This is a genomic window from Microbacterium sp. P26, from assembly GCF_023712585.1.
GTDB lineage: Bacteria > Actinomycetota > Actinomycetes > Actinomycetales > Microbacteriaceae > Microbacterium > Microbacterium algihabitans_A.
The window spans coordinates 56,853-253,174 of record NZ_JAMAXZ010000006.1 but is presented as its reverse complement, the minus strand read 5'-3'; the positions used below and the strand labels follow the sequence as shown (position 1 = coordinate 253,174).

The 196,322-nt window shown below is 71.0% G+C and carries 193 protein-coding genes, 1 tRNA gene and 1 rRNA gene (1 of these 195 only partly in view); 114 read left to right on the top strand and 81 right to left on the bottom strand.

Annotated elements, in window-relative coordinates:
* The 13 genes from rrf to abc-f all read left to right on the top strand — a co-directional run.
* Positions 1–77: ribosomal RNA gene (rrf, locus tag M3667_RS13140) — 5S ribosomal RNA — on the top strand; the annotation flags it as partial.
* Between the two features lie 147 nt (positions 78–224).
* Positions 225–1,247, top strand: a complete 1,023-nt coding sequence (locus M3667_RS13135) for a hypothetical protein (protein ID WP_251508616.1) — start codon at positions 225–227, stop codon at positions 1,245–1,247.
* A 59-nt stretch (positions 1,248–1,306) separates the two neighbouring features.
* On the top strand, positions 1,307–2,068 hold the full coding sequence (locus M3667_RS13130) for a hypothetical protein (protein WP_251508615.1): 762 nt from the start codon (positions 1,307–1,309) through the stop codon (positions 2,066–2,068).
* Positions 2,065–3,102 carry an HAD-IIA family hydrolase gene (locus M3667_RS13125; protein WP_251508614.1) on the top strand — a complete coding sequence of 346 codons (1,038 nt, stop codon included), beginning with the start codon at positions 2,065–2,067 and terminating at the stop codon, positions 3,100–3,102. The genes M3667_RS13130 and M3667_RS13125 overlap by 4 nt, the downstream gene beginning before the upstream one ends.
* A 19-nt stretch (positions 3,103–3,121) precedes the next feature.
* Positions 3,122–3,286, top strand: coding sequence for a hypothetical protein (locus M3667_RS13120; protein ID WP_251508613.1), 165 nt, complete (start codon positions 3,122–3,124; stop codon positions 3,284–3,286).
* A complete protein-coding gene (locus M3667_RS13115) occupies positions 3,283–4,083 on the top strand; it encodes a TlyA family RNA methyltransferase (RefSeq protein ID WP_251508612.1) in 801 nt (266 codons plus the stop codon). Before M3667_RS13120 ends, M3667_RS13115 begins: the two co-directional genes overlap by 4 nt.
* Complete coding sequence (locus M3667_RS13110; protein WP_251508611.1) at positions 4,080–5,000, top strand: NAD kinase; 921 nt, start codon at positions 4,080–4,082, stop codon at positions 4,998–5,000. Before M3667_RS13115 ends, M3667_RS13110 begins: the two co-directional genes overlap by 4 nt.
* Positions 4,997–6,691, top strand: coding sequence for a DNA repair protein RecN (gene recN, locus M3667_RS13105; RefSeq protein ID WP_251508610.1), 1,695 nt, complete (start codon positions 4,997–4,999; stop codon positions 6,689–6,691). Before M3667_RS13110 ends, recN begins: the two co-directional genes overlap by 4 nt.
* Positions 6,688–9,549, top strand: a complete 2,862-nt coding sequence (locus M3667_RS13100; protein WP_251508609.1) for a hypothetical protein — start codon at positions 6,688–6,690, stop codon at positions 9,547–9,549. The genes recN and M3667_RS13100 overlap by 4 nt, the downstream gene beginning before the upstream one ends.
* Before the next feature lie 38 nt (positions 9,550–9,587).
* Positions 9,588–11,285 carry a CTP synthase gene (locus tag M3667_RS13095; protein WP_251508627.1) on the top strand — a complete coding sequence of 566 codons (1,698 nt, stop codon included), beginning with the start codon at positions 9,588–9,590 and terminating at the stop codon, positions 11,283–11,285.
* 1 nt (position 11,286) lies between these two features.
* The gene (locus tag M3667_RS13090; protein WP_251508607.1) at positions 11,287–11,865 is read left to right on the top strand and encodes an NUDIX hydrolase; all 579 of its coding nucleotides are present in this window, start codon (positions 11,287–11,289) and stop codon (positions 11,863–11,865) included.
* 1 nt (position 11,866) lies between these two features.
* A complete protein-coding gene (gene xerD / locus M3667_RS13085) occupies positions 11,867–12,796 on the top strand; it encodes a site-specific tyrosine recombinase XerD (protein ID WP_251508606.1) in 930 nt (309 codons plus the stop codon).
* Between the two features lie 82 nt (positions 12,797–12,878).
* Complete coding sequence (gene abc-f / locus M3667_RS13080) at positions 12,879–14,519, top strand: ribosomal protection-like ABC-F family protein (RefSeq protein WP_251508605.1); 1,641 nt, start codon at positions 12,879–12,881, stop codon at positions 14,517–14,519.
* A gap of 62 nt (positions 14,520–14,581) precedes the next feature.
* Here abc-f and M3667_RS13075 read toward each other — a convergent pair whose 3' ends face one another.
* The 6 genes from M3667_RS13075 to M3667_RS13050 all read right to left on the bottom strand — a co-directional run bounded on the left by M3667_RS13075 (position 14,582) and on the right by M3667_RS13050 (position 21,741).
* The gene (locus M3667_RS13075; protein WP_154097209.1) at positions 14,582–14,926 is read right to left on the bottom strand and encodes a LysR family transcriptional regulator; all 345 of its coding nucleotides are present in this window, start codon (positions 14,924–14,926) and stop codon (positions 14,582–14,584) included.
* 167 nt (positions 14,927–15,093) lie between these two features.
* The gene (locus tag M3667_RS13070; protein WP_251508604.1) at positions 15,094–16,647 is read right to left on the bottom strand and encodes a GMC family oxidoreductase; all 1,554 of its coding nucleotides are present in this window, start codon (positions 16,645–16,647) and stop codon (positions 15,094–15,096) included.
* A complete protein-coding gene (locus M3667_RS13065; protein ID WP_251508603.1) occupies positions 16,644–18,038 on the bottom strand; it encodes an alpha/beta fold hydrolase in 1,395 nt (464 codons plus the stop codon). The genes M3667_RS13070 and M3667_RS13065 overlap by 4 nt, the downstream gene beginning before the upstream one ends.
* Positions 18,039–18,199: 161 nt before the next feature.
* Positions 18,200–19,102 (bottom strand): SDR family oxidoreductase, encoded by a 903-nt coding sequence (locus tag M3667_RS13060; protein ID WP_251508602.1) that lies wholly within the window; start codon positions 19,100–19,102, stop codon positions 18,200–18,202.
* Between the two features lie 61 nt (positions 19,103–19,163).
* Positions 19,164–20,255: a glycosyltransferase family 1 protein gene (locus tag M3667_RS13055; protein ID WP_251508601.1), complete on the bottom strand. Its 1,092-nt coding sequence runs from the start codon at positions 20,253–20,255 to the stop codon at positions 19,164–19,166.
* A gap of 43 nt (positions 20,256–20,298) precedes the next feature.
* Positions 20,299–21,741, bottom strand: coding sequence for a lipopolysaccharide biosynthesis protein (locus tag M3667_RS13050; RefSeq protein ID WP_251508600.1), 1,443 nt, complete (start codon positions 21,739–21,741; stop codon positions 20,299–20,301).
* Positions 21,742–21,772: 31 nt separating this feature from the next.
* Between M3667_RS13050 and M3667_RS13045 the strand changes: the two genes are divergently transcribed.
* Complete coding sequence (locus M3667_RS13045; RefSeq protein WP_251508599.1) at positions 21,773–23,113, top strand: O-antigen ligase; 1,341 nt, start codon at positions 21,773–21,775, stop codon at positions 23,111–23,113.
* An 18-nt stretch (positions 23,114–23,131) separates the two neighbouring features.
* Here M3667_RS13045 and M3667_RS13040 read toward each other — a convergent pair whose 3' ends face one another.
* The 4 genes from M3667_RS13040 to M3667_RS13025 all read right to left on the bottom strand — a co-directional run bounded on the left by M3667_RS13040 (position 23,132) and on the right by M3667_RS13025 (position 27,539).
* Positions 23,132–24,289 (bottom strand): nucleotidyltransferase family protein, encoded by a 1,158-nt coding sequence (locus M3667_RS13040; RefSeq protein WP_251508598.1) that lies wholly within the window; start codon positions 24,287–24,289, stop codon positions 23,132–23,134.
* A gap of 135 nt (positions 24,290–24,424) precedes the next feature.
* Positions 24,425–25,420 (bottom strand): LacI family DNA-binding transcriptional regulator, encoded by a 996-nt coding sequence (locus tag M3667_RS13035; protein WP_251508597.1) that lies wholly within the window; start codon positions 25,418–25,420, stop codon positions 24,425–24,427.
* 113 nt (positions 25,421–25,533) lie between these two features.
* Complete coding sequence (locus tag M3667_RS13030) at positions 25,534–26,688, bottom strand: Gfo/Idh/MocA family protein (RefSeq protein WP_251508596.1); 1,155 nt, start codon at positions 26,686–26,688, stop codon at positions 25,534–25,536.
* Entirely contained in the window at positions 26,685–27,539 is an 855-nt protein-coding gene (locus M3667_RS13025) for a class I fructose-bisphosphate aldolase (RefSeq protein WP_251508595.1), read from the bottom strand. The genes M3667_RS13030 and M3667_RS13025 overlap by 4 nt, the downstream gene beginning before the upstream one ends.
* Positions 27,540–27,667: 128 nt before the next feature.
* Between M3667_RS13025 and M3667_RS13020 the strand changes: the two genes are divergently transcribed.
* From M3667_RS13020 to M3667_RS12975, 10 genes are all read left to right on the top strand, one after another.
* The gene (locus M3667_RS13020; protein WP_251508594.1) at positions 27,668–28,666 is read left to right on the top strand and encodes an aldose 1-epimerase family protein; all 999 of its coding nucleotides are present in this window, start codon (positions 27,668–27,670) and stop codon (positions 28,664–28,666) included.
* Between the two features lie 86 nt (positions 28,667–28,752).
* Positions 28,753–29,826, top strand: coding sequence for a LacI family DNA-binding transcriptional regulator (locus M3667_RS13015; protein WP_251508593.1), 1,074 nt, complete (start codon positions 28,753–28,755; stop codon positions 29,824–29,826).
* Positions 29,823–30,860: a class I mannose-6-phosphate isomerase gene (locus M3667_RS13010; RefSeq protein WP_251508592.1), complete on the top strand. Its 1,038-nt coding sequence runs from the start codon at positions 29,823–29,825 to the stop codon at positions 30,858–30,860. Before M3667_RS13015 ends, M3667_RS13010 begins: the two co-directional genes overlap by 4 nt.
* Positions 30,857–32,308: an L-fuculokinase gene (locus tag M3667_RS13005; protein WP_251508590.1), complete on the top strand. Its 1,452-nt coding sequence runs from the start codon at positions 30,857–30,859 to the stop codon at positions 32,306–32,308. Before M3667_RS13010 ends, M3667_RS13005 begins: the two co-directional genes overlap by 4 nt.
* Positions 32,309–32,310: 2 nt before the next feature.
* A complete protein-coding gene (locus M3667_RS13000; RefSeq protein WP_251508588.1) occupies positions 32,311–33,090 on the top strand; it encodes an ATP-binding cassette domain-containing protein in 780 nt (259 codons plus the stop codon).
* Positions 33,087–34,169, top strand: coding sequence for an ABC transporter permease (locus tag M3667_RS12995; RefSeq protein ID WP_144832108.1), 1,083 nt, complete (start codon positions 33,087–33,089; stop codon positions 34,167–34,169). Before M3667_RS13000 ends, M3667_RS12995 begins: the two co-directional genes overlap by 4 nt.
* Before the next feature lie 43 nt (positions 34,170–34,212).
* A complete protein-coding gene (locus M3667_RS12990) occupies positions 34,213–35,202 on the top strand; it encodes an ABC transporter substrate-binding protein (RefSeq protein WP_251508586.1) in 990 nt (329 codons plus the stop codon).
* 127 nt (positions 35,203–35,329) lie between these two features.
* Complete coding sequence (locus M3667_RS12985; protein ID WP_251508584.1) at positions 35,330–36,157, top strand: class II fructose-bisphosphate aldolase; 828 nt, start codon at positions 35,330–35,332, stop codon at positions 36,155–36,157.
* Positions 36,154–37,152, top strand: a complete 999-nt coding sequence (locus M3667_RS12980) for a PfkB family carbohydrate kinase (protein ID WP_251508582.1) — start codon at positions 36,154–36,156, stop codon at positions 37,150–37,152. Before M3667_RS12985 ends, M3667_RS12980 begins: the two co-directional genes overlap by 4 nt.
* Positions 37,149–39,956: an FAD-binding and (Fe-S)-binding domain-containing protein gene (locus M3667_RS12975; RefSeq protein WP_251508580.1), complete on the top strand. Its 2,808-nt coding sequence runs from the start codon at positions 37,149–37,151 to the stop codon at positions 39,954–39,956. The genes M3667_RS12980 and M3667_RS12975 overlap by 4 nt, the downstream gene beginning before the upstream one ends.
* A 13-nt stretch (positions 39,957–39,969) precedes the next feature.
* Here M3667_RS12975 and M3667_RS12970 read toward each other — a convergent pair whose 3' ends face one another.
* Together M3667_RS12970 and M3667_RS12965 are read right to left on the bottom strand one after the other, a co-directional pair.
* Positions 39,970–40,773: a formate/nitrite transporter family protein gene (locus M3667_RS12970; protein WP_251508578.1), complete on the bottom strand. Its 804-nt coding sequence runs from the start codon at positions 40,771–40,773 to the stop codon at positions 39,970–39,972.
* 125 nt (positions 40,774–40,898) lie between these two features.
* Entirely contained in the window at positions 40,899–42,119 is a 1,221-nt protein-coding gene (locus tag M3667_RS12965; protein ID WP_251508576.1) for an HAD-IA family hydrolase, read from the bottom strand.
* Positions 42,120–42,202: 83 nt separating this feature from the next.
* Between M3667_RS12965 and M3667_RS12960 the strand changes: the two genes are divergently transcribed.
* The 8 genes from M3667_RS12960 (at position 42,203) to M3667_RS12925 (ending at position 50,978) form a co-directional block, all read left to right on the top strand.
* Positions 42,203–43,597: an FGGY family carbohydrate kinase gene (locus tag M3667_RS12960; protein ID WP_251508574.1), complete on the top strand. Its 1,395-nt coding sequence runs from the start codon at positions 42,203–42,205 to the stop codon at positions 43,595–43,597.
* Between the two features lie 88 nt (positions 43,598–43,685).
* On the top strand, positions 43,686–44,573 hold the full coding sequence (locus M3667_RS12955; RefSeq protein ID WP_251508572.1) for a hypothetical protein: 888 nt from the start codon (positions 43,686–43,688) through the stop codon (positions 44,571–44,573).
* A gap of 192 nt (positions 44,574–44,765) precedes the next feature.
* Entirely contained in the window at positions 44,766–45,737 is a 972-nt protein-coding gene (locus M3667_RS12950; protein ID WP_251508626.1) for a LacI family DNA-binding transcriptional regulator, read from the top strand.
* 172 nt (positions 45,738–45,909) lie between these two features.
* Positions 45,910–47,562, top strand: a complete 1,653-nt coding sequence (locus M3667_RS12945) for an alpha-amylase family protein (RefSeq protein WP_251508570.1) — start codon at positions 45,910–45,912, stop codon at positions 47,560–47,562.
* Positions 47,563–47,805: 243 nt separating this feature from the next.
* Positions 47,806–48,450: a helix-turn-helix domain-containing protein gene (locus M3667_RS12940; RefSeq protein WP_251508568.1), complete on the top strand. Its 645-nt coding sequence runs from the start codon at positions 47,806–47,808 to the stop codon at positions 48,448–48,450.
* A 22-nt stretch (positions 48,451–48,472) separates the two neighbouring features.
* Positions 48,473–48,934 carry a hypothetical protein gene (locus M3667_RS12935; RefSeq protein ID WP_251508566.1) on the top strand — a complete coding sequence of 154 codons (462 nt, stop codon included), beginning with the start codon at positions 48,473–48,475 and terminating at the stop codon, positions 48,932–48,934.
* The gene (locus tag M3667_RS12930) at positions 48,931–49,854 is read left to right on the top strand and encodes a hypothetical protein (RefSeq protein ID WP_251508564.1); all 924 of its coding nucleotides are present in this window, start codon (positions 48,931–48,933) and stop codon (positions 49,852–49,854) included. Before M3667_RS12935 ends, M3667_RS12930 begins: the two co-directional genes overlap by 4 nt.
* A complete protein-coding gene (locus tag M3667_RS12925; protein ID WP_251508562.1) occupies positions 49,851–50,978 on the top strand; it encodes a carboxylesterase in 1,128 nt (375 codons plus the stop codon). The genes M3667_RS12930 and M3667_RS12925 overlap by 4 nt, the downstream gene beginning before the upstream one ends.
* Positions 50,979–51,087: 109 nt before the next feature.
* Here the strand turns inward: M3667_RS12925 and M3667_RS12920 are convergent, their stop codons facing one another.
* The 5 genes from M3667_RS12920 to M3667_RS12900 form a co-directional block, all read right to left on the bottom strand.
* Complete coding sequence (locus tag M3667_RS12920) at positions 51,088–52,551, bottom strand: mannitol dehydrogenase family protein (RefSeq protein ID WP_251508560.1); 1,464 nt, start codon at positions 52,549–52,551, stop codon at positions 51,088–51,090.
* Positions 52,552–52,696: 145 nt separating this feature from the next.
* The gene (locus tag M3667_RS12915; RefSeq protein WP_251508625.1) at positions 52,697–53,686 is read right to left on the bottom strand and encodes an ABC transporter substrate-binding protein; all 990 of its coding nucleotides are present in this window, start codon (positions 53,684–53,686) and stop codon (positions 52,697–52,699) included.
* Positions 53,687–53,761: 75 nt separating this feature from the next.
* Positions 53,762–54,847 carry an ABC transporter permease gene (locus M3667_RS12910; RefSeq protein ID WP_251508558.1) on the bottom strand — a complete coding sequence of 362 codons (1,086 nt, stop codon included), beginning with the start codon at positions 54,845–54,847 and terminating at the stop codon, positions 53,762–53,764.
* Positions 54,844–55,620: an ATP-binding cassette domain-containing protein gene (locus M3667_RS12905; protein ID WP_144832155.1), complete on the bottom strand. Its 777-nt coding sequence runs from the start codon at positions 55,618–55,620 to the stop codon at positions 54,844–54,846. The genes M3667_RS12910 and M3667_RS12905 overlap by 4 nt, the downstream gene beginning before the upstream one ends.
* A complete protein-coding gene (locus tag M3667_RS12900) occupies positions 55,617–56,315 on the bottom strand; it encodes a nucleoside/nucleotide kinase family protein (RefSeq protein ID WP_251508557.1) in 699 nt (232 codons plus the stop codon). The genes M3667_RS12905 and M3667_RS12900 overlap by 4 nt, the downstream gene beginning before the upstream one ends.
* A 237-nt stretch (positions 56,316–56,552) precedes the next feature.
* Here M3667_RS12900 and M3667_RS12895 point away from each other — a divergent pair, with 237 nt between their 5' ends.
* Positions 56,553–57,281: an SDR family oxidoreductase gene (locus M3667_RS12895; RefSeq protein ID WP_141377457.1), complete on the top strand. Its 729-nt coding sequence runs from the start codon at positions 56,553–56,555 to the stop codon at positions 57,279–57,281.
* 112 nt (positions 57,282–57,393) lie between these two features.
* Here M3667_RS12895 and M3667_RS12890 read toward each other — a convergent pair whose 3' ends face one another.
* Positions 57,394–58,641 (bottom strand): D-arabinono-1,4-lactone oxidase, encoded by a 1,248-nt coding sequence (locus M3667_RS12890; RefSeq protein WP_251508555.1) that lies wholly within the window; start codon positions 58,639–58,641, stop codon positions 57,394–57,396.
* 85 nt (positions 58,642–58,726) lie between these two features.
* On the bottom strand, positions 58,727–59,887 hold the full coding sequence (locus M3667_RS12885) for an ROK family transcriptional regulator (RefSeq protein ID WP_251508553.1): 1,161 nt from the start codon (positions 59,885–59,887) through the stop codon (positions 58,727–58,729).
* Between the two features lie 68 nt (positions 59,888–59,955).
* On the opposite strand from M3667_RS12885, the gene M3667_RS12880 reads away from it, so the two are divergent.
* Together M3667_RS12880 and M3667_RS12875 are read left to right on the top strand one after the other, a co-directional pair.
* Entirely contained in the window at positions 59,956–60,441 is a 486-nt protein-coding gene (locus M3667_RS12880; RefSeq protein ID WP_056224130.1) for a glutathione peroxidase, read from the top strand.
* A gap of 87 nt (positions 60,442–60,528) precedes the next feature.
* Positions 60,529–61,425, top strand: a complete 897-nt coding sequence (locus M3667_RS12875) for an alpha/beta hydrolase (RefSeq protein WP_251508551.1) — start codon at positions 60,529–60,531, stop codon at positions 61,423–61,425.
* A gap of 12 nt (positions 61,426–61,437) precedes the next feature.
* On the opposite strand, the gene M3667_RS12870 is transcribed toward M3667_RS12875, so the two are convergent.
* Together M3667_RS12870 and M3667_RS12865 are read right to left on the bottom strand one after the other, a co-directional pair.
* Positions 61,438–61,851, bottom strand: a complete 414-nt coding sequence (locus M3667_RS12870; RefSeq protein WP_251508549.1) for a PIN domain-containing protein — start codon at positions 61,849–61,851, stop codon at positions 61,438–61,440.
* Positions 61,848–62,051: a type II toxin-antitoxin system VapB family antitoxin gene (locus M3667_RS12865; protein WP_251508547.1), complete on the bottom strand. Its 204-nt coding sequence runs from the start codon at positions 62,049–62,051 to the stop codon at positions 61,848–61,850. Before M3667_RS12865 ends, M3667_RS12870 begins: the two co-directional genes overlap by 4 nt.
* A gap of 147 nt (positions 62,052–62,198) precedes the next feature.
* On the opposite strand from M3667_RS12865, the gene xylA reads away from it, so the two are divergent.
* The 7 genes from xylA to M3667_RS12830 all read left to right on the top strand — a co-directional run bounded on the left by xylA (position 62,199) and on the right by M3667_RS12830 (position 71,923).
* Positions 62,199–63,386, top strand: a complete 1,188-nt coding sequence (xylA, locus tag M3667_RS12860; protein WP_251508545.1) for a xylose isomerase — start codon at positions 62,199–62,201, stop codon at positions 63,384–63,386.
* A 145-nt stretch (positions 63,387–63,531) separates the two neighbouring features.
* Positions 63,532–64,923 (top strand): xylulokinase, encoded by a 1,392-nt coding sequence (xylB, locus tag M3667_RS12855; RefSeq protein WP_251508543.1) that lies wholly within the window; start codon positions 63,532–63,534, stop codon positions 64,921–64,923.
* A gap of 278 nt (positions 64,924–65,201) precedes the next feature.
* Positions 65,202–66,170 carry a LacI family DNA-binding transcriptional regulator gene (locus M3667_RS12850; protein ID WP_251508541.1) on the top strand — a complete coding sequence of 323 codons (969 nt, stop codon included), beginning with the start codon at positions 65,202–65,204 and terminating at the stop codon, positions 66,168–66,170.
* A 219-nt stretch (positions 66,171–66,389) separates the two neighbouring features.
* Positions 66,390–67,106 (top strand): L-ribulose-5-phosphate 4-epimerase, encoded by a 717-nt coding sequence (locus tag M3667_RS12845; RefSeq protein WP_251508539.1) that lies wholly within the window; start codon positions 66,390–66,392, stop codon positions 67,104–67,106.
* Positions 67,103–68,686 (top strand): xylulokinase, encoded by a 1,584-nt coding sequence (locus M3667_RS12840; protein ID WP_251508538.1) that lies wholly within the window; start codon positions 67,103–67,105, stop codon positions 68,684–68,686. Before M3667_RS12845 ends, M3667_RS12840 begins: the two co-directional genes overlap by 4 nt.
* Before the next feature lie 20 nt (positions 68,687–68,706).
* Complete coding sequence (gene araA / locus M3667_RS12835; protein ID WP_251508536.1) at positions 68,707–70,218, top strand: L-arabinose isomerase; 1,512 nt, start codon at positions 68,707–68,709, stop codon at positions 70,216–70,218.
* 622 nt (positions 70,219–70,840) lie between these two features.
* Entirely contained in the window at positions 70,841–71,923 is a 1,083-nt protein-coding gene (locus tag M3667_RS12830; protein WP_251508534.1) for an SDR family oxidoreductase, read from the top strand.
* Between the two features lie 57 nt (positions 71,924–71,980).
* Here the strand turns inward: M3667_RS12830 and M3667_RS12825 are convergent, their stop codons facing one another.
* The 6 genes from M3667_RS12825 to M3667_RS12800 all read right to left on the bottom strand — a co-directional run bounded on the left by M3667_RS12825 (position 71,981) and on the right by M3667_RS12800 (position 79,802).
* On the bottom strand, positions 71,981–72,526 hold the full coding sequence (locus tag M3667_RS12825) for a hypothetical protein (protein ID WP_251508532.1): 546 nt from the start codon (positions 72,524–72,526) through the stop codon (positions 71,981–71,983).
* On the bottom strand, positions 72,523–74,100 hold the full coding sequence (locus tag M3667_RS12820) for a deoxyguanosinetriphosphate triphosphohydrolase family protein (RefSeq protein WP_251508530.1): 1,578 nt from the start codon (positions 74,098–74,100) through the stop codon (positions 72,523–72,525). Before M3667_RS12820 ends, M3667_RS12825 begins: the two co-directional genes overlap by 4 nt.
* A gap of 166 nt (positions 74,101–74,266) precedes the next feature.
* The gene (locus tag M3667_RS12815) at positions 74,267–76,603 is read right to left on the bottom strand and encodes a beta-glucosidase (protein ID WP_251508528.1); all 2,337 of its coding nucleotides are present in this window, start codon (positions 76,601–76,603) and stop codon (positions 74,267–74,269) included.
* Between the two features lie 6 nt (positions 76,604–76,609).
* Positions 76,610–77,494: a carbohydrate ABC transporter permease gene (locus M3667_RS12810; RefSeq protein ID WP_251508526.1), complete on the bottom strand. Its 885-nt coding sequence runs from the start codon at positions 77,492–77,494 to the stop codon at positions 76,610–76,612.
* Positions 77,491–78,504: a carbohydrate ABC transporter permease gene (locus M3667_RS12805; protein WP_251508524.1), complete on the bottom strand. Its 1,014-nt coding sequence runs from the start codon at positions 78,502–78,504 to the stop codon at positions 77,491–77,493. The genes M3667_RS12810 and M3667_RS12805 overlap by 4 nt, the downstream gene beginning before the upstream one ends.
* A gap of 11 nt (positions 78,505–78,515) precedes the next feature.
* Positions 78,516–79,802 carry an extracellular solute-binding protein gene (locus M3667_RS12800; protein ID WP_251508522.1) on the bottom strand — a complete coding sequence of 429 codons (1,287 nt, stop codon included), beginning with the start codon at positions 79,800–79,802 and terminating at the stop codon, positions 78,516–78,518.
* Positions 79,803–79,979: 177 nt separating this feature from the next.
* Here M3667_RS12800 and M3667_RS12795 point away from each other — a divergent pair, with 177 nt between their 5' ends.
* The 3 genes from M3667_RS12795 to mmuM all read left to right on the top strand — a co-directional run bounded on the left by M3667_RS12795 (position 79,980) and on the right by mmuM (position 82,512).
* Positions 79,980–80,981: a LacI family DNA-binding transcriptional regulator gene (locus M3667_RS12795; protein WP_251508520.1), complete on the top strand. Its 1,002-nt coding sequence runs from the start codon at positions 79,980–79,982 to the stop codon at positions 80,979–80,981.
* 173 nt (positions 80,982–81,154) lie between these two features.
* The gene (locus M3667_RS12790) at positions 81,155–81,661 is read left to right on the top strand and encodes a MarR family winged helix-turn-helix transcriptional regulator (protein ID WP_144832214.1); all 507 of its coding nucleotides are present in this window, start codon (positions 81,155–81,157) and stop codon (positions 81,659–81,661) included.
* On the top strand, positions 81,658–82,512 hold the full coding sequence (gene mmuM, locus M3667_RS12785; protein ID WP_251508518.1) for a homocysteine S-methyltransferase: 855 nt from the start codon (positions 81,658–81,660) through the stop codon (positions 82,510–82,512). Before M3667_RS12790 ends, mmuM begins: the two co-directional genes overlap by 4 nt.
* Positions 82,513–82,602: 90 nt before the next feature.
* Here the strand turns inward: mmuM and M3667_RS12780 are convergent, their stop codons facing one another.
* Positions 82,603–83,076: an Lrp/AsnC family transcriptional regulator gene (locus tag M3667_RS12780; protein ID WP_251508517.1), complete on the bottom strand. Its 474-nt coding sequence runs from the start codon at positions 83,074–83,076 to the stop codon at positions 82,603–82,605.
* Positions 83,077–83,231: 155 nt separating this feature from the next.
* Between M3667_RS12780 and ald the strand changes: the two genes are divergently transcribed.
* A complete protein-coding gene (ald, locus tag M3667_RS12775; protein ID WP_251508515.1) occupies positions 83,232–84,317 on the top strand; it encodes an alanine dehydrogenase in 1,086 nt (361 codons plus the stop codon).
* A 132-nt stretch (positions 84,318–84,449) separates the two neighbouring features.
* Here the strand turns inward: ald and M3667_RS12770 are convergent, their stop codons facing one another.
* Together M3667_RS12770 and M3667_RS12765 are read right to left on the bottom strand one after the other, a co-directional pair.
* Complete coding sequence (locus M3667_RS12770) at positions 84,450–85,133, bottom strand: response regulator (protein WP_251508513.1); 684 nt, start codon at positions 85,131–85,133, stop codon at positions 84,450–84,452.
* Complete coding sequence (locus M3667_RS12765; protein ID WP_251508511.1) at positions 85,130–86,734, bottom strand: ATP-binding protein; 1,605 nt, start codon at positions 86,732–86,734, stop codon at positions 85,130–85,132. Before M3667_RS12765 ends, M3667_RS12770 begins: the two co-directional genes overlap by 4 nt.
* A gap of 137 nt (positions 86,735–86,871) precedes the next feature.
* On the opposite strand from M3667_RS12765, the gene M3667_RS12760 reads away from it, so the two are divergent.
* Together M3667_RS12760 and M3667_RS12755 are read left to right on the top strand one after the other, a co-directional pair.
* Positions 86,872–88,341: a cation:dicarboxylase symporter family transporter gene (locus M3667_RS12760; protein WP_251508509.1), complete on the top strand. Its 1,470-nt coding sequence runs from the start codon at positions 86,872–86,874 to the stop codon at positions 88,339–88,341.
* A complete protein-coding gene (locus M3667_RS12755) occupies positions 88,338–89,168 on the top strand; it encodes an aldolase/citrate lyase family protein (protein ID WP_251508507.1) in 831 nt (276 codons plus the stop codon). Before M3667_RS12760 ends, M3667_RS12755 begins: the two co-directional genes overlap by 4 nt.
* 157 nt (positions 89,169–89,325) lie before the next feature.
* Here M3667_RS12755 and M3667_RS12750 read toward each other — a convergent pair whose 3' ends face one another.
* From M3667_RS12750 to M3667_RS12735, 4 genes are read right to left on the bottom strand one after another with little or no spacing between them, the layout of a single operon-like run.
* Positions 89,326–89,829, bottom strand: a complete 504-nt coding sequence (locus M3667_RS12750) for a DUF1992 domain-containing protein (protein ID WP_251508624.1) — start codon at positions 89,827–89,829, stop codon at positions 89,326–89,328.
* A 47-nt stretch (positions 89,830–89,876) separates the two neighbouring features.
* Complete coding sequence (locus M3667_RS12745; RefSeq protein WP_251508505.1) at positions 89,877–90,809, bottom strand: oxygenase MpaB family protein; 933 nt, start codon at positions 90,807–90,809, stop codon at positions 89,877–89,879.
* A 52-nt stretch (positions 90,810–90,861) separates the two neighbouring features.
* Positions 90,862–91,392, bottom strand: a complete 531-nt coding sequence (locus tag M3667_RS12740) for a hypothetical protein (RefSeq protein WP_251508503.1) — start codon at positions 91,390–91,392, stop codon at positions 90,862–90,864.
* 2 nt (positions 91,393–91,394) lie between these two features.
* Positions 91,395–91,805: a DUF4383 domain-containing protein gene (locus M3667_RS12735; protein ID WP_251508501.1), complete on the bottom strand. Its 411-nt coding sequence runs from the start codon at positions 91,803–91,805 to the stop codon at positions 91,395–91,397.
* 250 nt (positions 91,806–92,055) lie between these two features.
* Here M3667_RS12735 and M3667_RS12730 point away from each other — a divergent pair, with 250 nt between their 5' ends.
* From M3667_RS12730 to M3667_RS12720, 3 genes are all read left to right on the top strand, one after another.
* Complete coding sequence (locus M3667_RS12730; protein ID WP_251508498.1) at positions 92,056–92,484, top strand: YdeI/OmpD-associated family protein; 429 nt, start codon at positions 92,056–92,058, stop codon at positions 92,482–92,484.
* A gap of 43 nt (positions 92,485–92,527) precedes the next feature.
* Positions 92,528–93,169 (top strand): asparagine synthase, encoded by a 642-nt coding sequence (locus tag M3667_RS12725; protein WP_251508496.1) that lies wholly within the window; start codon positions 92,528–92,530, stop codon positions 93,167–93,169.
* Between the two features lie 87 nt (positions 93,170–93,256).
* On the top strand, positions 93,257–93,463 hold the full coding sequence (locus M3667_RS12720) for a hypothetical protein (protein ID WP_144832246.1): 207 nt from the start codon (positions 93,257–93,259) through the stop codon (positions 93,461–93,463).
* A gap of 111 nt (positions 93,464–93,574) precedes the next feature.
* On the opposite strand, the gene M3667_RS12715 is transcribed toward M3667_RS12720, so the two are convergent.
* Positions 93,575–93,647, bottom strand: a tRNA-Arg gene (locus M3667_RS12715).
* A gap of 169 nt (positions 93,648–93,816) precedes the next feature.
* Here M3667_RS12715 and M3667_RS12710 point away from each other — a divergent pair.
* A complete protein-coding gene (locus M3667_RS12710; RefSeq protein WP_251508494.1) occupies positions 93,817–95,313 on the top strand; it encodes an L-serine ammonia-lyase, iron-sulfur-dependent, subunit alpha in 1,497 nt (498 codons plus the stop codon).
* A gap of 14 nt (positions 95,314–95,327) precedes the next feature.
* Here the strand turns inward: M3667_RS12710 and M3667_RS12705 are convergent, their stop codons facing one another.
* Both M3667_RS12705 and M3667_RS12700 read right to left on the bottom strand, forming a co-directional pair.
* Positions 95,328–95,759, bottom strand: a complete 432-nt coding sequence (locus M3667_RS12705; RefSeq protein WP_251508492.1) for a MarR family winged helix-turn-helix transcriptional regulator — start codon at positions 95,757–95,759, stop codon at positions 95,328–95,330.
* A 240-nt stretch (positions 95,760–95,999) separates the two neighbouring features.
* Positions 96,000–96,617: a histidine phosphatase family protein gene (locus tag M3667_RS12700; protein ID WP_251508490.1), complete on the bottom strand. Its 618-nt coding sequence runs from the start codon at positions 96,615–96,617 to the stop codon at positions 96,000–96,002.
* Between the two features lie 280 nt (positions 96,618–96,897).
* Here M3667_RS12700 and M3667_RS12695 point away from each other — a divergent pair, with 280 nt between their 5' ends.
* Together M3667_RS12695 and M3667_RS12690 are read left to right on the top strand one after the other, a co-directional pair.
* Complete coding sequence (locus M3667_RS12695) at positions 96,898–98,289, top strand: HNH endonuclease signature motif containing protein (protein ID WP_251508488.1); 1,392 nt, start codon at positions 96,898–96,900, stop codon at positions 98,287–98,289.
* Positions 98,290–98,489: 200 nt separating this feature from the next.
* Positions 98,490–99,311, top strand: a complete 822-nt coding sequence (locus M3667_RS12690) for a Cof-type HAD-IIB family hydrolase (protein WP_308196460.1) — start codon at positions 98,490–98,492, stop codon at positions 99,309–99,311.
* A gap of 6 nt (positions 99,312–99,317) precedes the next feature.
* On the opposite strand, the gene M3667_RS12685 is transcribed toward M3667_RS12690, so the two are convergent.
* Positions 99,318–100,520: a PLP-dependent aspartate aminotransferase family protein gene (locus tag M3667_RS12685; RefSeq protein WP_251508486.1), complete on the bottom strand. Its 1,203-nt coding sequence runs from the start codon at positions 100,518–100,520 to the stop codon at positions 99,318–99,320.
* 107 nt (positions 100,521–100,627) lie between these two features.
* On the opposite strand from M3667_RS12685, the gene M3667_RS12680 reads away from it, so the two are divergent.
* Positions 100,628–101,071: an Lrp/AsnC family transcriptional regulator gene (locus M3667_RS12680; RefSeq protein WP_144832275.1), complete on the top strand. Its 444-nt coding sequence runs from the start codon at positions 100,628–100,630 to the stop codon at positions 101,069–101,071.
* An 86-nt stretch (positions 101,072–101,157) separates the two neighbouring features.
* Here M3667_RS12680 and M3667_RS12675 read toward each other — a convergent pair whose 3' ends face one another.
* Positions 101,158–102,549 (bottom strand): aldehyde dehydrogenase family protein, encoded by a 1,392-nt coding sequence (locus tag M3667_RS12675; RefSeq protein ID WP_251508484.1) that lies wholly within the window; start codon positions 102,547–102,549, stop codon positions 101,158–101,160.
* Positions 102,546–103,601, bottom strand: coding sequence for a homoserine dehydrogenase (locus M3667_RS12670; RefSeq protein WP_251508482.1), 1,056 nt, complete (start codon positions 103,599–103,601; stop codon positions 102,546–102,548). Before M3667_RS12670 ends, M3667_RS12675 begins: the two co-directional genes overlap by 4 nt.
* A gap of 265 nt (positions 103,602–103,866) precedes the next feature.
* Between M3667_RS12670 and M3667_RS12665 the strand changes: the two genes are divergently transcribed.
* Both M3667_RS12665 and M3667_RS12660 read left to right on the top strand, forming a co-directional pair.
* Complete coding sequence (locus M3667_RS12665; RefSeq protein WP_251508480.1) at positions 103,867–105,336, top strand: amino acid permease; 1,470 nt, start codon at positions 103,867–103,869, stop codon at positions 105,334–105,336.
* Positions 105,336–106,094, top strand: a complete 759-nt coding sequence (locus tag M3667_RS12660; RefSeq protein ID WP_251508478.1) for an IclR family transcriptional regulator C-terminal domain-containing protein — start codon at positions 105,336–105,338, stop codon at positions 106,092–106,094. The genes M3667_RS12665 and M3667_RS12660 overlap by 1 nt, the downstream gene beginning before the upstream one ends.
* Here the strand turns inward: M3667_RS12660 and M3667_RS12655 are convergent.
* On the bottom strand, positions 106,091–106,882 hold the full coding sequence (locus M3667_RS12655) for an IclR family transcriptional regulator (RefSeq protein WP_251508477.1): 792 nt from the start codon (positions 106,880–106,882) through the stop codon (positions 106,091–106,093). The genes M3667_RS12660 and M3667_RS12655 overlap by 4 nt on opposite strands.
* 112 nt (positions 106,883–106,994) lie before the next feature.
* Between M3667_RS12655 and M3667_RS12650 the strand changes: the two genes are divergently transcribed.
* Positions 106,995–108,449, top strand: a complete 1,455-nt coding sequence (locus tag M3667_RS12650) for an amino acid permease (protein ID WP_251508475.1) — start codon at positions 106,995–106,997, stop codon at positions 108,447–108,449.
* Between the two features lie 108 nt (positions 108,450–108,557).
* A complete protein-coding gene (locus M3667_RS12645; RefSeq protein WP_251508473.1) occupies positions 108,558–109,883 on the top strand; it encodes an NAD(P)/FAD-dependent oxidoreductase in 1,326 nt (441 codons plus the stop codon).
* A 138-nt stretch (positions 109,884–110,021) separates the two neighbouring features.
* Here the strand turns inward: M3667_RS12645 and M3667_RS12640 are convergent, their stop codons facing one another.
* Complete coding sequence (locus M3667_RS12640) at positions 110,022–110,882, bottom strand: sulfurtransferase (protein WP_251508471.1); 861 nt, start codon at positions 110,880–110,882, stop codon at positions 110,022–110,024.
* 4 nt (positions 110,883–110,886) lie between these two features.
* Complete coding sequence (locus M3667_RS12635) at positions 110,887–111,399, bottom strand: DUF4188 domain-containing protein (protein ID WP_251508469.1); 513 nt, start codon at positions 111,397–111,399, stop codon at positions 110,887–110,889.
* 71 nt (positions 111,400–111,470) lie between these two features.
* Between M3667_RS12635 and M3667_RS12630 the strand changes: the two genes are divergently transcribed.
* Positions 111,471–112,082 (top strand): MerR family transcriptional regulator, encoded by a 612-nt coding sequence (locus tag M3667_RS12630; RefSeq protein ID WP_251508467.1) that lies wholly within the window; start codon positions 111,471–111,473, stop codon positions 112,080–112,082.
* Here M3667_RS12630 and M3667_RS12625 read toward each other — a convergent pair.
* The gene (locus M3667_RS12625) at positions 112,079–112,369 is read right to left on the bottom strand and encodes a DUF4287 domain-containing protein (protein WP_251508465.1); all 291 of its coding nucleotides are present in this window, start codon (positions 112,367–112,369) and stop codon (positions 112,079–112,081) included. The two genes, M3667_RS12630 and M3667_RS12625, sit on opposite strands and share 4 nt — an antisense overlap.
* A 95-nt stretch (positions 112,370–112,464) precedes the next feature.
* On the opposite strand from M3667_RS12625, the gene M3667_RS12620 reads away from it, so the two are divergent.
* A complete protein-coding gene (locus M3667_RS12620) occupies positions 112,465–113,430 on the top strand; it encodes a GNAT family N-acetyltransferase (RefSeq protein WP_251508463.1) in 966 nt (321 codons plus the stop codon).
* Positions 113,427–115,187, top strand: a complete 1,761-nt coding sequence (locus tag M3667_RS12615) for a S16 family serine protease (RefSeq protein ID WP_251508461.1) — start codon at positions 113,427–113,429, stop codon at positions 115,185–115,187. Before M3667_RS12620 ends, M3667_RS12615 begins: the two co-directional genes overlap by 4 nt.
* Before the next feature lie 16 nt (positions 115,188–115,203).
* On the opposite strand, the gene M3667_RS12610 is transcribed toward M3667_RS12615, so the two are convergent.
* Entirely contained in the window at positions 115,204–115,989 is a 786-nt protein-coding gene (locus M3667_RS12610; protein WP_251508459.1) for a siderophore-interacting protein, read from the bottom strand.
* 82 nt (positions 115,990–116,071) lie between these two features.
* Between M3667_RS12610 and M3667_RS12605 the strand changes: the two genes are divergently transcribed.
* From M3667_RS12605 to M3667_RS12590, 4 genes are all read left to right on the top strand, one after another.
* Positions 116,072–117,040, top strand: coding sequence for a siderophore ABC transporter substrate-binding protein (locus M3667_RS12605; RefSeq protein ID WP_251508457.1), 969 nt, complete (start codon positions 116,072–116,074; stop codon positions 117,038–117,040).
* Positions 117,041–117,143: 103 nt separating this feature from the next.
* The gene (locus M3667_RS12600) at positions 117,144–118,109 is read left to right on the top strand and encodes an ABC transporter permease (protein WP_251508455.1); all 966 of its coding nucleotides are present in this window, start codon (positions 117,144–117,146) and stop codon (positions 118,107–118,109) included.
* Positions 118,102–119,109, top strand: a complete 1,008-nt coding sequence (locus tag M3667_RS12595) for an iron chelate uptake ABC transporter family permease subunit (RefSeq protein WP_251508452.1) — start codon at positions 118,102–118,104, stop codon at positions 119,107–119,109. The genes M3667_RS12600 and M3667_RS12595 overlap by 8 nt, the downstream gene beginning before the upstream one ends.
* Positions 119,106–119,864, top strand: a complete 759-nt coding sequence (locus M3667_RS12590; protein WP_251508451.1) for an ABC transporter ATP-binding protein — start codon at positions 119,106–119,108, stop codon at positions 119,862–119,864. The genes M3667_RS12595 and M3667_RS12590 overlap by 4 nt, the downstream gene beginning before the upstream one ends.
* Before the next feature lie 3 nt (positions 119,865–119,867).
* Here the strand turns inward: M3667_RS12590 and M3667_RS12585 are convergent, their stop codons facing one another.
* From M3667_RS12585 to M3667_RS12575, 3 genes are all read right to left on the bottom strand, one after another.
* A complete protein-coding gene (locus M3667_RS12585; protein ID WP_230705013.1) occupies positions 119,868–120,089 on the bottom strand; it encodes a hypothetical protein in 222 nt (73 codons plus the stop codon).
* Between the two features lie 43 nt (positions 120,090–120,132).
* A complete protein-coding gene (locus tag M3667_RS12580) occupies positions 120,133–121,122 on the bottom strand; it encodes a DNA-3-methyladenine glycosylase (protein ID WP_251508449.1) in 990 nt (329 codons plus the stop codon).
* 65 nt (positions 121,123–121,187) lie between these two features.
* The gene (locus M3667_RS12575; RefSeq protein ID WP_251508446.1) at positions 121,188–121,925 is read right to left on the bottom strand and encodes a winged helix-turn-helix domain-containing protein; all 738 of its coding nucleotides are present in this window, start codon (positions 121,923–121,925) and stop codon (positions 121,188–121,190) included.
* A 438-nt stretch (positions 121,926–122,363) separates the two neighbouring features.
* Between M3667_RS12575 and M3667_RS12570 the strand changes: the two genes are divergently transcribed.
* From M3667_RS12570 to M3667_RS12540, 7 genes are all read left to right on the top strand, one after another.
* Entirely contained in the window at positions 122,364–122,663 is a 300-nt protein-coding gene (locus tag M3667_RS12570; protein ID WP_251508444.1) for a GNAT family N-acetyltransferase, read from the top strand.
* 96 nt (positions 122,664–122,759) lie between these two features.
* Entirely contained in the window at positions 122,760–122,969 is a 210-nt protein-coding gene (locus M3667_RS12565) for a hypothetical protein (protein ID WP_251508442.1), read from the top strand.
* 1 nt (position 122,970) lies between these two features.
* A complete protein-coding gene (locus tag M3667_RS12560) occupies positions 122,971–123,288 on the top strand; it encodes a hypothetical protein (protein WP_251508440.1) in 318 nt (105 codons plus the stop codon).
* A 102-nt stretch (positions 123,289–123,390) separates the two neighbouring features.
* On the top strand, positions 123,391–124,545 hold the full coding sequence (locus M3667_RS12555) for an exonuclease SbcCD subunit D (RefSeq protein ID WP_251508438.1): 1,155 nt from the start codon (positions 123,391–123,393) through the stop codon (positions 124,543–124,545).
* Positions 124,542–127,574 (top strand): AAA family ATPase, encoded by a 3,033-nt coding sequence (locus tag M3667_RS17055; RefSeq protein WP_251508436.1) that lies wholly within the window; start codon positions 124,542–124,544, stop codon positions 127,572–127,574. The genes M3667_RS12555 and M3667_RS17055 overlap by 4 nt, the downstream gene beginning before the upstream one ends.
* A 34-nt stretch (positions 127,575–127,608) precedes the next feature.
* Complete coding sequence (locus M3667_RS12545) at positions 127,609–127,791, top strand: hypothetical protein (protein ID WP_144832350.1); 183 nt, start codon at positions 127,609–127,611, stop codon at positions 127,789–127,791.
* 103 nt (positions 127,792–127,894) lie between these two features.
* Positions 127,895–129,409, top strand: a complete 1,515-nt coding sequence (locus tag M3667_RS12540; RefSeq protein ID WP_230705019.1) for an MFS transporter — start codon at positions 127,895–127,897, stop codon at positions 129,407–129,409.
* On the opposite strand, the gene M3667_RS17050 is transcribed toward M3667_RS12540, so the two are convergent.
* From M3667_RS17050 to M3667_RS12520, 4 genes are all read right to left on the bottom strand, one after another.
* The gene (locus M3667_RS17050; protein WP_251508434.1) at positions 129,406–129,963 is read right to left on the bottom strand and encodes a nucleoside phosphorylase; all 558 of its coding nucleotides are present in this window, start codon (positions 129,961–129,963) and stop codon (positions 129,406–129,408) included. The two genes, M3667_RS12540 and M3667_RS17050, sit on opposite strands and share 4 nt — an antisense overlap.
* A 90-nt stretch (positions 129,964–130,053) precedes the next feature.
* The gene (locus M3667_RS12530) at positions 130,054–130,998 is read right to left on the bottom strand and encodes an aldo/keto reductase (protein WP_251508432.1); all 945 of its coding nucleotides are present in this window, start codon (positions 130,996–130,998) and stop codon (positions 130,054–130,056) included.
* A 95-nt stretch (positions 130,999–131,093) separates the two neighbouring features.
* Complete coding sequence (locus M3667_RS12525) at positions 131,094–131,234, bottom strand: hypothetical protein (protein WP_251508430.1); 141 nt, start codon at positions 131,232–131,234, stop codon at positions 131,094–131,096.
* Entirely contained in the window at positions 131,231–131,431 is a 201-nt protein-coding gene (locus M3667_RS12520; protein WP_251508428.1) for a hypothetical protein, read from the bottom strand. The genes M3667_RS12525 and M3667_RS12520 overlap by 4 nt, the downstream gene beginning before the upstream one ends.
* 99 nt (positions 131,432–131,530) lie before the next feature.
* Between M3667_RS12520 and M3667_RS12515 the strand changes: the two genes are divergently transcribed.
* Entirely contained in the window at positions 131,531–132,028 is a 498-nt protein-coding gene (locus M3667_RS12515; protein ID WP_251508426.1) for a DUF427 domain-containing protein, read from the top strand.
* A 44-nt stretch (positions 132,029–132,072) separates the two neighbouring features.
* Here M3667_RS12515 and M3667_RS12510 read toward each other — a convergent pair whose 3' ends face one another.
* Positions 132,073–134,133, bottom strand: coding sequence for an NAD(+) synthase (locus M3667_RS12510; RefSeq protein ID WP_251508423.1), 2,061 nt, complete (start codon positions 134,131–134,133; stop codon positions 132,073–132,075).
* A gap of 109 nt (positions 134,134–134,242) precedes the next feature.
* Between M3667_RS12510 and M3667_RS12505 the strand changes: the two genes are divergently transcribed.
* The gene (locus tag M3667_RS12505) at positions 134,243–137,809 is read left to right on the top strand and encodes a bifunctional RecB family nuclease/DEAD/DEAH box helicase (protein ID WP_251508421.1); all 3,567 of its coding nucleotides are present in this window, start codon (positions 134,243–134,245) and stop codon (positions 137,807–137,809) included.
* Positions 137,810–138,367: 558 nt separating this feature from the next.
* Here the strand turns inward: M3667_RS12505 and upp are convergent.
* Complete coding sequence (upp, locus tag M3667_RS12500; RefSeq protein ID WP_251508419.1) at positions 138,368–139,000, bottom strand: uracil phosphoribosyltransferase; 633 nt, start codon at positions 138,998–139,000, stop codon at positions 138,368–138,370.
* 86 nt (positions 139,001–139,086) lie between these two features.
* On the opposite strand from upp, the gene tadA reads away from it, so the two are divergent.
* On the top strand, positions 139,087–139,551 hold the full coding sequence (gene tadA, locus M3667_RS12495; RefSeq protein WP_251508622.1) for a tRNA adenosine(34) deaminase TadA: 465 nt from the start codon (positions 139,087–139,089) through the stop codon (positions 139,549–139,551).
* On the opposite strand, the gene M3667_RS12490 is transcribed toward tadA, so the two are convergent.
* Together M3667_RS12490 and M3667_RS12485 are read right to left on the bottom strand one after the other, a co-directional pair.
* A complete protein-coding gene (locus M3667_RS12490; protein ID WP_251508417.1) occupies positions 139,537–140,466 on the bottom strand; it encodes an LLM class F420-dependent oxidoreductase in 930 nt (309 codons plus the stop codon). The genes tadA and M3667_RS12490 overlap by 15 nt on opposite strands.
* A gap of 37 nt (positions 140,467–140,503) precedes the next feature.
* Complete coding sequence (locus M3667_RS12485) at positions 140,504–141,616, bottom strand: alpha/beta fold hydrolase (protein WP_251508416.1); 1,113 nt, start codon at positions 141,614–141,616, stop codon at positions 140,504–140,506.
* A gap of 121 nt (positions 141,617–141,737) precedes the next feature.
* Here M3667_RS12485 and proC point away from each other — a divergent pair, with 121 nt between their 5' ends.
* Positions 141,738–142,583, top strand: a complete 846-nt coding sequence (proC, locus tag M3667_RS12480) for a pyrroline-5-carboxylate reductase (protein WP_251508413.1) — start codon at positions 141,738–141,740, stop codon at positions 142,581–142,583.
* Between the two features lie 2 nt (positions 142,584–142,585).
* Positions 142,586–142,873 (top strand): DUF1905 domain-containing protein, encoded by a 288-nt coding sequence (locus tag M3667_RS12475; protein WP_251508411.1) that lies wholly within the window; start codon positions 142,586–142,588, stop codon positions 142,871–142,873.
* Positions 142,874–142,902: 29 nt separating this feature from the next.
* Here M3667_RS12475 and M3667_RS12470 read toward each other — a convergent pair whose 3' ends face one another.
* Complete coding sequence (locus tag M3667_RS12470) at positions 142,903–143,574, bottom strand: TrkA family potassium uptake protein (protein WP_056224009.1); 672 nt, start codon at positions 143,572–143,574, stop codon at positions 142,903–142,905.
* Entirely contained in the window at positions 143,567–145,009 is a 1,443-nt protein-coding gene (locus M3667_RS12465; protein ID WP_251508410.1) for a TrkH family potassium uptake protein, read from the bottom strand. Before M3667_RS12465 ends, M3667_RS12470 begins: the two co-directional genes overlap by 8 nt.
* Before the next feature lie 68 nt (positions 145,010–145,077).
* On the opposite strand from M3667_RS12465, the gene M3667_RS12460 reads away from it, so the two are divergent.
* The 6 genes from M3667_RS12460 to M3667_RS12435 all read left to right on the top strand — a co-directional run bounded on the left by M3667_RS12460 (position 145,078) and on the right by M3667_RS12435 (position 146,990).
* Complete coding sequence (locus tag M3667_RS12460; protein ID WP_144832387.1) at positions 145,078–145,473, top strand: helix-turn-helix transcriptional regulator; 396 nt, start codon at positions 145,078–145,080, stop codon at positions 145,471–145,473.
* Between the two features lie 139 nt (positions 145,474–145,612).
* Entirely contained in the window at positions 145,613–145,804 is a 192-nt protein-coding gene (locus M3667_RS12455) for a helix-turn-helix domain-containing protein (protein WP_144832390.1), read from the top strand.
* 83 nt (positions 145,805–145,887) lie between these two features.
* The gene (locus tag M3667_RS12450; RefSeq protein WP_003792170.1) at positions 145,888–145,986 is read left to right on the top strand and encodes an AURKAIP1/COX24 domain-containing protein; all 99 of its coding nucleotides are present in this window, start codon (positions 145,888–145,890) and stop codon (positions 145,984–145,986) included.
* Positions 145,987–146,070: 84 nt separating this feature from the next.
* On the top strand, positions 146,071–146,364 hold the full coding sequence (locus M3667_RS12445; RefSeq protein ID WP_144832394.1) for a rhodanese-like domain-containing protein: 294 nt from the start codon (positions 146,071–146,073) through the stop codon (positions 146,362–146,364).
* A gap of 48 nt (positions 146,365–146,412) precedes the next feature.
* Positions 146,413–146,691, top strand: coding sequence for a glutaredoxin family protein (locus M3667_RS12440; RefSeq protein WP_251508409.1), 279 nt, complete (start codon positions 146,413–146,415; stop codon positions 146,689–146,691).
* The gene (locus M3667_RS12435; protein ID WP_144832400.1) at positions 146,688–146,990 is read left to right on the top strand and encodes a Dabb family protein; all 303 of its coding nucleotides are present in this window, start codon (positions 146,688–146,690) and stop codon (positions 146,988–146,990) included. Before M3667_RS12440 ends, M3667_RS12435 begins: the two co-directional genes overlap by 4 nt.
* On the opposite strand, the gene M3667_RS12430 is transcribed toward M3667_RS12435, so the two are convergent.
* From M3667_RS12430 to M3667_RS12410, 5 genes are all read right to left on the bottom strand, one after another.
* Entirely contained in the window at positions 146,978–148,069 is a 1,092-nt protein-coding gene (locus M3667_RS12430) for an ABC transporter ATP-binding protein (protein WP_251508408.1), read from the bottom strand. The genes M3667_RS12435 and M3667_RS12430 overlap by 13 nt on opposite strands.
* Positions 148,070–148,142: 73 nt before the next feature.
* A complete protein-coding gene (gene aspS / locus M3667_RS12425; RefSeq protein ID WP_251508407.1) occupies positions 148,143–149,483 on the bottom strand; it encodes an aspartate--tRNA(Asn) ligase in 1,341 nt (446 codons plus the stop codon).
* A 53-nt stretch (positions 149,484–149,536) separates the two neighbouring features.
* Entirely contained in the window at positions 149,537–150,415 is an 879-nt protein-coding gene (locus M3667_RS12420; protein ID WP_251508406.1) for a carbohydrate ABC transporter permease, read from the bottom strand.
* Positions 150,412–151,356, bottom strand: a complete 945-nt coding sequence (locus M3667_RS12415) for a carbohydrate ABC transporter permease (RefSeq protein ID WP_251508405.1) — start codon at positions 151,354–151,356, stop codon at positions 150,412–150,414. The genes M3667_RS12420 and M3667_RS12415 overlap by 4 nt, the downstream gene beginning before the upstream one ends.
* Positions 151,353–152,591: an extracellular solute-binding protein gene (locus tag M3667_RS12410; protein WP_251508404.1), complete on the bottom strand. Its 1,239-nt coding sequence runs from the start codon at positions 152,589–152,591 to the stop codon at positions 151,353–151,355. Before M3667_RS12410 ends, M3667_RS12415 begins: the two co-directional genes overlap by 4 nt.
* 181 nt (positions 152,592–152,772) lie before the next feature.
* Here M3667_RS12410 and M3667_RS12405 point away from each other — a divergent pair, with 181 nt between their 5' ends.
* A complete protein-coding gene (locus M3667_RS12405; RefSeq protein WP_251508403.1) occupies positions 152,773–153,762 on the top strand; it encodes a nucleoside hydrolase in 990 nt (329 codons plus the stop codon).
* A gap of 82 nt (positions 153,763–153,844) precedes the next feature.
* Here M3667_RS12405 and M3667_RS12400 read toward each other — a convergent pair whose 3' ends face one another.
* The 3 genes from M3667_RS12400 to M3667_RS17040 are packed head-to-tail and all read right to left on the bottom strand — an operon-like array spanning position 153,845 to position 157,154.
* Complete coding sequence (locus M3667_RS12400; RefSeq protein ID WP_251508402.1) at positions 153,845–155,140, bottom strand: amidohydrolase family protein; 1,296 nt, start codon at positions 155,138–155,140, stop codon at positions 153,845–153,847.
* The gene (locus tag M3667_RS17045) at positions 155,137–156,393 is read right to left on the bottom strand and encodes an adenosylhomocysteinase (protein WP_251508401.1); all 1,257 of its coding nucleotides are present in this window, start codon (positions 156,391–156,393) and stop codon (positions 155,137–155,139) included. The genes M3667_RS12400 and M3667_RS17045 overlap by 4 nt, the downstream gene beginning before the upstream one ends.
* Positions 156,390–157,154: a hypothetical protein gene (locus tag M3667_RS17040; RefSeq protein ID WP_251508400.1), complete on the bottom strand. Its 765-nt coding sequence runs from the start codon at positions 157,152–157,154 to the stop codon at positions 156,390–156,392. Before M3667_RS17040 ends, M3667_RS17045 begins: the two co-directional genes overlap by 4 nt.
* Positions 157,155–157,222: 68 nt before the next feature.
* Between M3667_RS17040 and M3667_RS12385 the strand changes: the two genes are divergently transcribed.
* The 7 genes from M3667_RS12385 to ccsB all read left to right on the top strand — a co-directional run bounded on the left by M3667_RS12385 (position 157,223) and on the right by ccsB (position 163,175).
* On the top strand, positions 157,223–157,612 hold the full coding sequence (locus tag M3667_RS12385; RefSeq protein WP_251508399.1) for a DUF6264 family protein: 390 nt from the start codon (positions 157,223–157,225) through the stop codon (positions 157,610–157,612).
* 108 nt (positions 157,613–157,720) lie between these two features.
* Entirely contained in the window at positions 157,721–158,401 is a 681-nt protein-coding gene (locus M3667_RS12380; protein ID WP_251508621.1) for a DedA family protein, read from the top strand.
* A 76-nt stretch (positions 158,402–158,477) separates the two neighbouring features.
* Positions 158,478–159,122, top strand: coding sequence for a histidine phosphatase family protein (locus M3667_RS12375; protein ID WP_251508398.1), 645 nt, complete (start codon positions 158,478–158,480; stop codon positions 159,120–159,122).
* Entirely contained in the window at positions 159,122–159,727 is a 606-nt protein-coding gene (locus tag M3667_RS12370; RefSeq protein ID WP_251508397.1) for a TlpA disulfide reductase family protein, read from the top strand. The genes M3667_RS12375 and M3667_RS12370 overlap by 1 nt, the downstream gene beginning before the upstream one ends.
* Complete coding sequence (locus tag M3667_RS12365; RefSeq protein ID WP_251508396.1) at positions 159,724–160,473, top strand: cytochrome c biogenesis protein CcdA; 750 nt, start codon at positions 159,724–159,726, stop codon at positions 160,471–160,473. Before M3667_RS12370 ends, M3667_RS12365 begins: the two co-directional genes overlap by 4 nt.
* A gap of 16 nt (positions 160,474–160,489) precedes the next feature.
* On the top strand, positions 160,490–162,160 hold the full coding sequence (locus tag M3667_RS12360) for a cytochrome c biogenesis protein ResB (RefSeq protein WP_251508395.1): 1,671 nt from the start codon (positions 160,490–160,492) through the stop codon (positions 162,158–162,160).
* A gap of 4 nt (positions 162,161–162,164) precedes the next feature.
* Complete coding sequence (gene ccsB / locus M3667_RS12355) at positions 162,165–163,175, top strand: c-type cytochrome biogenesis protein CcsB (protein WP_251508394.1); 1,011 nt, start codon at positions 162,165–162,167, stop codon at positions 163,173–163,175.
* 251 nt (positions 163,176–163,426) lie between these two features.
* On the opposite strand, the gene M3667_RS17135 is transcribed toward ccsB, so the two are convergent.
* On the bottom strand, positions 163,427–163,654 hold the full coding sequence (locus tag M3667_RS17135) for a DUF559 domain-containing protein (protein ID WP_368859153.1): 228 nt from the start codon (positions 163,652–163,654) through the stop codon (positions 163,427–163,429).
* A gap of 468 nt (positions 163,655–164,122) precedes the next feature.
* On the opposite strand from M3667_RS17135, the gene M3667_RS12345 reads away from it, so the two are divergent.
* The gene (locus M3667_RS12345; protein ID WP_251508392.1) at positions 164,123–164,401 is read left to right on the top strand and encodes a hypothetical protein; all 279 of its coding nucleotides are present in this window, start codon (positions 164,123–164,125) and stop codon (positions 164,399–164,401) included.
* A gap of 183 nt (positions 164,402–164,584) precedes the next feature.
* On the opposite strand, the gene M3667_RS12340 is transcribed toward M3667_RS12345, so the two are convergent.
* Together M3667_RS12340 and M3667_RS12335 are read right to left on the bottom strand one after the other, a co-directional pair.
* Positions 164,585–166,669, bottom strand: a complete 2,085-nt coding sequence (locus tag M3667_RS12340) for a YhgE/Pip domain-containing protein (RefSeq protein ID WP_251508390.1) — start codon at positions 166,667–166,669, stop codon at positions 164,585–164,587.
* A complete protein-coding gene (locus tag M3667_RS12335) occupies positions 166,666–169,554 on the bottom strand; it encodes an MMPL family transporter (protein ID WP_251508389.1) in 2,889 nt (962 codons plus the stop codon). Before M3667_RS12335 ends, M3667_RS12340 begins: the two co-directional genes overlap by 4 nt.
* Positions 169,555–169,672: 118 nt before the next feature.
* Between M3667_RS12335 and M3667_RS12330 the strand changes: the two genes are divergently transcribed.
* Entirely contained in the window at positions 169,673–170,299 is a 627-nt protein-coding gene (locus tag M3667_RS12330) for a TetR/AcrR family transcriptional regulator (protein ID WP_251508388.1), read from the top strand.
* Here M3667_RS12330 and M3667_RS12325 read toward each other — a convergent pair.
* Complete coding sequence (locus M3667_RS12325; protein WP_251508387.1) at positions 170,286–171,287, bottom strand: o-succinylbenzoate synthase; 1,002 nt, start codon at positions 171,285–171,287, stop codon at positions 170,286–170,288. The genes M3667_RS12330 and M3667_RS12325 overlap by 14 nt on opposite strands.
* Positions 171,288–171,303: 16 nt before the next feature.
* A complete protein-coding gene (locus tag M3667_RS12320) occupies positions 171,304–171,483 on the bottom strand; it encodes a hypothetical protein (RefSeq protein WP_251508386.1) in 180 nt (59 codons plus the stop codon).
* A gap of 92 nt (positions 171,484–171,575) precedes the next feature.
* Between M3667_RS12320 and M3667_RS12315 the strand changes: the two genes are divergently transcribed.
* On the top strand, positions 171,576–172,373 hold the full coding sequence (locus M3667_RS12315; protein WP_251508385.1) for an LLM class F420-dependent oxidoreductase: 798 nt from the start codon (positions 171,576–171,578) through the stop codon (positions 172,371–172,373).
* A 40-nt stretch (positions 172,374–172,413) separates the two neighbouring features.
* Here the strand turns inward: M3667_RS12315 and M3667_RS12310 are convergent, their stop codons facing one another.
* Complete coding sequence (locus tag M3667_RS12310) at positions 172,414–172,593, bottom strand: hypothetical protein (protein ID WP_251508384.1); 180 nt, start codon at positions 172,591–172,593, stop codon at positions 172,414–172,416.
* 104 nt (positions 172,594–172,697) lie between these two features.
* Between M3667_RS12310 and M3667_RS12305 the strand changes: the two genes are divergently transcribed.
* The 3 genes from M3667_RS12305 to M3667_RS12295 are packed head-to-tail and all read left to right on the top strand — an operon-like array spanning position 172,698 to position 175,763.
* Complete coding sequence (locus M3667_RS12305; protein WP_144832470.1) at positions 172,698–173,600, top strand: 1,4-dihydroxy-2-naphthoyl-CoA synthase; 903 nt, start codon at positions 172,698–172,700, stop codon at positions 173,598–173,600.
* A gap of 16 nt (positions 173,601–173,616) precedes the next feature.
* On the top strand, positions 173,617–174,777 hold the full coding sequence (locus M3667_RS12300) for an AMP-binding protein (protein WP_251508383.1): 1,161 nt from the start codon (positions 173,617–173,619) through the stop codon (positions 174,775–174,777).
* An 11-nt stretch (positions 174,778–174,788) separates the two neighbouring features.
* The gene (locus tag M3667_RS12295; protein WP_251508382.1) at positions 174,789–175,763 is read left to right on the top strand and encodes a 1,4-dihydroxy-2-naphthoate polyprenyltransferase; all 975 of its coding nucleotides are present in this window, start codon (positions 174,789–174,791) and stop codon (positions 175,761–175,763) included.
* A gap of 147 nt (positions 175,764–175,910) precedes the next feature.
* On the opposite strand, the gene M3667_RS12290 is transcribed toward M3667_RS12295, so the two are convergent.
* The gene (locus tag M3667_RS12290) at positions 175,911–177,263 is read right to left on the bottom strand and encodes an Ig-like domain-containing protein (RefSeq protein ID WP_285837742.1); all 1,353 of its coding nucleotides are present in this window, start codon (positions 177,261–177,263) and stop codon (positions 175,911–175,913) included.
* 499 nt (positions 177,264–177,762) lie between these two features.
* Positions 177,763–178,056 (bottom strand): DUF4229 domain-containing protein, encoded by a 294-nt coding sequence (locus tag M3667_RS12285; RefSeq protein WP_251508380.1) that lies wholly within the window; start codon positions 178,054–178,056, stop codon positions 177,763–177,765.
* Positions 178,057–178,163: 107 nt separating this feature from the next.
* On the opposite strand from M3667_RS12285, the gene M3667_RS12280 reads away from it, so the two are divergent.
* Genes M3667_RS12280 through M3667_RS12270 form a run of 3 tightly spaced genes read left to right on the top strand, consistent with a single transcriptional unit; the run spans position 178,164 to position 181,319 of the window.
* Entirely contained in the window at positions 178,164–178,610 is a 447-nt protein-coding gene (locus M3667_RS12280; RefSeq protein ID WP_251508379.1) for a PLDc N-terminal domain-containing protein, read from the top strand.
* 3 nt (positions 178,611–178,613) lie between these two features.
* On the top strand, positions 178,614–180,407 hold the full coding sequence (menD, locus tag M3667_RS12275) for a 2-succinyl-5-enolpyruvyl-6-hydroxy-3-cyclohexene-1-carboxylic-acid synthase (protein ID WP_251508378.1): 1,794 nt from the start codon (positions 178,614–178,616) through the stop codon (positions 180,405–180,407).
* A 54-nt stretch (positions 180,408–180,461) separates the two neighbouring features.
* A complete protein-coding gene (locus tag M3667_RS12270) occupies positions 180,462–181,319 on the top strand; it encodes a PPK2 family polyphosphate kinase (RefSeq protein WP_251508377.1) in 858 nt (285 codons plus the stop codon).
* 1 nt (position 181,320) lies between these two features.
* Here M3667_RS12270 and M3667_RS12265 read toward each other — a convergent pair whose 3' ends face one another.
* The gene (locus M3667_RS12265; RefSeq protein ID WP_251508620.1) at positions 181,321–182,535 is read right to left on the bottom strand and encodes an isochorismate synthase MenF; all 1,215 of its coding nucleotides are present in this window, start codon (positions 182,533–182,535) and stop codon (positions 181,321–181,323) included.
* A 274-nt stretch (positions 182,536–182,809) separates the two neighbouring features.
* Here M3667_RS12265 and M3667_RS12260 point away from each other — a divergent pair, with 274 nt between their 5' ends.
* The 8 genes from M3667_RS12260 (at position 182,810) to arr (ending at position 190,135) form a co-directional block, all read left to right on the top strand.
* Positions 182,810–183,373 (top strand): DUF402 domain-containing protein, encoded by a 564-nt coding sequence (locus M3667_RS12260; protein WP_154097300.1) that lies wholly within the window; start codon positions 182,810–182,812, stop codon positions 183,371–183,373.
* Positions 183,374–183,382: 9 nt separating this feature from the next.
* Positions 183,383–184,102 (top strand): demethylmenaquinone methyltransferase, encoded by a 720-nt coding sequence (locus M3667_RS12255; protein WP_144832493.1) that lies wholly within the window; start codon positions 183,383–183,385, stop codon positions 184,100–184,102.
* Between the two features lie 109 nt (positions 184,103–184,211).
* Positions 184,212–185,228, top strand: a complete 1,017-nt coding sequence (locus M3667_RS12250; protein WP_251508619.1) for a polyprenyl synthetase family protein — start codon at positions 184,212–184,214, stop codon at positions 185,226–185,228.
* Positions 185,229–185,266: 38 nt separating this feature from the next.
* Entirely contained in the window at positions 185,267–186,640 is a 1,374-nt protein-coding gene (locus M3667_RS12245; protein WP_251508376.1) for an FAD-dependent oxidoreductase, read from the top strand.
* Between the two features lie 199 nt (positions 186,641–186,839).
* Positions 186,840–187,802 (top strand): alpha/beta hydrolase, encoded by a 963-nt coding sequence (locus M3667_RS12240; protein WP_251508375.1) that lies wholly within the window; start codon positions 186,840–186,842, stop codon positions 187,800–187,802.
* 20 nt (positions 187,803–187,822) lie between these two features.
* Complete coding sequence (locus M3667_RS12235; protein ID WP_251508374.1) at positions 187,823–189,526, top strand: AMP-binding protein; 1,704 nt, start codon at positions 187,823–187,825, stop codon at positions 189,524–189,526.
* A 47-nt stretch (positions 189,527–189,573) separates the two neighbouring features.
* Positions 189,574–189,714 (top strand): hypothetical protein, encoded by a 141-nt coding sequence (locus tag M3667_RS12230; protein ID WP_251508373.1) that lies wholly within the window; start codon positions 189,574–189,576, stop codon positions 189,712–189,714.
* Between the two features lie 13 nt (positions 189,715–189,727).
* The gene (gene arr / locus M3667_RS12225; protein WP_251508372.1) at positions 189,728–190,135 is read left to right on the top strand and encodes an NAD(+)--rifampin ADP-ribosyltransferase; all 408 of its coding nucleotides are present in this window, start codon (positions 189,728–189,730) and stop codon (positions 190,133–190,135) included.
* A 9-nt stretch (positions 190,136–190,144) separates the two neighbouring features.
* Here the strand turns inward: arr and M3667_RS12220 are convergent, their stop codons facing one another.
* From M3667_RS12220 to M3667_RS12210, 3 genes are all read right to left on the bottom strand, one after another.
* On the bottom strand, positions 190,145–190,300 hold the full coding sequence (locus tag M3667_RS12220; RefSeq protein WP_251508371.1) for a hypothetical protein: 156 nt from the start codon (positions 190,298–190,300) through the stop codon (positions 190,145–190,147).
* Positions 190,297–190,938 (bottom strand): dihydrofolate reductase family protein, encoded by a 642-nt coding sequence (locus M3667_RS12215; protein ID WP_251508370.1) that lies wholly within the window; start codon positions 190,936–190,938, stop codon positions 190,297–190,299. The genes M3667_RS12220 and M3667_RS12215 overlap by 4 nt, the downstream gene beginning before the upstream one ends.
* A gap of 70 nt (positions 190,939–191,008) precedes the next feature.
* Entirely contained in the window at positions 191,009–192,130 is a 1,122-nt protein-coding gene (locus tag M3667_RS12210) for a YihY/virulence factor BrkB family protein (RefSeq protein ID WP_251508369.1), read from the bottom strand.
* Between the two features lie 187 nt (positions 192,131–192,317).
* Between M3667_RS12210 and M3667_RS12205 the strand changes: the two genes are divergently transcribed.
* A complete protein-coding gene (locus M3667_RS12205) occupies positions 192,318–192,527 on the top strand; it encodes a hypothetical protein (RefSeq protein ID WP_251508368.1) in 210 nt (69 codons plus the stop codon).
* 691 nt (positions 192,528–193,218) lie between these two features.
* On the opposite strand, the gene M3667_RS12200 is transcribed toward M3667_RS12205, so the two are convergent.
* Complete coding sequence (locus tag M3667_RS12200) at positions 193,219–193,404, bottom strand: hypothetical protein (protein ID WP_251508366.1); 186 nt, start codon at positions 193,402–193,404, stop codon at positions 193,219–193,221.
* Between the two features lie 34 nt (positions 193,405–193,438).
* Positions 193,439–193,582: a hypothetical protein gene (locus M3667_RS12195; protein ID WP_251508364.1), complete on the bottom strand. Its 144-nt coding sequence runs from the start codon at positions 193,580–193,582 to the stop codon at positions 193,439–193,441.
* A 279-nt stretch (positions 193,583–193,861) separates the two neighbouring features.
* On the opposite strand from M3667_RS12195, the gene M3667_RS12190 reads away from it, so the two are divergent.
* The gene (locus M3667_RS12190; RefSeq protein ID WP_251508362.1) at positions 193,862–194,110 is read left to right on the top strand and encodes a hypothetical protein; all 249 of its coding nucleotides are present in this window, start codon (positions 193,862–193,864) and stop codon (positions 194,108–194,110) included.
* Positions 194,100–194,306, top strand: a complete 207-nt coding sequence (locus M3667_RS12185) for a hypothetical protein (RefSeq protein ID WP_251508361.1) — start codon at positions 194,100–194,102, stop codon at positions 194,304–194,306. The genes M3667_RS12190 and M3667_RS12185 overlap by 11 nt, the downstream gene beginning before the upstream one ends.
* Before the next feature lie 170 nt (positions 194,307–194,476).
* Here M3667_RS12185 and M3667_RS12180 read toward each other — a convergent pair whose 3' ends face one another.
* Positions 194,477–194,965: a YajQ family cyclic di-GMP-binding protein gene (locus M3667_RS12180; RefSeq protein ID WP_144832507.1), complete on the bottom strand. Its 489-nt coding sequence runs from the start codon at positions 194,963–194,965 to the stop codon at positions 194,477–194,479.
* A 95-nt stretch (positions 194,966–195,060) separates the two neighbouring features.
* Between M3667_RS12180 and M3667_RS12175 the strand changes: the two genes are divergently transcribed.
* Positions 195,061–195,561: an FBP domain-containing protein gene (locus tag M3667_RS12175; protein ID WP_251508359.1), complete on the top strand. Its 501-nt coding sequence runs from the start codon at positions 195,061–195,063 to the stop codon at positions 195,559–195,561.
* Positions 195,558–196,322: the 5' portion of a PfkB family carbohydrate kinase gene (locus M3667_RS12170; protein ID WP_251508357.1), read on the top strand. The gene runs 117 nt beyond the window's last position; 765 of the gene's 882 nt are visible here — the first part of the coding sequence; its start codon is at positions 195,558–195,560; its stop codon lies off the right edge, out of view. The genes M3667_RS12175 and M3667_RS12170 overlap by 4 nt, the downstream gene beginning before the upstream one ends.

Here is a 196,322-nt window from a genome sequence, read left to right as displayed (position 1 = left end):
CGAACCCGGAAGCTAAGCCTCTCAGCGCCGATGGTACTGCAGGGGGGACCCTGTGGGAGAGTAGGACACCGCCGGACTTCCTTTAAGTCGAAATGGCCACCCAAAGCTGGGTGGCCATTTCGCATTTTCGGGTACTTTTACCCTGAGGAGGACAGTCATGTCGACGGACGACGCGAACGAGCGCAAGGGCAACGAAGGGCGCTCGGGCGACCGCGCGTTCGGACGTGGACAGTCCTCCGGCGGAGGGTCAGCTCCTCGAGGTGACCGTCCGTTCCGTCGTGATGGCGAGCGGCCCGTTCGTCGTGACGGTGACCGCCCCTTCCAGCGCGACAGCGGGAGCCGTCCGCCGCGTGATGGCGATCGCCCCGTTCGCCGTGATGGCGATCGTCCGTTCCAGCGTGATGGCGGAAGTCGTCCGCCGCGAGACGGCGATCGTCCGTTCCGTCGTGACGGTGACCGCCCCGTTCGTCGTGAGGGCGACCGTCCCTTCCAGCGCGACGGCGGAAGCCGTCCGCCGCGCGATGGCGACCGTCCGTTCCGTCGTGACGGTGACCGTCCGGTGCGTCGTGAGGGTGACCGTCCGTTCCAGCGCGATGGGGGGAGCCGTCCGCCGCGTGACGGTGACCGTCCGTTCCGTCGTGACGGCGACCGTCCGGTGCGTCGTGAGGGTGACCGTCCGTTCCAGCGTGATGGGGGGAGCCGCCCGCCGCGTGACGGTGACCGCCCCGTTCGCCGTGATGGCGACCGTCCCTTCCAGCGCGACAGCGGAAGCCGCCCGCCGCGTGATGGTGACCGTCCGTTCCGTCGTGACGGCGACCGTCCGGTGCGTCGTGAGGGTGACCGTCCGTTCCAGCGTGATGGGGGGAGCCGCCCGCCGCGTGACGGTGACCGCCCCGTTCGCCGTGATGGCGACCGTCCCTTCCAGCGCGACAGCGGAAGCCGCCCGCCGCGTGATGGCGACCGGCCGTTCCGTCGTGACGGTGACCGTCCGGTGCGTCGTGATGGCGATCGGCCCTTCCGACAGGACGGCGACCGGCCGTCGTACCGCGGCGGTGAGTCCCGCGGATTCGGCGGCGGCGACCGCCGTCCGTCACGCGACAGCCGCCCGGGTGCCGGAGCGCCGCGTCGCTTCGATCGCGATGACGCGCGGGCCACGCGCCCGCCGCAGGACCAACGCGAACGCGGGCCCGAGCTGCCGGAAGACGTCACTGCGTACGACCTTCCGGGTGCGGCCCGCAACGAGCTGAAGACGCTCAGCAAGGACAACGCCGACAACGTCGCACGTCACCTCGCCATGGCGGCACGGATGATCGACGAAGACCCTGCGCTGGCCCACGCGCATGCCCTCGCCGCGTCGCGCAGCGCCGGCCGTGTCGGCGTCGTGCGTGAGACTGTTGCGATCACGGCCTATGCCGTCGGCGATTTCGCGCTCGCGCTGCGCGAACTCCGCACCCATCGTCGTATCACCGGCTCCGACGAGCAGCTGCCCCTCATCGTCGACAGCGAGCGCGGGGTCGGTCGCCCCGACCGCGCACTCGAGGAGGGACGCGCTGTCGATCGCTCCACCCTTTCGACGTCGGTGCGCGTGCAGCTGGCGATCGCGATGTCGGGTGCCCGCCTCGACCTGGGCCAGGCGGATCGTGCGCTCCAGGAGCTCGAGATCCCCGAGGCCGACCCCGACCGCGCCTTCGAGTGGAGCCCGGCGCTCTTCTCCGCCCGCGCGGCCGTGCTCGAGGAACTCGGTCGTCTCGACGAGGCCGCCGAGTGGGAGCGACGCGCGGAGATCGCCGCGGACGCGCTCGATGCCGCCGCAGGCGTGGCCGATCGCGAGGTGATCGTGGTCGAGGAGATCGACCTGATCGACGACGAGGGCGGGGTAGAGGTGGCATCCGCTGTCATCCCCGTCGCCGACGATGAGGCGGAATCCACCGGAGACGCGGAGTCCGTCGAAGAGATCCAGCCCGCCGACGTGACCGAGCGCAACGTCGACACCGCTGACGTAGCCGGCACCGACGCGGACGCCGCCGACTCCGCCACTGAGGACGACGAGGCGGGGGACGCACGATGATCTTCGGGCGCGGCAAAGCCGCCCCGACGCCGCTCGACGGAGTCGACGTCGTGCTCGCCGACCTCGACGGTGTCGTGTACGCGGGGCCGGGAGCGCTGCCGCACGCCGTCGACAGCCTGAACCGCGCCCAGCAGGAGGGGCGTCGCCTCGGGTACATCACCAACAACGCGTCGCGCACCGACGCGTCGGTCGCGGAGCACCTGACCTCGCTCGGTCTGCACGTGACGCCCTCCGATGTCACCACGAGCCCGCAGGCGGCGATGCGCCTCATGCGCGACCTCGTGCCGGCGGGGGCGACTCTCCTGGTCATCGGTGGCGAGGGACTCGTCGTCGAGGTGGAGAAGGCCGGGTTCGTCGTCACCCGCAGCGCCGACGACTCTCCCGCTGCCGTGGTGCAGGGGTTCTCTCCGGAGGTGGGATGGGCGCAGCTCGCCGAAGCTGCCTACGCCCTGGCGACGCCCATCGAAGAGGGCGGGATCCCCTGGGTCGCGACCAACACCGACTGGACCATCCCGCAGGCGCGCGGGATCGCGCCGGGAAACGGCACGCTCGTATCGGCGGTGCACACCGCCGTCGGTCGCCTCGCGACGATCGCCGGCAAGCCCGAGCGTCCGATCTTCGACGAGGCCGTCACCCGGACGGGAGCCGAGCATCCGCTCTTCATCGGCGACCGACTGGACACCGACATCCAGGGCGCGCTCACGGCCGAGATGAAGTCGCTGCTCGTGCTCACCGGCATCGACCGGCCCAAGCAGGTGCTCGCCGCACCGCCCTCGCAGCGTCCGGACTACATCGTGGAAGACCTCCGTCAGCTCTTCGAGCCGTATCCCGCGACCGTCGTCAAGGGCGAGCGCACCCGCGTCGGTGACGCGATCGTCGAGATCGACGGGGTCGACCTGCGCATCGTGTCGGCAGGGGACCGTCAGATCGATCTGCTGCGCGCCGGTGCCGCGGCCATCTGGAACTCCGGCCGCGCGATCTTCGGCTTCCGCGTTCCGGAGAGGCTCTACGCCGACCCGTTCCGCGTGCGCTGACCTCGGTAGCATGGCATCCATGTCGGACACCGCCCCGGATGCCGCTCCCGAGCTGATCGATCGGCTGCGTCTCATCGAAGAGCAGCCTCTCGACATGCGCGCGCAGGCCTTCGCCGCGCTGCACGACGAGCTCGCCCGCCGCCTGGAATCAGCTCCGAGCGACCCGTCGGCGCCGCGACCGTGACGGCGCGCCTCGACGCCGAGCTGGCCTCGCGCGGTCTCGCGCGATCCCGCTCCCACGCCGCCCAGCTCATCGCCGGCGGTCTCGTCTCCGTCGACGGCCGCGCAGTGGTGAAAGCCTCAGCGCCCGTCGGAGAAGACAGCGAGATCGTCGTCGCCGGCACCGACCACTACGTCAGCCGCGGCGCGCACAAGCTCCTCGCGGCTCTCGACGCCTTCTCCCTCGAGGTCGAGGGGTCCGTCGCGCTCGACATGGGCGCTTCGACGGGCGGATTCACGCAGGTCTTGCGGGAGCGGGGCGCTCGTCCCGTCCTCTCCGTCGACGTCGGGCACGGGCAGTTGTCCACAGTCGTGGCATCCGACCCCGACGTGGTGTCGGTGGAGGGGTATAACGTGCGGTTCATGACCGCCGAGAACCTCGCCGCCGCCACGCGTGTCGCCGAGCGCCCCCGCGTGGTCACCGGTGATCTGTCCTTCATCTCGCTGCACCACGTGCTTCCCGCGGTGGTGGCGACGGCCGCGCCCGACGCCGACGTCGTACTGCTCATCAAGCCGCAGTTCGAAGTCGGCCGCACCGCGGTGAAGGGCGGTCTGGTGACCGATCCGGCACTTCGCTCCGACGCGGTGCACGGAGTGCTCTGGGCGGCATGGGACGCCGGACTCCGCACAGCAGGACTCATCGCCTCGCCGATCGTGGGAACGCACGGCAACCAGGAGTACGTCGCGTGGTTCTCGGCCTCACGGGGCACCGACCCCTCACAATGGGAGAGCACCGTGACCCGACTGACCGGAAGCCGATGACCCCCAGCGATCGCCGTATCCTCCTCGTCGTCCACGCGCGCCGTGACGACACCGTCCACGCCGCCGAACGCATCCTCACCGCCGTGCGGGCCGCGGGCGCGACGCCGGTGGTGTCGGCCGAGGACCGCCCCGAACTCGCCGACCGTCTCTCGCTCGAAGGCGTTGCCACGCTCGGTGAAGACGTGAGCATCGACGAGGTCGAGCTCGCGATCGTGCTCGGCGGCGACGGAACGATCCTGCGGGCGGCCGAGATGGTCCGCGGCGGGACCGCCCCGATCCTCGGCATCAACATGGGCCACGTCGGCTTCCTCGCCGAGATCGAGCGCGACGACATGGATGACGCGGTGCATCGGGTGATCGCGCGCGACTACTCGGTGGAAGAGCGGTTGGCCCTCGCGGTGCGCGTGCTCGACGCCGATGACGAGGTCATCTTCGAGACGTGGGCGCTCAACGAGGCGACCGTCGAGAAGGCCAGCCGGGAGCGCATGCTCGAGGTCGTCATGGAGGTCGACGGACGACCGCTGTCGTCGTTCGGCTGCGACGGCATCGTCGTCGCGTCGCCGACCGGATCGACGGCCTACAACTTCTCGGCGGGCGGCCCGGTCATCTGGCCCACGGTCGAGGCGATCGCCGTCGTCCCCCTCTCAGCCCACGCGCTGTTCGCCCGGCCGCTGGTCGTGAGCCCCGACGCGATGGTGGCGGTCGAGGTGCTCGAGCGCACGAGCGGCAGTGGCATCCTGTGGTGCGACGGCCGACGCTCGCACGAGCTGCCCCCGGGTGCGCGCGTGATGGTGCGTCGTTCCTCGCGTCCGGTGCGCCTCGCCCGTCTGCACCCCGCCGCGTTCACCGATCGCCTGGTCCGCAAGTTCCGCCTGCCCGTCACCGGGTGGCGTGGAATGGCCGGAGGCGTCTCGTGATCGAAGAGATGCGTCTGCGCGACCTCGGCGTGATCGCCGACGCGACGCTGCCCATCGGCCGCGGCTTCACCGCGATCACCGGTGAGACGGGCGCGGGCAAGACGATGGTCGTGACGGGTCTCGGTCTGCTGTTGGGGGCCCGCGCCGACTCCGGCGCCGTGCGCTCCGGCGCGGCTCAGGCCGCCGTCGAAGGCGTGTGGCTCGTGCCCGAGAACGGCCCCGTCGCGGCGCGTGTGCGCGAAGCCGGAGGCGATGTCGAGCCGGTCGGGAGCGGCGACGCCGAGCTCTACCTCGGGCGCACCGTCTCGAGCGAAGGGCGCGGTCGCGCCACGGTCGGCGGCCGCACGGCTCCCGCCGGAGTGCTGGCCGATCTCGCGGACGATCTCGTGGTGGTGCACGGCCAGTCGGACCAGCTGCGGCTGCGCTCGGCGTCGGCCCAGCGCGACGCCCTCGATCGCTTCGGAGGCGAAGCGGTGACGGCCGCGCGCTCCGCCTATCGCGCGGCTTTCGACGAGTGGCGCGGCCTCGACGCCGAACTGACGACGCTCACGACGGACCGCGACGAACGCGCGCGTGAAGCGGAGCAGTTGCGTGCCGCGATCACCGAGATCGAAGCGATCGCCCCGCAGCCCGGCGAAGAGGACGAACTGGCCAAGCGCGCCGAGCGTCTCGCGAACGCCGAAGAGTTGCGGATCGCCGCGGTCACCGCGCACACCGCCCTGTCGAACGACGACGGTTCCCCCGACGTCGTGACCCTGCTCGCCGAAGCCCGTCGCGCGCTCGAGCGCATCGCCGCCAGCGACGACGACCTCGCCGCGATCGCCGAGCAGGTCGCCGAACTCGGCTACCGCGCGACGGACGCCTCGGTCGCGCTGTCGGGGTACCTCGCCGACCTCGACGAATCGGGTCCGCACGAACTGGCAGCCGTTGATGAGCGTCGCGGGGTTCTCGCCGCGCTCGTGCGCGCGCACGGGTCGGTCGATGCCGCGATCGGCCTGCTCGAGACGGGATCCGCCCGCCTCGTCGAGCTCGACGACGACGGAGACCGCCTCGAGAGACTCGCGGCGCAGCGCGATGCCGCCGCCGCCGAGCTCGACACCGCGGCCGCCGCCCTCACCGCCGCTCGAGAAGACGCTGCTCTTCGTCTCGGCTCGCTCGTCACCGAGGAGCTGCACGCGCTGGCCCTGCCCGACGCCACGCTCACGGTGCAGGTGAGCCCCGCGACCCCCGCCGCCCACGGGCGTGACGAGGTGTCGATCCTGCTCGCCCCGCATCCGGGTGCGGATCCGCGACCCGTGTCGCGGGGCGCGTCCGGTGGCGAACTGAGCCGGGTGATGCTGGCGATCGAGGTCGTGATCGCGGGGGTCGACCCCGTTCCGACCTTCGTGTTCGACGAGGTCGACGCGGGCATCGGAGGGGCTGCGGCCATCGAGGTCGGACGCCGTCTGGCGCGTCTCGCGGAGTCGTCGCAGGTGATCGCGGTCACCCACCTCGCGCAGGTCGCCGCGTTCGCCGGCAACCACCTCACCGTGGTGAAGGCGAACGACGGGTCGGTCACGGCGTCGAGCGTCCGCCGCCTCGACGGTGCGGAGCGAGAAGCGGAGATGGCACGCCTGCTCTCCGGCCTGAGCGACTCCGACGCCGCACTGACCCACGCCCGCGAGTTGCTGGAGACCGGGCGATCGCGATGACCGACGCCCCCGACGACGCGAGACAGGCGCCGCCGGAGGCGACGCTCGTTCCCGCACCCCAGCACACGCCGCTCTGGCTCGCGCTGTCGCGGCTGCTGGAACGACTCGAGGCATGGCTGCGGTCGCACGGCGGCCGTCGGCTGCGCACCGGCACCCGCGTGTTCTGGGCGGCGGTGACCGCGCTCGGCATTCTGCTCCTGGTCGGACCGGTCGTGAACGCCCCGCTGACCTTCGACGACATCACCTCGTCGGCGAAGGATGCGACCAGCACGTGGTTCGCGAAGGACTTCTCGGCTGAGTACGTCGTCGTTCGCGACGACGAGGGGCGGCTGGTCGCCCGTGTGGAGGAACGCTTCACGGCGGTGTTCCCCGACGACGTCGACGAGCACGCGATCGAGCGTGTCGTCGCCTCCCAGTACGAGGGTCATGATCTGGGTCCACAGCTGCGCGAGGCCAGGCTCGACGATGCGATCGTCGAGGCGCGCACGAGCGCCGGCCCCACCCGCACGACCTACACGATCGACGCCGGCGAGCGGCTCACCGGCTCCCATGACGTCGTGCTCAGCTACGACCTGCGCGACCTCGCCTACGACGACCGCGATCCGTCGTCGCAGCAGTCGTATCAGGTGCTCGAGTGGGACGTGTTCGGGCCGGACTGGCCGCACGGGGTGGCGGGGAGCTCTCTTCGCGTGAGCGTGCCGCGCGACCTCGCCGCGACCTACGCCCGTCAGCCCACATCGGGGATCGCCTGGCTGCTGGTGAGCGGGTCGACGACGTTGGAGCCAGAGGACGCGGCATCCGACCCCCTCGTGTACGAGGTCTCGAACGACCAGAACATCCCGCCGCACGGCTCGTTCTGGTTCACCCTGCGCTTCGCGCCCGGGACGCTCGCCATGCCGGGGCCCTCGCCTCTGTTCTACGTGCAGGCGTACGGTCCGTTCGTCCCGCTGCTGCTGCTCGCGGTGGGCGTGCTGTTCGCACTCGCGGCGCGAGCCGTCGCGTGGGGAGATGCGCGCGGGCGCGCCTGGTTCGTGCCCGAGTCGCAGCGACGCAGAGGCAGCTCGGTGGCGCTCGACGCGCGCCTGTGGGGCGCACGGCGGACCGCAGCGCTCGCCGAAGCCCTCGAGGCGTGGCGCCGCTCGCCGGAGAACCCACGGCTGACGCGGCGTCTCGCGCGGGCGGGCTATCGAGCGGGGCGCTGGGGCGATCTCGTATCCGCGGGTCGTGCGTTCCGCTTCTCGCCCGCGTGGCGCGCGCAGTTCGACGACGGCTTGCGGCGGGTTCCGCGGGGGTTCGTGCGCGACGCCTTCCTCGGCGGGGCGATCGCGCTGACCGCCCTGCAGTTCGGGCTCGCCCGGCAGCTGTCCCACCAACGCGCGCTGACGCTCGAGTGGTGGCCGCCGGTGGCCGCCGTCGCGGGAGCGATCCTCGCCGTCGCCGTCATCGCAATCGCACTGAGCGCCCGTCCGCTGACCCGCGAGGGCGCGCTCGCGCGCGAACACCTGCTCGGCCAGCGCCTGCATCTCGATCAGACCCTGGCCGCGGAGCGGTCGACGCTGCGCTCGGCCGATCTGCCCTACGTGGTGATGTTCGCTCGTCCGCGGGCAGCCGGCCGCCTCGTCCGAGACCTGTTGGCCCGGGAGGGCATCGGCCGACGAGCCGGAGCCGATCCGACGTTCTTCGGCGCGGGTCGGCTCGGCGTGCGCTTCGCCGCGATCGCCGTGGTGGGTGGAGCCGTCGCGCTCGCGTTCCTGACGGCGTCGCCGACGAGCCCGCCGCCCGATCAGAGCGACGTGGTCGACGATCTCGACGGGTCGTACGGCGTCGCCGTCACCGACGCCCGGTTCGACGCCACGCTCGTCCGCTCGGACGACGGCTCCGCGCGGCTCGACGTGGTGGAGCGACTGCGGGCGGACGTCGCGGCGCATCTGCGGGCCGTGCCCCAGGTCACGCGCGCGTGGCGCGACGTGGTCGACGGCCATGACCAGGGGCTGCGCGTGCAGGAGATCACCGTCGACGGTCAGGCGGTGCCCTTCGAACAGACGCGACGGATGGGGTACGCGGTCGTGCAGAGCCGGTTGCCCGACGACTGGGAGGGCGAGCACGACGTCGAGGTCCGGTACACGCTCGATCGCCCCGTGGTGGCGGCGCAGGCGGACGGGGCCGCCGTCGAAGAGCTCACGTGGACGGCGCTGATGCCGCGCTGGACGTGGACGTGGCAGCTCCCGGATCTCGAGACCGAGCGTCTGCGGATGAGCCTGACCCTCTCGGACGAGCTCGCCGACAGCCTCACCGACGGCTCGGGATGGCTCGACGAGACCCCGAACCGGCCCGACGAGCCGCCGATCCCGTTCGGCGACACGCTGCAACGCGGTGCCCAGGCGGTGGTGGCGTTCGACGAGAACGTCGACGACGAGTACGAGCCCGACAGCCTGTGGCCGGACGGCTACGGCGGCGTGCAGCTCCGCTTCGCGGAGGGGACGTTCGCCGCTTCGCCCGCACCGGGCATCGGCCATGCGCTGTGGATCGGTCTGCCGTGGGCGCTCGGGCCGGTCCTGGGGTCGCTCGCGGTGGTTCTGGGACTGGTCGGAAGCCTCGCGCGCAGCCGGATCGGTGTGCAACGCGACCTCGCACGATGGATGCCGCCCAGCCTGACGATCGCGCAGGTGTTCCTCGTGGGCTGGGCCGCGGGGGGAGCGTCGGACGACGACCCGATCCTGGCCGTGGTGCTCGTTCCGCTCATGGTGTCGATCGTCGTGGTGGTCTTCGCGTTCATCCGGACGCGCCGCACCTCTGCGGCGGGCGAGCGCCCTCGGCATCCGGCACGCCCGAGACGCAAGAGTGCGGCGACCCGCTGACCAGTTCTCACCACTGACTGATAGGATCGAAGCCCGTGATGAAGACTTCGGACGCGGGACATTCAGACGACACGACTTTCACGACGAAGCACATCTTCGTCACCGGAGGCGTGGTCTCCTCCCTGGGGAAGGGCCTGACGGCGGCAAGCCTCGGCAACCTCCTCACGGCACGTGGTCTGCGCGTGGTCATGCAGAAGCTCGACCCGTACCTCAACGTCGATCCCGGAACGATGAACCCGTTCCAGCACGGCGAGGTCTTCGTGACCGACGACGGCGCCGAGACCGACCTCGACATCGGCCACTACGAGCGCTTCCTCGACATCGAGCTCAGCCAGGCCGCGAACGTCACCACGGGCCAGATCTACTCGCAGGTCATCGCCCGTGAGCGCCGCGGCGAGTACCTCGGCGACACCGTGCAGGTCATCCCGCACATCACCGACGAGATCAAGCGCCGCATGCGCCTGCAGGCCAGCGAGCAGCCGCAGCCCGACGTCATCATCACCGAGATCGGCGGAACGGTCGGCGACATCGAGTCGCAGCCCTTCATCGAGTCGGCGCGCCAGATCCGTCACGAGCTCGGCCGCAAGAACGTCTTCTTCGTGCACGTCTCGCTCGTGCCGTTCATGGGCGCCTCGGGTGAGCAGAAGACCAAGCCGACGCAGCACTCCGTCGCGACGCTGCGCTCCATCGGCATTCAGCCCGACGCCCTCGTGCTGCGCAGCGACCGCCCCGTCACCGAGTCGAACAAGCGCAAGATCGCGCTCATGTGCGACGTCGACGAAGACGCGGTGGTCAACGCGATCGACGTGCCGAGCATCTACGACATCCCGTCGATGATGCACGACCAGGGCCTCGACGCCTACATCGTCGACACCCTCGAGATCTCGAAGGCCGCGGACGTCGATTGGACGCGCTGGAACCGCGTGCTCCAGGCCGTGCACAACCCCAAGCACGAGGTCACGATCGGCCTGGTCGGCAAGTACATCGACCTGCCCGACGCGTACCTCTCGGTCACCGAAGCCATCAAGGCCGGTGGCTTCGGCCAGGAGACCCACGTCAAGATCACGTGGATCCCCTCCGACCTGTGCGAGACGCCCGAAGGCGCGGCCAAGGCCCTCGGCGCGGTCGACGGCATCATCGTCCCCGGTGGTTTCGGCATCCGGGGCATCGAGGGCAAGCTCGGTGCGCTGCGGTTCGCGCGCGAACAGGGCATCCCGACGCTCGGCATCTGCCTCGGCCTGCAGTGCATGGTCATCGAGTACGCCCGCACCGTCGCCGGTCTCGAGGGCGCATCGTCGAGCGAGTTCGACCCCGACACCGCGCACCCGGTGGTGGCGACGATGGCCGAGCAGGTCGACATCCTCGAAAGCGGCGACCTCGGCGGCACGATGCGCCTGGGCCTGTACCCCGCCGCGCTCGCGGAGGGCTCGCTCGCCGCGGACCTGTACGGATCGAACGACATCTCGGAGCGGCACCGCCACCGCTACGAGGTCAACAACGCCTACCGCCAGCAGCTGAGCGACGCGGGCCTGGTGTTCTCGGGCCTCAACCCCGACCTCGACCTCGTCGAGTTCGTCGAGCTGCCGCGCGACGTGCACCCCTACTACATCGCGACGCAGGCGCACCCCGAGCTGCGCTCGCGCCCCACCGAGCCGCACCCGCTGTTCCGCGGTCTGGTCGGCGCGGCCCTCGAGCGTCACCGCTCGAGCGAGCTGTTCGACGTCGAGGAGGACTGACATGGAAGAGCTGCGCGACGAGAAGGTCGACCTCGAGATCGTCTCGACCGACCTGGTCTACGAGGGCGCGGTCTGGGACGTGCGCTCCGACACCGTGCGCTACGGCGACGGCGAGATGACCCGCCAGTACGTCGAGCACCCGGGGGCCGCGGCGGTCATCGCGATCGACGATGAGGAGCGCGTCGTGCTCATCCAGCAGTACCGCCACCCCATCAAGGAGCGCGACTGGGAGATCCCGGCCGGACTCCTCGACGTTGCGGGCGAGCCGCCGATGGAGACCGCCAAGCGCGAGCTGACCGAAGAGGCCGACCTCGCCGCCGACCGCTGGCAACACCTCGTGTCGATGCACACGACCCCCGGCGGCAACGACGAGGTCGTGCACCTCTTCCTCGCGCGCGGTCTGCGCGCGGTCGAGACCGACTTCGAGCGCGAACACGAGGAGTCCGACATGCGCCTCGAGCGCGTGCCGCTGGCCGACGTCATCGACGGCGTGCTCGCGGGACGCTTGCGCAACGGCATCCTGGCCACCGGCGCCCTCGCGGCGGCCGAGGTGCTGCGCCGCGAGGCCTCCGCCCGCTGACGTGGAGCTCGAGCGCGCGGTCGAGACCTACCTCCGGCACGTCGCGCTCGAGCGCGGGCTCTCCGACCACACGGTGGCCGCGTATCGTCGCGACCTGTCCGTCTACGCGGACTGGTTGGGCGAGCGCGGCGTCGTCGAGGTGGAGGCCGTGACGCCCGCCCTGATCGCGGACTTCGCGGCCGAGCGCGCCTCGGCCGAGCCGCCGCCGGCTTCGTCGTCGCTCGCGCGGATGCAGTCGTCGGTGCGGGGGCTGCACCGCTTCCTCGTGCGGGAGGGGCGAGCGGATGCCGACCCCACGGGGCGACTGCGTCCGCCCAAGGCGCCGCGCCGCCTGCCGAAGGCCCTGACGATCGCCCAGGTCGATCAGCTGCTGGATGCCGCGGGACCCGCGCCCGGTTCGGTCGACGCCTCCGCCGCTGAGCCGGCGGCCGTGCGCGACCGCGCGCTGCTCGAGCTGCTGTACGCGACGGGAGCCCGTGTCTCGGAGATCGTGCAGCTCGACGTCGACGACACCGCCCACGGCGACCTGCTGCGCGTGCGCGGCAAGGGCGACAAGGAGCGGATCGTGCCCGTCGGTTCGTACGCGCGCGCCGCGGTCGAGGCATACCTCACGCGCGTGCGACCCGCGCTCGCCGCGAAGGGGCGGGCGACACCGCGGCTGTTCCTCGGCGTGCGCGGGGCGCCTCTGTCGCGCCAGAGCGCGTGGCTGATCATCCAGGCCGCCGCCGAGAAGGCGGGGCTCACCGCCCACGTCTCGCCGCACACGCTGCGGCATTCGTTCGCGACGCACCTGCTGCAGGGCGGAGCGGACGTGCGCGTCGTGCAGGAGCTGCTCGGACACGCCTCGGTGTCGACGACGCAGATCTACACGCACGTCTCGGTCGACGCGCTGCGCGACGTGTACGCGATCTCGCACCCGCGGGCGCGGTGAGGCGACGGGTCCGGTCCCCTCGACAGGGTCAGAGACCTCGGGGGGTGCGGGTCGGGGCGGGACGGCCTGAGACACTAGAGGGATGACCGCCACCCTCGTCGCGCAGGGCCTCGCCGGGGGCCACGGACACCGCACGCTCTTCGACGGCGTCGACCTCACGGTCGCGCCGGGCGACGTGATCGGCGTGGTCGGAGCGAACGGCGCGGGAAAGTCCACGCTGCTGCGTCTGCTCGCCGGCGTCGACGAGCCGCAAGGCGGATCGATCAGCCTCGCACCGAGCGATGCGTTCGTCGGCTGGCTCCCGCAGGAGCACGAGCGCGTCGCGGGCGAGACCGTCGCGCAGTACATCGCCCGCCGCACCGGGTGCGCCGAGGCGACGAGAGAGATGGATGCCACGGCGGCGGCCCTCGGCGACGCCTCGATCGTGGGCGCCGACGACGCCTATGCCACCGCCCTCGAGCGCTGGCTCGCCAGCGGTGCGGCCGACCTCGACGAGCGGATGCCGATCGTGCTCGCCGACCTGGGCCTGGAGGTGGGATCGGATGCCGAGATGACCGGCCTCTCCGGAGGCCAGGCGGCGCGCGTCGGGTTGGCGGCGCTGCTGCTCTCGCGCTTCGACATCGCGCTTCTCGACGAGCCAACCAACGACCTCGACCTCGACGGACTCGAGCGGCTCGAGACCTTCGTGAAAGGGCTCCGCGGCGGGGTCGTGCTCGTCAGCCACGACCGCGAGTTCCTCGCCCGCTCGGTGACCCGGGTGCTCGAGCTCGACCTCGCGCAGAACTCCCACCGCGTCTACGGAGGCGGCTATGACGCCTACCTCGAGGAGCGCGCGACCCTGCGCCGCCAGGCGCGGGAGAAGTACGAGGAGTACGCCGACACCAAGGCCGATCTCGTCTCGCGCGCCCGCACGCAGCGCGAGTGGTCGAGTCAGGGCGTGCGCAACGCCATGAAGAAGTCACCCGACAACGACAAGATCCGCCGCAAGGCCGCGACGGAATCGAGCGAGAAGCAGGCGCAGAAGGTGCGCCAGATGGAGAGCCGGATCGCGCGCCTCGACGAGGTCGAGGAGCCGCGCAAGGAGTGGCAGCTCGAATTCACGATCGGCTCGGCGCCGCGCTCGAGCTCGGTCGTGTCGACGCTGTCGGGTGCGGTGTTCCGCCAGGGCGACTTCACCCTCGGGCCGGTCTCGCTGCAGATCAACGCGGGGGAGCGCATCGGCATCACCGGGCCGAACGGTGCCGGGAAGTCGACGCTGCTGCGCGGCATCCTGGGCCGTCAGAGCCCCGACGAGGGATCGGCCTCGCTGGGCTCGAGCGTCGCGATCGGCGAGATCGACCAGGCGCGATCGCTGCTGGTCGGCGGGCGTCCGCTGGCCGAGACCTTCGAGGGGTTCGCCCCCGAAATGAACGCGGGCGAGGTGCGCACGCTGCTGGCGAAGTTCGGGCTCAAGGCCGATCACGTCACTCGCCCCGTCGACGAGTTGTCACCCGGGGAGCGCACGCGCGCGGGACTGGCACTGTTGCAGGCGCGGGGCGTCAACGTGCTCGTGCTCGACGAGCCCACCAACCACCTCGACCTGCCGGCGATCGAGCAGCTCGAGCAGGCACTCGAGTCGTACACCGGCACGCTGCTGCTCGTCACGCACGATCGGCGCATGCTCGCCGCGGTGCAGACCGACCGCCGCTGGCGTGTTGAGGCCGGGCAGGTGTCGGAGCTGTAGGCGGCGTCGCCCCGGGAGCGTTTGTCGAGATGGGTGCGGGGCCCGAGGAGCGCGGGGCGGGGTCAGCGGCCCTGGCGCTTCTTGTAGGGCTTAGGCTCGCCCTTCACGATCGGGGCGCGGCCCTTGCCCTTGCTGGCCTTCGCCTTGCCGCCGCCGGGGGCCTTCTGCCGGGGCGCGGCGGGAGGAGCGTCGGCGATGCGGTGGTGCGCCTCCTCGAGGAGCAGCCGGCCGGCCGGGGTGAGCTGGGTCGGCGGGGTGCGCGAGATGAGCGGCTGCCCCACCTCCTCTTCGAGCTTGTCGACGGTCGTGTACAACGAGGCGAGGGGGATGCGCAGCTTCTCGGCCGCGCGCGGGAAGTGCAGCTCCTCAGCGAGGGCGGCGAACCGGACGAGGTGCTCGAGCTTCATGGCATCCATTCTCCCGTGTTCGACGCGCGGAGCCGACCGGGGCCGCTCAGCAGGCGGCGACGGGCGGGATCTCAGCGTCCGTTCCGAATCGTCCGGAGCGCCGACGGTCACCTGGACGCGTGCCACCGTCCCACCGCATCTGCGCGCGGCGGGACGGACGACGCCACTCAGGCAGCGGCGGAGGCGAGGAAGCGATCAGCCGTGCGCAGCGACAGGGCCATGATCGTCAGCGCGGGGTTGGCGGCGATCGCCGAGGGGAAGACCGAGTTGTCGCAGATCCACAGGTTCGGGATCTCGTGCGACCGGCCGTCGGCGTCGACCACGCCATCGGACGGGTCGTCGGACATGCGGCACGTGCCGATCGTGTGCGCGGTGCGGGCGAGGACCATGGTCTCGCGTGCGCCGGCGGCCTCCATCACGCGCAGCATGAACGCGGTCGCGTGCTTGTCGATCGCCTTCTCGTTGTCACCGGCGGTGAACGTGACCCGCGCGCGCGGGATGCCGAACTCGTCGAGCTCGTCGACCAGCTCGAGGCGGTTGTCGTCGGAGGGCAGGCAGTCGGCGTTGATGCCTATGCCGGCCATGAACCTCGCCTGATCGAGACGCTGCATGAGCTCGGGACCCCAGAGGCCGCCGCCGCGCACGAGGGTGGTCGAGAACGTCAACGGCATGACCCCGAGACTCTGCACAAGGTAGCCGCCGGCGAAATCGGCGTCGGCCGGGCGCATCATGTCTTCGCTGATGAGCGACGACGGGTAGCCCCGGTGCCCGCGGACCGGCTCGTCGAACCGACCCCACACCTGCGTCGCACCGTGCGCGAGGAAGTTGCGGCCCACCTGGCCGTTGTCGTTGGCGAGGCCGGTGTGCAGCAGCAGGCGCGGTGTCTCGACACCGCCTCCGGCGAGCACCAGGGCGCGGCACCGCTGACGACGATCGACGCCGCCCTTGCGGTAGACGACGGCCTGGACGTGACCGCGGGCGTCGAGCTCGATGCCGTGCACCATCGCCTCGCTGCGGATCTCGGCGCCGGATGCCACGGCCGCCGGCAGGTACGTGTTGGCGGTGGATGCCTTGGCATCCACCCGGCATCCCTGGTGGCACTCGCCGCAGTTGACGCACGCACCGCGCGCGCCGTGGTGATCCTGCAGCCGGGCGCGGGTGAGCACGGCGGCCGGGGCGTCGGCCCAGCGCACGCCGAGGGCGTCGCAGCCCTTAGCCACGAGGTTCGCGGGAGCGTTGCGCTTCGCCGGTGCGTAGGCGTAGGTGCGACTCGGATCCCACGGATAGGGGGACGGCCCCGAGACGCCGATGTCGCCCTCGACGCGCTCGACGTACGACAGCAGTTCATCGGGGTCGATGGGCCAGTCGCGGCCGACGCCCGATTCGGTCTTCAGAGCGAGGTCGCGTCGGTCGGGACGAGGGGTGAACGCGCCCCAGTGCAGCATCGAGCCGCCCACGCCGCGTCCGCTGTTGTTCGGACCGAACGCGGTCGGGTCGTCTCCGCCGCTGAGGCGTTCCGACATCCAATTGATCTCGACGGCCTCGGTCTCGTCGGGGGTGAGGTCGTCGAGCGAGAAGTGCCGCCCGGCCTCGAGCGCGACGACGGTGAGTCCCTTACGTGCGAGCTCGGCGGTCAGGGGTGCTCCGCCGGCTCCGGTTCCGATCACCACCACGTCGACGATCTCGTCGTCGGTGAAGGTGCGCATCGCTTCGAGGTTCATGCCGCGTCTCCCGTCGCGATCGTGCCACCGACGTTCGCCGGCTCCCAGTCTTCGCGGCGTCCGAGACGCAGCTCGACGTACCCCCGCATGGGGCGGCCGCCGGTGGCGAACCCGTCGTAGCCGACGCGCGCCATGCTCGCGGGGTGGGCGAGCCACTGGCGAACGAGGTCGTTGCGCGCGTCTTCGAGCCACGCCTTCAGCTGGGCCGCGTCGAGAGGGCCGTCGAGGTCGGAGTCGCCCTCGATGGCCGCCTTGAGGCGGTCGCTGCGCTCCGACGGATCGGTGGGCCAGGCGGCGGCCAACGTATCGAGCCCGCGACGATACGCCTCGGGGTCGCCGGGCAGATCGGCGTTGCGCCACCCGTCGCCCTCACCGCGCGCCAACTGGGCGTCGACGCGGGCGGCGATGTCGATGGCCGGTCCCTCCTGTGGAACGACGAGGTCGGCGATCTCGCGGAGGAGCGTCAGCTGCGCCATGTCGAGCACCGCGGGCGCGTAGCCGTGGTCGTCGGGGAGCGCGCGACGGGCGAGGGCGCTGCGCACGCGGGCGTCGACCCGCTCGCTGCGGATGAGCTCGACCCACTCGTCGGGGACGACCGGACCGACGCCCGCTTCTTCGGCGACGAAGCGCGAGATGGCCGCGGCCGCCTCGACGGGGCGTTCGAGCGGGATCATGTGCCCGGTGTCCTCGAGCGTGACGAAGTGCGCCCGGGGGTACACGGATGCCAGGAGCTCGGGCTGCGCGGAGGCTCCGAGGTCGGCGTCGTCGGTCCCGGCGATCACGACGGCGGGCACGTCGAGCGTGCCGACCGCGGCGGTCGCGTCCACTCGGCTGCCGGTCTCGAGCCAGGCGCGCCACGCCGTGGGGGAGGTGCGACGCAGGTCGGCGAGGGCGAGCGACTGCGCCCCGGCGTCGAGCGGATCGGCGGTGTTCTGGTCGATGAAGGTCTCGGCATCCGCCTCGGAGATCGCGCCGTCGTCGACCCACGAGAGCATGAGCGTCCGACGTTGCTCGTCCATGGGCTCGGGGCGCGGTGGGGACGGGGCCATGAGCACCATGCCCTGTAGCCCGAAGAGGGCCGCATCGCCGCGCAGAACGCGGGAGGCCACGAGAGCGGCGATCTTGCCGCCCATGCTGTGTCCGCCGAGCATCCACGGCCCCCGTGCGTGGTCGGCGAGGCGGTGGACGACGTGGTCGACGGTCTCGTCGACGGTGGCGTCGGGAGCGCTCGCGGCGGAGCCGAAGCCGGGGAGATCGATGCCGACGACGTGCGCGACTCCCGCGAGCTCGTCGGCCAGGCGGTCGAACGAGCCGGCGCTCGCGCCCAGCGCGTGGAGCATGTACAGGGTGAGGGGCGCTCCGCCGGGGGCGGGAGCGGTGTCGGTGGGCATGCACTCACGCTCCCGTATGTGCGCGCGCGACACGGGTCGGTTGCGGATCGACGGGTTTTGCGCAAGCGTGCGGGCCGCGCCGCGCCCTGGAGCGCGCGGGCCGCGCGGGCGCGCAGGAACGCCCCGGCCGCGCGCGGCGGGCCGGGGCGTCTGCGCAGGCCTCAGGGCGTGACCATGCCGCCGTTGACGTTGAGCGTCTCGCCCGAGACGTAGCTCGACTCGGCCGAGGCGAGGAAGACGAACGCGGGTGCGATCTCGGCGGGCTGGCCGGCCCGCTGATAGGTGCTCTCGTCGTCGAAGTGCTCCATCTGGTCGTCGGAGACGCCCTGGCTCACCTGCAGCGCCGACCACGTGGGCCCCGGAGCGACGACGTTGACCCGGATGCCGCGTGACGCGAGCTGCTGAGCGAGGCCCTTCGAGAGGTTGTTGATCGCGGCCTTGGTGGCGGCGTAGTCGAGACGGTCAGGGGCGGGCACGTAGGCCTCGAGGGAAGCCGTGTTGATGATGGAGCCGCCTTCGGGCAGGTGCGCGAGCGCCGCCTTGGTGATCCAGAACGGCGCGAAGACGTTCGTGCGGAAGGTCTGCTCGAATTGGTCGTCGGAGAGGTCTTCGACCTTCTCGACCATCACCTGCTTGCCCGCGTTGTTCACGACGATGTCGAGGCCGCCCAGGGCCTCGGCGGCGCGGTCGACCAGTTCGCGGCAGGCCGCCGGGTCGGTGATGTCGGTCGCGATCGAGACGCCGGTGCGACCGGCATCCCGAACCTGATCGAGCACGTGATCGGCGTCGCGCTGCTCGTCGGGCAGGTGCACGATGGCCACGTCGGCGCCTTCGCGCGCGAACGCGATCGCCACCGCCCCGCCGATGCCGGAATCGCCGCCGGTGATGAGAGCCTTGCGTCCGACCAGGCGGCCGAGACCGCGGTAGGTCTTCTCGCCGAGGTCGGGCACCGGGGTCATGTCGGCTTGCACGCCGGGCTCGGGCTGGTGCTGGAGGGGCGGCTCGACGCGGGCGTAGCGGGTGACGGGGTTGTCGAAGGTCAGCTGATCGCGATCGTTGGTCATGCCCCGACGTTAGGCAGCACGCACCGGGCGGCGACGGCCCTTGACGGGCGCGGCGGTCGAGCTATCGGATGGCCGCGCCGCGAACGCGCGTCGAGCGGATGCCGGAGTGCTCGTCGAGCAGATCGCTGACCTTCTCCGCAGACTCCCGCCACGAGAAGCGTCGGGCGTTGAGCTCACCGGCGGCGATCAGCCGCGCGCGGACGCCCTCGTCGTCGGCGACACGGGACATGGCCGCGGCGATGTCGTCGACGTCGAGCGGATCGACGTACAGCGCGGAGTCGCCGAGCACCTCGGGGAGGGAGGCGGCGCGCGCCGCGATGACGGGGCAGCCGCACATCTGCGCCTCGATCGGCGGGATGCCGAAGCCCTCGTAGAGCGAGGGGAAGACGAAGGCGAGGGCTCCGCGGTACAGGGCGGCGAGCTCGGCGTCGTCGACTCGGCCGAGGAAGCGCACCCGCGCGTCGGAGGTGTCGAACTGCTGCCGGGCGAAGCTGTTCGTCTGGCTCCCCACGACGCGCAGTTCGACCTCGGGATGGGTTCGGGCGAAGATCGCGAACGCGTCGAGCATGCGGGCGACGTTCTTGTGCCGGTTCGGCGAGGAGACGGCGAGCAGGTACGGGCGGTTCGAGGACGTCGCCGGCGGCGTGGACGCCAGCGCGAGGATGTTCTGCGCGCTGTTCGGGACGACGGCGAAGTGGTCGGTGGGCACGCCGAAGCGACGCGAGATCTCGCCGCGCGAGAATTCGCTCACGGTGATCATGCGTTCGCTGTGCGCGACGACGCGGGGGATCACGACCGAATAGAGGGCCCGGAAGCGTCGGCTGAAGCTCTCGGGATGACGGATCCACGTGATGTCGTGCAGCGTGGAGATCTGCGGACGGTGCCACATCGGGCCCGTGCTCGTGAGGTTCAGCAGCAGCTCGCCGCGCCGCCGGGCGAATCGTGGAAGGTCGATCTGCTCCCACGCGTGACCCGTGAAGCGCCCGACCGTCTGGATGCGCGAGCGGTCGAGCCCCGCGTCGTCGAGGTCGCCCGGAGGGACGGCGAGAGTGAGGTCGTCGCGGATGCGGAGGAGCTCGCGCGTGATCTCGGTGGCGAAGCGTTGGATCCCCGTGGTCCCCTGGGTCAGGAACCGGGCGTTCACGATGGTCATCTCGAGGCCTTCCCGACGAGTGGTCGAGCCGGCGGGAGGCCCCTCAGCGGCGTCGGATGAAGCCCCCGAACACGCGAAGGTCGCGTCGGCACATCGCCAGCAGCAGTGCGATCACGACGATGACCCAGACGCCACCGACGCCGAGCAGGCGGGGCAGCGAGGGGAGGGAGGTGAAAACGAGCGTCGAGACGGCGAGGCCCGCCCCCAGCGCGACGGCGAAGACGACGATCGGCCGGATCGCCGCGCGCAGAAGGGCCGCCGACGAGACGCCCGTGCGGGGGAGGAAGAACATCGCCGCGACGCCCCACAGCAGGAACTGCCCGAGCGCGATGGCGCCGGCCACCGCGGCCGGGCCGATCGGGGCGACGACCACCGCGAGCGCGATCGTCGCCACGCGTCCGCTGATCTCGGAGAACAGCAGCAGCCCGGATCGGCCCGTGGAGACGAAGGCCCAGTACTGCGGGTAGCCGAGGATCTGGAACAGTGCACCGGCCGCGAGGATCGGCACGAACGGCGCGGCGCCCGTCCACGCGGAGCCGAGGACGAGGTCGAGCGCGGGATACGCGGTGGCGACGAAAAGGCTGAGGTAGGCGAGCGTCGGGTAGCAGAGCACCGTCTGATGGCGCACGAGCCGCCGCTGCAATTCGGCGGTGTCTTCGGCATCCGCGAGACCGGGGATGACCACCCGCGTGAGCGGAGTGATGAGCTGATCGATCGGGAGGTTCACCAGCTGGGTCGCCCGGTTGAACAAACCGATCACCTGATCGCTCGCCACCCGCGCGACCGACACCGTGCCCACGTTCGTCGCGGCGTAGTTCAGCACGTGCACCAGGAAGGTGTTGCCGCCGAAGCTCAGCAGGGGGCCCATCGCCGCTCCCCGCCGTGGCAGCCCCGGACGCCAGGGCGTGAGGAACACCGACAGCACGAGGGTGACGCCCGCCGCGATCGTGCCCTGCAGGGCGAGGGCGAGATACCCGCCGCCGAGGAGCGCGAGGGCGACGGCTCCGACCAGCCCCGACAGGTCGCCGCAGAGCTCGCTCGCCGCGAGACGTCCGTACCGCCCCGATCTGTTGAGCTCCACACGCAGCTGCGCGCTCGCCGAGCGGAGCGCGAACGCCGGCGCCAGCAGGCACATGACCGCGACCAGGCGCGGATCGTCGAAGGCGGCCGCGAACGGCTGGGCCACCGCGAGCACCACCCCCGTCGCCGCGAGACCGATGCCGGTGTTCATCCAGAACAGGTTCGTCCGCTGCGCATCGGACAGGGTCGGTGCGCGCAGCGCCGCCATGCTCAACCCGAAGTCGCCGAGCACCGCGGCGAGTCCCGCGACCGAGGCCGCGAGCGCGACGATGCCGAAGTCGGCCGGCCCGACCAGCCGGGCCAAGACGACGATGCCGAGGATCTGAGAGACGTACCGACCCCACTGGGCGCCGAGGAGCAGCAGCGCCGCCCCCCGGCGAGGAGCGGTGACGTCGGTGGGGATCACGGGGAGCTCCTCGAGTTGTACTGTGTCGGCCGTGAGCACGCTAACCAGCCCCGCGACCCTCGGTCGCGCCCCCGGCAGGCCCGAGAAGGGGTGGGTGAATTCGCGGGCGCTGCGCTGGACGGCGGTCATCGTCGTGTGGGCGTATTCGGTGGTTCCGGCGGTCGTCGAAACGGCCCTCATCGACCGCCAGCACTACAAAGAGGGCAAGACCGCCTCGAACCCGCTGGTGGTGGCGCTCGACGACGCCCTGAGCATCGCCGTGCCGATCCTGGCGGTGGGACTGCTGCTGCTCATGCTGCTGTTCTCGAAGGTCACGGGCGAGAGCCTGCTGCTGGTCGTCGCCCCCGGTCTGGTGCTCGCGGCGAACGAGCTCGTGCACGGGCGGGAGCCCACGCTCGGCCTGCTCCTCACCTCCGCCGTGGGCACCCTGCTGGTGATAGCGCGGGTGAAACCGAGGGATCTCGGCATCCTGGGATACCTGGGTGCCCTGGTCGCTGCGGCCGCGATCGCCCTGTCGTACCTCGACCCGTCGAAGGTGTTCATCTCGGGCGGCTCCGAGACCTTCGAGAAGTCGCTCACCGGAACGTCACTGCTGTCGGGCATCTTCTCGAACGCGAACGTGTTCGGCATGTTCCTCGCGCTCGCTCTGCCGTTCGCCTTCACCGCACGTCGGTGGTGGGTGCGGTGGCCGCTCATCGGGGTGATCGCGTGGGCCCTGGTACTCACCTCGTCGCGAACCGCGCTCGCCGGGGCCGTCGTCGTGCTCGCCGTCATCGTCTTGTCGCGGGTGCTGCCGCAACCCGCCTTTCGCGTCGCCGCCGTCGCAGGACTCGTCGCGGCGTGCATCGCCTGCGTGCGCGTCCCCTTCACCGAGACCGACCCCGAGGCCTACACGTTCCGCGGCGCCATCTGGACGTTCAACCGCGACGAGTTGGGCGGCCATTGGCTCTTCGGCCTCGGCGCCCACTGGTACGCGGACAACTACGCGATGCTGTCGAACGCGCTCTCGAGCGCCGCGAGTCACGGCCACAACCTGGTGCTGACGACGCTCGTGATGGGCGGCGCCGTCACCTTGGCCGCCTGGGCCGCCGTGATCGTCATGGCGTTCGTCTCGAGCCTGCGCGACACCGATCGACGTCAGCAGGCGGTGGGCGTGGCGTTCGTGCTCGGTCTGGTCGTGATCGGCGTCACCGAGACGCCGTTCGGGATGCTCGGGTGGGGGCCGCTGTCGTCGTCGACGGTGCTGCCGCTGTTCGTGCTGGCCGCCCGGCACTGGATCGATCGCGACGACCGCGCGCAGCTCGCCCAGGTGATCGCGTCGATGCCGAGCGAGATGATGTCGCGTTCGGCGTTGCGCGCGATGCGTCGCTGACGGGGGCTCGTTCGGGGCTCAGCGGCGCGACGAGCGTCCGAGCCACTCCCGCGCGCCGCGGGTCAGGCGGCTCCGCCTCGCGGCCGCGGCCGTGGTGACGGGGCGCCCGGCGCGTCGTTCGGAGGCGAGCGCGACGTCGTCGTCGGGCCAGATCAGGCGGAGCCCCACGCGCAGGCGCAACAGCGGCGGCACGGTCTGCAGGGCTGTCCAGTAGGCGCGGAGGCGGTCGGGGCGACCGCGCCACTCCCAGTCGTGCGGTCGGGCTCCGTCGCTCGGCAGAGGTGCGGTCCCCGTCGCCGCGGCGATCTCGGTGCGCAACACCTCGACCGCGCCGAGCGCGACGGCACTGTCGAGAGTGGTGGGCGCGGCGGCGAGCATCGTCGTCGCGAGCGCGGAGGCGCGCTCCGAGCGGGGGCCGGCACCGATCTCGGGCCGCACGGCGTGGACGGCGGCGAGCACCGCGTGTGCGGCGACGTCGGGCACCCTCACCTCCACCCCGGCGTAGCGGACGGCGGAGGTGCGGGCGGTGAGCGCGGCGAACGCGTCGCCGTCGTCTCTCGTCAGGCCGGGGAGGCGGCGGTGCACGTCGATCTCGCAGCCCCAGCGGGCGGGTGTCATCGTGGCGGTGTGATGGACAGGCGTTCCCCGCCACGGGTCGGGTTCACGTGTCCATCCCCAGGGCTCCAGCGCCGCGGCGAGATCGTCCCAGCGGTCGGGGTCGCACCACACGTCGACGTCGCCCGAGTGCTCCCGTTCGCGCAGCCCCTGGCTCTTCAGCGCCGGGCCCTTGATGAAGACGCACCGGATGCCGTGAGACTCGGCGACACGCGCGGTGACGGCGTAGACGAGTTCGTGGGTGGGCGACGACAGCGTGGGGCGGGGGAGGTGGGTGACCGCCCACGGGTGGCGGGGGTCGGCGTCGATGATGTGCAGGTCTCTCATGCGCTCGATGAGCTCGCGTTCGTCGGCAGAGAGGTCGGCGTGGCGCACGGAGCCCTGCGCGACGAGGCGCCGCCACAGCGCCGCCCCGTCGCCGACCAGGCAGAAGGCGTCGCCGGGGACGACCGGGGCGAGGAGCACTTCGGGGCCACCGGGCGTCGTGTCGTCGGAGCGCACGTCGAGCGCCCCGAGGGCCACGGGCGTCCAGACCCCGGAGGGGGGAGGGGAATCGCCCATTGTGCAGCTCCTGCGTCGACGGTGGGAGAACCCAGTCTGCGGGGGTCCACGGCACGGTGCGGCACGCGAGGGCGACGCCGGGGGCGAGGCCCGATCTACTTCACCCCGCAGGTCACCCTTCGAAGGGGGCGCGGATCAGCGCACGCCCCCGCGATCGACGAGGCGCGTGGGAATCAGATGCGTGTGCGAGCCGGTGGCCGGGTCGGCGCCCCGGGCGAGGAGGGTCTCGGTCGCGCGGGCGCCGAGATCGGCGACGTCGTAATCGACGAGGCGGATGCGGCGGGGCAACAGGCGCGACAGCTCGAAGTCGTCGAATCCGGCGATGGCGACGTCGGCACCGCGCGGCAGGATCGTCTCGAGCGCACCGATGGTGAGGCGGTTGTTGGTGCAGAACACCGCGGTGGGCGGGTCGGCGGAGTCGAGCAGGCGCTCCATCGCGTCACGCGCGTCGGCGGGGGTGTGCAGCCCCTCGACGACGAGGGCGGGATCGAGCGCGCGCCCCGCTGCGGCGAAGGCGTCGCGCACACCCTCACGGCGCTCGGCCATCGTGTAGATGGAGGGCGCGTCGAGCAGCACGGCGATGCGGCGGTGACCCGCCGCGAGCAGTTCGGCCACGGCGTCGCGCGCCCCGCCGCGGTTGTCGAGCAGGATCGCGTCGGCCGGGATGCCGCTGCCGGGGCGGTCGAGGAAGACCACCGGCGTGCCGAGCTCGACCTCACGGGCGAGGTAGGAGTGGTCGGCCGCGGTCGGGACCACGATGAGGCCGCCCACCTGGCGCTGGCACATGTCGAGGGCGAGAGTGCGCTCGAGGTCGGCGTCTTCTTCGCTCGACGCCATCACCACGTGCATGCGCTCGCGCGTGGCGACCTGGGAGACCGCGGCGGCGACGGCCATGTAGAAGGTGTTCGACAGGTCGGCGGCGATGAAGCCGATCGTGTCGCGGTTGCCGGAGCGCAGGCTCGCGGCGAGGGAGTTGCGGTGGTATCCGAGTCGCGCGACCGACGCGCGCACGCGTTCGATCATCGCCGGGTCGACACCCGACTCTCCGTTCACGACCCGCGAGACCGTCTTCAGGCTGACGCCGGCGTCGGCGGCGACGTCGATCATCGTGGGCCGGCCGGTCTTGCGCATGCGTCTCCTCGGGCTGCCGTGAAGCGACGGCATGATCCGAGCATAGGGAGTGGGACCGTCTTCGACCGGTGACGTGGGGCCCGGTGGCGCGTCCGGGCCCGCACGTCGCGCGATCAGGCCTCGGGAGCGACCAGCGTGCCCGTCTCGTGCGAGGCGATCGCGGCGGCGAACAGGCGGTGCGTGAGCGCGGCCTCTTTGGGGCGCACGCAGCCGAATCCGTCGCCCAGCTCACCCAGGTACTCGGCCAGGAAGGCCGCCCACATCTGCAGGATGGCATCCGAGAACCCCGACTCGAAGTTGGGGCCGGTCACCGTCGGCCAGACCGACTGGCTGCCCGCATCCACGCTCTGCCAGCTCTGCTCGCGGCCCACGCCGGGCACGTCGACGAAGGCGAACACCTCGACCTGCTTGGGGTTCTTGGTGCTGAAGCGCACCCCGCCCGACATGCCGATCGCCTCGAACTCCCACGTGTTCTTCTGACCCGGAGCGATGCGCTTGGTCTCGGTGGTGAGGGGGAACGGGGCGCCCTCGTGGCGCGACCACGAGTGGATCACGGCGTTGTCCCACGTGTCACAGGGCTGTGGTGAACCATCGGGGCCGGGGCGCTCGGTGACGATGTCCTGCAGGATGCCGACGACCTTCTCGGGCGCCCATCCCAGGCGCAGCGGCACGTGCCATGTGTGCATGCCGAGGTCGTTGAGGACCCCCGCGTCGCCGCAGAACTGCTTCTGCCGCTTCCAGTTGAGGGGCTTGTTCACGTCGATGTCGCTGGAGTGCAGGAAGGTGCACTTCGCCTCGACGATGCGGCCGAGGCCGCCCGCGCGCACGTAGTCGACGGCCCACTGGGCGCCGGGGAAGAACGGCATCTCGCTCGAGACGCGCACGAACGACTGCGGGTTCTCCTCGATCGCGGCCACGACCGCGTCGGCGGCGGCGCGGTCGATGCCGAACGGCTTCTCGGCCAGCAGCGCCTTGCCCGCGCGCACGGTGTCGACGTAGAGGCGCTCGTGCAGGTCGTGGCGCACCGCGATGTAGACGACGTCGACGCGGGGGTCGGCGAGCAGCTCGTGGTGGTCGGTGGTGGTCAGCTGCACCGTGTCGATGCGCTCGAAGAACTCCAGCGCCGCCGGGTTGATGTCGCAGACGGCGACGAGCTCGGGCTCGGCCGGGTGGTCGATGAGGGCGGGCCAGCGTCGCAGCGCCGCCGCGATCTCGCGCCCCATGAGGCCACCGCCGATGATGCCGACGCCGATCTTCTTGCCGGTCATGCGCGGTCTCCTTCCGCGGGGGCGCCGATGAGGGCGAGGGCCTCGTCGACCGAGGCGTCGTCGTGCACGACGGCCATGAGGGCGGCGGTGATGCCGGCCGGGTCGTGGTGCTGGATGACGTTGCGTCCGTAGACGATGCCGCGCGCGCCCTGCTCGAGGACGGCCTGGGTGCGCTCGAGCAGCGTGCGGTCGTCGACGCGCCCGCCGCCGCGGACCAGCAGCGGGGTGTCGCCCGCGGCCTGGATGACCCGGTGGTACTCGGTGATGTCGTCGGTGGGGTCGGCCTTGATGAGGTCGGCGCCGAGCTCGCGCGCCTGGCGCACGAGGGTGATGACCTTGGCGGTGTCGCCGTCGACCCCGTATCCGCCCGAGCCGGGCTTGGTCTGCATGACGAGAGGCTCGATCATGAGCGGCATCCCGTATTTCTCGGCGTCGGTGCGCAGCGCCAGGATCGAGCGGATGCACTGCTCGCGCACCTGCGGTTCGCCGGGGAGGTCGAGGAGGTTGACGCATACGGCCACCGCGTCGAGGCGCACGGCGACCTCGATGGCATCCGGGACGTGGATGCTGTGCAGCGGCATCTCGAGCGGGTCGCCGTAGACGTTGGCGATGTCGGTGCGCAGCACGAGCCCGGGCTTCTGCTTGCCGGGGAACGCCTGCAGCAGCGGGGCCTGGCCGAGGGTCAGCTGCACGGCGTCGGGGCCGGCATCGACGAGGGTCGCGACGGTCTTCGCCATGTCTTCGATGCCGGTGAGGAAGTTGTACTCGTGGAACGCGCCGTGGTCGACGGCGACGTCGAACGCGCGACCGGATCGGGCGTTGAAGAGGCGATTGAGGCGGGGTTTCGACATGGGGTGTGGGTCTCCGAAGCGTCGTGTCGGGGCGCGGCTCTGCGCTCGACGGTCAGTATGCGGTTCACAAGACAACGTTGTCAAACATTGATAGCGTGAGCGTCGCAACGGCGAGGAAGGCGGGGCTCATGGGTGAGCTGTACGGACGACCGATCGATGAGGCGCTGCGGCGCGCAGGCTCAACGGCCCAGATCGCGGCGGTCGAGGCCTCGGTGCGCAGCGACGGACCGGATGCCGGAACCCGGCGACTACGCGTGATCGCGGGCGACCTCGACATCGAGCTGCTGCCCGACCGCGGGCTCGACCTCGGGCAGGTGCGCCACCGCGGCGTGCCCCTGGCCTGGGTGTCACCGACGGGGTGGCCGCGGCCGGGGACGGCGGGCTTCGGGGCGGCGTTCGGCGGGGGACTCGTGACCACGTGCGGTCTGCTGTCGTTCGGCCCGCCGTCGGTCGACGCCGAGGGGGAGCATCCGCAGCACGGGCGCTACAGCGGCCTGTCGGCATCCGTCACCCGGGCGGAGGTGCAGGCGGATGCCGTGGTGATCGAGGCGACCGTGACCGAGGCGACGGTGCTCGGTGCGCACCTGGAGCTGCGGCGGCGCCTGCGCGTGCCGCTGGGCGAGGGGCGGATCGAGCTGCGCGACGAGATGGTGAACCGCGGGTCGCGCGTGGTGGAGCCGATGGTGCTCTACCACGTGAACCTCGGCTGGCCGCTGGTCGACGCCGGCACCGTGCTGCGCTCGCCCGCGGAGAGCGTGGTGCCCCGCGATGCGGCCGCCGAGGTGGGCATCGAGGGCTGGGCGGAGTTCCCCGCCCCCGTCGCGGACTACCCCGAACAGGTGTTCCGCCACGAGTTGCCGAGCGATCGTCGCGTGAGTGCCGAGGTGATCGCTTCGTCGGGGCTCGGCATCCGGATCTCCTTCGACACGACGGCGCTGCCGGCGATGTTCCAGTGGCGCGTGGCGCAGGACGACGGTCTCGTGCTGGGCGTCGAGCCGGCGACGGCGGCCACGATCCACGGCCGCGGCGCGGCGCGCGAGGCGGGGCTGCTGCGGGCGCTCGCCCCCGGCGCGTCGTGGGAGCTCGGTCTCGACATCGATGTCATCCGTGACCGATCCGAGACTTGACAACGTTGTCCTCCTAGCCTCAGGATGACTCCATCGGAGCCCGCCCGAGGGATCCGCCCCGAAATGACAACGATGTCGAGGATGCGATGACGCACGACGAACTGGTGGCCGCCGCGGTCGCCGAGGCCGCGCCGGTCCGGCCGCGCGCTCGCCTCATCGACGTCGCGATCGCCGCGGGCGTGAGCCCCAAGACCGTCTCCCGCGTCATCAACGACGAGGCCGGAGTACTCCCCGTCACCCGCGACAAGGTCATGCGGACCGTGCGCGACCTCGGCTTCGTGCCCGATCGCAGCGCCCGCGAGCTCAAGCGCCAGGCGGCCGACACCATCGGCATCCTCATCGACGCGATCAGCGACCCGTTCTTCGCCGCCTTCGTCAGCGTCGTCGAAGAACTCGCGGTCGCCGAGGGGCTCAGCGTCATCTTCGCCAGCACCGGCTACGACGCGGCGCGCGAGCGCACGCAGCTCGAACGCCTGACCGGCCACCGGCTCGCCGGTCTCGTCGTCGCCCCCGTCGCCGTGGGGGCGGCCACCCTCGCGGGGCTGCGCACCCGCTTCCCCGTCGTCACCGTCGACCGCTCACGCTCGGGCATCGACGCGGTCGTCATCGACGACTTCGGCGCCGCCGCCGAGGCGACCGCGGCACTCCTCTCGCACGGACACCGCCGCGTGGCCTTCATGGGCGAGGACGTGCCGTACCCCACGGTCAGCGACCGTCTCGCCGGCTACCGCTCGGCCCTCGAGGCGGCGGGCGTGCCGTTCGACCCCTCGCTCGTCGTCACGCACGAGCGCTTCCAGGCCGGCGAGGCGGCCGAGGCGTCACGGCTGCTCGAGCGTGCCGACGCGCCCACCGCCCTGCTGTGTGCCACCAGCCTCGCCGCGATCGGCACGGTGCAGGCGATCCGCGCCCGCGGCCTGCGGATGCCGGCGCTCGTGTCGTTCGGCGACTTCACCCTCGCCGAAGTGCTCGAACCCGGGATCACCTACGTCGACCACGACCCGCGTCTCATGGGCGCCGCGGCCTTCCGTCGCCTGCGCGAACTCGCGGTGCACCCCGAAGCCGAGCCCACCCGAACCGTCGTCCCCACCCGTCTGGTCCCGCGTGGATCGGGTGAGGTCGCCCCCTCCTTCCCCCTCGACCCGATCGGAGCGACGCGATGAAGCCCGTCCTGCTGCCCCCCAATCCCGTGCAGCACTTCTACCGCGGGGGCGACCGCATCGCCGCCCTTCGCGGCATCGTGCCCGAGACCGACCGTCAGCCCGAGGAGTGGCTCGGCTCCACCGTCTCCCGCTTCGGCTCCGACGAGATCGGCCTGGCCGTCACCGACGGCGGAGAGTTCCTGCGCGACCTCGTGACCGCCGATCGCGCCGCCTGGGTGGGAGCGCGCGGCGGACGCGATGCCGCCGATCTCGGCATCCTGGTCAAACTCCTCGACGCGCGGCAGCGTCTCCCCGTCCACGTGCACCCCGACCGCGGATTCGCGTCGTCGCACCTGGACTGCCCCTACGGCAAGACCGAGGCCTGGTACGTGCTCGAGACCGAGGACGACTGCGCCGTGTACGTCGGGTGGAACGAGAGCGTCGACCGCGACGAGCTCGACCGCCGCCGCGACGCCCAGGACAGCGAGTGGATGCTCGCCCACATGAACCGCGTCGTCGTGCGCCCCGGCATGGGGGTGCTCGTGCCCGCCGGCACCGTGCACGCGATCGACGGGGGCATCTTCGTCGCCGAGGTGCAGGAGCCCACCGACTTCTCGATCCTGCTGGAGTGGTCGGTCACGACCTCGACGCGCGAGGAGTCGCACCTCGACCTCGGATTCGACGCCGTCATGCCCGCCGTCTCGACCGAGAAGCTCGACGCCGAGGCCCTCGACGCCCTGGTCGACACCTCCGGCACGACCCCGGCAAGACCCGCCTTCCGTTCTCTGCTGCCGGATGCCGCCGACCCCTACTTCCGCCTCTTCGACGCCGCGGGAGACACCGTGGCGCACGCGGCCGGCTTCTCGGTCGTGCTGGTGCGCGAGGGCGCGGGCGCCCTGGTGTCGGATGCCGGCCGGGTCGACGTCGAGCGCGGACAGGTCTACGCCGTCCCGCACGCCTTCGGTGCATGGCGCCTCACGGGCGGAGCCGAGATCCTCGTCGCCGCGCCCGGCGCCGGCTGGCCCGGAACCCTCCGCGGCGGTGACGTGCGATGAGCGAGTATGTCGTCGGCATCGACATGGGCTCGACCAGCACCAAGCTGCTCGTCGCCACCCCCGAGGGACGCCAGGTTCTCGTCGTGAGCCGCCGGTCGCCGTGGACCAACCTCGACCACGGTCAGGCCGAGATGACCGCGGCCGAGGCGATCGCCGTCGTGCGCGACCTCGCCGCCGAGGCCGACGCGCGCCTCGACGAGGGCTACCGCGTCGTCGCGCTCGGGGTCTCGGGCATGGCCGAAGCGGGCGTCCTGCTCGACGAGCGAGGCGAGGCCCTCGCCCCGATCATGGCGTGGTTCGACCCGCGCGGGGCGGCGCAGATCATGTCGACCCCCGAGTCCTTCCGCGCCGAGTTCCCCGGCCGCACCGGACTGCCCGTCGGACCCCTGGCATCCATCGCCAAACTGCTGCACCTGCGCGACGAGGGCATCACGCTCGCGGGCACCACGTTCCTGAACGTCCCCGAGTTCGTCGTGCACGCGCTCGGCGGCCCCCGCGTCGCGGAGTACTCGCTCGTCTCGCGCACCGGGCTGATCGACCAGGACGACAGCACCCCCTGGCAGGCGGCGCTCGACGTGCTCGGCGTCGACGAGAGCATCCTCGGCACCCTCGTCAGCGCGGGAGAACCGGTCGGCACCCTCACCGATCCCGACATGCCCGCCGGCTTCCGTGGTGCGGCCCTGACCGTCGCCGGTCACGACCACCTCGTCTCGGCGGTCGCCGTCGGCGCCACGCACACCGGCCAGCTCTACGACTCGATGGGCACCGCCGAGGCGCTCGTGCGCGTACTCGACGACACCCTGCCGTTCGACGCGCGCGAACGCCTCGCCCACGCCGGCATCAACTGCGTGCGCCACGTCATCCCCGGCAAATACGTGCTGCTGGCGGGCACGAAGTCGGGCCTGCTCATGCGGCGCGTGCTGCAGCTTCTCGGAATCACGGATGCCGTGGGGCGGGCCCGCATCGACGACGAGGCTCTCGCTCTTCCCGTCGACGGCACCCTCGCCGACGGAGGCCTGGAGGTCTCGGGCGCGCGCAACGACGACGGCGTGCTGAAGATCGTCGCGCAGAGCGACGGGCTCAGCCCCGCCGAACTGTTCGCGGCGTCGCTGCGACACGGCAACGACATGCTCGCCGAGTGCATGTCTGCGATGGACCGCGAAGTGACCCCTCCCACCTCGACGGTGCTCACCGGTGGGTGGTCGACCATGGCATCCGTCGTGCGCTCGCGCTCCGCGCTGCTGCCCGAGGTCACCGTCTCGACCCACGACGAGGGCACGGCCTACGGCACCGCGCTCTTCGCCGCTTTCGCCGCGCGTTCCGCCGGGGACACGGCATCCGGATCCTTCGCCGACGTCGCGAACACCTTCCTCTCGTCAACGCTCGACACGGTGGAGCACCGCCCCGCCGTGCTCGCCTCTCTCACCCCCACCCCTGAAAGGAGCTGACGATGTCGTCAGTCAGCACGACCGTCCCGGTGCTGCAGGCCCGTGGCCTGTCACGTCAGTTCGGATCCGTCCGCGCCCTCCACAACGTCGACTTCGAGGTCTACCCCGGAGAAGTGACGGCCCTGATCGGCGACAACGGCGCCGGCAAGTCGACCCTCGTGAAGGCCCTCTCGGGCAATCTGGCGGTCGACGAGGGCGAGATCCTCTTCGATGGCAAGCCCATCGAGATGTCGAACCCCCAGGTCGCGTCGGGCCTCGGCATCGAGACGGTCTACCAGGACCTCGCCCTGGCGCCTCACCTCGACCCCGTGCAGAACATGTACCTCGGTCGCGAGATCCGCCGCCCCGGCCTCGCGGGTGCGCTGGGCTTCATGAAGACCAAGGAGATGGCCGTCGCCTCGCGGGCCGCGTTCGACGAGCTCGGCGCGACGGTGCGATCGCTGTCGTCGCCGGTGGGCGAGATGTCGGGCGGTCAGCGCCAGGCCATCGCGATCGCCCGCGCCGTGCACTGGGCCGGACGCCTCGTGTTCCTCGACGAGCCCACCGCCGCCCTCGGCGTGCGCCAGACGAAGAACGTGCTCGAGACGATCCGCCGCGTGCGCGACAAGGGCATCGCCGTCGTGCTCATCTCTCACTCCATGCCGCACGTGATGGAGGTCTGCGACCGCATCCAGGTGCTGCGCCTGGGCACCCGCGTCGCCAACGTCGACGCGAAGAACACCTCCATGGAAGAACTCGTCGGACTCATGACCGGCGCCGTCACGAAGGACGACTCCAAATGAGCACCAAGACCCCTCCCACCGAGACCGTCGCCATCGGCACGTTCGAGGACACCAAGCCCAACTTCTTCCTGGGGCTGCTCAAGGCGCAGGCCTTCCAGATCCTCATCATCCTCATCGTCATCGTGCTGATCTTCAGCGCGCTGGCGCCGGACTCGTTCGCGCAGTGGTCGAACTTCCGCCTCATCATCCAGAACGCCTCGATCCTCGCGGTCCTGGGCGTCGGCATGACCTACATCATCATCACCTCGGGCATCGACCTCTCGGTCGGTTCGGTGCTGGTGTTCTCGGGCGTCGTGTCTGCCCTGACGATGCGCGCCCTCGGCGGCGAGGGCTGGGGAGTGGCGACCGTCGGCATCATCGTGTCGATCCTGAGCGGCGTGTGCTGGGGCCTGCTCAACGGCTTCCTCATCGCGAAGGCGAAGATCCCGCCGCTCATCGTCACGCTGGGCTCGCTCGGCATGGCCCTGGGTCTCGCGCAGATCCTCACCGGCGGTGTCGACATCCGCGACGTGCCCACCGTGCTGACCGTCTCGATCGGCTACGGCAACGTGTTCGGGTCGCTGCCGATCATCAGCGTCATCGCGCTCGTCGTCGTCGTCATCGGCGCGATCGTGCTGCACTTCACCAAGTTCGGCCTCTACACCTACGCCGTGGGCTCCAGCGAGCTCGCTGCCCGCCGCGTCGGCGTCAAGGTCGACCGTCACCTCATCTCGGTCTACACGCTGTCGGGAGCGCTCGCCGGACTCGCCGGCATCCTGGCCCTCTCGCAGTTCTCGACCACCGCCATCGCGGGGCAGTCGCAGACCAACCTGAACGTGATCGCGGCTGTGGTCATCGGCGGCACCTCGCTCTTCGGCGGGGTCGGCACGATCTTCGGCACCGTGGTCGGCCTCTTCATCCCGGCCGTCCTGCAGAACGGCTTCGTCATCACCGGCGTGCAGCCCTTCTGGCAGCAGGTCGCCGTCGGCGCGGTGCTGATCACCGCCGTCTACGTCGACCAGGTGCGCCGCACCGCCGCGACCCGCGGCAACACCCAGAGCCTCTGGCGGAAGTTCGTCAGCGGAGGACGCCGCGGCTGAGGCCCGGCATCCGACACCCACCAAGAGAGAACAGGCAATCACAATGCAGTGGAACAAGAAGGTTCTCGCGTTCGCCACCCTCGGCGCCGCAGCCACCCTCGTGCTCGCCGGCTGTTCCGGCGGATCGTCGTCGGGCGGCGCGTCCGGCGGATCAGACGGCGGCTACAAGATCGCGTTCGTGCAGGGCGTCGCCGGAGATGAGTTCTACATCTCCATGCAGTGCGGCATCCAGGCCGAAGCCGAAAAGGAGGGCGCGACCGTCACCACCCAGGGGCCCGAGAAGTTCGACCCGACGCTTCAGAAGCCGATCGTCGACGCGGTCGTGGCTTCCAAGCCCGACGCGCTGCTGATCGCACCCACCGACGTCTCGGCCATGCAGGCACCGATCGCGGCCGCCGAGGCGGCGGGCATCAAGGTCGTCCTTGTGGACACGACGCTGGAAGACCCCTCCGGTGCGGTCTCGCAGATCTCGTCCGACAACGAAGGCGGCGGGGCTGCCGCGTTCAAGGCCATCCAGGACGCCAACCCCAACGGCGGCAAGGTTCTCGTGGTGTCGGTCGACCCCGGCATCTCGACCACCGACGCCCGGGCGAAGGGCTTCGAAGACGCGGTCGCCCAGGACAGCAAGTTCGAGTCGGTCGGTGTGCAGTACTCGCACAACGAGCCCTCCACGGCTGCGGAGATCGTGACCGCCGCGCTGCAGAAGGACCCCGACATCGTGGGCATCTTCGCCGCCAACCTGTTCGCTGCCGAGGGCTCGGCCACGGGCGTGCAGCAGGCGGGCAAGCAGGGTCAGGTCACGATCGTCGGCTTCGACGCCGGTCCCGCCCAGGTGAAGGCGCTCGAGGCCGGCACCGTGCAGGCCCTCGTCGCGCAGGAGCCCGCCACCATCGGTCAGGACGGCGTGCAGCAGGCCATCGCGGCGCTGAAGGGCGAGGCGACCGAAGCCAAGATCCAGACCGGCTTCACCATCCTCACCAAGGACAACATCGACACCGATGGCAAGGACGCGGTGTACAAGTCGTCCTGCTGATCGACACCGGATGCCGGGATCTCGCGGTCGCGCGGGGTCCCGGCATCCGCCCCTCCCGCCCGGGGGTTTCGACAGGCTCAGCCACCGGACTCGTGCAACATTCCGCCCCGACAAGAGAGACACCGCCGTGCCGCTGGCCGACATGCCCGCCCTGCTCGCCGCGCACCGCGCGGTCGGGGCCTTCAACTTCATCACCCTCGAGGTCGCCGAGGCGATCGTGACCGGGGCCGAGGCCGCCGGCACCGGCGTGGTCCTGCAGCTTTCACAGAACGCCATCGCCTTCCACGGCGGTCTGGCGCCCGCCGCCTCCGCCGCCCTCCGCCTGGCCGAAGCGGCGCGGGTCGACGTCGTCGTGCACCTCGACCACGCCACCGACGAGCCCCTCATCGACGAGGCCCTGGCGGTCGGCATCCGTTCGGTCATGTTCGACGCCGCTCACCTGACCGACGCCGAGAACCTCGCGCGCACCGCCGCCGTCGCCGAGCGCGTGCACGCGGCGGGCGGATGGATCGAGGCCGAGCTCGGCGAGATCGGCGGAAAAGGCGCCCACGCCCCGGGGGTGCGCACCGACGTCGCCGAGGCCGTGCGCTTCGTGCGTGAGACGCGCGTCGACGCCCTCGCGGTGGCGGTGGGCAGTGAGCACGCGATGCGCGAGCGCAGTGCCACCCTCGACGGGCAACTGATCGCCCGACTCGCCGCCGAACTCCCCGTGCCCCTCGTGCTGCACGGGTCGAGCGGCGTCGCCGACGCCGGCATCGACGCAGCGGTGCGTGCGGGCATGCGCAAGATCAACATCGGCACGCACCTCAGTCAGGTGCTCACCTCGGCGGTGCGCGCCGAACTCGAGCGGGATCCGGATGCCATCGATCCGCGCCGCTGGCTGGATCCCGGTCGCACGGCGGTCGCCGCCGAGGTCGAACGGCTGCTCGGTGTCGTGACGGGACGCGCCGCATGAGCGGTATCGTGACCCTGACCGCCGCAGGCGCCATCGACGCCACGTATCGGGTCGGAACGCTCCGCCGCGGGGCCTTCGCGCGCGCCGAGAGCTATACCCGCGAGGTGAGCGGCAAGGGCGTCAACGTCGCGGCCGCGCTCGCGGCCGGAGGCGCGGACGCCTCCGCCGTGGTGGTGCTCGGCGCCGACGACGTGCGGTTCGCGCGCTGCGGTCTGACCGCGCCCCTGCTGCGCATCGTCGAGGTGCCCGGGACGACGCGCGTGAACACCTCGATCATCGACGCCGAGGGGGCCACGACGAAGGTCAACGCCCCGACTCCGCCGCTGTCGGCAGAGGCCTGGGAGGCCACGGTCTCGCTGACGCTCGACGAGCTCGACCGCGGTGCCGCGTCGTGGCTCGTGCTGTCGGGGAGCCTGCCCGAGCTCGCCGGAACCGGCGCCCTCGTCGACCTCGCCGCCGTGCGTGCGGGGGCGGCCGACCGCGGCGTGCGCCTCGCCGTCGACACCAGCGGCGCAGCCCTCGACGCTCTGCTGGCCAATCCTGTCGGCATCGACCTGCTCACCCCGAATGCGGAGGAGCTGGCCGCGGCGGTCGGCCGCCCGCTCGCGACCTTCGGCGAGGTCATCGACGCGGCGCGCGAGATCATCGCCCGCGGCGTCGAGACCGTCGTAGCCAGTCTGGGCGGAGACGGGTTGCTCGCCGTCACCGCCGAGCGCGCGGTGTTCGCCCGCGCCCAGGCCCCGTACGTCGCCAACACCGCGGGGGCCGGCGATGCCGCTCTCGCCGGCTTCCTGCTCGGCCTCACGCGTGCTCCCGCGGCGAACGCTTCCGGAGCCGACCCGCTCGCCGTCGCGGCCGCGTCGGCCGCCGAGTGGGGCGCCCACGCCGTCGCGCACGCGTCGACGCTCGTGGCGGGGCCGCCGCTCGGCATCCGGGCCCTCGTCGAGGCCTCGCCGGAACTCGATCGCACGCTCACCCCGGAGGACGCCGCATGAACCTCGCGCCCGTGCTCGCCACCGTCGGTGATCCGTCCCGTGTGCGCACGCGCGCCATCGACCGGGTCGCGTACGCCAACGACGCCTCGCACTACCTGCTGACGCCCGAGGCGGTCGTGATCGCCTCGGGTGCCGCCGAGGTCGGTGCCGTGATGCGCGCAGCGACGGCGTCGGGCACGCCCGTGACCTTCCGCTCCGGGGGCACGAGCCTGTCAGGGCAGTCGGCCGGGTCGGGCCTACTGGTCGACGTGCGGCAGGGATTCGGGCGCATCGACGTGCTCGACGGCGGCCGGCGCGTGCGCTCGCAGCCGGGGGCCACCGTGCGTCAGGTCAACGCGCGGCTCCTGCGCCACGGGCACCGCCTCGGCCCCGATCCCGCGAGCGAGGCCGCGTGCACCATCGGCGGAGTCGTCGCGAACAACTCCAGCGGCATGGCGTGCGGAACGGTCGAGAACTCGTACCGCACCCTCGAATCGGTCGTGCTGGTGCTGGCATCCGGAACAGTCGTCGACACCGCGGACCCCGACGCCGATCGGCTGCTCGCCCAGCGCGAGCCCGCGCTCGTCGACGAGCTCATGCGGCTGCGCGAACGCGTGGTGTCGAACCCTGCGAGCGTTGCGCTCATCGAACGGCAGTTCGCCATGAAGAACACCATGGGCTACGCCCTCAACGCCTTCGTCGACTTCGACACCCCCGCCGCCCTGCTGGCTCACCTGGTCGTCGGCTCGGAGGGGACGCTGGCGTTCGTCGCCGAGGCGACCTTCCGCACCGTGCCGATCCGACCCGCGATCACCACGACCCTCGCGGTGTTTCCCACGCTCGACGCCGCCACGCGGTCTCTTCCCGCGCTGGTCGCGACGGGCGCGGCGACGCTCGAGCTGATGGATGCCACTTCGCTCCGAGTCGGCCAGCGTCTGGCCGGGACTCCCGCCGCGATCCACGGCTTCGAGGCGACGACCCAGGCGGCGTTGCTGGTGGAGTATCACGCCGACGACCTCGAGGCCCTGCGCGCCCTCGCCGAGAGCGGATCGCGAGTATTGGGGGAGCAGGACCTGCGCACCCCCGCGGTCTTCTCCAGCGACGCCGCCGACCGCGCGGCCGCGTGGAAGTTCCGCAAGGGCCTCTACGCCTCGGTCGCCGGCGCCCGCCCGAGCGGCACCACCGCGCTGCTCGAAGACGTGGTCGTGCCCGTCGACCGCCTCGCCGACACCTGCGGAGGGCTGCAGGAGCTGTTCGCGCGCTACGGCTACGCCGACAGCGTGATCTTCGGCCACGCCAAGGACGGCAACATTCACTTCATGCTCACCGACCGGTTCGAGGGCGCGAAGGCCCTCGGTCGCTTCGAGGGGTTCACCGACGCGATGGTCGACCTCGTGCTCGACGCGGGCGGCAACCTCAAGGCCGAGCACGGCACGGGTCGCGCGATGGCACCCTACGTGCGGCGGCAGTACGGCGACGAGCTGTACGACGTGATGGTGCGGCTCAAGCGCCTGCTCGACCCCAGCGGCATCCTGAACCCGGGTGTCATCATCGACGACGACCCGACCGCGCACATGCGGAACCTCAAGACGCCGGTGTCGATCGAGCCCGAGGCCGACCGCTGCGTGGAGTGCGGGTACTGCGAACCGGTGTGCCCGAGCCGCTCGCTCACCCTCACCCCGCGCCAGCGCATCGTCGTGCGGCGCGCCTCTACCGCCGCTCGCGAGCGCGGCGACGGAGCGCTCGTCGCGGAGCTCGAGAAGGACTACGACTACGACGGCGTGCAGACCTGCGCGGTCGACGGCATGTGCCAGACGGCGTGCCCCGTGCTCATCAACACCGGAACGCTCATGAAGCGCTTCCGCCGGGAGGACGCGAACCCGGTGCTCGCCGCCGGCTGGTCGGCCGCGGCGACCGGATGGGGTGCCGTGACGCGCGCGGGGTCCGCAGCCCTCTCGGTCGCCTCCGTGCTGCCCACGCCGGCGGTGCGGGCGGTGACGGATGCCGCGCGCGCGGTGCTCGGCGCCGACACGGTGCCCCGCTACGCGGCCGAGCTGCCCGGCGGCGGAGCGTCGCGGAAGGCCCTGGGCCGGGTCGTCGGCGCCGAGGGGGTCGAGCCGAGCGCGGTGTTCCTGCCCGCGTGCGTCGGGAGCATGTTCGGACCGGCCTCCTCCGACGGCATCGGCGCGACAGCGGCGTTCGCGCGGCTTCTCGAACGGGCGGGGGTCTCGGCGATCGTGCCCGAGGGGATCGATGCGCTGTGCTGCGGCACGCCCTGGTCGTCGAAGGGGTACGCGAAGGGCCACGCGACGATGTCGGCGCGCGTGCGGGCGGCGGTGGCCGAGGCCTTCCGCGGGGGCGAGCTGCCGGTGGTGTGCGACGCCTCCAGCTGCACCGAGGGCTTCGCGGCGACCCTGCGCGACGAGGGAGTGAGGGTGATGGATGCCGTGGCCTTCGCGGCATCCGCTCTGCTTCCACACCTGACCCCCACGCCGGTGGCCGAGCTGCTGGCTCTGCACCCGACGTGCTCGTCGACGCAGCTGGGCATCGACCCGGCCCTGCGCGCGCTGGGCGAGGCCGTCGCCTCGGAGGTGCGCGTGCCCGATGCGTGGGGCTGCTGCGCCTACGCGGGGGACCGGGGCATGCTGCATCCGGAACTCACCGAGGCCGCGACGGCCCCCGAGGCGGCCGAGGTCGCCGGGCTCGGCGCCGACGCCTTCGCGTCGTGCAATCGCACGTGCGAGCTCGGCATGACGAAGGCCACCGGAAAGACGTACGTGCACGTGCTGGAGCTGCTGGAGCGCGCCACGCGGGGCGACCGGTAGCGGCCGCGCCGCGTCAGCGCTTCTGGCGGTCTTGGATCAGCTCCTTGGTCCGCAGCAGGCGGAGCGCCGTCACCAGCAGGATCCCGCCGAGGACGTTGAACAGCAGCGTGTAGCCGAACCATCCGAGCCACTGCAGGTAGGTGATGTCGGCGCCGCTCTGGATCGCTCCGAAGATGAGCAGCGAGTCGAGGATGGAGTGGAACAGCTGCAGCCCGGCGAGGAGGAATCCGCCGATGACGGTCGCGACGATGCGGGCGGGGTCGGATTCGGTTCCCTGCTGCATGCGCGTCATGAGCGTGATGGTGCTGCCTCCCAAGACGGCGAGCACGATGCTCTGCACCCCGAAGGGCGCGTCGACGTAGTGATGCGCCGCTTCGGCGAGGGTGTCGTGCCACTGCGGGAAGGCAGTGGTCAGAAGCCACATGAAGAGCCAGCCGCCGGCCAGATTCGCCACGAGGGTTCCGCCCCACAGGCGGGCGAGTTGCCCGATCGTCCCCTCTCGAGCGACGAGCGCAGCGATGGGCATGAGGAAGTTCTCGGTGAAGAGCTCGCTGTGGGCGAGCAGGAGCGCGATGAGTCCGACGCTGAACGCGACGCCGGCGAGGAGATGATCGCCCGTCTGGTGGAGAACCGCGAGATACGCGGCGACGCCGAGACCCACTTCGAGGCCGCCGAAGAAGCCGGTGATCAGGACGATCCGCCACGGCCGCGCCAGGCGTTCGGCACCTTCGCCGACGGTGGCGTCGAAGGACTCGGCGAGCTCGTCTTCGACGACTTCGTCGGAGTCGCCGACTTCGCGGCGTCGGTCGTCGCTCACTGAGGGTTCTGTTCGATGGCCATGACTCACTGTCGGTCCGAAGCCGCCGTGGCACAACCCACCTGCGCGGGCGCGGGCATTCGTGTACGGCTCGTCCGACGTGCGGCGTGCGCCCGGACCCGACGTCAGGGTGTCGCCGGGACGAGCCGCAGCGTCCCGGATGCCGTGACCTCGAGCCGCACGGCATCCAGCCCGTCGACGACGAGGTCGGCGGTCAGTTCTTCTTCGGCGGTCGTGCCGGTGAGGGCGACCACGGCGCAGCCGGCGGCGCGGGCGGCGGCGATGCCGGCGGGGGCGTCTTCGACGACCAGGCAGCGGTCCGGTGAGAAACCGAGCCGCTCGGCCGCCAGCAGGAACGGCTCGGGGTCGGGCTTGCCGTTGACCACGTCGTCGACCGTCACGAACACCGCCGGCTTCGCGTAGCCGGCGGCGGCCAAGCGCGCCGTGGCGATCGGCACGGATCCCGACGTGACGATCGCCCTGCGGTCGGCGGGCACCGAGTCGAAGAAGACGTCGGCACCGCGGATGGGCTGTAGGCCCACGGCATCCGTCACCTCGAGATCGGTGACGTGCGCGAGGGCCTCCGCGTGCCGGTCGGCGGGGAGCAGCACCCCCACGAGGGTGCGCGCGGGCTGGCCGTGGTTGGCGTGCAGGGCCTCCATCGACACGTCGAAGTACTCGGCTAAGCGGCGCCACGAGCGTACGACGGATGCCGTGGAGTCGACGAGCGTGCCGTCGAGGTCGAAGAGCACGGCGTCGAACTCGCGCGAGAAGATCGCGGCGTCGGCCGGCACCGCGCGTCGCAGGCCCAGCGCGGGCAGCACGCGCGCGAGCTGCTGCGCGGTCGAGAGCTCGGCGTCGACACCGAGGACGTCTATCGCCGGGGCGACGGCAGGGGTGTCGGGGCGGTGGGCGTCGCGGGCGGCGGCACGATCGGCGCGGCGGGAGGCCAGCACGGACGGGTCTCCGTCGACGTGCACGACGACGGGCTCGGTGGGGAAGAACGCATCGCGCAGCGCCTGCCACTCGTCGCCCCCGGCGAGCTCGGCGCTGAAGGGCGCCACCACGACGACACGGCCCGCGGTCGAGAGCACGTCGGCCGCCGTCGCCCGCAGCGCCGCGTACCGACCGGCGCGGATCTCGGTCGCGAAAGGCGAGGTGAGCCAGTGCCCGCCCAGCGCATCGGCGGGGAGGGCATCGAGCAGGGGAGTCGTCACGCTGTCGAGGTCGATGAGTGCGGCGCCGAGCTCGGCGGCGATCGCGCGGCCCAGGGTGCTCTTGCCGCTGCCGGCGGGTCCGGCGACGACGACGGCGAGCGAATCGGGTATTTGACACGGCGACGGCATACCCCCACCATAGACGTAGCAAGTCACCGGTGTCATGCCTGAAATTCCGGGACTCGAAGAAGTTCCGGAAAGGACGGCCGCTCATGCAAGACACCGGTGTCACGGCATTCGCCCCCGCCGACGCCTCCCTAGCCGCCGGCCTGCGCCTGCACGGGGGGATCGACCTCGGCAGCACGGGCGTGAAGATGCTCGTCATCGACGACCACGGCACCGAGGTCGCGAGCGCCCAGGTGCCCACCCCGTGGCGCGTGGGCGAGGGCGGAACGACCGACATCGACGCCGACGACCTGCTCGCCGCTGTGCGCGCGTTGGTCGATCTCGTCGACACCCAGCTCGCGCCGCTCACGCCCGAGCCGCTCGCCTCGCTCGCCGTCGCGGGCATGGGCGAGACCGGGATCCTCATCGACGCCGACGGTCGCGCCGTCGCCCCCGGCTTCGCCTGGTTCGATCCGCGCGGGTGGGAGCAGATCGCGCTCTTCCCGGATGCCGTGCGCGCCGAGTTCGCCGGACGCACGGGCCTGCCGCTCGGCGCCCAGGTGAGCGTCGCGAAGCTCGCCTGGCTGTGCGATCAGGGCACCTCGCTCGTCGGCCTGCGCTGGCTCGACCTGCCCGAGTTCGTGGTCGCCTCCCTCGGCGGCGACGTCGCCCTCGAGCTCTCGCTCGCCTCGCGCACCGGCCTCATCGATCAGGACTCCGGCGCCGCGTGGCCCGCGATGCTCGACGCGCTCGGCGTCGACGCCGACCTGCTGCCGCCGCTGCGCGGAGGCGGACTCGCCTGGGGCACGGCATCCGACGCCTTCGGCCCGCGACTCGCGGGCGCCGCGCTCACCGTCGCCGGTCACGACCACCTCGTCGCCGCGCAGGCCAACGGCACCCTCGACGCCGACGGCTACCACGTCTCGCTCGGCACCGCCGAGGTGCTGCTGCGCGTGCTCGACGAACCCCTCGGCTTCGCGGCGCGGCAGCGCCTCGCCGAGGCCCTCATCAACGAGGTGCGCCACGTCGTACCCGGCAAGCACGTGCTCGTCGCCGGGGTGAAGACCGGACTTCTGTTGCGGCGCGCCCTGCACGCCGCGGGCATCAGCGACCGCGCCGGGCGTGACGCCCTCGACGCCGCCGTCATGGCTCTGCCGTACGAGGGCGAACTGCCCGCCGGGGCGATCGAGGTCACCGGCGCGCGCAACGACGACGGCGTGCTGCGCCTGACCCTGCACACCGAGGCGTCGCCCGCCGAGATCTTCGGTGCCGTGCTGCGGCACAGCAACGACGAGGTCGCCGCCCTCATCGCGGCCATGGACCGCGAGATCGCCCCGGCCACCCACTCCACCCTCACCGGCGGCTGGGCGGGCATGGCGAGCGTGCGCCGCGCCCGCGCCGAAGTGCTCCCCGATCCGTCCCTGTCCACCCGCGAGCAGGACGTCGCGTGGGGAGCCGCCGACATGGCGCGGCGCCTCGTCTCGGCATCCGCCCCGTCCTGACTTCCCACCCGCCGCGCCCGTCCCGATCGGACGCGCGAACAGACCACCCGCGCCGACCGGCGTGAAAAGAACCGAGAGAAGAGAGATCATGAACGCACTCACCACGATCGAGCGCCGCGCGCTCCAGTCGATCAGCACCCCCGACGGTCACATGCTCATCGTCGCCGCCGACCAGCGCAACGGCATGAAGGCCGCCATCAAGGACGCCCCGAACGGCTCCGACGCGATCTCGCGCGATGAGCTCGCCGAGGTGAAGGCCGACCTGGTCCGTCATCTCGCCAACCATGCACCGGCGATCCTGCTCGACCCCGAGGTCGCGCTGCCGCAGATCGTCGACGACGGCGTGCTCGCCCGCGACACCGCCCTCGTCGTCGGCCTCGACGCCTCGGGTGCCGAGACCGTCGACGGCCTCAAGTACACGCGCTTCGTTCCCGGAGCCACCCCGCACTCGATCCGTGAGCAGGGTGCCGACGTCGCCAAGATGCTCTGGTACACCCGCCCCGACAAGCAGGATGCCGACTCCCGCGTCGCCCGCGAGATCCGCGACCTCGTGCAGGCGTGCGAGGCCGAGGGTCTGCTGCTGATCGTCGAACTGCTGACCTACCAGCTCGAAGACGAGAGCGACGAGGAGTACACGGCGAAGTTCGCCGACCTCGTCGTCGACGGTGCCGCCCTCGCCGTCGCGTGCGGTGCCAAGATCCTGAAGCTGCAGTACCCCGGCTCCGCCGAGGCGAGCGCCCGGGTGACCGAGGCCGCCCAGGGCGTGCCGTGGGCCGTGCTGTCGGCCGGCGTCGACCACGAGACCTTCATCGAGCAGGTGCGCACCGCCGTCGCGAACGGCGCCTCCGGTGCCATGGCGGGCCGGTCGCTGTGGAAGGACAGCCTGTCGATCGACGCCGACCGTCGCGAGGAGCTGCTCTCGGGCCGCGCCCTGCCGCGCCTGCGCGAGCTCGCCGACGCCGTCGACGGGCACTGAGATGACCTCGCCCGCGCGGCTGCGGTCGATCCCTCCGCGGGTGCACGCGGGGGAGGGTCGACCCGGCGCCGCGCGGGCGGGGGTGCCCTCGTGTCGCGAGGCGGTACCGGCGCGGGGGCACGCGGACCGGCGGATAGGGTGGCGATTCGAACCCGTCCCGCCATTTCACCCCGGAGGTGCCTCGTGACGACCATGCGCGATGTCGCCCTGCGCGCGGGCGTCAGCACCAAGACCGTCTCGCGCGTCTTCAACGACGACCCCCACGTGCTGCCCGACACACGCGCTCTGGTCGAAGCCGCGATGCGCGAGCTGAACTACGTGCCCAATGCCCTCGCGACCACCTTCCGTGCGGGGCGCGCCTCGGTGATCGGCGTCGCCGTGCCCGACGTCGTCGACCCCTTCTTCGCCGCGATCGCCCGTGCCGTCGAAGACACCGCCCGCAGCCACGGCCTCTCGACGCTCGTCACGAGCCTCGGCGAAGATCCGGATGACGAGAGGCCGGCGCTCGAATCTCTACTCGGTCGACAACTGACGGGCCTCGTCATCGCCCCCGTGGGCACCGACCACTCCTGGCTCGAGCGCTGGTGCGGGCACACCCCCATCGTCTTCGTCGATCGCGCCCCCGCGGGCCTGCACACCGACACCTTCACCGAGAACGACGAGGCCGGCGCGCACCTGGCGACCAGCCATCTCATCGCGCACGGGCACCGCCGCATCGCCTATCTCGGCGACATGGTCCACCTGTCGACCGAGACCAAGCGCGTCGAGGGCTGGCGCCGCGCGCTGCGCGAGGCGGGCATCGAGGTCGACGACGAGCTCGTCGCCTCGGAGGTGTCGAGCCGTGCGTCCGCGGCATCCGCCCTCGAACACCTCCGCGCCCTGCCCGACCCGCCCACGGCCCTGTTCTCGGCCAACGCGCGCTCGTCGATGGCGCTCGCCCACGTGCTGCGCGGCGCCCCGATGCCGTTCGTCGGTTTCGGTGACTTCCCGATGGCCGACACGCTGACTCCCTCGGTCACGGTCATCGACCAGGACCCGCGCCGCATCGGCGCTCTCGCGGCCGAGCGGGTGTTCGCGCGCCTCGAGCCCGACGCGGGCCTGGGACTCGACGAGGTGACCGTGATCGACGTCTCGCTCGTGGAGCGGGAGTCCTGCGGGCTGTGACCCTCGTTCGACCCTCCTGAGCACGGTCAGGGGAGTCGAAGCAAGAGGGCACCCGCGCGCGGGCGCGCCCGATAGGAAGGGAGTCCAGCGCCACCGCTCCCGAGAAGAGGGCTCCGATGACGACCTCCCCGCACGTCCCCCGCCAGACCGACGCCCGGACGGGGGTGTCGTCATGAGGCTCACCGACACGAGTGACCTGTGGTGGAAGACCGCCGTCTTCTACAACCTCGACGTGAAGACCTACCTCGACGCCGACGACGACGGTGTGGGCGATCTGCGCGGGCTCGCGCAGCGTCTCGACCACCTCGCCGAGCTCGGCGTGACGTGCCTGTGGCTCGCCCCGTTCTATCCGTCACCGCAGCGCGACAACGGGTACGACATCTCGGACTACTACGGCGTCGATCCGCGCTACGGCTCGCTCGGCGACATGGTGGAGGTGCTGCGCACCGCGCACGACCGCGGGATGCGCGTGATCGTCGACCTGGTGGTCAACCACACCTCCGACCAGCACCCGTGGTTCCAGGAAGCTCGGAAGAGTCCCGACAGCCGGTACCGCCACTTCTACCAGTGGCGCGACGACGTGCCCGCAGACGCCCCCGCGAGCATGTTCCCCGATGTCGAAGACGGCGTCTGGTTCTTCGACGAGACCGCGGGGCAGTACTACAAGCACTCCTTCTATCGGCACCAGCCCGACCTCGCCACCGATCACCCCGAGGTGCGGGAGGAGATCGCCAAGGCCATCGGATTCTGGCTCGAGCTGGGCATCGACGGATTCCGAGTCGATGCCGTGCCCCACCTCATCGACGGCGACGACGGCCCCGAGCACGAGTTCCTCCGCGCCCTGCGGGGGTACGTCTCGCGTCGCCGGGGGCACGCCATGATGCTCGGCGAGGTGAACCTGCCGTACGACGAGCAGATGCGCTTCTTCGGCGACGCCGACGGCGACGAGCTGACCATGCAGTTCGACTTCGTCGCCAACCAGCGGTTGTACCTGGCTCTCGCGCGGCAGGACGCCACGCCGTTGCGCGACGCTCTGGAGTCGCGCCCCGAGATCGCCCGGGGCAATCAGTGGGGCAATTTCGTCCGTAATCACGACGAACTGACCCTCGACCAGCTGAGCGCGTCCGAGCGCGACGAGGTTTTCACCGCCTTCGCGCCGGAGGAGGGCCAGCGCATCCACGGTCGGGGGATCACCCGGCGTCTGCCGTCGATGCTCGAGGGGGACCCCCGCCGGATCCGCATGGTCTACAGCCTGATGTTCTCGCTCCCGGGCGCGCCGGTGCTGTACTACGGCGAAGAGATCGGCATGGGGGAGAACCCCACGATCGAGGGCAGCCGCGCCGCGGTGCGCTCGCCCATGCAGTGGACCGGCGGCGACGACGCGGGCTTCTCGGTCTCCGACGATCTCGTGGCCGACATCGTCCCGGGCGGCTTCGGTCCGCAGCACGTGAATGTCGCCCAGCAGCGCCATGATCCCGACTCATTGCTCCGCTTCGTGCAGAATCTCGTGCGGCACTACCGCGCCTCTCCTGAGATCGGGTGGGGAGAGCTCGGCATCGTGGATCAGCCCCATGCCTGCGTCCTCGCTCACTCCGTCACCAGCGAACTGGGAATGCTCGTCGCGGCGCACAATTTCGCTCCCGACGGCCGGACGTTCCGATTGTCGATCGAGGGGGCGGATGCCGAGGGCTGGAGCGTCGTGAACCTGCTCGACGGCGCGGCCGGCGCCGAAGAACTCGTCGACGGCGGGTTCGAGGTCACCCTCGACGGATACGGGCACCGGTGGTGGCGGGTCATCCGGCCGGGGGAGCGTCGGATCGCCTGACGAAGCGCTCGGCCGACGATTCGCGCGCCGGAAGCGAGCGGGCGCGGCGCCCCCCGACGGCGCCGCGCCCGCTGCCGACGATCGGAGCGCGTGACGCATCCGATGCGCGCGAGCGGGGTTTCCCCCACGGCTCCCCGCTCGCGGTCTGCGTCCATACAAGCACAGCCATTCGTAAATAGCACCCGGCGCAGGTTCGTAAATACAACCTCCTGACTGGTCGCGGGTGACGTCTAGGATCGACACGTGGGTCGCGGCGCAGTCGGACCGCCCTCGCGGTACTCCCGCCGAGTGGTGGCGAACGTGGATCGCCTGCGTCAGGCCAAGGGCCTCACGGTGGGCGAGCTTCTGACGCGCGCCGGCATGACGAAGAGCTACTACCAATCGCGCGCAGCGTTCTCCCTGCCGTACAACACGAACGACATCGAGGCCCTCGCCGCCGCTCTCGGGGTGTCGCCCGAGGAGCTGGCGAACCCCGAAGCTGCTCGCCGGGTCGAGATGCGGGTTCCGGCAGCGCCGGTCGCCGCTCGCGTGCGCCGTCTCATCGCGAGTCACGGCTCTCGCGAGGCCGATCTCACGGCCTACCTCGACGGCATCGATCCCGCTCTGGCCGAGAGCGCGCGGGCGCTGCTCGTCGCCACGGCCAACACGGTCGTCCTCGACGAAGAAGTTCTGCGCGCCGTCACCGAATGGGCGGATGTGCCGGCCGAATACCTCACCGACTACACCGACGAGACGGTCACCGATCGCACGGAGGCGGAGCTCGAACTGCGCGAGGCGATGCGCGAGGCCGGGGCCAGTAGCATCCAGTTCCGCGCCCTCGGAGAGATGTCCCCCGACGCGCTGCGTGCGATCGCCCAGTCTCTGCGAAGCAGGCCGTCGACGACGTGAGCGGACGCACGGGGGCACGGTCATGAGCGAGTCGGACGAGATCCTCGCGCGCGTACGCGAGCGAGGCGACGCGGCCTTCCGTCGCGCCGCGCTCACCCCGGGGATGACCTTCGACGACGTCGTCTCGGCGGTCGAGAGGGCCCTGCAGATACGCTTGCGCATCGTGCCCGAGGCTGACACGGCGAGCTGGGGAACGATGACGGGTTTCCTCGCCTACTTCGCCGATCGGCGCGAGGGCAGCATCCACGTGCGGGCCTCGGACGCCGTGGTCTACAGCCAGTTCGCCGCCTCGCACGAACTGGGGCACCTTCTCGACGACGCGCACTGCGCGGGGGCGTTGCACGAGCGCTCCGCGGTGTCGCCCCACGCCGCTCCCCACCTCACCACGGGGGAGTACGAGGCGGAGCTCGTCGCCGAGCACGTCGCCCACCGCATCGCCCGTCTGCTGTACGCGTCGCCGAGGGCGGCCGAGTCGTCGTGGTGACGGTGCTGCTCATCGACGCGGCGCTGGTGGGGTTGCTGCTCGTCGTGGTGCTGCGCGCGCGGGCCGCCTGGCAGCAGCCGCGGGCGCGCATCGCGTGGCTCGCCGCGCTGATCGGCGCGATCGCCCTGCTGACGCAGGGCACGGTCGTCCCGCTCGAGATGCTCGACGGCCTGCTCGGAGGCACGAACATCCTCAAGCTCGTGCAGAACGTGCTGACGATGGTGGCGTTGTGGCTCGGCATCCAAGCGGGGACCGCTCCGGTGACGGCGCGCATCCGCTCGCTGCGGTGGTGGTTCCCGGGCTTCCTCGCCGCTGTGTTCGCCGTCGTCTTCTTCGTCGCGATGCCCGATCGCGGGAGGTCGTCGTTCCGCTTCCTCGAGGACCTGGCGATGACCTCGACCGGAGCCTGGGCGTACGGGGTGCTGCACATGTCGGGCATCGCCCTCGTCGGTCTGATGCTGTTCCGCTCGGCCCGCGGATCCCTGCCGGGAACGCGCGTGTTCTTCCGCATCGGGGCGGTGGGGATCGTCCTCGGCTGTCTCAGCGAGATCGTCGACCTCACCCTCTCGCGCTTCTTCCGGCCCGACGCCGTCGTGAGCGCGCTGTTCGACCCCCTGTTCTACCTCGGCGTCGTCTCGTTCGTGATCGGGATCTTCGCCGCATCCCGGACGACGACGAAGATCCGTCGACGCGGGGAGGAGTTGCTCGAGCGACTCGAACCGGTCGCGCGCGAACGCGAGGTGGAGTCGTTCCCCGGGCTTCCGGCCGACGCCCTCGTCGACACGCGTCTGCACGCCCTGCGGGTCGCCGTCGAAGACGACGCGATCGCGACCTCGACTCCGCTGTCCTCGGCGCAGCGCGCCCTGCTCGACGACGTCGACGTTCACCTCACCCGCCGTACCTCGGGAGCTCGTTCATGATCCGCTCGCTCGCCATCGCCGCCGGAGCGACCGCCGCAACGGTCGCCCTCGCCCACACCGCCCTCGCCGGCTACGTCGCGCGGAGGCTGATCGCACCGCGCGCGCCGAAGGTGTTCTCGCCCGCCCTCATCGAGGGCGACACCGTCTCGGTCCCCGCGACAGACGACAGTCTGCAACCGGGCACCTACGGTCTGCGGCTCGACGACGGCTCGCACCTGAGGGTCGGCGAGGTGGTCCGCACCGACGGCGACCGCGTGGTGCGCACGGTGCTCGAGCGACCCGCGGAGCTCGGCGACGGCGAGGTGATCGCCGCGTGGACCTCGCAGAACATCGGCGCCCCCGAAGACGTCGGGCCCACACGGCACGTGTCGATTCCGCTCCGCCGCGGTGGGGTGGCCGAGGCGTGGGAGATCGGCGACGAGGCCACGGCCGACGGGCGCTGGACGATTCACGTGCACGGCTTGCGCTCGAGCCGCAACGGCGCCCTGCGGTCGGCCCCCGCGACCGTCGACGCCGGGTGGATGTCGCTCGTCGTCTCTTACGCGGGAGACGAGGAGTGCGCCCCCGCCGACACCCTGCCCTCGACGCTCGGAACGCGCGAGTGGCGCGACGTCGACGACGCCATCGCCTACGCGGTCGAACGCGGCGCACGCGAGATCGTGCTCGTTGCCTGGTCGATGGGTGGCACGATCGCGATGCTCGCGGCGGAGCAGTCGGCCCATCGCGACGCCCTCGTCGGGCTCGTGCTCGTCGCCCCGGCGCTGGACTGGAGGCGCATCGTCGAGAACGCCGTGGCATCCGCTCACCTGCCGCGCACCGTGGCGGCCGCCTCGATGCGCGTGCTCGGCAGCCCCGTGGGGGCCCGCGCCCTCGGTCTCGTCGAGGCCGTCGACGCCCGCGCGCTGACCTGGGTCGGACCGCAGCGCCCGGGTCCCGGCATCCCGACCCTCATCGTGCACAGCAGGGTCGACCCGGTGGTGCCGTTCTCGGGTTCGGTCGCCTATGTCGAACGGCATCCGGATGCCGAGCTCTTGGCGTTCGACGCCACCGGGCACTGCAACGAGGCCAATCAGGAGACCGAGCGCTTCCACGACGGGATCGCCGGGTGGTTGCGGAATCTCTGAGGAGAGGAAGGTCTCTGAGCTTGTCGGAGGTCCCTCAGCTTGTCGAAGGGACCGGCAGCGAGCGGGTGGCGATGGCTTCGACAGGCTCAGCCACCCGCGTTCGCGGGACTCACGCGCCGGTGACCTCGGCGATCGCGCCGCGGGCGCCGCGCTCGGCCAGCGACGCGCGCGCCGCCAGGTAGGCGTCGCGCAGGCGCGGGTTCTGCCCGAGGTCGCCGAAGACCGGCGCGTAGTCGAGCAGGCGTGCGGGATCGTCCGCGACGATCGCACGCAGCTCGTCGAGACGACTGTCGACCGCGGGGGTCTCCTCGCCCGACTCGGTCCGCCCCTCGAGGAAGACGCTCCAGCCCGCGAGCACGAGGGCCGTGTGGTCGATGCGTCCGCCCGAGGCGAGCTGCTCGCGCACGACGGGCAGCAGGAACTTCGGCAGTCGGTCCGAGCCGTCGACGACCTGACGCGCGAGGGTGTCGCGGATCGCCTCGCTGCCGAAACGGGCGATGAGCTGGTCGCAGTACGCGTCGAGGTCGATCCCCGGGACCGCACGCAGAGTCGGGATCGCCTCCTCGTGCATGTAGCCCTGCAGGAAGTCGATGAACAGCGGGTCGGTGCACACCTCGTGCACGTAGTGCGCGCCCGAGAGGATGCCGAGGTAGCTCATCGCCTGGTGCGAGGCGTTGAGCAGGCGCAGCTTCATCAGCTCGTAGGGCTCGACGTCGTCGACGAGCTGCACCCCGACCTCGTCGAACGGCGGACGGCCGGCGGGGAAGGCGTCTTCGAGCACCCACTGCTCGAACGACTCGCTGCGCACCGGCCAACGGTCGCGGATGCCGAACTCCGAGGCGATCGCGTCGCGCGTCTCGTCGGTGGTCACGGGGGTGATGCGGTCGACCATCGAGTTCGGGAACGACACGTTCTCGGCGATCCAGCCCGACAGCGCGGCGTCGCGCCGGTCGGCGAAACCGAGCAGGGCGGCGCGGGCGACGTGTCCGTTGCCCTGGATGTTGTCGCACGACATGACGGTGAAGGCCGGGATGCCGGCATCCCGGCGTCGGCGGAGAGCCTCGGTGAGCAGGCCCATGACGCTGCGCGGAGGGGTCGCTCCGTCGAGGTCGGCCAGGGTCGCTTCGTCGCGCGGGGCGTAGTCGCCGGTGGCGTCGTCGATGCCGTAACCGCCCTCGGTGATCGTGAGCGAGACGATCGCGGTGTCGGGGTCGGCGAGCTTGGCGACCACCGCCTCGGGGTCGTCGGGCACGAAGAGGTATTCGACGATCGAGCCGACGACGCGCGCCGCGGAGGTTCCGTCGGGGGCGGTGGTGACGAGCGTGTAGAGGTCGTCTTGAGCGGCGAGAGCGTCGCGCATGGCCGCGTCGAACGACAGGACGCCGACTCCGCAGAGGCCCCACTCGGTGTGGCCGGCTTCGAGCAGGCGATCGAGGTACATGGCCTCGTGCGCCCGGTGGAAGCCGCCCACACCGAAGTGCACGATGCGCGCGCGCACGGCCGACCTGTCGTACGTCGGAACGGAGACGTTCGCCGCGAGGGAGGGGAGGGCGGCGGCGGTGAGGTCGGTCATGCGGGGCTCCGTGGTTCGGGGAGGGAGGGGCGGGTGGAGCGAGATCAGAGGGGCGGATGGGATTCATCTCGCGTGAGGGGTCACTCGGTGTCGCCTGGGAGCGGCCCAGGCGACCGTTTGTGACCCCTCACGCGAGAGGGGTGTGTCAGCAGGACGACTTGTAGACCGCGTCCTTGCCGTCGGTGTCGATGTTGTCCTTGGTGAGGATGGTGAAGCCGGTCTGGATCTTGGCTTCGGTCGCCTCGCCCTTGAGGGCGGCGATGGCCTGCTGCACGCCGTCCTGGCCGATGGTGGCGGGCTCCTGCGCGACGAGGGCCTGCACGGTGCCGGCCTCGAGCGCCTTCACCTGGGCGGGACCGGCGTCGAAGCCGACGATCGTGACCTGGCCCTGCTTGCCCGCCTGCTGCACGCCGGTGGCGGAGCCCTCGGCGGCGAACAGGTTGGCGGCGAAGATGCCCACGATGTCGGGGTCCTTCTGCAGCGCGGCGGTCACGATCTCGGCGGCGGTGGAGGGCTCGTTGTGCGAGTACTGCACACCGACCGACTCGAACTTGCTGTCCTTCGCGACGGCGTCTTCGAAGCCCTGGGCGCGCGCATCGGTCGTCGACACACCCGGGTCGGTCGAGACGACGAGCACCTTGCCGCCGTTGGGGTTCGCCTTCTGGATCGCCTCGAACGCCGCGGCGCCACCGCCGTTGTTGTCGGACGAGATCTGCGAGACCGCGCCGGAGGGGTCTTCGAGGGTGGTGTCGACGAGGACGACCTTGATACCGGCAGCCTCGGCGGCTGCGATCGGTGCCTGCATGGCCGAGACGTCGGTGGGTGCGATCAGCAGCGCGTCGGGCTTGGAGGCGACGACGGCGTCGACGATGGGCTTCTGCAGGGTCGGGTCGAACTTCTCGGGGCCCTGGGTGGTGACGGTGGCGCCTTCCTTTTCGGCTTCGGCCTGGATGCCGCACTGCATGGAGATGTAGAACTCATCTCCGGCGACGCCCTGAACGAACGCGATCTTGTAGCCGCCGTCGGATCCGCCCGAGGCACCGCCCGACGACGAGCCGCCCGAGCATCCCGCGAGGGTGAGGGTCGCCGCCACACCGAAGACCGCCAGCGCGGTCGCCTTGTTGTTCCACTTCATTGTGATCACCGTTCTTTTCTGGAGTACTGCTGTCGGGTTGGTAAGGGATGGAGAGGGAATGGATGCCGCCGCGGCTCAGCCGCGCCGACCTCCGCTGAGGAATTTGCGCCAGAGGCCCTGCGAGTTGCCGCGGGTGGCGGCGGTGCGGCGCACCTGGTCGACGTAGACCGCCGTGATGAGCACGGCGCCGACGGCGACCTGCTGCCAGAAGGGCTGCACGCCCGTGATGACGAAGCCGTTCTGCAGCACGGCGGGGATGAACAGGCCCACGACGGTGCCCATGATCGTGCCGACCCCGCCGAAGAGCGAGGTGCCGCCGATGACGACCGCGGCGATGACGTTCAGGTTGGTCTGCGACTGCCCCGCGATCGCGGTGGTCGAGAACTGCGAGAGCGAGAGGATGCCGCCGAGCCCGGCCAGGGCGCCGGAGATCGTGTAGATCTTGATCAGCTGGGCGTCTACCTTCACGCCGACCCGGCGGGCGGCGATCTCACTCGATCCGACGGCCAGCGTGTAGAGGCCGAACTTCGTGTAGTGCAGCACGATCGCGCCGATCACGACGACCACGAGGGCGATGACGCTGATGATCGGGACGGTGCCGAAGACGTTGCCGTAGCCGATCGAGACGGTCAGCACGGTGGGCACGTCGCGCACGTCGACACCGCCCGTGAGGATCTGCGCGAGACCGAGCGCCATACCGAGCGAACCCAGCGTGACGATCAGCGGCGGGATCTTGGCCTTGGCGATGAGGAAGCCGTTCAGAAGCCCCCAGCACACGCCGCTCAAGACGGCGACGATGATGCCGACGGTGGCGACCCCCCAGCCTTCGCCGCCGAGGGCGCGCATCGTCAGCGCCGACACGACGCCGGAGAAGACGAGGACGGAGCCGACCGAGAGGTCGATGCCGGCCGTGATGATCACGTAGGTCATGCCGACCGCGAGCACCGCGAGGATCGACGCGTTCTGGATGATGAGCCGGAAGTTCGACCACTGCGCGAACGACTCGGGCGCGATGATGCTGAAGACGATGATGATCGCCAGCAGCACCAGCAGGATCTGGAAGGCCTGCGTCCGCAGGATGGCGCGGACGGGGTGGACCTTCTGGTTGTCATCGAAGGTGCCGATGGCGACGGTCTCGGTGGGAGGAGTCTTGGTGCTCACTTCTGGTCGTCCTTCGTGACGGCGCCGGTCATGAGTCCGACGAGCTCTTCCATGGAGGTGTCTTTGGCGTTGATGTTCGCGACGCGGGTGCCCAGACGGAGAACCTGGATGCGGTCGCTGACGTCGATGACGTGGGGCATCGAGTGCGAGATGAAGACCACGGCGATGCCCTTGTCGCGCACGCGGCGGATCGTCTCGAGCACGTTCTTGGTCTGGCGCACGCCGAGGGCGGCGGTGGGCTCGTCGAGGAAGACGACCCGGGACGCCCAGTGGACGGCACGCGCGATCGCGATGGCCTGGCGCTGACCGCCCGACATCTCGCCGACGGGGGAGGTGAGGCTGCGGACGGTGGCGCCGAGTTCGTCGAACGCGTCACGGGAGGCCTTCGCCATGTCCTTGGTCTTCATGAAGCCCAGCGCGCCGGCGAGGCCGGGGCGGCGGATCTCGCGGCCGAGGTACATGTTCTGCACCGGGTCGAGGTGAGGGGCGAGTGCGAGGTCCTGGTAGACCGTCTCGATCCCGAGGCCGGATGCGACCTGGGGGTTCGACATGTCGATGGGCTTGCCGTCGAAGAGGATCTCGCCCTCATCGATCGCGAGGTTGCCCGAGAGGGCCTTCACGAGGGTCGACTTGCCGGCGCCGTTGTCGCCGATGAGGGCGGTGACTTCTCCGGGGTAGACCTCGAAGTCGACGTTGTGCAGGGCGCGGACGGACCCGAACTGCCGCGAGAGACCCCGCGCCTGCAGCACGGGCGTGGCCGTGGTGGTGCTCATGAAGAAGCTCCTTCGTGGTGGCCGACGCCGCCGGCGGCGGCGTCGGAGACGGTGACGACGAGGTCGGCGCGCTCGCGCCCGCGCTCGACGATGAGCGCGTTGCGCTCGTCGACCTCGCGGACCCAGGCGACGGCCTCGTCGTAGGGGTGGTCGTGGGAGAGGCGCCGCGCGACGAGGCGCTCGCGGCGCGCGTGGGAGTCGATGTCGAGGAACCACACCTCGTCGAGGCGCGAGGCGACGGCATCCCACCCGAACTCGTCGTGAAGCAGATAGTTGCCCTCGGTGATGACGAGCGGCACGCCGGCGGGAACGAGCACGGCAGAGCCGATCGACTCCTCCATGCCGCGGTCGAAGCGCGGGGCGTAGACCTCGTGCCCGGCGCGGATGCGGTCGAGCAGGGCGACGTAGCCCTCGACATCGAAGGTGTCGGGAGCGCCCTTGCGATCGCGGCGACCGAGGCGCACGAGCTCTTCGTTCGCGAGGTGGAATCCGTCCATGCCGACGAGCACCGCGTCGTCGCCGAGGGCGGCGAGCAGGGCGTCGCTCACGGTCGACTTGCCCGCGCCGGGGGTGCCCGCCAGCCCCAGGATGCGTCGCTCACCGGACGCCGCGAGCTGCCGGGCACGGGCGACGAGGTCGTCGAGGTGCACGGTCGCGGCGGCGGTCGTCGCGTCGTTCTCCGAGGTGTGGGTCACAGCGGTGTGGTCCTTCCGGGCGACGCACCACGGCGGAGTGCTGCGTCGATGAAGCGGGTCCGGCGGAGGTGTCCACCGGTCGAACTCCGGTTACGGTAAGCCCACCGTGACACCGGTGTCAACACCCGTGATCAATTCGTCATGACACCGAAGTCATCCGCGTGATTCTGTGGTTATCATGGGCCGCGACGACACTGCCGTCGTCCTCGACTCCCGGACCCGCGAAAGAGCCCACCCATGACCGAATTCACCGACCGCACCATCCTCGTCACCGGCGCCGGTGGCGGCATCGGAGGCGCGACCGTGCGCCACCTCGTCGCCGCCGGCGCGACGGTCCTCGCCGCCGGTCGCGACGCCGACAGTGTCGCCGCGATCAGCGCCGAGACCGGAGCCGAGCCCGTCGTTTTCGACCTGGAGTCCGAAGACGAGATCCGCGCGGCCATCGAGGGCCGTGACATCTACGGCGTCGTGAACTGCGGCGGGTGGGGTGGCGAGATCGCGACCCCGATGGAGACCGACATCGACGTCTTCGACAAGGTCATGCGCATCAACGCCCGCGGCTCGCTCCTGGTCACCAAGTACGCCTCGCGCGAGATGATCCGCGTCGGCAAGGGCGGCGCGATCGTCAACGTCTCGAGCCAGGCGAGCCTCGTCGCCCTCACCGGTCACATCTCGTACGGCTCGTCGAAGGCCGCCCTCGACAACATCACGCGCGTCTCCGCCCTCGAGCTCGGTGGTTACGGCATCCGCGTCAACAGCGTGAACCCGACCGTCGTCATGACGCCGATGTCGGCCTGGTACTGGGGTCGCCCCGACATCGAGGGGCCCTTCCTCGAGGCGATGCCGCTGCACAAGTGGGCCACCGAAGACGACATCGCGGCGCCGATCGTGTTCCTCCTCGGCGATGGCGCGGGCATGATCTCGGGCGTCTCGCTCCCCATCGACGGCGGCTACTCCAGCCGCTGATCCCGGATGCCGTGAGGCGGCGTCGCGGTGGGCGACGCCGTCTCGTGGTGAGGTGTTGACGGCACGCGGGTTCCGGTCCCTTCGACAGGCTCAGGGACCGGGGTCGGCCCGATCAGCCCCCGAACACGCGCCGCAGGTAGGCGTTGCGGAAGACGCCGCGGGGGTCGGCCTCGCGGGCGACCGCGTCGAAGTCGTGCGCGCGCGCCAGCGTCGCGAGGATCCGCTCGCCGGGCATCGTGAACGCCTTGCCCCAGTGCGGCCGCGCGTCGAACGGCGCGAGGGCGGACTCGATGTGCGGCAGGGCCGACAGCACCCCCGCGGTGTCGTTGCGCCACGTGAAGTGGATTGCGAGGACGTCTCGCTGAAAGGCGGGGCTCAGCCACAGCTCGTCGGCGGCGACCGTGCGCAGCTCGGTCACCAGCAGGTGCTCGGCGAAGCCCGGGGCGATCTCGCGCACGGCGGCGAGGGCCTCGGTCGCCGAGGTCAGCGGAACGAAGTACTCCGACTGGATCTCGTCGCCGTCGCTGGGGAGCGCGTCGGCGCGGAAGTGCGGCAGACGCGTGTGCCACGGGCCGGAGGTTCCGCGCGGCGTCGTGTTGTCGACGGTGCGGATGCGGCCCAGATGGATGTCGTCGCCGACGGCGGTGCCGCCGAGCTCTTCGACCCACGTCGGTGATCCCGTGTCGCTCTTGGCCCAGACCAGGTCGTGCGCGGGGTCTCCCCAGGTCGTGAAGATGCTGACGCTGCGTGAGCCGCCGAGCACGGCGATCGGGTCGGCGATGATGTCGGCCCAGGCGACCCCGGTGTACGCCTGCTGCGTGACGGCGTAGGTCGGTTCGGTGCGCAGCTCGAGGGCGGTCACCACGCCTAGGGCGCCGATGCTGAGGGCGGCGGCGCCGAACCACGGGTGGGCCTCGTCGATGCGGTGCGTGCGGCCCTCGGCATCCATCAGCTCGACACCCGTCACGGCGCTCGAGAGATTGCCGTTGCTTACCCCCGAGCCATGGGTGCCGGTCGCCGTCGCGCCGGCCACGGAGATATGGGGGAGTGAACCGAGGTTGTGCAGCGCCCGACCCTCGGCCTCGAGCACGGGAGCCAGCTGGGCGAAGGTCAGGAGCCCCTCGACGCGTACCCGGTCGCCGGAGATGTCGATGCGCGTGGGCATCTTCTCGAGAGACACGAGGGTGGCCTCGCTGTCGGCGACGTCGTTGAACGTGTGGCGGGTCGCCTGCACGCGCAGATGATCGGCGGATGCCACGACCTCGGCCAGTTCGTCGGGCCCGGTGGGCAGCAGCACCTCGTGGGCACGGTACTGATGGTTGCCCGACCAGGTGGTTCCGGCGGAACGTGTCTCGATCATCGGTTCTCCTCGCATCGTCGCTCACCCATCCTGCCCCGGACCTCCGACATCGGGGCCGGGCGCGAGGTTTGGAAGACTCTCGCGCTCAGCGCGCCGGGAAGAGCGCGGCCTCGAACACAGCCTCGGCCGCGCCCACCAGCAGGCGGTTCTCGCCGAGCTCGGCGGCGGCCAGCCGCAGACCCTCCGCGCAGGCGGGAATCGTCTGCGCGCGCACCGCGGCGTCGAGACCGGCCAGGTCGAGGTCGCCGAGGATCGCGAGGAACCCGCCCAGCACGATGACCGCGGGATTCATCACGTTCGCGGCGTTGGCGAGGGCGGTGGCGAGGATCCGGCGCTGTCGCTCGGTCTCGGCCCGCACTGTCGGGTCGGTACTGCGGGTCAGCGCCGCCGCGAGGGCCGCGTCGTCGGCGGCGTCGATGCCGAGCGCGCGCAGCAGAAGCGACCGGCTGACCTCGTCTTCGAGCACGCCCTCGGGTGCGCGCCGGTCGGCGGGATCGGCGATCCCGGGTCTGTTCTGGCCGAACTCCCCGGCGTAGCCGCCCGCCCCGCCCAGCGGCATCCCGCCGACGATGACCGCCCCGCCGATGCCGCTCGCACCTCCGTTGAGGTAGACCAGGTCGTGCGCGCCGCGCGCGGCTCCGAACAGGTGCTCGGCCACGGCGCCCAGCGCCGCGTCGTTGGCGACATGGGTGGGCAGGCCCGTGGCATCCGTCATCAGGCCGGCGAGGGCGGCCTCGGTCCAGTCGAGGTGCGGAGCTTCGCGCACGAGCCCGTCGGAGGCGCGCACCGGACCGGGGACGGCGACCCCCACGCCGACGAGGCGGGAGTCGGCGAGCGGCCCGCGGCGCCAGGAGTCGAGGCGGATGCCAACGAGCTCGGCCGTGCGTTCGGGCGTGAGCAGCGTCGACTGATCGAGGCGTTCGCGCGCGACGATCGACCCGTCCAGGGCGACCGCCCCGACGTCGAGCGCATCGACCTCGGGGTTCACGGCGATCGCGACGACGCGCGGGTCGGGCTCGACGATGGGGGAGGGGCGACCGACGCGGCCCTGCGCCTCGGACGCCCGTTCGACGACGAGCCCTGAGCGCTGTAATTCGCCCACGAGGTCGGCGATGGTCGAGCGGTTCAGGCCCGTCGCCTCGGTCAGCGCGGCGCGCGAGCGCGGTCCCTCACGGTGCACGGTGCGCAGCACGAGGGCCAGATTGGCGCGGCGCATGCCGTCGCCCCGGCTTCCCGCGGTGACCATCCGTCCACTGTGCCACGGGCGGGGCGATTCCCACCCCGACCACAACCTCGCGGTGCCAGGATCGGAGCATGGACCTTTCCGGCATCCCCATCACGACCATCCGCGGCGAGCAGACGACCTTCGGCGAGCTGACCGACGGCAAGGCCGCCCTCGTGGTGAACGTCGCCTCACGATGCGGTCTCGCCCCGCAATACGAGGCGCTCGAGGCGCTGCACAAGAAGTACGCCGACCGCGGTTTCACGGTGATCGGCTTCCCCAGCAACCAGTTCCTGCAGGAGCTCAGCGACGAGGACAAGATCGCCGAGTACTGCTCGGCGACGTGGGGCGTGACCTTCCCGATGTCGGAGAAGGTGAAGATCAACGGGCGCAGCGCGCACCCGCTCTACAAGGAGCTCACGACGACTCCGGATGCCGAGGGCAAGACCGGCCGCATCTCGTGGAACTTCGAGAAGTTCGTCGTCGCCCCCGATGGCCGGGTGACCCGCTTCAGCCCGCGGACGCTGCCCGACGCCCCCGAGGTCGTCGCCGCGATCGAGGACGCGCTCCCGGCCTGATCCTCCCTCAGCCAGGCGCGCGGGTGTCCCCGCGATGTCGGAGCCGTGCCCTAATCTGAGCGGCATCCGACCCTCTGAGGAGTTGCCGTGGCCGACGCCGTCGTTCTCGTCTCCGGCGGCGCCGCCGTCACCCCGTTCACCGACACCGATCGCGGTGCCGGGTCGGGGCTCGCGGCGGGCAACACCCTCACCGCCCTCCGCGATCACTTCCGGGCGTCCGGGCGGCAGGTCTTCACTGCTCCGGCCCGCATCGGTGCGGGCACGGTCGAGGCGGATGCCGGGTGGCAGGGCTTCGGCGACGTTCCGATCCTGCTGCCCGCCGAGCTGACGATCAACGCCGTCGGCGCGGTCGACGACGCGGGCGTCGCGCTTGCCGCGTTCCTCCGGTGGCTCTCCGCGGAGTGCGCCGTTTCGAGCGTCGATCTCGTCGCGCACTCCATGGGCGGCCTGTTCTCGCGGGCCGCGATTCGCGAGCTGGCCGGGGCGGGACCGCGGGTGGACCACCTCGTCACCCTCGGTACGCCCTGGGACGGCGCGGTGCTCGGTGACGCCGTCGCGGGCGACATCACGGATGCCGACGCGCACGGCGACCCGGCCACCACGACGATCCTCGATCAGGCGCGGGCTTACGCCGCGGCGAACTCGCAAGGGGCGGCCGAGCAGGTGTCGCGGCGGTTCCTGCGCGCGTGGAACGACGCGCAGGCGGGCGTGCTCGACGATGTCGCGGTCACGGCGATCGGGGCGGGGTACTTCGCCGCCGCCACCGAGCCGGCGCAGCTCTGGCCGCACGACGGGCTCGTTTCGCTCCGAAGCGGTCGGGCCGACGACGTGCCGGCGGCCGTCGTTCCCCGCATCGATCGGCACTCCTTCCCCGACCACGTGCACAGCATCTTCTTCGCCGACGGGTTCGGTCTGCCGTGGGAGCGCGCGCTGACGTGGGATCCGCAGGTCTTCGACGTGGTCGACGCCGCGCTCCGCCGGTGATCCGAGCGGGACTCAGTTCGTCGGGGCGACGTATTCGTACGCCAGATCGCTTACCGCGGCGATGTGTTCGAAGTCGCGATCGGCGCTGAGGACGGTCGCGTCGTTCGCGATGGCGTACGCCGCGATCAGGATGTCGACGGTGCCCGTGGCACGCACCGGGCCGGCGTTCCAGAGTGCGGACGGGATTCCGACGGCGAGCGTCTCGTCCGGTGCCCGTTCGAGGGGGAATCCCCGCGAGATCTGCTCGAGGTAGTGCGCGTGCTCCTCGGGCGAGCGGGCGCTGTGGCAGAACTCCACCACCTGCGGCGGGCAGGTCACGAACAGGTCGGAAGGGGATCGGGCGATGCGTTCGAGGCGGTCGCGGATGGCCGGGTCGCCTGAGGCCAAGCGCGCCCAGACCGAGTTGTCGACGAGGTAGTCCGTCACGACGTCGGAGCGATAGGCGAGTCGAGCCCGGCCTCGAGGTCTGTCAGTCCGGCGATTCCGGCGATCATCGCGTCCTTCTGCTGAGAAGCGATGAGACGGCGGAGGGCGAGGTCGAGGACCGCGCGGTTCGAGAGTTCTCCGGTGAGGATCCGCGCGCGTTCGATGAGTCGTGGGTCGAGGTCGACGCTGGTGGGTGCCATGGCAGCCCCCCTTCGTTATATATCCCCGTATCCGTCGGCGATGTGATCAGGGGGGTGGACGCCGCGGCATCCGGGATATATGTTGTGAGCACCAACAAACCCGCTGCGCGCCACCGCGCGCTCGTGCGTCCATGCGAAGGAGCAGGAATGCCCACCCCCACCCGCGACGACAAGTTCTCGTTCGGTCTCTGGACCGTCGGCTACAACGGCACCGACCCCTTCGGCGGCCCCACGCGTGAGCCCCTCGACGTCGTCCACGCCGTCGAGAAGCTCGCCGAGCTCGGCGCCTACGGCCTGACCTTCCACGACGACGACCTCTTCGCTTTCGGTTCGACCGACGCCGAGCGTCAGAAGCAGATCGACCGCCTCAAGGGCGCGATGAAGGACACCGGCATCATCACGCCGATGGTGACCACCAACCTCTTCTCGGCCCCCGTCTTCAAGGACGGCGGCTTCACCTCGAACGACCGTCAGGTGCGTCGTTTCGCGCTGCGCAAGGTGCTGCGCAACCTCGACCTCGCCGCCGAGCTCGGCGCCAAGACCTTCGTCATGTGGGGCGGCCGCGAGGGCGCCGAGTACGACTCCGCGAAGGACATCCGCCAGGCGCTCGAGCGCTACCGCGAGGCCGTCAACCTGCTCGGCGACTACGTCACCGACAAGGGCTACGACATCCGCTTCGCGATCGAGCCCAAGCCCAACGAGCCGCGCGGCGACATCCTGCTGCCGACGCTCGGCCACGCGATCGCGTTCATCGACTCGCTCGAGCGCCCCGAGCTGGTGGGCCTGAACCCCGAGGTCGGCCACGAGCAGATGGCGGGCCTCAACTTCGCCGCCGGCATCGCCCAGGCGCTGTACCACGGCAAGCTCTTCCACATCGACCTCAACGGTCAGCGCGGCATCAAATACGACCAGGACCTCGTATTCGGACACGGCGACCTGCACAACGCGTTCGCCCTCGTCGACCTGCTCGAGAACGGCGGCCCCGGCGGCGTGCCCGCCTACGACGGCCCCCGTCACTTCGACTACAAGCCCTCGCGCACCGAAGACGAGACCGGCGTCTGGGACTCGGTCTCGGCCAACATGAACACCTACCTGCTGCTCAAGGAGCGCGCCGCGGCCTTCCGCGCCGACCCCGAGGTGCAGGAGGCGCTGGAGGCCGCCAAGGTCGCCGAGCTCGCCCAGCCCACGCTCAACGAGGGCGAGACCTACGACGACTTCCTCGCCGACCGCTCGGCCTACGAGGACTTCGACACCGACGCCTACCTCGGCGGCAAGGGCTTCGGCTTCGTGCGCCTGCAGCAGCTCGCCACCGAGCACCTGCTCGGCGCACGCTGAGTCGGAAGGGGTCCGGATGCCGTGGCATCCGGGCCCTCTTTCCGTCGAGTGTCCAAGACATGCCGCACCGCGCTCGTGCGAGACGGTGTGTCGTGGACACTGAACGGGATGCCGCGCTGCTGCGGCGAGAACAAGAGGAGTGAGCATGGCGCTCGTCATGGGAGTCGACTCGTCGACGCAGTCGTGCAAGGTCGTCGTCGTCGACGCCGAGACGGGGAAGGTCGTGCGCGAGGGGCGCGCGTCGCACCCCGCCGGCACGTCGGTCGATCCCGAAGCCTGGTGGAGCGCGCTTCAGGATGCCATCGCCCAGGCCGGCGGTCTCGACGACGTCGCCGCGGTGTCGATCGCGGGGCAGCAGCACGGCATGGTCGTGCTCGACGCCGAGGGCGCCGTCATCCGCGACGCCCTGCTCTGGAACGACACCCGGTCGGCTCAGGCCGCGCGCGATCTCATCGACGAGGTCGGCGCCGAGGCCTACGCCGAGCGGACGGGAGTCGTGCCGGTCGCCTCCTTCACCGCCACCAAGCTCCGTTGGTTGCGCGATGCCGAGCCCGGCAACGCCGCCCGCGTCGCCGCCGTCGCCCTGCCCCACGACTGGCTCACCTGGCGTCTGCGCGGGTTCGGACCGGGCAACGCCGTACTCGAAGAGCTCGTCACCGACCGGTCCGACGCCTCGGGCACCGCGTACTGGGGCGCAGACGGCTACGACCTCGACCTGTTCCGCCGCGCCCTCGGGCACGACGCCGTGCTGCCGCGCGTGCTCGGCCCGTGGGAGAGCGCCGGGACGCTACCCGGCGGCGCCCTCGTCGGCCCCGGCGCGGGAGACAACGCGGGAGCGGCCCTCGGCCTCGGCGCGGGCGTGGGCGACGTCGTCGTCTCGCTCGGCACCTCGGGCACGGTGTTCGCCGTCGCCGACGCACCCACCCGCGACACGACGGGCACGGTGGCCGGCTTCGCCGACGCCACGGGACGCTTCCTGCCGCTGGTCGCCACCCTGAACGCCGCGCGGGTGCTCGACGCCTTCGCGGGACTCCTCGGCGTCTCGCACGACGAGCTCGGCGCCCTGGCCCTCGAGGCCGAGCCCGGCGCCGACGGCGTGGTGCTCGTGCCGTGGTTCGAGGGCGAACGCACCCCCAACCTCCCGCACGCGCAGGCCTCGCTGACCGGTTTGACCCTGGCATCCACGAACCGTCCGACCCTCGCGCGCGCCGCGATCGAGGGCATGCTGAGCGGCCTCGCCGTCGGGCTCGAAGCGATCCAGGCGCAGGGTGTCGAGGTGCGCCGCGTGCTTCTCATCGGCGGTGCCGCCGCGAACGAGGGTGTGGCCCGCATCGCCGCGCAGGTGTTCGACGCCGAGATCGTCGTTCCGGCCGCGGGTGAGTACGTCGCGCTGGGCGCGGCGCGCCAGGCGGCCGGGGTGCTCGCGGGCGCTCCCGTCGACTGGACCGTCGCGACGACGCGTGCTGTGGCACCCGACCATCGCCCCGAGATCCGCGAGCGGTACGACGTCGTCGCGGCTCTGCGCGCGGCGGAGTAGTCACAAAGCGCACCCATAGGCCAAAGTAGAGGCGGGTCCGTCGGCGTCTTGTAAGGGGGGCGTCGACGGATTCCTCACGGGAGCGCTCCTTCCCTGTCGTTGAGCGGGGGTGGGGGCGGCCGTGACGGCGTCCGTGCAGCAGCGGGAACAGCCCCGGTCGCTCGGTCATATGGCGCCTCGGAGGCACCGCCCATCGGTCGGCTGTCGCCCGGACTGCGTCGTTCGTCCGCTCCGCCGTCGCACGGGACGGACCGCATCCGCCACTACTGTGAGTCACCATGAGCGGCGAGGTCGGGGGCAAGCGCATCGGCGTTCGCGAGGTCGCCGTCGCGGCGGGCGTCTCGACGCAGACCGTCTCGCGTGTGCTGAACGGTTATCCGGGCATCCGCGATGCGACCCGCGAGCGGGTTCTCGACGCGGTCGCCGCCCTCGACTACCGCGTCAACAACGCCGCTCGCGCGTTGGGCACGAGCCTCACGCGCACGGTCGGGGTCGTGGCATCCGACGCCGTCCTGCACGGGCCCGCCGCCGGCATCGCCGCCCTCGAACGGGCCGCGCGGGCGCGGGGCCGGTGGATCTCCACCGCGTACACCGACTCCGACGACCCGGCCGACATCGACGCCGCGGTGCGCCACCTGCTGGATCAGGGAGTCGATGGGATCGTGCTGGTCGCCGCCCACGGCGCCACGGCCCTGCACGGGTTCGACGTGCCGATCGTGCCGCTGTACGGCGAGTCCGGGGCCCGCCAGCGCGATGCGGCCGCGCTCGTCGTGGGCCACCTCGCCGACCTCGGACACCGTCGGATCATCGAGGTCGCCGGCCCGTCCGACTGGCGCGAATCCCTCGCACGCACGGCGGGGGTCGCGGATGCCGTCGCCCGCCTCGACCTCGAGCTGGTCGATCGCGCGGAGGGGGACTGGAGCGCGGCATCCGGCTTCGCGCTCTCCGACGCCGTCGCCGCTCGAGTGCGCGAGGGGGTCACGGCCGTCGCCGTCGCGAACGACCAGATGGCCCTCGGGCTCATCGGGGGGCTCACCGCCCGAGGTCTCACGGTGCCGGCCGACGTCTCGATCGCGGGATTCGACGACAATCCGGATGCCGCGTTCTACACCCCCGCGCTCACCACTGTGCGCCTCGACGTCGAGGGCGAGGCCGCGCACGCGGTCGCGGCCGTGCTGGGCGACGCCTCGGCGCCCCCGGCCGAACCGGTGCTGGTGGTGCGCGCCTCGACGGCCCCGCCGCGCTGAGGGGCCGAACTCCGGAAGAACGCGCCGGCGCGGCTGCCGCAGCCCTGCGAAGTCAGCGGTCGACCCGAACCGGCGGCGCAGATCTCCGGAGTTCCGCACAGACGTCGCTGCCCGGTGCTCGCCGGTACGCCCGGCCACCGGCATCCGCCTCTCGCGAAGACGCGATGTTACCGGTAACATCAAACCCGGCCCCACCCGACCCCGTCGAAGGAGACACGCGTGTCCGCTGCCGCCCCGTTCGCACCCGAGGTGCAGGAGGCGATCGACGCCGTCCGCGCCGACGTCGCGAAACTGCACGCCGAGCTCGTGCGCTACAACCTCATCGTCTGGACCGGCGGCAACGTCTCGGGCCGCGTTCCCGGCGCCGACCTGTTCGTCATCAAGCCCTCGGGCGTCTCGTACGACGACCTGGCTCCCGAGAACATGATCCTCTGCGACCTCGACGGCAACGCGATCCCCGGCACCCCCGGCTCCGAGGGCAGCCCCTCGAGCGACACCGCGGCGCACGCCTACGTCTACCGCCACATGCCCGAGGTCGGCGGGGTCGTGCACACCCACTCGACCTACGGCGTCGCCTGGGCCGCTCGCGGCGAAGAGATCCCGTGCGTCATCACCGCGATGGCCGACGAGTTCGGCGGCCCGATTCCCGTCGGTCCCTTCGCGATCATCGGCGACGACTCGATCGGCCGCGGCATCGTCGAGACCCTGCGCGGCCACCGCTCGCGCGGCGTGATCATGCAGAACCACGGACCCTTCACGATCGGCACGAACGCGAAGGACGCCGTGAAGGCCGCCGTCATGCTCGAAGACGTCGCCCGCACCGTGCACATCGCGCGCGAGGCGGGTCCGCTCATCCCGATCCCGCAGGACAAGATCGACGCCCTCTACAACCGCTACCAGAACGTCTACGGACAGAGCACGGACGACCGCCGATGACCGCCCACACCACCGCGCTGCTCAAAGAAGGCCGCGCCAGCCTCGGCATCGAGCTCGGCTCGACCCGCATCAAGGCGTGCCTGATCGGCCCCGAGGCCGAGGTGCTCGCCACCGGCTCCCACGAGTGGGAGAACGTCTATGCCGACAAGCTCTGGACTTACTCGCTGGATGCCGTGTGGTCGGGCCTGCAGGCAGCGTACGCCGCGCTGGTCGCCGACGTGCAGCAGCGCTTCGGCGTCACCCCCGAGCGCTACGCCGCGATGGGCGTCTCGGCGATGATGCACGGCTACCTCGCCTTCGATGGCGACGGCGAGCTGCTCGCGCCCTTCCGCACGTGGCGCAACACCAACACCGGTGTCGCCGCGTCCGAGCTCACCGAGCTGCTGGGCGTGAACATTCCGCTCCGCTGGTCGATCGCGCACCTGCACCAGGCCGTCGTCGACGCCGAGCCCCACGTGCCCGAGATCCGCTTCCTCACCACCCTCGCCGGGTACGTGCACCGGGAGCTCACCGGCGAGAAGGTGCTGGGCGTCGGCGACGCCTCGGGCATGTTCCCCATCGACTCCGCCACCCGTGACTACGACGCCGAGCTCGTCGCGCGCTACGACGCGCTCGCCGCGGGCCGTGTGCCCGCGCTGAACGACCTGCTGCCTCGCGTGCTCGTGGCCGGCACCGCCGCCGGCGCGCTGACGGACGAGGGCGCGACGCTGCTCGACCCGAGCGGGACCCTCCGCCCCGGCATCCCGTTCGCTCCTCCCGAGGGCGACGCGGGTACCGGCATGGTCGCGACCTGCGCCGTGGCTCCCCGCACCGGAAACGTCAGCGCCGGCACGAGCATCTTCGCGATGGTCGTGCTCGAACGCCCGCTCACCGAGGTGCACCACGAGCTCGACCTCGTCACGACCCCCGCGGGAGACGCGGTCGCGATGGTGCACTGCAACAACGGCGCGAGCGAGCTGGCCGCGTGGGCGAACATGTTCACCGCGTTCGCCGCCGCAGCCGGCACCCCGGTGACCCCGGATGCCACCTACGCGGCGCTGTTCGACGCGGCGCTCAACGGCGAGGCCGACGCCGGCGGACTGCTCGCCTACAACCACCTCGCGGGCGAGCCCATCGCGGGTCTCGACGAGGGCCGACCGCTCGTCGTGCGCACCCCTGACAGTCGTCTGACGCTGCCGAACTTCATGCGCGCGCAGCTCTACGGCGTGTTCGGCACCCTCGCGCTCGGCATGGACGTGCTCCACGGTGAGGGCGTTCAGCTCGACGAGATGTACGCGCACGGCGGCATGTTCCGCACGGCCGGCGTCGCCCAGCGCTTCCTCGCCGCCGCCCTCGACGCCCCCGTCGCGGTCGCCGAGACGGCGTCGGAGGGCGGGGCGTGGGGCATGGCCGTGCTCGCGGCGTACGTCGCCGACGACTCCGGCCGCGACCTCGACACGTGGCTGCGCGAGACGGTGTTCGCCACCGCCCCGATCGTCACCGCCGTCCCCGAGCCCGCCAACGTCGCCGGCTTCTCGACCTACCTCGACCGTTACCGCGCAGGCCTCGCCGTCGAGGCCGCCGCCGTGGCATCCCTCTGATCACCCGAAAAGGAACAGTCATGACCCGCACTCCCCTCAAGAACGACCTCGACGGCTACGAGGTCTGGTTCGTCACCGGAAGCCAGAACCTCTACGGCGAAGAGACGCTCACGCAGGTCGCCGAACAGTCGCAGGCCGTCGTCGAGGGCCTCAACGGCCTGCCGGTGAAGGTCGTCTGGAAGCCCGTGCTGAAAGACTCCGACAGCATCCGCCGCATGGCGCTCGAGATCAACGGTCGCGACGACGTCATCGGCGTCATCGCGTGGATGCACACCTTCAGCCCCGCGAAGATGTGGATCGCCGGCCTCGACGCCCTGCAGAAGCCGCTGCTGCACCTGCACACGCAGGCCAATGTCGAGCTGCCGTGGAACGACATCGACTTCGACTTCATGAACCTCAACCAGGCCGCCCACGGCGACCGCGAGTTCGGGTACATCCAGACGCGCCTCGGCGTCTCTCGCAAGACGGTCGTCGGCCACGTGTCGAACCCGGTCGTGCGCCAGCAGATCGAGGACTGGGAGCGCGCTGCCGCCGGCTGGACCGCCGCCCGTACCCTCAAGCTCGCGCGCTTCGGCGACAACATGCGCTACGTCGCCGTCACCGAGGGCGACAAGACCGAGGCCGAGCTGCGCTTCGGCGTGCAGGTCAACACCTGGGGCGTGAACGAGCTGGTCGAGGCTGTGGAGAAGGCATCGGATGCCGACATCGACGCCCTCGTGCAGGAGTACGTCGACAGCTACGACGTGGTCGACGACCTGCTCCCCGGCGGCGCACGTCACCAGTCGCTGCGCGACGGCGCGGCGATCGAGCTGGGCCTGCGTTCGTTCCTTGAGGAGGGCGGCTTCGGCGCCTTCACCACCTCGTTCGAAGACCTCGGCGCGCTGAAGCAGCTGCCCGGTCTCGCGGTGCAGCGCCTGATGGCCGAGGGCTACGGCTTCGGCGCCGAGGGCGACTGGAAGACCGCGATCCTCGTGCGCGTCGCCAACGTCATGGGCGCGGGCCTGCCCGGCGGCGCCTCGCTCATGGAGGACTACACCTACGACCTCGTCCCCGGCAATGAGCGGATCCTCGGGGCGCACATGCTCGAGGTCTCGCCCTCGCTGACGACGAAGAAGCCGCGCCTCGAGATCCACGAGCTCGGCATCGGCGGCAAGGACGACCCGGTGCGCCTGGTCTTCACCGCCGACGCGGGCCCCGCGCTGGTCGTCGCGATGAGCGACATGCGCGACCGCTTCCGCCTGGTGGCCAACGTCGTCGAGAACGTCGACGCGCCCGACCTGCCGAAGCTCCCCGTCGGCCGCGCCGTGTGGAAGCCCGCCCCCGACTTCGCGACCTCGGCCGGCTGCTGGCTCGCCGCCGGTGCCGCCCACCACACCGTCATGACGACGGCCGTGGGCATCGAGGTGTTCCGCGACTTCGCGGAGATCGCCAAGACCGAGCTCGTCGTGATCGACGACGACACCACGGTCCGCGGTTTTCAGAGTGAACTGCGCTGGAACCAGGCGTACTACCGCCTGGCCCAGGGCCTGTAAGACCCGTCGCCCCGGGAGCCGCACTGCCCCGGGGTGACGCGGTACGCGCGCGTCCCGCTCTCTCGAGACGCGCTGCCGCCCGACGAGGCCTCCCTATCGCCTCGACGAGCGGATCGTGCCCCGGACCCGCGCGGCGGTGGGCCGCCGAGGGTCCGGGGCACGTTTTCGTGTGGTCACCCGGCCTGCATCACTCGGGACGCGGATGCCATGGCATCCGGTGGAGGGATGCGTGTCCCCCTTTCGGTCGGGGTGTGTCCCAGATCGTGCGGTTTGCGGGGTGTTCAGCCCGCACTTTGTGGGACATGGGTGCTGCTGCATCCGGTGCTGTGGTGCGTGTCCCCCTTTCGGTCGGGGTGTGTCCCAGATTGTGCGGCGTGTGGGGTGTTCAGCCCGCACTTTTCGGGACATGGATGCCGTGGCATCCGGTGCTGGGGTGCGTGTCCCCCTTTCGGTCGGGGTGTGTCCCAGATTGTGCGGTTTGCGGGATGTTCAGCCCGCACTTTTCGGGACATGGATGCCGTGGCATCCGGTGAATCGAAGAACCTGTCGCCGGCACCGGGCGGAAATCCGGCCGCGGAATACCCTTCGACCTGGCACGGTTGCCGTTCGTTCACCTCGATCGATGGGAACCCCCGTTTTGACTGAATCCGCACACGCCCTCGTGGTCGGCGCCACCGGTATCGCCGGCGGCGCGCTGATCGACCGACTGTCCGACCAGGGATGGGCGGTGACCGGCCTTTCCCGTCGGCCGGGTGCGGAGCGTCCGGGTGTCGGCTGGCGGTCGGCCGACCTGCGCTCGCCCGAGTCGCTGCGCGCGGCGCTGGGCGACCTGCCCGTCACGCACGTGTTCTTCACGGCGTGGTCGCGGCAGGACACCGAGGCCGAGAACATCGCCGTCAACGGCGGCATGGTCCGTGATCTGCTCGCGGCGCTCTCGGACGCACCGGTGCGTCACGTCGCCCTGATGACCGGGCTCAAGCACTACCTCGGGCCCTTCGAGGCGTACGGCCAGGGCGCGATGCCCGACACCCCGTTCCACGAGGACGAGCCGCGACTCGACGTCGACAACTTCTACTACGCGCAGGAGGACGAGCTGTTCGCCGCCGCCCGCCGTCAGGGCTTCACGTGGTCGGTCCACCGTTCGCACACGGTTCTCGGCCATGCCGTCGGCAACGCGATGAACATGGGGCTCACGATCGCCGTCGCCGCTGCGATCAGTCGACACACGGGCCGGCCGCTCGTCTTCCCGGGCAGCGAGACCCAGTGGAACGGCCTCACCGATGTGACCGACGCCGACCTGCTGGCGAGCCAGATGGTCTGGGCGGCCACGCACCCCGAGGGCGCGGATGAGGCGTTCAACACCGCGAACGGCGACGTCTTCCGGTGGCGCTGGATGTGGCCGCGCATCGCGGCAGACCTCGGCGTCGAGGCGGAGGGATTCGACACCGCCCCGCGACCGTTCGAGCAGCAGATGGTCGATGCGGCGCCGGTGTGGGCCGAGATCGTCGAACAGCACGGACTCGTCGAGCCCGACATCACGCGCGTCGCCTCGTGGTGGCACACCGATGCCGATCTCGGGCGCGACATCGAGGTCATGACCGACATGTCGAAGAGCCGCCTCGCGGGCTTCTCCGAGCATCACCGCACGCGCGATTCGTTCACGAAGCTTTTCGAGCGGTACCGCGCGGCACGCCTCATCCCCTGAGTTCCACGCTGACCACGGCCCCGAGCTGGTCGGCGCGATCTGCGATTGCAGGTGCTGTCAGCTTTCGGGGTCGTCGGTGGTCGTCGTCGTGCTGTGCCAGTACGCGGCGGTCTTGCTCCCGAGCCGCACAATCTGGTCGGGGCGAGTGTCGGCATCCGGCCAGAAGCAGAGTTCGTAGCGGTCGGGTGCGGTCTCATCCTCCAGGACGGTGTCGGCATCATGGCCGGCATCCATCGCGGTCGCCGACCACCGTGCACGGTACGACATGACCGGGAGCGTGATCTCGTCGCCGTCGTCGAAACCCCCGAACCAGAGGTTTGACCGATCGGGGCGGAAGGACACCTCGACGATGTCCTCTGCTTCGCTGAGCGGGGGCTCGCTGTCGACCAGCACGACGCGTACGGAAACGGCGCCGGTGTGCAGCCCCGTCCGCAGATCCAGGAGCCCCGGAATCGCTGCGCCGCAGAGCCCGTTCTCCTGTCCGGCGAACGGGCTGCCCGAAACGATTTCACCGAAGCGTTCCTCGGGATGCAGCCAGATGAAGCCGTAGTGCACATGCAGTGGTCGGTCGAAGAGCACATTCTCCGCGTGCATCTCGGTCACAGCCGCTGCCCCAGCGCCCAGAGGCGGTCGGCGCGACCCGAGATCGCCTCCGACAGGGCGAAGGCCTGTGCGTCGGTCAGCGAGGCGACGTAGTCGACGATGCCGCGCGAGCGCGCGAGGGTCTCGGCCTCGGCATCCGTCGGGCGGCGCTCGGCGGGCAGCTGCGCGTACTGCTCGCGGGCCAGCGCGATGAGCTCGCGCAGGCGCCGCGGAGTGCGAGCCCGGTCGAGGTCGTCGTCGAGCCACTCGCCGAGCGCGCGCACCGATCGGGCGAGGATGCGGCTCATGCCGCGCTGCTGGATCGCCAGGTCGGGGCGGCTGAGCACGAACCGCTTGTGCACGAACTTCAACACCTCGACGTGGTGCCAGGCCCACGGCGAGAGCACGACGGGCCCGGCGCGCGGGGTGTCGAGGGGGCGCAGGCGCGCCGACTCCTGGAACCGGCGGATCCAGCGATCCGTGAACCCGGCAAGCCGGCGCTCGGCCGTCAGCGACCCGTCGAACGGTCGCGCGAGCAGGTCGGTGACCATCTCGGCATCCACGTCGCTCACCGCGGCGAGGAAGGCTTCGTCGTCGGCGATCCAGGGGTCGTCGCGGCGCATCTTGCGGCGCAGGCGCTCGAGACCGGCGCCGGGGGCGAGCTCGGCGCGCACCTCGGCATCGTCGCGCTCGCGCCACTCGAGCACGTCGTCGAGCCAGCCGCGGAACTCCGCGGCGATCGGGGCATGGTCGAGGATGCCGGCGCGGTAGAAGTCGTCGACGTCGTGCACCGAGTACGCGATGTCGTCGGCGAGGTCCATGACCGCGCCCTCGATGCTCTGGCGCAGCGGCTCGGCATCGACGCCCTGACGCGCTTCGGCGAGGTCGTCGAGGTCGATGTCGTACGCGGAGTACTTGTGCACGCGGTACGCGCCGTCAGGGGAGCGACGGATGCCGCGGGGCGGGCCGATCCGCTCGATGTCGGCCGCGCCGACCGACGGAGCCCACGGGTACTTGGCCGAGGCGGCGCGGACGGCGGCGGTGAGATTGAGTCCGCGCGGGGCATTCTCGACGACGTCGAGAGCGGTGAGGATGCGGTAGGTCTGCGCGTTGCCCTCGAACCCGTCGGCGAGGCCCAGCTCGTCGCGGGCGAGCCGGTCGAGGGTGGTCTCGCCGAGATGGCCGAACGGCGGGTGGCCGAGGTCGTGCGCGTAGGCCGCGGCCTCGACGACGGTGGCGTTGCAGACGTCACCCTCGCCGGCCTGGCGCGAGCGAGTATTCAACTGCAGGGCGACGACGCGGGCGATCGCGCTGACCTTGAGCGTGTGGGTGAGACGGTTGTGCACCGGCGCCCCGCCCATCGACGGCGAGACGACCTGCGTCACGGCCGAGAGCCGCGAGAAGTACGGCGAGAACTGGATGCGCTCGAGGTCGATCGACCACGGGTCGGCCCGGGCGTCGTCCCCGTCGGGGTAGACGCGCGAAGCGAGGTTGCCGACGGCGTGGTCGTGGCGTGAGCCCGCGGCGGCCCCGCCCGAAACGGGGTGCGCGAGCGCAGCGGCATCCGGGGGCGTGGTCTCGTCGTGCAGCGTCATCCGGTCCTCTCGCGGCGTCGATGGCGTGGGTCAACGCTAACGCCAACGTGCGACACCAACGCGGCGGACGGGCCCTGCCCCCACGAGACTGCATCTCGCTGACATCGCGGCTGCACGCTGCAACCGATCCGTCAGCGAGATGCCGTCTCGCGAACACGGCGACACCTCAGCGCCGCCGCACCTCCACGTCGACCACGCGGGCGTCGTCGCCCGACAGCTCGTAGGTCGCGCCGGTCAGGCGCACCGCGACCGAGTCGTCGACCTCGGCGCACGATGGCCCCAATCGCAGTTCGACGTCGCCGGGCTCCACGACCCGGCGCATCGCCCGGTCGCTGTAGGCGAGGCGCGAGGCGGGCACGGTGAAGCGCACGTCGGCGCTCTCGCCCGGTTCGAGCTCGACCCGCGCGTACGCCACCAGCTGCGCGACGGGGCGCGTGACGCTCGCGACTGCCCGGTGGGCGTAGACCTGCACGACGTCGGCGCCGCGCACGGCTCCGGTGTTGGTCACGCGGGCCGCCACGGTGAACGCGTCGCCGGCGCGCACCTCGGCGGTTCCGGATGCCGTGACATCCGCCCCCGACGACACTCCGTCGACCGCCAGACCCTCGCGGCGGAACGTCGTGTACGACAGCCCGAATCCGAACGGGCGCACGGGGGTGGGGTCGGTGCTCGTGACGCCCGACGGTCCACCCAGCAGGGGGTGGAGGTAGGAGTAGGGCTGCGCTCCGGCGGAACGGGGGAGCGAGACGGGCAGGCGTCCCGAGGGGGTGGCGTCTCCCGCCAGCAGCGCGGCCAGCGCGGGCCCGCCCTCCTCGCCGGGGAAGAACGCCTGCAGCACCGCAGCCGGTCCCGTGGGGGTGTCGAGCGCCCAGCCCAGGGCGTAGGGCCGCCCGGTCAGCAGCACGAGCACGACCGGGGTGCCGGTCGCGACGACCGCCTCGACGAGCTGTCGCTGCACGCCGGGCAGCTCGAGGGAGTCGGCGTCGTTGCCCTCGCCGACCGTTCCACGGCCGAAGAGTCCGGAGCGGTCGCCGACGACGACGATCGCGACCTCGGCGTCGCGCGCGGCGGCCTCCGCGGCCTCCAGACCCGAGAGGTCCGTCCCCCCCACCTCGCACCCGCGGGTGTACGTGACCTCGCCGAATCGCTCGGCGAGGGCCTCGCGGACCGTCGGGATCTCGAAGCCCATCGGGGTTCCGGGGTGGTGCGCGAGCACGTGGTTGGCGAACGAATAGCAGCCCATCAAGGCCTCGGCGCTGTCGCCGTTCGGTCCGATCACGGCGATCCGCGTTCCGCCGGCGAGGGGGAGGACGCCGTCGTTTCGCAGCAGCACGGCCGATTCCTCGGCGAGTCGACGCGCGAGGGCGCGGTGCCCGGCGTCATCGAGGTCGATGTGCTGCGGGGGCGTGGAGAAGTCGGCATCCAGCAGCCCGAGGTCCTCCTTCTCGGCGAGCACGCGCGCGACGGCGCGGTCGACGACGGCTTCGGGAAGAGCGCCGGATGCCACCCGCTCGGCCAGGAACGGATAAGCGTCGGGGCCGGGGAGCTCGACGTCGATGCCCGCCTCGAGCGCGAGGTGCGCCGCCTCGCCGCGGTCGGCGGCGATCCCGTGCATCGAGCGGAGGAACTCCACCGCGAAGTAGTCCGACACGACGGTGCCGTCGAAGCCCCACTGCCGGCGCAGGAGGTCGGTCAGCAGCTCGTGCGAAGAGGCCACCGGCACCCCGTCGATCTCGGTGTACGAGTTCATGACGCTGCGTGCGCCGCCGTCGCGCACGGCCATCTCGAACGGCGGCAGGAACACGTCCTGCAGCTCGCGGCGTCCGGCCGACACGGGCGCGTGATTGCGCCCGGCGCGCGAGGCGGAGTACCCCGCGAAGTGCTTCAGCGTGGCGTGCACCCCCGAGTCTTGAAGTCCGCGCACGTAGGCCGTGCCGATCGTGCCGACCACGTACGGGTCTTCGGCGATGCACTCGTCGACGCGTCCCCACCGGGCGTCGCGCACCACGTCGAGCACGGGCGAGAGGCCCTGGTGCACCCCGACCTCGCGCATCGAGCGACCGATGGCGGATGCCATGAGCTCGACGGCATCCGGATCGAACGACGCGCCCCAGGCGAGGGGCGTCGGGAAGGTCGCCGCCTGCCAGGCCGCGAAACCCGTGAGGCATTCCTCGTGCACGAGGGCGGGGATGCCCAGGCGCGTCTCGGTCTGGAGCCGTCGCTGCTCGCCCCAGAGCCACTCGGCGCGCTCGACCGGGTCGACCGGCCGGGTGCCGTAGACGCGGGTGAGGTGGCCGAGGCCGTGCACGGTGGCATCCGCATAGGCGGTGGTGGTGACCTTCTCGCCCGAGAGCGGGGCGACGACCTCATCGCCCTGGTCGACCCAGTAGCCGACCAGCTGCGCGAGCTTCTCGTCGAGGGTCATCTCGGCCACGAGCGCCTGCACGCGAGGGGACACCCCGGTGGCGAGGGCAGCGCCGACGTCGGTGTTGTGGATGGTCATGATGGGTCAGCCCTTCACGGCGCCGGTGAGGCCGCCGACGATCCGACGCTCGAACACGCTGAAGAACAGCAGAGCGGGGATCATCGACAGCGAGGTGAATGCGAGCACGCGCGCGGTGTCGACGGAGTACTGGGAGGCGAACGCCTGCGTTCCGAGGGGCAGGGTGAAGGCGGCCTCGTTGTTGAGGATGAACAGCGGCAGCATGTACGAGTTCCAGCTGTTGACGAAGGCCAGGATGCCGACGGTCACCACCGCGGGGACGGCGAGGGGCAGCACCATGCGCCAGAAGAACCCGAGGCGGCCGAGCCCGTCGATCGAGGCGGCCTCCTGCAGCTCTTTCGGGATGGCCGCGAGGAAGGGCGACAGGATGATGATCGTCAGCGGCAGGGCGAAGGCGATCTGCGGCACGATGACACCGGCGAGCGAGTTCATCAGGCCGAGGCCTCGCACGAGGATGTACAGCGGCGTGATGGCGACCGTCATCGGGAACATCAGGCCCGCGGTGAACAGCGCGAACACCGCGCCGCGTCCGCGGAAGCGGTAGCGCGCCAGGGCGTACGCGGCCATCAGGCCGAGGGCGACGACGAAGACCGTGGTGGCGATCGCCGCGATCGCGGAGTTGCCGACCTGGCCCCAGAAGATGGGGCTTCCCAGCACGTCGGCGTAGTTCTGCCAGTTCCAGGTGGTCGGGAAGCCGGCCGGGTCGACGGTGATCTCGGCGTTCGAGCGGAAGCCGCCGAGGATGATGTAGACCACCGGCGCCAGCATCATGCCGATCAGCAGCAGGGCGACGAAGCCGACGGCGATCGAGCTGGAGCGCTTCGCCCCGGCGGGGGAGCGCAGCGACGAGCGGGGGGCCTTGGGTGCCACGAGGGTAGCGGTGGCGGTCATTCGGAACCTCCGGTGAGGGCGCCGGCGGTGTCGCGCCGCAGCACGAAGCGCTGGTAGATGAGGGCGACGGCGAGCGAGATGAGGAACATGACCACGGCCACGGCGCTGCCGTAGCCGAAGCTGCCCGCGTTACGGCCGTTGGCGACCATGTAGGTGGCCATGGTCGAGGTGCCGGCGGTCGAGGCGACGTACTGGCCCCAGATGATCCAGACGAGGTCGAACAGCTGCAGCGAGCCGATGATCGACAGGAACGCCCAGATGCGGATCGTCGGACCCATCAGCGGCAGCACGATGTGGCGCTGGATCTGCCAGTACGAGGCGCCGTCGATCGCGGCGGCCTCGCTGAGTTCTTCGGGAATGCCCTGGAGACCGGCGAGGAAGAGGATCACCGCGAAGCCGATGTACTTCCACGTGATGATGATCAGCAGCGTCCAGATGGCCAGCGCGGGGTCGGAGATCCAGTCGGCGCGGAGGGCGCCGAGTCCGATCTTCTCGAGCGCCCCGTTGAGCGCCCCGCCCGACTGCAGCATGAGGCCCCAGCCGAGACCGACGACGACCTCGGAGATGACGTAGGGCACGAAGATGAGCACGCGGATGAGCGACTGCGCCCGCATCTTGCGGTTGAGCAGCAACGCCAATCCGAGGGCGAGGGGACCTTGCAGCACGAGCGAGCCGACCACGATGAACGCGTTGTGGCCGAGCGCCTCGTGGAACGCGGGGTCGGTGAGGATCGTGACGTAGTTGCGGATGCCGACGAAGTCGACAGGTGCGCCGAAGCCCGACCACTTGTAGAAGCCGTAGTAGGCGGCCAGGGCGACGGGGAGGATGACGAACGACACGAACACCACCAGGGCGGGGCCCAGGAGGATCGCGAGTTCGCCGCGGATGCGCCAGTTCTCGAGTCGCCGCCGCGCGGGCGGCAGCCCGGCCGAGGGGGTGCGGTGCGCACCCTCCCCGGCCGGGCGGCGAGACCCGGCGTCGGTCGCCGAAGCGGCGAGCTGCGTCGTCATGAGCGGTGTCCTCAGCGCGAGGCTGCGGCGTTGACGGCGTCGACGATGCCCTGCGGCGAGCCCTTGCCGGTGAACATGTCGACGACGGCGACGTTCAGCGCGTTGCCGACGTTCTGGCCGTAGAGGGTGTCGAGCCACACCGAGACGTAGGGCGCCTTCGAGTAGGCCTCGAGCACCGACTTCAGTGCCGGGGTCGTCACCGCTCCCTCGGCCTCGCTCGAGGCGGGGAGGGTCTGGAAGGCCTTCGCGTACGCCTCCTGGTTCTCCTTGTTGACGAGGAAGTTCAAGAAGTCGGTGCACTGCGCGGGAGCGTTGACCCAGCAGGAGTAGCCGTCGACGCCGCCCATCATGGCGCCGGGTTCGCCGTCGCCGCCCGAGACCTCGGGGAAGGGGAACCAGCCGAGGTCGGCCAGGGGCTGCTCGTCGGGGGTGAGCGAGGCGATCACGCCCGGGTCCCACGCGCCCATGAGCTCCATGGCGGCCTGGTGGTTGGCCACCAGACCCGCCGACGAACCGGCGCCCTGCTGGGCCGCGGTGGTGAGGAAACCGTCGTTGAAGGGCTGCGTCGCGAGGAACGACTGGAGGTCTTCGCCGGCCTTCAGCCAGCACGGGTCGTCGAAGCTGCGGCTCGCGGCGGCGGAGTCGAGCACGTCCTTCGAGCAGGCGCGCAGCGCGAAGTTGTAGTACCAGTGGGCGGCGGGCCAGGCGTCCTTGGCACCGACGGCGATCGGGGCGACGCCGGTCGCCTTGATCTTGGCGTTGGCGGCCTCGAGCTCGTCGATGGTCGTGGGCGCCGAGGTGACACCGGCGGCCGTGAGCAGATCTTGAGAGGTGAAGATGCCCGAGGGGAGCACGGCGACGGGCATGCCGTAGTTCTTGCCGTCGATCTCGAACGCGGACAGCGACGAGCCGAGGGCGGTCTTGGCGTCGGCCGAGATCTTGTCGGTCAGGTCCATCGCCTGGCCGGCGGTGACGATGTCGGCGAGCTTGCCGCCGCCGCGGGCCATGAACAGGTCGGGGGCGTCGCCCGAGTTGAGGGCGGTCTGGAGCTTGCCGTCCATCTCCTCGTTCTGCACGGCCTGGATCTCGACGGTGACGCCCGGGTTCGCCGCCTCGAACGCGGCCGCGGTGTCTTCCCAGTACTTCTTGCCGTCGCCGGTCGTCGAGTTGTGCCAGAGCGTCAGGGTGACGCTGCCGTCGGCGTTCTGGCCGCTGCCGCCGCCTGCGGCGCAACCGCCGAGCGCGAGGGTGCCGGCGACGGCGAGGGCCGCTCCGGCGAGGATCTTGCGCGTGTTCATGTGATGCCCGTTTCTCTTCGTCGAGGTGCGCCGCGGGGCGCGTCGGTGTGTGCGGCTGCTCTGCCGTTCGTGCGCTTCTCGGGGTCTGCTGCCCGCCGAGGTGTCAGCAGTGTCGCCCGAAGCCCGCTTTATCGTCAAACGTTTTCGAAAATGATTTCCACGCTAGGGTCGGATGCCATGACGAGGCGCACCACCATCCACGACGTCGCCGCGGCGGCCGGCGTGTCGGTGGCCACGGTGTCGAAGGCCGTCAACGGCCGCTACGGCGTCTCGCCCGAGACCGTGGGCCGCGTGCTCGACGCGGTGAAGGCCCTCGGCTACGAGTCGAGCCTGGTGGCCAGCAGCATGCGATCGCGGCGCACGGGCGTGATCGGTGTGCTGGTGGCCGACATCGAGCCGTTCTCGGCCGAGATCCTCAAGGGCGTCGCGGGAGCCCTGTCCGACACCGGTTACGACCTGCTCGCGTACACCGGAGCCCGTCGCGACGGGGAGGGCTGGGAGCGTCGCTCTCTGAGCCGGCTCAGCGGAACGCTCATCGACGCGGCCATCATCGTCACCCCGACCGTGGTCAACGTTTCGAGCGACGTGCCGATCGTCGCGATCGATCCGCACACCGGTCGCGCCGACGTGCCGACCGTCGAGTCCGACAGCTTCACGGGAGCCCAGCAGGCGGTGCACTACCTCGTGCAGCTCGGCCACCGACGCATCGGATTCATCGCCGGGCGCCCCGATCTGCGTTCGGCGGTGGCCCGCGCATCGGGATACCGCGCGGGGCTCGCGGCCGCCGGCATCCCGTTCGATCCCGCGCTCGTCGGCGACGGGCGGTACGAGCACGACGTCGCCCGCGAGGCCGCGCACGCGATGCTCGCGTTGCCCGACCCGCCCACCGCGGTGTTCGCCGCGAACGACCTGTCGGCCCTGTCGATCGTCGAGGTCGCCGTCGAGCGCGGACTCCGCGTGCCCGACGATCTCTCGGTGGTCGGCTTCGACGACGTGCCCGAGGCGGCTCGCGCCCAACCGGGTCTCACGACGGTGCGCCAGCCGATGAAGCGCCTGGGCGCCGAGGCCGTTCGCATCGTGCTGGCGCTGCTCGCGGGCGAGGAACTGCCCGCCATGCACATCGAGCTCCCGACGCGCCTGGTCGCGCGCGGGACGACGGCGCCCCCGCGCGAGCGCTGAGCCGGGCGTGCGGGCGGGGCCCCGGCATCCGATCGTCTCTCTTCTTCCCCCACTCGAGTGTCCAGAACACGCCGCTCGAAGGCAGTGGGATGCGGCGTTTCGTGGACGCTCGACGACGGGGACGAGCCTGCAAGGCGCGCCGCGACACCCCGCGGCTCCGGTACCGTCGAAGAATGCCTACCGCGAGCAGTAAAGACGACGAGGTCGACCTCCTCATCGACGCCTGGTCGCAGCTGCTGCCCGAGGTCGACCTGACGCCCCTCGACGTGATGTCGCGCCTGCGCCGCGCGGCGTTCCACCTCTCGAAGCTGCGCGCCAAGGCCTTCGCGAGCGCCGGCATCGCCGTGTGGGAGTTCGACGTGCTCGCGGTGCTCCGCCGCGCGGGCACCGAGCTGAGCGCCACGCGCCTGATCACGGCGACCATGATCGGCAGCGCCGCCATGACCAACCGCCTCGACAAGCTCGCCGAGCGCGGCCTCGTGCACCGACGCCCCAATCCCTCCGACGGTCGGGCGATCCTCGTCGCGATCACCGCCGAGGGCATCGAGCGGGTGGATGCCGCGATGACCGAGCTCGTCCGCCTCGAGGCCGAGGCCCTACGCGATGTCAGCCGCCAAGACCAGGCGCTGCTCGCGAGCGCCCTGCGCGTGCTGGCGGCCGGCGAGACGCACGAGGCGTGATCGACCTCGCCACCGCTCTGACCGAGCGCCCCGTCATCCTCGACGGCGGCCTCGGCACTCTGCTCGAGTCGCGCGGCAACGACGTCACGAGCGACCTGTGGTCGGCGCGCGTGCTGCGCGACGACCCCGACGAGGTGCGCGCTGCACACGCCGAATTCGTCGCCGCGGGCGCCGAGGTCGTGATTACCGCGTCGTACCAGATCGGTTTCGGAGGAGAGATCCCGGATGCCGAGGTCGAGGAGCTGCTGCGCCGCTCTGTGACCCTGGCACGCGAAGCCGGCGAGGCGGTGGTCGCGGCATCCGTCGGTCCGGTCGGAGCGCTCCGCGCCGACGGCAGCGAGTACACCGGCGCGTACGGACTCTCGCTCGCCGAGCTGCGCCAGACTCACCGCCGACGCCTGCACGTGCTCGCGGAAGCCGGAGCCGACGTGCTCGCGATCGAGACGATCCCCTCGCCGCTCGAGGTGGAGGCCCTCGCGCTCGAGCTCGCCGCGATCGACCTGCCGGCCTTCGTCAGCCTCTCGGCCGACAGCACCGGTTTTTCGGGTCGCGGAGCGCTCGCCGCGGCGCTGCGCGAAGCGGCATCCGCCCCCGGAGTCGTCGCGGTGGGCGTCAATTGCTGCGCCCCCGGCTCGGTGCTGCCCGCCCTCGCGGATGCGCCCGACCTGCCGCTCGTGGTCTACCCGAATACGGGCGAGACGTGGGAGGCCGCGACCCGCACCTGGCACGGCGCCGCCGCCCCGCTCGCCGCCGACGCCCCCGCATGGGTCGCCGCTGGCGCACGTCTGGTGGGCGGATGCTGCCGATCGACGCCCGCCGACATCGCCGCGATCGCGGCCGCGGTGCGCTGAGGAGCCCTCCACCGCCTGCGTGAGGGGTCATCAAGTGTCGCTTCGAGAGGCTCCCAGCGACCGATCTTGACCCCTCACGCGGTGGCGGGCTCAGTCGAAGTCCGCCGCCAGGGCGTTGCGGTGGTACTCGAAGATGATGCTCGTGCGCGTCGAGGCGACGCTGTGCCGAGCCGAGAGGTGGTCGACGACGAAGCGGCGGACGGCCGACGAATCGTCGACGGCGATGTGCACGAGGAAGTCGTCGGCGCCACCGAGGAAGAACAGTTGGATCACGTCGGGGTGGCGGCGGATCTCGTGCGCGAACGCGCGGATGCTCTCCTGTCGCTGCCCCGGACGCAGGGTGACCCCGACGATCGCCTGCAGTCCGCGGCCGAGGCGGCTCTGGTCGACGGCGGCGTGGAACCCGGTGATGAGTCCGCGGTCGACAAGGCCCCGCAAGCGCGCATGGGCGGTGGATGCCGCGACCCCGAGCTCCTCGGCGAGAGCGGCGTTCGTCATGCGCGCGTCGGCCGACAGCAACTCGATGATGCGCGCGTCGAGGGGGTGAAGGTCGTCGTCGGCCACCGTAGATCCTTCGCGTCGTCGACCCCGGCGGGAGTCGTCTCGCCGATGATATCCCTGCTCCAACGGCGGTAGCCGAAGGATCTGCGTTGAAACACCACGGAAACACTCTTTTCTGCGATCCTCTGGGCAACGCTCATCCGCTCGAGGAGGAACCCATGCGCGTGTCCGTGCCCACCGAGATCAAGAACAACGAGAACCGCGTCGCCATGACGCCCGCGGGGGTCGATTCGCTCGTCCACCGCGGTCACGAGGTCTTCGTGCAGGCGGGCGCGGGTGAGGGCAGCGGCTTCTCCGACGAGCAGTACCGCGCGGCCGGCGCCGAGATCGTCGACACCGCCGAAGAGACCTGGGCCCGCGCCGAGCTGCTGGTGAAGGTCAAGGAGCCCATCGCCCCCGAATACGGCTTCCTGCGCCGCGACCTCAAGCTCTTCACCTACCTGCACCTCGCCGCCGACCGGCCGCTGACCGATGCGCTCATGGCCGCCGGCACCACGGCCGTGGCCTACGAGACCGTACAGACCGCCGATCGTGCGCTGCCGCTCTTGGCCCCGATGAGCGAGGTGGCCGGACGCCTGTCGATCATCGAGGGCGCCCATCACCTGCTGCGCGCTTCGGGCGGGCGCGGTCTGCTCCCCGGCGGCGTCCCCGGCACCCCGCGGGCGAAGGTCGTCGTGATCGGCGGCGGCGTCGCGGGCGAGCACGCTGCGGCCAACGCTCTTGGGCTCGGCGCCCGCGTCACGGTGATCGACATCTCGCTGCCGAAGCTCCGCCAGCTCGAGGAGCGCTTCGGCGGCGCGATCGAGACCCGCGCCTCGACCCGCCTCGAGATCGCCGAGCAGCTCTCCGACGCCGACCTCGTGATCGGATCGGTGCTCATCCCCGGCGCCGCAGCCCCCAAGCTCGTCACCGACGACATGGTCGCCGCGATGAAGCCCGGCGCGGTGCTCGTCGACATCGCGATCGACCAGGGCGGCTGCTTCGAAGGCTCGCACCCGACCACGCACGACGCGCCGACCTTCCGCGTGCACGAGGCGCTGTACTACTGCGTGGCGAACATGCCCGGCGCGGTGCCGCACACCTCGACCCGGGCCCTGTCGAACGCCACCCTCCCGTACATCACGCGCATCGCCGAGCAGGGCTGGGAGGCCGCGGCATCCGCCGATCCGGCTCTGGCCAAGGGCCTGAACGTGCGCGCCGGCGTGGTCGTCAACGAGGGCGTGCGCGCGGCCTTCGACCTCTGACCCGCAGCGATCGAGGTGGCTGAGCGTGTCGAAGTCACCGGGGATTCTGCGGGTTCCGGTTCGGCAGGCTCAGGGACCTATCGTTCCGCGCGGGTTCCGGTCCCTTCGGCGGGCTCGGGGACCTCGCGTGGCTCAGCCGCGCACCCAGGCGTAGGTGATCTCGGGGCGGCCCTGGCCGCCGTACCGGGGTTCGCGACGTACACGCCCGGCGTCGGCGAGGTGCTCGAGGTACCGCCGGGCCGTGACCCGCGACATCCCCTCGCTCTCGCCGACCTCGGTCGACGACACCGCTCCCGCAGCGGTGCGCACGCGCGCAGCGACGGCCTGCAACGTCTCGTCGCTGAGGCCCTTCGGCAGCACGGGGGCGGCGACCGTGCGGAGCGAGCCGAGCAGGGCATCGACCTCCGACTGAGTGGCATCTCCCGCGGCACGATCCAGTCCCTCGACGTACGAGCGGTACGCCTCGAGGCGCTCGCGGAACGCGGCGAACGCGAACGGCTTGATGAGGTACTGCACGACCCCGATCGACACCGCCGCCCGCACGGTGGCGGCGTCGCGCACCGCGGTCACCGCGATGATGTCGACGCCCGAGCCCATCGCGCGCACGCGCCGGGCGACGTCGAGTCCCGTGCCGTCGGGCATGGTCATGTCGAGCAGCACGAGGTCGATCGAGCGATCGGGGTCGGTGATCGCGGTGAGCGCCGCGCGGGCCCCGGCCGCCTGCCCGACGACCTCGAACCCCGGCACGCGGCCGACGTAGGCGCTGTGCAGCTCGAGGGCGAGGGCGTCGTCGTCGACGACGAGCACGCGGATCACGGCGCCACCGCCTCGGCCACCGCGGGGAGGAAGACGCGCACCGTGGTGGGCTGCGCGGTCACCTGAAGGGTGCCTCCGCGGGTGGCGACGATGTCACGCACGAGCGCGAGTCCCACGCCGCGCCCGCCCGGGGCGAGGGCGGTCTTGGTCGAGGCGCCGAAGGCGAAGGGGTCGGGAAGCGTCGGATCGAATCCCGCCCCGCTGTCGACGACCTCGACGATCACGTCGGCGCCGTTCTCGCGCAGCGTCGCGCGCACCCACCGCGGCTCGGGACCTGCCGCCGCGGCATCCAGCGCGTTGTCGACGAGGTTGCCGACGACCGTGACCGCTTCGGCCGCGGCGAGTGGCAGCGTGGGCGTGGGTTCGGCCACGTCGATGTCGAGGCGCACGCCGCGCTCGGCGGCCTCGTCGAGCTTGCCGAGCAGCAGCGCGACGACCACGGCGTCGTCGTCGTCCGAGACGAGGCGGTCCGCGAGCCCTTGACGCTCGCCGGTCGAGGCGACGATCAAGCGCCGCGCTTCGTCGACTCGGCCGAGTTCGAGCAGCGCGAGCAAGGCGTGCAGGCGGTTGCCGTGCTCGTGCGTCTGCGAGCGCAGGGTGTCGCTGAGCGTGCGCACGCCTTCGAGCTCGCCCAGCAGGGACTGCAGCTCCGACCGATCGCGCAGGGTCATCACGCGCCCGCGTTCGGGAGCGCGTCGACCGCTGAGGTCCCGCGCTTCCTCCTGATTGACCAGCAGCACGCGATCGCCGTTGACGACGGTCTCTTCGACCATGCGGCGCCCGGTCGCGATGGCCTCGGCGAGCCCGGTGTCCATGTCGATGTCGCGCGGGTCGAGCGACACCTGCCCGCTCGTCGCCGGCGGGAGTCCCAGGAGGTCGGCCGCCTCGTCGTTGTACAGAACGATGCGTCCGGCACGGTCGGTCACGACGAGACCCTCGCGCAGCGAGTGCAGCACCGTCTCGTAGCTCTCGACGAGTCGCGACAGCTCGCCCGGCGTGTACGACCCGGTCACGCGGCGGGCGCTGCGGCGCACGTACAGCGCCCCGAGCACGCCCATGCCGACGATGGCGGCGGATGCCAAGACGATGAGCGGAGCGCGTGCGGCGATGTCCTGCTGCACGGCGCCGAGGGTCACCCCCACCGAGACGAGGGCCACGATGTCGCCGGTCTCGCCGCCGTCGGTGCGGATGGGGGCGATCGTGCGGACCGAGGGGCCGAGGGTGCCTTCGTACACCTCGGTGAACGTGTTCCCGGCCAGGGCTTCTTCGCGCGACCCGAGGTACGGCTCGCCGATCTCCGACCGGTTGCGGTGGGTGATGCGGATGCCGTCGGGCGTCATGATCGTGACGAACGACAGGTCGGCCTCGGGGAGGATCCGCTCGACCATCGGCTGCAGGCTGTCGGAGTCACGGGCGGCCGCCAGCACCGCGACGTCGGGCTCGTGCGCGAGCGTCTCGGCGACCGACCGCGTCACCTTCTCGGCCTCGCGCTGGCCGGAGTCGCTGAGTTGGAGCGAGAGCAGTGCCGCGAGCACTCCGGCGACGAGGACGACGACGCCGAGCGATACCAAGGCCAGGCGTCCTCCCACGCTCAGTCTCATGTCACCGCCCTTCGTCGCGCTGTCGTGAACAATACGACCACAAATCGTGCAGGTGCCCGCCCTCGGCCACAGTCATGTCATTCGCCGACGGCTTCGTCGGGAAAAACAATGACGTTAGGAAGAGGGGATAGGCGCTGATGGCTCTCTCACTCCGCACCACCCGGGATGGTCGCCCCCGTAAGAAGATCGACCGCAACCACTGGCTCTACATCGCCGTGATCGTCGCCGTCGTGGCCGGCATCATCGTCGGTCTCGTGGCCCCGGCCTTCGCCACGGCGCTCGAGCCGGTCGGCAAAGGCTTCGTCTCGCTCATCAAGATGATGATCGCCCCGGTGATCTTCTGCACGATCGTCGTGGGCATCGGCTCGATCGCCAAGGCCTCCACGGTCGGCAAGATCGGCGGCCTGGCGATGGTCTACTTCCTGGTGATGTCGTCATTCGCGCTGATCATCGGCCTGGTCGTCGGCAACATCATCCACCCCGGTGAGGGTCTCAACATCTCGGGTGCGCAGTACGACGCCCCCGCCGAGGCCACCACCACGCAGGACTTCATTCTGGGCATCATTCCCACGACGTTCTTCTCGGCATTCACCGGCGGCAGCATTCTCCAGGTGCTGTTCATCGCCCTCCTCGTCGGCTTCGCCCTGCAGGGCATGGGCGAGCGCGGGGCGCGCATGGTCGAAGGCATCCGCAACTTCCAGGTGCTCGTCTTCCGCATCCTCGGCATGATCCTGTGGCTCGCTCCGATCGGCGCCTTCGGTGCGATCGCCGCGGTCGTCGGCAAGACCGGCTTCCAGGCCGTGATCAGCCTGGGCATCTTGATGGGCGCGTTCTACCTGACGTGCTTCCTGTTCATCACGCTCGTGCTCGGTGTGCTGCTGTACGTCGTGACGCGGGTGAACATCTTCACGCTCATGAAGTACCTGGGCCGCGAGTACCTGCTGATCGTCGGTACCTCGTCGTCGGAGGCCGCTCTGCCCCGCCTCATCGCCAAGATGGAGCACCTGGGCGTCTCGAAGCCGGTCGTGGGCATCACCGTCCCGACGGGATACTCGTTCAACCTCGACGGCACCGCGATCTACCTGACGATGGCCTCGCTGTTCATCGCCACCGCGATGGGCTCGCCCATGTCGCTCGGCGAGCAGATCGGCCTGATGATCTTCATGATCATCGCCTCGAAGGGCGCCGCCGGTGTCACCGGTGCCGGTCTCGCCACCCTCGCCGGTGGACTCTCGGCCTACCGCCCCGACCTGGTCGACGGCGTTGGCGTGATCGTCGGCATCGACCGCTTCATGTCGGAGGCCCGCGCCGTCACCAACTTCACCGGCAACGCGGTGGCCACGATGCTGATCGGCGTCTGGACCAAGGAGTACGACGGCCAGCGCGTCCGCGAGGTGCTCGCCGGAAACCTCCCGTTCGACGAGACGATGCTCACCGGCGATGGTCACGGCGGCTCGCACGGCGCGGCCGTGAACGAGGCGGCGGATGCGAAGCAGGACGCCTCCGTGGCGGTCGGCGCCGGCCCCGTCGGTTCCGTCGACACCTCGACGCTCAACGCCTTCCGCGTTCAGGCGGAGGCGGAGGAGTCGGCTCGGAGTCGCTCGTGAGCCTTGCGCACACCCCGGCGGGGGCGGCTTCGGCCGCCCCCGCCCCCGCGCGCGTGGACCTCGCCCGCACCTGGATGCTGCGGTCGCCCCTCGCGGGCGGCCTCGACACCGCGGCCGACGTCCTCGTGCTCGATCTCGAAGACGGCCTCCCCTCCGGACGCAAGTCCGAGGGGCGCGACCGGGCTCGCCGGGCCGCCGCCGAAGCGCCCGTGTGGTTGCGCATCAGCGCCGCCGGAACCCGCGACGGTGAAGCCGACCTCGCGCTCGGACGCGATCTCGACGACCGGCTCGCCGGGGTCGTGCTGGCGATGTGCGCAGGACCCGCCGACGTCGGCCACGTCGCGGCCTCGCTTCCGACGGGCACGCCGATCGTCGCGATGGTGGAGTCCGCCGCCGCGTTGCTGGCCGCCCCGGCGATCGCCGCTCACCCGGCGACCCGTCGCCTCGCGTTCGGCACGGGCGACTTCCGGCGCGACACCGGCATGGCCGCCGACCGCATCGCGCTGTCGTGGCCCCGCGCGCAGCTCGTGGTCGCCTCGGCCGCGGCGGGCATTCCCGGGCCCATCGATGGCCCGTGCGGTCCGATCGACCAGGCGCTCGACGCGGCGCGGCACGCGGTCGCGATGGGTTTCACGGGCACCTTGGCGCTTCAGGATGCCGCCGTGTCCGGCGCACACGCCGGTTTCACGCCCGCGCCCGACGAGGTGGAGCGCGCCCGCGCCCTGCTGACGGCAACCCCCGACGGTCCCGTCGACGGCTCGTACGCTCCGACGCTCGCGCGGGCCCGCGCCCTGGTCGAGCGGGCCGAGGCCCTCGCCGCCCTCTGAGGTCCTGAACCCGCCCCGCGCAAGGTCCCTGAGCCTGTCGAAGGGCCGCCCCCGGTCCGTGCGTCGCCATACCCAGCGAAGGTCCCTAAGCCTGTCGAAGGGACCGCCCCGAACAGGTGGCTTCGACGACCTCAGCCACCCCAGCGGGCAACCGCGCCTACCGTCTCCGGAACCACCTCCGGCGCGGCGCCGGCGCCTCCACCGCGGCCGCGGCCTCGCGTGCGTGGCGTCTCTCGCGCCACGCGGCGATCTCGGCGTCGACGTCGACGGTCGGGGTGACCACGGGCGGCCCGCCCTGCAGCTGCCGCCGCGCCTCGATCACGCGATGGTTGAAGTCCTCGAGCGCCTCCCGCACGTCGGGCTCGCGCGCGATGGCATCCATCCGCTCCGCCCGTTCGGCGTACTCGACCCGCAGCGTCAGGGCCGGGGGACCGAGACCCGACAGCTGCTCCGTCTCGATCTTGCGCCGGATCCACCAGTTCGGGTCGTGCGACGACCCCAGGTCGGGCAGGGGTTTGCCGGCCCCGGGCAGATCGTCGAACTCGCCACGACGGATCGCCTGCTGGATCGAGGTCTCGACGAACGCGGCACGTTCCGCAGCCGTCGAACCGCGGGCCGGCGCCTCGGGCTCCGGTTCGGGTTCGAGCCCTGCCTCGCGCAGACGGCGATCGAGTCGGTAGCGTTCGGCCTCCTGCCGGGGGTCTTCGCTCACGCCGCCTCCCGCTGTTCGCGCTCCAACCGCCGCAGGCGTTCGCGCGCCATGTCCTGGGCGCGGGGGCCCGAGCCGAGCGCGCGCTCGGTGACCCGCAGCACGACGCGGGTCAGCGTGAGGACGGGCAGCGGCCAGCGTCGTACGCCGAGCATCTTGCGGTAGCGGCGGGGGATCGTCGCCACGGCCGCGGCGAACAGCACGCGATACGACAGACCCATCAGGCCGGGGAACGGCGGCTTGCGCAGGAAGCGCACGACATCGGCGACGCGCTCGTCGCCGCGCAGCTCGCCGCGGTCGGCGAAGTCGTCGATCTCGGCGCGCAGGGCGTCGCGCGTGAGAGGTGGATCGATCACCCGCATCAGGCGCCCCGCCGTCGCCCAGTCGGCGACGTAGGCATCGGGTCCACCGGGGATCGGCTTGCGCGAGACCTCGTTCCCGGCGAGAAAAGCGTCGGTGAAGGCCAGGTGCACCCACCGCACGAGATCGGCCGCCTCGGCGGTGTAACCGCGCTCCGTGCCGTCACCCGCGCGATATTCGCCCTTCACCCGTTGGTGGAACCGACCGACGCGCCGGGTCTCGGCATCCGCCTGGCTCTTACTTCCGTACGTGAGGGTGATGACCCAGCGCACCGTACCGGTGAGGCGACCGATCGGGTCTTCGCGATAGCGCGACCAGTCGTGAACCCCCGCGAGCGCTCCCGGGTGCAGTGCTTGCAGAAGCAGAGCCCGGATGCCGGCGACGAGAGTGCCCATGCCGGCGTGCACGGTCCACGCGGGGCCGTTCTCGGCGAAGTAGCCGGTGTCGTCACCGTCGGCGATGGCGCGGACGTACGGTGCCATTCCGGTCGGGTCGCCCGCCAGAGCGACGAGGATCTTGCCCCGCAGCGACTGGATCCAGCCGGGAGCGGAGGGGTAGGTCGCGTCGGTCACCTCTCCAGCGTGCCACCGTCTGAGCGGGCGGGCGCGGGATCGGCCGAGGTCGTCAGTGACCTTCGTGCGAGATCACAGGAACGGTGCCGTCGTCGCGCATGAGCACGGCATCCTGCGTGGCTCCGAGAGCCGGGGTGACGATGACCGAGAGCACGGCGGCGGCGACGAGCAGCCCGACGACGCTCATCGGTTTCGCCGCACGGTCTGCGGGCGCTCCATCGCGCAGACGGCGCAGGTGCACGGCGACCGTGGCGCCCACGACGACGAGCAGCACGCACGCCGCGGCGACGCCGAGGATGCTCGTATGCGCGGGGGTGACGAACATCAGCGACGACACGAGGATCAGCGAGACGAGCGCACCGGCGAGAGCGAGGCGAGGAACCACCAGACGGCCGGTGGAGAGGACCGCGCCGCCCCAGGCGAGAGCGGCGAGTCCCAAGACGACCGCCCCGATCCCGAGGCCGTCGGCGACGGCCCCGGAATCGGAACGGACGATCGCACCCGCGCCGAGGGCAGCGGTGATGAGGCCGGCCCCCCACGCGGATACGGAGGGCCACGACCGCACGAAGGTCGCGGCGGTCATGATCAGACCGCAGCCGTGCGCGGGACGTTGCGCTCGGTACCGAGTCCGACACCCAGCAGCACGACGGCGCTGGCGAGGTGGAGGAAGTGGTCGGGCACGTTCAGCGCGAGAATGTTCGCCGCAGTACCGGTCAGGAAGAACCCGACGATACCGAGCAGCAGGTACACGGCGCCGACGGTGGTGTTGACGCCCTTCGCGGCACGTGCGTTGGCCAGGCCCGCGATCAGCAGGACCGCACCGATGAGCAGGTGGGCGATGTTGTGCAGCGGGTTGACCTCGAAGATGCCGAGCAGCAGACCGCCCTGCGTCGCGATGAAACCGACGCCGCCGGTGACAGCGAAGCCGAGAAGACCGACCAGCAGATAGACGGCACCGAAGACGGTCGCGACGATGCGGTTGGGTGACGAGCTCATGATGAACCTCCCAGAGTGTTGGCAGCGACCGTCCGGTCGCTTCACCCCATCTTCGGAGGAAGACGTCGAATCGGATTGCCCTTTGCGCCGGCAGCGCGCAATGGAGTAGGCCGGGAAACGACAGAAGGCCCCCGAGTACTCTCCGAGGCCCTCCGCAACAGTTCCGACGATAGGCAGGGTCACCTGTCCGCCCGAGGGGATTGCATTTCACGGGGTGTTCACGTAGCGAGCGATCTGGGACACTCGGCGCATGCGCTTCGAGACCACGCTCTTCCAGATGGGCAACAACACCGGCATCGAGGTGCCTCCCGAGGTGCTCGAGGCGCTCGACGGCGGCAAGCGCCCCGCCGTCACCGTCGACGTGAACGGCTACACCTACTCCAGCACCGTCGGGGCCATGGGCGGACGCTCGCTCGTCCCGTTCTCCGCCGACAAGCGGAAAGCGACGGGGCTGTCCGGCGGCGACGCCATCACGGTGGAGCTGACCCTCGACACCGCGCCGCGCACCGTCGAGGTCCCCGACGACCTGGCCGCTGCCCTCTCCGCGGCGGGGAAGCGCGAGGCATTCGACGCGCTCTCGCTCAGCGCGCGCAAGGCCCACGTCACGAACGTCGAGGGTGCGAAGGCCGCAGACACGCGCGCGCGCCGCGTGGCGACCATCGTGTCGAAACTCGCCTGAGCGATCCGCGCACCCCGGGCGATAGCCTGGAGCGGGAGGTCCCGTGGGGCGTACGAAAGAGGCCATCGCCGAAGGGTTGTCGATTGCGACGGCCGCGGCGCGTCTGACCGTGCGCAATCGGATCCTCGTCGAGACCATCGGTCGCGGCGGGCAGTTCGACGGCGAGGTCTTCGCGGACTTCGCCCGCGAGACGCTCGCCGCCCTCGCCGACGAGCAGGATCAGGCGGCCGACCGCGTCACCCATCAGCGCAAGCGCGCGTGGGGGCGGTTCTCCGACTCCTCCGGCACCCACGACTACCGTGACCGCGACACGCGCAACCTCCGTCGCCGGGCCAAGCAGTCCCGCGGCGTCGCGAAAGAACTGCGCACGCTCGCCGCCGACCCCGAGCGTCTCGCGAAGCTCGTCGCCGACGCGCGGATCGCGGCGTGGGGCGATGTCGAGGCCAACCTCAGCCAGCGGCTCGACGTCGAGGGCATGACCGCCGACGCCGATCCGGAGTACGCCCAGATGCGCAAGGCGCGCATGGACGCCCTGCGCATGGTCGACCTCGCCCGCCTCGCCTCCCAGGCCAAGCGCCGCGCGAAAGACAAGGCCGCCACCGTCGAGGCCGAGCCGCTCGACGAGGTCGCGCCGACGACCGGCGGCGGCAAGGGCGGCAAGAAGAAGAAGTCCGCCGCGCGCTGAGGGTCCGGGTCTGACCTGCCTACGGCGCGGTGCCCAGAGGCGCGTGCGACCCCCGAGTAGCGTCGGCGCGGACGGAAGGTGGATGCCATGGCGCAGCGACGCTTCGGACGAAAGCCCCGCGTGGCCCGGGAGGGATATGCGCTCGTGTCGGTGAGCGCCCGCGACGCGGCCGGCTTCGTGCACCACTACGACGACATCGAGGCCCCGCTCGGATCCCTGCACGAGGCGATGGCGATCCTGCAGCTGCATTCGGCGGCGACCGAGGCCGCGCACCGAGGCGAAGCGTCGGCCTGAACCGGCGCCACCGCGACCGCGCGGGACGCGGAGGGCGCGGCATCCGGAGATGGAAAAAGCCCCGGCCGGAGTTTCCTCACGGCCGGGGCTTGTCACTGTCTCAACACAGTGTGCGCCCGAAGGGACTCGAACCCCTAACCTTCTGATCCGTAGTCAGATGCTCTATCCATTGAGCTACGGGCGCTAGGGCCTCCGCGCGAAACGGCGCGCAGGCCGTGGTCAAGCATAGCCGGGAGCCTGTGACACGTCTAATCGGCCCCGCACACCCTGCATCCCGGGCGTGGCGCAGCGGTGACGGCAGGGTGTCTGCGCGGTGACTGCGCCGGGGCGGAGGGGCGACGTACGCTGGCGGGATGAGCGCATACACCTCCGCGTTCGAGCTGTTCTCCATCGGGATCGGACCCTCGAGCTCCCACACCGTCGGCCCCATGAGGGCCGCTGTCGATTTCGCCGCTCGACTCGAGGGCGACGGCGCCCTTGAGAAGGTGGCATCCGTCTCGTGCGCGCTGTACGGCTCGCTCGGCGCCACCGGTATCGGGCACGGCACTCCCGACGCGGTCGTCGCGGGCCTGCAGGGCCTCGAACCCGAGACCGTGGATCCGGATGCCGTGCGGCGGGTCTGGTCGGACTGGCCCGAGGGGCGGCCCCTGGCCCTCGCCGGTCGACACGAGATCCCCTTCGCCAAGAGCGACGTGGTCTTCGAGCCGCGTACGCGGCTGCCCGGTCACCCGAATGCCATGACGCTCGTCGCGCGTGACGCCGACGGCACGGTGATCGCGGAGGACACCTACTTCTCCGTCGGTGGTGGCTTCATCCGCCGCGAGGGAGAGCCCGCGCGCGTGGCCGCCGAGCCGATGCCGCTCGCGTTCGACGACGCCGCGACCCTGCTCGCACTGTGCGACGAGCGCGGGATCACGATCGCCGAAGCGGCTCGTCTGAATGAGACCGCGCTCCGCAGCGACGAGGAGGTCGCGGCCGGTCTCGACCGCATCTGGGATGCCATGGCCGCGTGCGTGAACGCCGGACTCGCGAACGACGGCGTGCTCCCGGGCATGCTCAAGGTGAAGCGTCGCGCCGCGGTCATCCGCGGCCAGCTCGAGGAGATCCAGGCCGAGGGGCACCGCGAGCTTCCGGGCGAATGGCTCGGCGCCTTCGCGCTCGCCGTCAACGAAGAGAACGCCGCGGGCGGACGGGTGGTGACCGCACCGACCAACGGTGCCGCCGGCATCCTGCCCGCCGTGGCCATGTACTGGTGGCGCTTCCTCGCCGACTCGGGACTCGGTCAGGGCAACGCCGTCACCCCGTACGGCGAGCTCGTCGGCAGCGCCCTGCTGGGCTTCGACGGTCACGCCGTCACGCGCGGCGAGGTCTCGGCGTGGGACGACGACGACGTCGCAGAAGCCAACCGCCGTCGCGGCATCCGGAGATTCCTGCTGACGGCGACGGCGCTCGGCTCTCTCTTCAAGGCCAACGCCTCGATCTCGGGGGCCGAGGGCGGATGCCAGGCCGAGGTCGGATCCGCGTGTGCGATGGCCGCGGGTGGGCTGACCGCCGTCATGGGCGGCACCAACCGGCAGATCGAGAACGCGGCCGAGATCGCGATGGAACACCACCTGGGCCTGACGTGCGACCCGGTCGGCGGGCTCGTGCAGATCCCGTGCATCGAGCGCAACGCGATCGCGGCGTCGACGGCGGTCACGGCCGCACGACTCGCTCTGCGCGGCGACGGCAGTCACTACGTCTCTCTCGACGCGGTGGTCGAGACGATGCGTCAGACCGGTATCGACATGTCGACGAAGTACAAGGAGACGAGCGAGGGCGGCCTCGCGGTCAACGTCATCGAGTGCTGAGCGGGCGCGGCGGATCAGGCGTCGTCGCGCAGCTTCGCGGTGAGGGCGTGCAGCTGCGCGAGCTCTGCGTCGCTCAGGCGCGCCATGCGCTCGGCGATGGAGCGGGCGTGCGAGGCGGCGATGCGACGGAAGATGACCGCTCCCTCTTCGGTCGCCGTCACCAGGGACCCGCGTCCGTCTTCCGGGTCGGCGCACTTGCTCACGAGGCCGCGTGCGACCATCCGCTCGACCAGTCGCGAGACGCTCGGTTGGCTGATCAGCATGTTGCCCGTGACCTCGCGCAAGCGTGCCGTCATGCGCGGGGCGCGGGTGACGGTGAGCAGTACGTCGTACTCGGCCTGCGTGAGTTCGGTGCCGTCGAAATCGGTGCGGATGTCGTCGAACACCTCGTGCTGGGCGCGGAAGAGACTCTCCCAGGCCTGCACGGCGAGACGACGATCGGTCATAGGTTCAGCGTAGGGGAGCGGCTCGGCGGGACCGCTCTCTCGACGTAGGCGCGGCACACAGAGTAAGGGCCGGTCGGAGAGGCTTCCGGCCGGCCCTTGTCCCTGCACCAAGAGTGTCCTGCAATCACATGTCGGTAGCTGCCACAGCAAAACAACTACCGTGCGAGCACTCTATAACGGTGAGGTAACGGAGGGGAAGAGGTTCTCGTTATGTTTTCGTGACCGATTTCGAACGAGCTCTCAACGACCGCGCACGTGGTTCCACTGCGTGATGACCTCGGTGCCGTGCTCGAAGCCGAGCTCGCTGACCGCGGAGGTGCCGAGCACGAAATAGCGCCCGCCCGCGGCGGTCAGGCCGAGCCAGGTTCCCGCGAGGGCGCGGAGGAAGTGCCCGTGCGAGAACAGCAGCACCTGCTCGCCAGCGCGCACGCGAGGGCGCAGCTCGGAGAGCAGCGACTCGGCCCGCGCCGTGACCTGCGCGACGGACTCGCCGGGCGTCTCCCCGGCGGGAGTGCCGTCCCACACCGTCCACGGATGGCCCAGCTGCTCGATGATCTCGGGGGTCGTGAGGCCCTCGTAAGCGCCGTAGTCCCATTCGACGAGACGCTTCTCGGGCTGGGCATCGGGATAGCCCGCTCGCGCGGCGGTCTCGACCGCGCGCTGGAGGGGACTCGTGAGCACAAGGTCGTAACGCCGGGTGGCCAGCAGGGTGCCGGCGAGCTCGGCCTTGTAGGCACCGGTCTCGGTGAGGGGGATGTCGGTGAGCCCCGTGTGCTTGCCGGAACGACTCCACGCCGTCTCGCCGTGACGTACGAGCACGATGCGCCCATCGGGTTCGGTCAGCTCTTCGTCTTTCACGACTCCATCCTTCCGCGCCGCGGGGTACTCGGCATCCGGAAACGGACGAAGGGCCGGTCGGGAGATTCCCGACCGGCCCTTTCCTGCACCAGAGTGTCCTGCAATCACATGTCGGTAGCTGCCACAGCAAAACAACTACCGTGTGAGCACTCTATAACGGTGAGATAACGGAAGGGAAGAGGTCTCCGTGACGCTTTCGTTATTCATAGGTTCGGGCGGCCGGTGACCGCCGAGGCTCCGGGCCCCGGGCAATGTCGGAGGTGCTCGTTAGCATGCAGACATGTCATCCGAGACGCCCTCCACGCCTCCGCCAGACGGGCCGCGTACCCGTCAGGCCCTGGTGGCCGAGGCGCTCGCCGCCGACGCAGCCTTCGCCGCCGCCGAGGCTCGTCGCACCCGCGCCTACGCGGCTCTCGGGCAGTTCGGCGTCGACGCGAACGGCGGGCGACCCTCGGTCCGCGCGTCCGACATGGCCCTCCGCGAGATCGCGTCCGAGGTGGCGGCGGCGCAACGCCTCTCCGATCGCACGGTGCAGGCGCACATCGGGTGGGCGATGCGGATCGTCGACGACTTCCCCGCGACCCTCGGAGCCTGGAGCGCGGGGGCGCTCACGCGTGCACACGTGCGGGGGATCGCCGAGATCGGCGCCGAACTCCCCGAAGACCGCCGCGCCGAGTTCGATGCGATCGCCGTGGAGCTCGGCCCTCGGTTGAGCCCGGGCCGACTGCGATCGCGCCTGGCGGCCGTCGCCGAGAAGCTGCAGCCGACGACGCTCACCGAGCGGCATCAGCGGGGCCGCGAGACGCGTTGTGTCCGCGTCGTCCCCGGCGTCGACGGCATGTCCGACCTCATTGCGACCCTCCCCACCGTGCTCGCCGTCGGCATCTACGACCGACTGACGCAGCAGAGCAGGGTGCTGATCGACGCGCGAGGTGGGGGCCTCGCGGCGGACGGGGTCTGCGACGCACGGGGTGCGGATGCCGCGACCACGCCGCTCGGCGCGGCCGCGGTCGCGACCGACGAGCGCACCACTGCGCAGCTGCGTGCCGACATCCTCGCCGACTTGCTGCTGGCCGCCGCTCCCGTCGCCGATCCCACGGCCTCGGGCGACGGGCCGGGAGCGCTCGGCGCGATCCGCGCCCGCGTGCAGGTGGTCGTCCCCGCGCTGTCGGTGCTGCGGCCGGGTGATGAGAATCTCGACCCCGCCGAGCTGGTCGGGCACGGGCCCATCGATCTCGACACGGCTCGCCGCATCGCCGAGGCGACAGCGCTGCCCTGGGATCGCGTGATCACCCACCCCGTCACCGGTGCCGTGCTGATGACCGACACGTACCAGCGCACCGCGGCGATCGACCGGCACCTCCGTGCCCGCGATCGCCGGTGCCGCTGGCCCGGGTGCGTGGTCCCTGCGGTCCGATGCGAGGTCGATCACACCGTCGACTGGGCTCTGGGCGGCGCGACTGATGTCGCGAACCTCGCCCATCTGTGCCAGCGACATCATTCGCAGAAGCAGTTCACCCGGTGGAAGGTCAGGCAGCGCACCGGCGGGGTGCTCGAGTGGACGTCTCCCTCCGGTCGGGTCTACGCCGACGAGCCACTGCCGTACTCGCCAGCGGTGCGGTTTCTCCCCGACGATCCGTCGCCGCCCGAAGACGAGGTGGCGCCGTTCTGAAGCAAGTGGGGGAGGTGAGCGCGCAGACGGCACTCCCGAGCTCCGGCCATGCGCCCTCGGCGATGCTCGCGCGCCTTCCGCCGCGCCACGGACCCCTCCTGCCGCGCCATGCCCCTCCTCCGGTCACGGCCTCAACGCTCGACGGCGGGGTTCCGCCCGCCCCCGGGTTCGCTGTTCACCTGCGCCTGAAACAATGGACCGTGCCTCACGACATCCGCCTCATCGCCGTCGACATGGACGGCACCCTTCTCGACGGAGACGGCAAGGTCCCCGCGGGTCTGTGGGATCTGCTCCCGCGCCTCGCGGCTCGCGACGTCTCGTTCGTCCCCGCGTCCGGCCGCCAGCTGGCGGCGCTGCGACGCGAGTTCGGCGCGGCGGCCGACGGCATGACCTTCATCGCCGAGAACGGCGCCTACGTCGTGCGTGAGGGTGTCGAGGTGGCATCCGACGTCTTCGCCCGTGACGAGGTCGAGCGTGTGATCCGGCGCCTGCGCGCGCTGATCGCGCAGGGCTACGACCTCGGGGTCGTCTTGTGCGGCAAGCGCTCCGCCTACATCGAGCGGGCGGACGCCGCCTTCCGCAGGAACGCCGAGGCGTACTACGCCGCTCTCGAGACGGTCGACGACCTGCTCGCCGCCGACGACGACGTGCTGAAGATCGCCGTGTACGACTTCGCGATCGCCGAGCACAGCGTGGGGCCCGCTCTCGACGATCTCACCGACAGGCTTCGCGTCGTCGTGTCGGCGCGTCACTGGGTCGACATCATGCAGCCCGGCGTCGACAAGGGCACGGCGCTGCGGCGCCTGCAGGACGCCCTCGGAGTCGTGCCGGCGCAGACGGCGGCCTTCGGCGACTACCTGAACGACCTCGAGATGATGGATGCGGCGGACTGGTCGTTCGCGATGGACAACGCCCACCCCGAGGTGGTGGCGCGCGCACGGCACCGCGCCCCCTCGCACCTCGACCACGGCGTGGTCACGACGATCGAGGCGCTGTTCCCCGAATCCGGCCCCGAGGGCTGACGGCGTTCAGCGGCTGATCGCCTCGAGCGCGGCCGCGAGATCGGCGAGCAGGTCGTCGGCGTCTTCGAGGCCGACCGACAGACGCAGGTGGCCGTAGCGGCGGAACTCCTCGGGGTAGGTCCCGGTGCGCGGCCCCTCGGCGGCGGTGTGCACGATGAGACTGTCGTCGTGCCCGAGCGAGAAGCCCGAGGTGATGAGCCGCAGCTGCGCGACGAAGCGGTTCTGCAGGTCGGGATCGCCGTCGAGGGCGAAGGCCATCATGCCGCCGAAGGCGTCGCCCCCGAACTGCCGTGCCGCGAGCTCGTGCTGCGGGTGCGAGGCGAGGCCGGGATAGGCCACGAACGCGACCCGCGGATCCGCCTCGAGGAACGCGGCGACGCGCTGGGCGGAGGCGAAGTGCTGGCGCAGGCGCAGTGGCAGGGTCACCGAGCCGCGCTGGATCATCCACGCGTTGAACGGCGAGATGATGCCGCCCACGTCGACCATGGCGTCGGCCTTGATCGGCTCGATGAGGTCGGTGCGCCCGATGACCGCGCCGCCCATCGCGTCGCCGTGACCGTTGATGAACTTGGTGAGCGAGTGCACGACGAGGTCGGCGCCGTCGACGAGCGGGCGATAGAACGGGGGAGGCGTGAAGGTCGAGTCGACCATGAGGATCGCCCCGCCGGCGTGGGCGATCTCGGCGAGCAGGGTGATGTCGGCGACCTTGGTGGTCGGGTTGGCGATGGCCTCGACGCACACGAGCACCGTCTCGGGCCGCATCGCCTGGCGAACGGCATCCGGATCCGTCACGTCGACGAAGGTCGCCTCGATGCCGTATCGGCGGGGGAGCAGCTCGGTCCACAGGCGCCAGGTCGCTTCGTAGACGACGTCGCTGACCACGACGTGGTCGCCCGCGCGCACGTGCGTGAAGAACACGGCGTGGAGGGCGGCGACTCCGGATGCCAGGGCCACGGCGTCTTCGCCGTGCTCGAGGGCCGCGAGCTTGCGCTCGAGGGCGAGCTGATTGACGCCGGTGTTGCGGGTGTAGAGGCCGGGGGCCGTGGCCGACCAGCTGATCTCGCTCGGATCGTCGGGCAGGGCGAAGGAGTTCGCCATGACGAGGGGTGTGCGCAGGGCCTTCGTGCTGTCGAGCTCGATGCCGCCGTGGACGGCGAGGCTCGCGTCGGACAGGCTGTCGGCGAGGGTGCGATCGGGACGGGTCGTCATATCGCGGTCCTTTCTGCGTCTCGGCGCGTGACGGCGGCGATGTTCTCGGCTACCCTAACGTGCAATATGAGCATTGCCTAGTGCTCTATATGCACATAGGGAGAACCATGGTCCGACCGCGGACGGATGCCGTCGACGAGCGGATCCTCACCGAACTGCAGGCCGACGCCCGCATCCCGCTCGTCACGCTCGCCGCGCGCGTGCACCTCTCGCGCAACGCGGTGAAGCAGCGCATGGAACGGATGGAACGCGACGGCCTGATCGCCGGGTACACGCTCGCGCGCCCCCGCGTCGACGACGGCCGTGTGACCGCAATCGTGCTGGTCTACCGCGCCGACCGCATGCGCGGGGCCGGGGTGATCACCGAGCTGACGCGCATCCCCGAGGTCGTGCAGTGCGACATCCTCTCGGGGCAGTTCGACCTGCTCGTGACGATCCGCGCCGAATCGATGGAGAGGATCGGGCAGATCTGGGAGCGCATCGCCGCCCTCCCCGAGGTCTCCGACACCGTGACGTCGGTCTCGCTCACCCGGGTGATCGACAGGGCGTGATCGCCGGCGTGTGACCGGCGGGGCGCGACCGACGGGCGTGCGGATGCCGCGGCCCCTCTCGTGGCGGGAGCCGCGGCATCCGTCGATCATGCGTTGATGCACACGACCTTGGGTTGGGTCATCTCCTCGTAGGCGAAGCGGACTCCTTCGCGACCCATGCTCCCGAACTTGGCTCCGCCGAACGGCATGCTGTCGACGCGGTAGTCGGAGGAGTCGTTGATCATCACGCCCCCGGCTTCGAGGCGATCGGCGACGCGCAGCGCGCGCCCCAGGTCGCGGGTGAAGGTGCCGGCGTGCAACGCGTACTCGATGTCGTTCGCCTGGGCGACGGCATCGTCTTCATCGTCGAACGGGGCGAGCACGACCACGGGGGCGAAGGCCTCGTCGGCCCACAGCTCGCACGACAGCGGCACGCCCTCGACGACGGTGGGGGAGTAGACCGACCCCTCGAGGCGGTGCCCCACGAGCACGCGGGCGCCGGCGCGCACCGCGTCATCGACCACGCGCTGGGCGGTCAGCGCGGCGGCGGGCGTGATCATGGGCCCCACGTCGGTGGCTTCGTCGGCGGGGTCGCCCGCGCGCAGGGCCGCCGCCGCGTCGACGAACAGCGCGCGGAAGGCCTCGAAGATCCCGCGCTGCACGAGGATGCGCTGAGCTCCCACGCAGTTCTGCCCGGCGGCCCAGAACGCCCCCGACACGCACGCCTCCACGGCCTGCGGAATGTCGGCATCGTCGAAGACGATCACCGGCGCGTTGCCGCCGAGTTCCATCGCGAGGCGCTTCAGCCCCGCTCCGCGCGCGATGGCCTCGCCCGTGGCGAAGCCGCCGGTGAACGACACCATGCGCACCTCGCGCGCGGCGACGAGTGCTGCGGCGACCTCGCGATCACCGTGCACGACGGTCACGATCTCATCGGGAAGGCCCGCCTCGATCAGGATGCCGACGAGGAACTCGGCCATGAGCGGGGTGTACGGCGACGGCTTCAGCACCACGGCGTTGCCGCCGGCGAGAGCCGGGCCGAGCTTGTGCGCGACGAGGTTGAGGGCGTCGTTGTAGGGCGTGATGGCCACGACGATGCCCAGCGGCTCGCGGGTGAACCATCCCTTGCGGTTCTCCGATCCCTCGAACGCGTCGAACGGGATGACCTCGCCCGTCGCCGAGCGGGCGGTCTCGGCCGACAGCGACAGGGTCGTCACCGCGCGGCGCACCTCTTTGCGGGCCTGCCGGATCGTCTTGCCGGCCTCGCGCACGATCAGGGCGCTCGCGGCGTCGGAGCGCTCGCGCAGCAGGGCGGCCGCGCGCTCGAGGACGCCGTGACGGGCGAAGCGCGAGAGTCCGCGTGAGAGCTCCGCGCCGACGCGGGCCCGGGCGAGGACCGCGGGCACATCGTCGACGGGAGTGAGGGCGACGTGCCCGACGACGGTGTCGTCGAAGGGGTTGCGCACCTCGAGCGACGAGGAGGGGGCCACGATCGTCATCGCTTCGCCTCGGCGGTGCGCGAGAGGCGGGCGTCGATCTCGATGATGTCCGACAGCAGGGCGTACGCGGTCTCCACGCGGCCGGCGCCGGGGCCGCTGACCGTGACGGTTCCGAGCAGGTCGGTGTCGAACGACACCGCGTTGGTCGGCCCGCTGATGCCGGCGAGGGGGTGGGTGAGAGGAAGGGCCATGGGCTCCACGCGGGCGTCGATCGAACCGTCGGCGCGACGCTCGGCCGAGCCGATGAGCTTGAAGCGCAGACCCCGGGCCGCGGCATCCGCGATATCGGCGGGCGTGAGGTCGGTGATGCCGGTGCAGGAGACGTCGGCGGGGGTGATGCGGGCGCCCAGCACCTCGTTGGCGAGTATCACGACCTTCAGGCGCACGTCGGACCCCTCGATGTCGGCCGAGGGGTCGGCCTCGGCGTATCCGAGGGTCTGCGCTTCGGCGACGGCGGTGGCCAGGTTCATTCCCGCTTCCATCTGCCCGAGCACGTAGTTGCTCGTGCCGTTGAGGATGCCGCGCACGGCGTCGATGCGCAGTCCCTGCAAGCTAGATGCCGCGAAGCGCAGCACCGGGGTGCCGCTGACGACCGACCCTTCGTACGCGAAGTGCACGCCGTGGGCGGCGGCGACGGCGTTCAGCTCGGTGCCGGCGAGGGCGACGGGACCCTTGTTGGTGGTGGTGACGCTCTTGCCGGCCTCGAGCGCGAGGCGCACGTGCGAGACGCCGGGCTCTCCGTCGTGGGGGTTGGTGAAGGTCGCCTCCACGACGATGTCGGCGCTCGTCTCGCGGATGACCTCGGCGTTGCGCGGGGCGGCCGCGCCCCCGGGCCATGCGGCGAAGGTGTCGTCGGCGCCGAGCGCGAACACCGCGTCGAGGTCGATGCCCTCGTCCTGCACGAGCGAGCCGAGGCGCAGGTCGGTGATCGCGACCACGCGCAGGGCGAAGCCGAGTTCCTCGGCCAGCTCGTCTCCGCGGGTGCGGATGAGGTCGGCCGGCGCGCGGTTGACGCCGCCGAAGCCGATGAGGGCGAGATCGTGACGGTTCATGGTGCTCCTCGGGAGGGGTGCGGAAGGGACTGTGACGATCGTGCGACGACGTCACGGCACCACGCCCCTGTCGTTCGGGCGCTGGCGGATGCCGTTTCGTCGGTGTCGCGGAAGGATCGTCCGTTCGTCGCGAATGCGTCGCCGGCTCTTGAGCGGGGGTGGGGTGCACGCTAGGGTCCGTGGAAACATGTGCGAAATGAACACGGTGCAGTGTTCATACAGCACGAACTGCGATCCGCTCCCTCCTCTTCGAATGCGAGAAGCCATGACCAGATCCACCGACCCCGCCACCCTGCCCAACTCCCTGCCGCTGACGGTCGCCACGCAGGTGCCGCTGCGCCGCCTGCAGCGCTCCATGGACGCCCGCCACCTCGTGATGATCGCGCTGGGCGGCGTGATCGGGTCGGGGCTGTTCCTCAGTTCCGGCTACACGATCAACCAGGCCGGGCCCCTCGGCGCGGTGGTCGCCTACCTGATCGGCGCGTTCGTGGTGTACCTGGTCATGGCGTGCCTGGGCGAGCTCGCCGTCGCCTACCCAGTGTCGGGGGCGTTCCACATCTACGCGGCGCGGGCGATCAACCCCGCGACCGGGTTCACGACGGCCTGGCTGTACTGGCTCTGCTGGGTCGTCGCCCTCGGCTCGGAGTTCACCGCCGCCGGGATCCTCATGCAGAGGTGGTTCCCCGGCGTGCCGGTGTGGGTGTGGTGCCTCGTGTTCGCGGGCGTGCTGTTCGGGCTCAACGCGATCTCGGCACGAGTGTTCGGCGAGACGGAGTTCTGGTTCTCGCTCATCAAGGTCGTCGCGATCGTGGCGCTCATCGTCCTGGGCGCCGCCGCCGTCTTCGGCTTCACCCCGCTGTCGAGCGAGCACCCCGGCGCCGTGCTCTTCAGCAACTTCGTCACCCCCGACGGTCTGTTCCCCACCGGCGTCGCGGGCGTGCTCATGACCTCGCTCGCGGTGTTCTACGCCTTCAGCGGCTCCGAGCTGATCGGAGTCGCGGCGGGTGAGACGAAAGACCCCGCGCGCAACATCCCGAAGGCGCTGCGCTCGACCGTGCTGCGTCTGCTGGTGCTCTTCGTCGGCTCCATCACCGTCATCGCCGCGATCCTGCCCTACGAGCAGGCGGGGCTGACCTCGAGCCCGTTCGTCGACGTCTTCCAGTACGTGGGCGTCCCCTTCGCCGGCGACATCATGAACTTCGTCATCATCACCGCGCTCCTCTCGGCCGGCAACAGCGGCCTGTTCTCGTGCGCCCGCATGCTCTTCTCCCTCGCCGAGGAGGGGCACGCCCCGCGCTCGTTCACGAAGCTCACCCGTCGCGGCATCCCGATCGTGGCCCTCAGCGTCAGCATGGCCATCGGCCTGGTGTCGCTGGTATCGAGCGTGATCGCGGCCGAGACCGTCTACCTCGTGCTCGTCTCGATCGCGGGCTTCGCCGTCGTGGCGGTGTGGATGTCGATCGTCGCGGCGCACTTCTTCCACCGACGGGCCTTCGTCCGCGGTGGCGGCGACGTGAAGACGCTCGCCTACCGCGCCCCGTTCTACCCGGTCGTGCCGATCCTCGCCTTCGTGCTGCTGCTGGCCTCGATCGTGGCGATCGCGTTCGACCCGAACCAGGTCGCGGCGCTGTACTTCGGCATCCCGTTCGTGGTGGCGTGCTACCTGTTCTTCTGGTGGCGGTACGGTCGTCGAGGAGCCACCCCCACCGAGACGCCCTCGACCGAAAGACGCTGATGACCGCGCCCGCCTCGCTGACGCAGGGACTGTCGCTGCTCACCGCGGCCGTCGAACGCGAGCGCTCGGGTCGCCCGGGCCTCGCGCTCGCGCGGCTCGCGGAGGCGGCGGGCGTCGAACGCAGCAGGGCTTCGCGCGTGACGCAGGAGCTGCGGCGCCTCGACTTCGTCGAGCGCGACGCGGCCTCGGCTCTGCGCGCGGGCCCGGCGTTCCTCCGCGCGTCGGCCGCCCGGCACGAGCCGTGGCTCCGCTCGGCCCGCGTACACCTGCGCACGATGGCCGCCCAGCTCGGAATGACCGCGCGCGTCGTCGCCGCCGACGGCCAGCGCGCCCTGCTGCTGCGCATCGAGGGGGTGGAGGCGAACGGCGAGGGGACTCTGCGTCCCTCCGCCGTCGCGCCGATCTGGTGCACCGGGGCGGGGCGCGCCCTGCTCTGGGATCACTCGCGCGACGACCTCGGCGCGCTCCTCGCCGACGCGCAGTTCGTGGGCGTGGGCGGCCCGGGAGCCGCGCGCTCCGTCGACGACGTCGACGCCCTGCTGCGGCGCGACCGCGAGCGCGGGATCGTGACCGCCCACGAGGAGTACGTGGCCGGGGTCACCGATCATGCGCTGCCCGTGCGCGGGACCGACGGGATCGTCGCGGCGGTGTCGGTGAGCGGTCCTCTTACGGGTGCGGCGCAGACGCGGCGCATCACCGCACTCCTCGCCGACAGTGCCGCACGCCTCAGCGCGCTCGCCGCGGGCGCGACCGACTAGCGGATGCCGCCGAGGCGCTCCGAGAGGGAGCGTGCGGCCGCGCTGCAGGCGTCGGCGATCTCGCCGGTGCGGGGCTCGAGGGCGGTGCGCACACCGACGACCTGGACCGCGGCGATGACCTCTCCGCGGAAGTCCCACACCGGCGCGGCCACGGAGTACAACCCCGCCTCGGCCTCCTCGTCGACGATGGCGTAGCCGCGCTCGCGCGCGGCGCGCAGACGCTGCAGGAAGTCCTCGACGTCGCGCGGCGCCTGGGGCCCGGCGGCCTCGAAGCGGGTGGCGGCGAGCACGGCGCGCACCTCGTCGTCGTCGGCGTCCCACAGCACCGCCTGTCCGGCGTCGCTGCAGAAGGCGGGGTAGGCGCGGCCGATCCACGTTCCGACCATGCGAGACGAGGCGGGAATGCTTTCGACGACGGTGACGGTGGTGTCTCCGCGCAGCACGCCGAGGAACACCGCTTCGCCCGTCGACAGTGCCAGTTCGTCGAGCACCTCGATGCCCTCCGCGCGCAGACGCCGGTCGACGAGGTCTTCCGCGGCGGTGTACCACGCCCACGAGAGGCGGTACCGGCGCTGCTCGTCGCGCACGACGACGTCTTGGGCCGCGAGGGCGGTGAGGGTGCGCGAGACGTGCGAGCGGTCGCGCCCCAGGTCGCGGGCGACGTCGGTGACCGAGGCCCCGGAGCGCGTGCGGGTGAGACTCGCCAAGCTCGCGACCACGTCGAAGGCCCGGCTCACGGTCGACGTCGCGTCGGCGTCGTCGTCGGAGGTGCCGTCGGCGAGCGTCATGACCCCAGCGTAGCGAGCGGCCGCGTGCCGCTCCGCGTGCACATCGACTACTGTTTCTGCGTCGCCCGGACGCCTCGACGGCTCCGGGCTCGATCATGATTGCGAGCCCCCCATGAGTCGTCCCACCGATTCGTCCGCTCCCGAGACGGCGATCCCTCAGCCAGAGCGGAGCCTCCGCCGTGCCATGAACGCCCGCCACCTGGTCATGATCGCCCTCGGTGGCGTCATCGGGTCGGGCCTCTTCCTCAGCTCGGGGTACACGATCGCCCAGGCGGGGCCGCTCGGAGCCGTGCTCGCGTACCTGCTCGGGGCCTTCGTCGTGTGGCTCGTCATGGTGTGCCTCGGCGAGCTCGCGGTGACCTACCCCGTCTCGGGCTCGATCCACATCTACGCCGCGCGCACCATGGGACCGGCGACCGGCTTCGCCACGGCGTGGCTGTACTGGCTGTGCTGGATCGTCGCGCTGGGGTCGGAGTTCACGGCATCCGGGATCCTCATGCAGAGGTGGTTCCCGAACGTCGACGTCTGGGTGTGGTGCGTGGTCTTCGCCGCGGTGCTGTTCACCCTCAACGCCATCTCGGCGCGCGTCTTCGGCGAGACCGAGTTCTGGTTCGCCCTCATCAAGGTGCTCGCGATCGTCGCCCTCATCGTGCTGGGCGGCATGGCGATCTTCGGCTTCACGCCTCTCTCGTCCGAGCCGCACGAGGCGGTGCTGCTGAGCAACTTCGTCACGCCCGAGGGGCTTCTGCCCGCGGGTCTCGGCGGGGTGCTCATCACCTCGCTCGCGGTCTTCTACGCCTTCAGCGGGGCCGAGATCGTCGGTGTCGCCGCCGGTGAGACGAAGGACCCCGCCCGCAACATCCCCCGCGCGCTGCGCTCGACGGTGCTCCGTCTGCTCGTGCTGTTCGTCGGCTCGATCGTCGTGATCGCCGCGCTCCTGCCGTACGACAGGGCCGGCGTCAGCGAGAGCCCCTTCGTCGAGGTCTTCGACATCGTCGGGGTCCCGTACGCCGCCGACATCATGAACTTCGTCGTCATCACCGCCCTGCTCTCGGTCGGCAACAGCGGCCTGTACTCGTGCGCGCGCATGCTCTTCTCCCTCGCCGAGGAGGGATACGCCCCCCGCGCCTTCACGAAGCTCACGCGCCGCGGCATCCCGATGGTGGCCCTGCTGGTCAGTCTCGCGATCGGCCTCGTCTCGCTGATCACCAGCGTCGTCGCCGCCGAGACGGTGTACATCGTGCTCGTGTCGATCGCCGGGTTCGCGGCCGTGGCTGTGTGGATGGCCATCGTGGCCGCGCAGTTCTTCCACCGGCGCCAGTTCCTGCGCGCGGGAGGAGACCTCTCCACCCTCGCCTACCGCACGCCGATGTACCCGCTCGTGCCGATCCTCGCCTTCGTGCTGCTGACCGCGTCGATCGTGGCGATCGCCTTCGACCCCAACCAGGTCGCGGCCCTGTGGTTCGGCATCCCCTTCGTGGGGCTCTGCTACCTGTTCTTCTGGCTGCGTTACGGCCGCAAGGGGCGGGTCCCCGAGCGTCGTGACGAGGAGGCCCCGGTCGCCTGATCGCTGTACACCGCGTCCAGTGCATCGGCGCGTGCGCGCCGGAGTGGCGGATGCCGCGAGCCCGCCGTCCTCGATAGCGTCTCGGAACCACGAGCACGCGGAGGACACATGGACCAGCTCGACACCCTCGTCGTCGGGGCCGGAATCTCCGGCCTGACGGCTGCCCGGCTGCTCGCACAGGCCGGACACCGGGTCGTGGTGCTCGAGGCGCGCGACCGCGTCGGCGGCCGGGTCTTCACCGACCGCACCGGGGGTCACGTCACCGACCGCGGCGCCTCGTGGATCCACGGCATCACCGACAGCCCGGTCGCCGCGGCGGCGCGCGCCTTCGGCATGCCGATGGTGGAATTCACGGTCGGTGGATATCAGGCCGACTCCCGCCCGCTGACGTACTTCGACGCCGAGGGGCGTCGACTCGATCGCGCCGAGGTCCGGCAATACGCCGATGACATCCGCGCCCTCAACGCCGCCCTCGTCGACATCATCGCCACCGCGGCCACCGACGCCACCTACGGCGAGGTCGTGGAGCGGGCGCTTCAGCAGCAGGGCTGGGACGACGAGCGAACCGAGCGCGTGCGCGAGTACAACGACCGCCGCGCGCAGGAGCAGTACGGCATCGGCATGCACGGACTCGGCGCCCACGGGCTCGACGACGACACGGTCGACGGCGACGAGGTCGTCTTCCCCGAGGGCTACGACGAGCTGGCACGCCATCTCGCGGCGGGCCTCGACGTGCGGTTCCAGCACGTCGTGTCACGCGTGCGATGGAACGACGGTGGTGTCGAGGTCGAGACCGACAGGGGGACGTTCTCCGCGGTGCGGGCGGTCGTCACCGTCCCCGTCGGCGTCCTGCACGCGGGAGACGTCGTGTTCGATCCCGCGCTTCCGGCCGGGCATCGGCGTGCGCTCGATCTGCTGCGCATGAACGCGTTCGAGAAGGTCGTGTTGCGCTTCGCCGAGCGTTTCTGGGAGGACGGGGTCTACGGCATCCGTCAGCTCGGCGACGAGGGCGAGTGGTGGCACTCCTGGTACGACCTCGGCCGCCTGCACGACGAGCCCGCTCTGCTCACCTTCGCGGCCGGGCCCGCGGCGGTGGCCACCCGCGGGTGGAGCGACGACGAGATCGTCGCCTCGACCCTCGCTCAACTGAGGCGCCTGTACGGCGACGCCGTGCCCGCGCCGACGAGCGCCCTGGTCACCCGCTGGCAGGACGACCCCTTCTCGCGCGGGTCGTACGCCTACATGCTGCCCGGATCCATCGGCGCCGACCACGACGACCTCGCCGAGCCGCTCGCCGGCGGAGCGCTGCACCTCGCGGGCGAGGCGACGTGGGGAGACGATCCGGCGACCGTTCCCGGCGCGATGCTGTCGGGGCACCGCGCCGCCCAGAACGTGCTCGGTCGCGAGATCCCCGTCAGCGACCTCTGGGCGTGACGACGCGGAAGGTCCCTGAGCCCGATCGAGGTCCCTGAGCCTGTCGAAGGGACCGGGCCCCACGATGGTCCCTGAGCTCGACCGGGGCCATCGCGGGTGCGGGTGGCTGCGACAGGCTCAGCCACCAGTGACGGCGCCTCAGCGCGGCTCCGGCCCCGTCGCAGCGGGCAGCTCGGGGTGGTTCGACCACTGGCTCCACGACCCCGCGAAGACGCGCGGCTCGAAGCCCGCGAGCGTCAGGGCGACCGCCTGGTGCGCCGCCGTCACGCCCGACCCGCAGTAGACGCCGACGCTCATGCCGTCTTCGGCCCCCAGCATCCGGAATCGCGAACGCAGGTCGCCGGGAGAGCGGAAGCGTCCGTCGTCGCCGACGTTCTCGGTGGTCGGGGCGCTCACCGCTCCGGGCACGTGGCCCGCACGCGGGTCGATGGGTTCGACCTCGCCGCGATAGCGCTCGCCTGCCCGCGCGTCGAGCAGCAGCCCCTCGTCGGCGAACGACGCGACCTCGTCGAGCGCGAGGGTGGGCATCGCGCCGTAGGCCAGCGAGATCGAGCCGGGGGCGGGAACGGCGGCATCCCCCTCCTCGAGGTCGAACCCGGCCTCGACCCACGCGGTCAGCGCCCCGTCGAGCAGGCGCACGTCGGCGACCCCGGCCGCGCGCAGCAGCCACCAGGCCCGGGCGCTCGACATGTTCTTCAGGTCGTCGTACACGACGACGGTGTCGCCCTCGTCGATTCCCCACCGGCGGGCGGTCTGCTCGAACGACTCGATGGAGGGGAGCGGATGCCGGCCCTCGGTCGGCGCGCCATGGGCGGCGAGGTCGTGGTCGAGGTCGACGTACTGCGCGCCCGGGATGTGTCCGGCGCGGTAGTCGGGCCGCCCGTCGGGCCGGTCCAGTCGCCAGCGCACGTCGAGCACCCGGACGGGCCCGCCGTCGGCGAAGGCCCCGGCGTCGAGGGCGTCGTGCAGTTCTTCGGCAGTGGTGAGGATCGAGGCCATGCCCTCAGTCTGTCGCTCCGGCGGGGGCGGCGGCACCACCCGTGCGGCCGTCGGCCACGCGCGCTCGAGCTCGATCGTGACGCGAGGCGACGGGCACGATCTCGGTCGCGCGGGGCAAGCCCATCGGCGGGGTAGCGACGTAGATGGTCTCGGCCCGTTCGACCACGTGCGTCTCGTGCCAGATGCCGACGGCGCCGGGCACCGCGCGCGCTCGCTTGTTGAAGCGCGTCCATGCGGGGCGGTGCTCCTGGGTCGGGGCCGAGGCGTAGGCGTAGAGCTTCTCGAGCGACGACCAGTACTGCACCAGGTAGGGGCCTCGGGCGCTGAGCAGCATCGTGAAACCGAGCAGTCCGGAATCGGGGTCGCTGCTGAGCTCCCGCAGCATCCTGGGCATGTCGCCCATCAGCGGCATCCACTGGTCGGGGCGCCACCATTTGTTGACGGTCATGCCGATGTGGAAGACGACGAGCTCGCCGTCGTAGCGGTGGGTCATTCGCCCCGGGTTGATGGATGCCATGGCTCGTCCTCACTCGATAGTGTCACTATCCAGTGTTGGATAGTCCTGCTATCGAGTCAAGGGGGTGAGCCGTGCGGATCTCGGAATTGTCGGCGCACAGCGGAGTGCCCGTCGCCACGATCAAGTACTACCTGCGCGAGCGGCTCCTGCCCGAGGGGGAGCGGACCTCGCCCACGCAGGCGAGCTACGGCATCCCGCACGTGCAGCGCCTCGGGGTGATCCGCGCGCTCGTCGACGCGGGCGTCGGCATCGCGGGGGTGCGCAAGGTGATCGGCGTGCTCGAGGAGCCGCCCGAGAATCCTTACGACCTGCTCGGTGCCGCCAATGCCGCCGTGACCCCGGTGGTCGACGGCGATCTCGATCTGACCGCGGCGACCTCCCTGCTCGAACGCATGGGCGGATCGCCCGTCAACTGCTTCCCCGATCAGCTCCGGGCCGTCGCCCAGGCCCTGGCGACGCTCGACCGCGCCGGGTTCACCGTGCCGCCGTCGGTCATGGACAGCTATGTCGCGCATCTCGCCGCGATCGGCGAGGCGGAGCTCGCCGCGACACCCGAGACGTCGATGGACGATGCCGTGCGCTACGTCGTGCTCGGCACCGTTCTCGTCGAGCCGCTCATTCTGGCGCTGCGGCGGGTCGCCGAGCAGATCGCCGCGTCGAAACGCTTCTCGGCGCGAGGTTAGGGGTTCGGATTCGACGCCGCGCCGTCGAGCCAGAGGGTGTCGCTCTTGTCGCCGTGCGGCCCGGTGCGACCGACGTGCGCGTCACCGATCGTCGGGCCCTTCGTGATCACGTGCACGAGGGCCATGCCGTGGCCGCGCCCGAGGTCGTAGTCGTCCTTCAACCATTCCAGGATCGGGGTCGCCTTCGTGCCGGGTCCGAAACCGCGCTGCTCGGCGAGGGCGATGAACTGCCGCGGAGTGAGACCCGTCTTGGTCTCGATGTTGTCGAGGTAGGACTGGAAGGACATGACCGGAGGCTAGCGGCCGGGACCGACATCGGTCCAGCGCGCCGGCCGTCGTCGGGCGGCGGATCGCCGGGCTCCGGCCCGGGTACGGTCGAAGGATGGCCGTCACCGTGCACCGCGCGCCCGTCGCCGACATCGCCCCCCTCACGCTCTACCGCATCCTGTGGATGCGCGTCACCGTCTTCGTCGTGGAGCAGGACGCCGCCTACCCCGAGATCGACGGCCGCGACATCGAACCGGGAGCAGAGCTCATGTGGGCGCAGGACGGCGACGACGTGCTCGCGACCCTCCGCCTGCTGCGCGAGCCCGCGAACACCCGGATCGGCCGAGTCGCGACCGCCCCGCACGCCCGAGGCCGGGGGATCGCCGCGGACCTCATGCGCGCGGCCGTGGGGCAGCTCGAGGTCGAGGCGCCCGGGGTGCCCATCCTCCTCGACGCCCAGGCGCATCTCGCCGGCTGGTATGGCCGCTTCGGTTTCGTCGTGTCGGGGGCGCCGTTCGCGGAAGACGGCATCCCCCACGTGCCCATGCGCCGCACGCGCCTCGAGACGCCGCACCTGATTCTGCGGGAGTGGACGCGCTCCGACGACGACCGCGCGTTCCTGTACGACATGTACCGCCGCACCGAGGTGCGTCGATTCCTCGGCGACGGTCGCGTGATGAGCGACCCGGACGAGGTCGACGCCCTGCTCGACCGCTGGGCGGGCCTCGCCGAGGGCGTGCTCGGGGTGCGGGCCGTCACGACGCGCGAAGGTCGCCTCCTCGGCTCGGTGCTGCTCAAGCGCATCCCGTGGTCGCGCGACGCGGGCGACGGGCGCGAGAACGACGTCGAGATCGGGTGGCACTTCCACCCCGACGCGTGGGGTGCGGGCTCCGCCACCGAGGCGGCCGAAGCGGTGCTGACGCTCGCCCACCAGCGCGGCATCCGTCGTGTCGTCGCGGTGACGAACCCGGCGAACGAGGCGTCGAAGGCCGTCGCCGAGCGCATCGGGATGCGCCCGGCCGGCACCACCCGCGACTACTACGACACCGAGTGCTCGCTGTTCGTCGCCGACGCACCGTGAGGCGCCGCGCCGGGATCGCCCTCGTGCTGATCGGCGTGCTCGCGCTCGCCGGTTGCGACCTGAAGTTCTCGCTCGGCTTCGGCACGGGTTCCGACGGCACCTTCGAGGGCTCCGAGGTGACGGTGCCCGTGCTCTACGCCAGCGGCGCCAAGGGCGGACTGACCTCGCAGCGCATCACCGCCGCGTCCGCCGACGGCGGCGACCTCAGCATCGACATCACCGAGAACGACGTCAGCGGCGTCGACCCGGTCACGCAGTCGGCGACGTGGACGGCCGTCACCGCCGCGACACTGCTCACCGGCGCCCGCCCCGACACCGCCTACACGTTCGGCTTCGACGCGCGCATCGCGACCCCGTCCGCGGGTGCCGTGACGGCGGTCGGCGTGCTCGCGCTCTACTACGGCACCGAGATCCAGCCCGGCGTCGCCCTCGCGGGCGGGGTGACGCCGCTCGGCATCGTGAGTCCCGTCGTGGGCCTGCCGGAGCAGGTCTCGGCGGCGATCGAGGCGGGAGGGATCGACACGATCCTCGTTCCCGCGGGGCAACGTGTGGCGGCGGATGCCACGGGGGCGCCGGTCGACCTCGATCAGCTCGCGGCGACCGGGGGAATGACGATCACCGAGGTGGCCGACATCGCCGGCGCCTACGCCGTGATGACGGGGGAGGATCTACCCGAGGCGGCCTTCCCCAGCCCCGCCGCCTCTCCCGACACGCTCCCCTCACCGCGTGCAGACGCCGACGGGCTGACCGACGGGGCGCTGGCAGGGCCCACCGACGACGCTCTGACGGCGGCCGACGCCGCGGTGCAGGGGCTCGACGGCGACCTCGCGGATCGGGTGCGCGCGGGTGTGCAACGGGCGCGAGAGCTGAGTGCGGCAGGAGACACCGCGGGCGCATTCGCGACGGCTCTCTCGGCCGCGGACGACGCCGCGGCCGCGCGCGGGTCCACCCTCTCCGCGGTCGAGGCCTCCGCGCAGGCGTCCGCCGTCCTCGCGGACTCCGATGCCCTGCTCACCGCTCTGGCCGGCGAGACGCCGACGACGCTCGACGGCGCCGACGCCCTCCTGGCGACGACGGGCGCCACCGCGGAGGCGTGGGCGCTCGCCTCGTTCGCCCGATCGATCTTCGACGCCGACGCCGACGACGCGCAGCTCGAGGCGGGGCGGATCGCCGCGTCGCTGGCATCCGCGTCCCTCGCCCGCGCTCGGACGATCGACGACGTACGCGCATCTCTGGGCGATGCCGGCCCCGTCGCCGCCGACGCCGACCTCGACGGTCTCGCCTCGCTGCTGCGCCGTGCCGCGATCGCTGCCGACGACGCGTATGACGCCGGGGCCGACGAGACGCCCGGAGCCGACGACCCCGCCGCCGTGCGGCTGCGGGCTCTCGAAGAGGCACGCGAGACGCTCTCGTCGCGCGCCGACGAGAGCGGCGAGTGGTTCGCGCTGGCGGTCGCCGCACGCAGCTACGACCGCAGCATCACCCCGCTCCTGGCGAGCCAGGCGGTGGCGGTGGCCGCAGGCGTCGACCCCGCCGACGCGATCGCCCAGCGCATCGCCGTGGGGGACGAATACGTCGTGCGGGCCGTCGACGCGCTCACCGCGACCGGCGCCGAGGTGCCCCTCGTACGTGCGGCGGCGGCGGATGCCACGGCGCGGGCATCGGCGACGCTCGCGCCGGGGGCGTTCACGGCGTTCACCTCGCCGTTCCTCCGCGCTCGCGTGCTCGCCTTCGTGGGCGGCGTGCAGCGCGACTGAGCCCACGGCTCCCGTCTCAGTGCGGGGCGTGGTACTCGGCGGTGCCGCGCTTCCAGTAACCCTTCACGATCGTGGCCGCGGGGTCGCCGGTCCAGCGGTCGAGGAGCAGGGCGCGTCCGGCGCGCACGACCGACTGCTCCGCGGCGACGAAGCCGAACACGCACCCGTCGGGGCGCTCCTCGACGTCGAGGGCGTCGAGCCAGTCGATCAGTTCGGCGCCCGCCTGGCGGTCTCCCCGGTGCAGCTGCACCACCTCGACGCCGGGGGGAGCCGCTACGGGGAGGTCGTGCGCGGCGTCGGGCACCTCGATCGCGATGCGCCCCACCGCGTCGTCGTCCATCGCCGCGGCGAAGCGGCGGATCGCGGGCACGGCCGTCTCGTCGCCGGCCAGGAGCCACGCGTCCGGACGGCCCTCGAGCACCATGGAGCCACGTGGGCCACCCACGCCGACCGCGTCGCCGACGAGCGCGGTCTCGGCCCATCGGCTGCCGACGCCGTCGCCGTGCAACGCGACGTCGATGTCGAGCCAACCGTCGACGGCATCCCACGACACCGGGGTGTACTCGCGGTTCGGGGCCGAACGCAGGTCGTCGATCCCCGCGGTCGGCTCCACGGGGAAGAACACGCGGATGTGATCGTCGGCGCCGGGGGCGTCGAATCCGCGCAGATCGTCGCCCTCGAGCCGGAGACGCACGAAGGCGGGGGTGAGGAAGGTGCGACGGGAGAGGGTCGCCGAACGGAAGACCAGCTCGTGGCGGCGGGGTTCGAGACGGGCTCCGGGGATCGGGTTCGACTTCTTCACAAAGGGAAGGCTAACCTAACTTCTCGACCCGGCCGAGATCTCGGCCGGGCCGTCCCGCACATACAGCACTGGAGAGATCCGCATGAGTTCACGCCTGTTCCGTCCCCTCACCGTCGTCTCGCTGACGGCCGCCCTCGCCCTCACCGGCTGCGCCTCCGCGGCATCCGCCCCCGCCGATCAGGCCCCCGCCGCGACCACGGTGACCGTCGAGGACAACCATGGACCGATCGAGGTTCCGATCGCCCCCGAGCGGGTCGTCGCCCTCGACAACACGACGTTCCAGACGCTCAGCGACTGGGGAGTGACGCTCGTCGCCGCTCCCAAGCCGCTCATGTACGACCTCTGGCCCTCGCTCTCCGGCGACGACGACGTGCTCGACGTGGGCCTTCACCGCGAGCCCGACATCGAGGCCGTCGTCGCCAGCGAGCCCGACCTGATCGTGGGCGGCTACCGCTTCCGCGAGATCTACGACCAGCTGAAGGAGATTCAGCCCGCGACCATCGAGACGAGCCCGCGCGACGGCGAAGACCACGCCGCCGAGCTGAAGCGTCAGACGGCGATCCTCGGGCAGGTCTTCGCGAAGGAGGACGAGGCTGCGCAGCTGTCCGCCGATCTGGATGCCGCGATCGCCGACGCCCGTGAGGCCTACGACCCGTCGCAGACGGTGATGGGCCTGATCACCTCGGGCGGCAAGATCGCCTACGCGGCACCCGGCGAGGGACGCGGAGTCGGGACGCTGTTCCCGACGCTCGGCCTCACTCCCGCGCTCGAACGCTCCGCCGAAGACGCCTCGCACGGCGACGACATCAGCGTCGAGGCGATCGCCGCGGCGAACCCCGAGTGGCTGTTCGTGCTCGATCGCGACGCGATGTTCGGGGAAGACGGGTACGTCTCGGCGAAGGAGCTGGTCGAGAACGCCGAGGCGTTGAAGAACGTCCCCGCCGTGCAGAAGGGCCAGATCGTCTACCTCGACGCGAGCTTCTACCTCGACGAGGGCATCCAGGCCTACACGAAGCTGTACCGCTCGGCCGCCGAGGCGTTCGCGTCCTGACCGGTTCTCCGGCCCGCTCGTGTGAGCGGTCGAGTTCTGTCGCCCAGGCCACAGCCGGGCGACACGAGCCGACCTCTCGCGCGAGCGGGACAGGACGGATGCCATGACTTCCCCCGCTCTTCGCCCCCGCGAGCGCTTCGCCGTGCCCGCAGCCGTCACCGGTGTCGCCGCTCTCGTCATCGTGTCGCTGTTCGTCGGCGCCTACGACCTCGGCGCCGACGACTTCGGTGGCGAGATCTTCGTCATCTCTCGCGTGCCCCGCACGATCGCGCTCGTCCTCGCCGGCTGCGCCATGGCCGTGTCGGGCCTCATCATGCAGATGCTCACCCAGAATCGCTTCGTCGAGCCGTCGACCACCGGCACGACCGAGTGGGCCGCGCTCGGCCTGCTCGTCACCGTGTTGCTCGTGCCGGCAGCGCCCCTGTGGGTGCGCATGGTGATCGCCTCGATCGCCGCCTTCGTCGGCACGATGGTGTTCATCGGCATCCTGCAGAGGATCTCGCTCCGGTCCTCTCTCGTCGTTCCGCTCATCGGCATCATGCTCGGCGCCGTCGTCTCGGCCTTCACCACGTACCTGGCCGTCTCGACCAACTCCCTGCAGATGCTCGGCACGTGGTTCATGGGGAGCTTCACCTCGATCGTCCGCGGGCGCTACGAGGTGCTGTGGGTCGTCGCGATCGTGGTGCTCCTGGTGTTCCTCTACGCCGATCGCATCACCGTCGCCGGCCTCGGTCGCGACATCGCCACCTCTGTCGGTCTGGACCACACCCGCGTTCTGCTCATCGGCACGGCGCTCGTCGCGGTCGCGACGGGAGTGACCACCGTCGTGGTGGGTTTCCTGCCGTTCCTCGGTCTCGTCGTGCCCAACCTCGTCTCGATGTGGCGCGGCGACAACGCCCGCACGAACCTGCCGTGGGTGTGCCTGGGCGGGGTCGCGATCGTCGTCGTCTGCGACATCGTGGGGCGCGTCATCCGCGCGCCGTTCGAGGTTCCCGTCTCGATGATCCTGGGCGTGGTCGGCTCTGCGGTGTTCATCACGCTGCTGCTGAGGATGCGCGCGCGTGGCTGACACCCTGACGAGAATCGCGCCCGTGCGCTCTCGCCGCCCACGGATCGCCTGGCGCTTCGGCATCCTGGCTCTCGTCGTCGTGATCGCAGCCGTCGGCGTCCTGACCTGGGATGTTCCGGGCGCCCCCGGTTCGCGGGGCTTCGGTATCGCGGTGAACCTCCGCGTCGTGAGCGTGGCGACCATCGCGCTGGTGGCCTGCTGCCAGGCGGTGGCGACCGTGCTGTTCCACACGGCCACGGCCAACCGCATTCTGACGCCGTCGATCATGGGCTTCGATGCGCTCTACGTCGTGATGCAGACCGCTCTCGTGTTCTTCTTCGGCAGCGCCGCCCTCTCGGCGACCGACGGCCTGCTCAAAGTCGTGGTGCAGAGCGTGCTGATGGTGGGGTTCGCCACCCTGTTGTACGGCTGGCTGTTCGCCGGTCGGCGCGGCAACCTGCACATCATGCTGCTGGTCGGCGTGGTGCTCGGCGTCGGCTTCGGCTCGCTCTCGACCGTAATGCAGCGACTACTGACGCCGAGCGACTTCGACATCCTCTCGGCTCGTCTGTTCGGCAACCTGTCGAACTCCGACCCCGACTACCTCCCCTGGGGTGCCCTGGTCGTCGCCGGTGTGCTCCTGCTCGTGTGGCGCGCGCGTCATCGGCTCGACGTGCTCGCCCTCGGCCGCGAGACGTCGCTTTCGCTCGGGCTCCCCTACCGCCGCGAGGTGGTCGGCGTGCTCGTGCTCGTCGCCGTGCTCATCTCGGTGTCGACCACGATGGTGGGGCCGATGACCTTCTTCGGCTTCCTCGTCGCGACCCTCGCCTACCAGCTCTCCGGATCGTCGCGGCATCGCGTCGTGCTCCCGTTCGCCGTGCTGCTGGGCATGGCGACCCTGCTGGTGGGGTACTTCGTGCTGCGCCACGTCTTCTACGCCGCGGGCATGCTCTCGATCATCATCGAGTTCGCCGGGGGCCTGTTCTTCCTCGTCTACCTCCTCCGGAAGGGGAGCCTGTGATCTCTCTCACCGACGTCACCATGACCTACGGCGACCTCACGGTGCTCGGGCCCGTCACCCTCGACATCCCGGCGGGCGGCGTCACGGCCCTCGTCGGCCCGAACGGCGCAGGCAAATCGACCCTCCTGACGATCGTCGGCCGACTCGCGACGGCGACGACCGGGCGCGTCACCGTCGCCGGCCACGACGTGTCGTCGACGCCCGGCCGCGAGCTCGCCCGGATCGTTTCGATCCTGCGGCAGGAGAATCACTTCGTCACCCGGCTCACGGTGCGCGACCTCGTCGGCTTCGGCCGCTTCCCGCACTCGCAAGGAAGGCTCACCGCCCTCGATCACGAGAGGGTCGACGAGGCCCTCGCGTTCCTCGACCTCACGGCGTTGTCGGGCCGCTACCTCGATCAGCTCTCGGGCGGTCAACGCCAGCGCGCGTACGTCGCCATGGTCCTCGCGCAGGACACCGACTACATCCTGCTCGACGAGCCGCTGAACAACCTCGACATGAAGCACGCGGTCGCCATGATGGGCCAGCTCCGCCGTGCAGCCGACGAACTGGGCAAGACCATCGTGATCGTCGTGCACGACATCAACTTCGCGGCCGCCTACGCCGACCGCATCGTCGCGCTGTCGGACGGCCGCGTCGTGCACGTCGGAACGCCGAACGACCTCATGACCCCCCAGATCCTCGAGCAGGTGTTCGGCACCCCCGTCGAGGTGCGCCGCGACGGCGCATACCCCCTCGCGGTGTACTACCGATGATCCTCAGAGCTGGATGCCGTTGTCGGGGTCGTTCACGCCGACGTTGCGGCCCCGGCTGGATTCGTAGGCGATGAGCCATCCGACCGAGACGGCTGCGGCGATGATCAGGCCCAGCCAGATGTTCTGCCAGACGAGGCCGAACACGGCGCCGAGGCCGAAGAGCACGACACTGCCCAGCACCCAGTAGGTGCGTCCGCGCGGCCAGCCGGTGTCGGGTTGCGTCATGAGGTCAGCCTAGGGCGGGCCGCATGGCGCTGTCGCGGGCGCCTCAGCGATCGCGGTGGTCTTCGGGGTGCAGGCGCGGTCCGCGGCGGGGCTCGAGGGCGGAGCCCGCGTAGATGAGACGGATCACGCGCTGCCGGTGCCCCGCGAAGGGTTCGAGCAGCTCGAGCATGCCGTCGTCGTCGGTGCGGTGACCCGTCAACGCGAAGCCCACCTGATGAGCGAGGTGGTAGTCGCCGACGCTCACGGCATCCGGGTCGCCGAAGGCCCGGATCCGCGTCTCGGCACTCGTCCAGATGCCCACACCCTTGAGGCTGATGAACACGCGATCGCGGGCTTCACCGTCGACGGCGGCCCCCGCTGCACGGACGACCGATGCGCCGCGGCGGGCCGTTTCGACGATCGTGCGCGACTGCGGCGGTTCGAGGCCGGCGCGATGCCACGCCCATGACGGGACGTGCCGCCACCCTTCGATGTCAGGAGGGGCGAACATCGGTCGCGGAGTCGGACCGGGCGCCCGCTCGCCGAACCAGGTGACGATGCTGCGCCAGGCCGAGAAGGCCTGCATGCTGGTGACCTTCTGCTCCATGATGGCGCTCACGAGCGCGTCGAAGACGAGATCGGTGCGACCGATGCGCAGATCGGGGTGACGGCGATGCCATTCGGCGACCGACGGATGCCGCGACGCATCGAAGCCGTCGAGGTCGTCGTCGCGCCCGCACAGGGCGGGCAGCTGGTCGAGTGCCCACTCGGCGCCCGGACCCCACGCCGCCGCGGTGACCGCACCGCCGACGCGCATGCGCAGGGCGAGGGTGGCGACGCCGAGAGGAGTGCGGCTCACGCGCCACACCACGCCCCCGGCCGACAACGGCTGCGAGGCGAAGTAGGTGGGATCGTTCGCGCCGTGGCGTTGCGCCGCGACGGCTCGGCCGATGTCGACCGGACCCGTCGGGCGGTACTCCGACTCGATCGGGCGTCCCGCGGGGGCGGCGAGCTCGCGTGACGCGTGCTGCGCGCGGACCCCGGTCGACCTCATGCCGACACCCTACGTCGGAGCACCGACATCGCGGCATCCGGCGTCGCGGCGGGGGTGACGACCGGTCAGAAGCGGTCGGGCGACGGCGTGCCGTGCCCGTAGCGGATCGACACGTCGGCGTGGCGGTCGAAGCGGTAGCCGACTCCGCGCACCGTGCGCACGATGTCTTCGTAGACGCCGAGCTTGGCGCGCAGGCGCCGCACGTGCACGTCGATGGTGCGCTCGCCGGGGGCGTCCTCGTCGGTCGAGCCCTCCCAGAGGGATGCCACGAGCTCGGTGCGCTCGATCGTGCGTCCCTCGCGCAGCACCAGGTACTGCAGCAGCTCGAACTCCTTGAACGTGAAGGCCGCCGATTCGCCGTCGATGAGCACGCGCTTGCGCGAGATGTCGACGACCACGCCGCCGGGCGCGCGATCCTCCTCGGCGGGCTCGTCCTTGGTGCGGGCGACCGCCGAGGGCTCGTGCAGGGCGAGGCGGACGACATCGACGTCGCGGCCGCCGGCGCCCGCGGGGGCGAGGGCCACGGTGGCGTAGGTCTCGGCGGCGGGGGCCAGCTCGCCGAGCGTGCGGCGAAGGGCCTCGACGAGGGTGCCGAGGCTCACGCCCGCGGCGGCGGCCTTGGCCTCGTCGATGCCCACGTAGAGGGCGAAGCCGCGGGGGGAGGTGGTCGCCGGGGCGGTCGGGCGGGCGGGGGCCGCGGCGGCCGGCGCCACGGGGGCGGCGGGGCGCGGAGCGGCGGGGCGGGCGGCTCGGGGCGAGGCGGTGGTGGTCACGGGGCGGTCGAGAACGGCGGTAAGCGACATGAGGAGGGAGTCCTTGGGTGTGTGAACCCGGGCATCGTCACGGAGCGGGGTTCGACGGGAGGTGGGGGCCGAAGGGCCGGAGCGCGGCATGCGGATGCGCGTGATCGACGCGCGGATCCGTGGACCGGGGGACGATGTCGGCGTTCAGAAGCACGAGGGTCGTCCGGGCGAGGGTCGCTGTTAGCGGCACATTCGACAACACATGACAACGCGGCCGGGCATCATCATGCCGGCAGTCCCGTTCGCCTCCCGGGCGGACAGAGAACGCGCGTTGACAGTCATGGGGGGATTATGACCCACCGAGTCTTCGCGCGTCAAATCGCGCCGAGCTGGTTTTCGGTGCGCATCCTGCTCGCCCGGCGGGGTCTGAGTCGGGCGTGCACCGTGCACTTTGCGGCATCCGCCCGACGATGTGTCCGGGAGGCGTAGCCTTCCCGCATGTCAGATCTGCAGTTCGCCGACGACAAGACCGCATCGCGGTACACCCTGCACGACGGAGACGACCTCGTCTCGGTGCTCGACTATCGCGACGACGGGCGCACGGTCGCCCTCACACGCGCGTTCACCATTCCCACCTTCCGCGGTCACGGCTACGCGGGTGTGATCACCGAGCGAGCGGTCGACGCGATCGAAGCGGCGGGCGACCGCGAGATCCTCCCCGTGTGCTGGTACGTGGGGGAGTGGTTCGAAGCGCACCCCGAGCGCGCGGGCCTGCTCCATCGGCGCTCCGCCTCCTGAGGGGCTCCCGACACGTACGTCCGCCTCGGTGCGGTCGTCAACCCCTGCCCGATGCGGGCCATCCTTCGCGAAGCTGAAGCCCTGGAAAGGGGTGTCATGAACGACGAACGCGACCTTCCCGAGGGAGTCATCGACGCGGACCCGCCCGGAGGGTGGGAGAGCGGTGCCGTCGCCGACGGCGAGACCGCGGAGCGCAACGACAGCGCGAAGGGATCGTCCCGTCTCAACGACGCGGCTCCCTCAGACCCCATCGAGGGCGATGCCGCCAGTCAGGGCATCGACCCCGACATGAGCACGGAGGACTGACATGACCGATGCAACCCGGGCTCCCGAGCCCACGGACGGATCCGACGGCGGCGCGGGCGCGGCCGATTCGGTCGGTGGCGCGGTGCATGCCGACCGCAAGATCACTCGACCGGACGAGCAGTCCGAGCCGACGATGGACACCCACCCCACCGACGACGAGGCGCGCATCGCGGGCGTGGTCGTGCAGACCCGCGCCGATGTGGGCGACAAGAGCCAAGAGCGCATCGCAGAGGTTCTGCGCCAGCGGTTCGCCGACGTCGGTCTCGACCTCGGCGACGACCGCATCCGCGCCCTCGCGGCGGAGGTCGCCGGAGCCTGACGCTCTCGCTCGGATGCCCCGCACTCCCTCTCGGAGGCGGGGCATCCGCACGGACGGGGGTCGCTGCGAGCCGATGTCGGAGGTCCGACGTAGCGTGTGAGCATGCGGATCCTCCACACCTCCGACTGGCACATCGGGCGCTCCTTCCACGGGTTCTCGACACTCGACGCGTTGAGTGGCGTGCTCGAGGCGCTCGTCGCCCAGGTGCGCGAGAACAAGGTCGACGTGGTCATCGTCGCGGGCGACGTGTTCGACTCGGCCGCTCCGTCCGCTGCGTGCTATCCATTGCTGTCGCAGACCCTCGCCGCTCTCGCCGATGAGGGCGCGCGCGTCGTGGTCACCAGCGGCAACCACGATTCGGCCGCACGCCTCGGGTTCCAGTCCGCACTGCTGCGCTCCGAGGTCGCGGTCGTCACCGACCCCTTGTCGGTGGGAACCCCCGTCACGATCGACGACGAGCACGGACCGGTCCACTTCTACGGCATCCCCTACCTCGAGCCGGCCATCGTGCGTCATCTCTGGGAGGGGGTCGAACTGCGCAGCCAGGCGCAGACCATGCAGCACGCGCTCGACCTCGTGCGCTCCGACCTCGCTCGACGAGGGGGGCGGTCGGTCGTCGCGGCGCACTGCTTCGCCGCCGGTGTCGACGCCACCCCGGGGGTCGAGCGCGAGATCCGTCAGGGTGGGCTCGACGTGGTCCCGCTCCCGGCGTTCGACGGACCCGACTACGTGGCACTCGGGCACATCCACGGCCGCCAGCAGCTGTCCGAGCGCGTGCGGTACGCGGGGGCGCCCCTGCACTACAGCTTCTCCGAAGAGGGCAAACCGCGGGGCTCGTGGCTCGTCGACCTCGACGCCGCAGGGCTGGCGTCGGTGCGCTGGATCGACCTGCCGGTCCCGCGCCCTCTCGTCACCCTCCGCGGGCCGCTCGACGACCTGCTCGCCGATCCCCGCTTCGACGGGCACGACGAGCACTGGGTGCGCGCCGAGTACACCGACGCGACACCCCAACCCGATCCCATGCGACGTCTCCAGGCGCGCTTCCCCTGGTGCGCGACGGTGGTGCACCAGCCCTCCGGCGTCCGCGCCGACGACGGGGTGGCCTACAGCGCGCGCGTGCGCGCCGCCCGCGACGACGGCGAGATCATCGAGGCCTTCCTCTCGCACGTCCGAGAAGGCGAGGGGGCGTCCGACGCCGAGCGCGAGCTGATCCGCGAGGTCCTCGACTCCCGCTCGGCGGCAGAGGCCGCGAAGTGAAGCTCCACCGGCTCGAACTCGAGGGCTTCGGCCCGTTCCTCGAGACGCAGGAGGTCGACTTCGACGCGTTCGCGGCCGACGGCATCTTCCTGATCACGGGGCGTACCGGTGCCGGCAAGTCGAGCATCCTCGACGGCGTCTGTTACGCGCTCTACGGCGGCGTCCCCCGCTACGACGGCGGCGAGCGCCGGCTGCGCAGCGACCACTGCGAACCCGACGACCCCACGCGCGTGACGTTGGAGTTCAGCGCCGAAGGCGACCGCTGGCGTCTGACGCGATCGCCCGAGTTCGAGCGGCCGAAGCGCCGCGGCGGCGGCACCACGAGAGAACCCCACCGGGCGGTGCTCGAGGTGCTGACACCCGAGGGTTGGACGGGCGTCGCCGCGCGACCGGTCGACGTCGCCGCCCGCCTCGACGAGATCCTGGGGCTGACCCAGCAGCAGTTCCTGCAGGTCATCCTGCTCGCGCAGAACCGCTTCGCGCGCTTCCTCCTGGCGAAGAACGACGAACGCCTCAGCCTGTTGCGCACGCTCTTCGGCACGCGCACCTTCGAGCAGTACGCGGCGGAGGTCGACGAGCGCCGCAAGCGCGCTGCCGAGCGCCTCGCGAACGAGGGGGTCGAGGTCGCCACCCTCCTCGATGAGGCCGAGCGACTCGCGGCCGACCTCGATGAGGCCGCGGTGACCGAGGGTGACTCCGCACCCGCCGATGTCGAGGGCGCCGCCGGTCTCGGCGTCACCGAGCGGCTTTCCCGCCTCGTCCGGGCCGTCGAGCGTGCCGACTACCGGGTCGACACCCTCGCCCGTGAACGTGACGAGAGCGATCAGCGCCTCGACGGCGCGCTCACCGCGGAGCGCGCTGCCACGGCCCTGCACGACCGGCAGGTCGAGCGACTGCGGATGAGAGATCGTCTCGCCGCGCTCGACGAGGTCGGCGACGCCGTCGACCGTGCCCGTCGAGAGGCGGCGGAGGCAGCCGAGGCCGAGGCCCTGGGTGCGCCGCTCGACGCTGCGGCGTCCGCGCGAACGACCGCCGAAGCCGCTCGGGTGCGTGCCGCCGCCGCGATCGAGGTCGTCCGCTCGCTCGGCGAAGAGCCGGCGGACGACGACGATGACGCTCTCCGCGCCCGCGACGACGCGCTCACCGCTCTGCTCTCCCGCGCCGAAGAGGCCCGTGCGGCGGAGGTCGAGCTGGAACGGCTCGAGGCCGAACGCGCCGCGTCCGCGGCGCGCGTCGTCACCCTCGAAGCGGAGCATTCCGCCCTGGTCGACGGCCGCGCCGAGGTGCCCGAGGTGCTTCGCGACCTCGACGAGCGACTCGTCCGGCTCGAGGGTGCGGCGGCGCGTCGAGAAGCAGCCCTCGCGACCCGCGACGACACCCGTCGCCGTCTCGAGGCGGCTCGGCAGGCGGCGCGTCTGCTCGACGAACGCGAGCGAGCCGACCTCACCTCGCTCGTTCGCGCCGATGAGCTGCAGCAGGCCGTCGAAGCGTGGACGACCCTGCTGCGCGCGCGCCTCGCCGGCGCGGCCGCGGAGCTCGCCCATGAGTTGGTCGACGGACGACCGTGCGCGGTGTGCGGTTCGACCGAGCACCCCCGTCCCGCGCGCGGCGACGGCGAGCCCGTCACCGACGAGCAGATCGCGGCGGCAGAAGAGCGCAAGAACACCGCGGCGACGGCCGATCGCCTCGCCGCCGACGCCGCGCGCATCGCGCGCGACGAGCACGCCCTGGCCTCTGCTCGCGCCGGGGGCGACGACGTACAGACGCTTTCCGCGCGACTCGACGACGCAGAAGCGGCGCTGACCGCAGCCGAGGCGGAGGTCGCGGAGAGAGAGGTCGTGCAGACCGAGCGCCGCCGCTGCGCCGACCTCGATCGCGAGATCGCGGCGCGCATCGAGACCCTCGTGGCCGAGATCGCGACGGTGCGCCAGGACGCGGCCCTCCTCACCCAGCGCGTCGACGTCGTGAGCGCCGCCGTGCGCGAGGCTCGCGGGGAGTTCGCCTCGGTCTCCGCGCGGCGAGACGACCTGCGCGCGCGTCGCGCCGCCGTCCGCGAGCTCCGCGAGGCCCGCGCCCAGCTCCGTGCGGCCGACGAGGCGGCCCGCGTCGCAGGCGAGGCCCTCGACCGACTCGTCGGCGCGAGCCCGTTCGCCGACGTCGGCGCCGTCACCGCTGCCCGGCGCACCCCGGCCGAGCGACAGCGCCTCGACGGCACCGTCGCCGAGCACGACGCCGCCGTGACCGCCGCGAAGCAACGTCTGCTCGAGCTCGAGCTCGAACTGGTCGACGCCGCAGACGAGCCGGTCGATCCGGCACCGTTCGCGGCAGCCGTGTCCGAGGCGCGGGCGCGCCTGCAGACCGCCGCCGCCGGACACGCGACCGCGCGGGCGCTGGCCGATCGGCTCCGCGGGATCGCCCATCGGGCCGACGAGGCGCAGGGCCACATCGCGGCTCTCTCCGACGAGCACGCCGTGGTGGCGCGACTGGCTGACACCATGGCGGGTCGGGCGCCCAACACGCGCCGGATGACCCTCGAGACCTTCGTGCTCGCCGCCGAACTCGAAGAGATCGTGGCCGCGGCCAACCTGCGCCTCGAGCACATGTCGGCGGGACGATACCGCCTGCAGCACACTGATGCCCTCGCAGCGCGCGGCGCGGCCAGCGGCCTCGGCATCGAGGTGATGGACGCCTTCACCGGCCAGTTCCGACCGCCGCAGTCGTTGTCGGGCGGCGAGACCTTCCTCACCTCCCTCGCCCTCGCTCTCGGCCTCGCCGAGGTCGTCACGGCCCGTGCGGGCGGCATCCGCCTCGACACGCTCTTCATCGACGAGGGCTTCGGCTCCCTCGACGACGACACGCTCGAGCTCGCGATGCGTACCCTCGACGAACTCCGTCAGGGCGGACGCACGGTGGGGATCATCAGCCACGTCGCGTCGATGAAAGACCAGCTCCCCGCCCAACTGCACGTCGCCGCGACCCCGCGCGGACCGAGCGTCATCCGGCAGGGGGCCGTGGCACCGACCGGGTGAGCGAGGGGGTGACGCGGCCGACTACGCTGAAAATATGCGCAAGAGCACCATCTGGACCATCGTCGGCGTCGTCGTGGCCGTCATCATCGCGTGGGTCCTGGTGAACATCCTCTTCTCCCTCCTCGCCTTCGTGTTCCGGCTCGTGGCCGTGGCCGTCGTCGCCGTGATCGTGTTCTTCGTGCTGCGGGCGGTGTTCGCGCGTCGCGACGTCGACTGAGCGCGGGCGCCGGGGCCGGTCCCCTCGCATCTCCCGGTAGCGGCGCTCGCGTCGGATGCAAGCCCGAACCCGGTGCGGGAGGTCGGGAGTAGCGTCGACCTCGATGTCTCAACCGCCTGCACCCACGGACTCCGCCCATCCCCCGACACGCGACATCGTCCTGTCGCCGCGGCATCGGTGGCGGGCGTACTGGGTGGCCGTGGCGGTGGCCGCTCTCACGATCCTCGACCTGACCAAGGTCAATGTCGCGCTGCCCTCCATCGAGGCGGCGCTGAACGCCGGGCCGACCGAGTTGCAGCTCGTCGTATCGGGGTACATCCTCACGTTCGGCCTCGTGCTGGTCCCCGCCGGTCGCCTCGGCGACCTGCGCTCGCGTCGCATGCTCTTCCTGGTCGGGCTGTCGCTCTTCCTCGTCACGAGCCTCGCGTGCGCCCTGGCGCCGAACACGACGGTGCTGCTGGTCGCGCGCCTGTTGCAGGGTGTGGCGGCCGGCATCCAGATGCCGCAGGTGCTGGGGCTCGTGCAGCAGCTGTTCCAGGGAAAAGAGCGCGGTCGCGCTTTCGGCCTGTTCGGAGCCACGATCGGCATCGCCACCGCGTTCGGTCCCACCCTCGGCGGCCTGCTGATCGCCCTGGGCGGCGACACCGACGGCTGGCGCCTCATCTTCTGGATCAACATCCCTCTGGTGGCGATCGTGATCGCCCTCGCGGCGTGGCTGCTCCCCGACACCCGGACGAAGTCGCATCGTCGGCTCGATCTCGACCCGGTTGGGGTGGTGCTGTTCGCCCTGACGATCCTCGCCCTCATGTGGCCGTTCCTGTTCACCACCGGCAGTCCCGACGATGACCCGAACCGTTGGTGGTTCCTGGTGGCATCCGTCGTGTTCGCCGCGGCGTTCGTGTTCTGGGAGCGCCGGTACGCCGAGCGGGGCCACATGCCGCTCATGCCGTTCTCGATCTTCTCGCTGTCGTCGTACCGCAACGGCGTGCTGATCTCGACGGCCTACTTCTCCGCGGTGCCCGCGATGTTCCTGCTCGGCACCCTGTTCCTCCAGGGCGGACTCGGACTCGCTCCGGTGTTCGCCGGAATGGTGACCATCGGTTTCGCGGTGGCCTCAGCGGGCAGCTCGTGGATCGGGGGCAATCTCGTCACCCGATTCGGACGCCCCCTGGTGGTCTGGGGCATCCTCGGCATGGTCGTGACCGCGGGCGCCCTCGTGCTCGTCGCGCTGTTCACGGCACCCGAGTGGACGCCGTGGGCGATGGCCGCGGTCATGGCCTTCGGCGGGTTCGCGGGCGGGCTGGTGATCTCTCCGAATCAGACGCTCACGCTGGCCGAGATCCCGGTCAAGAGCGGCGGCGTCGCGGGCTCGGTCGGACAGCTGGGGCAGCGCATCGGAACCGCGGTCGGAACCGCGATCGCCCTCGCGCTGTTCTACGCCACGGTCTACCGCGAGCAGGGGAGCGTCGACGATCAGGCCGTGCTGTACCACGACGCCTACGCGTCGGGGATGATCACGGTCGGCGTCTTCCTCGGCCTCGCGCTCATCGTGGGCGTCGCCGATCTCGCCGGCCGCGCCCGCTCGGGTTCGCAGACGCCGTTCGGCAGCGACGACTAGACGCCGTAGCGCGTACGGAACTCCGCGCGCAGCTCGTGGCTGCAGCGCTCGACGACGTCGTCCCACAGCTCGGTGGCGCCGTCCTGGGCGCGGTCCGACACGGCGCGGAGAACCTGGATCGGCACGTCGAACTGCTGCGCGACCCAGATCAGGGCGTAGGTCTCCATGTCGACGAGGCTCGCGCCGAGACCGCGGATCAGGCGCACGGCCTCCGCGTCGTCGACGAAGTGGTCGCCGGTCGCGATGACGACGCCTTCGACCCCGGTGTCCACGCGGGTGGGCAGCGAGACGTGTTCGCCGAACGTGCCGTCGAGGCCCTTCACGTCGTGCTGGATCGCGCCCGCGATGTCGTAGATGCCGCCCTCGACCTCGTCGTCGATGGCTCCGGCGGTGCCCACCACGATGATCTCGTCGTACTCGCCGGTGGCGAGAGCCCGCGTGAGGGCGTACGCCGCCGGGATCTTTCCGACTCCCGTGAGCAGACGCTCGAAACCGGGGATGTCGTCTTCGAAGGCGACGAGTTCGGAGGCATGGGCGGCGACGAGAAGCTTCACCCTGCCATTGTCCCCGATCGGTGAAGCGCTCACCGACCTCCAGGGCCCGAACCGGCCGAGCCCCTGCCGCGGGGCTCGGCCGGGTCGGTGTCAGCCCTGCGCGGGCGCGGAAGCCCTTGACAGACGGGCCACCTCGTCGGCGGTCAGCTCCAGCGACGTGCTCGCCAGAAGGTCGGCCACCTGTTCGACCTTCGAGGCGCTGGCGATGGGGGCGGCGACCGTGGGCTGCGCGCGCAGCCAGGCGAGTGCCGTCGAGGCGATCGACGCGCCGTGCGCGTCGCCCACGTCCTCGAGTGCGTCGATGAGGGCGAGACCCGCGGGAGTGGCGAGCTTCGCCGCCCCTTCGGCGCGCGGCGACGACCCGGCGGCATCCGACGACCGGTACTTGCCGGTCAGGAAGCCGCTCGCCAGGGCGTAGTAGGGCACGAGCGACATCCCGTACTGCTCGGCGACGGGCACGATCTCGCTCTCGACCTGCGTGCGGTGCACGAGGTTGTAGTGCGGCTGAATCGCCACGGGCAGATCGGCCCCGGCCGCCTCGGCCAGCGAGATCCACTCGCGGATGCGCTCGGCGGTGTAGTTCGACACGGCGACGTAGCGCACGAGGCCGTCGGTGACGAGGTCGGCGAAGGCGGCCACCGTCTCTTCGAGGGGCGTCTCGGCGTCGTCGAAGTGGGCGTAGTAGAGGTCGATCGCGTCGACACCGAGGCGCTTCAGCGACGCCTCGGCCGCGGCGCGCACGTTCGACGCCGACAGGCCGCGGAACTCCGGGTGCTGGCTGACCTTGGTGGCCACGACGACGTTCTCGGGCTTGCGCGAAGCGAGCCACTCGCCGATGAGCGTCTCGCTCTCGCCTCCGGAGTTGCCGGGAACCCAGGCGCTGTACGCGTCGGCGGTGTCGATGAAATCGCCCCCGCCCGCGTGGAAGGCGTCGAGCACCGCGAACGAGGTGTCGCGGTCGGCGGTCCAGCCGAAGACGTTGCCCCCGAGCGAGAGGGGGAGGATGTCGAGGTCGCTGCGTCCAATGCGGGTCATGATGCCCTTTCCGTCGAGGTTCACTGACCCTGTGGTCAACGGTGACGCTCTGTGTGCATTCCCGCAACGCGCCGCGAGAGGCACGGAACGCGGGGTCAGCTGCCGCCCGAGAGGATGCCGATGAGGCCGCTGATCAACAGCCACAGACCCACGCCCGCGCCGGCGATCCAGATGACGACCGTTCCCGGGGGGTACTTCTTCTTGCCGTCGCCGCTGCCGCCGTCGGGGGCGCTCACGAGCGCACCATCATGATGATCGAGACGGTGAGCACGGCGAGACCTCCGAGGACGGCGATGGTGGCGATGACGGGTCCGCCGCCGGCGAAGAACGCGGCGACGCCGAGAGCGACGAACAGCACGCCGAGCACGAGCCCGACCGCCTGATACACGCGATAGCGCCGGCCCTCACCCGACGTCACCTTCTGTTCGCTCACGATTCCCCCTCCTGCTCAGGCTACCCAAAAGCGACTGTCCCCCCGATTCCGTCTCCGGGGAACGCCCCGCAACGGCCCCGCGCGGCGTAACGTGGGCCCATGCCGCGCCCCGCTCCCGACCCCGTCCGCCCCGGCCAGGAATCCGTGTGGGAGTACCCCCGCCCGCCGCGAGTGGAGCGGGTCGACAAACGCGTGCAGATCGACTTCGGCGGCACGCGCATCGTCGACACCGACGACGTGGTGCGTGTGCTCGAGACGAGCCATCCCCCGGTGTATTACCTGCCCATCTCGGCTTTCGGCGGTGCGCTCACGCTCGGCGAGGGGGCGTCGTTCTGCGAGTTCAAGGGCGGCGCGCGGTACTTCGACGTCCACGGCGGTGGGGGAGCGGTCGCTCCGCGCGCGGCGTGGAACTACCCGCACCCCATGCCGGGCTACGAGGCGCTCGAAGACCGCGTGGCACTGTACGCCGGGCCGATGGATCGCGTCGTGCTCGCGGGCGAGACGGTCGAGCCCCAGCCGGGCGGGTTCTACGGCGGGTGGGTGACCGCCGACCTCGCGGGTCCGTTCAAGGGCGTGCCGGGCTCCATGGGGTGGTGAGCCCCGCCTCCCCCTCGAGGAGAGGGGGCACCGGATGCCGCGCCTCAGGCGCGGTCGAAAGCCCCCGGCACCGCCGCGTGCAACTCGGCGATCCACGCGCGGGCGTTGCCGTCCGACGGTGCGCGCCAGTCTCCGCGCGGTGACAGCGACCCGGCGGGGGAGACCTTCGGACCGTTGGGGATCGCCGAGCGCTTGAACTGCGCGAACCCGAAGAACCGCTGCAGGAACACCTCGAGCCATTTCGCCACCGTGTCGAGGTCGTACGCCGGACGCTCGCCCTCGGGATAGCCGGCGGGCCAGGACCCGGCATCCGGATCGCCCCAGGCGTGCGCCGCGAGGAACGCGATCTTCGACGGCCGGAAGCCGTACCGCATGACGTGGTAGAGCGAGAAGTCGTGCAGGTTGTACGGACCGATGCGGTCTTCGGTCGACTGCATGCGGCCGTCTTGGCCGGCCGGCACGAGCTCGGGGCTGATCTCGGTGTCGAGCACGTCTTGCAGCACGTCGACGGTCGCCTCGCTCAGCTCGCCGGCCGAGATGACCCAGCGGATGACGTGCTGGATCAGGGTCTTGGGGACTCCGGGGTTGACCGAGTAGTGGCTCATCTGGTCGCCCACGCCGTAGGTGGACCAGCCGAGCGCGATCTCGGACAGGTCGCCCGTTCCGATGACGATCCCGCCCTTCATGTTGGCGAGGCGGAAGAGGTAGTCGGTACGCAGACCCGCCTGCACGTTCTCGAACGTGACGTCGTGCACGGGCTCCCCGGCCGCGAACGGGTGCCCCATGCGCGAGAGCATCTCGGATGCCGCGGGGCGGATGTCGATCTCCTCGATCGTCGCGCCCACGGCCTCGGCGAGGGCGATCGCGTTGCCCTTGGTCTTCGCGCTCGTGGCGAAGCCGGGGAGCGTGTAGGCGAGGATGTCGCTGCGGGGGCGGCCCATGCGGTCCATGGCCCGCGCGATCACCAGCAGCGCGTGCGTGGAGTCGAGCCCGCCGCTGACTCCGAGCACGGGCTTCGGCGAGCCGATCGCCTGCAGGCGCTGCACGAGGCCCGACACCTGGATGTTGAACGCCTCGTAGCAGTCCTGCGCCAGCCGCGCGGGGTCGTCGGGGACGAAGGGGAAGCGATCGAGCGCGCGCCGCACGCCGATGTCGCCCGCGGGCGGGGCGAGCTCGAACGTCACGGTGCGGAAGCGCGGGTCGACCGTGCGGCGGTTGTCGTCGAAGGTGCCCTGACGCAGCCGGTCCTGTCGCAACCGATCGAGGTCGACGTCGGCGACGCTGCGGCGGGGCCCGTCGGGGAAGCGCTCGGTCGTGGCGAGCAGCTGCCCGCCCTCGTAGATCATCGTCTGCCCGTCCCACGAGACGTCGTTCGTCGACTCGCCCTGGCCGGCGGCGGCGTACACGTAGGCGGCGAGGCAGCGCATCGACTGGGACTGCGACAGGATCGACCGATCGTCGGCGCGACCGATCGTGATGGGGCTCCCCGAGAGGTTGGCGAGCACGGTGGCTCCGGCGAGGGCTGCACTCGATGACGGGGGGATCGGCACCCACACGTCTTCGCACACCTCGGCGTGCACGGTCAGACCGGGGACGTCGGTGGCGGCGAAGAGCAGGTCGGGACCGAACGGGACGGTCTCGCCGGCGACGCGGATCTCTCCCCCCGCCTGGTCGTCGCCGCGGGCGTACCAGCGGTGCTCGTAGAACTCCCGGTACGTCGGCAGGTACGACTTGGGAGCGACGCCCAGCACGCGGCCCCGGTGGATCACCACGGCGCAGTTGAAGAGGCGGTTGCCGTGCCGCAGGGGAGCGCCGACGAGCAGGACCGGAAGCAGATCGGCGGATGCCGAGACGAGGCGCTCCAGCGCCGTCTCGACCGCGTCGAGCAGGGGGTCCTGCATGACGAGGTCGTCGATCGCGTAGCCGCTCAGACACAGCTCGGGGAAGACCGCGACCGCGACGCCGTCCGCGTCGCACTCCCGCGCGGCGCTCAGCACGGCATCGGCGTTCGTCGCGGGGTCGGCGACGGCGACGGGGATCGTGCACGCCGCCACGCGCGCGAATCCGTGACGGTAGACGCTCTCGAACGGCAGATCGGTGATCACCGCTCCAGTCTGGCAGGAGCCTCCGACACCGTCGCCACCCCTGGCGATCGGACCGCGGCTGTGGACGGGCGACGACCGATGTCGGTGGTCCCGATTAGCGTTGACGACCATGCGGTACATCGAGCAAGACGCGCGGATCGTCTGGAGCGCCAGCGACCTCAAGGCGGCGACGGAGTGCGAGTTCGCGTGGCTGCGCGCCATCGACGCGAAGATCGGCCGCGTCGCCCCGGTCGACGACCCCGAAGACGCGACCCTCGAGCGGGCCGCGCGGCTCGGCACCGCGCACGAGCAGCGGGTTCTCGAGGAGTACCGCCGGCGTCTCGGCGACGCGGTGCGCGAGATCCCGGCGGCCCGCTCGTCCGATGCCGAGGCGCTCGCCGAGGCCGTCCGCCTCACCGACGCCGCGCTGGCAGACCCGAGCGCCGAGGTCGTCTATCAGGCGGCGTTCGCGACCGACGAGTTCGTGGGCTTCGCCGACTTCCTCGTGCGCGAGCCCGCCGACGTGACCGGCGCGCCGCGACGGTGGCTCGTGCAAGACACCAAGCTCGCCCGCCGGGCGCGGGTGACCGCGCTCATGCAGCTCGCGGCCTACGTCGATCAGCTCGACCGCCTGGGCGTCGAGCGCGCCGACGAGGTGCAGCTCCTGCTCGGCGACGGCACGACCAGCACGCACCGGGTCGACGACCTTCTGCCGGTGTTCGCGCTGAGGCGCGCACGCCTACACGCCCTCATCGCCGACCGTCGCGTCGAGCTCGGCCTCGCGGGCCCGGTCATCGCCTGGGGAGACCCGCGCGGAGACCTCGACGTCATCGCGTGCGGCCGGTGCGCGACCTGCGAGCTCGAGGTCGTCGCCCACCGCGACCTGCTCCTGGTCGCGGGCATGCGGCCGGTGCAGCGCGATCGTCTGCGCGCGGGCGGCATCCGCACCATCGACGACCTCGCCGCGGCCACCGAGCCGCCCACGGCGATGAGCGGCGACACGTTCGCCTCGCTGCGGACGCAGGCGCGACTGCAGCTCACCAGCCCCGCCGGCGTCCCGGGTGACCCGGCTGCGACCGACAGCGCCCCCGCGGTGCCGACGTTCGAGGTGGTGGCGCCGAAGTCCCTCGGCGTGCTGCCGCGTCCCGACCACGGCGACCTGTTCTTCGATTTCGAGGGCGACCCGCTGTACACCGAGGGCGCGGGCGTGCAGTGGGGCATCGACTACCTGTTCGGGTGGGTCGACACGCGAGAGGTCTACGGCGAGCTGTGGGCCCACACCTTCGACGAGGAGCGCGCCGCCCTCGAGCGGTTCCTCGACATAGTGGCCCTGCGTCGGCAGCAGTACCCCGACATGCACATCTACCACTACGCGCCCTACGAGCCCACGCATCTGCTCACCATGGCGGCGCGCTACGGCGTGCGAGAGGCCGACGTCGACCGGCTGCTGCGCGACGGCGTCTTCGTCGACCTCTACCCGGTCGTGCGGCGGGCCCTGCGCGTCGGATCCCGCTCGTATTCGATCAAGAAGCTCGAGCCGCTCTACATGGGCGACGAGGTGCGCACGAGCGACGTGCAGCGCGGCGACGACTCGATCGTGAAGTACGTCGAGGCGCGAGCCCTTGCGGCAGACGGCGACGCCGCCGGCGCGCAGCGCGTGCTCGACGACCTCGCCGACTACAACCGCTACGACTGCGTCTCGACGCGCCGCCTACGCGACTGGCTGGTCGACCGCGCGCGCGAGGCGGGCGCCGTCCCCGCCCGGGGAGCGGAGCCCGACGAGCAGACGTACGAACCCTCCCCCCGTGCGACCGCTCTGCAGCGCTGGGCCGCGAGCGCGGCCGAGGCCGACGAACACTCCGCCGACGCCCAGGCGCTCCGCCTCGCGGCGGCCGCGATCGACTACTACCCGCGTGAAGAGAAGACCTACTGGGCCACCCACTTCCTGCGTCTGCGCGAGCCGGTGTCGGTGTGGGAAGAGACGCGCGACGTGGTCGTCGTCGACGCGTCGCGCTCACGGGTCGTCGCCGACTGGCACTTCCCCGAGTCGGGGCGCGGATCGGAGCGCCGTCTCGTCGAACTGCGCGGAGACGTCGCTCCCGGCACCCGCCTGAGCGTCGACTCCGACCCCTTCGCGGTCTACGACCTTCCGGCGCCATTCCCCCTCGACACCCGCCCGCGGTGGATCCACGGTGCGCGGCGCGTGACGGTGCGCGAGGTGCTCGATGACGGGGCCATCGTCGAAGAGACCGCCGCAGATGGCGTGACGTGGGACGATCTCCCCCTCGCGCTGACGCCACCGGCGCCGCCGCGCGCGGGAAACCAGCAGAAGGCGATCGACGCGTGGGCCGACGAGGTGCTCGCCGCTGTCCCTCGCATCCCCGACGGTCCGGCGGCCGACATCCTCCGCCGCGTTCCGCCGCGCACGCGGTCGGGCAGCCTCGCTCCCGTCACGACCGTCGACGGCGGCGACGGAGACGATGAAGTCGCAGCCATCGCCCGGAGCGTCGCCGACCTCGACCACAGCTACCTCGCGGTTCAGGGCCCTCCCGGCACCGGCAAGACCTACGTGGGGTCGCACGTCATCGCCCGCCTCGTCGCCGAACGCGGCTACCGCATCGGCGTCGTGGCGCAGTCGCACGCGACCATCGAGCACATGCTCGACCAGGTGATCGTCGCCGGCGTCCCCGCGTCGCGCGTGGGGAAGGCCCCCAAAGACCCGGCCGCGCCTCACGCGTTCACGGTGCTGCCGAAGAACGGGGTCGCGGCCTTCACCGCCGAGAATGCCGAAACCGGCTTCGTCGTCGGCGGCACCGCGTGGGACTTCAGCCACGAGACGCGCATTCCCCGCGGCAGCCTCGACCTGCTGGTCATCGACGAGGCGGGGCAGTTCTCGCTCGCATCGACCATCGCGGTCTCTCTCGCCGCGCAGCGTCTGCTTCTGCTCGGCGATCCCCAGCAGCTGCCGCAGGTGAGTCAGGGCACCCACCCCGAGCCGGTGGACACGTCAGCCCTCGGCTGGATCATCGACGGCGCCGAGGTCGTGCCCGCGGAGCTCGGATACTTCCTCGCCCGCACCCGTCGCATGCACCCGGCCGTCGCCGGCCCGGTCTCGCGCCTGTCGTACGAGGGTCGCCTCGAGGCCCACCCCTCGACAGCTCTCCGTGATCTCGAGGGCGTCGAGCCGGGCGTGCACGTCGTGCCCGTTCGCCACCGCGGAAACTCGACCTTCTCGTCCGAGGAGGCGGCCGAGGTCGCGCGCATCGTGGGCGAGCTCGTCGGCCGTGTCTGGACGGGCGCCGAAGGCGGAGCCGGAGACACCGCCTCGGTGCACGAGCCGCGCCCCCTGCGCACCGACGACATCATCGTGATCACGCCCTACAACGCCCAGCAGGTCGCGGTCGAAGAAGCCCTCCTGGCCGCCGGACTCGCTGACGTGCCGGTCGGCACCGTCGACCGGTTCCAGGGCAAGGAGGCCGTCGTCGCCATCCTCACGTTGGCGGCATCGTCGGGGCGCGAGGCGCCGCGCGGACTTGAGTTCCTTCTGCTGCGCAACCGCATCAACGTCGCGGTCTCGCGCGCGATGCAGGCGGCATACATCGTGTACTCGCCCGCGTTGCTCGACGACCTCCCGCGCACACCCGAGGGCGTGGCGCGCCTCAGCGCGTTCGCGCGTCTCGTGGCCGAGGCCGACTGACCGGCCACGCCGCGATCAGGGCGCGCCGGGCGGCACCGGTGCGTCCGGTGCCGAGCGGCCCCGACTTCGAAGGCAGCCGTGGCACGCCTGCGAGCTCCAGTGGGCCGTCAGCCGTGACCCCGTCGGCAGCCCCGGGCCCGGCGGGCAGCCCCGGCCCGGTCGGCAGCCCCGGTCCGGCCGACAGCCCCGGCCCGGACGGCAGCCTCAGCGCACCCAGACGACAGCCCCGGCGCACCCAAACGACTGCCCCGGCGCACCCAGACAACAGCCCCGGCGCACCCAGACAACAGCCCCGGCGCACCCAGGCGACAGCCTCGGCGCACCCAGACAACAGCCCCGGCGCACCCAGACAACAGCAGCCTCGGCGCACCCAGACGACAGCCTCGGCGCACCCAGACAACAGCAGCCTCGGCGCACCCAGACGACAGCCTCGGCGCACCCAGACGACAGCCCCGGCGCACCCAGACGACAGCCCCGGCGCACCCAGACAACAGCCCAGCGCACCCAGACAACAGCAGCCCCGGCGCACCCAGGCGACAGCCCCGGCGCGCCTGGACTTCAGGCGGTGCCGTAGAGGCGGTCGCCGGCGTCACCGAGACCGGGCACGATGTAGCCCTTCTCGTTGAGGCGCTCGTCGACGGCGCCCAGCACGAGGGTGACGTCGTGGCCCTCGACCTGCTTCTCGATCGCCGCGACACCCTCGGGTGCGCCGAGCAGGCAGATCGCCGTGACGTCCTGCGCGCCGCGCGCGAAGAGGAACGTGATGGCCGCGCCGAGCGAGCCGCCGGTGGCGAGCATCGGGTCGAGCACGAAGCACTGGCGGTCGCTGAGGTCGTCGGGCAGGCGCTCGGCGTACGTCGTCGGCTCGAAGGTCTCTTCGTCGCGCACCATGCCGAGGAAGCCGACCTCGGCCGTGGGCAGGAGCTTGACCATACCCTCGAGCATGCCGAGCCCGGCGCGCAGGATCGGGACGACGATGGGGCGGGGCTCGCTGATCTTGACGCCCGTGGTCGTGGTGACCGGGGTCTGGATCTCGATCGGGTCGACGCGCACGTTGCGGGTGGCTTCGTACGCGAGGAGAGTCACGAGCTCTTCGGTGAGCTGACGGAACACCGGCGACGACGTCTGCACGTCACGCAGCACCGTGAGCTTGTGGGTGATGAGCGGGTGGTCGGCGACGTGGACACGCATAGGCTCAAGGCTAACCTCTTCGCCCGCGCGGCTCAGCCCCCGTTCTTGGAGCTCCTGTGATCTCGACCGCCCGCGACCTCGACGCGATGCGTCGGGCTCTCGCGCTCGCCGACGCCGCCGCGAGCGACGACGACGTGCCGGTGGGGGCGGTGGTGCTGGATGCCGCGGGCGAGGTCATCGGCGAAGGGCGCAACCTCCGCGAGGTCACGCACGATCCCACGGCGCACGCCGAGGTGGTCGCGCTGCGGCAGGCGGCGACGCGCCTCGGATCGTGGCACCTCGCCGGCTGCACGCTCGTCGTCACCCTCGAGCCGTGCGTGATGTGCGCGGGCGCGATCCTGCAGGCGCGCGTCCCTCGCGTGGTGTTCGGCGCGTGGGATGCCAAGGCGGGAGCCGCCGGGTCGATGTACGACCTTCTGCGCGACCGGCGTCTGCCGCACCGCGTCGAGGTGGTCGGCGGTGTCGACGAGGAGCGCGCGACCGCTCAGCTCCAGGCCTTCTTCCGCGACCGTCGCGGCTCGGACGACGCGGCCTCCTCAGCGCGGGAGTAGCGGCAGCAGCTCGGCACCCACGAGGTCGGCGTGCTCGACGTCGCGCAGGTCGAGCAGCTGGAAGTACACGCGCGACGCACCCAGAGCGCGCAGGCGCTCGACCTTCTCGGCGATCTGCGCGGGGGAGCCGATGAGGTTGGCGCCGTTGTCGAACTGCGCGCGCGTCTGTCCGATCGCGGCGACGCGGCGCTCGATCTCGGCGTCGTCGACGCCCACGATCGTGGGCAGGGCCACCGAGAGCTGGAGGGTCTCGGGATCGCGCCCGATGCTCTCGCACGCCTGCCGCACCACGCGGAATTTCTCCGCCACCACGTCTTCGGCGACGAAGCCGATGTTGAACTCGGTCGCGTACCGCGCGGCCAACGCGGGCGTGCGTCGGGGGCCGCCGCCGCCGACGATGACCGGCACGCGCGACTGCACGGGCTTCGGCAACGCCGGCGCCCGGTCGAGCCGGTAGTGCTCGCCGTCGAAGCTGAAGGTCTCGGCATCCGGGGTCTGCCAGAGCCCCGTCACGACCTGCAGCTGTTCTTCGAGCAGGTCGAAGCGCTTGGGCGGGAACGGGATGCCGTAGGCCTCGTGCTCGCGCTCGAACCACCCGGTACCGAGGCCCAGCTCGGCGCGACCGCCCGACATGGCGTCGACCTGTGCGACCTGGATCGCGAGGATCGAGGGAACCCGGTAGGTCACCGACGACACGAGGGTTCCGAGGCGGATGCGCGAGGTCTCGCGGGCGAGGCCGGCGAGCGTCGTCCACGCGTCGGTGGGGCCGGGGCGGGGGTCGCCCTCGCCCATGCGCAGGTAGTGGTCGGAGCGGAAGAACCCGTCGAGGCCGTGCCGCTCCGCGGACTGCGCGAACGCCAGCTGGTCGTCGTATGAGAAGCCCTGCTGGGGCTCGGTGAACAGGCAGTACTCCACGGGTGGCTCCAGGGGACGGGACGGGACGGGGGAGAGGTCAGTCGGCGGATCGCAGGATGATCGCCTCGGTCGGCGGTGCGGGGTCGGCGGGTCGGCCGACGTAGCCGATGTGCGTCAGCAGAGCGCGACGGAACTGCGCGGGACGCTCGAGGTGCACCGAGTGGCCGGCCCCCTCGATCTCGACCTCGGTGACCTCGCCGCCCTTCTCCTGATAGGCCGCGAGCACGTCGCGCGTCTGCGAGACCATCGGCTGCGCGGGAGCGACCTCCGCTCCGGGCCAGCCCGGCACGACGCCGAGGGCGCCGAGGTGGTTGAGGTCGTAGAACGATTCGTCGGACACGATGGCATCCGCCGTCCCATGGATCCACAGGATCGGGGGCTTGGGCGAGAGGTCGACGATGCCCGAGACGTCGAAGTACTTCGGCGCCATGCTGTTGAGCACCCCGGTGGTCCCCGGCGCGAAGCCGGGCCAGGTCGCGGTCGGGACCGAGTCACCCGGGTAGTTGCCGCCCGCGGTCGAGGTGGTCAGCATCGACTCGACCCACACGTCTTCGTGATCGCTCTCGTAGCCGGGCGCGACGTAGCCCGCCCGGAAGACCGACCGCGGCGAGGTGGGGGCGTCGGCGGTGGTGTCGTGGTCGATCAAGCGCTGGACGAAGTCGGCGTTGGCCGCGCCCGCACCGGTTCCGGCGTCTTCGTCGTTCAGGCGCGAGCCGTCACGACGGGTGCCGCCGAAGCCGTAGGGCGACACGGGGGCCTGCAGGGTCAGCGAGCGAACCGGGTGGTCGAGGGCGTACTGCATCACCACCCCGCCTCCCATCGACCAGCCGACGAGGTGCGCCTCGGGAATGTCGAGGGCCTGCAGGGTGGCGAAGAGGTCGTCGCTGAAGTCGCGCACGCCGCGGGTGGCGTCGAGGGGCGTGTGTTCGGTGCGTCCGAATCCGCGCAGGTCGACGGCGAGCACGCGCAGGTCGCTCGGCAGGTCCTGCATGATCTCCTGCCAGAACAGCGACGACGAGACGTTGCCGTGGACGAACACGACCGTGTGATCGGGGGTCGTCGCCGGGTCGTCGCCCGTGCGCTCGAGCACGTTGACACCCAGCCGGTCGGTCTCGACCAGGCGCGCGCTGATGCCGTCGAAGAGAGTCATCCAGGGTCCTCCGTATCGCTCGCCGGTGCCGCGGTACACCGCTTCCCGACTCTAACGCGCGACCCCTGTGGTCGCACCCGGCGTGCCCCGCGTCACGAGGGGTCTTCGTAGACTGGGGCGCATGACCGATGCCACCCTCTCGCTGCCCCCGATCGCGATCCTCGGAGCCGGGTCCATGGGCGGGGCGATCCTGCACGGCCTCGTCGCGTCGGGACTCGCCGAGGGCGGCGTGACGGCCACCAACCGCTCGATCGCGAAGGCCGCCGAGCTCGCCGACCTCGAGGGCGTGACCAGCGTCGCCCTCGAGGCGCATCCGGCCGGCAACACCGAGGCCGCGGCATCCGCCGACATCGTCCTGGTGGGGGTCAAGCCCGCGATGGTGCCCGATCTGCTCGATGAGATCGCCCCGCACCTGCGACAGGGTGCCGTCGTGGTGAGCCTCGCGGCCGGTGTGACGCTCGACACGTTCGCGCGCCACCTCGGCGAGGACGTCGCCGTCATCCGCTCGATGCCGAACACCCCGTCGCTCGTGGGTAAGGGCGTCACGGGCCTCGCGGCGGGCGCCTCGGCATCGGCCGATGACGTCGCGATCGTGCGGGCCCTGTTCGAGACCGTCGGGGCGGTCGTCGAGGTGCCCGAGTCGCAGATCGATGCGCTGTCCACCATCTCGGGGTCGGGCCCCGCCTACGTCTTCCTGCTCGCCGAGCAGTTCACCGCGGCGGCCGAACGCATGGGCTTCGACCACGACCAGGCCCGCCTGCTCGCGGAGCAGACCTTCATCGGCGCAGCTGCCCTCATGGCGGCCTCCGACGACGAGCCGGCCGAGCTGCGCCGTCGCGTCACGAGCCCGAAGGGCACGACCGAGCGCGCCGTCGCGGTGCTGCAGGACGCCGACCTCGCCTCGACCTTCACCACCGCCGCCGAGGCCGCCCTGGCCCGCGCGAAGGAACTGGCCGCGGGGAGTTGACCGTGCGCCTGCGGTTCACCGGAACGATCTGGCACTGGCGCGGTCCGGCGCCGTACCACTTCGTCTCGGTGCCGCCGGTCGAGGCCGCGATGATCGCAGAGGTCGCCCCCGTCGTCACCTACGGCTGGGGCATGATCCCGGCATCCGTCACCGTCGGCGGCACGACCGTGACCACCTCGCTCTGGCCGAAGGACGGCGGGTACGTCGTTCCGATCAAGAAGGCGCTGCAGGATGCCGAGGGGCTCGGCGTCGGGGACGAGGTCGACCTCGCGCTCGACATCGACGCCTGAGCCCGAGCCGCCGCGACGGGTGGGGAAGCTCAGCGGTCGAGCGACGCGAAGCGCTCGATGTCGCTGTTCGTTCCCGACACGATGATGAGGTCGTGGTTGGTCACCACGGTGTTGGCCTCCGCGTAGCGGAACGGGCGTCCCGGGCTCTTCACCCCGACCACCGTGACGTTGTACTTCGAGCGGACGCCCGACTCGTTCAGGCCCACCCCGCGCACGAGCTTGGGCGGGTACATCTTGGCCAGCACGAAGTCGTCGTCGAAGCGGATGAAGTCGAGCATGCGTCCGCTGACGAGGTGCGCGACGCGCTCTCCGGCCTCGGCCTCGGGGTAGATCACGTGGTTCGCGCCGACGCGGGCGAGGATCTTGCCGTGCGACTGCGACACCGCTTTCGCCCAGATCTGCGGGACCTTGAGGTCGACGAGGTTGGCGGTGATCAGCACGGACGCCTCGATGAGCGAACCGACCGCGACCACGGCGACCTGGAAGTCCTGGGCGCCGATCTGGCGGAGCGCGTCGATGTTGCGCGCGTCAGCCTGGACGGCGTGGGTGACGCGCTCCGACCACTTCTGCACGAGCTCGAGGTTGCCGTCGACGGCGAGCACCTCGCGGTCGAGTCGGTCGAGCTCACCCGCGCAGGCGGCGCCGAAGCGCCCGAGGCCGATCACGAGGACGGGGGCGTCACTGCGGATGCGTTCAACCAACGATGGGCCTTTCCACGGGGAGCGCGTACAGCTGCGACCGGGACGAAGCAGCCACGGCCGCGGCGAGTGTCACTGTACCAATGCGCCCCATGAACATCGTGGCCGCCATCACGTAGACGCCGAGGTCGGGGAGCTCGGCGGTGAGTCCCGTCGACAGCCCCACGGTGGCGAAGCCCGAGACGACGTCGAAGAGCACGTACTCGATGGGGGCATCGGTGATGCGGCTGATGGTGACGGTCGAGACGGCGACGATCGTCGCTCCCCACGCGACGACCGACAGCGCCACGCGCTGGACGTCGCTGGGGATGCGGCGCCCGAACGCCTGCACCGAGGGGCGCCCCTTCGCCTCGGAGAAGACGGCGAGGGCGAGCACGGCGAGCGTGGTGACCTTGATGCCACCGGCGGTGGACGCCGATCCGCCGCCGACGAACATGAGCATGGACCCGACGATCAGGGTCGCGCCGTTGAGGTCGCCGATGTTGATCACGCTGAAGCCGCCCGAGCGCGTCATGGCCGAGAGGAAGAAGGCCTGGAACGTCGTGTCCCACGCATCCATGCTGCCGAATGTGAGCGGGTTGTCGTATTCCAGCAGGAGTATGACGCCCGCCCCGGCGAAGAACAGGATGACCGTCGTGATGATCGTGAGCTTGGCGTGCAGAGACCACAGACGGAAGCGCCAGTAGTGGCGCCAGAGCGTGAAGATGACGGGGAAACCGATCGAGCCGAGGAAGACGCCCGCCATCAGCACGGTCAGCAGGTAGTAGTCCTGCGCGAACGGCGTGAGCCCGTCGGCGTTGGGGATGAAGCCCGTGTTGGTGAACGCCATCGCCGCGTAATAGGGCGCTTCCCAGAGCGCGACGAGGGGGTTGATGCCGCCGATGATCAGCGACGGGTAGATCAGCACCGTCAGCACGGCCTCGATCACCAGCGTCGACAGGGCGACGGTGCGCAGCAGTTGTCCGACCTCGCCGAGGCGGACGGTCTGGCCCTCGTTCACCGGTCCGCCGTGCGCGCGCAGGGGGTTGCTGTCTCCCGCGGCGATCAGCTTGGCGCGCAGTCCCAGTCGCTTCGAGATCACCAGGCCGAGGATCGATGCGAGGGTCAGTACGCCGAGCGCTCCGACGTTGACGCCGATGTAGGTGATGGCCCGACCGAGGGGGGAGAAGTCGGAGTACATGTTCAGCGTCGACAGGCCGGTGACGCAGATCGTCGACACCGCGGTGAACAGCGCGTCGGCGAACGCGATGCGTTGACCGGTGGCGGATGCCGCGGGAAGGGAGAACAGCGCGGTGAACAGAGCGATCAGCGTCACGAACACCAGGACCGCGAATCGCGCGGGGGATGCCGTCGTCAGATTGCGCAGACGATCCCATGCCTCGTAGGCGATGCGACGCGCCCGCGTCGACAGTCGAACCTCGTTCGGCGTCGCCGCCATGCGCCGCTCCCTTCGGTGTCCGAACCCGAATCATGGTACTCGGGCCGGGGCGCCGCTAATCTGATGCCATGGCGGACATCTTCGACGTGATCGCTGACGGAACGCGTCGCGACATCCTTCAGCTGCTTCTCGACCGGGCGACCGGTGGCGAGCGGGGCACGAGCGTCTCGCAGATCGTGGCATCACTGGGGGTCAGCCAGCCGACCGTCTCGAAGCACCTCAAGGTGCTGCGCGAGGCCGAGCTGGTGTCGGTGCGCGAAGAGGGCCAGCACCGCTATTACAGCCTGGCCGTCGCTCCCCTCGACGAGGTGGACGACTGGCTCGTGCCCTTCTTCTCCATCGACGAAGAGAACGAACCGGCTCTTCCGGAGTCGGCGATGCACGCCGCCGAAGTGGTGGGTCGGGCCGCGGCGTCGGTCAAGCACTCGTTCTCGACGGCGCTGCGCAAACTCCCGGGCAGATGACAGCTCCGGATGCCGGCTCCCGGCGTCCCACATTGCACTTTCGTCACAGCGTGCCCATAGGTTTACAGCCGTCGCACGCAGACCCTAGAGTGTGGGTCAGCATCAGGAGGGTGAGTTCACCCGGAATATGAGGTGAACGATGGCCGAGCTGCCCGACGTGCGGTTTCTGACGGTCGCTGAGGTGGCCGATCTCATGCGCGTGTCGAAGATGACGGTCTATCGCCTCGTCCACGCCGGAGAACTGCCCGCTGTGCGTTTCGGACGCAGTTATCGCGTGCCCGAGTCGGCGGTCGTGGAGGCTGTGCAACGACCGGTGTCCGACGTCGGCTAGACTGATCCGAGGCTTTTTTCCAAACGCCTAGTGTTCCCGGGCGCCGACATCGGCACCCAGACCCCGACTTAGTGAGGTTTTCCGTGGGTTCTGTCATCAAGAAGCGCCGTAAGCGCATGGCGAAGAAGAAGCACCGCAAGCTGCTTCGCAAGACTCGTCACCAGCGCCGCAACAAGAAGTAAGCGGCCACCACACCGAGCGCCTGTCCGAAGCGACGGGCGCTTCGTGTATCCGCCGCGCCCGTTCGTTCTCTTTCGGAGGAAGCCATGCAGTCCATCTCCGTCCACGATCTGCACGCGGGGCGCGAGCGTCCCCTCATCGACGTGCGCGAGGAGCACGAGTTCGCGGCGGGCCACGTGCCCGGTGCCGTGAACCTGCCGATGTCGACGATCGGCGAGCACCTCGACGAACTGCCGGGCGAGCCGTTCGACGTGATCTGCCAGGCGGGCGGGCGCTCGGCGCGCGTCGTCGAGGCCCTCACGGCGCGCGGCCACGACGCCACCAACGTCGAGGGCGGCACGGGCGACTGGATCGCGGCGGGCTACGACGTCGAGTCCTGACGTCGTGGGCTCCGCCCCGGCCCGCATGCGCCTCATAGGATGGAGGGCGTGACCACCCTCACGCTCATCGGCAAGCCCGACTGCCATCTCTGCGATGTCGCTGAGCAGATCGTCGAGTCCGTCGTCGACGACCTCCCGGTCGAGGTGGCCGACCGCATCACGATCGAGCAGGCCTCGATCGCCGATGACGCCGAGCTGTTCTCGACGTGGTGGGAGAAGATCCCCGTCGTCCTCATCGACGGCGAGCTGCACGCGCACTGGCGCGTGTCGGCCGACCGTCTGCGTGCCGCCCTCCTGGCGGCCGATTCCGAAGGAGCCTCCGCGTGAGCATCCGTCACATCGTCCTCTGGAAGCTCGCGGCGGACGACGCCGACACGCGTGCCCTGCACGCCGAGCAGATCGCGGAGCGACTTCTCGCTCTGAAGGGCGTCGTGACCGAGATCGACCACATCGAGGTCGGCCGCAACGTCGCCTACCCGCAGTCCAACTGGGATGTCGCGCTCGTCAGCGAGTTCGCCGACGTCGAGGCTCTCGAGCGTTACCAGGTGCACCCCGCGCATCAGGAGGCCGCGGGATTCATCCGCTCCGTGGTCGCCGAGCGCTCCTCGGTCGACTACCCGGCCTGACGCGGTCCGCTCGCATCGAGCGGTTTCACCGTCGCGGGCACCGCGGCGAGGGCGATGCGCACCGCGTCGTGATCGTCGAGCCGGCGCTCGGGCGCGTGTTCGACGACCACGCGGCTGCCGTCGGCGGTGAGCACGGTCGAGCGACGCACGCTGCCCAGGAACGTCGTCTCTTCGACCACCGCGTCGACGCCGGGGGCGTCCGGCCCCACGAGCACGACGTGCTCGGGGCGGACGACGACCTCGCAGTGCCCGTCGTGCGCGGCCGCGGCGAGCGGAAGGTGCTGACCCCAGACCTCCACGACCACACCCTCGACGATCCCGGGCACCGCGCTGACCGGACCGAGCACCTCGGCCACGGCGGCGTCGCCGACCCGCGCGAAGACCTCGTCGGGGGATCCGGATGCCACGACGCGGCCCTGCGCCATGACGACGAGATCGTCGGCCACGGCCGCCGCCTCCGTGGTGTCGCGCGTCGCCCACAGCGTCGTCACGCCGCGTTCGCGCAGTTCGCGGGCGAGTCGATCGCGCAGCTCGGCCCGGGCGGTGGTGTGCAGCGCCGCGAGGGCATCATCGAGCACGAGGGCGCGAGGGCGCGAGGCGAGGGCGCGCGCCACGGCCCATCGCTGACGGTCGCCGTGGCTGAGTCTGCTCACCGGCTTCGCGGTCGAGGTCAGCCCCACGAGCGCGCACAGGCGGTCGGCCTCGCGCTCGGCATCCGGAGACCCCGCCTGGCGGGCCGCGCTCACGATGGCCGCACGGACGCGACCGAAACGGGCGACGGTCGTGCGATCGCGAACCTCGGCGACACGGGGAGCCGCCGCCCCCGACCGTCCGTCGACGGTGACCGTGCCGGCATCCGGACGCTCGGCCCCCGTCACCAGGCGCAGCAGCGTCGACGCGCCGCAGCCCGACGCGCCGACGAGCGCCACGATGCGCCCCGGACCCACCTCGAGGTCGACGTCGCTCAGGATGACCGAGCCCGCCCGCTCGCGGCGCACTCCGCTCAGCGTGATCGTCCAGCCCGGCGCGGGCGCGGCATCCGCGGTCGACGAAGGATCCACGGGGATGACAGCGACCATGAACGCACGCTAGAAACCGCGGATGACAGCAGAACGCCCGGGGGGTGAACCCCGGGCGTCGCTCGCTCGAACCTTACGGAGCGAGACGCGTCGGTCCGCGGAAGAGGTAGGTGACCTCGCGGATCGACGACTCTCCCAGCATGAGCATGAGCACGCGCGCGAGTCCCATGCCGAATCCGCCGTGCGGCGGGGCGCCGAAGCGGAAGAAGTCGAGGTAGAAGTCGAGGTGCTCGGGGTCGAGGCCCTTCTCCTTGGCCTGCTCGATCAGCACCTCGACACGGTGCTCGCGCTGGGCACCCGTGGTGATCTCGACGCCGTTGAAAAGCAGGTCGTACGACTTGGTCAGCCCGGTCTCCTCGTCGCGCATGTGGTAGAACGCGCGGATCTCGGGGTGGTAGTCGGTGATGAAGACGAACGGGTGACCGAAGGTCTCGGCCACGTGCGCCGCGATCTGACGCTCTCCCTCGGGGTCGAGGTCGCCGTCGGTGCGGGGGATGTCGTAGCCGCGCGCCGCGACGATCTCGCGCGCCTCGGCGAGGGGGATGCGCGGGAACGGGAGCGCGGGCACCTGCACCTCGATGCCGAAGAGCTCCTGGATCTCGGCGCCGTGCTTGTCGGCGACCGCCTGGAACGCGGTCGCGATGAGCTCCTCCTGCATGCGTGCGACGTCTTCGTGCGAGTCGATCCAGCTGATCTCGGCGTCGATCGAGGTGAACTCGGTGGCGTGGCGACTCGTGAACGACGGGTCGGCGCGGAAGGCGGGGGCGATCTCGAAGATCTTGCCGAAGCCGGCGACCTGGGCCATCTGCTTGAAGAACTGCGGGCTCTGCGCGAGGTAGGCCGTCTTGTCTTCGAAGTAGGGCACCTCGAACAGCTCGGCGTTGGACTCGGAGGGCGACGCCATCAGCTTGGGGGAGTGCACCTCGATGTAGTCGCGCTCGACCCAGTAGGTGCGCATGGCGTGCTCGAGCGTGGTCTGCACGCGGAAGATGAGGTTGTTGCGACGCTGACGCAGGTCGATGAAGCGCCAGTCCATGCGCTTGTCGGGGCTGCTGTCGGCCGCGATGGGGGTCTCGGGGTTCGCGGCGGCCGCGATCACGAGCTCGCCCACTTTGATCTCGACGCCGCCGAGCTTCACGCGCTCGTCGTGCTTGAGCTCGCCGCGCACGGTCAGGAACGTGCCCGTCGAAAGGGCCCCGATCGTCTCGGTGAGGGCGAGGGCGGCGGCATCCTGGTCCACGGCCTCCTCGGAGGGCCGCGTCGCCGGGTTGACCAGCTGCACGGCGCCGGTCTCGTCGCGCAGGACGACGAACTGCACCTTCTTCTGATCGCGCACGGTTTCGACCCATCCCGACACCTCGACGGGGCCGGCGGGTAGGGACTTCAACTGGTTGACCAGGACGCGTTCGCTCACGGTCGACCAGTCTACGTGCGGGCGCGGCCCGGCCTCACGACCCCACCCACGCCTCAGCGTCCGGCGCCGGCGGTGAGACCCGCTTTGACGTGCCGTTGCGCGGCGAGGATCACCACGAGCGCGGGCAGGCTCGCGATGAGCGAGGCCGCCATCGTGGCCGCCCACGTGTTCAGGTTGGAGTTCGACAGGGCGAGGATGAGCACCGACATCGGGTACATCTCGTTGCGGTTGACCAGGGTCAGACCGAACAGCAGATCGCCCCAGCTGAAGAGGAACGCGAAGACGCCCGCGGTCACGATCGCGTTGCGCGAGAGGGGCACGACGATGCGCCAGAGCGTTCCGAAGGCTCCGAGTCCGTCGACGGTCGCGGCCTCGAGGACCTCGGTGTCGAGGCGCAGCATGAACGCACGCATGACGATGACGGCGAAGGGGACGCCCGCGGTCGAGTTCGCCAGGATCAGGCCGATGAAGGTGTTGAGCAGTCCCCACGAGTTGAACATCGCGTAGAACGAGGTGGCCAGCACCACGCTCGGGATCATCTGCGCCAGCAGCAGCAGGATGAGCGCGATGCTCACCGCCCGCGAGCGCAGCCGGCTGAGCGCGTACGCCGCCGGGATCGACACCAGCAGGGTGACCAGCACCGAGCCGAGCGAAACCAGGGTGGTGACGCGGAGGCCGCCGATGCCCGCGTCGTCGAGAGCCTTCTCGTATCCCCCGAGGCCGGGAGCCGTGGGGAACCACTGCGTGTCCGCCGAGTTGGCGGAGGGCTGCAGCGAGGCCGAGACCATCCAATACACGGGGAAGAGGTAGACCACCAGCACGGCGACGGTGACGAGGGTCCACATCCATCCGCGGCGCCGGCGACGTCGCGCGACGGGAGGGGCGGATGCCGGGGCGACCACGGCGGGCGCGGAGGGAAGGGTGGCGGTCATTCTTCGCGCTCCCGACGCATCGACATCACGGTGTAGACGATCGCGAACACCACGCTGATCCCCAGCAGGAGCATGCCGTAGGCACCGCCCAGACCGAACTGGAACTGCTGGAACGCCTGGCGGTAGGAGAGCAGGCCCAGGGTCACGGTGCTGTTGGCGGGGCCGCCCGCGGTGAGCACGAGCACGAGGTCGACGATCAGCAGGGTGTAGACCACGCTCATCACGACGAGAACCGAGATGACGGGCCAGATGGTCGGCAGCACGATGGCGGTCAACCGTCGCCACGCGCCGGCGCCGTCGAGCTGGGCGGCTTCGAGCTGTTCGGCGGGGACCTGCTTGAGGGCGGCGCCGAGGATCGTCGCCCAGTACGGCAGGCTCGCCCAGACGGCCACGACGATGACGGCGGGGAGCGCGGTGGTCGGATTGGCCAGCCACGCCTGCACGGGCACGCCCAGTGCACCGAGCACGTCGTTGATGGGCCCGTCGCCGGCCAGCAGCGACTTCCACACCGTGGCGACGACCACGGCCGGCAGCAGCCACGGAAGAAGGATGAGCGTCGGCAGCCACCGGCTGCCCGGGAAGGTGCGCGCGAACAGCAAGGCGAGCAGCAGGCCGAGCACCAGCTCGACGGCGACCGAGACGAGCGTGATGGTGAGGGTGTTGGCGAGCGCGCGGAAGGTGATGGGCTCGGTCAGCACGGCCTCGAAGTTCGCCGTGCCCACGAAGGGCGCGCGCCCCGTGATGAAGGTGCCGGTGGTGAAGTTCGTCGTGCTCATGTAGACGCCGTACCCGAGTGGGAACAGGAAGAACACGACGAAGAAGACCAGCGCGGGGGTCAGGAACCCCCACAGCTCGCCGCGCCGGCGCGCGGCCAGGGAACGCTGGAACCGGCCGGGGGCGGGTGCCCCCGACCGGCCGGTCGAGATGGTGTGGGCCGTCACTTGCCGCTGGCCTGCTCCAGTGCGGCCTGGGCGGTCTGCCCGCCGACCGTCGCGCTCTGGATCGCGTCGACGTACTGCTGCTGCAGCGTGTTCCACTCGGTGCCCAGCTGTGCGGAGTTGTAGGCGCCGTCGACCGCGTCGACGAACGGGGCGGCCGCGGGGACCTTCTCGACGAAGGCGTCCTGCGCGCTCTTGAGCGCGGGGATGTAGCCGCCCTGGACGGCGGTGTCGATCTGGTTCTCCTCCGAGGCGCGGCACTTCACGAGGGCCGCGGCGGCGGCCTCCTTCTGTGCGTCGGCGTTGGCGGCGACGCCGTAGGCGTAGCCGAGCAGGTTCACCTTCGGCGACTCGCCGCTCTTCGCGGTCGGGAACGGGAAGGTGCCCCACTCGAAGGGGATCGAGGTGTCGACGAGGTTCCAGGGACCCGAGACCGTCATCGCCGCGGCACCCGAGGTCCACTGGTCGATGGACTCCCAGCCCCAGTTGACGAACTCGGACGACAGTGAGCCGTTGCCCACGAGGTTCTTGTAGAGGTCGACCGCCTCGACGGCGCCGGCGCCGGTCGGGTCGGCGGGGTCTCCGCCCGCGGAGAGCAGGAAGGGCAGGAAGTAGACCGGCGTCGAGCCGTCGCCGCCGATGCCCGGGAGCACGATGCCCTTCTGCGAGCCGGTGGTGAGCGAACCCGCGAGCGACACCAGGTCGTCGAAGGTCTTCGGGGCGGTCTCGGGCACACCCGCCGCCGCGAACGCGGCCTTGTTGTAGAAGATCGCGTAGTCCTCGACCTGCACGGGCAGGCCGTACAGGGTGCCGTCATAGCGGCCGAGGTCGGCGGCGCTGTCGGCGAGGCCGTCGGTGGTCACGTCGTACTGGCTCAGATCGGCCAGGACCCCCTGCGAGGCGAGCTGCGGCAGCTGCGTGTCGGTGGAGAGGATGGCGACGTCGGGCAGCGCCTTCGCGCCGGCCGCCTGCAGGAGCTTCGTGGTGTAGTCGCCCGACTGCGTCTGCACGTCGACCGTGATGCCGAGGTCGGCGGCGCACGACTCGAAATAGCCCTTCTGCAGGCTCTGGTAGGGCTCGAAGTCGATGTTGTTCCAGACGGTGAGCTGGACGCCCTTGAATCCGTCGGTGGAGACGGGGGCCGCCTGGCCGCCGGCGCAGGCGGTGAGGGCGAGGGCGGCGGTCAGACCGACCGCGGGCAGCGCGAGACGTCGCAGCCGCTGAGACGAGGAAGCCATGGTGTGTCCGTTCCCGACGACGTTGGGGGGCGTCGTTCGACCTGTGCTGAGGAGGGTGCGGGCCGAGTGCCGCCCGCATCACCCCCCACTGTGGAGTGTTGACGTGACGAACAGGGAACAGACGTGTCACGCGATGTAACACCACGCCGTGTCGCCGCCGCCGACTTGGCAGGGTGAGTGCATGGCATCCGTCCCCTCCTCCGTCCGCCGCGTCGTCGTCGACACCGACACCGGCCTCGACGACGCCCACTCGCTCATGTACCTGCTGGCGCAGCCCGACGTCGAGATCGAGGCGATCACGACGATCTACGGCAACACGCCCGTGGAGGACTCGGCCCGCAACGTCCGCACGGTGCTGCGTCTGGCCGACCGCGAGGACATCCCGCTGCACCTCGGCGAGGCCGCGCCGCTGGAGGGTGAGGCGTCGATCGCCGACTTCGTGCACGGCACCGACGGGCTGGGCGACCGTTTCGAGCGGGCGGAGCTGCGCGTCGAGGACGAGAGCGCGGTCGATGCCATCGTGCGCATCGCCGCGGAGAGCCCGGGCGAGATCGACCTGCACCCGCTCGGCCCGCTGACGAACATCGCGCGCGCTCTCGAGCGCGACCCCGATCTGTTCCTGAAGTACCGCTCGGTCGTCATCATGGGTGGGGCGGGTCCGTACCCCGCTCCGGGCGGCGCCACACTGACCGACGCCAACACGGCGAACGATCGCCGCGCCGCCGAGATCGTCTTCGGGGCGCGCAACGCCGGCAACGTCGTCATGGTGGGCGTCAACGTCACCGCGACCGCGATCCTCGACGAGCACGTGCTCGCGGTGCTGCGCGGGAAGGGCACGCCCTGGGCGAGCTTCGCCGGCGAGGTGCTCGACGCCTACAACGACTTCTACCAGTACAAGTGGGGTCGACGGATCTCGTCCGCCCACGACGGCCTGGCCACCGTCGTGCTGCACCGTCCAGAGATCGTCACCGGCTGGATCGAGGGGCCCGTCGACTACACGCCATACGGCGGTTCGCTCGCGACCCGCATCGCCCTCACCGCCGACGGTCTTCCGCTGGTGTGGGGGACGCCCGAGGGGTCGAGCGTCCGCGCGGTGACCTCGTTCGATCGCACGGCGTTCCTGCGCCTGTTCGTCGACGCGCTCTCGAGCGGACCGGCTCCGCGCTCCTGACCCCGGCAGCACGGCATCCGGAACCTCCCGTCGGAGCAGATTCCGGATGCCGTGTCGACGGGCATCCGTCGGATCGCGGCGCTCAGACCCGGGCGGTGGCCCGTTCGTGCGCGGCGAGGCCCGCCCAGCGGATCTCTCCGCCGACGACGGTCAGTGACGCCTCGGCGGGACCCGATTCGACGAGCTCGACGAGCGCGTCGCGGGGATCGCTGCTCGACACGTCGAACACCGCCAGGTCGGCCCGCGCGTCGGGACGCAGCACGCCGGTGTCGTCGAGACCCAGGGCGTGCGCGCCGCCCGCGGTGGCCGCGGCGAAGAGGCGCTCGTGCAGGTCGTCGTCGGCGTAGCCCTGGTCGCGGGCGATGTCGTGGAGCGCGGCGACGTCATGCCAGATCGACAGGCTCGGCGATGACGACAGCGAGTCGGTGCCGACGGCGATCGCGTTGCCCTCGCGGAGGTAGGCCGCCACGGGCGGAGAATCGAGGCCGATCACGCGGTTGGAGCGCGGGCAGAGCGCCACGCTGACGCCGCGCGCGCGGAGCAGGGCGCGATCGTCGGCGTCGACGTAGATGCCGTGCGCGAGATGGGTCGTCGGGCTCAACGCGCCCAGGCCGTCGAGGTAGCGGATGACGCCCGTACCCACGCCACCACCCTGCAGCAGCGAGAACTCGCCGCGGCCGTTGGCGCGCCAGCGCTCGGCGAGGTCGCCGGTGCCCGAGCGCACGTACGCGTCCTCCCACGCCGACTCCGCGGCGTGGATGTGCTGGCGCACGCCGAGCTCGGCGGACAGGCGCGAGAGCTCGCGGATCACCCCGGTGTCGAGGGAGTAGACCGCGTGGGGCGACAGACCCGTCGCGGGTGGGGAGGGGAGCGCTGAGAGCTGGGCCCGCACACGCTCCTCACCTCCCTCCGCCCACGTGCGATCGGTGTAGCCGAGCACCTCCCAGAACGCCACGCCGTGCAGACCCGCGTCGTGCACGGCGCTTCCGGCCGCGGCATCCGTCACGATCTCGGCGACCGAGGTCGTCCCCGAACGCAGAGCGAGGGCCGCGCCGGCGGCTGCCGAGGCGCTCCAATCGCGGGGCAGGGGGTAGAGCGTCATGAAGGCGCTCATCCACGACTCGAAGCCGGCGTGCTGGGCACTGCCGACCTCGGCCATGTCGGTGTACTGCAGGTGGGTGTGCGCGTTGACGAGCCCCGGGGTGAGGGCGCCGCGGTGCTCGCGGACGCGGGTCGCCGCCGGGTCGAGCTCGGCCAGCACCTCGTCGGTCGTACCCACGGCGATGATGCGGCCACGGGCCACGGCCACCGCCCCGTCGACCAGAGCAGGGCGCCCGGCGGAGAGGACGACCGGCGCCCGGTGGACCTCGACGCTCACTCGTCGCCTCCCTCGGGGTTCCACGCCGCGAGGAACGCCGTCTGCGCCGCCGAGGGCACGTCGAGGGCGCCCCCGAAGGAGCCGAGGGCGATCGCCGCCACCTCGTCGTCGGCCGCGCGGGGGAGTTCGTGCACGCCCGGGGCGAGATCGGGGGTGACCAGCAGGTGCGCGACCGAGGCGAGCTGCACGCCGAACGACAGGTCCATGATCTCGACCGGGTTGCCTTCTGCCGCGCTGACGTTCAGGCAGTTGCCGTCGTCGAGCACGCGCACCCGGGTGCCGCTCGGCATCCGCAGCACCGACACCGCGGCGTCGCGCGAGATCTCGACGGCCCCCGCGGCGTGAGCGGCGTCGAGCGCGATCTCCTGCCCCACGCCACCGCCGACGGCGACGATCGCCCCGTCGGGCAGCGCGTCGAGATGGGCGACGTCGATCGTGTGCCGGATGCCGGTGGCCGAGATGACGATGTCGGCGCGGCGCACGGCCTCGGCGAGCGGGCGCACCTCGTACCCCGCGAACGCCGCCTGCAGGGCTGCCACGGCATCGGTCTCGGTCACCACGACGCGCGCGCCGAGGGCCGCGCAGTGCTGCGCGATCCCCGTGCCGACGCGCCCGTAGCCGACCACGACGACCGTGGCCCCGCGCAGGGACCGGTCGGCCACGTCGGCGACGGCGAACACGACCGACTGGCCGGTCCCGTGCATGTTGTCGAACAGCGACTTCGAGCGGGCGTCGTTCGCGGCGACGACCGGGATGCGCAGCGCGCCGTCGGCCTGCATGCGGCGCAGCGGTCGGACCCCCGAGGTGGTCTGCTCGGTCGCTCCGCGCATCTCGGCGACCACGTCGGGACGCTCGAGGTGGGCGAGGCGGATGGTCGAGGCGCCGTCGTCGACGATCACCTGCGGCCGGTGACCGATGAGGGCGAGGGCGTTCGCCCGATCCTCGGCGCGCTCGGCGTCGGCCCGGGCGTACACGGGGAGACCGGCGTGCGCGAGGGCGGCGGCGACGGCATCGTCGGTGTTGCGGCCCGCGGAGGTGACGGTCACCTCGGCGCCGGCCTCGGCGAGGGCGAGCGCGACGGTCGCGGTCTTCGGCTCGAGCACGTCGGACACCCCGATCCGGATGCCGGCGACCGTCCCCTCACTCGCGAGACGTGCGGCGAGGGCCGAGGTGACGGGCATGTGCGCGCGTGCCCACTCGATGCGGTCGAGGCCCGCACGCCACAGCGAGGCGTCGGCGATGCGGCCGGTCACGGGGTCACCGCCCGGGCGTAGATGCCGCGGGGATCGTCGGGGCCGCCGTCGACGACCAGGGCCGCGATCAGCGCGTCGAGGATCCGGCGCTGAGCGCTCGTGGGCGAGGCGCCGTCGACGGGCAGGGGAGAGGGCATCTCGACGAGCGATCCTTTCGACGTCGTGCGCACGAAGGGACGCGGCGAGGGAGCGGGGGAGGCGTCGACCGGCCGGGGTGAGGCGTCGGCCACGAGCCCGGCGACGTCGTCGACGCCGAGGGCGTCGTGGCCGACCCCGGTGAGGATCGCGGAGTGGGTGGAGCCCGACGTCGCCGCCGCCACGTCGTCGACGCGTACGCCGTCGAGCGTCGCGGTCAGGCGCTCGACGGGGTCGTCGGTGGAGCGCACGACGCTCGCGCCGAGGCGGCGAAGAAGCGCCGTCAACGCGGTGGCGAGAGAGGAGTCGCCGACGATGCGGACCGTGCTGCCGGCGAGGGTGAGGTTCGTGCGGGCCGAGAGGGCGAGCACCACCTGCTCCGCGCGGAGACGGCTGTAGACGACGTCGAACACGCGCGACGAGAGCGGATCGACCGCGTTCTCGTCGTAGGCGACCTCGAGGCCCAGCTCGTCGCGCAGGGCTGAGCGCCAGCTCGGGGAGAGCGCGGGGAGGCTGCCGCCGTACGGGAGGGGGCGGGCGGAGGGGGAGGGCGCCGCGAGCAGGCGGCGGGTGGCGGGCAGAGCGTCGGCGAGCCCGTGGGGTGGAGCGGGATGAGTGGACGACACGGCTCGAACGTAGGGCGCGAACCCCGTTCGGCGCGAATTCACGACGCGGCGTCCCTAAGATGTGGCTCGTGACGTACTCGCTCCCCCCGGAGTCGTTCCGCACGCTGAGCCCCGAACCGCGGCCCCGCGCGGGACGACCGTGGGACGTCGCCATCACGATCGTGCTGCTGGTGCTGCTGCCCCTGCTGGCGCTGGGCGCCTCCTACGCGGGGGTGCTGCTCGCCTTCGCCTCCGACGCCTGCAGCGGCGCCGCCTGCGACACCGATCTCATGAACGCCGGGTTCTGGATCGCCGTGGTCTCGCCGTGGGTCGTCCTCCTCATCGGCGTGATCGTCGCGATCGTCCGCCTCGTGCGCCATCGCCTCGCCTTCTGGGTGCCGCTGGTGGCGGCCGTGGCCATGGTCGCCGTGTGGTTCGTCGCCGCAGCCCTCGTCGGCGCCGGGGTCTCGGCATCCTGAACCGCTCGGGGGCAACCCCCAGGAACGCGCGGTGACGGGCCCGTAGCCTGGCACTGGGCGCCCGCACGGGCGGCCGATCACCGAGCGCGAAGGCACCCGATGACCGACATGACCCTCACCTTGACCCCCGTGAGATCGACCTCCGGCTCGCCCGAGGGCCAGTCGTGGCTCACCTCGCTGGCCGACTGGACCGTCTCGCTGATGGAGGTCATCGGCCCGGTCGGTGCCGGCGTGGCGATCGCGCTCGAGAACCTCTTCCCCCCGCTGCCCAGCGAGGTCGTGCTCCCGATGGCGGGACTGACGGCCAGCCGCGGATCGTTCACGCTCTTCGAGGCGCTGCTGTGGACCACTCTTGGCTCGGTCGTGGGCGCGTTCATGCTGTACGGCCTCGGTCGCTGGCTCGGCGCCGCGCGACTGCGGGCGTTCGCCGCCAAGATGCCCCTGCTGCACCCCGAAGACGTCGACCGCACCGTCGCGTGGTTCGAGCGGCACGGCGGCAAGGCGGTCTTCTTCGGGCGCATGATCCCGATCTTCCGCAGCCTCATCTCGATCCCCGCGGGCGTGGCCAAGATGCGGATGTGGCGCTTCGGCCTGCTCACCGGTGCGGGCAGCCTGATCTGGAACACGATCTTCGTGCTCGCGGGCTACCTGCTGGGTGAGAACTGGCACATCGTCGAGGAGTACGCCTCGATCCTGCAGTACGTCGTCATCGCCGCCGTCGGCATCGGCGTCGCGTGGTTCCTGTACTCGCGGGTGCGCTCGCTCCTCGCCGCCCGGAAAGACGCCTGAACGGGGTTATCTCCACGTCGAGGCAACCGGCATCCGGACTCAGTCAGACCACAGAACCCGCCCGTAGACTGGGGTCGTGCCCGCCGACCGCCTCCATCTCGTGCGCCACGGAGAGGTTCACAACCCCCGTCGCGTGCTCTACGGTCGGCTCCCCGGCTTCGGCCTGAGCGTCGACGGACGCCGCATGGCCCGCCAGGCCGCGGACTACGTGCACGGCCTCGAGCGGCCCGTGTCGGCACTCGTCGTCTCGCCCCTGCAGCGCACCCGCGAGTCGGCGGCCCCCTTCGTCGAGCTGTTCGGCATCGAGCCCTTCATCGACGACCGGGTCATCGAGCCCACGAACGTGTTCGAGGGGCGCCGCATGAAACAGGCGCTCGCGAACCCGCTCAACTGGCGGCACCTGAGCCGCCCCGCCGTGCCGAGCTGGGGTGAGCCCTACGACAACATCGTGGCGCGCATGACCGCCGCCATGGCCGACGCGTGGGAGCGCGTCGACGGCGGTGACGTCGTCGTGGTCTCGCACCAGCTGCCCATCTGGGTCACGCACCTCGCCCTGTCCCACCAGCCCACCCGCCACGACCCCCGCAAGCGCCGCTGCGCGCTGTCGAGCGTGACGAGCTTCGAACGGCGAGACGGCGCCGACGGCTCGGCGCGCTGGGTCGAGGTGGCGTACGCCGAGCCGGCCGCCACGGCCGGAGCCGTCGACGTAGGAGCCGTTTGATGCGCCGAATCCTGACCGCCGCCGGAGCCCTCGCCGCCGCGGCGGCCCTGATCGTGGGGCTGTCCGCCTGCACCGCCGACCCGCTGGCCGACCAGTATCGCGCGGGCGACAACAAGGGCTACATCGCCGCCAACGGGTTCCAGACCACGGAGATCGCGCCCGAGAACCGCACCGACCCGATCGCGTTCGAGGGGACCCTCGACAACGGGTCCGCGGTGTCGAGCTCCGACTTCGCCGGCAAGGTGCTCGTGGTCAACTTCTGGTACGCCACGTGCGGCCCGTGCATCATCGAGGCCCCGCGCCTCGAGCAGGCCTACCAGACGTTCCAGGGTCAGGACGTGTCGTTCCTCGGCATCAACACCTACGACCAGCCCGCCACCGCGCTGTCGTTCGCGCGCGATCACGGAGTGTCGTACTCGAGCGCCATGGCCGTCGGCGACGCCCAGCTCAAGCTCGCGTTCAACGAGGCGACCCCGCTGAACGCCACCCCCACGACCCTCGTGCTCGACAAGCAGGGCCGCGTCGCCGCGCGCATCGTCGGCGAACTGCCCGAGGCCTCGATCCTCGAGGCGATCGTGCGCACACTGGTCGCGGAGAACGCGTGAACCCGGGCGCCCTGGTCTTCGACGGGGCCCTCTGGGTGGCCGTGCCCATCGCGCTCGCCGCGGGTCTCATCTCGTTCCTGTCCCCCTGCGTGCTGCCGCTCGTGCCGGGCTACCTCGGCTACATCGGCGGTGCCGTCGCGCCGCGCGGGTCTTCGGCATCCGCCCCCGGGCGCGGGCGACTGCTCGGCGGAACCCTGCTGTTCATCGCCGGCTTCACCGTCGTCTTCATGGCCATCAACGTGCTGGGCGGCACGCTCGGACGCTTCTTCATCGAGTACGCCGACATCATCACGCGCGTGATGGGCGTCGTCATCATCCTCATGGGGCTCGTGTTCATCGGCCTGTTCGGCCTCGCGCAGAGGTCGGTGCGCATGCAGTCGCGCGCGAACCTCGGCCTGATCGGCGCCCCGCTGCTGGGCATCGCGCTCGGTATCGGGTGGACGCCCTGCATCGGCCCGACGCTGACCGCGATCCTGTCGGTGTCGTACAACCTCGGCGACCCCGGGCGCGCGGCGCTGCTCGGCCTCGCGTACTCGCTGGGTCTCGGCATCCCGTTCGTCCTCCTGGCCCTCGGCCTCGGGTGGGCGACGAGGTCGGTGTCGTTCGTCCGCAGGCACATCCGTGTCGTCAACCTGATCGGCGGATCGCTGCTGATCGTGCTCGGTCTGCTCATGGTGACCGGCCTCTGGGGCCAGTGGATGTCCGTGTTGCAGGGGGTGATCGGCCCTGTCCAGCTCCCGCTCTGATCGAGGGAACAACACCATGACCGACCCGCTGCGTCCGTCCGACCACGCCGACGGCGACGGCCAGGAAATCACCCAGCCGCGCCTCGGTGGCGTCGGATGGCTGCGCTGGGGGTGGCGACAGCTGACGAGCATGCGCACCGCGCTCGTGCTGCTGCTCCTGCTCGCGATCGCCGCCGTCCCAGGCTCGCTCGTGCCGCAGCGCACCGCCGACCCGAACGGCGTCACGCAGTACTTCACCGACAACCCCGACCTCGCGCCGGTGCTCGACAAGCTCAGCCTCTTCGACGTGTACAGCTCGCCGTGGTTCTCGGCCATCTACCTGCTGCTGTTCGTCTCGCTGATCGGCTGCGTGCTGCCGCGCACCAAGCACCACTGGAAGGCGCTGCGCTCGCAGCCCCCGCGCACGCCCGCCCGCCTGTCGCGCCTCGACGACCACCGTGAGCGTTCTTTCGCCGTGGAGGGCGACGCGGATGCCGCGGCGGCAGCCGCCGTCGAGAGCGCCGCCACGCAGCTGCGCAAGAGCGGCTACCGCGTCGCGCGCTACGACGGTCGGGGCACCTTCTCGGTGTCGGCCGAGCGCGGATACCTGCGGGAGACCGGAAACCTCGTCTTCCACGCCGCGCTCGTGGGAGTGCTCGTGGCCGTCGGCGTCGGCGGCGGCTTCACCTACACGGGCCAGCGCGTGCTCGTCGAGGGGCAGGCGTTCGCCAACAGCCTGCTCGACTACTCCTCGTTCAACCCGGGCCGCTTCGTCGGCGGCGACACCCTGACGCCCTACTCGATCACGCTCGACAAGTTCGACGTCAGCTACGTGCCGCCCGGCCAGCCGGGGTCGGGCCAGGCCGGCGACTTCATCGCCCACGTGACCACCCAGGCTCCCGGCCAGGACCCGCAGGACGGCGAGGTGCGCGTCAACCACCCGCTCGACGTGCAGGGCGACCGCGTCTACCTGCTCGGCAACGGCTACGCGCCGACCGTGACCATCCGCGACGCCGATGGCAAAGAGGTCTTCCACGACTCGATCGCGTTTCTGCCGCAGGACGCCAACATGACCTCGCTCGGCGTCATCAAGGTCGCCGACGGCCTGCCGCAGCAGCTCGGTCTGCTCGGGTTCTTCTACCCGACGATGGACGTGCTCGATTCCGGAGCGCTCACCTCGACCTACGGCGGCCTCGAGTATCCGACGCTGACGCTGCGCGTCTACGAGGGTGACCTCGGCATCGACGACGGCACCCCGCGCTCGGTGTACACCCTCGACCCCTCCAAGATGACGCAGATCGCCGGCGGCGACAGCGGCACCCCGGCGCTGCAGCTCATGCCCGGCCAGACCGAAGACCTGCCGAACGGCCTCGGCACCATCACGTTCGAGAACGAGGCCCCTGCGGGCGCCGCGGGCTACGAGCAGTCGGTCAAGCGCTTCGCCTCGCTGTCGATCCACCGCGACCTGGCCGGTCCCTGGGTGCTCGGCTTCGCGCTGCTCGCGCTGTTCGGACTGCTCGCGGCGCTGTTCGTGCCGCGCCGGCGCATGTGGGTCAAGGCGACCCCGCAGGGCGACACCGTGCTCGTCGAGTACGCCGGCCTCGCGCGCGGCGAAGACCCGACGTTGGCCGCTGCCGTCGACCAGCTCGCCGAGAAGCACGGCGCCGTCCTTTCCTCGACCCACCCCGACACCGGAAAAGTAGACTGAGACCATGACCGGAACCGACCCGCTTCTCCTCGATGAGATCTCCCTCCTCTTGGTGTGGACGGCGGTCACCATCTACGTGCTGGCGTTCATCGCCTACGCCATCGACCTCGCCCGGCGCAGCGACCTCGCGCTGAAGGCGAAAGACGAGGTCGTGGCCCGCGAGCTCGTGACCGCGGGCGGCGGGGGAGTCATCTCCGCATCGACCGGGTCGTCGGCATCCGCCCCCGCTCCGTCGAAGCCGCGGTACCTCTGGGCGCGCCTGGGCACCGTGCTGACGGCGCTCGGCTTCGTGTTCCACCTGGTCGCGACCGTTCTGCGCGGCATCGCCGCCGAGCGCGTTCCGTGGTCGAACATGTACGAGTTCGCCATGACGGGCCTGCTGCTGATCATCGCGGTGTACCTGGCCGTGCTGACCCGCTACGACCTGCGCTTCCTCGGATCGCTGATGACCGGACTCGCGGTGCTGCTGCTGGGTGGGGCGACGCTGGCGTTCCACGTCGAGGTCGTGCCCCTCGCCGACCCGCTGAAGTCGGTGTGGCTCGTCGTGCACGTGTTCGTCGCGAGCCTCGCGACCGCCCTGTTCGCCCTCGCGTTCGGGTTGTCTGTCGTGCAGCTCATCCAGACCCGTCGGGAGCGCAAGCTCGTCGACGCTCCCGTGGATGCCGAGCCGAAGCGCAGCTTCCTGCGCACCGTCCCGAACGCCGAGGCGCTCGAGTCGCTGGCCTACCGCTTCGCGATCGTCGGGTTCATCTTCTGGACCTTCACGCTCATCGCCGGATCCATCTGGGCCAACGACGCGTGGGGCCGCTTCTGGGGCTTCGACACCAAGGAAGTCTGGACCTTCGTCATCTGGGTTCTCTACGCCGGATACATCCACGCCCGCGCGACCCGCGGCTGGCGCGGCACGCGCTCTGCCTGGCTGTCGATCATCGGCTTCACCGCGGTGCTGTTCAACTTCACGATCGTCAACGTCTTCTTCAAGGGCCTGCACGCGTACAGCGGCCTCACGACCTGACGCGCGGCCTTCGTGCTCGAGGGCCCGTCCGGCATCGCGCCGGGCGGGCCCTTTCGCGTGTGCGGGGCGTCGTCTCGCGTGTGCAGGGTGTTGCGCGTGTGCGGGGTGTCGCGCGGGTGCGGGGTGGTGCCTGGACGGGTGGGGCGTGTGACGGGCGGTCCCGCGCCCGTGTATGTCCCGCCGGGCCGCCCGACTGTTGAGTGTCCAAAACACCCGGACGGTTGTGAAATTCGTCCGGGTGTTTTGGACACTCAACGGGGTTCCGAAGCGCGGGGCCAGCCCGCCGACTCCAGCGCCCGACGAACGGGTGCCACGATATGGCGCAGAGGGGCCTCGAGATGATGGTCCACGACACGGATCAACTGCCACCCCTGCGCGGCGATCGCCGGCCATCGATCGGCATCGCGGCGGAATTGGTCGCGTTCCGCGTGCTGTCGACCGTCGTACTCGACCGCGACACGGTAGTCCGGATACGCCATGTCGAGCCGCGCGATGAATCGGTCCGACTCATCGCGCAGGACCCAGTTGAGTTCGGGCTCCGGCAGTCCCGCCTCGAGAAGCACGAGGCGGACGAGGGATTCTCGCGGCGACTCGGCACCGGCGCGGACGAGGGGAAGTGCGGCCGCCAGCTCCGTCGCCCCGCGTCGACGCAGTCGCGCCGCAGCGGCGGCGAGATCCTCTCGATCCGCGAGCCGGCGCCCCAGAATGGCGTCGCCGAGAACCACGAGATGTTCGCTCCGAAGCGAGCTCGCGAGGTCCGCCCAGGTCTCGGCCGGGCTGGAGACGGGGAGCCCTTGGCACATCGTGAGCTGATCGAGCGGAATACTGCTTCGGTGGCCGGTGATGCCGCGCGTCCGTGACTCACGAGCGGGGGCGAAGGCCGAGACATGGAGGGTCACCGGATGCCGGTGGGGGAGCGGAAGACCCCACAGCACAGCTGCCGTGGCATGGCTGAAGTACTGAGCGGCACTGAGGCGGGGTGCGTATGCCTGGCACCGTTCGACGACAGAGAGGGAGTGCGGTTCAGCGGTGTTCGTGGTGCGAACCCCGTGGAACGGCGCCTGAAGATCGAGGGCTTGCAGGCGGTCTCGCGGTACGCCCATCCCTTTCGCTTCTCGAACGGAGAACGCGTGACCGAGGTCGGAGGGGAGCTGCCGTCGCTGCACCCGTTCACCCCATCGAACGTGGGCGGCTCCCGTTACAAGGAGCCGGACATCGGGGGATGAGGCGCTCGAAAGGCGCACTGTGGAGAGCGGGCGTCGCCGGCCGTCACCGCGCCGCTGCCGCGGGCGCCCGGCTCAGGGAACGCGCGCGCCCACCCGTGAGTGTCCAAAACACCCGGACGAATCTCGAAACCGTCCGGGTGTTTTGGACACTCAACAGGGGTGTGGGCCCCGCGCCGGCCCGCGTCAGGCGGGCTGGGCGGCGGCGCGGGTCGTCGTCGTGCGGCGGCGCACCACCACCAGCGTGGTGACCAGCAGCGACAGCACGGCCCACACCACGAATCCGGCCACGCCCGCGGCGACGCCGCCCGACGACGACAGGGCGCCGAGCATCGCGTCGTAGGCGGGGGCGGTGGGCAGGAGCGACGCGGCGGCGGCCAAGGCCGGCGGCACGGTCGAGACGATGCTCGCCCCGAGTGCGAGGGAGCCGATGACGGCGGCGATCCAGCGTCCGGCTCCGCCGAAGAGGGCGACGAGAGCCTGGTGCACGGCGGCGAACGCGATGCCCGCGGCAACGCAGACCAGGGCGAACAGCGCCCAGTCGCCCCAGTCGTACTTCGACGCGATCTGCACGACGCCGGCAACCAGCAGGCCCTGCACCGCGCCGACGAGCGCGGCGGGCGCGAACCCGCGCAGGGCGACGAGCGCGGAGGGGCGGCGGCTGGTGAGCGCACGCGCCGACACGGCCTGGAAGGCGACGAACGAGGCGAGTCCGCCGAACCACAGCACGGCCATGGCCAGCAGCGGCACCGCCGCGAGGCCGAACAGCGAGTCGCTGGTGCCGGTCGCCGAGACCGGGTCGGCCACGACGTCGGCGAGGTTCGTCGCCTGGGCGTCGGTGTACGTCGGAAGCTGCGCGACGGCCGTGTCGAGACCGTCGGCGAGCGAGCCCGTTCCGGTCGCGACCTGGCTCACGCCGTCGGTGAGCTGGGCGGCACCGGTCTCGGCGCCGGAGATCCCGGATGCCACCTGCGCGGCGCCCGAGCTGAGGGCGGCCGCCCCGGTCCCGAGCTGTCGCGTGCCGTCGGCGATCTTCGTCGCCCCGCCGGAGAGGCCGTCGATGCCACCCGCGATCGTGTTCAGGCCTGATGCTGCTTCGCGCGCTCCTCCGGCGAGGCCGGTGGCTCCGTCGGCGAGCTGCTGGTTGGCGGCGGCGATCGCGCGGATGCCGGCGGGCAGCTGCGACGCCTGACCGGCGAGGTCGCCGATCTTCGTCACCGTTTCGGTGGCCTGGGGGAGCGCCTTCTTCGCCTCGGCGGCGGCGGTGCTCAGGGACTGGCACTGCTCGGGCGTGCCGGTGCACTCGTCGGCGGCCTTCTGCAGGGCAGCCGCGGCGTCGACGAGCGCCTGGTTGACCTGCGGCGCGGCCTTCGACAGCGCGGTGGCGTCGTCGGCGAAGCCGGGCGGGATCTGGTCGGCGAGGCCGTTGATCTGGGTCGCGAGCTGCTGGTTGCCCGCGGCGATGCCGTCGGCCCCGCCCGCGAGCTTGTCGACACCGGCTGCGGCGTCGCGCGTTCCGCCGGCGAGGGCGGTGGCTCCCGTGGCGAGCTGGCCGGCGCCGTCGGCGAGGGGCCCGGTGCCCGCGGCGAGCTGGCCGGCGCCGTCGGAGAGCTGCGAGGCTCCGCTCGAGAGCTGGCCGAGGCCGTCGCGCAGGCTCCCGGCGCCGGTGGCGGCCTGCGAGGCGCCGTCGGCGAGCTGGTGCGCTCCGCTCGCGGCCGTGCCGAGCTGGTCGCTGAGGCTGGTGAAGCCGAGGAACACGTTCTTGAGGTACTGCGACGACAGCGTGCTGCCGAAGACGGAGGAGGCGGTGGATGCCAGCTGAGCGGTGATCGCGCCGTCGACCACGCGGGCGTCGGGCGCCGTCTGCACGCCGATGGTCGCCTTCTCGGGCGTCTCGCCGGGGCGGGTCGAGAGCGAGGCGGCGGTGAAATTCTCGGGGATCGTGACGACGGCGGTGTACGTGCCGTCGGCCAGGCCCGCGGCCGCGTCGTCGTCGTTCGAGATGACCCAGTCGATGTTGCTCGGCTGGTCGTCGGCGCCCTTGACCAGGCCGCCGGTGAGCTGGCGCCCCAGGGGGACCAGCTGGCCGTTGAGCTCGACGGCCTTGTCGTCGTTGACGATCGCGGCCGTGATGTTGTCGAGGCGGTCGGTGGGGTTGTACAGGGCGCCGATCAGGATGCCGCCGATCACGGCGGGCAGCAGGAGCACGCCGATGAGGGTCAGCCAGGTGACGGGGCGGCGCGAGCGGGAGCGCTCGACGGGGAGAGTCATGCGAACACCTCGGAGAGATCGGCGAAGGTTTCGGGTTCGGGGCGGGGGCGGCGCGGCGTCGCGAGGGGGAGCGACGTCACGGCGGGCCGCTGGGCGGCGGACAGCAGGGCGAGGGCCCGCCGTTCGTCGCGGGCCGAGACGATGAGCGTGAACGGGGAGTCGTCGTCGCCGCTGCGCTCGCGCGCCTCGGTCGCGGCGAGCCGCAGCACGTCGGCGACGTCGTCGCGGGTGTCGTCGTCGAGCCGGTCGATGTCGGAGATCACGACGATGCGGGTTCCGCGGGCGACGGCCTCGGCGACGTCGGAGCGCGCCGTGGCGGGGTCGTCGAGAAGGGCGACGCCGACGCGGGCGCGCACGGCTCCCGCTCGCTCGGGCACGAGCAGCCCGTCGACGCGCAGGCGCCCCTCGATCTTCGACAGACGCCCGGCCAGGGTCAGCAGCAGCGTGCGGGTGGTGCGCGTCTCGCCGGTGACCAGCAGGGTGCCGCCGTACGGCAGCCGTACCGCGACGTCGCGGAACACCGGCTCCTCGGCATCCGTCGACACGACCGTCTGCAGGTCTTCGGCCGCGACCGCGACCGGGGGGCCCGACGGCCAGTCGGTCAGGTGCACCTCGCGCTCGACGGCCTCGCCCTCGACGTCGAGCTTGGGGAGGATCCGGTCGAGCCAGCGCGGCATCCACCAGGCCTTCGCGCCGAGCAGGGCGAGGATTGCAGGCACAAGGGTCATGCGCACGAGGAACGCGTCGACCGCGACGCCGACGGCGAGCCCCAGAGCGATGGGCTTGAGGCTCGAGTCGCCCTCGGGCACGAATGCGACGAAGACGGCGAACATGATCACGGCGGCGGCGACGACCACGCGGGCCGAGCCCACGAAACCGCTGCGGACGGCGCCGAGCGCCACCTCGCGGGGCGTGCGGCCCTCGCGCTTGGCGTGCACGTAGTCCTCGCGCATGCGCGAGACGAGGAACACCTGGTAGTCCATCGCGAGGCCGAACAGCACGCCCATCACGACGATGGGCATGAAGCTGATGATGGGGCCGACCTTGGCCACGTGCAGCGCGTCGGCGAACCAGCCCCACTCGAACACCGCGGCGACGACGCCGAACGAGGCGGCGACCGACAGCAGGTATCCGCCGGCGGCGGTCAGCGGCACCCAGATCGAGCGGAACACGATCATCAGCAGCACGAGCGAGAGACCGACCACGAACAGCCCGAACGGCAGCAGGGCGGCTCCGAGCTGGTCGGAGATGTCGATCGTGACGGCGGTGTAGCCGGTGACGAGCAGGTGCACGCCGAACTCGTCGGAGAGGCGGGGCTCGGCCGCGCGCAGCTCGCGCACGAGGTCGGCGGTGCGCGGGTCGTCGGGCGCGGTCTCGGGCACGATCTGCACGATGCCGGTGTCGGCGGTGGCGTTCGGGGTGGCGAGGGCCACCTCGGCGACGCCGGGGATCTTGGCGATCTCGTCGCCGATGTTCGTCATCAGGGTGAGCGGGTCGTCGGAGGTGACGATCGTGCCGGTCATGATGAGCGGGCCGTTGGCGCCGGGGCCGAAGTACTCGTCGGTCAGCTCGTAGGCGACGCGCGCTTCGTCGCCCTTCGGCAGCTGTCCGGCGTTGGGGAGGGTAAGGGCGAGCGACGCTGCCGGGATGGCGGTGACGCCCAGCAGGCCGACGACGGCGACGGTGGTGATGACCGGATGCCGGGTGACCAGGCCGACCCAGCGCTTGGCGGGCCCGTTGCGCTGGGCGCGGACGGCCGCCGTGGAGGCGCGGCGCAGGCTCTCGGCGGCGGCCTCTTCGGCGTCCGCGGCGTCATCTTCTGCGGTGGCCGTGCGGGAGCGCTTCTTCTGCCTCTTGTAGCCCCAGCCGACCACGCGGTGCCCGGCGAAGCCGAGGAAAGCGGGGGTGAGGGTGAGGCCGACGCACACGGCGATCGCGACGGCGACCGAGGCGGCGATGCCCATCGTGGTGAGGAACGGGATGCCGGCGAAGCCCAAGCCGATGAGGGCGATGAGCACCGTGATGCCGGCGAAGACGACCGCGGAGCCGGCGGTACCGACCGCGCGGGCGGTGGATTCCTCGGGGTCCATGCCGGCCCGCGTCTGGTCTTGATGTCGCGAGACGATGAACAGCGCGTAGTCGATGCCGACCGCCAGGCCCAGCATCACCGCCAGCAGCGGAGTCGTCGACGACACCGTCGCGAAGCCGGTCGCGACGAAGATGAGCCCGATCGAGAGCGCCACGCCCAGGATCGCGGTGGCCAGCGGCATCCCGGCCACGAGGAACGAGCGGAACGTCACCATGAGCACAAGGGCGGCGATGACCACACCGAGCGCCTCCGTGATCGAGGCGCCGGGGATCTCGGTGGCGAACAGCTGGCCGCCAAGCACGGCCTGCGAGCCGCTCGGCAGGGCGTCGCCGAGAGCGGTGGCGGCCTCGCGCAGTCCGTCTTCGGTGGTCTGGGGGACCGCCGTGGCCTCGCCCGAGAACTGGATGCGCACGATCGCGGCGCGGTCGTCGTCGGAGATGCCGCCCGAGATCTGGGAGTCGTAGGGGTCGGTGACGGCTTCGATGAAGTCGAGGTCGGAGATGTCGCCCGTCGTCTTCTGGATGGCGCTCTGATACGCCGGGTCGGTCACCTTCGCGCCCTCGGCCGAGACGACGACGATCTCTGCGCTCGCGCCGCTGACCTGGGGGAAGGTGCGTCCGAGCATCTCGAGGCCGGCCTGCGACTCGGTGCCGGGGATGGTGAAGGTGTTGTCCGTGCCCTTCGCGAGCAGGGCGACCCCGCCGCCGGCCAGCACCAGGATGAGCAACCAGGCGCTCAGCACGCGCCAGGGGTGGCGGAACGACCAGCGACCCAGGGTGTACAGGAATGTCGACACGGCGGCTCCCACGATCGGTGAACGGGTCGATACATCACCGTATCGGATACATCAATGTATCGTAGTCGGCGGGGGAGGGCTCGAAGCTGAATCTCCCCCCAGAAACAGGAGGACGCGGATGACCGACACCGCCCCCGCGCCGTCACGCCGTCGCGAGAACACGCGCACGCGCTTGATGGACGCCGCCGCCGAGATGTTCGCCGAGATCGGCATCGAGGCCGCATCGGTCGAGGCCATCTGCGAGCGCGCCGGATTCACGCGCGGCGCCTTCTACTCGAACTTCGGCTCGAAGGAGGAGCTGTTCCTCGCCCTCTGCGCCCGATCGGCCGAGACCACCGTCGCCGCCGTGCGCGAGCGGGTCACCTCGATCGAGGATCGGGGGCTGGATGCCACGGGCGAGGTGTTGCAGCTCGTGCAGCAGGTGCTCGAAGTGACCGGCGACGACCGGCTCGACGTGCTGCTGGGCGCGGAGATCCGCGTGCAGGCACTGCGCAACCCCGAGTTCGCCGAGGCCTACCTCGCCCTCAACCGTGCCCTGGGCGAGAGCGTCACACAGTTGGTCACCGACATCGCGCAGGTGCGCGGGCTGTCGCTGCGGGTGTCGGCCGAGACGGCGACCGAGCTGCTGCTGTCGGCGTGGGTGTCGACGGCCGAGACGGCGCTGATGACGCGTCGGACTCCCGCGGCCACGCGCGCCGCCCTCGGCGCCCGGCTCGAACAGCTCGTGCGCCTCATCCTCGAGTGACCTCGAGCAGCGCGTAGCAGCGACGCAGGCGCTCGATCCACCAGTCGCGGCGATCGTCGGCCGCGGCGACCCGGTCGAGCTCGGCGCCGGTCGGTCGCGGTCGCTCGAGCGACAGGAATCCGCCCGCGGCGCGCAACGGAGACGCCACGACGTCGGCGGTGAAGAGTGAGGCGGTCGCGAGACCGCAGTCGTAGTCGAGCTCGGGCAGCGACGCCGCGAGCGCGACCCCCATCGACAGGCCGATCGAGGTGTCGAGGGCGCTCGAGACGACCACCGGAAGGCCCGCCTGCGCCACGATCTCGCGCGCGGCGTGCACTCCGCCCAGCGGCTGCGCCTTGATGACCAGCAGGTCGGCGGCCCCCGACCGCGCGACCCGCAGGGGGTCGGCCGCCTTGCGCACGCTCTCATCGGCGGCGATCGGGATGTCGAGGTAGGCGATGCGCTCGCGCAGCTGAGCGAGCGCATCGACCTCGGCACACGGCTGTTCCACGTACTCGAGGTCGAACTCCGCGAGCGCGTGCACCGCGCGCTCGGCCTCGTCGACTGTCCACGCCGCGTTCGCGTCGACCCGCACGCGCCCCTCGGGGCCCAGCGCCTCGCGCACCGCCCGCACCCGTGCCACGTCGTCGGCGAGGTGCTGACCGGGCTCGGCGACCTTGACCTTGACCGTGCGGCATCCGTCGAACCTCGCGAGGATCCGCGCGACCTCGGATGCCGCGACGGCGGGCATCGTGGCGTTCACCCCGACCGCGTCGCGAACGGGTGCCGGCGACTCGCGCCATCCGTAGTCGATCGCCCCCGCCAGCCAGGTCGCGGCCTCTGCGTCGGCGTACTCGACGAAAGGCGAGAACTCCGTCCACCCCTCGGGACCCTCGAAGACGAGGGCTTCGCGCGTCTCGACTCCTCGGAACCGCGCGGCCAGGGGAAGGGCGACGACCCGCGCCGTCGCGAGGACGTCGGCGAGCGGGGGGAGGGCGACGGTGCTCATGCCCTCATCCTGCCGCTCAGCGCGGTCCGCCGCCGCCGAACCCGCCGAACCAGAACGTCTGACGTTCGACCGTGTAGGAGGACAGGTCGGGCGTCGACTCGAGCGACTCCTTCGCGGCCTCCGACTGCTCGTGCGTGCGTCGCGGGCCGAACAGGTAATCGCGCACTCGCGCGAGCTTCGACATCTTCTTCGTCATGGTGACTCCGATCGTCTGGCCTCTCCACGGTACGTGCCCGGCGCGGCGAATCCACCCGCCCCGGTGTCGGAGGGCGGGCATAGGCTGACGCCATGCTCTTCGATACCCCCGTTCGGCTCGGTGTGCAGATCCAGCCGCAGCACGTGCAGTACTCCGACATCCGCGACGCCGTCTTCCGTCTCGAAGAGATGGGCGTCGACGTCCTGTTCAACTGGGACCACTTCTTCCCGCTCTACGGCGACCCCGACGGCGAGCACTTCGAGGCGTGGACGATGCTGTCGGCCTGGGCCGAGCAGACCGAGCGCGTCGAGTTCGGCGCCCTCGTCAACTGCAACAGCTACCGAAACGCCGACCTGCAGGCCGACATGGCCCGCACCGTCGACCACATCAGCAAGAAGGGCGGCGACACCGGCCGCTTCATCTTCGGCACCGGGTCGGGCTGGTTCCAGCGCGACTACGACGAGTACGGCTACGACTTCGGCACCGCGGGTTCGCGTCTGAACGCGCTCGCCGCCGACCTCGACCGCATCGTCGACCGTTGGGGCAAGCTGAACCCCGCACCCACCCGCAAGATCCCCGTGATGATCGGCGGCAAGGGCGAGCAGAAGACGCTGCGGATGGTTGCGCGTCACGCCGACATCTGGCACAGCTTCGTCACTCCCGACGAGCTGCCGCACAAGTTCGAGGTCATCGAGCGCTGGGCAGAGACCGAGGAGCGCGACCTGTCGGGCCTGGTCGTCTCGAACGAGCTCAAGGACCGCGACGAAGACGTGGCCGACGCGCTGTTCGCCGCCGGCACCCGCCTCTTCACGCTCGGCTTCTCGGGCCCCGAGTGGGACTACTCGCTCGTCGAGCGCTGGCTGCGCTGGCGCGACAGCAAGAACGCGTGAGTCATGCGGCGCCCCGATCTCCTCGGGGCGCCGCATACGTTCACGGCGTAAACTGCGCGCCGCCGGACGTGCCCGTCCAGGTCTTCGCGGCTTCGCCGGCGTAGTACGCGGACTCGCTCTGATGGTTCATCGAGCGGCGCGCGTCTTCGGACTGGTCAGGTGAGGGCGCACCAAGCAAGTACTCGCGGATGCGGCCCAGGATCGACACCTTCTTCGTCATGCTGACTCCGATCGTCGGGGTCGTCCAGGCTACGGCGGTGCGGCGGCGACGTCCACCGTCGGCCGCCGCGTCCGTGCGCGAAGGCCCGCGCGTAGGCTGAACGGGTGACCGTCTCCGAGCTCTTCGACCCCGCGGAATGGACCCTGGCGCCCGGCGCCGAGGACTACACCGACATCACCGCCCACGTCACGCACGACGGCCGGGTCGCGCGTATCGCCTTCGATCGTCCCGAGGTGCGCAACGCCTTCCGCCCGCACACGGTCGACGAGCTGTACCGCGCCCTCGACATTGCGCGGCAGGACCACCGCATCGGCGTCGTGCTGCTCACCGGCAACGGTCCGAGTCCGAAAGACGGCGGCTGGGCGTTCTGCTCCGGTGGCGACCAGCGCATCCGCGGTCGCGACGGCTACAAGTACTCCACCGACGAGACCACGGTGCACGATCCGGGCCGAGCGGGTCGCCTGCACATCCTTGAGGTGCAGCGCTTGATCCGCTTCATGCCGAAGGTCGTCATCGCCGTCGTCCCGGGCTGGGCGGCCGGCGGCGGACACTCGCTCAACGTCGTGTGCGACCTGTCGATCGCGAGCGCCGAGCACGGTCGTTTCAAGCAGACGGATGCCGATGTCGGCTCGTTCGACGCCGGCTACGGCTCGGCCTACTTCGCGCGGCAGATCGGCCAGAAATTCGCCCGCGAGATCTTCTTCCTCGCCGAGGAGTACTCCGCCGAGCGCGCGTACGAGATGGGCGCGGTCAACCGCGTCGTGCCGCACGCCGAGCTCGAGCGCGAAGCCCTCTCGATGGCACGCACGATCCTCACGAAGTCGCCCACCGCGATCCGCATGCTCAAGTACGCCTTCAACGCCGTCGACGACGGCCTCGTGGGGCAGCAGCTTTTCGCCGGCGAGGCCACGCGCCTGGCGTACGGCACCGACGAAGCGGCCGAGGGGCGCGACTCGTTCCTCGAGAAGCGCGACCCCGACTGGTCCGACGTGCCGTGGCACTACTGAGCGCCGGGTCGCACGCGTGAGGCTCGAGCCGCCGGCATCCGGGGATCCCCGCGACGTGCTCCGCGCCCTGCGCGCAGCCGTGCTCGGGGCCGGGCCCGCCGTCGCCCTCGGGGGTGACGCAGCGCCGCGCGAGGCTCCCGCGGGCACTGCCGCGGTGGTGACCACGTCGGGTTCGACGGGCGTGCCGAAGTCGGTGATGATCTCGCGTAACGCCCTGATCAGCAGCGCGTACGCGACGGCCGCGCGCCTCGGCGAGGGGGCCTGGCTGCTCGCGGTGCCGGCGACCTACGTCGCGGGCGTGCAGGTGATCGTGCGCGCGCTGCTCGCCGATCGCGAGCCCGCGGTGGTGGCGGGGCCCTTCCGCCCCGAGCCGTTCGCGGCGGCGGCCCTCGGCATGGCCTCGCACCTCGACGGCGCACGGGTTCCGACCTACACCTCGCTCGTCCCCGCCCAACTGCAGCGCCTGCTCGACGCCGCCGAGCATGACGACACGGTCGCCCACGCCCTGCGGTCGTTCGAGGCGATCCTCATCGGCGGGCAGGCCCTCGCTCCCGCGGTGCGGGAGCGCGCCGCAGAGGTCGGGGCGCGGATCGTCCGCACCTACGGATCGAGCGAGACGAGCGGCGGGTGCGTCTACGACGGCGTCCCGCTCGACGGCGTCGGCATGCGCATCGTCGCGGGCGAGGTGCAGCTGTCGGGCCCCACGCTCGCCGACGGCTATGTCGACGACCCGGCGCGCACGGCCTCCGTCTTCCCCGTCGGGGCCGACGGCACGCGCTGGTACCGCACCGGCGACGGGGGAGAGATCGTCGACGGGGTGCTGCACGTGACGGGACGCCTCGACAACGTCATCGTCTCGGGCGGGGTCAACGTGTCGCTCGATCGCGTTGAGGCTGCGGTGCGCGGCATCCGGGGTCTCGAATCCGCCGTGGTGGTGCCGATCCCGGATGCCACCTGGGGCCAGGGATCCGCCGTGGTCATCCCCGGGCTCTCCGGCGTCGACGAGAGCGAGGTGCTCGAACGCGTGCGCCGGGCGGTCGGCGAGGCGGTGGGCGCTCCCGCGCGTCCGGCACGGGTCATCGCCGTCGACGAACTGCCGACCCTGACCTCCGGAAAGCCCGACCGCGCGGCGCTTCGGCGTCTGGCCGAGACCGGTGAGACCGGCGCGCGGGATTAGGATGAGCCTCCGTGGCAGCTCCCTCCCGTAAGCGTTCGAACACCGCCAAGAAGCGTCATCCCGGCGGCAATCCGCAGAAGCCGAAGAGCGGCGCCCCGCAGGCCGTCGCCAAGGCGACCGCGCGCGACTGGATCGCCGCCGCGCGCCTGCGCACGTTGCCGCTGGCCATCACCCCGGTGCTGATCGGCACGGGGGCTGCGACGCTGGTCGACGATCAGCTGCACGGGGTGATCGCTCTCGCGTGCCTCGCCGTCGCCTTCGCGCTGCAGATCGGCGTCAACTACGCCAACGACTACTCCGACGGCATCCGCGGTACCGACGACGTGCGCGTGGGCCCGGGACGACTGACCGGGGGGAAGAAGGCCAAGCCGCGGACGGTGCTCGTCGTCGCTCTGGGGTTCTTCGCGCTCGCCGCGGCCATCGGTCTCGCCCTCGTGATCCGCACGGGTCAGTGGTGGCTCATCCTCGTCGGCGCGCTCTGCATCGTCGCGGCCTGGTTCTATACCGGCGGCAAGCGACCCTACGGCTACAACGCGATGGGCGAGATCTTCGTCTTCGTCTTCTTCGGCCTGGTCGCCACCCTCGGCACGACCTGGCTGCAGGTGCTCTCCCTCCCCCAGGAGGCCTGGTTCGGCGCGGTCGCCGCGGGACTCCTCGCCTGCGCCGTGCTGCTCGCCAACAACCTGCGGGACATCGACCAGGACCGTCTCGCGGGTAAGCGCACGCTGTCGGTGCTCATCGGGCGCCGCGCGACGCAGGTGCTCTTCACGCTCTTCGTGCTGATCCCGTTCGCGATCGCGGTGTTCCTCGCCGTGTTCTACCCGGTCGCGTGGCTCACGCTCATCGCATTGCTGGGCGGACTCGCGGCGATCCTCATCGTCTGGACCTACCGCACTCCGCGCGAGCTCATCACCGCGCTGCAGGTCACGAGCTTCACCTCGGTCGCGTACGGCGCCCTGCTGTTCTGGGCGTTCGTGGCGGGCTGAGGTTCAGCGGGTGTCGGCCTTCACGACCTGTTGCGCCCGGACGCGCGGCACGGGAACGGGGAACGCAGCGCGATCCATGAGCGAAGCGGATGGCGCGCGAAACTTCCAACGCCACGCGCTTGCGCCCGACAGGCTGTTACCTCGTTCTCAGGTCGCGAGAACGAGGTAGGTGGTCCGGGCGGCGGCGGAGGGTTCCGCGAGACGGCTGACCGCGCGACCAGCGGGGATGGTCGTGAGAGTGATCGCAGGGCGTTGGTCGGTGGTCGTGCCGTTGCCGAGCTGACCGTCACCATTGAACCCCCAGGCGCGGATCGAGCCGTCGTCCATGAGGGCGTGTCCGGTGTTGTTCGTGACGGAGATCTGCACGACTCCCGAGGTGAGGCCCGGTACGACGTCAAAGGTCGTCGTCTCGCCGCCGTCCGAGTTCTGCGAGGCTCCCGAGCTGCGGACAGAACCGTCGGACATCAACACGTACGTGTTGTCCACTCCGCCTGCGAGGAGGGCACTCTGTCCGCTGATCCCGGTCACGGTTCCCGGACTCCACCTCTCGCCCGTGGCGCCGTTTCCCAGCTGGCCGCTCCCGCCGTTCCCCCATGTCCGGACCGTTCCATCGGAGAGAACGGCGCCAGCGTGAACGCCTCCGGCACCCACTTGCGCGACGCCAGAGGTGAGACCCGCGACCTGTGTCGGCGTGTTCCAAGGATTCGATCCGACGATTCCGGTTCCGGCGTTGCCGTACATATTCGTTCCCCACGCTTTGACGGAACCATCGGTGAGTAGGGCGAAGGAGCAACCCGAGTATTGCGCCTCGAGGCCGGGGGAGTGCGCGATCTGCTTCACAGTGGTGAGACCCGGTACCTTGACCGGCGTGAGCTGATCCACAGGGCCGTTCGGGCCGTTGCACTTGCCCCAGTTGCTCACTGTTCCATTTGCGTGCAACACCACGACTCGAGCCCAACCTGCCGCGATCTGAATGACTGGCGACAGCCCCTCGACTTGCGCCCAGGTCGACCGGTTGGTCTTGGTTCCATCGCCGAGCTGCCCGGTTTCGTTCGTTCCCTTCGTCCAGACCGTTCCGTCTTGAAGGAGCGCGACGGAGAAGAGAGACATCTCCAAGTGGTTGTAGGGGTCGGCGTCGCTATACGTGCCAGCAGCGATCTGCTTCACGGGGGAGGGGAAGACGAGTTCCGTCTGCTCAGGTGTCGAGGTGAATCCCTTTCCGAAGACGAGGACGTTCGAGCCCAGTACCGAGAAGCCCTGCGTGATGGTCTCGCCACCTGCCGTTGCCGCGACGGTCGCTGTGGAACCGGGGGTGGCCCATCGATCCCGGAGATCGAGAGTCGTCGTCGCAATGCCGGCGGAGTCCGTCGTGGTGGATGACGGAGAGAAGGTCGCGCCGCTCGGGCCGGTGAACGACACCGCCTCACCCGCTACCGCAGCCCCGCCGGAGTCGAGCACCGTCGCGGTGACCGTGACGTTGCCCGACGCCGGCACCCGCATGCCCGGCGTCATCAGCGTCGTCGTCTTGCGGGCGTGCGGCGAGTTGGCGAAAGCGGGGCTCGTTGCGGCGAGAGTGACGGCGGGAACAGTCCAGGCGGCCGCGGTGATGACTGCACGGCGACTCGGCGTGCCGACGTGCGGGCTGCGGGGCGTGTGGCATTCGTCCTGCATACGGTGTCCAATCTCTCCGGGAGCGGCAGGTTGCGATACTCCGTGTGGCGCTCCGAAAAGCGCGCCTGTATACATGCTCATGGAGGGAAGGGCAGCGGCGGGCGCTTCTCTCGAGGCGCGTCCGCGGGTGAAATGACTCGGCCTTCCCGGCAGGAAGGTGTCTCGGCTCGGCGGTTCATCTGTCGCCGCAGGCCCGGCGCTTCACCCTCCGTGCGCCGCGCATCACCTACCCCGCCCGGCGCTCTCGACGTCGCTATCTAGGGGTTGGGCACCCCCGCTGATTCGCACGACGTCGTTCAGCCGGTTTGCCGTCACGCGGGAGGTGTGATCAGTCGCGCAGGTCTCTGTCGACGACCGCGTCTTCGGCGTCGGCGTCGCTCTCGGCTCCGGTGCGGCGGCCTGTGGCGGTGCGCTGGGCGCGTCGCTCGGCGAGACCGCCGGTGACCTTGTCGAGCGGGCGGCGCAGGAACAGCAGCGACAGGCTGAAGCCGATCAGGGCGGCGAAGATCGCCGCGAGCCACGGCAGTTCCTGGAACACCGGGAACAGCAGCAGGATGCCGAGGGGCACGAGGAAGGCGAGAAGTCGCAGGACCGTGTAGACGAGGGCCGAACGAGCACGCATCCTCCGATTCTACGGCGGAGGCTCCGCGCCCGAGTCCGGGTCGTTCGACGGCGAAGTGGACCGCCGACTCCGGGCCGCTGTTCAGCCGACGCACGTAGACTCGGGACATGGCACGGTTGCTTCTCATCTTGGCGCTCGTGGCGACCGTCTTCTGGGTCTACACGATCGTGGATTGCGCCGTGCAGAATCCGTCCCGCCACCGCGGCGTGAACAAGCCCGCGTGGCTGGCGATCGTCATCCTGCTCCCCGTCCTCGGCGGCATCCTCTGGTTCCTGATCGGCCGGGGACGCGCGACCAACAACGTCGTGCGTCGCGCCCCCGACGACGATCCCGAGTTCCTCGGTCGCATGACCGCCTCGGCCCGTGCCGAGCAGGACGAGCGCATCCGCCGTCTCGAGGAGGAGCTGGCGCAGCTCGACTCCGAGGCTGACGATCCGACCCCGCCCCAGAAGGCGACCGGCACGGACGAGACGCCCGAGAAGGGCTCCGGAACCCCCGGCACCCCCGGAACCGGCGACGACGACACCCGCGGTCAGCGCGGCGCCGTCGGCTGAGTCGTGGCCCCCGACACCGCGCGTTCCGCCGCGCCCGCCACCGACGCCGCGTCGGCCCTGCTCGCCGGCCTCGTCTCGCGCGGCGTGCGCCACGTCGTGGTCAGCCCGGGCTCGCGCTCGCAGGCCCTGGCCCTCGTCGCGGCTGAGCTGGAGCGCGCCGGCCTCATCGAGCTGCACGTGCGCATCGACGAACGCGTCGCCGGTTTCACCGCCCTCGGCATCGGCCGTGAGACCGGGGTCCCGGCCGCGGTCATCTGCACCTCGGGCACCGCGGTGGCCAACCTGTCGCCCGCCGTGCTGGAGGCCCACCACGCGGGGGTGCCGCTCGTACTGCTCACCGCCGACCGTCCGCCCGAGCTCCGCGGCGTCGGAGCCAATCAGACCACTCGTCAGCCCGGGCTCTTCCGCTCCGCCGTGCGCTTCGAGGCCGATCTGGCCGTGCCCGAGCTCGTCGACGACGACGGGTCGAGCGAGCAGAGCCTCGCCCTCGACGCGGTCGCTGCCGACACTCTCGCCGCCGCCCTCGGCGAGGGCTCCCGCGCGGCCGGGCCCGTGCACCTGAACGTCCCCTTCCGCGAACCCCTGGCGGGTGCGTCTCCGTCGTGGCTGGCGGAGCGGGCGGCATCCGGGATCATCGCCGAAGCCGTCGCGGCCGACGACTCCGGTGAGGACGACGGATCCGGTGCGCTGTACCAGGGCGGCGGGGGCATCGGAGAAGCCGACGTCGCGCCCGACGCCGAGGGTCCTCACCCCGTCGAACTCGGTCTGCGCACCATCGTCGTCGCCGGCGCCGATGCGGGAGCGGCCGCCGAGCAGTTCGCCCACGACGGCGGCTTCCCGCTGGTCGCCGAGATCGTCAGCGGCGCGCGCTTCGGTCGCCAGATCGTGCACGGCTACCGGGCCCTGCTCGATGACCCCGAGCTCGGCGGACGCATCGAACGCGTCGTGGTGTTCGGCCGGCCCACCCTCAGTCGCCAGGTGACGCGCCTGCTCATGCGCGACGACGCCGAGGTGCTCGCCGTGCGCGGGCCCGGTGAACCCATCAACCTCAACGGATCGACGGTCGCGGTCGACGCGGTGCGCGTCGGCGAGGGGACCCCCGATCGGGAGTGGCTCGGGGCATGGATGCGCGCCTCGCGCGCGCACCTGGTGGATCTGTCTCCGCCCGCCCCCGACGCCGACGGCCTCGCCTCGGCCGTGCCGCACGAGCGTCTGGGTGCCTTGAACGCCGAGGTCGAGGTGATGCGCGCCCCCGTCGATCGCGCCGCTCTCGTCGACGCCCTCTGGCGCGCGAGCTGGCCGCACGACCGGCTCGTGTTCGGGTCGTCGCGCATCGTGCGCGTCGCCGACGAAATGCTGGGCGGCAAGAAGGTCGCGGTGCACTCCAACCGGGGGCTTGCGGGCATCGACGGCACCATCGCGACCGCGACAGGGATCGCCCTCGCGAGCCAGGTTGACGATCGGCCCGGCGTCACCCGTCTGCTGCTCGGCGATCTCGCCTTCCTTCACGACATGGGTGCCCTGATGCTTCCCCCCGGCGAGCACGAGCCGCGCCTGCAGGTCGTGGTCGGCAACGACGGCGGCGGCACGATCTTCGATGGACTCGAGGTCGCCTCGGTCGCAGGAGACGACGCCATGTCGCGCGTGCAGTACACCCCGCACACCGCACGCCTCGAGCAGCTCGCCCTCGCGTTCGGCTGGGAGTACCACCGCTGCACCACGCGCGTCGCGCTCGACCAGGTGCTCACCGCCCCCACCGGTGGTCGGCAGCTCATCGAGGTCCCCCTTCCGCGCTGAGTCCGGTCCGTCAACGGGTGGCGATGATCCCGGATGCCGCGGCAGCATGACCCCATGAGCTCGAAGAACCGCTGGTCCACGCCCGCCGCCACCGCCCTGAGCGTCGAGCCCGGGTTCCGCCTCGCCGACATCGACACCCGCTCGACCCCGGGATACGACGGTGACAAGGACGACGGGAAAGCGGATTTCGAGGCCGGTCGCGCCCCGCTCGAGGCTCTGCAGGAGCGCCTCTTCGCGCAGAGCATCGCGGGCACGGCGACCGGATCGGTGCTGCTCGTGCTGCAGGCGATGGACACCGCGGGCAAGGGCGGCATCGTCCGCCACGTCGTGGGGGCGGTCGACCCGCAGGGCGTCGAGCTCGCCTCGTTCAAGAAGCCGACCGCCGAAGAGCTGGCCCACGACTTCCTCTGGCGCATCGAGAAGAGGCTGCCGGATGCCGGGCGCATCGGCGTCTTCGACCGCTCGCACTACGAGGACGTGCTCATCGGCCGGGTGCGCTCGCTCGCCCCCGCCGACGAGATCGAGCGGCGCTACGGCGCCATCGTGGCGTTCGAGGCGCAGGCCGCCGAGATGGGCATCCGCGTGGTCAAGGTCATGCTGCACATCTCGAAGGACGAGCAGCGCGAGCGCCTGGCCGAACGCCTCGACCGCCCCGACAAGCACTGGAAGTACAACCCGGGCGACGTCGACGAGCGCGAACTGTGGGACTCGTACATGGACGCCTACCAGGTGGCGATCGAGCGCACCTCGACGCCCCTGGCGCCCTGGCACGTGGTCCCCGCCGATCGCAAGTGGTACGCCCGCCTCGCGGTGCAGCGCCTGCTCATCGACGCCCTCGAGCACATCGACCCGCAGTGGCCCGCGGCCGACTACGACGTCGAGGCCGAGAAGAAACGACTCGCCGAGTCCTGACTCAGGCGAGTGCCTCGACGATCGGGCGGAACTTCACCCGCGTCTCGAGCAGCTCCGCCTCGGGCACGCTGTCGGCGACAATTCCAGCGCCGGCGTAGGCCGTGATCGGCGCGGTCGGCGAGGAGGGGGCGGACCGGTCGATCTGCGCGCAGCGCAGCGCGATCGCCCACTCGCCGTCGCCCGAGGCGGCCGTCCACCCGACCGCGCCGGCGTAGCGGCCCCGGTCGAAGGGCTCGAGCCGGCGGATGACGTCCATCGCCGCCGGAGTCGGAGTCCCTGCCACCGCGGCCGTGGGGTGGAGCACCCCGAGCAGGTCGAGCGACGAGGCGTCTTCGCTCAGCACAGCTTCGACGTCGGTGGCGAGGTGCCACACGTTCGGCAGTTTCAGTGTGAACGGCTGATCCTCGGCCGCGAGCGACGAGGTGTGCGGGCCGAGCGCCTTCAGCACGCTCTGCACGGCGAAGCGATGCTCGTCTTGATCCTTGGTGCTGCGAGTGAGGCCGATGGCCGCCGCCACGTCGGCGTCGGCGTCGCCGCCGCGCGCCACGGTCCCCGCGAGCACGCGTGCCGAAACCGTCCCGTTCGACACCGTCACCAGCGTCTCGGGGCTCGCCCCGATGAGTCCGTCGACCGCAAACACCCAGCAGTCGGGATAGCCCTCGAGCAACGACCGCACGAGCCGGCGCAGGTCGGAACCCGCCGGGATCGTGCCCGTGATGTCGCGGGCCAGCACGACCTTGCCCACCTCGCGTCGGCCGATCGCCTCGATCGCCTGGCGCACGGCATCCTGATACTTCTCCGCCGTCTGGCGGCCCGGGCCCAGCGTCGCCGACCAGTGCGGACCGAACGGCGAGCGGGGAGGCAGCTCGGGCTCGGGCTCGTCGGGGGTGTCGTCGAAGGCGAGCCGCGTGACCCACGCCCGTCCGCTGTGGCGGCCGACGATCATCCCCGGCACGCGCAGCACGTTCTCGCGTTCGGACTCGGGGTCGAAGACGAACGAGCCGAACGCCACCAGACCCGAACCGGGCAGCTGCACCGGGTCGTCGACCTCGGCGGCCGCGGCGATGGCGCGCCACCGCTCGGAGATCGTGGCGTCGCCCGGCTGCGCGCCCGTGTAGCGCAGGGTCAGCAGGTCGCCGAAGGCCGCGAGCGACTCCCCGCGACGGCTCCAGAACAGCGGGTCGTAGGGGGTGGTGTAGGCGAGCAGGTCGTCCATGGGGGGCAGCTCGCGCGTGACCACGCGCAGGCGCGGCACGATGTCATCCGCGGGTTCCAGCACGCCTGCCAGCGTAGACCCGCACCCGCCGGCGCGGAGGTGCGCGGCATCCGGATGCTTCGGCGTCGAGGCGACGGGGCGCGCACGACGCAGGAGATCGTCCCGTCAGCCGGCCCACGCTGCTCCCTCGGAGACGGGAAGTCCGCGGAAATCCTGCGTTGTGTCGGGAGGAGGATGCGCCGACCCCCGTCGGAGCGCGTTTTAGACTCCGAACATGGATCCTCGACCCGCACCCGGCACCCGGCTGATGTTCGAGTGGCGCAAATGGGACGGCTCCCCGCACTGGGTGCAGGACAGCGTCTACCTCGGCTCCGACGCCTGGGGCGAGTGGTTCGGGCAGCAGGTCGGCTGGCGCAGCGCCCGGCCGGGCGCCGAGTTCGTGTGCCGTCAGCCCAACGTGACCCTCGTACCCGCGAGCGGCGACTGGGCGTTCACGCACAACGCCGACCCCCACCCGGTGGCGGTCTACATCGACCTCGCGTGGGACATCCGCTGGCACGACGACGGCGTGCCCCGCGGCATCGACATGGACCTCGACGTCGTGCGGCGCACCGACGAGCGCGGCACGTGGATCGACGACCGCGACGAGTGGGACGAGCACCGCGTGCGCTACGGGTACCCGAGCGACATCGTGCAGCACCTCGACGCCACCGCGAGCGACCTCGAACGTCGCGTCCGCGAGCGCGAAGCCCCGTTCAACGACGAGGTCACGGGGCCCTGGCTGCACCGGCTCGCGGCTCTGGCAAGCCCCGGCGACGACGCGGTGGAGCCCGCCTAGACTCGACGGGTGAGCAGCGACCCCAACCGCGCCGACCTCGGTAAAGACCCGCAGCGCGTCAGCGGCATGTTCGACCAGGTGGCGGCAGCCTACGACCGCACCAACTCGGTGCTGAGCCTCGGCAACGACCGCTTCTGGCGCGTCGCCACCCTGCGCGCCGTCGCGCCGCAGCGGGGGGAGCGCATCCTCGACCTCGCCGCGGGCACCGGCACCTCGTCGATGGCGTTCGTGCCGAGCGGGGCGCACGTGGTCGCGGCCGACTTCTCCAAGGGCATGATCGCCGAGGGCCGACGCCGCCACGGCGACGTCCCGAACCTGGAGTTCGTGCAGGCGGATGCCACCGACCTGCCCTTCGCCGACGGCGAGTTCGACGCGGTGACGATGTCGTTCGGCCTGCGCAACGTCAACGACCCCCGTCGCGCGCTGCGAGAGCTCCGCCGCGTCACCCGCCCCGGCGGGCGCATCGTCGTGTGCGAGTTCTCGCACCCGCAGTCGCGCGCCTTCAACAGCCTGTACCGCTTCTACAACGGCCGGGTGCTGCCGGTCGTGGCCAAGGCCGTCAGCTCCAACGCCGAGGCCTACGACTACCTCAACGAGTCGATCCGCGACTGGCCCAACCAGCCGACGCTCGCGCAGTGGATGCGCGACGCGGGATGGGACGAGGTGGCGTACCGCAACCTCACGTTCGGCATCGTGGCCTTGCACCGCGGGATCAACCCGGGCGTCTGAGCCCACTGTCAAGCCGTCGAGATACCCGCGACGGCCCGCGACCGCGCCAGGATAGGCTGAAACCGTGACCCCGAGACCGCACGCGGCAGGCTCGCGCCTGTCCGGCAAGATGGGCCTGAGCGACCGCATCTTCGCAGGCCTGCGTTCGCGCACCCTCCTCAACACCGTCGAGGCGGGGCTCGCCCGGGTCGAGAGCGAGCTCGAGGGCGAGGTGCGCAGCGCCGATAAGCTCGCCGACGTCACCGCCCGTTACCTCTACGAGGCCGGCGGCAAGCGCGTGCGGCCCATGCTCGCGATCCTCACCGCGCAGCTCGGCCAGGGCACGACGAAAGAGGTCGTCGAGGTCGCCACCGCGCTCGAGCTCACGCACCTCGGTTCGCTCTACCACGACGACGTCATGGACGGCGCCGACAAGCGCCGCGGCGTCCCCAGCGCCCAGACGGTCTGGGGCAACAACATCGCCATCCTCACCGGCGACCTGCTCTTCGCCCGTGCGAGCCAGCTGATGGCCCGCCGCGGTGAGCGCGCGATCCAGCTGCAGGCCGACACCTTCGAGCGCCTCGTGCTCGGGCAGATGCACGAGACCGTGGGCCCGCAGGAGGGCGACGAGCCCGTCGACTTCTACCTCAAGGTGCTCGCCGACAAGACCGGTTCGCTGATCGCCGCGGCCGCGCAGTCGGGGGTCATCTACTCGGGAGCACCCGAGGAGTTCGAAGAGCCGATGGTCGTCTTCGGTGAGAAGGCGGGCGTCGCCTTCCAGCTGCTCGACGACGTGATCGACCTCTCGCCAGACCCGTCCGAGACGGGCAAAGTGCCCGGCACCGACCTGCGTGCGGGCGTACCCACCATGCCGTACCTGCTTCTCGGTCATCGCTCCGACGCGGCATCCGCCGATCTGCGCGCGCGCATCGACGAGGGGCAGGAGCGCATCGCCGCCGGTGCCGACCCGTCGATCCTCGACGCGGCTCTCGCCGAGCTGCGCGACCACGAGACCACGCACGAGACCCTGAGCCTCGCGCACCAATGGTCGCAAGAGGCGATCGACGCCCTTGCGCCGCTTCCCGACGGCGCTGTGCGCGAGGCGCTGACGCGCTTCGCCCGCGCCGTGGCCGACCGCTCGGCCTGACCCTTTCCACCCCCCCCGATCGCGATCGAGAGGAACCCATGACGAAGCTGCGCCTCGCCATCGTCGGAGCCGGCCCCGCCGGTATCTACGCCGCCGACATCCTGCTGAAGTCCGAGCGTCAGTTCGACGTCTCCATCGACCTGTTCGAGCAGCTGCCCGCGCCCTACGGTCTCGTCCGCTACGGCGTCGCCCCCGACCACCCGCGCATCAAGGGTGTCGTCACGGCACTGCGCGAGGTGCTCGACCGCGGCGACATCCGCATCTTCGGCAACGTGCGCTTCGGTGAGGACATCACCCTCGACGACCTCAAGAAGCACTACAACGCGGTCATCTTCTCGACCGGTGCGATCCGCGACGCCGACCTCGACATCCCCGGCATCGACGCGAAGGGCTCCTACGGCGCCGCCGACTTCGTCAGCTGGTTCGACGGCCACCCCGACGTGCCGCGCGAGTGGCCGCTCGAGGCCGAGTCGGTCGCCGTGATCGGCAACGGCAACGTCGCCCTCGACGTGACCCGCATGCTGGCCAAGCACGCCGACGACCTGCTGCCCACCGAGGTGCCCGACAACGTGTACCGGGGGCTCAAGGCCTCGCCGGTCACCGACGTGCATGTCTTCGGCCGTCGCGGCCCCGCCCAGGTGAAGTTCACTCCGCTCGAACTGCGCGAACTCGGCGAGCTGCGCGATGTCGACATGGTCGTCTACGACGAGGACTTCGACTACGACGAGGCGTCGAAGACCGCGATCGAGACCAACAAGCAGGTCAAGGTCATCGACCGAGTGCTGCAGCAGTGGCGCACCCGCCCGGGCGTGAACAACGCCGGTGGCGAGGCATCGCGCCGCCTGCACCTGCACTTCTGGGCGAAGCCGCTCGAGGTCGTCACCGACGACGAGGGCCGGGTCTCCGCCCTCCGCTACGAGCGCACCACGCCCGACGCCGAGGGCGGGGTCGTCGGCACCGGCGAGATCCGCGAAGTCCCCATCCAGGCGCTGTACCGCGCGGTCGGCTACTTCGGCTCGCCCCTGAAGGGTGTCCCCTTCGACGAGCAGCACGGCGTCATCCCCAACCACGAGGGTCAGGTGCTCTCGGCCGACTCGAATTCTCGGCTGCCCGGCGTCTACGCCACCGGCTGGATCAAGCGCGGCCCGGTCGGTCTCATCGGCCACACCAAGTCGGATGCCATGGAGACGGTGCGCCACGTCATCAACGACCAGGCGGAGTGGTGGCGCCCCGAGCACCCCGAAGAAGAGGCCATTCCGGCTCTGCTCGAGGAACGCGGCGTGCGCTGGACCGACCTCGACGGCTGGCACCGCCTCGACGCGCACGAGGTCGCCCTCGGTGCCCCGCACGAGCGCGCGCGCATCAAGGTCGTGCCCCGCGACGAGATGATCAAGATCTCGCGCGGCGAGTAATCCTCCCCGCTGAAGAGCCGCCCCGTCGTGTCAACGCGGGCGGCTCTTCTCACGCGGGCGGCTGTACCGAACTCCGGAGATTCGGCCGGTGCAGCCACGGAAACCGGCTGCGCGGGCCCGTTCGACGCGAAATCTCCGGAGTTCGGCACGGGCTGGCCGTGCCGGCGCCTCGCGAGAACGCCCGCCGTAGGCTGGGGAGATGGGGGAGTGGCGACCGGACATCCTCGGCGACGGGTTCGAGCAGCAGACGCTGCCGCTGGGCAGCGATGCCGAGGGCGAGGTCGTGGCGACCCTCGTCCGCTCCCGTCCGCACGCCGGCGCGCGGCTGTTCGGCGCCCTGCGCGAGGTCGACGTGCTGTACGTGCACGGGTGGTCGGACTACTTCTTCCAGACCGACCTCGCGCGCTTCTTCACCGATCGTGGGGCGCGCTTCCACGCCCTCGACCTGCGCAAGTACGGCCGGAGTCTGCGGCCCGGCCAGGCGCCGGGCTACGTCGCCGCCCTCGACGTGTACGACGCCGACATCGCGGCCGCGCTCGAGGTCATGGGCACGTCCGCCGAGGGGCGCCGCCTCGTGCTCCTCGGCCACAGCACGGGAGGCCTCACCCTCACGCTCTGGGCCGCGCGGCATCCGGGCGTCGCCGACGCTCTCGTGCTGAACAGTCCGTGGCTCGAACTGCAGCTCGGTCCGCTCGCACGCCAGGCCCTGGCGCCGATCGTGCAGGCGCGCGCCCGCTTCGACCCCCTCGGCACCCATCCGGTGGTCGACCTCGGCTTCTACACGCGCGCCCAGCGCGATCTCGGCACCCTCCCCGACAGCCCCGAGGGGTGGCGCCCGGCGCAGGGCTTTCCGACCCACCCCGGCTGGCTCGCCGCGATCATCGCGGGGCATGCGCGGGTGGCATCCGGAGTCGACGTCGGCTGCCCGGCGCTCGTTCTGCTCTCGGCGCGTTCGACTCCGGCCCTGTCGTGGAACGACGCGATGCGCGCGACCGACTCGGTGCTCGTCGTCGATGACATCGCCCGCGCCGCGACCCGCATCTCGAGCACCGTCACCATCACGCGCATCGACGGGGCGCTGCACGACGTCTTCCTGTCGGCTCCGGATGCCAGGGCCCGGGCTTTCGACGCGCTCGATGCCGGGGTGAGAGGGCTAGCGTAGAACGCGTTCGAAGGAGCTCCATGACCCCCACCGCCGCGTCCGCGACCGAGCACTACCGCGCCGCTCGCGACCACCTTCTCGTCGTCCGCTCCGACCCCGCCGCCGCCGCGGACTTCTCGTGGCCGCGGTTCGAGGGGCCGTTCAACTGGGCGATCGACTGGTTCGACCCGATGGCCCGCGGCAACGGCGACACGGCGCTGATCGTCGTCGACGACGACGGCACGCACCACGAGCGCACCTTCGACGAACTCTCGAGGCGTTCCGACCAGGTCGCTGCGTGGCTCGAGACGCGGGGCGTCCGCCGCGGCGAGACCGTGCTGCTCATGCTCGACAACCAGGTCGAGCTGTGGGAGGCGATGCTCGGCATCATGAAGCTCGGCGGCGTCATCGCCCCGACCACGACGGCGCTCGGCTCGGTCGACCTCGCCGACCGCATCGCGCGCGCCGAGATCCGCCACGTCGTCGTCGGAGCGGCGGATGCCGAGAAGTTCGACGACCTGCCCGAGGGTCTCGGTCGCATTGTCGTGGGCGGTTCGCACGCGGGGTGGGCGACCTACTCGGACGCCTTCGCCGCGGAGGCGGAACCCGCTCGGCATCCGGGAACCACCGCCGACGAGCGCCTGCTGCTCTACTTCACCTCGGGAACGACCTCGAAGCCCAAGCTCGTCGAGCACACGCACTCGTCGTACCCGGTGGGCCACCTCACGACGATGTACTGGCTCGGCCTGCAGCCCGGCGACGTGCACCTCGCGATCAGCTCGCCCGGGTGGGCCAAGCACGCGTGGAGCCTGTTCTTCGCCCCGTGGATCGCCGGGGCGACCGTGCTCGCCCTGAACTACTCGCGTTTCTCGGCGGATCGTCTGCTGACCGAACTCGAGAACGACCGCGTGACGACCTTCTGCGCGCCGCCGACGGTGTGGCGCATGCTCATCCAGGCCGATCTGGCCGGGCGGCGCGGGTCGCTGCGCGAGGTGGTGTCGGCCGGTGAGCCGCTCAACCCCGAAGTCATCGCCTCGGTGCAGCGCGCGTGGGGCCTCGACATCCGCGACGGATACGGGCAGACGGAGATGACCGCGGTGGTCGCGAACACCCCCGGCGTCGGGCTCGTGCCGGGCTCCATGGGGCGGCCGCTGCCCGGATGCCCGGTCGTGCTCATCGACCCGGTGACGGGGCAGCGCACCGACGAGGGCGAGATCTGCATCGACCTCGCCGAGCGACCCGTCAACCTCATGACCGGGTACGTGGGCGACCCCGAGCGCAACGCCGAGGCGTTCGCCGACGGGCTCTTCCACACCGGCGACGTCGCGCGACGTGACGAGACCGGCAGCATCACCTACATCGGCCGCACCGATGACGTCTTCAAGGCGTCGGACTACAAGATCAGTCCGTTCGAGCTCGAGAGCGTGCTGATCGAGCATCCGGCGGTCATGGAGGCCGCGGTCGTTCCCGCACCCGACGAGCTGCGCCTCGCCGTACCGAAGGCGTACATCGTGCTCGCCGGCGGACACGAGGCGGGTGAGGACGTCGCCCTCGACATCCTGCGCTTCGCGCGCGAGCGGCTCGCCCCGTTCCAGCGCGTGCGCCGCGTCGAGTTCTTCGAGCTGCCCAAGACCATCTCGGGCAAGATCCGCCGCGTCGAACTGCGTCAGCGCGAAGAGGCGGTGTTCCGCGGAGAGGTCGACTGCGTCGAGTGGACGGATGCCGCGCTGCGGGGCGATCGCTGACGCGCAAGCCCCTCGCCGTCACCGTTTCCGCGTGTGAGCATCGATCCATGGAAAAGGATCAGAAGCAGCCGTTCGAGAACCCTTCCGTCGACGACGACAGCGACATGCCCTCGCAGATGGAGGAGCGCAACATCGGTCGCGAGACCGAGCGCGAGATCACGCAGATGATCAACGGCATCGAGGGCTGACACACTCGTCTGCATGACCGAACCGCTCGACGAGGGACCGTTCTTCCACGGCACCAAGGCTGACCTGCGGGTGGGCGATCTGCTGACGCCCGGGTTCCGGTCGAACTACCGGCCCGAGGTGACGATGAACCACATCTACTTCACCTCGCGCCTCGACGGTGCGGGCCTCGCCGCCGAGATCATCCCGGGTGAGGCCTCGCCGCGCGTCTACGAGGTGGAGCCGACGGGACCGTTCGAAGACGACCCGAACGTGACCGACAAGAAGTTCCCCGGCAATCCGACGCGCTCGTTCCGTTCGGCGGCTCCGTTGCGCATCGTCGCCGAGCGTGACGACTGGACTCGCCTCACGCCCGAGACCCTGGCCTGGTGGCGCCATCGCCTCACCGAGATGTGCGACGAGAGCGCCGAGATCATCAACTGAGGGGTCTGCTCACACCGGCTCGGTCGTGCGGATGAGCCCGCAGTTCACGCACGACCACGCGACGAGGAACCTCTCGTCGTCGAGGATCTCGAACCGCAGCGGGTCGCCGCACGTGGGGCACGTGAGCGGGCTCACGGGCTGCTCCATCGGGCTCTCCGCGCTCACCGTGCGAAGGTGACGTGCACGACGCCGCTCTCGGCGACCTCCGAGGTGACGGTGTAGTCCTCGTCGAGGTTGCGCAGGTCGTCCCAGAGGCGCCCGCCGCGCCCGAGGATCACGGGTCGGACGGCCACGTGCAGGCGGTCGACGAGACCCGCAGCAAGCGCGGAGCGCACCGTCGACAGGCCACCGCCGACCCGCACGTCCGCGCCGTTCGCGAGATCGGCCGCCCGGGCCACGGCATCCGTGATGCTCTCCGACGAGAACTCGAAGCGCGTGCCGTTGGCGAAGGTGATGGGTGCGCGCTCGCGGTGCGTGAGCACGATCACCGGCACCTCGAACGGCGGTTCGTCACCCCACCAGCCGCGCCAGTCGGGGTCGTCGGGGAAGGAGTGCAGGCCGAACATCGCCGCGCCCATGACCTCGGCGCCGATGCCCTCGAAGTACCCGGCGGCGTAGCGGTCGTCGACGCCGGTCGTGCCCGCGCCGGAGGTGTCGCGGAAGACGCGCTCGCGAAACGTCTTCGTGGCCATGTAGTCGGCGACGAGCCGCCCCCAGTCCTCGCCCATCGGGTTCTCGGGCGTGGGGTCGGCGGGCATCGCCACCCCGTCGAGCGAGATGTTCAGATCGACGCGGACGGCCATGGCGTGCTCCAAAGGTGGTGGGGAGGCGCAACGGAGGTGCGCGTTCGCAGACGATGCTAGCCGCGCGCCCTCACGTGCGCCGCAGCTGCCACCAGCGTCGGCGGCGCTGGGGCGCGGGGCGCTGGACGGCCGCGGGGGCCTCGTCGCGACCGGCGTCTCGGCGGATGCGACGGCCCTCGGCGATGTCGGCCACTTCCTTCTTCTCCCGCTTGTCGCTCTGGCGGGTGTCACGGGGCGGAAGTTGGATGTTCGCCTCCGCGGCCATTCCGGCCTGAAGCTGACGCCCCCGCTCGAGCTCCGCGTCGAACTCGGCGCCGAAGAGGAGTGCGAGATTGGCGATCCACAGCCACAGCAGGAAGACGATCACGCCGGCGAGCGAGCCGTAGGTGCGGTCGTAGTTCGAGAAGTTCGCGACGTAGAAGCCGAACCCGGCGGTGGCGGCGGCCAGCACCGCGATGGCGATGATCGCGCCGAGACTGAGCCACCGGAACTTCGGCTGCTTGGCGTTGGGGGTGGCGTAGTAGAGCACCGCCACGAGGAAGACGATGACCAGGAGCATGACCGGCCATTTCGCGATGTCCCAGGCGACCTGCACACCCTCGCCGAGTCCGAGCGCCGCACCGATCGCGGTCGTCACGGGGCCGCTGATGACGAGTCCGAGGGCGACGAGCACGAGGGCGACGACGGCGATCAGGGTCACGACCAGCTGCATCGGGCGCAGCTTCCAGAACGGTCGACCTTCGTCGATCTCGTAGATGCGATTCATCGCGCGGCTGAAAGCTCCGACGTACCCGGAGGCGGACCACAGAGCGAGCACCGTTCCGGTGATGAGGGCGAACCCGGCGGCCGGTGAACCGGCGATCTGCTCGATGGGGCCGGCGAGCGTGTCGGCGGCGCTGGGCGCGACGTCGCGGACGATGCCGATCACGGCCTCCGCTGCGGCATCCCCCTGCCCGACGACGCCGAGGATCGAGAAGATCGCCAGCAGCGCCGGAAACAGCGCGAGCACGGCGTAGTAGAAGAGGGCGGCTGCGGCGTCGGTGCACTGGTCGGCACTGAACTCGCGCAGGGTTTTGCGCAGCACGTACTTCCACGAGCGCTCGTGCAGGTCGGTGGGTGAATCGGGCTTGCGGCCGTCTTCGGGATCGTCGGCGTCAGTGCGGGTTTCCCGCTCCAGGGTGTGCTTGGCCATCTCGACTCCCGCGGGGATGCCCCGTGTCTCTGCGCTCCGCGTCGTTCGCGGCCGCTCCGGGAGTCTGGGCGCCGGATGCCGTTTCGCGTCTGCCCCTTGCCGAGATGGGGCTACCGGCGGTAACGCCCCGGGCCCGGGGGAGGTAGACCCTCTGCTCGGGTCGCCCCGACGCCGTAGTATCACGCCTATGAAGCGTGTGCTCGAATCGGAGATGCTGTGGTGGTGGGCTTTGCCGGTTCTCGCGCTGGGAGCGGCCATCTGCGTCGCCGTGCTCGCTTCGAACGACGCGAGGGGGTACGCATGGTTCCTCTTGACCGTCTGCGTCGCCCTCATCGGTAATTGCATCCAGCAGCTGACGGCCATTCGTCGACGGAAGCGGGCAGCGGCGCAGGAGTGACGCGCTGCAATGAAAGTCGGGTCCAGGTAGCGTGGAATGGCCGTCGGAGGGGGAGGCGAAAGACCCTCCGGTGGTGACGCCGCAGCGTTGCCGGGCGGGGCTGGCCGCAGACCGGCGCCTCCCATCCGGGCGCTGCGGGTGTTCCCCCGACGCCGGGCCCCTCTCCGTGCTGGGTCGATCTGTCGAGTCGCATTCCGTGGTGCCGGTGATGGTCGACGCTGGGGCCTACGATGCGAGCATGCGGGACATCACTCAGCCGCCCGACGCTGCCCGGCGCAGGCGGACTCTAGTCCGGTCGACGGTCCTGCACGGCGTATCAGCGGTTGCGATCGCGGCCGTGCTGATACTCGCGGCGACCATGGAAATGCCGATAATGCCGCTCATCGTCGGGGCGAGTGTCCTCTTGCTGATGGATTTGGCGTGGTTTCTTTGGGGTCTGCAGCGGATGAGGAACGGGGACTGACGCCGTGGAGTGGCTGGAGAAAGTTGGCAACAGGTCCTGGTTCTGGGCGGTGCTGCTTCTGTGCATGGCGCTGTATGCGTCGGGTCACATCGTCTCTCTCGTCGTCGACGGGCCTGGGTCCGCGCCGGCACTGGGTCTGATGGGCAATGCGTTGCTCGCGGCCGTCTGCATCGGCCAGCTGATCCGTGTTCGTCGCCGCGGCCGACGTAGCGACGGGTAGGGAGGGGCTCACTCGTCGCCGTCTCGCGGCTTCTGCTGTTTCCAGAGGAACACCCCGGCAAGGGTTCCCACCACCACCAGACCGAGGGCCCTCCACGAAAACGTTCCGACGACAGCCGACTCGATCGCGAACGTCAGGCCCATGACCACGACGGTGCCGACCAGGATTGTGACTGCCCATCGCCGGCCGTTCATGGCCGACGTTGCAGCTGAGTGTCAGAGATGTCACTCACTTGCCGCGGGACTTGCGGCGCAGGACGAGGGCGATGACGAGCACGGTGATCAGCGCAGCAATGACGATCACGGCGGCCGCGCCCGCAATTTCGTAAATGCTGAAGGGGATAAGCGGGTTGCGCACCATGCTGGCCAACATAGCGTTGACCGTGATCGCAAGTACGACGAGCGCCGACGTTGGCGGCGCTCCTGGTCCGCAGGCTCCGCGGACACGGTCAGCGGCATGCAGCTGTACGTCGGCCTGATGGTGACCGGACTGTTCTTGTTCGTCGGTGCACGGAGACTCGTCGTTGTGTTCCGTGACCGCGCCGGAGTCCCGCAGAACAGCGGCCGCTGGTGGCTACTGGTCCTCATGGGCTGTGAGGCTCGACGCGCAAGCGAACGGCGCTAGCCGAACCTCCGCAGGTACGTTGGGCGCATGAGCGAAAACGCGCGACCCCGACGTGGCCTGTGGTGGGCTGCGCTGATCTTGGGGATCATCGCCCTGGTGGCCGCGGTCGCTGGTGTTGTGTTCATGGTGGTGAGCGGGTCTTTCCGCTTCGGAACGATCGCGTCGGTGATCGGTTGTGCCGGCGGCGGGGTAGCGTGCCTCAGCGCCGCGTCGTCGGCGCTGAAAGCGAGTGACTCGAGAAATGCGATTGGTGCGGGAGGTCGCGTTGACCGATGAAAAATTCGCTTCCGACATGGAACTGATGCGTCGATCCGCAGCGGTCACCATGTGGATTCTCGCCGGCGCCGCTCTGCTGACCGGGCTCGTCGCCGGGGTTCTGGGGCAAGGCTGGGGCTGGCTCGTACTCGCTGTTGGTGTCGTTCTCTTGCTGCTGGCGATCTTCCTGTCCAAGCCGGTCAAGAACAGAGCCTGACCGGCTCGCGAGTCACGGTCGACGGCGAGGCGACCGCGGGGACCTGCTCGAGCGCGACCACCCGCGACGGACGAGACGAGAGCGGCGACCGCGGGCCTTTCGGCCGCGATCACCGCTCTCGATGACTTCTCGCAGACCACGGGCGGAGCACGCCCGTTCTGCGGTGAGGATCAGCGGTAGTTCGTGAACTGCAGGTCGACGTCGAGGTCGGCGGCCTTGAGGATGCGCTGCACTTCCTGCAGGTCGTCGCGCGACTTCGACTGCACGCGCAGCTCGTCGCCCTGGATCTGCGACTTGACGCCCTTGGGGCCCTCGTCGCGGATGATCTTGTTCACCTTCTTGGCGTCTTCTTGCGAGATGCCCTCTTTGAGAGTCGAGGTGATGCGGTATTCCTTACCGCTCGGCACGGGCTCGCCCGCATCGAGGCTCTTCAGCGAGATTCCGCGCTTGATGAGCTTGGTCTGGAACACGTCGAGCACGGCGTTCGCGCGCTCTTCGGAGTTCGCCTTGATGACGATCGAGTCGCCGCTCCAGGCGATGGAGGCGTCGGTGCCCTTGAAGTCGTAGCGCTGCTCGACCTCTTTGTGCGCCTGGTTGAGGGCGTTGTCGGCCTCTTGCCGGTCGATCTTGGAGACGATGTCGAACGAAGAATCAGCCATGACTCGATTCTATTCGGGAGGTTCACCCGCGCACCCCCTGGACATCGCCGTCATGCCCGCCCCGCGCGGCTCGGGCGCTCGTAGACTCGGATCCCATGCGAGCACTCACCGAAGACGAGGTCCGCGACGCGTTCGTCAACGCCGCACCCGAGGAACTGCGGGTCATGAGCCTGCCCCACGACTTCGTGTTGACCGACTGGGATCACCTGGACTTCCTGGCGTGGCGCGACCCTCGCACCCGCGGACGCGGCTACATCGTCGCCGAGCACGAGGGTGAGCCGGCGGCGATCGTGCTGCGCGCGGCCGACGGGCAGTCGCGGGCGCGCTCGGCGATGTGCAACCTCTGCCACACGATGCAGCCCGGTGACCAGGTCTCGCTGTTCACTGCGCGCAAGGCCGGCATCGCCGGCGCGCACGGTGACACCGTCGGCACCTACATCTGCTCCGACATGTCGTGCCACGAGACCGTGCGCCTCGCCGCGCCTCTCGCGCCCAGCGAGATCCGCGCGAGCGTCGACCGCAAGATCGACGGCGCCAAGCGCCGCACCGAGGAGTTCGTCGCGCGCGTGCTCGACGCCGCCGAGGTCTCGCGGTGAGCGGTCGGGTCGTCGTCATCGGCGACGCGCTCATCGACGAGATCCGCGACGACGCCGGCGTGCGCGAGTTCGTCGGCGGGGCGGGCCTCAACGTGGCCGTGGGCCTGTCGCGTCTCGGTGTTCCGGCCGCGCTCATCGCGATGGTCGGTGACGACGCCGCGGGGGCGCAGATACGCGCGTTTCTCGACGAACATGACGTCGAGCTGCTCGCGAGTCCCGCGGAGTACGGGTCGTCGCGTGCGGTGAGCACGCGCTCGCCCCAGGGTGAGCCCGTTTACGTCTTCAACGAGGCGGCTCAGAACCGACGCGTCGTCTACGGCGAGGCCGAGCGAGCGTCGATCGCCGCGGCTCCCATGGTCGTCGTCAGCTGCTTCCCCTTCGACGACGCGGACCAGACCGCGCTGCTGGTGGAGGCCACGGCATCCGCCTCGACCCCGCTCGCGATTGACCCGAACCCCCGCAGCGGCATGCTGCACGACCGTGCCGAGTTCGTGCGCGGGTTCGAGAAAGCGGCATCCGGTGCCCTGCTCGTCAAGGTCGGTGAAGACGACGCGCAGCTGCTCTACGACGCACCGCTCGACGACCTGCGCGCGAAGCTCGTCGACCTCGGCGTAGGTGCTGTGCTCGCCACCTACGGCGCCGGTGGGGCCGCGATCGACGCGGGGGAGACCACGGTCTCGCGCGGGATCTCCGACCTGCCCGGCCGCATCGTCGACACGATGGGCGGCGGAGACGCCGTGCTCGCCACCACCGCCGCGCTC

Excerpts from the sequence above, each read along its gene's own strand:
- M3667_RS12340 (WP_251508390.1), bottom strand. The coding sequence starts at position 166,669 with ATGACTCTCCCCGTCGAGCGCTCCCGCTCGCGCCGCCCCGTCACCTGG.
- M3667_RS12895 (WP_141377457.1), top strand. The coding sequence starts at position 56,553 with ATGACCGAATTCACCGACCGCACCATCCTCGTCACCGGCGCCGGTGGC.
- abc-f (WP_251508605.1), top strand. The coding sequence starts at position 12,879 with ATGACCGCCACCCTCGTCGCGCAGGGCCTCGCCGGGGGCCACGGACAC.
- M3667_RS12235 (WP_251508374.1), top strand. The coding sequence starts at position 187,823 with ATGACCCCCACCGCCGCGTCCGCGACCGAGCACTACCGCGCCGCTCGC.
- M3667_RS12720 (WP_144832246.1), top strand. The coding sequence starts at position 93,257 with ATGGCGCAGCGACGCTTCGGACGAAAGCCCCGCGTGGCCCGGGAGGGA.
- M3667_RS13110 (WP_251508611.1), top strand. The coding sequence starts at position 4,080 with ATGACCCCCAGCGATCGCCGTATCCTCCTCGTCGTCCACGCGCGCCGT.
- M3667_RS12665 (WP_251508480.1), top strand. The coding sequence starts at position 103,867 with ATGACCAGATCCACCGACCCCGCCACCCTGCCCAACTCCCTGCCGCTG.
- M3667_RS12820 (WP_251508530.1), bottom strand. The coding sequence starts at position 74,100 with ATGACGCTGCACGACGAGACCACGCCCCCGGATGCCGCTGCGCTCGCG.
- M3667_RS12370 (WP_251508397.1), top strand. The coding sequence starts at position 159,122 with ATGCGCCGAATCCTGACCGCCGCCGGAGCCCTCGCCGCCGCGGCGGCC.
- M3667_RS13040 (WP_251508598.1), bottom strand. The coding sequence starts at position 24,289 with ATGGGCGATTCCCCTCCCCCCTCCGGGGTCTGGACGCCCGTGGCCCTC.
- arr (WP_251508372.1), top strand. The coding sequence starts at position 189,728 with ATGACCGAACCGCTCGACGAGGGACCGTTCTTCCACGGCACCAAGGCT.
- proC (WP_251508413.1), top strand. The coding sequence starts at position 141,738 with ATGACCGATGCCACCCTCTCGCTGCCCCCGATCGCGATCCTCGGAGCC.
- M3667_RS12925 (WP_251508562.1), top strand. The coding sequence starts at position 49,851 with ATGATCCGCTCGCTCGCCATCGCCGCCGGAGCGACCGCCGCAACGGTC.
- M3667_RS12730 (WP_251508498.1), top strand. The coding sequence starts at position 92,056 with ATGCGCTTCGAGACCACGCTCTTCCAGATGGGCAACAACACCGGCATC.
- M3667_RS12920 (WP_251508560.1), bottom strand. The coding sequence starts at position 52,551 with ATGACCGACCTCACCGCCGCCGCCCTCCCCTCCCTCGCGGCGAACGTC.
- M3667_RS12650 (WP_251508475.1), top strand. The coding sequence starts at position 106,995 with ATGAGTCGTCCCACCGATTCGTCCGCTCCCGAGACGGCGATCCCTCAG.
- M3667_RS12800 (WP_251508522.1), bottom strand. The coding sequence starts at position 79,802 with ATGAACACGCGCAAGATCCTCGCCGGAGCGGCCCTCGCCGTCGCCGGC.
- M3667_RS12600 (WP_251508455.1), top strand. The coding sequence starts at position 117,144 with ATGACTTCCCCCGCTCTTCGCCCCCGCGAGCGCTTCGCCGTGCCCGCA.
- M3667_RS12905 (WP_144832155.1), bottom strand. The coding sequence starts at position 55,620 with ATGAGCACCACCACGGCCACGCCCGTGCTGCAGGCGCGGGGTCTCTCG.
- M3667_RS12645 (WP_251508473.1), top strand. The coding sequence starts at position 108,558 with ATGGACCAGCTCGACACCCTCGTCGTCGGGGCCGGAATCTCCGGCCTG.
- M3667_RS12175 (WP_251508359.1), top strand. The coding sequence starts at position 195,061 with ATGCGAGCACTCACCGAAGACGAGGTCCGCGACGCGTTCGTCAACGCC.
- M3667_RS13010 (WP_251508592.1), top strand. The coding sequence starts at position 29,823 with ATGAAGCCCGTCCTGCTGCCCCCCAATCCCGTGCAGCACTTCTACCGC.
- M3667_RS12675 (WP_251508484.1), bottom strand. The coding sequence starts at position 102,549 with ATGACGATCGTGGCCCCCTCCTCGTCGCTCGAGGTGCGCAACCCCTTC.
- M3667_RS17135 (WP_368859153.1), bottom strand. The coding sequence starts at position 163,654 with ATGGCGTATCCGGACTACCGTGTCGCGGTCGAGTACGACGGTCGACAG.
- M3667_RS12620 (WP_251508463.1), top strand. The coding sequence starts at position 112,465 with ATGGCCGTCACCGTGCACCGCGCGCCCGTCGCCGACATCGCCCCCCTC.
- M3667_RS12575 (WP_251508446.1), bottom strand. The coding sequence starts at position 121,925 with ATGTCGCTTACCGCCGTTCTCGACCGCCCCGTGACCACCACCGCCTCG.
- M3667_RS12655 (WP_251508477.1), bottom strand. The coding sequence starts at position 106,882 with ATGACGCTCGCCGACGGCACCTCCGACGACGACGCCGACGCGACGTCG.
- M3667_RS12195 (WP_251508364.1), bottom strand. The coding sequence starts at position 193,582 with ATGTTGGCCAGCATGGTGCGCAACCCGCTTATCCCCTTCAGCATTTAC.
- M3667_RS12975 (WP_251508580.1), top strand. The coding sequence starts at position 37,149 with ATGAACCTCGCGCCCGTGCTCGCCACCGTCGGTGATCCGTCCCGTGTG.
- M3667_RS12890 (WP_251508555.1), bottom strand. The coding sequence starts at position 58,641 with ATGATCGAGACACGTTCCGCCGGAACCACCTGGTCGGGCAACCATCAG.
- M3667_RS12840 (WP_251508538.1), top strand. The coding sequence starts at position 67,103 with ATGACCGCCCACACCACCGCGCTGCTCAAAGAAGGCCGCGCCAGCCTC.
- M3667_RS12965 (WP_251508576.1), bottom strand. The coding sequence starts at position 42,119 with ATGCCGTCGCCGTGTCAAATACCCGATTCGCTCGCCGTCGTCGTCGCC.
- M3667_RS13030 (WP_251508596.1), bottom strand. The coding sequence starts at position 26,688 with ATGACCGGCAAGAAGATCGGCGTCGGCATCATCGGCGGTGGCCTCATG.
- M3667_RS12360 (WP_251508395.1), top strand. The coding sequence starts at position 160,490 with ATGACCGACCCGCTGCGTCCGTCCGACCACGCCGACGGCGACGGCCAG.
- M3667_RS12555 (WP_251508438.1), top strand. The coding sequence starts at position 123,391 with ATGCGGATCCTCCACACCTCCGACTGGCACATCGGGCGCTCCTTCCAC.
- M3667_RS12795 (WP_251508520.1), top strand. The coding sequence starts at position 79,980 with ATGACGAGGCGCACCACCATCCACGACGTCGCCGCGGCGGCCGGCGTG.
- M3667_RS13035 (WP_251508597.1), bottom strand. The coding sequence starts at position 25,420 with ATGCGCAAGACCGGCCGGCCCACGATGATCGACGTCGCCGCCGACGCC.
- ald (WP_251508515.1), top strand. The coding sequence starts at position 83,232 with ATGCGCGTGTCCGTGCCCACCGAGATCAAGAACAACGAGAACCGCGTC.
- M3667_RS12530 (WP_251508432.1), bottom strand. The coding sequence starts at position 130,998 with ATGACCCGCATTGGACGCAGCGACCTCGACATCCTCCCCCTCTCGCTC.
- M3667_RS12285 (WP_251508380.1), bottom strand. The coding sequence starts at position 178,056 with ATGCGTGCTCGTTCGGCCCTCGTCTACACGGTCCTGCGACTTCTCGCC.
- M3667_RS12210 (WP_251508369.1), bottom strand. The coding sequence starts at position 192,130 with ATGGCCAAGCACACCCTGGAGCGGGAAACCCGCACTGACGCCGACGAT.
- M3667_RS12345 (WP_251508392.1), top strand. The coding sequence starts at position 164,123 with ATGGCTGAAGTACTGAGCGGCACTGAGGCGGGGTGCGTATGCCTGGCA.
- M3667_RS13055 (WP_251508601.1), bottom strand. The coding sequence starts at position 20,255 with ATGACCATCGTGAACGCCCGGTTCCTGACCCAGGGGACCACGGGGATC.
- M3667_RS12915 (WP_251508625.1), bottom strand. The coding sequence starts at position 53,686 with ATGAAGTGGAACAACAAGGCGACCGCGCTGGCGGTCTTCGGTGTGGCG.
- M3667_RS12330 (WP_251508388.1), top strand. The coding sequence starts at position 169,673 with ATGACCGACACCGCCCCCGCGCCGTCACGCCGTCGCGAGAACACGCGC.
- M3667_RS13125 (WP_251508614.1), top strand. The coding sequence starts at position 2,065 with ATGATCTTCGGGCGCGGCAAAGCCGCCCCGACGCCGCTCGACGGAGTC.
- M3667_RS12540 (WP_230705019.1), top strand. The coding sequence starts at position 127,895 with ATGTCTCAACCGCCTGCACCCACGGACTCCGCCCATCCCCCGACACGC.
- M3667_RS12960 (WP_251508574.1), top strand. The coding sequence starts at position 42,203 with ATGCAAGACACCGGTGTCACGGCATTCGCCCCCGCCGACGCCTCCCTA.
- xylB (WP_251508543.1), top strand. The coding sequence starts at position 63,532 with ATGGCGCTCGTCATGGGAGTCGACTCGTCGACGCAGTCGTGCAAGGTC.
- M3667_RS12670 (WP_251508482.1), bottom strand. The coding sequence starts at position 103,601 with ATGAACCGTCACGATCTCGCCCTCATCGGCTTCGGCGGCGTCAACCGC.
- M3667_RS13070 (WP_251508604.1), bottom strand. The coding sequence starts at position 16,647 with ATGAACCTCGAAGCGATGCGCACCTTCACCGACGACGAGATCGTCGAC.
- M3667_RS13020 (WP_251508594.1), top strand. The coding sequence starts at position 27,668 with ATGGGTGAGCTGTACGGACGACCGATCGATGAGGCGCTGCGGCGCGCA.
- M3667_RS13100 (WP_251508609.1), top strand. The coding sequence starts at position 6,688 with ATGACCGACGCCCCCGACGACGCGAGACAGGCGCCGCCGGAGGCGACG.
- ccsB (WP_251508394.1), top strand. The coding sequence starts at position 162,165 with ATGACCGGAACCGACCCGCTTCTCCTCGATGAGATCTCCCTCCTCTTG.
- M3667_RS12460 (WP_144832387.1), top strand. The coding sequence starts at position 145,078 with ATGGCGGACATCTTCGACGTGATCGCTGACGGAACGCGTCGCGACATC.
- M3667_RS13065 (WP_251508603.1), bottom strand. The coding sequence starts at position 18,038 with ATGCCCACCGACACCGCTCCCGCCCCCGGCGGAGCGCCCCTCACCCTG.
- M3667_RS12880 (WP_056224130.1), top strand. The coding sequence starts at position 59,956 with ATGGACCTTTCCGGCATCCCCATCACGACCATCCGCGGCGAGCAGACG.
- upp (WP_251508419.1), bottom strand. The coding sequence starts at position 139,000 with ATGCGTGTCCACGTCGCCGACCACCCGCTCATCACCCACAAGCTCACG.
- M3667_RS12995 (WP_144832108.1), top strand. The coding sequence starts at position 33,087 with ATGAGCACCAAGACCCCTCCCACCGAGACCGTCGCCATCGGCACGTTC.
- M3667_RS12990 (WP_251508586.1), top strand. The coding sequence starts at position 34,213 with ATGCAGTGGAACAAGAAGGTTCTCGCGTTCGCCACCCTCGGCGCCGCA.
- M3667_RS12310 (WP_251508384.1), bottom strand. The coding sequence starts at position 172,593 with ATGACGAAGAAGGTGTCGATCCTGGGCCGCATCCGCGAGTACTTGCTT.
- M3667_RS12430 (WP_251508408.1), bottom strand. The coding sequence starts at position 148,069 with ATGGTCGCTGTCATCCCCGTGGATCCTTCGTCGACCGCGGATGCCGCG.
- M3667_RS12270 (WP_251508377.1), top strand. The coding sequence starts at position 180,462 with ATGAGCTCGAAGAACCGCTGGTCCACGCCCGCCGCCACCGCCCTGAGC.
- M3667_RS13130 (WP_251508615.1), top strand. The coding sequence starts at position 1,307 with ATGATCGACGAAGACCCTGCGCTGGCCCACGCGCATGCCCTCGCCGCG.
- M3667_RS12695 (WP_251508488.1), top strand. The coding sequence starts at position 96,898 with ATGTCATCCGAGACGCCCTCCACGCCTCCGCCAGACGGGCCGCGTACC.
- M3667_RS12455 (WP_144832390.1), top strand. The coding sequence starts at position 145,613 with ATGGCCGAGCTGCCCGACGTGCGGTTTCTGACGGTCGCTGAGGTGGCC.
- M3667_RS12315 (WP_251508385.1), top strand. The coding sequence starts at position 171,576 with ATGCTCTTCGATACCCCCGTTCGGCTCGGTGTGCAGATCCAGCCGCAG.
- M3667_RS12865 (WP_251508547.1), bottom strand. The coding sequence starts at position 62,051 with ATGGCACCCACCAGCGTCGACCTCGACCCACGACTCATCGAACGCGCG.
- M3667_RS12205 (WP_251508368.1), top strand. The coding sequence starts at position 192,318 with ATGAAGCGTGTGCTCGAATCGGAGATGCTGTGGTGGTGGGCTTTGCCG.
- M3667_RS12200 (WP_251508366.1), bottom strand. The coding sequence starts at position 193,404 with ATGAACGGCCGGCGATGGGCAGTCACAATCCTGGTCGGCACCGTCGTG.
- M3667_RS12765 (WP_251508511.1), bottom strand. The coding sequence starts at position 86,734 with ATGAGACTGAGCGTGGGAGGACGCCTGGCCTTGGTATCGCTCGGCGTC.
- M3667_RS12485 (WP_251508416.1), bottom strand. The coding sequence starts at position 141,616 with ATGACTCTCTTCGACGGCATCAGCGCGCGCCTGGTCGAGACCGACCGG.
- M3667_RS13015 (WP_251508593.1), top strand. The coding sequence starts at position 28,753 with ATGACGCACGACGAACTGGTGGCCGCCGCGGTCGCCGAGGCCGCGCCG.
- M3667_RS12290 (WP_285837742.1), bottom strand. The coding sequence starts at position 177,263 with ATGCGGGTGCCGGCGTCGGGCAACGTCACGGTCACCGCGACGGTGCTC.
- M3667_RS12805 (WP_251508524.1), bottom strand. The coding sequence starts at position 78,504 with ATGACGACGCAGCTCGCCGCTTCGGCGACCGACGCCGGGTCTCGCCGC.
- M3667_RS12565 (WP_251508442.1), top strand. The coding sequence starts at position 122,760 with ATGAACGACGAACGCGACCTTCCCGAGGGAGTCATCGACGCGGACCCG.
- M3667_RS12640 (WP_251508471.1), bottom strand. The coding sequence starts at position 110,882 with ATGGCCTCGATCCTCACCACTGCCGAAGAACTGCACGACGCCCTCGAC.
- M3667_RS12260 (WP_154097300.1), top strand. The coding sequence starts at position 182,810 with ATGGATCCTCGACCCGCACCCGGCACCCGGCTGATGTTCGAGTGGCGC.
- M3667_RS12790 (WP_144832214.1), top strand. The coding sequence starts at position 81,155 with ATGCCTACCGCGAGCAGTAAAGACGACGAGGTCGACCTCCTCATCGAC.
- M3667_RS12705 (WP_251508492.1), bottom strand. The coding sequence starts at position 95,759 with ATGACCGATCGTCGTCTCGCCGTGCAGGCCTGGGAGAGTCTCTTCCGC.
- M3667_RS12505 (WP_251508421.1), top strand. The coding sequence starts at position 134,243 with ATGCGGTACATCGAGCAAGACGCGCGGATCGTCTGGAGCGCCAGCGAC.
- M3667_RS12250 (WP_251508619.1), top strand. The coding sequence starts at position 184,212 with ATGGGCCTGAGCGACCGCATCTTCGCAGGCCTGCGTTCGCGCACCCTC.
- M3667_RS12735 (WP_251508501.1), bottom strand. The coding sequence starts at position 91,805 with ATGAGCTCGTCACCCAACCGCATCGTCGCGACCGTCTTCGGTGCCGTC.
- M3667_RS12660 (WP_251508478.1), top strand. The coding sequence starts at position 105,336 with ATGACCGCGCCCGCCTCGCTGACGCAGGGACTGTCGCTGCTCACCGCG.
- M3667_RS12320 (WP_251508386.1), bottom strand. The coding sequence starts at position 171,483 with ATGACGAAGAAGATGTCGAAGCTCGCGCGAGTGCGCGATTACCTGTTC.
- M3667_RS12740 (WP_251508503.1), bottom strand. The coding sequence starts at position 91,392 with ATGACCGCCGCGACCTTCGTGCGGTCGTGGCCCTCCGTATCCGCGTGG.
- M3667_RS12810 (WP_251508526.1), bottom strand. The coding sequence starts at position 77,494 with ATGACCGCCACCGCTACCCTCGTGGCACCCAAGGCCCCCCGCTCGTCG.
- M3667_RS12585 (WP_230705013.1), bottom strand. The coding sequence starts at position 120,089 with ATGACGCAACCCGACACCGGCTGGCCGCGCGGACGCACCTACTGGGTG.
- M3667_RS12680 (WP_144832275.1), top strand. The coding sequence starts at position 100,628 with ATGGTCCGACCGCGGACGGATGCCGTCGACGAGCGGATCCTCACCGAA.
- M3667_RS12545 (WP_144832350.1), top strand. The coding sequence starts at position 127,609 with ATGCGCAAGAGCACCATCTGGACCATCGTCGGCGTCGTCGTGGCCGTC.
- M3667_RS12445 (WP_144832394.1), top strand. The coding sequence starts at position 146,071 with ATGCAGTCCATCTCCGTCCACGATCTGCACGCGGGGCGCGAGCGTCCC.
- M3667_RS12215 (WP_251508370.1), bottom strand. The coding sequence starts at position 190,938 with ATGGCCGTCCGCGTCGATCTGAACATCTCGCTCGACGGGGTGGCGATG.
- M3667_RS12515 (WP_251508426.1), top strand. The coding sequence starts at position 131,531 with ATGCCGCGCCCCGCTCCCGACCCCGTCCGCCCCGGCCAGGAATCCGTG.
- M3667_RS12815 (WP_251508528.1), bottom strand. The coding sequence starts at position 76,603 with ATGACCATCCACAACACCGACGTCGGCGCTGCCCTCGCCACCGGGGTG.
- M3667_RS12560 (WP_251508440.1), top strand. The coding sequence starts at position 122,971 with ATGACCGATGCAACCCGGGCTCCCGAGCCCACGGACGGATCCGACGGC.
- M3667_RS12950 (WP_251508626.1), top strand. The coding sequence starts at position 44,766 with ATGCGCGATGTCGCCCTGCGCGCGGGCGTCAGCACCAAGACCGTCTCG.
- M3667_RS12830 (WP_251508534.1), top strand. The coding sequence starts at position 70,841 with ATGGGAACCCCCGTTTTGACTGAATCCGCACACGCCCTCGTGGTCGGC.
- M3667_RS12685 (WP_251508486.1), bottom strand. The coding sequence starts at position 100,520 with ATGACGACCCGTCCCGATCGCACCCTCGCCGACAGCCTGTCCGACGCG.
- M3667_RS12280 (WP_251508379.1), top strand. The coding sequence starts at position 178,164 with ATGGCACGGTTGCTTCTCATCTTGGCGCTCGTGGCGACCGTCTTCTGG.
- tadA (WP_251508622.1), top strand. The coding sequence starts at position 139,087 with ATGCGTCGGGCTCTCGCGCTCGCCGACGCCGCCGCGAGCGACGACGAC.
- M3667_RS12420 (WP_251508406.1), bottom strand. The coding sequence starts at position 150,415 with ATGACCGCCACCCTTCCCTCCGCGCCCGCCGTGGTCGCCCCGGCATCC.
- M3667_RS12230 (WP_251508373.1), top strand. The coding sequence starts at position 189,574 with ATGGAAAAGGATCAGAAGCAGCCGTTCGAGAACCCTTCCGTCGACGAC.
- xylA (WP_251508545.1), top strand. The coding sequence starts at position 62,199 with ATGCCCACCCCCACCCGCGACGACAAGTTCTCGTTCGGTCTCTGGACC.
- M3667_RS12265 (WP_251508620.1), bottom strand. The coding sequence starts at position 182,535 with ATGGACGACCTGCTCGCCTACACCACCCCCTACGACCCGCTGTTCTGG.
- M3667_RS12885 (WP_251508553.1), bottom strand. The coding sequence starts at position 59,887 with ATGGTCACCGCGGGAAGCCGGGGCGACGGCATGCGCCGCGCCAATCTG.
- M3667_RS12635 (WP_251508469.1), bottom strand. The coding sequence starts at position 111,399 with ATGGCATCCATCAACCCGGGGCGAATGACCCACCGCTACGACGGCGAG.
- araA (WP_251508536.1), top strand. The coding sequence starts at position 68,707 with ATGACCCGCACTCCCCTCAAGAACGACCTCGACGGCTACGAGGTCTGG.
- M3667_RS12245 (WP_251508376.1), top strand. The coding sequence starts at position 185,267 with ATGACGAAGCTGCGCCTCGCCATCGTCGGAGCCGGCCCCGCCGGTATC.
- M3667_RS12570 (WP_251508444.1), top strand. The coding sequence starts at position 122,364 with ATGTCAGATCTGCAGTTCGCCGACGACAAGACCGCATCGCGGTACACC.
- M3667_RS13000 (WP_251508588.1), top strand. The coding sequence starts at position 32,311 with ATGTCGTCAGTCAGCACGACCGTCCCGGTGCTGCAGGCCCGTGGCCTG.
- M3667_RS12180 (WP_144832507.1), bottom strand. The coding sequence starts at position 194,965 with ATGGCTGATTCTTCGTTCGACATCGTCTCCAAGATCGACCGGCAAGAG.
- M3667_RS12945 (WP_251508570.1), top strand. The coding sequence starts at position 45,910 with ATGAGGCTCACCGACACGAGTGACCTGTGGTGGAAGACCGCCGTCTTC.
- M3667_RS12325 (WP_251508387.1), bottom strand. The coding sequence starts at position 171,287 with ATGAGCACCGTCGCCCTCCCCCCGCTCGCCGACGTCCTCGCGACGGCG.
- M3667_RS12760 (WP_251508509.1), top strand. The coding sequence starts at position 86,872 with ATGGCTCTCTCACTCCGCACCACCCGGGATGGTCGCCCCCGTAAGAAG.
- M3667_RS12240 (WP_251508375.1), top strand. The coding sequence starts at position 186,840 with ATGGGGGAGTGGCGACCGGACATCCTCGGCGACGGGTTCGAGCAGCAG.
- M3667_RS13005 (WP_251508590.1), top strand. The coding sequence starts at position 30,857 with ATGAGCGAGTATGTCGTCGGCATCGACATGGGCTCGACCAGCACCAAG.
- M3667_RS12465 (WP_251508410.1), bottom strand. The coding sequence starts at position 145,009 with ATGGCGGCGACGCCGAACGAGGTTCGACTGTCGACGCGGGCGCGTCGC.
- M3667_RS12605 (WP_251508457.1), top strand. The coding sequence starts at position 116,072 with ATGAGTTCACGCCTGTTCCGTCCCCTCACCGTCGTCTCGCTGACGGCC.
- M3667_RS13090 (WP_251508607.1), top strand. The coding sequence starts at position 11,287 with ATGGAAGAGCTGCGCGACGAGAAGGTCGACCTCGAGATCGTCTCGACC.
- M3667_RS13075 (WP_154097209.1), bottom strand. The coding sequence starts at position 14,926 with ATGAAGCTCGAGCACCTCGTCCGGTTCGCCGCCCTCGCTGAGGAGCTG.
- M3667_RS12380 (WP_251508621.1), top strand. The coding sequence starts at position 157,721 with ATGACCCTCACCTTGACCCCCGTGAGATCGACCTCCGGCTCGCCCGAG.
- M3667_RS12625 (WP_251508465.1), bottom strand. The coding sequence starts at position 112,369 with ATGTCCTTCCAGTCCTACCTCGACAACATCGAGACCAAGACGGGTCTC.
- M3667_RS13025 (WP_251508595.1), bottom strand. The coding sequence starts at position 27,539 with ATGTCGAAACCCCGCCTCAATCGCCTCTTCAACGCCCGATCCGGTCGC.
- M3667_RS12955 (WP_251508572.1), top strand. The coding sequence starts at position 43,686 with ATGAACGCACTCACCACGATCGAGCGCCGCGCGCTCCAGTCGATCAGC.
- M3667_RS12710 (WP_251508494.1), top strand. The coding sequence starts at position 93,817 with ATGAGCGCATACACCTCCGCGTTCGAGCTGTTCTCCATCGGGATCGGA.
- M3667_RS13095 (WP_251508627.1), top strand. The coding sequence starts at position 9,588 with ATGAAGACTTCGGACGCGGGACATTCAGACGACACGACTTTCACGACG.
- M3667_RS12405 (WP_251508403.1), top strand. The coding sequence starts at position 152,773 with ATGGCATCCGTCCCCTCCTCCGTCCGCCGCGTCGTCGTCGACACCGAC.
- M3667_RS13120 (WP_251508613.1), top strand. The coding sequence starts at position 3,122 with ATGTCGGACACCGCCCCGGATGCCGCTCCCGAGCTGATCGATCGGCTG.
- M3667_RS12190 (WP_251508362.1), top strand. The coding sequence starts at position 193,862 with ATGAGCGAAAACGCGCGACCCCGACGTGGCCTGTGGTGGGCTGCGCTG.
- M3667_RS12935 (WP_251508566.1), top strand. The coding sequence starts at position 48,473 with ATGAGCGAGTCGGACGAGATCCTCGCGCGCGTACGCGAGCGAGGCGAC.
- M3667_RS12410 (WP_251508404.1), bottom strand. The coding sequence starts at position 152,591 with ATGGCTTCCTCGTCTCAGCGGCTGCGACGTCTCGCGCTGCCCGCGGTC.
- M3667_RS13060 (WP_251508602.1), bottom strand. The coding sequence starts at position 19,102 with ATGACCAACGATCGCGATCAGCTGACCTTCGACAACCCCGTCACCCGC.
- M3667_RS12850 (WP_251508541.1), top strand. The coding sequence starts at position 65,202 with ATGAGCGGCGAGGTCGGGGGCAAGCGCATCGGCGTTCGCGAGGTCGCC.
- M3667_RS12980 (WP_251508582.1), top strand. The coding sequence starts at position 36,154 with ATGAGCGGTATCGTGACCCTGACCGCCGCAGGCGCCATCGACGCCACG.
- M3667_RS12580 (WP_251508449.1), bottom strand. The coding sequence starts at position 121,122 with ATGAGGTCGACCGGGGTCCGCGCGCAGCACGCGTCACGCGAGCTCGCC.